The sequence below is a fragment of the Croceibacterium ferulae genome (assembly GCF_003660445.1).
Lineage (GTDB): Bacteria > Pseudomonadota > Alphaproteobacteria > Sphingomonadales > Sphingomonadaceae > Croceibacterium > Croceibacterium ferulae.
Map to the genome: position 1 here is coordinate 1 of NZ_QZVQ01000002.1, position 223,789 is coordinate 223,789.

Annotated in this window: 214 protein-coding genes, 2 tRNA genes and 1 riboswitch (1 of these 217 cut by a window edge); of the genes, 109 read left to right on the top strand and 107 right to left on the bottom strand. The window is 67.7% G+C overall.

All coding sequences use genetic code 11. From position 1 onward, the window contains the following. A partial coding sequence (locus D5S08_RS17310; protein WP_121114558.1) for a M10 family metallopeptidase C-terminal domain-containing protein occupies positions 1 to 2,266 on the bottom strand: 2,266 nt, incomplete at its 3' end. 182 nt (positions 2,267 to 2,448) lie between these two features. Here D5S08_RS17310 and D5S08_RS00735 point away from each other — a divergent pair. The 4 genes from D5S08_RS00735 to D5S08_RS00750 all read left to right on the top strand — a co-directional run bounded on the left by D5S08_RS00735 (position 2,449) and on the right by D5S08_RS00750 (position 5,357). After that, positions 2,449 to 2,766, top strand: a complete 318-nt coding sequence (locus D5S08_RS00735; RefSeq protein ID WP_126665463.1) for a hypothetical protein — start codon at positions 2,449 to 2,451, stop codon at positions 2,764 to 2,766. Positions 2,767 to 2,808: 42 nt separating this feature from the next. Further along, complete coding sequence (locus tag D5S08_RS00740; protein WP_121114562.1) at positions 2,809 to 3,354, top strand: hypothetical protein; 546 nt, start codon at positions 2,809 to 2,811, stop codon at positions 3,352 to 3,354. Between the two features lie 115 nt (positions 3,355 to 3,469). After that, positions 3,470 to 4,696, top strand: coding sequence for an argininosuccinate synthase (locus tag D5S08_RS00745; RefSeq protein WP_121114564.1), 1,227 nt, complete (start codon positions 3,470 to 3,472; stop codon positions 4,694 to 4,696). Between the two features lie 196 nt (positions 4,697 to 4,892). Then, positions 4,893 to 5,357 (top strand): septal ring lytic transglycosylase RlpA family protein, encoded by a 465-nt coding sequence (locus D5S08_RS00750; RefSeq protein ID WP_121114566.1) that lies wholly within the window; start codon positions 4,893 to 4,895, stop codon positions 5,355 to 5,357. Positions 5,358 to 5,397: 40 nt separating this feature from the next. On the opposite strand, the gene D5S08_RS00755 is transcribed toward D5S08_RS00750, so the two are convergent. Continuing rightward, positions 5,398 to 6,660, bottom strand: a complete 1,263-nt coding sequence (locus D5S08_RS00755; RefSeq protein ID WP_121114568.1) for a hypothetical protein — start codon at positions 6,658 to 6,660, stop codon at positions 5,398 to 5,400. 159 nt (positions 6,661 to 6,819) lie between these two features. Here D5S08_RS00755 and D5S08_RS16315 point away from each other — a divergent pair, with 159 nt between their 5' ends. The 4 genes from D5S08_RS16315 to D5S08_RS00770 all read left to right on the top strand — a co-directional run bounded on the left by D5S08_RS16315 (position 6,820) and on the right by D5S08_RS00770 (position 10,288). Beyond that, positions 6,820 to 7,833 (top strand): hypothetical protein, encoded by a 1,014-nt coding sequence (locus D5S08_RS16315; protein ID WP_126665464.1) that lies wholly within the window; start codon positions 6,820 to 6,822, stop codon positions 7,831 to 7,833. Beyond that, positions 7,830 to 8,444 carry a GTP pyrophosphokinase gene (locus D5S08_RS00760; RefSeq protein ID WP_121114570.1) on the top strand — a complete coding sequence of 205 codons (615 nt, stop codon included), beginning with the start codon at positions 7,830 to 7,832 and terminating at the stop codon, positions 8,442 to 8,444. The genes D5S08_RS16315 and D5S08_RS00760 overlap by 4 nt, the downstream gene beginning before the upstream one ends. A gap of 320 nt (positions 8,445 to 8,764) precedes the next feature. Beyond that, the gene (locus D5S08_RS00765; RefSeq protein ID WP_241557143.1) at positions 8,765 to 9,055 is read left to right on the top strand and encodes a GIY-YIG nuclease family protein; all 291 of its coding nucleotides are present in this window, start codon (positions 8,765 to 8,767) and stop codon (positions 9,053 to 9,055) included. A 252-nt stretch (positions 9,056 to 9,307) separates the two neighbouring features. Then, positions 9,308 to 10,288, top strand: coding sequence for a calcium-binding protein (locus tag D5S08_RS00770; RefSeq protein ID WP_162301893.1), 981 nt, complete (start codon positions 9,308 to 9,310; stop codon positions 10,286 to 10,288). Between the two features lie 21 nt (positions 10,289 to 10,309). On the opposite strand, the gene uvrA is transcribed toward D5S08_RS00770, so the two are convergent. The 7 genes from uvrA to D5S08_RS00800 form a co-directional block, all read right to left on the bottom strand. Next, on the bottom strand, positions 10,310 to 13,159 hold the full coding sequence (uvrA, locus tag D5S08_RS00775; protein WP_121114574.1) for an excinuclease ABC subunit UvrA: 2,850 nt from the start codon (positions 13,157 to 13,159) through the stop codon (positions 10,310 to 10,312). Positions 13,160 to 13,359: 200 nt separating this feature from the next. After that, positions 13,360 to 13,716, bottom strand: a complete 357-nt coding sequence (locus D5S08_RS16320) for a hypothetical protein (protein WP_126665465.1) — start codon at positions 13,714 to 13,716, stop codon at positions 13,360 to 13,362. Between the two features lie 238 nt (positions 13,717 to 13,954). Then, a complete protein-coding gene (locus tag D5S08_RS16325) occupies positions 13,955 to 14,272 on the bottom strand; it encodes a GCN5-related N-acetyltransferase (RefSeq protein ID WP_126665466.1) in 318 nt (105 codons plus the stop codon). Positions 14,273 to 14,283: 11 nt separating this feature from the next. Next, positions 14,284 to 15,324 (bottom strand): SDR family oxidoreductase, encoded by a 1,041-nt coding sequence (locus D5S08_RS00785; RefSeq protein WP_121114577.1) that lies wholly within the window; start codon positions 15,322 to 15,324, stop codon positions 14,284 to 14,286. 38 nt (positions 15,325 to 15,362) lie between these two features. Next, positions 15,363 to 16,730: an efflux transporter outer membrane subunit gene (locus tag D5S08_RS00790; RefSeq protein WP_121114579.1), complete on the bottom strand. Its 1,368-nt coding sequence runs from the start codon at positions 16,728 to 16,730 to the stop codon at positions 15,363 to 15,365. After that, positions 16,727 to 17,881, bottom strand: coding sequence for an HlyD family secretion protein (locus D5S08_RS00795; protein ID WP_121114581.1), 1,155 nt, complete (start codon positions 17,879 to 17,881; stop codon positions 16,727 to 16,729). Before D5S08_RS00795 ends, D5S08_RS00790 begins: the two co-directional genes overlap by 4 nt. Then, positions 17,878 to 19,536, bottom strand: a complete 1,659-nt coding sequence (locus tag D5S08_RS00800) for an MFS transporter (RefSeq protein ID WP_241557144.1) — start codon at positions 19,534 to 19,536, stop codon at positions 17,878 to 17,880. The genes D5S08_RS00795 and D5S08_RS00800 overlap by 4 nt, the downstream gene beginning before the upstream one ends. Positions 19,537 to 19,794: 258 nt before the next feature. On the opposite strand from D5S08_RS00800, the gene D5S08_RS00805 reads away from it, so the two are divergent. The 6 genes from D5S08_RS00805 to D5S08_RS00830 all read left to right on the top strand — a co-directional run bounded on the left by D5S08_RS00805 (position 19,795) and on the right by D5S08_RS00830 (position 28,815). After that, entirely contained in the window at positions 19,795 to 23,385 is a 3,591-nt protein-coding gene (locus D5S08_RS00805) for a hydantoinase B/oxoprolinase family protein (protein ID WP_241557145.1), read from the top strand. Then, on the top strand, positions 23,382 to 24,053 hold the full coding sequence (locus D5S08_RS00810; protein ID WP_121114583.1) for a DUF969 domain-containing protein: 672 nt from the start codon (positions 23,382 to 23,384) through the stop codon (positions 24,051 to 24,053). Before D5S08_RS00805 ends, D5S08_RS00810 begins: the two co-directional genes overlap by 4 nt. Next, positions 24,050 to 25,003 carry a DUF979 domain-containing protein gene (locus D5S08_RS00815; RefSeq protein ID WP_121114585.1) on the top strand — a complete coding sequence of 318 codons (954 nt, stop codon included), beginning with the start codon at positions 24,050 to 24,052 and terminating at the stop codon, positions 25,001 to 25,003. The genes D5S08_RS00810 and D5S08_RS00815 overlap by 4 nt, the downstream gene beginning before the upstream one ends. Positions 25,004 to 25,014: 11 nt before the next feature. After that, complete coding sequence (locus D5S08_RS00820) at positions 25,015 to 26,013, top strand: DUF2891 domain-containing protein (RefSeq protein WP_121115392.1); 999 nt, start codon at positions 25,015 to 25,017, stop codon at positions 26,011 to 26,013. A gap of 112 nt (positions 26,014 to 26,125) precedes the next feature. Further along, positions 26,126 to 27,532 (top strand): amidohydrolase, encoded by a 1,407-nt coding sequence (locus D5S08_RS00825; protein WP_421757443.1) that lies wholly within the window; start codon positions 26,126 to 26,128, stop codon positions 27,530 to 27,532. Then, positions 27,529 to 28,815: an amidohydrolase family protein gene (locus tag D5S08_RS00830; RefSeq protein ID WP_241557147.1), complete on the top strand. Its 1,287-nt coding sequence runs from the start codon at positions 27,529 to 27,531 to the stop codon at positions 28,813 to 28,815. The genes D5S08_RS00825 and D5S08_RS00830 overlap by 4 nt, the downstream gene beginning before the upstream one ends. Positions 28,816 to 28,863: 48 nt before the next feature. On the opposite strand, the gene D5S08_RS00835 is transcribed toward D5S08_RS00830, so the two are convergent. The 6 genes from D5S08_RS00835 to D5S08_RS00855 all read right to left on the bottom strand — a co-directional run bounded on the left by D5S08_RS00835 (position 28,864) and on the right by D5S08_RS00855 (position 32,432). Beyond that, entirely contained in the window at positions 28,864 to 29,205 is a 342-nt protein-coding gene (locus tag D5S08_RS00835) for a hypothetical protein (RefSeq protein WP_121114589.1), read from the bottom strand. After that, positions 29,202 to 30,230 carry a hypothetical protein gene (locus D5S08_RS00840; RefSeq protein ID WP_121114591.1) on the bottom strand — a complete coding sequence of 343 codons (1,029 nt, stop codon included), beginning with the start codon at positions 30,228 to 30,230 and terminating at the stop codon, positions 29,202 to 29,204. Before D5S08_RS00840 ends, D5S08_RS00835 begins: the two co-directional genes overlap by 4 nt. 68 nt (positions 30,231 to 30,298) lie before the next feature. Then, positions 30,299 to 31,390, bottom strand: coding sequence for a DUF2279 domain-containing protein (locus D5S08_RS00845; protein ID WP_121114593.1), 1,092 nt, complete (start codon positions 31,388 to 31,390; stop codon positions 30,299 to 30,301). Between the two features lie 73 nt (positions 31,391 to 31,463). Beyond that, positions 31,464 to 31,625, bottom strand: a complete 162-nt coding sequence (locus D5S08_RS16645; RefSeq protein WP_155522959.1) for a hypothetical protein — start codon at positions 31,623 to 31,625, stop codon at positions 31,464 to 31,466. A 124-nt stretch (positions 31,626 to 31,749) separates the two neighbouring features. Next, positions 31,750 to 31,920: a CsbD family protein gene (locus tag D5S08_RS00850; RefSeq protein ID WP_121114595.1), complete on the bottom strand. Its 171-nt coding sequence runs from the start codon at positions 31,918 to 31,920 to the stop codon at positions 31,750 to 31,752. An 89-nt stretch (positions 31,921 to 32,009) separates the two neighbouring features. Continuing rightward, the gene (locus D5S08_RS00855; protein ID WP_121114597.1) at positions 32,010 to 32,432 is read right to left on the bottom strand and encodes an EVE domain-containing protein; all 423 of its coding nucleotides are present in this window, start codon (positions 32,430 to 32,432) and stop codon (positions 32,010 to 32,012) included. Between the two features lie 65 nt (positions 32,433 to 32,497). Here D5S08_RS00855 and dapF point away from each other — a divergent pair, with 65 nt between their 5' ends. The 8 genes from dapF (at position 32,498) to D5S08_RS00895 (ending at position 37,594) form a co-directional block, all read left to right on the top strand. Then, on the top strand, positions 32,498 to 33,322 hold the full coding sequence (dapF, locus tag D5S08_RS00860) for a diaminopimelate epimerase (protein WP_121114599.1): 825 nt from the start codon (positions 32,498 to 32,500) through the stop codon (positions 33,320 to 33,322). A 10-nt stretch (positions 33,323 to 33,332) separates the two neighbouring features. After that, a complete protein-coding gene (locus D5S08_RS00865) occupies positions 33,333 to 34,505 on the top strand; it encodes a MiaB/RimO family radical SAM methylthiotransferase (protein ID WP_121114601.1) in 1,173 nt (390 codons plus the stop codon). Continuing rightward, entirely contained in the window at positions 34,502 to 35,425 is a 924-nt protein-coding gene (gene ftsY, locus D5S08_RS00870) for a signal recognition particle-docking protein FtsY (protein WP_121114603.1), read from the top strand. The genes D5S08_RS00865 and ftsY overlap by 4 nt, the downstream gene beginning before the upstream one ends. Continuing rightward, positions 35,425 to 36,072 carry an inner membrane-spanning protein YciB gene (locus tag D5S08_RS00875; RefSeq protein ID WP_121114605.1) on the top strand — a complete coding sequence of 216 codons (648 nt, stop codon included), beginning with the start codon at positions 35,425 to 35,427 and terminating at the stop codon, positions 36,070 to 36,072. The genes ftsY and D5S08_RS00875 overlap by 1 nt, the downstream gene beginning before the upstream one ends. A 6-nt stretch (positions 36,073 to 36,078) precedes the next feature. Further along, entirely contained in the window at positions 36,079 to 36,384 is a 306-nt protein-coding gene (locus tag D5S08_RS00880; protein ID WP_121114607.1) for a YdeI/OmpD-associated family protein, read from the top strand. After that, entirely contained in the window at positions 36,381 to 36,977 is a 597-nt protein-coding gene (locus D5S08_RS00885) for a sugar O-acetyltransferase (RefSeq protein WP_121114609.1), read from the top strand. Before D5S08_RS00880 ends, D5S08_RS00885 begins: the two co-directional genes overlap by 4 nt. Before the next feature lie 144 nt (positions 36,978 to 37,121). Continuing rightward, on the top strand, positions 37,122 to 37,334 hold the full coding sequence (locus D5S08_RS00890) for a cold-shock protein (RefSeq protein WP_121114611.1): 213 nt from the start codon (positions 37,122 to 37,124) through the stop codon (positions 37,332 to 37,334). A 68-nt stretch (positions 37,335 to 37,402) separates the two neighbouring features. Continuing rightward, complete coding sequence (locus D5S08_RS00895) at positions 37,403 to 37,594, top strand: hypothetical protein (protein ID WP_121114613.1); 192 nt, start codon at positions 37,403 to 37,405, stop codon at positions 37,592 to 37,594. A gap of 313 nt (positions 37,595 to 37,907) precedes the next feature. Here D5S08_RS00895 and rplQ read toward each other — a convergent pair whose 3' ends face one another. From rplQ to rpsM, 4 genes are all read right to left on the bottom strand, one after another. Next, positions 37,908 to 38,327, bottom strand: coding sequence for a 50S ribosomal protein L17 (rplQ, locus tag D5S08_RS00900; protein ID WP_121114615.1), 420 nt, complete (start codon positions 38,325 to 38,327; stop codon positions 37,908 to 37,910). Between the two features lie 161 nt (positions 38,328 to 38,488). After that, entirely contained in the window at positions 38,489 to 39,550 is a 1,062-nt protein-coding gene (locus D5S08_RS00905; protein ID WP_121114617.1) for a DNA-directed RNA polymerase subunit alpha, read from the bottom strand. Positions 39,551 to 39,665: 115 nt separating this feature from the next. Beyond that, positions 39,666 to 40,055: a 30S ribosomal protein S11 gene (gene rpsK / locus D5S08_RS00910; protein WP_039094134.1), complete on the bottom strand. Its 390-nt coding sequence runs from the start codon at positions 40,053 to 40,055 to the stop codon at positions 39,666 to 39,668. A gap of 79 nt (positions 40,056 to 40,134) precedes the next feature. After that, entirely contained in the window at positions 40,135 to 40,503 is a 369-nt protein-coding gene (gene rpsM, locus D5S08_RS00915) for a 30S ribosomal protein S13 (RefSeq protein ID WP_121115396.1), read from the bottom strand. A 363-nt stretch (positions 40,504 to 40,866) separates the two neighbouring features. Here rpsM and D5S08_RS00920 point away from each other — a divergent pair, with 363 nt between their 5' ends. From D5S08_RS00920 to D5S08_RS00935, 4 genes are read left to right on the top strand one after another with little or no spacing between them, the layout of a single operon-like run. Beyond that, on the top strand, positions 40,867 to 44,250 hold the full coding sequence (locus tag D5S08_RS00920; RefSeq protein ID WP_121114619.1) for a transglutaminase family protein: 3,384 nt from the start codon (positions 40,867 to 40,869) through the stop codon (positions 44,248 to 44,250). A 56-nt stretch (positions 44,251 to 44,306) separates the two neighbouring features. Beyond that, positions 44,307 to 45,404, top strand: coding sequence for an acyltransferase family protein (locus D5S08_RS00925; protein ID WP_121114621.1), 1,098 nt, complete (start codon positions 44,307 to 44,309; stop codon positions 45,402 to 45,404). A gap of 40 nt (positions 45,405 to 45,444) precedes the next feature. Beyond that, positions 45,445 to 47,943 carry a circularly permuted type 2 ATP-grasp protein gene (locus D5S08_RS00930; protein WP_162301894.1) on the top strand — a complete coding sequence of 833 codons (2,499 nt, stop codon included), beginning with the start codon at positions 45,445 to 45,447 and terminating at the stop codon, positions 47,941 to 47,943. Further along, on the top strand, positions 47,940 to 48,863 hold the full coding sequence (locus tag D5S08_RS00935; protein ID WP_121114625.1) for a transglutaminase family protein: 924 nt from the start codon (positions 47,940 to 47,942) through the stop codon (positions 48,861 to 48,863). Before D5S08_RS00930 ends, D5S08_RS00935 begins: the two co-directional genes overlap by 4 nt. Before the next feature lie 19 nt (positions 48,864 to 48,882). On the opposite strand, the gene D5S08_RS00940 is transcribed toward D5S08_RS00935, so the two are convergent. The 4 genes from D5S08_RS00940 to D5S08_RS00955 form a co-directional block, all read right to left on the bottom strand. Beyond that, positions 48,883 to 51,333 (bottom strand): TonB-dependent receptor, encoded by a 2,451-nt coding sequence (locus D5S08_RS00940; protein WP_121114627.1) that lies wholly within the window; start codon positions 51,331 to 51,333, stop codon positions 48,883 to 48,885. 77 nt (positions 51,334 to 51,410) lie between these two features. After that, the gene (locus D5S08_RS00945; protein ID WP_121114628.1) at positions 51,411 to 51,575 is read right to left on the bottom strand and encodes a YezD family protein; all 165 of its coding nucleotides are present in this window, start codon (positions 51,573 to 51,575) and stop codon (positions 51,411 to 51,413) included. 65 nt (positions 51,576 to 51,640) lie between these two features. After that, complete coding sequence (locus D5S08_RS00950; protein ID WP_121114630.1) at positions 51,641 to 52,117, bottom strand: RrF2 family transcriptional regulator; 477 nt, start codon at positions 52,115 to 52,117, stop codon at positions 51,641 to 51,643. A 76-nt stretch (positions 52,118 to 52,193) separates the two neighbouring features. Beyond that, positions 52,194 to 55,136 carry a TonB-dependent receptor plug domain-containing protein gene (locus tag D5S08_RS00955; RefSeq protein WP_121114632.1) on the bottom strand — a complete coding sequence of 981 codons (2,943 nt, stop codon included), beginning with the start codon at positions 55,134 to 55,136 and terminating at the stop codon, positions 52,194 to 52,196. A gap of 181 nt (positions 55,137 to 55,317) precedes the next feature. On the opposite strand from D5S08_RS00955, the gene acs reads away from it, so the two are divergent. Continuing rightward, positions 55,318 to 57,267 (top strand): acetate--CoA ligase, encoded by a 1,950-nt coding sequence (acs, locus tag D5S08_RS00960; RefSeq protein ID WP_121114634.1) that lies wholly within the window; start codon positions 55,318 to 55,320, stop codon positions 57,265 to 57,267. Positions 57,268 to 57,286: 19 nt separating this feature from the next. Here acs and D5S08_RS00965 read toward each other — a convergent pair whose 3' ends face one another. The 6 genes from D5S08_RS00965 to D5S08_RS00990 all read right to left on the bottom strand — a co-directional run bounded on the left by D5S08_RS00965 (position 57,287) and on the right by D5S08_RS00990 (position 63,238). Beyond that, positions 57,287 to 59,062: a sodium:solute symporter family protein gene (locus tag D5S08_RS00965; protein ID WP_121114636.1), complete on the bottom strand. Its 1,776-nt coding sequence runs from the start codon at positions 59,060 to 59,062 to the stop codon at positions 57,287 to 57,289. A 13-nt stretch (positions 59,063 to 59,075) separates the two neighbouring features. After that, entirely contained in the window at positions 59,076 to 59,345 is a 270-nt protein-coding gene (locus D5S08_RS00970; RefSeq protein ID WP_121114638.1) for a DUF4212 domain-containing protein, read from the bottom strand. A 122-nt stretch (positions 59,346 to 59,467) separates the two neighbouring features. Further along, positions 59,468 to 60,250, bottom strand: coding sequence for an SDR family NAD(P)-dependent oxidoreductase (locus D5S08_RS00975; protein WP_121114640.1), 783 nt, complete (start codon positions 60,248 to 60,250; stop codon positions 59,468 to 59,470). A 100-nt stretch (positions 60,251 to 60,350) separates the two neighbouring features. Then, on the bottom strand, positions 60,351 to 61,148 hold the full coding sequence (locus D5S08_RS00980; RefSeq protein WP_121114642.1) for a polyphosphate kinase 2 family protein: 798 nt from the start codon (positions 61,146 to 61,148) through the stop codon (positions 60,351 to 60,353). A 71-nt stretch (positions 61,149 to 61,219) separates the two neighbouring features. Then, a complete protein-coding gene (locus D5S08_RS00985; protein WP_121114644.1) occupies positions 61,220 to 62,551 on the bottom strand; it encodes a cation:proton antiporter in 1,332 nt (443 codons plus the stop codon). A gap of 114 nt (positions 62,552 to 62,665) precedes the next feature. Continuing rightward, positions 62,666 to 63,238: a TetR/AcrR family transcriptional regulator gene (locus tag D5S08_RS00990; RefSeq protein ID WP_241557149.1), complete on the bottom strand. Its 573-nt coding sequence runs from the start codon at positions 63,236 to 63,238 to the stop codon at positions 62,666 to 62,668. A gap of 346 nt (positions 63,239 to 63,584) precedes the next feature. Between D5S08_RS00990 and D5S08_RS00995 the strand changes: the two genes are divergently transcribed. From D5S08_RS00995 to D5S08_RS01020, 6 genes are all read left to right on the top strand, one after another. Then, complete coding sequence (locus D5S08_RS00995) at positions 63,585 to 64,751, top strand: efflux RND transporter periplasmic adaptor subunit (RefSeq protein ID WP_121114647.1); 1,167 nt, start codon at positions 63,585 to 63,587, stop codon at positions 64,749 to 64,751. 6 nt (positions 64,752 to 64,757) lie between these two features. Next, entirely contained in the window at positions 64,758 to 67,955 is a 3,198-nt protein-coding gene (locus D5S08_RS01000; protein WP_121114649.1) for an efflux RND transporter permease subunit, read from the top strand. Between the two features lie 43 nt (positions 67,956 to 67,998). Further along, positions 67,999 to 69,414: an efflux transporter outer membrane subunit gene (locus tag D5S08_RS01005; protein WP_241557190.1), complete on the top strand. Its 1,416-nt coding sequence runs from the start codon at positions 67,999 to 68,001 to the stop codon at positions 69,412 to 69,414. 56 nt (positions 69,415 to 69,470) lie between these two features. Beyond that, positions 69,471 to 70,031 carry a TetR/AcrR family transcriptional regulator gene (locus tag D5S08_RS16945; RefSeq protein WP_277750400.1) on the top strand — a complete coding sequence of 187 codons (561 nt, stop codon included), beginning with the start codon at positions 69,471 to 69,473 and terminating at the stop codon, positions 70,029 to 70,031. Between the two features lie 197 nt (positions 70,032 to 70,228). Beyond that, entirely contained in the window at positions 70,229 to 71,095 is an 867-nt protein-coding gene (locus D5S08_RS01015; RefSeq protein ID WP_121114655.1) for a CE1 family esterase, read from the top strand. Positions 71,096 to 71,162: 67 nt separating this feature from the next. Next, positions 71,163 to 73,475, top strand: a complete 2,313-nt coding sequence (locus D5S08_RS01020) for a putative bifunctional diguanylate cyclase/phosphodiesterase (protein WP_126665467.1) — start codon at positions 71,163 to 71,165, stop codon at positions 73,473 to 73,475. Positions 73,476 to 73,503: 28 nt separating this feature from the next. On the opposite strand, the gene D5S08_RS01025 is transcribed toward D5S08_RS01020, so the two are convergent. The 6 genes from D5S08_RS01025 to glmU form a co-directional block, all read right to left on the bottom strand. Further along, complete coding sequence (locus tag D5S08_RS01025; protein WP_121114659.1) at positions 73,504 to 75,816, bottom strand: xanthine dehydrogenase family protein molybdopterin-binding subunit; 2,313 nt, start codon at positions 75,814 to 75,816, stop codon at positions 73,504 to 73,506. Beyond that, on the bottom strand, positions 75,813 to 76,796 hold the full coding sequence (locus D5S08_RS01030) for an FAD binding domain-containing protein (protein WP_121114661.1): 984 nt from the start codon (positions 76,794 to 76,796) through the stop codon (positions 75,813 to 75,815). Before D5S08_RS01030 ends, D5S08_RS01025 begins: the two co-directional genes overlap by 4 nt. Continuing rightward, the gene (locus tag D5S08_RS01035; protein ID WP_121114663.1) at positions 76,793 to 77,293 is read right to left on the bottom strand and encodes a 2Fe-2S iron-sulfur cluster-binding protein; all 501 of its coding nucleotides are present in this window, start codon (positions 77,291 to 77,293) and stop codon (positions 76,793 to 76,795) included. Before D5S08_RS01035 ends, D5S08_RS01030 begins: the two co-directional genes overlap by 4 nt. A gap of 57 nt (positions 77,294 to 77,350) precedes the next feature. Then, positions 77,351 to 77,782 (bottom strand): MarR family winged helix-turn-helix transcriptional regulator, encoded by a 432-nt coding sequence (locus tag D5S08_RS01040; protein ID WP_121114665.1) that lies wholly within the window; start codon positions 77,780 to 77,782, stop codon positions 77,351 to 77,353. A gap of 114 nt (positions 77,783 to 77,896) precedes the next feature. Beyond that, complete coding sequence (glmS, locus tag D5S08_RS01045) at positions 77,897 to 79,732, bottom strand: glutamine--fructose-6-phosphate transaminase (isomerizing) (RefSeq protein WP_121114667.1); 1,836 nt, start codon at positions 79,730 to 79,732, stop codon at positions 77,897 to 77,899. A gap of 48 nt (positions 79,733 to 79,780) precedes the next feature. Beyond that, positions 79,781 to 81,154 (bottom strand): bifunctional UDP-N-acetylglucosamine diphosphorylase/glucosamine-1-phosphate N-acetyltransferase GlmU, encoded by a 1,374-nt coding sequence (gene glmU, locus D5S08_RS01050; RefSeq protein WP_121114669.1) that lies wholly within the window; start codon positions 81,152 to 81,154, stop codon positions 79,781 to 79,783. 62 nt (positions 81,155 to 81,216) lie between these two features. Here glmU and D5S08_RS01055 point away from each other — a divergent pair, with 62 nt between their 5' ends. Continuing rightward, on the top strand, positions 81,217 to 81,891 hold the full coding sequence (locus D5S08_RS01055; RefSeq protein ID WP_121114671.1) for an HAD-IA family hydrolase: 675 nt from the start codon (positions 81,217 to 81,219) through the stop codon (positions 81,889 to 81,891). On the opposite strand, the gene D5S08_RS01060 is transcribed toward D5S08_RS01055, so the two are convergent. From D5S08_RS01060 to flgB, 13 genes are read right to left on the bottom strand one after another with little or no spacing between them, the layout of a single operon-like run. Next, complete coding sequence (locus tag D5S08_RS01060; protein WP_121114673.1) at positions 81,888 to 82,721, bottom strand: flagellar motor protein MotB; 834 nt, start codon at positions 82,719 to 82,721, stop codon at positions 81,888 to 81,890. The genes D5S08_RS01055 and D5S08_RS01060 overlap by 4 nt on opposite strands. A 1-nt stretch (position 82,722) precedes the next feature. Beyond that, positions 82,723 to 83,586, bottom strand: coding sequence for a flagellar motor stator protein MotA (gene motA, locus D5S08_RS01065; protein ID WP_121114675.1), 864 nt, complete (start codon positions 83,584 to 83,586; stop codon positions 82,723 to 82,725). A gap of 41 nt (positions 83,587 to 83,627) precedes the next feature. Beyond that, positions 83,628 to 84,542, bottom strand: coding sequence for a flagellin N-terminal helical domain-containing protein (locus D5S08_RS01070; RefSeq protein ID WP_175578851.1), 915 nt, complete (start codon positions 84,540 to 84,542; stop codon positions 83,628 to 83,630). After that, entirely contained in the window at positions 84,542 to 85,879 is a 1,338-nt protein-coding gene (gene flgK / locus D5S08_RS01075) for a flagellar hook-associated protein FlgK (RefSeq protein ID WP_121114679.1), read from the bottom strand. The genes D5S08_RS01070 and flgK overlap by 1 nt, the downstream gene beginning before the upstream one ends. Positions 85,880 to 85,882: 3 nt before the next feature. Beyond that, positions 85,883 to 86,164: a rod-binding protein gene (locus D5S08_RS01080; protein ID WP_121114681.1), complete on the bottom strand. Its 282-nt coding sequence runs from the start codon at positions 86,162 to 86,164 to the stop codon at positions 85,883 to 85,885. Then, positions 86,161 to 87,264, bottom strand: a complete 1,104-nt coding sequence (locus D5S08_RS01085) for a flagellar basal body P-ring protein FlgI (protein WP_121114683.1) — start codon at positions 87,262 to 87,264, stop codon at positions 86,161 to 86,163. Before D5S08_RS01085 ends, D5S08_RS01080 begins: the two co-directional genes overlap by 4 nt. Next, entirely contained in the window at positions 87,264 to 87,929 is a 666-nt protein-coding gene (locus tag D5S08_RS01090) for a flagellar basal body L-ring protein FlgH (protein ID WP_121115398.1), read from the bottom strand. The genes D5S08_RS01085 and D5S08_RS01090 overlap by 1 nt, the downstream gene beginning before the upstream one ends. A 5-nt stretch (positions 87,930 to 87,934) precedes the next feature. Further along, on the bottom strand, positions 87,935 to 88,723 hold the full coding sequence (flgG, locus tag D5S08_RS01095) for a flagellar basal-body rod protein FlgG (protein ID WP_121114685.1): 789 nt from the start codon (positions 88,721 to 88,723) through the stop codon (positions 87,935 to 87,937). Positions 88,724 to 88,748: 25 nt separating this feature from the next. Then, positions 88,749 to 89,489 (bottom strand): flagellar basal body rod protein FlgF, encoded by a 741-nt coding sequence (locus tag D5S08_RS01100; protein ID WP_121114687.1) that lies wholly within the window; start codon positions 89,487 to 89,489, stop codon positions 88,749 to 88,751. 9 nt (positions 89,490 to 89,498) lie between these two features. Continuing rightward, positions 89,499 to 90,311 carry a flagellar hook-basal body complex protein gene (locus D5S08_RS01105; RefSeq protein WP_121114689.1) on the bottom strand — a complete coding sequence of 271 codons (813 nt, stop codon included), beginning with the start codon at positions 90,309 to 90,311 and terminating at the stop codon, positions 89,499 to 89,501. A gap of 6 nt (positions 90,312 to 90,317) precedes the next feature. Continuing rightward, positions 90,318 to 90,605: a flagellar hook capping FlgD N-terminal domain-containing protein gene (locus tag D5S08_RS01110; protein ID WP_121114691.1), complete on the bottom strand. Its 288-nt coding sequence runs from the start codon at positions 90,603 to 90,605 to the stop codon at positions 90,318 to 90,320. After that, positions 90,602 to 91,006 carry a flagellar basal body rod protein FlgC gene (gene flgC / locus D5S08_RS01115; RefSeq protein WP_121114693.1) on the bottom strand — a complete coding sequence of 135 codons (405 nt, stop codon included), beginning with the start codon at positions 91,004 to 91,006 and terminating at the stop codon, positions 90,602 to 90,604. The genes D5S08_RS01110 and flgC overlap by 4 nt, the downstream gene beginning before the upstream one ends. Before the next feature lie 5 nt (positions 91,007 to 91,011). Next, positions 91,012 to 91,359, bottom strand: coding sequence for a flagellar basal body rod protein FlgB (gene flgB / locus D5S08_RS01120; protein ID WP_121114695.1), 348 nt, complete (start codon positions 91,357 to 91,359; stop codon positions 91,012 to 91,014). A gap of 194 nt (positions 91,360 to 91,553) precedes the next feature. Between flgB and D5S08_RS01125 the strand changes: the two genes are divergently transcribed. The 8 genes from D5S08_RS01125 to D5S08_RS01160 all read left to right on the top strand — a co-directional run bounded on the left by D5S08_RS01125 (position 91,554) and on the right by D5S08_RS01160 (position 97,646). After that, a complete protein-coding gene (locus D5S08_RS01125) occupies positions 91,554 to 92,210 on the top strand; it encodes a MotA/TolQ/ExbB proton channel family protein (RefSeq protein WP_121114697.1) in 657 nt (218 codons plus the stop codon). Continuing rightward, a complete protein-coding gene (locus tag D5S08_RS01130) occupies positions 92,207 to 92,587 on the top strand; it encodes a hypothetical protein (RefSeq protein ID WP_121114699.1) in 381 nt (126 codons plus the stop codon). Before D5S08_RS01125 ends, D5S08_RS01130 begins: the two co-directional genes overlap by 4 nt. A 45-nt stretch (positions 92,588 to 92,632) precedes the next feature. Further along, complete coding sequence (locus D5S08_RS01135; RefSeq protein WP_121114701.1) at positions 92,633 to 93,139, top strand: flagella basal body P-ring formation protein FlgA; 507 nt, start codon at positions 92,633 to 92,635, stop codon at positions 93,137 to 93,139. 107 nt (positions 93,140 to 93,246) lie between these two features. After that, positions 93,247 to 93,543, top strand: coding sequence for a flagellar biosynthesis anti-sigma factor FlgM (flgM, locus tag D5S08_RS01140; RefSeq protein ID WP_121114703.1), 297 nt, complete (start codon positions 93,247 to 93,249; stop codon positions 93,541 to 93,543). Beyond that, on the top strand, positions 93,540 to 93,863 hold the full coding sequence (locus tag D5S08_RS01145) for a hypothetical protein (RefSeq protein WP_241557150.1): 324 nt from the start codon (positions 93,540 to 93,542) through the stop codon (positions 93,861 to 93,863). The genes flgM and D5S08_RS01145 overlap by 4 nt, the downstream gene beginning before the upstream one ends. A gap of 56 nt (positions 93,864 to 93,919) precedes the next feature. After that, positions 93,920 to 94,774 (top strand): lysozyme family protein, encoded by an 855-nt coding sequence (locus tag D5S08_RS01150; RefSeq protein WP_241557151.1) that lies wholly within the window; start codon positions 93,920 to 93,922, stop codon positions 94,772 to 94,774. A gap of 29 nt (positions 94,775 to 94,803) precedes the next feature. Then, entirely contained in the window at positions 94,804 to 96,903 is a 2,100-nt protein-coding gene (locus tag D5S08_RS01155) for a flagellar biosynthesis protein FlhA (protein ID WP_121115404.1), read from the top strand. Then, entirely contained in the window at positions 96,900 to 97,646 is a 747-nt protein-coding gene (locus D5S08_RS01160; protein WP_241557152.1) for a sigma-70 family RNA polymerase sigma factor, read from the top strand. Before D5S08_RS01155 ends, D5S08_RS01160 begins: the two co-directional genes overlap by 4 nt. A gap of 15 nt (positions 97,647 to 97,661) precedes the next feature. Here D5S08_RS01160 and hspQ read toward each other — a convergent pair whose 3' ends face one another. After that, positions 97,662 to 98,042: a heat shock protein HspQ gene (gene hspQ / locus D5S08_RS01165; RefSeq protein ID WP_121114707.1), complete on the bottom strand. Its 381-nt coding sequence runs from the start codon at positions 98,040 to 98,042 to the stop codon at positions 97,662 to 97,664. 137 nt (positions 98,043 to 98,179) lie between these two features. Here hspQ and D5S08_RS01170 point away from each other — a divergent pair. Continuing rightward, a tRNA-Ser gene (locus tag D5S08_RS01170) sits at positions 98,180 to 98,269 on the top strand. A gap of 243 nt (positions 98,270 to 98,512) precedes the next feature. On the opposite strand, the gene D5S08_RS01175 is transcribed toward D5S08_RS01170, so the two are convergent. Genes D5S08_RS01175 through D5S08_RS01195 form a run of 5 tightly spaced genes read right to left on the bottom strand, consistent with a single transcriptional unit; the run spans position 98,513 to position 103,955 of the window. Continuing rightward, complete coding sequence (locus tag D5S08_RS01175; protein WP_121114709.1) at positions 98,513 to 99,424, bottom strand: NADP-dependent oxidoreductase; 912 nt, start codon at positions 99,422 to 99,424, stop codon at positions 98,513 to 98,515. Positions 99,425 to 99,433: 9 nt separating this feature from the next. Continuing rightward, entirely contained in the window at positions 99,434 to 100,420 is a 987-nt protein-coding gene (locus D5S08_RS01180; RefSeq protein ID WP_338322927.1) for a zinc-binding alcohol dehydrogenase family protein, read from the bottom strand. Positions 100,421 to 100,433: 13 nt separating this feature from the next. Continuing rightward, complete coding sequence (locus tag D5S08_RS01185) at positions 100,434 to 102,086, bottom strand: tannase/feruloyl esterase family alpha/beta hydrolase (RefSeq protein WP_206610266.1); 1,653 nt, start codon at positions 102,084 to 102,086, stop codon at positions 100,434 to 100,436. 50 nt (positions 102,087 to 102,136) lie between these two features. Beyond that, a complete protein-coding gene (locus D5S08_RS01190; protein WP_121114713.1) occupies positions 102,137 to 103,555 on the bottom strand; it encodes a glycoside hydrolase family 1 protein in 1,419 nt (472 codons plus the stop codon). Between the two features lie 46 nt (positions 103,556 to 103,601). Further along, entirely contained in the window at positions 103,602 to 103,955 is a 354-nt protein-coding gene (locus D5S08_RS01195) for a putative quinol monooxygenase (protein ID WP_121114714.1), read from the bottom strand. A 64-nt stretch (positions 103,956 to 104,019) separates the two neighbouring features. Here D5S08_RS01195 and D5S08_RS01200 point away from each other — a divergent pair, with 64 nt between their 5' ends. From D5S08_RS01200 to D5S08_RS01220, 5 genes are all read left to right on the top strand, one after another. Beyond that, a complete protein-coding gene (locus D5S08_RS01200; protein ID WP_206610267.1) occupies positions 104,020 to 104,967 on the top strand; it encodes a LysR family transcriptional regulator in 948 nt (315 codons plus the stop codon). 114 nt (positions 104,968 to 105,081) lie between these two features. Further along, positions 105,082 to 105,870, top strand: coding sequence for a DODA-type extradiol aromatic ring-opening family dioxygenase (locus D5S08_RS01205; RefSeq protein WP_175578853.1), 789 nt, complete (start codon positions 105,082 to 105,084; stop codon positions 105,868 to 105,870). Further along, positions 105,867 to 106,484 (top strand): alpha/beta hydrolase, encoded by a 618-nt coding sequence (locus D5S08_RS01210; RefSeq protein ID WP_121114718.1) that lies wholly within the window; start codon positions 105,867 to 105,869, stop codon positions 106,482 to 106,484. The genes D5S08_RS01205 and D5S08_RS01210 overlap by 4 nt, the downstream gene beginning before the upstream one ends. A 4-nt stretch (positions 106,485 to 106,488) precedes the next feature. Beyond that, a complete protein-coding gene (locus tag D5S08_RS01215) occupies positions 106,489 to 106,908 on the top strand; it encodes a DoxX family protein (RefSeq protein ID WP_121114720.1) in 420 nt (139 codons plus the stop codon). Continuing rightward, positions 106,878 to 107,810 (top strand): LysR family transcriptional regulator, encoded by a 933-nt coding sequence (locus tag D5S08_RS01220; RefSeq protein WP_121114722.1) that lies wholly within the window; start codon positions 106,878 to 106,880, stop codon positions 107,808 to 107,810. Before D5S08_RS01215 ends, D5S08_RS01220 begins: the two co-directional genes overlap by 31 nt. A gap of 111 nt (positions 107,811 to 107,921) precedes the next feature. On the opposite strand, the gene D5S08_RS01225 is transcribed toward D5S08_RS01220, so the two are convergent. Continuing rightward, on the bottom strand, positions 107,922 to 108,902 hold the full coding sequence (locus D5S08_RS01225) for an NAD(P)-dependent alcohol dehydrogenase (protein ID WP_241557154.1): 981 nt from the start codon (positions 108,900 to 108,902) through the stop codon (positions 107,922 to 107,924). Continuing rightward, on the bottom strand, positions 108,899 to 109,225 hold the full coding sequence (locus tag D5S08_RS01230) for a LysR family transcriptional regulator (protein WP_121114726.1): 327 nt from the start codon (positions 109,223 to 109,225) through the stop codon (positions 108,899 to 108,901). Before D5S08_RS01230 ends, D5S08_RS01225 begins: the two co-directional genes overlap by 4 nt. A gap of 95 nt (positions 109,226 to 109,320) precedes the next feature. Between D5S08_RS01230 and D5S08_RS01235 the strand changes: the two genes are divergently transcribed. From D5S08_RS01235 to D5S08_RS01245, 3 genes are all read left to right on the top strand, one after another. Next, positions 109,321 to 110,430 (top strand): S-(hydroxymethyl)glutathione dehydrogenase/class III alcohol dehydrogenase, encoded by a 1,110-nt coding sequence (locus tag D5S08_RS01235; RefSeq protein WP_121114728.1) that lies wholly within the window; start codon positions 109,321 to 109,323, stop codon positions 110,428 to 110,430. A 1,028-nt stretch (positions 110,431 to 111,458) separates the two neighbouring features. Continuing rightward, positions 111,459 to 114,503 carry a helicase-related protein gene (locus D5S08_RS01240; protein ID WP_121115410.1) on the top strand — a complete coding sequence of 1,015 codons (3,045 nt, stop codon included), beginning with the start codon at positions 111,459 to 111,461 and terminating at the stop codon, positions 114,501 to 114,503. 435 nt (positions 114,504 to 114,938) lie between these two features. Beyond that, on the top strand, positions 114,939 to 116,918 hold the full coding sequence (locus tag D5S08_RS01245; protein WP_121114730.1) for a YadA-like family protein: 1,980 nt from the start codon (positions 114,939 to 114,941) through the stop codon (positions 116,916 to 116,918). Between the two features lie 48 nt (positions 116,919 to 116,966). Here D5S08_RS01245 and D5S08_RS01250 read toward each other — a convergent pair whose 3' ends face one another. The 8 genes from D5S08_RS01250 to rbfA form a co-directional block, all read right to left on the bottom strand. Continuing rightward, complete coding sequence (locus tag D5S08_RS01250; RefSeq protein WP_121114732.1) at positions 116,967 to 117,647, bottom strand: epoxyqueuosine reductase QueH; 681 nt, start codon at positions 117,645 to 117,647, stop codon at positions 116,967 to 116,969. Between the two features lie 64 nt (positions 117,648 to 117,711). Next, positions 117,712 to 117,978 carry a hypothetical protein gene (locus tag D5S08_RS01255; RefSeq protein WP_126665468.1) on the bottom strand — a complete coding sequence of 89 codons (267 nt, stop codon included), beginning with the start codon at positions 117,976 to 117,978 and terminating at the stop codon, positions 117,712 to 117,714. 195 nt (positions 117,979 to 118,173) lie between these two features. Further along, the gene (pnp, locus tag D5S08_RS01260) at positions 118,174 to 120,555 is read right to left on the bottom strand and encodes a polyribonucleotide nucleotidyltransferase (protein WP_121114736.1); all 2,382 of its coding nucleotides are present in this window, start codon (positions 120,553 to 120,555) and stop codon (positions 118,174 to 118,176) included. Between the two features lie 216 nt (positions 120,556 to 120,771). Further along, on the bottom strand, positions 120,772 to 121,041 hold the full coding sequence (gene rpsO, locus D5S08_RS01265; protein ID WP_121114738.1) for a 30S ribosomal protein S15: 270 nt from the start codon (positions 121,039 to 121,041) through the stop codon (positions 120,772 to 120,774). 21 nt (positions 121,042 to 121,062) lie between these two features. Then, complete coding sequence (gene truB, locus D5S08_RS01270) at positions 121,063 to 121,959, bottom strand: tRNA pseudouridine(55) synthase TruB (protein ID WP_121114740.1); 897 nt, start codon at positions 121,957 to 121,959, stop codon at positions 121,063 to 121,065. 2 nt (positions 121,960 to 121,961) lie between these two features. Further along, positions 121,962 to 122,648 carry a site-2 protease family protein gene (locus tag D5S08_RS01275; protein ID WP_121114742.1) on the bottom strand — a complete coding sequence of 229 codons (687 nt, stop codon included), beginning with the start codon at positions 122,646 to 122,648 and terminating at the stop codon, positions 121,962 to 121,964. 26 nt (positions 122,649 to 122,674) lie between these two features. Next, positions 122,675 to 123,256, bottom strand: coding sequence for a thymidine kinase (locus D5S08_RS01280; RefSeq protein WP_121114744.1), 582 nt, complete (start codon positions 123,254 to 123,256; stop codon positions 122,675 to 122,677). An 18-nt stretch (positions 123,257 to 123,274) separates the two neighbouring features. After that, positions 123,275 to 123,670 carry a 30S ribosome-binding factor RbfA gene (gene rbfA, locus D5S08_RS01285; protein WP_121114746.1) on the bottom strand — a complete coding sequence of 132 codons (396 nt, stop codon included), beginning with the start codon at positions 123,668 to 123,670 and terminating at the stop codon, positions 123,275 to 123,277. 135 nt (positions 123,671 to 123,805) lie between these two features. Between rbfA and D5S08_RS01290 the strand changes: the two genes are divergently transcribed. Further along, positions 123,806 to 124,165: an RcnB family protein gene (locus D5S08_RS01290; RefSeq protein ID WP_121114748.1), complete on the top strand. Its 360-nt coding sequence runs from the start codon at positions 123,806 to 123,808 to the stop codon at positions 124,163 to 124,165. A 74-nt stretch (positions 124,166 to 124,239) separates the two neighbouring features. Here the strand turns inward: D5S08_RS01290 and infB are convergent, their stop codons facing one another. The 4 genes from infB to rimP are packed head-to-tail and all read right to left on the bottom strand — an operon-like array spanning position 124,240 to position 130,005. Further along, entirely contained in the window at positions 124,240 to 127,017 is a 2,778-nt protein-coding gene (gene infB / locus D5S08_RS01295; RefSeq protein ID WP_121114750.1) for a translation initiation factor IF-2, read from the bottom strand. Positions 127,018 to 127,023: 6 nt separating this feature from the next. After that, complete coding sequence (locus D5S08_RS01300) at positions 127,024 to 127,803, bottom strand: DUF448 domain-containing protein (protein ID WP_121114751.1); 780 nt, start codon at positions 127,801 to 127,803, stop codon at positions 127,024 to 127,026. Further along, on the bottom strand, positions 127,784 to 129,433 hold the full coding sequence (nusA, locus tag D5S08_RS01305) for a transcription termination factor NusA (RefSeq protein ID WP_121114753.1): 1,650 nt from the start codon (positions 129,431 to 129,433) through the stop codon (positions 127,784 to 127,786). The genes D5S08_RS01300 and nusA overlap by 20 nt, the downstream gene beginning before the upstream one ends. Further along, positions 129,433 to 130,005 carry a ribosome maturation protein RimP gene (gene rimP, locus D5S08_RS01310; protein ID WP_121115412.1) on the bottom strand — a complete coding sequence of 191 codons (573 nt, stop codon included), beginning with the start codon at positions 130,003 to 130,005 and terminating at the stop codon, positions 129,433 to 129,435. Before rimP ends, nusA begins: the two co-directional genes overlap by 1 nt. A gap of 164 nt (positions 130,006 to 130,169) precedes the next feature. Between rimP and D5S08_RS01315 the strand changes: the two genes are divergently transcribed. Next, positions 130,170 to 130,724 carry a 3'-5' exonuclease gene (locus tag D5S08_RS01315; protein ID WP_121115414.1) on the top strand — a complete coding sequence of 185 codons (555 nt, stop codon included), beginning with the start codon at positions 130,170 to 130,172 and terminating at the stop codon, positions 130,722 to 130,724. Between the two features lie 59 nt (positions 130,725 to 130,783). Here D5S08_RS01315 and pspF read toward each other — a convergent pair whose 3' ends face one another. After that, positions 130,784 to 131,806: a phage shock protein operon transcriptional activator gene (pspF, locus tag D5S08_RS01320; protein ID WP_121114755.1), complete on the bottom strand. Its 1,023-nt coding sequence runs from the start codon at positions 131,804 to 131,806 to the stop codon at positions 130,784 to 130,786. A 148-nt stretch (positions 131,807 to 131,954) separates the two neighbouring features. Here pspF and D5S08_RS16650 point away from each other — a divergent pair, with 148 nt between their 5' ends. From D5S08_RS16650 to glsA, 12 genes are read left to right on the top strand one after another with little or no spacing between them, the layout of a single operon-like run. Further along, a complete protein-coding gene (locus D5S08_RS16650; protein ID WP_155522960.1) occupies positions 131,955 to 132,107 on the top strand; it encodes a hypothetical protein in 153 nt (50 codons plus the stop codon). Continuing rightward, on the top strand, positions 132,104 to 132,937 hold the full coding sequence (pspA, locus tag D5S08_RS01325) for a phage shock protein PspA (protein ID WP_121114757.1): 834 nt from the start codon (positions 132,104 to 132,106) through the stop codon (positions 132,935 to 132,937). The genes D5S08_RS16650 and pspA overlap by 4 nt, the downstream gene beginning before the upstream one ends. A 3-nt stretch (positions 132,938 to 132,940) precedes the next feature. Further along, positions 132,941 to 133,234, top strand: coding sequence for an envelope stress response membrane protein PspB (pspB, locus tag D5S08_RS01330; protein ID WP_121114759.1), 294 nt, complete (start codon positions 132,941 to 132,943; stop codon positions 133,232 to 133,234). Further along, positions 133,231 to 133,608, top strand: a complete 378-nt coding sequence (pspC, locus tag D5S08_RS01335) for an envelope stress response membrane protein PspC (RefSeq protein WP_121114761.1) — start codon at positions 133,231 to 133,233, stop codon at positions 133,606 to 133,608. The genes pspB and pspC overlap by 4 nt, the downstream gene beginning before the upstream one ends. A 25-nt stretch (positions 133,609 to 133,633) precedes the next feature. Further along, positions 133,634 to 133,927, top strand: a complete 294-nt coding sequence (locus D5S08_RS01340; protein ID WP_175578854.1) for a hypothetical protein — start codon at positions 133,634 to 133,636, stop codon at positions 133,925 to 133,927. Next, positions 133,924 to 134,226, top strand: a complete 303-nt coding sequence (locus tag D5S08_RS01345) for a hypothetical protein (protein ID WP_121114763.1) — start codon at positions 133,924 to 133,926, stop codon at positions 134,224 to 134,226. The genes D5S08_RS01340 and D5S08_RS01345 overlap by 4 nt, the downstream gene beginning before the upstream one ends. Positions 134,227 to 134,247: 21 nt before the next feature. Further along, positions 134,248 to 134,565: a hypothetical protein gene (locus D5S08_RS01350; protein WP_121114765.1), complete on the top strand. Its 318-nt coding sequence runs from the start codon at positions 134,248 to 134,250 to the stop codon at positions 134,563 to 134,565. Further along, entirely contained in the window at positions 134,562 to 134,804 is a 243-nt protein-coding gene (locus tag D5S08_RS01355) for a hypothetical protein (RefSeq protein ID WP_121114767.1), read from the top strand. Before D5S08_RS01350 ends, D5S08_RS01355 begins: the two co-directional genes overlap by 4 nt. A 14-nt stretch (positions 134,805 to 134,818) precedes the next feature. Further along, positions 134,819 to 135,052, top strand: coding sequence for a hypothetical protein (locus D5S08_RS01360; RefSeq protein WP_121114769.1), 234 nt, complete (start codon positions 134,819 to 134,821; stop codon positions 135,050 to 135,052). Positions 135,053 to 135,077: 25 nt separating this feature from the next. Next, positions 135,078 to 135,488: a SufE family protein gene (locus D5S08_RS01365; RefSeq protein ID WP_121114771.1), complete on the top strand. Its 411-nt coding sequence runs from the start codon at positions 135,078 to 135,080 to the stop codon at positions 135,486 to 135,488. A gap of 4 nt (positions 135,489 to 135,492) precedes the next feature. Further along, entirely contained in the window at positions 135,493 to 135,843 is a 351-nt protein-coding gene (locus D5S08_RS01370; protein WP_121115417.1) for a YbaN family protein, read from the top strand. A gap of 56 nt (positions 135,844 to 135,899) precedes the next feature. Continuing rightward, entirely contained in the window at positions 135,900 to 136,835 is a 936-nt protein-coding gene (gene glsA, locus D5S08_RS01375; protein WP_121114773.1) for a glutaminase A, read from the top strand. Positions 136,836 to 136,874: 39 nt separating this feature from the next. Here glsA and D5S08_RS01380 read toward each other — a convergent pair whose 3' ends face one another. Next, positions 136,875 to 137,405, bottom strand: a complete 531-nt coding sequence (locus D5S08_RS01380; RefSeq protein WP_121114775.1) for a sterol desaturase family protein — start codon at positions 137,403 to 137,405, stop codon at positions 136,875 to 136,877. Between the two features lie 79 nt (positions 137,406 to 137,484). Between D5S08_RS01380 and leuC the strand changes: the two genes are divergently transcribed. The 7 genes from leuC to grxD are packed head-to-tail and all read left to right on the top strand — an operon-like array spanning position 137,485 to position 141,163. Beyond that, positions 137,485 to 138,915: a 3-isopropylmalate dehydratase large subunit gene (leuC, locus tag D5S08_RS01385; RefSeq protein WP_121114777.1), complete on the top strand. Its 1,431-nt coding sequence runs from the start codon at positions 137,485 to 137,487 to the stop codon at positions 138,913 to 138,915. A 23-nt stretch (positions 138,916 to 138,938) separates the two neighbouring features. After that, complete coding sequence (locus D5S08_RS01390; protein WP_241557156.1) at positions 138,939 to 139,439, top strand: DNA-deoxyinosine glycosylase; 501 nt, start codon at positions 138,939 to 138,941, stop codon at positions 139,437 to 139,439. 5 nt (positions 139,440 to 139,444) lie between these two features. Next, positions 139,445 to 139,609: an isopropylmalate isomerase gene (locus D5S08_RS01395; RefSeq protein ID WP_121114779.1), complete on the top strand. Its 165-nt coding sequence runs from the start codon at positions 139,445 to 139,447 to the stop codon at positions 139,607 to 139,609. Beyond that, positions 139,609 to 140,211, top strand: coding sequence for a 3-isopropylmalate dehydratase small subunit (gene leuD / locus D5S08_RS01400; protein ID WP_121114780.1), 603 nt, complete (start codon positions 139,609 to 139,611; stop codon positions 140,209 to 140,211). The genes D5S08_RS01395 and leuD overlap by 1 nt, the downstream gene beginning before the upstream one ends. 27 nt (positions 140,212 to 140,238) lie before the next feature. After that, a complete protein-coding gene (locus D5S08_RS01405) occupies positions 140,239 to 140,562 on the top strand; it encodes a DUF1476 domain-containing protein (RefSeq protein WP_121114781.1) in 324 nt (107 codons plus the stop codon). Between the two features lie 2 nt (positions 140,563 to 140,564). Then, positions 140,565 to 140,798 (top strand): BolA family protein, encoded by a 234-nt coding sequence (locus tag D5S08_RS01410; RefSeq protein WP_121114783.1) that lies wholly within the window; start codon positions 140,565 to 140,567, stop codon positions 140,796 to 140,798. A gap of 35 nt (positions 140,799 to 140,833) precedes the next feature. Further along, the gene (grxD, locus tag D5S08_RS01415) at positions 140,834 to 141,163 is read left to right on the top strand and encodes a Grx4 family monothiol glutaredoxin (RefSeq protein ID WP_121114785.1); all 330 of its coding nucleotides are present in this window, start codon (positions 140,834 to 140,836) and stop codon (positions 141,161 to 141,163) included. Between the two features lie 76 nt (positions 141,164 to 141,239). Here the strand turns inward: grxD and D5S08_RS01420 are convergent, their stop codons facing one another. The 6 genes from D5S08_RS01420 to D5S08_RS01445 form a co-directional block, all read right to left on the bottom strand. Beyond that, entirely contained in the window at positions 141,240 to 141,746 is a 507-nt protein-coding gene (locus D5S08_RS01420) for a DUF4142 domain-containing protein (protein WP_121114787.1), read from the bottom strand. Between the two features lie 110 nt (positions 141,747 to 141,856). Next, positions 141,857 to 142,531 (bottom strand): retropepsin-like aspartic protease family protein, encoded by a 675-nt coding sequence (locus D5S08_RS01425; protein WP_121114789.1) that lies wholly within the window; start codon positions 142,529 to 142,531, stop codon positions 141,857 to 141,859. 48 nt (positions 142,532 to 142,579) lie between these two features. Next, a complete protein-coding gene (gene egtD, locus D5S08_RS01430; protein WP_241557157.1) occupies positions 142,580 to 143,560 on the bottom strand; it encodes an L-histidine N(alpha)-methyltransferase in 981 nt (326 codons plus the stop codon). After that, on the bottom strand, positions 143,557 to 144,771 hold the full coding sequence (gene egtB / locus D5S08_RS01435; protein ID WP_277750397.1) for an ergothioneine biosynthesis protein EgtB: 1,215 nt from the start codon (positions 144,769 to 144,771) through the stop codon (positions 143,557 to 143,559). The genes egtD and egtB overlap by 4 nt, the downstream gene beginning before the upstream one ends. A gap of 105 nt (positions 144,772 to 144,876) precedes the next feature. Beyond that, on the bottom strand, positions 144,877 to 146,250 hold the full coding sequence (locus tag D5S08_RS01440; protein WP_121114794.1) for a class II 3-deoxy-7-phosphoheptulonate synthase: 1,374 nt from the start codon (positions 146,248 to 146,250) through the stop codon (positions 144,877 to 144,879). An 83-nt stretch (positions 146,251 to 146,333) separates the two neighbouring features. After that, complete coding sequence (locus tag D5S08_RS01445) at positions 146,334 to 149,285, bottom strand: M16 family metallopeptidase (protein WP_121114796.1); 2,952 nt, start codon at positions 149,283 to 149,285, stop codon at positions 146,334 to 146,336. 103 nt (positions 149,286 to 149,388) lie between these two features. On the opposite strand from D5S08_RS01445, the gene D5S08_RS01450 reads away from it, so the two are divergent. The 7 genes from D5S08_RS01450 (at position 149,389) to miaB (ending at position 154,311) form a co-directional block, all read left to right on the top strand. After that, positions 149,389 to 149,970 (top strand): NifU family protein, encoded by a 582-nt coding sequence (locus D5S08_RS01450; RefSeq protein WP_121114798.1) that lies wholly within the window; start codon positions 149,389 to 149,391, stop codon positions 149,968 to 149,970. 18 nt (positions 149,971 to 149,988) lie between these two features. Then, positions 149,989 to 150,597: a tRNA (adenosine(37)-N6)-threonylcarbamoyltransferase complex dimerization subunit type 1 TsaB gene (gene tsaB, locus D5S08_RS01455; RefSeq protein WP_121114801.1), complete on the top strand. Its 609-nt coding sequence runs from the start codon at positions 149,989 to 149,991 to the stop codon at positions 150,595 to 150,597. Beyond that, positions 150,594 to 151,067, top strand: a complete 474-nt coding sequence (locus tag D5S08_RS01460) for a GNAT family N-acetyltransferase (protein WP_121114803.1) — start codon at positions 150,594 to 150,596, stop codon at positions 151,065 to 151,067. The genes tsaB and D5S08_RS01460 overlap by 4 nt, the downstream gene beginning before the upstream one ends. A 139-nt stretch (positions 151,068 to 151,206) precedes the next feature. Further along, positions 151,207 to 151,656, top strand: a complete 450-nt coding sequence (locus D5S08_RS01465; RefSeq protein ID WP_121114805.1) for a Ros/MucR family transcriptional regulator — start codon at positions 151,207 to 151,209, stop codon at positions 151,654 to 151,656. A gap of 123 nt (positions 151,657 to 151,779) precedes the next feature. Continuing rightward, positions 151,780 to 152,202 carry a Fur family transcriptional regulator gene (locus D5S08_RS01470; RefSeq protein WP_121114807.1) on the top strand — a complete coding sequence of 141 codons (423 nt, stop codon included), beginning with the start codon at positions 151,780 to 151,782 and terminating at the stop codon, positions 152,200 to 152,202. A 50-nt stretch (positions 152,203 to 152,252) separates the two neighbouring features. Next, a complete protein-coding gene (locus D5S08_RS01475; RefSeq protein WP_241557158.1) occupies positions 152,253 to 152,966 on the top strand; it encodes a lysophospholipid acyltransferase family protein in 714 nt (237 codons plus the stop codon). Between the two features lie 10 nt (positions 152,967 to 152,976). Next, positions 152,977 to 154,311, top strand: a complete 1,335-nt coding sequence (miaB, locus tag D5S08_RS01480) for a tRNA (N6-isopentenyl adenosine(37)-C2)-methylthiotransferase MiaB (RefSeq protein ID WP_121114811.1) — start codon at positions 152,977 to 152,979, stop codon at positions 154,309 to 154,311. Between the two features lie 42 nt (positions 154,312 to 154,353). Here the strand turns inward: miaB and infC are convergent, their stop codons facing one another. Beyond that, positions 154,354 to 154,875 (bottom strand): translation initiation factor IF-3, encoded by a 522-nt coding sequence (gene infC / locus D5S08_RS01485; protein WP_121114813.1) that lies wholly within the window; start codon positions 154,873 to 154,875, stop codon positions 154,354 to 154,356. A 115-nt stretch (positions 154,876 to 154,990) separates the two neighbouring features. Then, positions 154,991 to 155,770 carry a ligase-associated DNA damage response endonuclease PdeM gene (gene pdeM / locus D5S08_RS01490; protein WP_121114815.1) on the bottom strand — a complete coding sequence of 260 codons (780 nt, stop codon included), beginning with the start codon at positions 155,768 to 155,770 and terminating at the stop codon, positions 154,991 to 154,993. 53 nt (positions 155,771 to 155,823) lie between these two features. On the opposite strand from pdeM, the gene hemF reads away from it, so the two are divergent. From hemF to D5S08_RS01505, 3 genes are all read left to right on the top strand, one after another. Next, positions 155,824 to 156,681 carry an oxygen-dependent coproporphyrinogen oxidase gene (hemF, locus tag D5S08_RS01495; RefSeq protein ID WP_121115423.1) on the top strand — a complete coding sequence of 286 codons (858 nt, stop codon included), beginning with the start codon at positions 155,824 to 155,826 and terminating at the stop codon, positions 156,679 to 156,681. Between the two features lie 65 nt (positions 156,682 to 156,746). After that, the gene (locus tag D5S08_RS01500; RefSeq protein WP_121114817.1) at positions 156,747 to 158,840 is read left to right on the top strand and encodes a RelA/SpoT family protein; all 2,094 of its coding nucleotides are present in this window, start codon (positions 156,747 to 156,749) and stop codon (positions 158,838 to 158,840) included. After that, positions 158,841 to 159,710, top strand: a complete 870-nt coding sequence (locus tag D5S08_RS01505; protein ID WP_121114819.1) for an NYN domain-containing protein — start codon at positions 158,841 to 158,843, stop codon at positions 159,708 to 159,710. It begins immediately after the preceding gene. On the opposite strand, the gene D5S08_RS01510 is transcribed toward D5S08_RS01505, so the two are convergent. From D5S08_RS01510 to D5S08_RS01520, 3 genes are all read right to left on the bottom strand, one after another. Then, positions 159,707 to 160,096 (bottom strand): MerC domain-containing protein, encoded by a 390-nt coding sequence (locus D5S08_RS01510; RefSeq protein ID WP_162301897.1) that lies wholly within the window; start codon positions 160,094 to 160,096, stop codon positions 159,707 to 159,709. The genes D5S08_RS01505 and D5S08_RS01510 overlap by 4 nt on opposite strands. Positions 160,097 to 160,181: 85 nt before the next feature. Continuing rightward, positions 160,182 to 161,174, bottom strand: coding sequence for a peptidylprolyl isomerase (locus tag D5S08_RS01515; RefSeq protein ID WP_121114823.1), 993 nt, complete (start codon positions 161,172 to 161,174; stop codon positions 160,182 to 160,184). Positions 161,175 to 161,217: 43 nt separating this feature from the next. Further along, positions 161,218 to 161,625 (bottom strand): metallopeptidase family protein, encoded by a 408-nt coding sequence (locus D5S08_RS01520; RefSeq protein WP_121114825.1) that lies wholly within the window; start codon positions 161,623 to 161,625, stop codon positions 161,218 to 161,220. 98 nt (positions 161,626 to 161,723) lie between these two features. On the opposite strand from D5S08_RS01520, the gene D5S08_RS01525 reads away from it, so the two are divergent. The 8 genes from D5S08_RS01525 (at position 161,724) to D5S08_RS01560 (ending at position 168,783) form a co-directional block, all read left to right on the top strand. Beyond that, positions 161,724 to 161,814 (top strand) — tRNA-Ser (locus tag D5S08_RS01525). Between the two features lie 251 nt (positions 161,815 to 162,065). After that, entirely contained in the window at positions 162,066 to 164,999 is a 2,934-nt protein-coding gene (locus D5S08_RS01530) for a monovalent cation/H+ antiporter subunit A (protein WP_121114827.1), read from the top strand. Continuing rightward, positions 164,999 to 165,328: a Na+/H+ antiporter subunit C gene (locus D5S08_RS01535; RefSeq protein ID WP_121114829.1), complete on the top strand. Its 330-nt coding sequence runs from the start codon at positions 164,999 to 165,001 to the stop codon at positions 165,326 to 165,328. Before D5S08_RS01530 ends, D5S08_RS01535 begins: the two co-directional genes overlap by 1 nt. After that, on the top strand, positions 165,325 to 166,962 hold the full coding sequence (locus D5S08_RS01540) for a monovalent cation/H+ antiporter subunit D (protein WP_241557159.1): 1,638 nt from the start codon (positions 165,325 to 165,327) through the stop codon (positions 166,960 to 166,962). The genes D5S08_RS01535 and D5S08_RS01540 overlap by 4 nt, the downstream gene beginning before the upstream one ends. After that, positions 166,959 to 167,447 (top strand): Na+/H+ antiporter subunit E, encoded by a 489-nt coding sequence (locus D5S08_RS01545; RefSeq protein WP_121114831.1) that lies wholly within the window; start codon positions 166,959 to 166,961, stop codon positions 167,445 to 167,447. The genes D5S08_RS01540 and D5S08_RS01545 overlap by 4 nt, the downstream gene beginning before the upstream one ends. Further along, entirely contained in the window at positions 167,444 to 167,725 is a 282-nt protein-coding gene (locus tag D5S08_RS01550; protein WP_121114833.1) for a K+/H+ antiporter subunit F, read from the top strand. Before D5S08_RS01545 ends, D5S08_RS01550 begins: the two co-directional genes overlap by 4 nt. Beyond that, positions 167,722 to 168,078 carry a monovalent cation/H(+) antiporter subunit G gene (gene mnhG / locus D5S08_RS01555; RefSeq protein ID WP_121114835.1) on the top strand — a complete coding sequence of 119 codons (357 nt, stop codon included), beginning with the start codon at positions 167,722 to 167,724 and terminating at the stop codon, positions 168,076 to 168,078. Before D5S08_RS01550 ends, mnhG begins: the two co-directional genes overlap by 4 nt. Before the next feature lie 87 nt (positions 168,079 to 168,165). After that, positions 168,166 to 168,783 carry a DedA family protein gene (locus tag D5S08_RS01560; protein WP_121114837.1) on the top strand — a complete coding sequence of 206 codons (618 nt, stop codon included), beginning with the start codon at positions 168,166 to 168,168 and terminating at the stop codon, positions 168,781 to 168,783. 213 nt (positions 168,784 to 168,996) lie between these two features. Here D5S08_RS01560 and D5S08_RS01565 read toward each other — a convergent pair whose 3' ends face one another. Then, positions 168,997 to 170,142, bottom strand: coding sequence for a PKD domain-containing protein (locus D5S08_RS01565; RefSeq protein WP_121114839.1), 1,146 nt, complete (start codon positions 170,140 to 170,142; stop codon positions 168,997 to 168,999). Between the two features lies 1 nt (position 170,143). Then, on the bottom strand, positions 170,144 to 171,352 hold the full coding sequence (locus D5S08_RS01570) for a PQQ-dependent sugar dehydrogenase (RefSeq protein WP_241557160.1): 1,209 nt from the start codon (positions 171,350 to 171,352) through the stop codon (positions 170,144 to 170,146). Between the two features lie 155 nt (positions 171,353 to 171,507). Here D5S08_RS01570 and D5S08_RS01575 point away from each other — a divergent pair, with 155 nt between their 5' ends. Further along, positions 171,508 to 174,636 carry a glycoside hydrolase family 2 TIM barrel-domain containing protein gene (locus D5S08_RS01575; protein ID WP_162301898.1) on the top strand — a complete coding sequence of 1,043 codons (3,129 nt, stop codon included), beginning with the start codon at positions 171,508 to 171,510 and terminating at the stop codon, positions 174,634 to 174,636. A gap of 5 nt (positions 174,637 to 174,641) precedes the next feature. On the opposite strand, the gene metH is transcribed toward D5S08_RS01575, so the two are convergent. The 14 genes from metH to D5S08_RS01645 all read right to left on the bottom strand — a co-directional run bounded on the left by metH (position 174,642) and on the right by D5S08_RS01645 (position 195,948). Further along, complete coding sequence (gene metH / locus D5S08_RS01580; RefSeq protein ID WP_121114843.1) at positions 174,642 to 177,347, bottom strand: methionine synthase; 2,706 nt, start codon at positions 177,345 to 177,347, stop codon at positions 174,642 to 174,644. A gap of 5 nt (positions 177,348 to 177,352) precedes the next feature. Beyond that, the gene (locus D5S08_RS01585; RefSeq protein ID WP_121114845.1) at positions 177,353 to 178,420 is read right to left on the bottom strand and encodes a homocysteine S-methyltransferase family protein; all 1,068 of its coding nucleotides are present in this window, start codon (positions 178,418 to 178,420) and stop codon (positions 177,353 to 177,355) included. 31 nt (positions 178,421 to 178,451) lie between these two features. Continuing rightward, complete coding sequence (locus D5S08_RS01590; protein WP_121114847.1) at positions 178,452 to 179,201, bottom strand: ABC transporter ATP-binding protein; 750 nt, start codon at positions 179,199 to 179,201, stop codon at positions 178,452 to 178,454. Next, positions 179,192 to 180,160: a FecCD family ABC transporter permease gene (locus tag D5S08_RS01595; protein WP_121115429.1), complete on the bottom strand. Its 969-nt coding sequence runs from the start codon at positions 180,158 to 180,160 to the stop codon at positions 179,192 to 179,194. The genes D5S08_RS01590 and D5S08_RS01595 overlap by 10 nt, the downstream gene beginning before the upstream one ends. Then, positions 180,157 to 180,966, bottom strand: coding sequence for an ABC transporter substrate-binding protein (locus tag D5S08_RS01600; protein WP_121114849.1), 810 nt, complete (start codon positions 180,964 to 180,966; stop codon positions 180,157 to 180,159). The genes D5S08_RS01595 and D5S08_RS01600 overlap by 4 nt, the downstream gene beginning before the upstream one ends. A 2-nt stretch (positions 180,967 to 180,968) precedes the next feature. Further along, positions 180,969 to 182,810, bottom strand: coding sequence for a TonB-dependent receptor plug domain-containing protein (locus D5S08_RS01605; protein WP_121114851.1), 1,842 nt, complete (start codon positions 182,808 to 182,810; stop codon positions 180,969 to 180,971). Positions 182,811 to 182,931: 121 nt separating this feature from the next. Continuing rightward, a riboswitch (cobalamin riboswitch) is annotated at positions 182,932 to 183,131 on the bottom strand. Positions 183,132 to 183,151: 20 nt separating this feature from the next. After that, on the bottom strand, positions 183,152 to 183,778 hold the full coding sequence (cobO, locus tag D5S08_RS01610; RefSeq protein ID WP_121115431.1) for a cob(I)yrinic acid a,c-diamide adenosyltransferase: 627 nt from the start codon (positions 183,776 to 183,778) through the stop codon (positions 183,152 to 183,154). Between the two features lie 23 nt (positions 183,779 to 183,801). Then, complete coding sequence (locus D5S08_RS01615) at positions 183,802 to 185,850, bottom strand: S46 family peptidase (protein WP_121115433.1); 2,049 nt, start codon at positions 185,848 to 185,850, stop codon at positions 183,802 to 183,804. Between the two features lie 164 nt (positions 185,851 to 186,014). Then, positions 186,015 to 187,799 (bottom strand): thiamine pyrophosphate-requiring protein, encoded by a 1,785-nt coding sequence (locus D5S08_RS01620; RefSeq protein WP_121114853.1) that lies wholly within the window; start codon positions 187,797 to 187,799, stop codon positions 186,015 to 186,017. A gap of 68 nt (positions 187,800 to 187,867) precedes the next feature. Next, entirely contained in the window at positions 187,868 to 188,077 is a 210-nt protein-coding gene (locus D5S08_RS01625; RefSeq protein ID WP_039093890.1) for a hypervirulence associated TUDOR domain-containing protein, read from the bottom strand. 225 nt (positions 188,078 to 188,302) lie between these two features. Beyond that, positions 188,303 to 191,101: a TonB-dependent receptor gene (locus D5S08_RS01630; RefSeq protein WP_241557161.1), complete on the bottom strand. Its 2,799-nt coding sequence runs from the start codon at positions 191,099 to 191,101 to the stop codon at positions 188,303 to 188,305. 187 nt (positions 191,102 to 191,288) lie between these two features. Next, positions 191,289 to 192,182, bottom strand: a complete 894-nt coding sequence (locus D5S08_RS01635; protein ID WP_121114855.1) for a pirin family protein — start codon at positions 192,180 to 192,182, stop codon at positions 191,289 to 191,291. Between the two features lie 65 nt (positions 192,183 to 192,247). Further along, positions 192,248 to 193,408, bottom strand: coding sequence for a YdcF family protein (locus D5S08_RS01640; protein ID WP_121115437.1), 1,161 nt, complete (start codon positions 193,406 to 193,408; stop codon positions 192,248 to 192,250). 17 nt (positions 193,409 to 193,425) lie between these two features. Further along, positions 193,426 to 195,948 carry a TonB-dependent receptor gene (locus D5S08_RS01645; RefSeq protein ID WP_121114857.1) on the bottom strand — a complete coding sequence of 841 codons (2,523 nt, stop codon included), beginning with the start codon at positions 195,946 to 195,948 and terminating at the stop codon, positions 193,426 to 193,428. Between the two features lie 157 nt (positions 195,949 to 196,105). On the opposite strand from D5S08_RS01645, the gene D5S08_RS01650 reads away from it, so the two are divergent. Further along, positions 196,106 to 198,154 (top strand): glycoside hydrolase domain-containing protein, encoded by a 2,049-nt coding sequence (locus D5S08_RS01650; protein ID WP_121114859.1) that lies wholly within the window; start codon positions 196,106 to 196,108, stop codon positions 198,152 to 198,154. Between the two features lie 80 nt (positions 198,155 to 198,234). Next, on the top strand, positions 198,235 to 199,647 hold the full coding sequence (locus D5S08_RS01655) for a dihydrolipoyl dehydrogenase (RefSeq protein ID WP_121114861.1): 1,413 nt from the start codon (positions 198,235 to 198,237) through the stop codon (positions 199,645 to 199,647). Here D5S08_RS01655 and trhO read toward each other — a convergent pair. The 3 genes from trhO to D5S08_RS01665 all read right to left on the bottom strand — a co-directional run bounded on the left by trhO (position 199,617) and on the right by D5S08_RS01665 (position 202,158). Continuing rightward, positions 199,617 to 200,612: an oxygen-dependent tRNA uridine(34) hydroxylase TrhO gene (trhO, locus tag D5S08_RS01660; protein ID WP_121114863.1), complete on the bottom strand. Its 996-nt coding sequence runs from the start codon at positions 200,610 to 200,612 to the stop codon at positions 199,617 to 199,619. The genes D5S08_RS01655 and trhO overlap by 31 nt on opposite strands. 156 nt (positions 200,613 to 200,768) lie before the next feature. Continuing rightward, positions 200,769 to 201,200: a hypothetical protein gene (locus tag D5S08_RS16330; protein WP_126665469.1), complete on the bottom strand. Its 432-nt coding sequence runs from the start codon at positions 201,198 to 201,200 to the stop codon at positions 200,769 to 200,771. Between the two features lie 436 nt (positions 201,201 to 201,636). Next, on the bottom strand, positions 201,637 to 202,158 hold the full coding sequence (locus D5S08_RS01665) for a hypothetical protein (RefSeq protein WP_121114865.1): 522 nt from the start codon (positions 202,156 to 202,158) through the stop codon (positions 201,637 to 201,639). Between the two features lie 156 nt (positions 202,159 to 202,314). Between D5S08_RS01665 and D5S08_RS01670 the strand changes: the two genes are divergently transcribed. From D5S08_RS01670 to D5S08_RS01690, 5 genes are all read left to right on the top strand, one after another. After that, entirely contained in the window at positions 202,315 to 202,947 is a 633-nt protein-coding gene (locus D5S08_RS01670; RefSeq protein ID WP_121114867.1) for a hypothetical protein, read from the top strand. Positions 202,948 to 203,033: 86 nt separating this feature from the next. Further along, positions 203,034 to 204,098 (top strand): PhoH family protein, encoded by a 1,065-nt coding sequence (locus tag D5S08_RS01675; protein ID WP_121114869.1) that lies wholly within the window; start codon positions 203,034 to 203,036, stop codon positions 204,096 to 204,098. A gap of 3 nt (positions 204,099 to 204,101) precedes the next feature. Next, the gene (gene ybeY / locus D5S08_RS01680; protein WP_121114871.1) at positions 204,102 to 204,617 is read left to right on the top strand and encodes an rRNA maturation RNase YbeY; all 516 of its coding nucleotides are present in this window, start codon (positions 204,102 to 204,104) and stop codon (positions 204,615 to 204,617) included. Positions 204,618 to 204,625: 8 nt separating this feature from the next. Then, positions 204,626 to 205,552 (top strand): hemolysin family protein, encoded by a 927-nt coding sequence (locus D5S08_RS01685; protein ID WP_121114872.1) that lies wholly within the window; start codon positions 204,626 to 204,628, stop codon positions 205,550 to 205,552. 72 nt (positions 205,553 to 205,624) lie between these two features. After that, a complete protein-coding gene (locus D5S08_RS01690; protein WP_121114874.1) occupies positions 205,625 to 206,503 on the top strand; it encodes a LysR substrate-binding domain-containing protein in 879 nt (292 codons plus the stop codon). Between the two features lie 47 nt (positions 206,504 to 206,550). Here D5S08_RS01690 and D5S08_RS01695 read toward each other — a convergent pair whose 3' ends face one another. Beyond that, a complete protein-coding gene (locus D5S08_RS01695) occupies positions 206,551 to 207,012 on the bottom strand; it encodes a peptidylprolyl isomerase (protein ID WP_121114876.1) in 462 nt (153 codons plus the stop codon). A 97-nt stretch (positions 207,013 to 207,109) separates the two neighbouring features. On the opposite strand from D5S08_RS01695, the gene mgtE reads away from it, so the two are divergent. Genes mgtE through D5S08_RS01710 form a run of 3 tightly spaced genes read left to right on the top strand, consistent with a single transcriptional unit; the run spans position 207,110 to position 209,245 of the window. Next, complete coding sequence (gene mgtE / locus D5S08_RS01700; protein WP_121114878.1) at positions 207,110 to 208,525, top strand: magnesium transporter; 1,416 nt, start codon at positions 207,110 to 207,112, stop codon at positions 208,523 to 208,525. A gap of 22 nt (positions 208,526 to 208,547) precedes the next feature. Beyond that, complete coding sequence (locus D5S08_RS01705) at positions 208,548 to 208,937, top strand: DUF1489 family protein (protein ID WP_121114880.1); 390 nt, start codon at positions 208,548 to 208,550, stop codon at positions 208,935 to 208,937. Positions 208,938 to 208,996: 59 nt separating this feature from the next. Further along, complete coding sequence (locus D5S08_RS01710; protein ID WP_121114882.1) at positions 208,997 to 209,245, top strand: hypothetical protein; 249 nt, start codon at positions 208,997 to 208,999, stop codon at positions 209,243 to 209,245. On the opposite strand, the gene nudC is transcribed toward D5S08_RS01710, so the two are convergent. The 3 genes from nudC to D5S08_RS01725 all read right to left on the bottom strand — a co-directional run bounded on the left by nudC (position 209,236) and on the right by D5S08_RS01725 (position 212,737). Then, positions 209,236 to 210,120, bottom strand: coding sequence for an NAD(+) diphosphatase (gene nudC, locus D5S08_RS01715; RefSeq protein WP_121114884.1), 885 nt, complete (start codon positions 210,118 to 210,120; stop codon positions 209,236 to 209,238). The genes D5S08_RS01710 and nudC overlap by 10 nt on opposite strands. After that, entirely contained in the window at positions 210,117 to 211,415 is a 1,299-nt protein-coding gene (locus D5S08_RS01720; RefSeq protein WP_121114886.1) for a serine hydrolase domain-containing protein, read from the bottom strand. The genes nudC and D5S08_RS01720 overlap by 4 nt, the downstream gene beginning before the upstream one ends. Positions 211,416 to 211,561: 146 nt before the next feature. Beyond that, positions 211,562 to 212,737, bottom strand: a complete 1,176-nt coding sequence (locus D5S08_RS01725; RefSeq protein ID WP_121114888.1) for an A/G-specific adenine glycosylase — start codon at positions 212,735 to 212,737, stop codon at positions 211,562 to 211,564. A gap of 14 nt (positions 212,738 to 212,751) precedes the next feature. Between D5S08_RS01725 and D5S08_RS01730 the strand changes: the two genes are divergently transcribed. From D5S08_RS01730 to D5S08_RS01745, 4 genes are read left to right on the top strand one after another with little or no spacing between them, the layout of a single operon-like run. After that, on the top strand, positions 212,752 to 213,324 hold the full coding sequence (locus D5S08_RS01730; RefSeq protein WP_121114890.1) for a DUF721 domain-containing protein: 573 nt from the start codon (positions 212,752 to 212,754) through the stop codon (positions 213,322 to 213,324). Beyond that, positions 213,321 to 214,007, top strand: a complete 687-nt coding sequence (locus D5S08_RS01735) for a DsbA family protein (RefSeq protein ID WP_121114892.1) — start codon at positions 213,321 to 213,323, stop codon at positions 214,005 to 214,007. Before D5S08_RS01730 ends, D5S08_RS01735 begins: the two co-directional genes overlap by 4 nt. Before the next feature lie 28 nt (positions 214,008 to 214,035). Beyond that, on the top strand, positions 214,036 to 214,782 hold the full coding sequence (locus D5S08_RS01740) for a thioredoxin domain-containing protein (protein ID WP_121115439.1): 747 nt from the start codon (positions 214,036 to 214,038) through the stop codon (positions 214,780 to 214,782). A 6-nt stretch (positions 214,783 to 214,788) separates the two neighbouring features. Continuing rightward, the gene (locus D5S08_RS01745; protein WP_121114894.1) at positions 214,789 to 218,217 is read left to right on the top strand and encodes a chromosome segregation SMC family protein; all 3,429 of its coding nucleotides are present in this window, start codon (positions 214,789 to 214,791) and stop codon (positions 218,215 to 218,217) included. Between the two features lie 9 nt (positions 218,218 to 218,226). On the opposite strand, the gene D5S08_RS01750 is transcribed toward D5S08_RS01745, so the two are convergent. The 3 genes from D5S08_RS01750 to D5S08_RS01760 form a co-directional block, all read right to left on the bottom strand. Continuing rightward, positions 218,227 to 218,766, bottom strand: coding sequence for a hypothetical protein (locus D5S08_RS01750; RefSeq protein WP_121114896.1), 540 nt, complete (start codon positions 218,764 to 218,766; stop codon positions 218,227 to 218,229). A gap of 101 nt (positions 218,767 to 218,867) precedes the next feature. Further along, the gene (locus D5S08_RS01755) at positions 218,868 to 220,238 is read right to left on the bottom strand and encodes a glutamate--cysteine ligase (RefSeq protein ID WP_121114898.1); all 1,371 of its coding nucleotides are present in this window, start codon (positions 220,236 to 220,238) and stop codon (positions 218,868 to 218,870) included. A 51-nt stretch (positions 220,239 to 220,289) separates the two neighbouring features. Continuing rightward, the gene (locus D5S08_RS01760) at positions 220,290 to 221,033 is read right to left on the bottom strand and encodes a 16S rRNA (uracil(1498)-N(3))-methyltransferase (protein ID WP_121114900.1); all 744 of its coding nucleotides are present in this window, start codon (positions 221,031 to 221,033) and stop codon (positions 220,290 to 220,292) included. A 39-nt stretch (positions 221,034 to 221,072) separates the two neighbouring features. Between D5S08_RS01760 and ubiA the strand changes: the two genes are divergently transcribed. The 4 genes from ubiA to bcsA all read left to right on the top strand — a co-directional run. Next, the gene (gene ubiA, locus D5S08_RS01765) at positions 221,073 to 221,978 is read left to right on the top strand and encodes a 4-hydroxybenzoate octaprenyltransferase (protein WP_121114902.1); all 906 of its coding nucleotides are present in this window, start codon (positions 221,073 to 221,075) and stop codon (positions 221,976 to 221,978) included. A 174-nt stretch (positions 221,979 to 222,152) separates the two neighbouring features. Beyond that, a complete protein-coding gene (locus tag D5S08_RS01770) occupies positions 222,153 to 222,539 on the top strand; it encodes a hypothetical protein (RefSeq protein ID WP_121114904.1) in 387 nt (128 codons plus the stop codon). Beyond that, entirely contained in the window at positions 222,536 to 223,255 is a 720-nt protein-coding gene (locus tag D5S08_RS01775; protein WP_121114906.1) for a ParA family protein, read from the top strand. The genes D5S08_RS01770 and D5S08_RS01775 overlap by 4 nt, the downstream gene beginning before the upstream one ends. Positions 223,256 to 223,257: 2 nt before the next feature. Further along, positions 223,258 to 223,789 carry the beginning of a UDP-forming cellulose synthase catalytic subunit gene (bcsA, locus tag D5S08_RS01780; RefSeq protein WP_121114908.1) on the top strand. The gene runs 3,941 nt beyond the window's last position, so the window shows 532 of its 4,473 coding nt (coding positions 1-532); its start codon is at positions 223,258 to 223,260; its stop codon lies off the right edge, out of view.

The following is a 223,789-nucleotide window of genomic DNA, read 5'->3' on the forward strand; positions in this document are numbered from 1 at the left end:
TGCCGCCAAGGCCACTGATGTTGTTCGACTGGTTGGCCCGGCCGTTCAGCGTGTCCGCCTGCGCGCCGCCATAGGCCACGAAGGAGGTCGCCACACCGTCGATCACCACGGCGATCGAACGCGGGGTGAACTCGTATTCTTGCGAGGCCAGCACTTCACGCACGCTGGTGTCCTCGATCGTGGCGATCGCCACGCCGTTGGCATAGACGATCGTGTCGCCCGCGACCTCCTCGTACCGCACCCGGCCATTGCCCAGCGAGTTGATGCGGAAGGTGTCGCCTTCTTCCCAGTCGGTGATCGTGGCATAGCTGGCGTTCAGATAGGCCCCGCTGACAATGAAGGTGTCATTGCCCGCGCCGCCGGTCAGCGTGTTGTTGCCACGGCCGCCGATCAGCGTGTCGTTGCCTTCACGGCCGAACAGCTGGTCGTCGCCATCATTGCCGGTCAGCACGTTGTCGGCCGCATTGCCCAGCAGCACGTCATTGCCGGAACCGCCGGTCGCGTTCTCGATCACCACGCCGCGCGCGATGAGGTAGCCGCCCCAGATGTCATCGACGAACGACACCACGCCACCGCCGGTGGGCGAGTAGTCGATGGTCGCCGCCAGCAGGTCGATCTGCGCGTTCCGGGCCCCGTCATACTGGATGACATCGACACCGGCCGTATCCCAGATCGTCTCGTAATAGGTGCCGGCATCGTTGACTTCGCCCAGCAGGTACACATTGTCGCCGGTGGCGTAGTCGTTGATCACGCCATAGCGTTCCTGCAGCGCCGCGATGTCGAAGGCGCTCAGCGTGCCGGACCAGCCGCTGTCGAGGTTGCTGAGCGAGAACGGGGTCGGCCCATCGGGATGGAAGTCCCACGCATCATTGTAGGACATCACGGTGTAGATGCCCTGGTTCAGGTTGAACACGCCATAGGTACCCGTGGCCGACGTGACGCCCGGCATGATCTCGGAACCGCCGCCACGATCATGCGGGTGCGCCAGCCCGTGCGCATGGCCGAATTCGTGCAGGATGACCGCAAAGGCATAGCCGCCCTGTTCCAGGCTGATCTGGTCGCCGGGCAGGTCCGTCTCGGAGAAGCCGGCCTTGTCCCAACCGCCACTGTCCACGTTGAACGCGCCGATCCCCTGCGCATCGCCGTAACCGGGATCCTGCGGGTAGAAGTATGCGCCGTACTGCTCGCTGGTGGTGGTCAGCAGGCGGAAGGTCGCGGCCTCGACATCGGTGGTGATCTCGTAATTGGTGCCGAGGATCTTGGAATATTCACCCAGCGCTGTCATCACCTGCTGGATTTCGCGTTCGTTCCAGCCGAAGGACGGGATCGGGCTGGTGCCGTCATCCGCCGTCTCGCCGAAGGTTTCACCGGCGCCGGCAAAGTAGACATAGGCCGTGTTGCTGTCGTCGAACGGAACGTTGGCCGCCGAATCCCAGATGATCGTTTCCAGCGGGTCGAGGTCGGCCAGGTCCTGCACGGACGTGGTGATCTGATAGCCGGTCGGCCCGAAGACCGAGTCGCTGTAGGCGAAGACGTCCAGGCTGTAGACGCCGGTTTCGGATACCAGGAAGCTGATGCTCGAGGATACGTCGCCCGGAAATGCGATGTCATCGTTGCCGGTGATGAAATTGCCATTGGCATCGTACAGCTCGATAACGGTGTCGAGCTCGCCCGGCGCCAGGCTGGTGAAGCTGTTGCCGCCGCCTGCGACCTCGATCGTCACGATCGTGCCTGCGGTCAGCGTGATGCTGTAGCTGTCGACCTCGGAATAGCCTGCATACGGCCCCACGTCCGAATCGATGAAGCCGGTGACCACTTCGCCCAGTTCCAGCGTCACCGTCGGGACAAAGGCGGGCACCGTGTCCTCGCCCGGCCATTCGACGACATCCAGCGTGAAATCGCCGGACAGGCCCAGGTCGGGATAGGCGCCAACCGCAACAATGTGGGTTCCGGTATAGGTGGCGGTATAGGTCAGGATCGACATGCGGCCCACGCCACCATCATCGTCGTAACCCAGAACCGAGAACTCGTCGTCCGCGACGTAGAGGACGGTATCCTCCAGCGGATTGTCCCCGCTGCCATAGGCGGAGAACAGGTAGGTCTGGCCCGCGACCAGCTCATATTCGTAGAGGACCAGGTCGTCACCCGGAGGGGCCGTGCCATCGACCTTCAGCTCTTCGGGCACCGCTTGCCCGAACCCCTGCAACGAGGCGGAGAACGTGCTCAGCCCCTTGCTGCAACCCGGACACGCACAGCCCAGGAACATGGTATCGTGAGATGCGGCTTTCGCCTCCGCATCAGGACGGTTGAAATTTCGCAATGGATCAGCCCCCAAGAAGTGGAGATTCGCAATTTTGCGTTCCCCGGTTGCAGCTGAAAGCAATGTTCATAAAATTTTAAGGTTTGGCAACAGACATTGCAGTCATGCTGCAGTTCTTATGCACTTTCGTGGCAATCGCTCTGGTTCCGGTCGCGGCGGCGACGCAGGATGCTGCCATGCGACAGGGGCACGGTTCGGAGGGAGAAGGCAGCTTGCAGCAGGAAGACACACCCCCGCAACGCCCCTGGGCCCGCGGGCACGACTTCGCCACGCTGGATGCCTATCTGGCCTATTTGGAGCAGTATAACGGCCCGATCGACCTGCCATGGTGGCGGGAGGTCAGTCCCGGTGTGTACGAGAAGATGGTGCGCATGCCGGAAGCGAAGCGGGAAATCGCCACCCGTGCGGAGCTGGAGCGCCGCTGGGGTTTCGCTCCCGCACGGTAAGGGCGCTTGCGCCACCGGCCTGGCGGCCGTAGCTTCCGCTCCATGATCCCCCTGCCGGCCCGCGCCCGCCGCATTCTCGCGCCGCTCCTGTTCGTGCTGGCGTTTGTCCCGGCATCGGTCCGGGCCGAAGTGACCGCGCATTTTCACAGCTTCAACGGATCGGCGCTGATCGGCCGCTATCCCCATACCTTTGTGGTGTTCGAAGGGCACCTGGACGATACGGACACGCCCATTCATGAAAACTGGGGCTTCTCCGCCCGGCGGGTGACCCCCGCCATCCTGACCGGCCCGGTGGAGCACGTCGTGATGGTGGAGGAAGAGCGGCAGATCGCCCGAACCAACCGGCATTTCAGCGTGACCGTATCCGACTCGACATACCGGCGCATGCGGGCGGAGGTGGAAGCGTGGCGCAATGCACCCGGACGCTATTACGACCTCGACACCCGCAACTGCATCCACTTCGTCGGCCGATTGGCGCAGTTGTCCGGGCTGACTGTCGACTACCCGCAGAACCTGATGCGCAAGCCGCGCGCCTGGCTGAACCACATCGCCGCGCTGAACCCGCAACTGTCCGCCGCGCCGATCTGACCGGTCTGGCGCAGGGCCGCTTTCCTACGGGTCTTTCGGCGTGCAAGGGGCTCCGCATTGCAGCGGACCCATCGTGCTGATAGGCGCGCCCGCGATTTCTTGCCTGGAGCTTTGCATGACCGATCGGCCTTCCATCAAGCGCGTCGTCCTGGCCTATTCGGGCGGGCTCGATACCAGTGTCATCCTGAAATGGCTGCAGGTGACCTATGGTTGCGAGGTCGTCACCTTCACCGCCGATCTGGGCCAGGGGGAGGAGCTGGAGCCGGCCCGTGCCAAGGCCCGCCTGATGGGCGTGCCGGACGAGCACATCCATATCGAGGATCTGCGCGAGGAGTTCGTGCGCGACTTCGTGTTCCCGATGATGCGCGCCAATGCCCGCTATGAAGGCGACTACCTGCTCGGCACCTCCATCGCCCGGCCGCTGATCGCCAAGCGCCTGGTGGAGATCGCGCGGGAGACCGGCGCCGATGCCATCTCCCACGGCGCGACCGGCAAGGGCAACGACCAGGTCCGCTTCGAGCTGGGCGCCTACGCCCTCGCCCCCGACATCCACGTGATCGCGCCGTGGCGCGAATGGGACCTGACCAGCCGCACCGCCCTGATCGCCTGGGCCGAAGCGCACCAGATCCCCGTGCCCAAGGACAAGCGGGGCGAAAGCCCGTTCTCCACCGACGCCAACCTGCTGCACACCAGCAGCGAGGGCAAGGTGCTGGAGGATCCGTGGGAGGAGGTGCCGGACTACGTCTATTCCCGCACCGTCAACCCGGAGGATGCGCCCGATCAGCCGGAATACATCACCGTGGATTTCGAACGCGGCGACGGCATCGCGCTGAATGGCGAGGCGATGAGCCCCGCCACGCTGCTGGCGGCGCTGAACGATCTGGGCCGCAAGCACGGGATCGGGCGACTGGATCTGGTGGAGAACCGTTTCGTCGGCATGAAGAGCCGCGGGATGTACGAGACGCCGGGCGGCGAGATCTACGCCCGGGCGCATCGGGGTATCGAGCAGATCACGCTGGATCGCGGTGCCGCCCACCTGAAGGACGAGCTGATGCCCCGCTATGCGGAGCTGATCTATAACGGCTTCTGGTTCGCGCCGGAGCGGGAGATGCTGCAGGCCGCCATCGACCATTCGCAGGAGCGGGTCAGCGGCACCGTCCGGCTGAAGCTGTACAAGGGCATGGCCAGCGTGGTGGGCCGCCGGTCGCCCAACTCGCTCTATTCGGAAGCGCATGTCACCTTCGAGGACGATGCCGGCGCCTATGACCAGCAGGATGCGGCGGGCTTCATCCGGCTGAATGCTCTGCGGCTGAAGCTGCTGGCCAAGCGGGACGCAAAGTAGCGATTCGCCCGGCCCGGACCGTTCGGCAGCCCCATCGGCGAGCCGAGCGGTCTGCGCGACGGGCCGATTTTGCCGCCATCCATCGGTTCCGGCGAAAGGGATGAACGGAGCCGAGGGCGGGGCCGGCGGAGGCTGATGGGGTTCCAGCGGGCCGGCATGCACCGTATCCAGTCCGTGGATGGACGGGATGACAAACATGAAGCGGATCGCACTGGCCGCCGTGGCACTGATCGCTACCGGCACATCGATGAGCGCGCTGAACGCGACCGAGGTCGCGCAGCCCTTGCCAGCCGAGTATGTCGAGTACGATCCCGCTGCACCCCGGTTCCAGATCGCCGATGATTTTTCCGCCGAGATCACCGATGGCGGCGACCCGATCGATGGCGGCGTGGCCAGCTGGTACGGCCCCGGCCTGGCCGGCCGCCCGACCGCCAGTGGCGAGACCTTCAACCCGACCGAACTGACCGCCGCGCATCGCACCCTGCCCTTCGGCAGCCTGGTGCGGGTGAGCCACCGGGGCGAGTCGGTGGTGGTGCGGATCAATGACCGTGGTCCGTTCCATGGCAACCGCGTGATCGACCTGTCCTCCGCCGCGGCCGAGCGGATCGGCCTGCGCCGCGCCGGTTCCGGGCGCGTGCAGCTGGCGCTGCTCAACAGCTGAGCGCCGGCGGTGGGGCGGATCGCCCTGCCCTTTCAACCTGCTACATCCGTGTGATCCTGGGCCCGGGCGCTGCGTGGCGCGTGGGGGCCGCCTCCGCCTGGGGGGTGACGGGGGTTGCACTGTGCAGGAGGGTGGCTTTCAGCGCGCTGCCCGGCCGGGAGCCGGTCCCGACCTCCCCCTTTATCTCCGGTTCCGCGGTCAGGCCGTCCACTCGGGCGTGGAGCTGCGTTGCGGCCCCGTCCCATTCGGCGCCGGCCTGTTCCTTCGCGGCGGCGAGCGCGGCGGTGCGGGAGAGCCGGGCGGCCTGCATCGCCACGATCTCCGGCTCCTCCGGCTCCGCCTCGCCCGCCTCCTGCTCCCACGCCTCGGCAGCCCGGGCCGCCGCATTGGCGCACCAGGTGGCGCGGGGGGTGTGCGCGGGTGTGGGCGCGTCGCCGGCGATGGCGGCGAGCAGCGCGTCCAGCCCGGCCTCGTCCGCCGCCACCTGGCTGTCCTCCGCCGCCTTGTCGAGCCGCCCGGCCAGCGCCAGCAGCAGGCGGTTGTCATAACGGCGGCGGGTGGCGACGACCTCCCCGCGATAGAGCACCGGCTCCTCGATCCCGTTCAGCGCGCGGTCGTGGATCACCGCCTCCACATGCCGCCGCGCCGCCGCCAGCGCCCCCGCCCAGCCGCGCGCGAAGAGCGGGTTGCGCCGGCGCAGCTTGTAGGCGGTGTGCGCCGAGGTGCCGACCGCCGCGCAGGCCGCGCGCACATTGCCGTTGGTCGCCAGCACGGAGAGGAACTGCACCTGCCGCTCCGGCGTGAGCTGGTTCGTGTCGGCGGTGTCGAGGCCGGGCCACAGCGCGGCAAAGGCGGCCTGCGCGCGCGCCTCCGCCTGGCGCCACTGGGTGTAGCGCCAGTTGTGGTCGTTCTCCTCCTCCGAGAGGTTGGGGTCCCAGATGTCGTCCTGCTGCAGCGGCGTGCGGGGTGCGCGTTCGTCCGGCAGGCCGATATCGCGGCTGTTCGGCACCCAGCCGCACCCGGCATCATGCGCCAGGCCGCGCTGCGTGGCGGGGATGTGCGGTTCGGGCTGGTCGAGGCCGATGGAGCGGCGATACTCCGCCACCTCCTCGCGCAGCTTCAGCTCCTTGGCGAAGGCGTTGGGCGCGTGGATGCGGTCCCAGGCGTCATCGCCGGTGCACTTTTCCGGGATCGGGCCGAGCGACGGGTGGCGGCCGGGCGAGTTTTCGTTGGCGAAGCGGATGCGGGCGGCTTCGAGGATGAGCTGGTCTTCGGGGGAGAAGCTGTGCGGTTGCGTGGCCATGGATCACCTTTTGTCGTGGGCGCGCGGGCGCGGGTGATCGAGGCAGGTATGCTATGTGGGGGGCTGTAGGACAGGGGTATTTCTAAGCTGCGATCTATCGGGCAGAAGAAAAATCTGCTTACTCGTCTGCTCGTTGAGCGAGGCCAGACTGGGGGTTGCGTGTCCAAGCCGAGGATTTTTGCTTTCCTTGTTCAGCCAGGCAAATCGGTTGAGCCCCCACCAGCGCTAAATGGCAAACCGGTCGAGAGCGACGGCAAGTTGTTCGGATTGCTGAACGCGATCTTCCACGCAGACCCGGACAAGTCCGATTTTGAAGTGACCTTCAAGCCTACGGCTCAGGGATCCAAGCAGAACGATTGCCGTGATTTAATCCTCTCGCATCTTAAAAAGCGCTCGCTTAGCACTGCTCAAGCTCTAGCAGCGCGGTTGCAGAATGTTACAGACCGGCGACCGGGTACCGGCCTGCTATTCATCATGAGCGGCAAGCATGGCACAAAGACTCGCCTCGTGGTTTCGCGATTTCCGGCGAACGAAGCAATTCTGGCCGAGGTTCGCGAACACGGTCTGAACGTTGAGCTGCTCGACCAGGTATTCATTAAGAAATTCACCGCCTACAAGGCTCTCCGCGTTGAGCATGACGATCTCACTGAAGGTTTCTGGTCTGGATATGCTTCGGACAGACAAGCCGGTGGATCGCCAGAAAATATGTCAAGTTATTGGCTTGACGACTTTCTAACCGCAGATTTCTCGGAAACGCCCAAGGCTGGAACTAGGCGGTTGGCAGAAGCTCTAAAGAAAGCTGTTAAACTCCATCCAGATCTCAGCGTGAAAAATGAGATTGCATCAGCAGTCTCGCTAGCGCCTTCGGCCCTCTCGGGAAAGAAAGTCTCGATTGACTCTTTCTGCATTCATTTTGGCTTATCATCTAAGGCCGAAGACACAATCCGCGCTAGCCTAACTAAACCATCGCTGTCGTCAAAGGTGTTCAAGTTTGACGGTGCTGAGTTTATTAAGCGAGTTCCTTATCGCTCAGTGCAAATGGAAACCGGCGCCATTTTAACTGCACCAAGCGATGAATTTGAAGATTTGTTTGACAAAGAAGACAGGAAAGATGGTTCCGTTCGATATTCCACCGCCGGTTTTGTCAAAGATCAGCGAATGACTAGAAAATGACTAATTATTGTGATGACTACGAGTCAGTATTTCGAGATTTTTTAGAGCCGCTATCAATACGGTTGAAGGATCATTTTGTAAACCTACTCGAAGACGTACAACGAATTGACAACATTTCTTCAAGGGCGAAGGATCCGTCCAGCTTTCGTAAGAAAGCTCAAAAAGTCGACGATCGTGGAAATTTGAAGTACCATCAACCACGAACCCAAATACAGGATCAGATTGGGGTTAGAGTGACGGTCCTGTATCTTAAGGATGTTTTATGCGTTAAAGATATTATTGAAGATTACTTTGCTTCTATCGAATACCAAGACAAGGCGCCTGAAAGTGATTTCGAGTTTGGCTACGTCGGGTCACATTACCTGTTGAAGATACCGGAAGACGTTATCGACGATGGTACCGATGATATCGTTCCTGAGTTCTTCGAGCTACAGATCAAGACTTTGTTCCAACATGCTTGGTCAGAAGCCAGCCACGACGTGGGCTATAAGGCGCCTCGATCACTAACCCCTTTGGAACGAAGGCAACTAGCTTTCTCGGCTGCCCAAGCATGGGGTGCAGATCAGATTTTTCAGCAACTTAGCGCCGAATTGAATGCCGCGAACGACTGATTACTGCGCGTTCACAACCTTCTTGATGATCGATGTCCTCATGATCAAGACGATACGGGCGCTATATACCAAGCGACAATGCGGTGCGCGCTCTCGGGGTGGAGGTGAGCGCAGTGCCCCTTCGCGCCGGGGCAGGCAGGGGTCTGGATAAGCTCTCCCATCAGGACGGCGGTGATGGTGGAGGGGTTGGTTGGGCCCCTGCCTGCGCAGGGGCGACGGTTCTTTGGGGGGTGGTGCTGTGGGTTTGGGGGTCGGGGTGGGCTGTGCCGGCGGCCGGGTGCGGGGTGACAGGGGTGGGGCTTGGCACTAGCCTCTGCGCCGTGAAGGGCGGCTGGGTCTATACCATGGCGTACACGGCGCATGGGACGCTGTATGTCGGCGTCACGGCCGACATTGCGGCGCGGGTGACGCAGCATCGCGAGGGGCGTGGGTCGGTGTTCGCCCGCGAACATGGGTGCACGCGGCTGGTCACCATCGAGCGGCATGAGGGGATCGCGGATGCGATCCGGCGGGAGAAGCAGGTCAAGGCGTGGAAGCGGCAGTGGAAGTTGCGGTTGATCCGGGCGGGCAATCCGGACTGGCGCGATCTGTCTGAGGATCTGCTGGTTTAGGCCCCCGCTCGCCGCCCCGGCAGGAACCGGCCCTGGACGCGCTCTCCACCTTCGGCGGCGTCGGACATCGAGGAATTGTCCAGCCCCGCCGGCACATCGGCAACAGTGGCTGTCGGGCTGCAGGCATTGCCGGGCTTATGGTTAATGGCGGGGTGCTGTCCCGTTCTACAACAGACAGTCGGATGCAGCCACATTGCAGGCTCCCCAGCAGACAGCTACCAAACTGTTAATCGCTGCATCAGGGGAAATGCCGTGGCCCGCAAGAAGAGCGTTATCAGCAATTTCATCGCTACTGCAGACGGACAGTCCATCGTCGGCACGGCTGGCGATGACATCATGGACAGCACATTCAACCACACGACGCTGGTTGGCGGCGACGGTGCCGACACCATCAGCACCAGCCTGACCGGGCGGGCTGAGGATGACGGGCTATATGCCTTCCAGAACGGCGGCGTGGGCCGCGACACTCTGACATTCACCCTGCGGGGGCGCGCCTATTATGCCGGGGTGGTGCAGGAGGGCGGCGGCGGGGACGATACGATCACCAGTTCCATCGGCCTTGCCATGTACGACTACAGCAACCCGCATTTCGATTATGTCGAGGCTTACGGCATGGGCGGCGGCGGCAACGATGTGATCCGGATGAGCGCCAGCGTGGGGGGCGGCACTGTCGTCCAGGAGGCATATGGCGGCGTGGGGACAGACGATATCAGCCTGACCGGCTATGCCTATATCGGAACGGTCACCCTCTATGCCGAGGGCGGAGCCGGCGATGACAGGATCGAGGCGGTGGCCGACGGTACCTGGCGCACCGACACGACCGTGGAGCTGTATGGCGGGGACGGCAACGATACGCTGATCGTCAGTGTCCTCGATGGCAACGTGCTCGGCGTGGACCTTTACGGCGGCGAAGGCGACGACATCCTCTCCAACGAGAATATGGCGTTCAGCGGCCATCTCTATGGCGATGACGGGAACGACGTGCTGAAAAGCGGCTGGAACACGGACTGGCTGGAAGGCGGCGCCGGCGCGGACCTGTTCCATGTCAGGGCCAGCGATTGGGACATCATCGTCGATTTCGACCTGGCGGAAGGCGACCGGCTGGTGCTGTCCGCCGGCACCAGCGTCACGGGCATGACGCAGAGCGGCGGGAACACCGTGCTGGTCCTCAATAGCGGGCAGCTGCAATTGCTGGGCGTGACGGATCTGGACCTGTCGCAGGCCTTTGCCTGAGGGCAGGTCCCTCCCCGCCCCTTACTTCGCCAGCAGCGGCGCCAGATATTTGCCGGTGTAGCTGCGCTCCACCTGCACCACCTGTTCCGGCGTGCCTTCGGCGACGATCTCGCCGCCGCGGACACCGCCTTCGGGGCCGAGATCGATGATCCAGTCGGCGACCTTGATGACATCCAGGTTGTGCTCGATCACCACCACGCTGTTGCCCTGCTCCACCAGCCGTTGCAGCACTTCCAGCAGCTTGCGCACATCCTCGAAATGGAGGCCGGTGGTCGGCTCGTCCAGGATGTACAGCGTCTTGCCGGTGGAGCGGCGGGCGAGTTCCTTGGCCAGTTTCACGCGCTGCGCCTCGCCACCCGACAGGGTGGTCGCCTGCTGGCCGACCTTGACGTAGCCCAGCCCCACCTCGTTCAGCATGTGCATCCGTTCGCGGATGGGGGGGACGGCCTTGAAGAACTCCTCCGCATCCTCGATCGTCATGTCCAGCACGTCCGCGATGGAGAGGCCCTTGAAGCGCACCTCCAGCGTCTCGCGGTTGTAGCGGCGGCCGTGGCATTCCTCGCAGGTGACGTAAACGTCGGGCAGGAAGTGCATCTCGATCTTGAGCAGGCCGTCGCCCTGGCACGCCTCGCACCGGCCGCCCTTCACGTTGAAGGAGAAGCGGCCGGGCTTGTAGCCGCGGGCCTGCGATTCCGGCAGGCCTGCAAACCAGTCGCGGATCAGGGTGAAGCTGCCGGTATAGGTGGCGGGGTTGCTGCGCGGGGTGCGGCCGATGGGCGATTGGTCGATCTCGATCACCTTGTCGCAATGCTGCAGCCCGGTGATCCTGTCATGCGGGCCGGCCAGGATGCGCGCGCCGTTGAGCTGGCGCGAGGCGCCGGCCTGCAGCGTGTCGATGGTGAAGGACGACTTGCCCGAGCCCGACACGCCGGTGATGCAGGTAAAGGTGCCCAGCGGGATGGAGGCGGTGACGCCCTTGAGGTTGTTGGCGCGGGCATTGTGGACGGTGATCTGCTTGCCGTTGCCCTTGCGGCGCTTCTCCGGCACCTCGATCCGGCGCGTGCCGTTGAGATAGGCGGCGGTGAGGGACTTCTTGGATTTCAGGATCTGCTTGAGCGTGCCCTGCGCCACGATCTCGCCCCCATGCACGCCGGCGCCGGGGCCGAGATCGACCACATGGTCGGCCGTGCGGATGGCGTCCTCGTCATGCTCGACCACGATGACGGTGTTGCCGAGGTCGCGCAGGCGCTTCAGCGTTTCGAGCAGGCGGTCATTGTCGCGCTGGTGCAGGCCGATGGAGGGTTCGTCCAGCACGTAGAGGACGCCGCTGAGGCCGCTGCCGATCTGGCTGGCGAGGCGGATGCGCTGGCTTTCACCGCCGCTGAGGGTGCCCGATGTGCGGTCGAGGTTGAGGTAGTCGAGCCCGACATTGTCGAGGAAGCCGAGCCGCTCGTTGATCTCCTTCAGGATCGCCTTGGCGATCTGGTTCTGCGTGTCGGTCAGCTTTTCGGGCAGGCCGGTGAACCAGGCGAGCGCGTTGCTGACGGAGAAGCGGACGGGGGTGGCGATGTCCTCGTTCGCCAGCTTCACCGCCAGCGCCTTGTCGTTGAGGCGCTTGCCGTGGCAGGTCTCGCACGGTTGTGCGGTCTGGTAGCGTTGCAGCTCCTCGCGCATCCAGGCGGATTCGGTCTGCAGCATGCGGCGGTTGAGGTTGCCGATCACGCCTTCGAACGCCTTGTCGACGGTGTAGCTCTTGCGGCCGTCCTTGAAGGTGAGCGGGACCTTCTTGCCCTTGGTGCCGTGCAGGATGGCGTCCTGGTGCTCCGCGCTGAGCTGGTCCCAAGGGGTGGCGAGGTCGAAGCCGAAATGGGCGGCCAGGCTGGCGAGTACCTGCATGTAGTAGGGCGATGGCGGGTTGGACTTGGCCCAGGGGACGATGGCGCCCTGCTTCAGGCTGAGGGTTTCGTTGGGGACGACCAGCTGCGGGTCGAACAGCTGCTTTTCCCCCAGCCCGTCGCAGGTGGCGCAGGCGCCTTGCGGGGCGTTGAAGGAGAACAGGCGGGGCTCGATCTCCTCGATGGTGAAGCCGCTGACCGGGCAGGCGAAGCGTTCGGAGAAGGTGATGCGCTCGGCGCCGTCGGCGAACTTGCCGTCGGCCGGTTCGACATAGGCCAAACCGTCGGCGAGTTTCAGCGCGGTTTCGAAGCTGTCGGCCAGGCGCGTCTCGATCCCTTCGCGCACGGCGATGCGGTCGACCACGACCTCCAGATCGTGCTTGAACTTCTTGTCGAGCGCGGGGGCCTGCTCGATCTCGTACAGCTCGCCATCGATGCGGACGCGGGTAAAGCCGGCCTTCTGCCATTCGGCCAGCTCCTTGCGGTACTCCCCCTTGCGGGCGCGCACGACCGGCGCCAGCAGATAGAGCCGCGTGCCTTCCGGCAGGGCCATCACGCGGTCGACCATGTTGGACACGGTCTGCGCCTCGATCGGCAGGCCGGTGGTGGGGCTGTAGGGCGTGCCGATGCGCGCCCACAGCAGGCGCATGTAGTCGTAGATCTCCGTCACCGTGGCCACGGTGGAGCGCGGGTTGCGGCTGGTGGTCTTCTGTTCGATGGAGATGGCGGGGCTGAGGCCTTCGATGTGCTCCACATCGGGCTTCTGCATCATCTCCAGGAACTGGCGCGCATAGGCGCTCAGGCTTTCGACGTAGCGGCGCTGCCCTTCGGCATAGATGGTGTCGAAGGCGAGCGAGGACTTGCCCGAGCCGCTGAGGCCGGTGATGACGATCAGCGCATCGCGCGGCAGATCGATGTCGATGCCCTTGAGATTGTGTTCACGGGCGCCGCGGACGCTGATTTGGGTAAGACTCATGGCGCGTTATATGTTCGCGCCCCGTTCCGGGTGCAAGGCGCGGCAGGCAGGCATTGCGGGGGAAGCGCTGTGTCGGGTCTGTGACGACGGCACGAACGTGTTCAGACGGGAAGAGATTGTGTGGTTTGGCGCCCCTTCTTGCCGCCGCCGGAGCTAAGTGGATTGGCATGTTGCGGCAGCTATTGGGTGGAAAACGGACCCTAGAGCAGGCCGTTGCACTCGGCTCGCTTCATAGCGGCAGTGGCTTTGTCGAAGATGATTTCGACGTAAATACACCCCCCGTCGCTCACAACCGGTAAGTCGAGCCGGTCATCAAGCCATCGACGTTGCCCAGCGGGCATCGACCAAGGAGATTTTTGGTCTGGACACGGCACTTCGCGGCTCGAAAAGTCTTTCATCATTTCTTCGCAGCCCTCGCCGGGAGCAAGCTCGTGCTCGAATGGGATGAGGTAGGCGGCAACAATTTCACCTCTCCCTGCATCGGCATAGTATCTGGCGTACTCCGAAAGCTTTGAAGCACCTTCCGGCAGACGAACATTTTCTTCAAGTCGGCTCATTAGCGCGTCATGCTCTCCTTGCGCCTCCGATGAGCAAGCACAGAGCAGAAGAGTTTCGGCCATTATCTTAAACGGGCTCATTCGCCTGAAATCTCACGTACAACGAACGTCCGCAATGGGGCGTGAACGGTCAGGCGGCTTTCGGCAATAGAAGGCGAGAGCGGCTGGGCCGCTTTCAGGAGCGTCAAACGGCTTGGAAGGCTGGAGACCGGACAAGCAGCTCAGGGCGCCCGGCCGTTCACGCCTTCCGCGCCCGCCGCCATGCCAGCGAGCGCGCATTCGCCCCCTCCATGTCCAGCGTGCCCGCCGCCGCCTGCCGCCCCAGCGCCACCGCCGCCGCCAGCTGCGCGTCGGTGGCGTGGCGGTAGGCGGGGCGGCGGGGGATGGCGGCGTACCAGCAGCCGCCCACCGCATTGTCCAGCAGCACGCGGGCGAAGCAATGGTCGAGCGTGATGGGCCAGCCGCGCGGCACCGCCACTGCCGGCAGGTCGTGGCGGACCAGCGCGAGCCATTCCGCCTCCAGGGCAGCGCGGGCGGCGGGGGCGAGTGGCGGCATGGACTGGCAGCCTATGGCCGGGGTTCGGGGCTCGCGGTTTCCACGCGCCCAGCTTCCCGCGCGGCGTCCTCCCGTTCCATTCTCTCACGCACATCGCCGCGCACGCCGGTGCCTTCAGGCATGGGCTGGTAGAGGCTACCCGGGGTCGGCGGAGCGGGTGGCGCGGTTTCCACCTGCACGCGGTGCAGCACGTTGCCGGCGAAATCCTCCGCCACGCCGGGCAGCAGGCGGTGGCCGGTGATCGCCGCGCGCGCCTTGAAGCCGACCGCGATCTCCTTGCGCGGGTGCAGCGCGGCCCAGACGATGGTGTCGGCCACCCGGCCGGGATCGTCGAACATCACCATGCGGGGCGTACCGCCGCTGTAATTGGCGGTGTGCGTGAAATAGGGCGTGTCGGACGCCCAGGGCATGACGGTCGCCACGCGGATCAGCGGCGTGCGGGCGAGGCGCAGTTCCTGGTCCAGCGCGACGCCGAGCCCGGTGATCGCATGTTTCGAGGCGGCGTAGCTGGCATGGTAGGGGACCGCGATCTTCCCCTCCACGGAGGAGACGTTGACCAGCGTGCCGAAGCCCTGCGTGCGGAACTGCCGCAGGGCGGCGTGGCTGCCATAGATCACCCCCTTCAGGTTCACGTCGATCACCCGCGCGTGATCGGCCATCGGGATATCCTCGAACCGGCCGATCGCGCCGATGCCGGCATTGTTGATCCAGGCGTCGATCCGGCCGAAGCGGGTCACCGCCGCCTGCGCCAGCGCCTCCACCGCGGCGGGATCGCTGACGTCTGTCGGCACCACCAGCGCCGTGCCGCCGCCGGCGCGCACTTCGGCCGCGACCTCCTCCAGCACCTCGGCCCGGCGAGCGGCGAGCACCACATTGGCCCCGCCCCGCCCCAGCCGTTCCGCCACGCCGCGGCCGAACCCGCTGGACGCGCCGGTGACCACAAAGGTCCGGTGCAGCATCAGCCGCTGGTCCGCGCCGGACAGGCGCGGCGCGGCGCAGCCGGGCAGCAGGAGCATGACGAGCAGCAGCGACAACGGCACCCAGCGGTTCATGGCACGGACCTTCTCTGTTATCCTGATTTGCCGCCGTATCAGGGCGGCGACGACCAGCCTCCACCCAGCGCCTGGTACAGCGACACCGCGGCGGTCAGCCGGTCGGCACGGATCTGCACCAGGCTCAGTTCGACATTAAGCAGCACGCGCTGGGCGTCGAGCTGCTCCAGATAGGAGGCGTAGCCGGCGCGGTAGCGGTTGCCGGCATGGCGCAGCGCCTCCGCCACGGCGACGCGCTGCGCGGCGAGTTCGCGTTCCTGTTCGGCCAGCCGGTCCGTCGCGGCGAGGCTGTCCTCCACTTCGCGGAACGCCACCAGCGCGGTGCGGCGGTAGGTGAAGGCCGCCTGGTCGCGCCGGGCGGCGGCGGCCTCCACATTCGCCCCAAGCCGGCCGCCCGCGAACAGCGGCGCGAGCACGCTGGCGCCCAGCGACCAGATGCCGACCGGATCGGCCAGCGCGCTGGACACGGTCAGCCCGGTGGAGCCGCTGAGCCGCAGGGAGGGCAGGAATTGCGCCCGGGCGGCCGCCAGCGAGGCGTCCGTCGCGGCCAGCGTGAACTCCGCCTGCGCCAGGTCGGGCCGGCGGCGCAGCAGATCGGCAGGCAGGCCGAGGGGTACGGCCGGGGTCTGCAGGTCTTCCAGCGGGGTGCCCCGTTCGATGGCGCGCGGCGCCTCGCCCAGCAGGGTGGCGAGGGCATTTTCCTGCCGCCGGATCGCCAGATCGACCTGCGGCAGGATCTGCGCCGTGGCCCGATATTCCGCCTCCGCCTGGCGGAGTTCGAGCTGCGAGGTGTAGCCGACCTCCGCCCGCGACCGCGCGAGGCGCAGCGCCTCGGCCCGGTCGGCGATCGTTTCCTCGACCACCAGGCGGCGGGCATCGAGCCCGCGCAGGGTGATGTAGCCGCTGGCGGTGGCCGCGGCGACGGAGAGCGCGGTGGCCTCGCGCGCGGCCTCGCTGGCGAGGAAGGCGGCGCGGGCGGCCTCTATCTGGCTGTCGATGCGGCCGAACAGGTCGACCTCGTAAGCGGCCTGGAACAGGGGCTGCAGCCCGGTTGTCTCCGCCGGGGTGCCGAGCGGGTTGACCGCGCGGGAACGGCTGACGCCGACGCCGCCATCCAGCGTGGGGAACAGCTGCGCGCGGGCCAGCCGTTCATTGGCGCGCGCCTCCTGCACGCGGGCGGCGGCGACGGCGATGTCCGGATTGTTGGCGCGGGCGGTTTCGACCAGCCGGGCGAGCACGGGATCGCCGAAGCGGTTCCACCAGTCCGCCTCCACCGGCCCGCCGGTCGCCGGCATGTCCCGCCATGCGGGCGGCGGGGTGATGGTGGCGGCGACGGGCGTCTGCGGATCGGGCGCGGTGCAGCCGGCCGCCAGCAGCGCCAGGCCGGCGATCGCCAGCCGCCTCATCGCGCGGGCTGCCGGGCGGGGCCGGGATCCACCCCGGTGTCGACGCGCGCCTCGACCGACATGCCCGGGCTCAGCCGGCGATAAAGCGGATCGCGCGGGTCGAGCCGGATGCGCACGGCCAGCCGTTGCGGCACCTTCACGAAATTGCCGGTCGCATTGTCGGGCCGGATGACGGAGAACTCGCTGCCGGCGGCGGGCGACAGGCGCTCCACCGTGCCGCGGACCTCCGCCCCGCCCAGCGCGTCCACGGTCATGATCGCGGGCTGGCCCGGCCGGATGCGCGCGGTCTGCGCTTCCTTGAAATTGGCGGAAACCCAGATCTCGGGCGGTACCAGGAACATCAGCTGGCTGCCGGCGGTGACATATTGCCCCAGGCGGACCGACACCTCGCCCAGCCTGCCGCCCTGCGGCGCGCGGATCACCGTGTTGGCGAGGTCGATCTCCGCCAGCCGCAGCGCGGCGCGGGCATTGTCCACCGCGGCCTCCAGCCCGGCGCGGCCCACGGTCACGGCGCGCACGTCCTGCTGGCCGATGGTGCGCTGCGCCTCCGCCTGGCGCACGCCGGCTTCGGCCTGGGCCAGCGCGGCGCGGGTCTGGTCCCGTTCGCGCAAGGACACGGAGCCTTCGGCGACCAGCTCGTCCACCCGGCGCATGTCCGCCTGCGCGCGGGCCAGCTGCGCCCGGGCGCTCTCGATCCCGGCCTGCTGCCCGCCCAGCGCGGCCTCGCGCGAGCGCTGGTTCTGCTGCGAATTGGCGAGGGTGGCGATCTGCGACTGCAGGTTCGCGCGGGCCTGCTCCACCCGCTGGCGATAGATCCGGTCGTCGATCCGGGCGAGCACCGCGCCTGTCTCCACCGCGTCGAAATCGCGCACGGCGACGGCGACAACATAGCCGTTCACCTGCGGCGCGATAATGGTGGTCTGGCCGCGCACATAGGCGTTGTCGGTCGTCTGGATGCTGCGGCGGAAGGGCGGCAGGTCCCACGCCCACAGCGCCAGCAGCGCGCCGCAGAGCATCAGCGCCACAAAGGCCAGCGTGGCGGTCCGCCCACCGCGTGGCGGGGCCCAGCCGCGGCGCGCGGGCGGTGGCTCGGGCGCGACCTCGACCGGGTCCTTCAGCCGTTCGTCCGGTTCGGAAGTGGTGTCGTTCATTGCGTTGCGCGTTCCCGCATCTTCTGCATGGCTGCCAGTTCCTCCGCCAGCGGGTTGATGCCGTGGATCCTCAGCCAGATCCAGCGCCCCCCCAGCCACAGGACCACCAGCACTGCCAGAACTCCGATCAGGAAGAAAACATCATTATAGGCAAGGATGTTGGCTTCGCGCGAAACCTGCTGGCCGAACAGCACGGCGCCTTCCGCCTGGCGCAGCGCGGGATCGCCCTGCACGCGGGCATAGGCGCCGCCCAGCTGCTGGATCCGCTGCAGCACCAGCGGGTCGGTCGCGTTCAGCGTGTGGACGAGCTCCTGCGAATGCAGCCGCTCCCGCATTGTCTGCAGCGTGCCCAGCCCGGCGGAGCCCACCAGGCTGCCCAGGGTCTGCGAGATGCCGAACACGGCGGAGAAGCTGACAAGATGGCTGGGGCCGCGGGAAATGGCGCGCAGGATGCCCACCATCGCGACCGGACCCAGCCAGAACAGGGCGGCGAAGGCGAGCAGCCCTTGCGTGAAATACAGGTTGGCCGGGCGGGTCAGGTTGGTGGCGTCGGCATCCATGAACGCGACCGCGGCGATGATCGCGGCGGAGATGACCACCGGCCACAGCAGATCCTTCGGGTCCAGCGCCCGCAGCCCCGCCAGGATGCCGGCGATCGAGCCGAGCAGGATGACCAGGTTCAGCGTAACGAGCTGGTCGTTGCCCATGCCCAGCGTCGTCAGCAGCCCGGTCGATCCGAAGCTCTGTTCCGACAGCAGGATGCGGATGGCGACGATCACCGCGATAAGCCGCAGCACGTTGCGCGTGCGCATCCACCGGGTGTTGAGCAGCGGATTGGCACGGTTGTGCTCGATCAGCATGGCCGTGCCGATCAGCACGATAGAGGCGGCGGTGGCGTAGCCCAGCCAGGGCGTGGTCCACCACACGATCCGCCCCTGCACCAGCACCGCGCACAGCAGCGCCATGCCCGGCGCGAACAGCGCGAAGGTCAGGAAGTCGAGCTTCTCGAACGCGGGGATCCGGTCGGCCGGCGGCAGGCGCAGAAGCGCGACCGCGCCCAGGCAGACCAGCGTCATGCCCAGTTCGAACACGAACAGGTTGCCGATGTCGCCATCCGCCAGCAGCAGCGGGGAGATGATGCGCGCCAGCGGCAGGCCAAGCTGCGCCACGCCGAAGCCGATGATCATGCCGCTCAGCCGTGCGGCCGCGGGCATGGCCTGCATGATGTAGAAGAAGCACAGGGTTGTCAGCGCGCTGCTGATGACCCCCGCGGCGGCGCGGGTCAGCAATTCCACGCCATAGGAATGGACGAACACCTGCAGGATCGTGACCGCCAGGAAGCCGACCAGGAAGATGCGGATGAACCGCTGCAGCCCGAATTGCTGGCGGAACTTGATCAGCAGCATGCTCATGCACACGCTGGTCATGGAATAGGCCGCGCTGAGCCAGCCGCCCTCCACCGGGGACAGGCCAAGCGATCCCTGGATCTGCGGCAGGTTGGCCAGCAGCAGCCCGTTGCTGAGCCCGCCCGTCAGCCCCAGCAGGATGCCGATCGCGAAATAGGCGATCCGCCGCCCCATCGGATGGTCGGGCGTGGCAGGGGAGCCGGGAAGGAACGGCCGCTCGTGCGGCTGGAACTGATAGGCCGTGGCCACGCCTACAGGACCGGGCCAGCGCCGGCGCAGCCCGTCACCGGCAGTCCGGCGCGGAAGGGAGTGGCACTGGCGCACTTCATCTACAATTGTCCCCGCGCATCGTGCGGTTCAAGCGCAAGGGAATGGCAACAGTTCCCCTTTGTAGAGGGGCAGACAAAGTTGGCGGGCAGTTGACGATCGATCGCGCGGCAAGCAGCATGGTTGGATGAACACGGTCGCCCTGCCCTTCCTGCCGCCCCAAACACCTGACCTCCTTCGTTGACGACGCAGATCCCGGTCCCCGCGGCGGAGCACGGTGCCGCCTGGCGCTTCGCGATCGATCGCGGCGGCACCTTCACCGATGTCATCGCGACCACACCCGGCGGAGAGCTGGTGGTGCACAAGCTGCTGTCGGAAGATCCCGCGCGCTATCCCGATGCGGCGAGCGAGGCGGTGCGGCGGCTGATGGAGCAGCATGGCGCGGGGCCGATCGCGGAGCTGCGCATCGGCACCACCGTCGCCACCAACGCGCTGCTGGAACGCAAGGGAGAACGGCTGGCGCTGCTGACCACGGGCGGCTTCGCCGATGTGCTGCGCATCGGCACGCAGGCGCGGCCCGAGATCTTCGCGCGGCACATCCTGCTGCCCGAGCAGCTGCCCGCCACGGTAGTGGAGATCGCCGAGCGGGTGGCGGTGGACGGCACCGTGCTGGTCCCGCTGGACGAGGCGGCGGTGGCCGCGCAGCTGGCGGCGCTGCGGGAAACGGGGATCGAGGCACTGGCGATCGTGCTGGTGCATGGCTGGACCCACACCGCGCATGAACGGCAGATCGCGCGGCTGGCGCGGCAGGCGGGCTTCGCGCAGGTCAGCGTCAGCCACGAGGTCGCGCCGCTGATCCGGTACGTGCCGCGCGGCGACACGACGGTGGTGGACGCTTACCTGTCGCCGGTGCTGGCGCGCTATGTCGCGACCTTGCGCGCCAACCTGCCCGCGCATGGGGCGCTGTCCTTCATGCAGTCGGGCGGCGGGCTGGCGCAGGCGGATGCGTTTCGCGGCAAGGATGCGATCCTGTCCGGCCCGGCTGGCGGCGTCGTCGGCATGGTCGCCTCCGCCGCGCCGCTGGGGCACGGGCGGCTGATCGGGTTCGACATGGGCGGGACCAGCACCGATGTGTGCCATTATGCCGGCCGGTTCGAACTGTCGGCGGAGGAGGTCGTCGCGGGCGTGCGGGTGGCCGCGCCGGCCATGCGGATCCACACGGTTGCGGCGGGCGGCGGGTCCATCTGCCGTTATGACGGGGTGCGCTTCGCCGTTGGCCCCGCCAGCGCGGGGGCGCAGCCCGGCCCCGCCTGCTATGGACGGGGCGGGCCGCTGACGGTGACCGATTGCAACCTGGCGCTGGGCCGGATCGACCCCGCGCATTTCCCGCAGGTGTTCGGCACGGACGGGCGCCAGCCGCTGGACCTGCGAGCCTCTCTCGACCGCCTGGAGGAGATCGCCGCACAGCTGGGCGGCGCCATGTCGGTGGCGGCGATCGCCGAAGGGTTCCTGGCCATCGCGGTGGAGAACATGGCGGCGGCGATCCGGCGGATCAGCGTGGCGCGCGGCCATGATGTGCGCCGCTATGCCCTGGCCTGCTTCGGCGGCGCCGGCGGGCAGCATGCGGCGCGGGTGGCCGAGGTGCTGGGGATCGAGACGGTGCTGGTCCATCCGCTCGCCTCCGTCCTGTCGGCCTGGGGCATCGGGCTGGCGCCGGTGACGGCCATCCGCGAGCGGAGCGTGGGCGCGCCGGTGCTGGACGGCTTCGGAACGGCACTGGATGCCTTGCAGGCGGAGGCGCGCGGGGCGTTGCGCGAGCAGGGCGTGCCGGATGCGGCGGTCACCCTGGCATCGCGGGCCCGGCTGCGGTTCGCCGACAGCGACACGACGCTGACGCTCGACTGCGACGATCCCGCGCAGATGGACGCCGCCTTCCGGGCGGAACATCGGCGGCGCTTCGGCACGGCCGATGCGCGCACGGCGGTGGTGGTCGAGGCGCTGAGCGTGGAGGCATCGGGCAGCGTCGGCGGGCTGGCCGCGCTGGCGCCGGCGCCCCTGCCGCTGGCGGAGGCCACCGGCAGCAGCGAGGGCGTTTGGCGGACGCTCGCCCGCGCTGATTTCACGGCTGGCGAGGTGGTGGCCGGGCCGGCGCTGGTGATCGATCCGGGCTCAACCACCGTGGTCGAGCTGGGCTGGACGGCGGAGCTGGCAGCGGAGGGCACGCTGGTCCTGCGGCGGGTCGCCGGGTCGGGCGCCAGGCAGGCAGGTGACACGGCCCGCGATCCCGTGCGGCTGGAGATCATGGGCAATCTGTTCATGGCCATCGCCGAGGAAATGGGCGTGGTGCTGCAATCCACCGCCAGCTCGGTCAACATCAAGGAACGGCTCGATTTCTCCTGCGCGCTGTTCGACGCGAGCGGCGCGCTGATCGCCAATGCGCCGCACATCCCCGTCCATCTGGGCAGCATGGGCGAGGCGGTGGCGCGGATCATCGCGGCGCGCGCAGATCGCCGTGACGGGCGCGGGATCCGCCGAGGCGATGCCTATGCGCTGAACGATCCCTATCATGGCGGCACCCACCTGCCCGACATCACGGTGATCGTGCCGGTGTTCTGGAGTGATGATGGCGAGACGCCCGATGCCTTCGTGGCGGCGCGGGGGCATCATGCGGATGTGGGTGGCTCAGCCCCCGGATCGATGCCGCCCGACAGCACGGACATCGCGCAGGAAGGCGTGCTGATCGACAATCTGCTGGTGGCCGAGGGCGGGCAGTTGCTGGAGGTGCCGTTCCGCGCGGTGCTGGCCAGTGGCCCCTACCCCGCCCGGCGGCCCGACCGGAACCTGTCGGACCTCGCGGCGCAACTCGCCGCCTGCGAGCGGGGGACGGAGCTGTTGCGCGCCGCCGCGGCGGAGCATGGGGGTGCGGTGATCGCGGCCTATATGGGGCATGTCATGGATCAGGCGGAGGAGGCAGTGCGCCGGCTGCTGGCCACGCTGGAGGATGGCAGCTTCGGCTATCCGACGGACAATGGCGCGGCCGTGCACGTGGCGATCCGGGTGGACCGGCAGGGGCGGACGGCCACCTTCGACTTCACCGGCACCAGCGGGCAGCTGCCGGGCAATTTCAACGCGCCCCGCTCCATCACGCGGGCGGCGGCGCTGTATGTGCTGCGCACGCTGATCGACGATCCGATTCCGATGAACGATGGCTGCCTGGCTCCGGTGACGCTGGTGGTGCCGGAGGGATCGATGCTGGCGCCCCGCCCGCCGGCCGCGGTGGTGGCGGGCAATGTGGAGACCAGCCAGGTGGTCACGGACGCGCTATTCGCGGCCACCGGGCGGCTCGCGCCGAGCCAGGGGACGATGAACAATTTCACCTTCGGTGATGCCACCCGGCAATATTACGAGACGATCGCCGGCGGATCGGGCGCGGGGCCGGATCATTCGGGGACCGATGCGGTGCAGACACACATGACCAACAGCCGGCTGACCGATCCGGAGATCCTGGAAACGCGCCTGCCCGTGCGGCTGGACCGCTTCGCCATCCGGCGCGGATCGGGCGGGCGCGGTCTGCATGATGGCGGCGACGGGGTGGAGCGGCAGATCACTTTCCTGGAGCCGATGCGGGCCAATATCCTGGCCAATCGCCGCCGCGTGCCGCCGCGCGGCATCACCGGTGGCGGTGACGCCGCGCCGGGGGAGAACTTCGTGCGGCGCGCCGATGGCACGGTCGAGGTGCTGCCTGCGACCGGATCGGCGGAGATGGCGCCGGGCGATGCCTTCGTGATCCTGACGCCCGGCGGTGGCGGCTACGGGGAGGCCGGGCGATGAGCGCGCTGCCGCTGCTGGGCATCGCGCTGGTGGTCGTCGGCTTCGTGCTGCGGTTCAATCCGCTGCTGGTGGTGGCGGTGGCGGCGATCGTCACCGGGCTGCTGGCCGGCCTGGGCCTGGTGCCGGTGATCGAGGCGCTGGGGCGCGCCTTCAACGACAACCGCTATATCTCCGTCACCTGGATCATCCTGCCGGTGATCGGCCTGCTGGAACGCTACGGCTTGCAGGAGCGTGCCCGCACGCTGATCGCGGGCGTGCGCGGGGCCACCATGGGGCGGCTGCTGCTGCTCTATCTCGGCTTCCGCCAGATCACCGCGGCGCTGGGGCTGAAGGACATTGGTGGCCACCCGCAGACCGTGCGCCCGCTGCTGGCGCCGATGGCGGTGGCGGCGGCGGAGGCGCAGCATGGCGCGCTGGCGGAGGACGAGCGCGAGCAGGTGCTGGGCATGGCGGCGGCGACCGACAATATCGGGCTGTTCTTCGGCGAGGACATCTTCTTCGCCATCGCCTCCATCCTGCTGATCCAGGGCGTGTTCGAGACGGCCGGCTATCCGCTGACGCCGCTGCAGCTGTCGGTCTGGGCCATTCCGACCGCGCTGTGCGCCTTTGCCATCCATGGCGGGCGGGTGCTGTGGCTGGACCGGCGGTTCGGGCGGGTAAGGCGATGATCACGCTGGAATGGCTCTACCTGCTGAGCGGCGCGGTGTTCGCCGCCTGGGCGGTGCTGAGCCTGCGCGACCGGAGCAACCCCAAGCGCCGGGGCAATGCGGCCTTCTGGGGGCTGGTGGCGGCGAGTTTCCTGTTCGGGTCGCATCTGTCGGATCTCGCCAATGGCGTGCTGGTGCTGGGGCTGGTGGGCCTGGCCGGGCTGCATCGCCTGGGCCGCAGCGATCCGGCGACGACCTCGCCCGCCGAACGCACCACGCTGGCGACCCGCTTCGGCAACCGGCTGTTCGTGCCTGCGCTGGTGATCCCGGTTACGGCGGTGGCCGGCACGGTGCTGTATGCCTGGACGCCGCTGGGCGAACTGGGCCTGTTCGAGGAACGGCGCGAGACGCTGATCCTGCTGGGCATCGGCGTGCTGCTGGCGCTGGGAATGGCGCTGCACTGGCTGCGGCCGCCCGCGCTGGCCCCGCTGCAGGAAGGGCGGCGGCTGATCGATTCCATCGGTTGGGCCGCCATCCTGCCGCAGATGCTGGCCGCGCTGGGCGGGATCTTCGCGCTGGCGGGCGTGGGCGAGATCATCGGCACCTTCGCGGGCGCGGCGATCCCGGAGGGCAGCCTGTTCCTGTCAGTGGCGCTCTACTGCCTGGGCATGGCCGGGTTCACGATCATCATGGGCAATGCCTTTGCCGCCTTCCCGGTGATGGCCACCGCCATCGGCATTCCGGTGCTGGTGCAGCAGTTCGGCGGCAATGCGCCGGTGGTGGGGGCAATCGGCATGCTGGCGGGGTTCTGCGGCACGCTGCTGACGCCGATGGCCGCGAACTTCAACATCGTGCCGGCCGCGCTGCTCGACATGCGCAGCCAGTATGGCGTCATCCGCATGCAATGGGGCACGGCCGTGCCGCTGCTCGCCTGCAATCTCCTGCTCATCTACTGGCTGGCCTTTCCATGACGCATGATCCGATGACCTTGGCCCCCGACACCGCCGCCGCCTTTGCCCGCATCGCGCTGGGCCATGTGGCGCGCGAATATCCGCACAAGCTGGACCATGTGCTGGCCGATGATGGCGACGCCCTGCCCCCGCGCGTGCTGCATCCGGCGTTCTTCGGCAGTTTCGACTGGCACAGCTGTGTGCATGGCTGGTGGACGCTGCTGACGTTGCGCCGGCTGTTCCCCGACATGCCGGAAGCTGCAAAGATCGATGCGCTGGCGGCGGAGACGTTCACGCCCGCGAAGCTGGCGGCGGAGCTGGCCTATCTGGACCGGCCCCATGCGCGCGGCTTCGAGCGGCCTTATGGCTGGGCGTGGCTGCTGGCGCTGCACGGGGCGGCGGAGGCGCTTTCGCCCGACGGGCTGGGCCGCGCGCTGGAGCCGCTGGCGCGGCGCTTCGCCGGGATGCTGCGCGATTACCTGGCGGTGCTGACCTACCCGATCACCACCGGCACACATTTCAACACCGCCTTCGCGCTGATCCTGGCGCGCGACTGGGCCGGACGGCATGACGCGGAACTGGTGGGGGAGATCGAGCGCTACGCCCGCGCAGGCTATGCCGGGCGCAGCGACTATCGCGGATGGGAGCCGGGGGGCGACGAGTTCCTTTCCCCCTCGCTGACCGCCGCGCTGCTGATGGCGCGGGTGATGCCGGCGGGGGAATTTGCCGGCTGGTTCGACGCCTTCCTGCCCGCCGGGCGGATCGCGGAGCAGTTTCGCCCCGCCATCGTATCGGACCGAAGCGATGGCAAGATCGCGCATCTGGACGGGCTCAATCTCAGCCGCGCCTGGTGCCTGCTGGGAATCGCGCCGGTGGCGCCCGGCCGGTCAGGCGAACTGCGGCCTGTCGCGGACGAGCATCTGGCAGCGGCGCTGGACCAGGTGGCGGGCGACTACATGGGCGAACACTGGCTCGCCTCCTTCGCGCTGCTGGCGTTGCTGGCGCGCGGGGCGCCGGCCGCCAGGGATTGACGAGGTCGCGGCACTTGGCGCTTTGCCTGCGCGGCAATTTATGATCACATGGTGACATGATTGTTCCAGCAGGGATCAGGGCCCTGCTGGTGGGTCGCACAGGGGGACAATGATGAGATTACGATGGCTTGGCGGCGCCGCGATGCTGGCGCTGGCCGCGTGCGGGCAGCCGGAACGGACGGGCAGCGCCAGCAGCGCATCCTCTTCCGAGGAGCGGGTGGCCTTCCCGGGCGATCCGTTCCCTTCGACCTATCGGCCCTATCCGGGGGTCACGACACTGATCACCAACGCCACCATCTTCGATGGCGAAGGCGGCCGGGTCGATGGCGGATCGGTGCTGCTGGCGGATGGCAAGGTCGTGGCCGTGGGCACGGCGGTGAACGCGCCCGCCGATGCAGTGGTGATCGACGGCACCGGCAAGTTCGTCACCCCCGGCATCATCGACATCCACAGCCATCTGGGCGATTACCCCACCCCTTCCGTGGACGCGCATTCGGATGGGAACGAGGCGACCGATCCGGTCACCGCACAGGTCTGGGCCGAACATTCGGTCTGGCCGCAGGACCCCGGCTTCGCCCGCGCGCTGACCAATGGCGGCGTGACCACCATCCAGATCCTGCCCGGCTCCGCCAACCTGTTCGGCGGCCGGTCGGTGACGATCAAGAACGTCTATGCCCGCACGGTGCAGGAGATGAAGTTCCCCGGCGCGCCCTATGGCCTGAAGATGGCCTGTGGCGAGAACCCCAAGCGCGTCTATGGCAGCCGCAACCAGATGCCTTCCACCCGCATGGGCAATGTCGCGGTCAACCGGGCCACCTGGCAGGAAGCGCGCGAATATATGGCGGAGTGGGACGCCTATGCGGAGGATGGCGGCGATGCCCCCGACCGCAACCTGCAGATGGACACGCTGGTCGGCGTGCTGAAGGGCGACATCCTGGTCCACAACCATTGCTACCGCGCGGACGAGATGGCGGTCGTCCTCGATATGGCGCGGGAGTTCGGGTACAAGGTCACCAGCTTCCAGCATGCGGTGGAAGCCTACAAGATCGCCGACCTGCTGAAGGAACACGGCACCTGCGCCAGCGTGTGGGCGGACTGGTGGGGCTTCAAGATGGAGTCCTATGACGCGATCTACGAGAACCTGCCCCTGCTGGAAGCGCAGGGCGCCTGCGCCACCATCCATTCGGACGATCCCGACGGCATCCAGCGGCTGAACCAGGAAGTGGGCAAGGCGCTGGGCGACGGGCGCCGGATCGGCATCGACATCAGCGACGAGCATGCCTGGACCTGGCTCAGCTTCAACCCCGCCACCGCGCTGGGCATCGCCGAACAGACCGGCAGCCTGCGGCCCGGCAAGATGGCCGACATCGTGCTGTGGAGCGGCAACCCGTTCAGCACCTACACCCAGACGGAGAAGGTGTGGGTCGATGGTGCGCTGTTGTATGATTCCAGCGACCCGACGCGCCGCCCGGTCTCCGATTTCGAGCTGGGCCAGGTCGGCGAAGGAGACGTGAAGTGAAGCGCGCATTGATGAGCGCCGCGGCCCTGCTGCTGGCCGTACCCGCCGGGGCGCAGACAATCGCCATCACGGGCGGCACCGTGGCGATCGGCGATGGATCGCAGCCGATCCCGAACGGCACGGTGATCATCCGCGATGGCCGGGTAGTGGCGGCGGGCAGCGGCGTGGCCGTGCCTGCCGGCGCGCGGACGATCGATGCGACGGGCAAGTGGGTGTCGCCCGGGCTGGTCGTCGGCCTGGCGCCGGTCGGGCTGGTGGAGGTCAGCGGCGTGGAGGAGACGGACGATACCGACCCCGGCAAATCGCCCTTCTCCGCCGCGATCGACGTGGCGCCCGCGATCAATCCCAAGGCGCAGCCGCTGCAGGTGACGCGGGCGGAAGGCTATACCCGCGCGATCGTGGGGCCGGTGGCCGGGGATTCGATCTTCGCCGGGCAGGGCGCGATCATCGACCTGGGCACCGACATGGATGCGCTGATGCAGGCGCGCGCCTTCCAGTATGCGGAACTGGGCCAGGTCGGCGGCCGGAATGTCGGCGGTGGGCGGCCGGGCGTCTTCGCCTATCTGCGCAACGCCCTGTTCGAAGCGCAAGCCTACAAGCGTGACCGGCAGGCGCCGAGCCCGGCGGGGCATGACGGCTTCGAACGGCAGCTGACCCGGCTGGATGCCGAGGCGCTGGTGGCCGTGGTTGACGGCAGCGTGCCGCTGTTCGTCAACGTCAACCGGGCGAGCGACATCCTGACCGTGCTGCGCTTCAACCAGGAATTTCCGGCCATAAGGCTGGTGCTGGTCGGCGCGAATGAAGGCTGGATGGTGGCGCCGCAGATCGCCGCCGCGGGCGTGCCGGTGATCACGGCCGCGCTGACCGACTTGCCCGAGACGTTCGAGAGCCTGGCAGCGACCCGCTCCAATGTCGGACGGCTGCGGGCGGCGGGCGTGAAGGTGGCGCTGCGCACCACCCGCAACACCGCGCAGGAGGCCGGCAACCTGGTCGGGCTGGCGCAGGTGCCGGGGGCCACCGGGCTGGACTGGGGTTCCGCCTTCGCCACCATCACCTCCGCCCCGGCAGAGATCGTCGGCATGGGCGCGGAGTTCGGCAGCCTGCTGCCGGGCCGGCGTGGCGACGTGGTGATCTGGGACGGCGACCCGCTGGAGGTGCAGACGGGCGTGGAGCAGGTGTTCATCGACGGGGTGGAGCAGTCGCTCGACACGCATATGAGCCGGCTGCGCGATCGCTATCGCCAGGCCCAGCCGGGCAGCCTGCCCAAGGCTTACGAACGGTAAGGGATGCGCGGGGTGTGCTGCCGGATTGGTGGCACACCCAGCGAGATGTCAGAGCACCGAGATGCCGGGCTTCACCGTGGCGCGTTTCAGCGCCTCGGCCGCCTGCACCGCCTCCAGCCGGGCGGCGTGGACGGTGGAGCCGTCGCCGGGGATGGCGGCGCGCATGGCGGAGAGGGCTTCCTCCACCTCCTGCTTCACCGCGTCGTACTCCGGACTGTCCTGACCATGCGCGGGGCTGATCGCGAGCGCCTGCGTGGCGGAGACGATCATCAGCGCATCGGTGGTAAAGGCCTGGCGCACCTTGGCTTCAAACCGGCGGTTGTTGGCGCCTTCGAACAGCAGCGCGCCGAGCGTGGCGGCGGAGGTCAGCACATCGACAAGCGTGGTCATGGGGCAAGGCTCCCGATCCCCAGCAGGCCCGGCAGCGGGGAGGTGCCGATCCGCGCCAGGCGGTCGAGGATGCCGAGCACCTGGCGACCGCTTTCCTGCCGGATGCGCAGCTGCTGTTCCGTGGTCGGCTGGTTGCCGGCGAGTTGCACGATGCCGGCATGCTGCGCGCCGAGATCCTGCAGCAGGGCGGCGGCTTCGTCATAGGCGGCGGCGGCGGCGGATTGCTGCTCCCCTTGCTCGATCAGCTGGAGCAGGATGGCGCGGCGCGCCTCGAAATCCTCCACCTGCGCCAGGTTGCGGTTGGCGACCTGCAGTTGCGCATTGGCGGCGACCTGATCGGCGGTGCCGACCACGCCGATGCGCCACGCCTGCATCTGTGCGGCGAGCGCCTCCATCGCGCGGTCGAAGCTGGCGCTGCGTGCCTGCACCACGCGGGCGACGGCATCGCCCTGCCCGCGTGCCTGGGCAATGGCGGCGAAATAGTCGACCAGCTCGGCCACCGGCCCTGCCGCGCCGACGAGGTCCGGCGGGGTGCCGCCAGCGGGGGTGAGCAGCAGGGCCAGCGCATCGAGCGCGTTTGCCGCATCGGTTACCGCGATCGTGAATTGCGGTGCGGTTTCCGGCGTCAGCTGGGACAGTTCGCCGAGATAGGCGCCCATCGCGCCGATCAGCTGCATCGCGCCCTTCGCGGCGCGCGGATCGATCGGGCGCAGGCTGTAGGTGGTGGACGGGGCACCTGCGGCCAGTTCCGCATCGGACAGGCATAGGCTGTCGCCGGTCGTGAAATCAGTCCGCAGCTCGATGGCCGAGCCCCACAGGCAGGAGGGTTCGGAGGCGACCAGGATGGCGTTCGCCTCCAGCTGGCGGCGGCGCGCCTCGTCGAAGAAGGCGGCGGCCTCGGCCCCGGCCTCCCGACCAGCGGAGACGAACTGCCGCGTGTCGGTGACCAGCACCGCCTGCCGCGCGGCACAGCCGGGCAGCAGGAGGGCCAGCGATGCACCCAGCAGCAGAGACGGTATGCGCATGGTCGCCCCCTTTCTCCCGGGCATCATCTGCCAAGGTGGGGGCGCGTGCAAGGGCGTTTGGCGGCGCCCTACTCCGTGATGTTGGTGCTGAGCATCGTGTAGGGCGGCTGGATATATTCCAGCGCACTGGCAGCGGCGCGGCCGTAGCGGTTGCCGCCCGCGAACCGGCGCATGATCTCGCTGAAGTTCAGGCTGACGCCGACGAAGACGTGGCGCTTGGGCCGGATGCCGGCCTCCCGGTCTGGGTTGGTGAAATCCTCCGCCCGGTAGCCGAGGTCGAGTTCGACATAGCGCAGCGGGGTCTGGCGCAGCCCGTCGAAGCCGGCGAGCTTCAGCGCGAAGAAGTGCCACTGCGCCTCGAAATGCTTCTTGCCGGACAGGCGGTAGCGGCCTTCCTGCGGCTGGATCATCAGGCGGTAGTCAAGCTTCTGGTCAAGGCCGGGCACGCTGTTGCGCAAGGCGGAGAAGCCGGCACCCAGGCCGTTGAAGGCGACGTCTTCCCACGACCAGCCGCCGGTGGGTTCGATCGAGTCCCAGAATTCCGTATACAGCATCGCGCCGAAGCCGAGCGCGGCGGCGGTATACTGGATGCCGGGGGCATCGCCCGTCTTCCGGCGCAGGCGATGGTGCAGCAGTTCGGAGATGACATAGGAGCTGTAGGCGTGCGTCAGCTTGTCCACGCCCATATTGTTGGTGTCGCGGCCGAACCAGCCTTCGACCTGGCCGTGCGGCCATTCCGGATCGTCGAACAGCTTGGCGCCGTTGGTGGCAGTGTAATACAGCATCACCGCGCCGAATTCCCACTTCACCGCATCCGCCTGACTGGCGAAGCTGAGCCGCTGGCCCCCGGTATCGGGGTCGGCCCAGCGGGCTGCGGCGGCCGCATCCTTGGGACCGTAGGTTTCCTGCCCGGGAACGGTTTCGCGGGTGATGCCGCCCAATGCGGCATCCTCATCCACGACGGCGCCCTGCGCAAAGGCCGCGGCAGGCTCCGCCGTGATGCGCGACAGGTCCACCCCGTCGGCCGGCAGGCGCCAGTCGGCGAGCGACAGGCCGGCCGACTGGATGGTGATGGCGGACAGATCGGTCGCGGGGGCCAGGTCGCCGGCCCGGGCCGGAACGGCGGATAGGATGGCGAGAGCCGGGAGAGCGGCGAGCATCGCGCCGGGTTTGCAGTTCAACGGTCGGGTATCCACGTAGCGGCCGACATCGGCCGCGCGCGCTGTAGCGCGATCAGGCGATGAACGCCAAGGTCGCAGCCAGTCCGGCGGTGTAAGTGGTGACGAACTGTTGCAACATGGTTCGGCCCGGCTCCACCGCCATCTCGGCCGCCGGGCAGGACGCGCCTGCGGGCAGCAGGGTGCGGAGCCAGTGGCGGGCGGGGTTCGGCTGCATGGGCGGAGGTTAACAAGCGGTAAACCATCGCCCAAGTGAAATCGTGTAACCGCAGCGCATGCGAAAAGGGCCGCCCCGAAATGGAGCAGCCCCTTTGCGTGACGAATATGTCAGCTGGCTGGCGTCAGACCTTGTCGCCCAGCGCGCCCTTGACGGAACCCTTCAGGTTCTGTGCCTCGCCCTTCTTCTCCTGAGCCACGCCTTCGGCATGGGTCTCGGGATCGTTGGACTGCTGCTTCACGTTGCCGGCGAGTTCGTTGGCAACGCCCTTCACCTTGTCGGTAAATTCACCCATGGTGAGATCCTTTTGTTTGCGGTGCCAGGTCGGTGCCGCTCTTTCACCTAACAACAGTTAGCCTCTGCTCGGGTTCCGGCATGGTGGGTTCAACCGCCGGTGGCCGGCTGTTGGCTCATGGCGATAATGCAGTCCCAGTCCGCCTGTGTGACCTCTCCCACGGACAGGCGCGACAGGCGCACCAGCTCCATTTCGGCCAGTGCGGGCTCCGCCTTCACCTCCGCCAGTGTGACCGGGCGGGCGAGCGGGGCGACCGGGATCACGCGGACGCTGGCCCATTTGGGATCGTCCGAATCCGTCAGCCCGGCCTCCGCCACCTCCATGATGCCGACGATCGCCTTGCCGGTGACCGAATGGTAGAAGAAGGCCCGGTCGCCCACCTGCATGGCGCGCAGATTGTTGGCCGCGCGGTGATTGCGCACGCCATCCCACAAGGTGTCGCCGTCACGCACCAGATCGTCCCAGCCGAAGGCCTCGGGTTCCGACTTCATCAGCCACAGGCGGTGGGACATGGCGGGATACTCCTTGTGGGTCAGAATGATTGCCCTGCCCCCCTTGGCTCACTAGGTGGCAGGCGATGCGCGCTTCCTTCACCAAGATGCACGGGCTGGGCAATGATTTCGTCGTGCTGGATGCGCGGGACGGTGCCCTGCCCCCGCTGCATGCGGGCACGGTGCGCGCGCTGGCGGACCGGCAGACGGGCATCGGCTGCGACCAGCTGCTGCTGCTGGAGCCAAGCGACCGCGCCGACCTGAAGGTGCGGATCTTCAATGCCGATGGCAGCGAGGTGGCCGCCTGCGGCAACGCCATGCGCGCCGTCGCGCTGCGGCTGGCGCAGGGCGACGGACTGCAGCAGGTCATGATCGAGACCGCCGCCGGGCTGATCGCCGCCGAGGCGAATGGCGCGCAGATCCGCGTGGACATGGGCGTGCCGCGCACCGAGTGGGACGCGATCCCGCTGGCCTATCCGCTGGACACGCTGAGCCTGCCGGTGGGGTGGGACGGGCTGGAGAAGCCGGCCTGCGTAAATGTCGGCAACCCGCATGTCGTGTTCTTCGTGCCCGATTGCGACGCGGTGCCGCTGGCGCGGATCGGCCCCCGGATCGAGAACGACCCGCTGTTTCCCGAACGGATCAACGTGAATGTGGCAACCGTGCTGGACCGGCGCCGCATCCGGCTGCGCGTGTGGGAACGCGGCGCCGGGCTGACGCGGGCCTGCGGCACGGGCGCCTGCGCCACCGCCGTGGCGGCGATGCGGCGCGGATTGGTGGAGCGCGAGGTCGAGGTCGCCCTGCCCGGCGGCACCCTGCGCATCGGTCGGGACACGGACGGACGCATCAGCATGGCCGGGCCGGCGGCGGAATCCTATCGCGGGTCGTTCGACTGGGGCGATTATCTTTGAGTGTGCCCCGGTGAGTGTGGAGGTGGTGAACCTCGGCTGCCGGCTGAACCTGGCGGAGTCCGAGCGGATGCGCGGCCTGCTGGCCGGCGCGGACAATCTGGTGGTGATCAATAGCTGCGCGGTGACGGCGGAGGCGGTGCGCCAGACGCGGCAGGCGATCCGCCGCGCGCGGCGGGCGCGGCCCGATGCGCGGCTGCTGGTTACCGGCTGTGCGGCGGAGGTGGAGCGCGAGGGGCTGGCCGCCATGCCGGAGGTGGACGGGCTGGTGCCTAACGCCGCCAAGCTGGATGCGCGCAGCTGGAATGTGCCGGCCGTGTCGGCGCCGGTCGTGCCGCTGCATTCGCGCGGTTTCGTGGCGGTGCAGAACGGGTGCGACCATGCCTGCACCTTCTGCGTGATCCCGCAGGGGCGCGGGCCGAGCCGGTCGCTGCCGGTGGCACAGGTGCTGCGCGAGGTGGAACGTGACCTTGCGCGCGGCGCGGCGGAGATCGTGCTGACGGGCGTGGACCTGACCAGCTGGGGGCATGATCTGCCCGGCGCACCCGGGCTGGGCGTGCTGGTGGCGGCGGTCCTGCGGGAGTTTCCGCGGCTGGCGCGGTTGCGGCTGTCATCGCTGGACGGGGTGGAGATCGACGGCTTGCTGCTGGAGCTGCTGGCCGGTGAGGCACGGGTGATGCCGCACCTGCACCTGTCCTTGCAGCACGGGCATGATCTGGTGCTGAAGCGCATGAAGCGGCGGCATGGCCGCGCGGATGCGGTGCGGCTGGTGGGGGATCTGCGGGCGCGGCGGCCCGAGATCGCGCTGGGTGCGGACCTGATCGCCGGCTTCCCGACGGAGGACGAGGCGATGCACAGCGCCAACCTGTCAATCGTGGCCGAACTGGGCATCGTGCATGGGCATGTGTTCCCCTACTCCCCGCGTCCCGGCACGCCGGCCGCACGGATGCCGCAGGTCTCGCCGCCGCTGGTCAAGGCGCGCGCGGCGGAGCTGCGCCGGGAAGTGGCGCGGGTGCGGGATCTCTGGCTCCGATCGCTGATCGGTCAGGAACTGGATGTGCTGGCGGAGCGTGATGGCACTGGCCATGCCGGCAATTTCGCGCGGGTCGCCCTGCCCGGCAACACGGTGTCGGGCACGATCGTGCGCGTGGTGCCGCAGGATATCGAAGAAGGATTGTTGCGATGAGTGAAGCGGGCTGGAGCGAGCGGCTGCTGGGCGCGTTCCGCAAGACATCCGAACGGCTGGGCGGCAATCTGGCGGGCGTGGTCGGCACGGCCAAGCTGGACGATGCCACGCTGGACGAGGTGGAGGATGCGCTGATCCTGTCCGACCTCGGCCCCGCTGCCGCCGGCCGCATCCGCCGGCGCCTGTCCGACAAGCGCTTCGGCCTGAGCATGACGGAACGCGAGCTGAAGGAAGCCGTGGCGGAGGAGATCGCCGCCATCCTGCGCCCGGTGGCCAAGCCGCTGGAGGTGACCGCCTTCCCCCGCCCGCAAGTGGTGCTGGTGATCGGCGTCAATGGCAGCGGCAAGACCACCACCATCGCCAAGCTGGCGCATCTGTTCCAGGAAGAGGATTACGGCGTGCTGCTGGCCGCCGGCGACACCTTCCGCGCGGCCGCGATCGGCCAGCTGGGCGTATGGGCGGACCGGATCGGCGTGCCGCTGGTGCGCGGGCCGGAAGGCGGCGACCCGGCCAGCGTGGTGTTCGACGCGGTGAAGCGCGCCACCGACACCGGCATCGATGCGCTGATCGTGGACACCGCCGGCCGGTTGCAGAACCGGCGCGAGCTGATGGACGAACTGGCCAAGATCCGCCGCGTGCTGGGCCGCCTGAACCCCGCCGCCCCGCACGACGTGGTGCTGGTGCTGGACGCCACCAACGGGCAGAATGCGCTGAACCAGATCGACGTGTTCCGCGAGGTGGCCGGGGTGACGGGCCTGATCATGACCAAGCTGGACGGCACCGCGCGCGGCGGCGTGCTGGTGGCCGCGGCGGAACAATACGGCCTGCCGATCCACGCGATCGGGGTGGGCGAAACGCTTGACGATCTGCGCCCCTTCGACCCCGACCTGGTCGCGCGCGTGATCGCGGGGGTGGCGTGATGGCGAAATTGGAAGCGAAGCCGAAAGCCAGATCCGGCTGGATCAACGTGGCGGTCGATTACGGGCCGCTGATCGTGTTCTTCCTGGCCTATCGCCACTTCAGCCCCGATGGCGAGGATGGCGCCGGGGAGATCATGGCAGTGGTCAAGAGCACGGGCGTCTTCATCGTGGCGTCGCTGGTGGCGCTGGCGGTGAGCAAGTGGCGGCTGGGCAAGATCAGCCCGATGCTGGCGCTGTCCACCGCGCTGATCGTGGGCTTCGGCGCGCTGACCATCTATTTTCAGGACCAGCGCTTCATCCAGTGGAAGCCGACGATCATCTATCTGGGCTTCGGCATCGCGCTGCTGGTGGGCTGGCAGCGGGGCAAGGCGCTGCTGAAGGTGCTGCTGGAGGCCGCGTTCGACGGGCTGAACGACGAAGGCTGGCTGAAGCTGAGCCGCAACTGGGGCCTGTTCTTCCTGGTCCTGGCGGCGCTGAACGTCGCGCTGACCTACGCCCTCAGCTTCGAGGCTTGGCTGGCGGCCAAGCTGTGGCTGTTCATGCCGCTGTCCTTCCTGTTCACCTTCACCCAGCTGCCCATGCTGCTGCGCCACGGTCTGGCCACCGGCGCGGAAGAGCAGGTGGCGCAGAACCCGCCGGTGGAGTGAACCCCGGTGGCCGACGGCTTCCCGCATGGCACGGTGCATCAGGCACCCGCTGACCTGCAGGAGGCGATCGGTGCAACACCGGAGCTGCGGGCGCGCTGGGCTGCACTGACGCCGCTCGGGCGCAACGAGTTCATCTGCTGGGTGGAGGATGCGAAGCAGACGGCCACGCGGCAGCGCCGCATCGTGCGGGCGACCGAGGAAGTGCTGGAGGGGCGCAAGCGGCCCTGCTGCTGGGCGGGCTGCATCCACCGCACCGACAAAACGCCGGGCCGCTGGCAGCAGGCGGTGCTGATCGACAAGGCACGCGGATGACCGAACATGACAGGATGGTGCGGGGCGAGCTGTACGACGCGCTGGACCCGGATCTTGTGGCCCGGCGCAATGCCGTGCGCGGGCTGTGCCAGCAGCTGAACGCCTCGGCGGAAGAAGAGGAGGTGCTGCGCCGCGACCTGTGCCGGCGCATCTTCGGCCAAGGCGGCGACAGCTTGTGGGTCCAGCCACCGTTCTTCTGCGACTATGGTTCGAACATCACGCTGGGCGAGCGGGTGTTCTTCAACTTCAACTGCATCATCCTGGACGTCTGCCCGGTGGCGATCGGCGACTACACGATGTTCGGCCCCGGCGTGCAGGTGCTGACGCCGATGCACCCGATGGATGCGGCCCTGCGCCGCAGCCGGGAATATGGCCAGCCGATCACGATCGGTTCGGATGTGTGGGTCGGCGCCGGCGCGCTGATCCTGCCGGGCGTCACGATCGGTGCGGGCAGCGTAATTGGCGCGGGCAGCGTGGTGACGCGGGACGTTCCCGCCGGGGTGTTCGCCGCGGGCAATCCGTGCCGGGTGATCCGCGAACTGACGGAGGAAGATCGCGCTGCCGGACAGCAATTGTCCGCAGACCTTGCGTAACCGTCTGCAAAGGCGCATATAGTCCGGGCTACAGTCGCATATAGACGGTCTATCGGCGCTTTGCGGCTCCTTTCTTCCTTCTTTCCCTGCCCTCGTGCACCCGCCGGCTCACGCGGAGCCGACGTTCATAAAGAAGGAAATACCATGAGCATTACCGGAACCGTCAAGTTCTTCAACGCCGACAAGGGCTATGGCTTCATTGCGCCCGATGGCGGCGGCGCCGACGCATTCGTGCACATCAGCGCCGTGGAGCGTGCCGGCATGTCCACTCTGCGCCAAGACCAGAAGGTCAGCTACGAGCTGGAGCAGGACCGTCGCGGCAAGACCAGCGCGGTCAACCTCGAAGCGGCTGACTGATCGTCATCCGGAAGATTGCCGCGCGGGGTTCAACCCGCGCGGCGATCTCCATTTCAGCAAGGATTACCATGGCCCAGGACGCTCTCTTCTACCGTGCGCAGGCGGCCAAGGCTCGTGAAGAGGCCGATACGGCCGTTCTGGACAATGTCCGCGACCGCGCACTGCGCTCCGTTGCCGCCTTCGAGACGATGGCCGCTTCTGCCGAGCGCGTGACCAAGCAGCGCGAAGATCGCAAGATGGCTGCGGCCGACACCGAATAAATGCTCCTTCGAGGAGCTTGCCGACGGGCCCCAGGTGGGCCGGTCCGCTTCTGCGCTGACCTTCGTGAGCGCAACGACCTGGCCGCCCCCCTTCGGGCCGCGAGCCGGATGCCGACAATCCATATACCGATCCGCTCAGGCTACGCTCCTTTCGGCGAGATGTGCGTGCGCCTGGCTTCCTACGAGCAATCGACGCCCATGAACGCCGGACGGTGCATCAGGCCGATGCTCGAGCGGGCAGCACCAGACGCAGGCACAAAAAGAAGGGCGCCGTCGCCGGCGCCCTTTTTCGTTCCCGTAGAAAGCCCGACGATCAGGCTTCCTCGTACTCTTCCTCGGTCTGCACCGGGCCGCTGTCCTGGCCCTTGGCGGAGACATCGCGGTCGACCAGCTCGATATAGGCGATCGGGGCCGCGTCGCTGGCGCGGAAGCCGGCCTTGATGATGCGGACATAGCCACCCTCGCGGCCGGCATAACGCTCCGCCAGCACCTCGAACAGCTTGCGCTCCTGCGTGTCGTCCATCAGGCGCGAGTGTGCCAGACGACGGTTGGACAGGCCGCCACGCTTGGCCAGCGTGATCAGCTTCTCGACATAGGGGCGCAGTTCCTTCGCCTTGGGCGTGGTGGTCTTGATCTGCTCGTGCTTGATCAGCGCGGCGGCCATGTTGCGCAGCAGGGCGGCGCGGTGGCCGGACTTGCGCTGCAGCTTGCGGCCGGAAATGCCGTGACGCATGATAGGTGCTCCATTCGTAAGGGGGCCGTTTCAGGTACCCCGGTCCTGGTTCGAATTAAGGGCTCCGAACCTGTGCCCAACTCTTCAGACCGTATGCCGGCGGCCAAGCGACCAAGTGCTTTCGCGCAGGTCGCTTGTCCGGGGCGCAGCCGCTGCCGGCCTTAGCCCAGCAGCTCCTGCTCCAGCTTCTTGGCCATTTCCTCGATGTTCTCGGGCGGCCAGCCGGGGATGTCCATGCCCAGGCGCAGGCCCATGCCGGACAGCACTTCCTTGATCTCGTTCAGCGACTTGCGGCCGAAATTCGGCGTACGCAGCATCTCCGCCTCGGTCTTCTGCACCAGATCGCCGATATAGATGATGTTGTCGTTCTTCAGGCAGTTGGCCGAACGGACCGACAGCTCCAGCTCGTCCACCTTCTTCAGCAGGTAACGGTTGAGCTGGTTGGTGTCGCTCTCTTCCGCCGGGGCGACCATGCCGCCGCTCGTCATCGGGGCGGATGCCTGCGGCATGCCGTCTTCGAAGTGGACGAACAGCTGCAGCTGGTCCTGCAGGATGCGCGCGGCATAGGCCACGGCATCTTCCGGCGTCACGGTGCCGTCGGTTTCCACGGTCAGGTTCAGCTTGTCATAATCGAGTTCCTGCCCGACGCGGGCATTGTCGATCTTGTAGCTGACCTGGCGGATCGGCGAGTACAGCGAGTCGACCGGGATAAGGCCGATCGGTGCGTCGACCGGGCGGTTCTGCACGGCCGGGACGTAGCCCTTGCCCACATCGGCGGTCAGCTCCATGTTGAGCGTGGCGCCTTCGTCCAGATGACAGATCACCAGGTCCTTGTTCATCACCTCGATATCGCCGGTCACGGCAATGTCGCCGGCCTTCACCTCGGCCGGGCCGGTGGCGGACAGCTGCAGGCGCTTGGGGCCTTCACCCTCCATGCGCAGGGCGATCTGCTTCACGTTGAGGACGATGTCGGTCACGTCCTCGCGCACGCCGGCGAGCGACGAGAATTCGTGCAGCACGTTCTCGATGCGGATCGCGGTGATCGCCGCGCCCTGAAGGCTGGACAGGAGCACCCGGCGCAGCGCGTTGCCGAGCGTCAGGCCGTAGCCCCGCTCCAGCGGCTCGGCCACGAAGGTGGCACGGCGCTTGGCATCGCCGATCGCCTTGATGTCGAGAGTGTTGGGCTTCTTCAGTTCCTGCCAGTTCTTCACATTGACGGACATGGACTTCCCCTAAATGGTCTGGTGCTGGCGGCAACGGCCGCAGACGCCGGTGAAGCGTCGCGGCCGTGCAAAAGGTTCGCCCGACGGCCTGCGGATGGCCTGCCGGGCGACACGATCAGACGCGGCGACGCTTGGACGGGCGCACGCCGTTATGCGGGATCGGGGTCACATCGCGGATCGAGGTGATGGTGAAACCCACCGCCTGCAGCGCGCGCAGGGCGCTTTCGCGACCCGAACCCGGACCCTTGATCTCCACTTCCAGCGTGCGGACGCCGTGTTCGGCGGCCTTCTTGCCGGCATCGTCGGCAGCAACCTGGGCGGCATAGGGAGTCGACTTGCGGCTGCCCTTGAAGCCCATCGCGCCGGCCGAGGACCAGCTGATCGCATTGCCCTGCGCATCGGTGATGGTGATCATGGTATTGTTGAAGCTGGCATTCACATGAGCGACGCCAGAAGAGATGTTCTTGCGCTCCCGCCGACGAATGCGCTGAGGTTCGCGTGCCATATTTGGGTATCCTGTCCTGTCTCGTCAAGAAAGCGCGCGGCCCGGCCGGTCCGATACGGAGCGGCTGGCCGGCAGCGGCTTACTTCTTCTTGCCGGCGATCGGCTTTGCCTTGCCCTTGCGGGTGCGGGCATTGGTGTGGGTGCGCTGGCCACGGACGGGCAGGCCCTTGCGGTGACGCAGGCCGCGATAGCAGGCCAGGTCCATCAGACGCTTGATGTTCATCGCGGTGTTGCGACGCAGATCGCCTTCCACGGTGTACTCGGCGTCGATCGCCTCGCGGATCTGCAGGACTTCGGCGTCGGACAGGTCCTGCACGCGGCGGGCCTCGTCAATGCCCAGCTTCTTGGCGATTTCCTTCGCCGTCGCAGGGCCGATACCATGAATGTAGGTGAGTGCGACAATCACGCGCTTGTTGGTGGGGATGTTTACCCCGGCAATACGAGCCAAAACGTCTTCTCCATGCTCCACAGGGCGCCAGCCGGCCGGCAGGTGCTCCATCTCATCGCGGTTACATTCGCCGTTCCGGAAAAGGAGCGGTTGCCCCAAACGAAAATGGACCGACCGGCGCGCATGAACGCTGCGGCCCTGTCGGTTTGTTCGTCACCGGTAAAGCGAATGGAGTGCGCGCCTAAAGCGATTCGGCCCCGTCGTCAACCTGCTAAACGCAGGTGGCGGGCACGGCGAGGCACCGCCTGCAACTTGCGGAGTGGACCGTGGCACGAATTATAACGCAGTGAGCCTTCCGCGTCAAAGGTGCGTGAATACCGAAGGGGTTGTTGCACCCGGCGACCGGTAGGGTAGAACGGCAGCGTGATCCGCGCCGCACTGCACCATGCCACGTCGTATCGCTACGACAGGCCCGTCCGCCTCGGCCCGCAGGTTATCCGCCTGCGCCCCGCCCCCCACACCCGCACCGCGGTGCCCAACTATTCGCTGAAGATCGAACCCGCCAACCACTTCCTGAACTGGCAGCAGGACCCGCACGGCAACTGGCTGGCGCGCGTGATCTTCCCCGAACCGGTCACGCACATGTCCATCCAGGTGGACCTGCTGGCGGACCTTGCCGTCATCAACCCGTTCGACTTCTTCGTGGAGGAGAGCGCGGAAGCGGTGCCCTTCACCTACGATCCGCAATTGCGCGAGGAGCTGTCGGCCTATTTCGCGGGCGAAGGCGAAGGGCCGCTGTTCGATGCGCTGGTGGCGGAGTTCGCCGGCTGGCAGGGGCGCACGATCGACTTCCTGGTGGCGCTGAACCGGGGCGTGCAGGAGCGTGTCGGTTATACCGTGCGCATGGAAGCGGGCGTGCAGACGCCGGACGAGACGCTGCGGTTGGCGACCGGCAGCTGCCGCGATTCCGGCTGGCTGCTGGTCAATGTGCTGCGGCGGCTGGGCTATGCCGCGCGGTTCGTGTCCGGCTACCTCATCCAGATGAAGCCCGACGTGGTCGCCGTGGACGGCCCGCGCGGGACGGAGGAGGATTTCACCGACCTGCATGCCTGGGCCGAGATCTATGTGCCGGGCGCGGGCTGGATCGGCCTCGATCCCACCAGCGGGCTGTTTGCGGGCGAAGGACACATCCCGCTCGCCGCCACGCCGCATTACCGCTCCGCCGCGCCGGTCTCGGGCGCGCTGCTCGACGCGGCGCGGACCGATTTCGAGTTCGCCATGCGGGTGGACCGGGTGCACGAGGCGGTGCGCATCACCAAGCCGTTCACCGATGCCCGCTGGCAGGCGCTGCTGGACCTGGGCGCCAAGGTCGATGCCGATCTGGAAGCGGGCGATTGCCGCCTGACCATGGGCGGGGAGCCGACCTTTGTCGCCGCCGACGACCCGGAAGCCGCCGAGTGGAACGGGGAGGCGGTCGGCCCGACCAAGGCCCTGTATGCCGACCGGCTGATCCGCAATCTGCGCCGCCGCTTCGCGCCGGGCGCGCTGCTGCATCACGGCCAGGGCAAGTGGTATCCGGGCGAAAGCCTGCCGCGCTGGGGCTTCTCGCTCTACTGGCGCAAGGACGGCACGCCGCTGTGGCAGGACGAGGACCTGATCGCATTTGCCGGCAGCAGCGAGCTGACCGGCGACAATGCGGTGCACGAAGGCGCGCTGGGCCCGGCGGAGGCGCAGGCCTTCCTGGACCGCGCCGCCGCCGGACTGGGCCTGTGGGACGATTATGTCCGCCCAGTCTATGAAGACCCGGTCCGCTGGATTGAGCGGGAGGGCGAGCTGCCGGTGAACGTCACCACCGCCGATCCGAAGGTGGATGATCCGGAGGAGCGCGCCCGCATCGTGCGCACCTTCAGCCGGGGCCTCAGCCAGCCGGTCGGCTATGTGCTGCCGATCCAGCGCTGGCAGGCGGAGCCGGCGAAGACCAGCAAGTGGAAGAGCGAGCAATGGAGCGTGCGGCGCGATGCGCTGTTCGCGGTGCCGGGCGATGCGTCGCTTGGCTATCGCCTGCCGCTGGGCAGCCTGCCGCATGTCGGCAAGTCCGACTACCCCTACATCCATCCGCGCGTGACCACCGATGCCGCCGCGCCGCTGGCCGATTACCGCGCGCAAGGGCCCGAAAGCGGCGCCGATGATCGCGAACGGCCCGCATCGCAACGGATGGAGCGGGTCGAGGGGCCCGACGGCAACCGGCAGGAGATGGTCGAGCAGCGGATCATCGAAGGCGCGGTGCGCACCGCCATGACGGTGGAGGCGCGCGGATCCTACCTGTCCGTCTTCGTGCCCCCGGTAGAGGCGATGGAGGACTTCCTGGAGCTGATCGCCACGATCGAGGCGACGGCCAAGGCGATGGGCGTGCCCGTCCGCATCGAAGGCTACCCCCCGCCGCCGGACCCGCGCGTGCATGTGCTGAAGGTGACGCCGGACCCCGGCGTGATCGAGGTCAACATCCACCCCGCGGCCAGCTTCGCCGAGGTGACCGACATCACCACGCAGCTGTATGATGCGGCGCGCGAATGCGGGCTGACGGCGGACAAGTTCATGGTGGACGGTCGGTCGATCGGCACCGGCGGGGGCAATCACATCGTGCTGGGCGGCGCGACCTTCCCCGACAGCGCCTTCATCCGCCGGCCGGACATGCTGAAGAGCTTCGTGCTCTACTGGCAGCGGCACCCTTCCCTGTCCTACCTGTTTTCCGGCTTGTTCATCGGCCCCACCAGCCAGGCGCCGCGGATCGACGAAGCGCGGCATGACAGCCTGTACGAGCTGGAGATCGCGCTGGCGCAGGTGCCGGGGCCGGATGCGCCGCAGGGGTTCCCGTGGGTGGTGGACCTGCTGTTCCGCAACATGCTGGTGGATGTCACGGGCAACACGCACCGGACGGAGATCTGCATCGACAAGCTCTATTCCCCCGACGGCCCGACCGGCCGGCTGGGACTGGTGGAGTTCCGCGCCTTCGAGATGCCGCCGGACGCGAAGATGAGCGTGGCGCAGCAATTGCTGCTGCGCGCGCTGTTCGCGTGGTTCTGGCGCGAGCCGCAGGATGGCGATCTGGTCCGCTGGGGCACCGCGCTGCACGACCGGTTCCTGCTGCCGCATTTCTGCTGGGCGGATTTCACGGAGGTGCTGAACGATCTGCGCCAGGCCGGCTACGATTTCGACCCCAACTGGTTCGAGGCGCAGCGCCAGTTCCGCTTCCCCGTGCACGGCACGGTGGAGGCAGGCGGCGTGGAGCTGGAGATCAGCCATGCGCTGGAGCCGTGGAACGTGCTGGGCGAAAGCGGCGCGATCGGCGGTACGGTGCGCTATGTCGACAGCTCCACCGAACGGCTGCAGGTGCGCGCCAAGGGGCTGGTGCCGGGGCGCCATGTCATCGCCTGCAACGGCCGGCGCGTGCCGCTGCATCCCACCGGCCGCCCGGGAGAGGCGGTGGGCGGCATCCGGTACAAGGCCTGGGCGCCGCATAGCTGCATGCACCCGCTTCTGGGCGCCGACCCGCCGTTGACCTTTGACGTGCTGGACAGCTGGAACGGCCGGTCGCTGGGCGGGTGCGTGTATCATGTGGCCCACCCTGGGGGGCGGGCCTACGCCGATGTGCCGGTCAATGATTACGAGGCGGAAAGCCGGCGCAAGGCGCGCTTCGTGGACCATGGGCACACGCCGGGGCGGATCGACATTCCGGCGGCGGAGGCAGGTGGCGAGTTCCCCATGACGCTGGACCTGCGCCGCCCCGCACCGCGCACCGGCGGTTAGTCCGTCAGCCGACAAAGCATTGCCCACCGTCGCCGTTAGGAGCGACGGTGGGCCGGATGACTGACCGCACTGCCGCCGGCCTGACGGGCATCGCCTACTGCCCGGAGATCGACGGATTGCGGGCACTGGCCGCCATGTGCGTGCTGGTCGGCCATCTCTACTGGCTTGAATTCGGGCTGGCCGGGTCCGGGGTGCGCCTGTTCTTCTGCATCAGCGGCTACCTGATCACGCATATCCTGCTGTCCGCCCATGCAAGCGGCGCCGCGACGTGGGACATCCTGCGGGCCTTCTGGGCCAGGCGGGTGCTGCGGATCTTCCCGCCATATTACTTGGCCTTGCTGATCGCGCTGGCGCTGAACGCCTATGATATCCGCGACACCGCATGGTGGCACCTGACCTTCACCACCAACATCCTGCTGGCACTGCGCGGAGACTGGGACCCGATCATCACCGGCCATCTGTGGTCGCTGGCGGTGGAGGAGCAGTTCTACCTGCTGTGGCCGGTGGGGCTGCTGCTGGCGCTGCAATGGGGGCGGGATCCGCGCGCTGCAGGGCTGCTGTGCGCCGGGCTGATCGCGCTGGCCATCACGTGGAACCTGGCGCTGAGCGAGGCGCAGCATGCACGGGAGCCGGGCTATGGGCTGCTGCTGGTCCAGCAGCTGGATGCGCTGGGCGCCGGCGCGCTGCTGGCGTGGGTGGAGGCCCGGGGGCGCCTGCGCCGCTGGTGGACCGTGCCGGTGCTGGCGGTGGTCGTGACCGGGCTGTCGATGACGGTGGGGCTTTCCGCGTTCCTGCCCGGCCTGGCGGCGAAGGGCCTGAGCGGCCCGCTATCGTGTCTTTCCTATGCGGGGTTGATCCTGTTCGCCAGGCACGGCCCGCGCCCGCTGGCCGGCGCTCTGCTGGGCAATCGGGTGCTGGTGTGGCTGGGCCGGCGATCCTACGGCATCTATCTGTACCACATCTACTTCGCCTTCGGGCTGTTCCGTCCGGAGCAACTGCGGCCGGGCTGGGCCACCTTGCTGGTCTGCGGCGGCGTGACCATCGCGGCGGCAGCCCTGTCGTGGCGGTTCATGGAGCAGCCTTTGCTGAAGTGGAAAAGCCGGTTCGCCTATGTGCCGCCACGGGGTATTGCGCATGCCCCGCACGCTGTATGAGCAGCGCCGCAAGTTCGTTAAAGGAAGGATCGCCGCAATCATGGCAAGTCAGGGCGTCGGTCTGTTCGGTCCCGAACCCGGGATCGATCCGCTCGCCTGGTATGCCGGCGATCCGGGCGCGGATTTGTACTGCGCCTCCACCCCGGCGGTGGCCGATGCCTGGCGTGGCTTCGTGGCGGGGCTGGCGCGGCAGGGCGGCGGGCAGCTTGGCGCGGCGCAGACGCAGATCGACCGGCATGTCGCAGAGCTGGGCATCGCCTTCCGCCTGACGGGGGACGAACAGGAACGGTCCTGGCCGCTGGGCCCGGTGCCGATCGTGATCGGCGCGTCCGAATGGCGCGGGATCGCCGCCGGGCTGGTGCAGCGGGCGGAGCTGCTGGAGGCGATCGTGGCCGATATCTACGGCCCGCAGCGACTGGTGCGCGAAGGGCATCTGCCGGCCGCGATGGTCTCCGGATCGCCCCATTTCGCCCGGCGCATGGTCGGCCTTGCCCCCCCGCGGCATCATCTGCAGGTGCTGGCGATCGACCTGGCGCGTGGCCCCACCGGCGAATGGCGCGTGCTGGCCGATCGCGCGCGCTTCGCCGTTGGCGTCGGCTATGCGCTGGAGAACCGCCTGGCGGTCAGCCGTGCCACGGGCGGGGCACTGGCGGAGATGGGCACGCGCCGGCAGAGCGACTTCTTCGATGCGCTGCGCTCCGGCATCGCCGCCGATTGCCAGCGCAGCGAGCCGCGGGTCGCGCTGCTGACGCCGGGGCGGTTCAGCCAGTCCTATCCCGAACAGGCCTATCTCGCGCGGCACCTGGGCTTCTCTCTGGTGGAAGGGCGCGACCTGGTGGTGCGCGACGGGCGGCTGTTCGTGCGCACGATCGCGGGGCTGAAGCGGATCGATGCGCTGTGGCGCTGGATCAACACGCATTCGATCGATCCGCTGAATTTCGATACGCGCAGCCGGATCGGCGTGCCGGGCCTGCTGTCCGCCTGCGAGAGCGGACAGCTGGCGGTGGCCAACTGGATGGGCGGCGGGGTGGTGGAATCGCGCGCCATGTCCGCCTTCATCCCGCGCCTGTGCCGCGAGTTGCGCGGGGAGCCGCTGCTGCTGCCCAATGCCGCCACCTGGTGGTGCGGCGGCCCGGCGGAGCGGGACCATGTGCTGGCAAACCTGGACGATCTGGTGCTGTCCTCCTCCTTCCGCACGCCGGTGGCGCTGCTGCCGGATGGCGCCACCCGGCAGGGCAGCAGCCTGAGCGGGGAGGAACGCGATCGTTTGCGTGAGGCAATGAGCCGGCGGGCGATGGACTATACCGCGCAGGAGATCATCCAGGTGTCCACCACCCCCTGCCTGGTCGGCAACCGGCTGGAGCCGCGCGGCTTTACCCTGCGAGCTTTCCTGGCGCGTGATGCCAGCGGCGCCTGGACCGTGCTGCCGGGGGGCTTGGGCCGGATCTCGCAATCCGGCGAGCTGCGGACCTGGCTGATGGGCGCGGGCGACCTGTCGGCCGATGTGTGCATTGTCGATCCCGTGGCCGCCGCGGCGGACCAGCCCTCCCCCCGCCTGACCCTGTCCGCACCGGAGGAGCCACCCGCCATCCGCCGCGGCGCGGGGCTGCTTCCCAGCCAGGCGGCGGACAATCTGTTCTGGTTCGGGCGCTATGCCGAACGCTGCCAGCAGACGGCCCGCGCGGCGCGGACGCTGCTGCAATGTGCCGGCGACCTGGAGAGCGACCCGGCCGCGAGCGGCACCGTCCAGCGCCTGTCGCAGATGCTGTACCGATGGGGCGCCGTGTCCTCCCCGTACGGCCGCGCGCTGGACATCGCGGCGGCTGCGCTGGGCGACGGTACGGCTGGCAGCTCCGTCGCGTCGCTGGAGGAGCGGATGCGATCGCTGGCGCTGCTGCTGCGCGACCGGCTGAGTCGCGACAGCTGGCGTGCGATCAGTCGCCCGCTTGCCCCGTTCGTGCCCGGCAATGCGGAATCGCTGATCGCCGCCGCGGAAGCCACTATCGAGCGCGGCGCGGCCATCCAGCGGCTGATCGCCGACACGCTGAGCCGGGCGGATGCCTGGCGTTTCCTGGATGTGGGCCTGTGCCTGGAGCGCGCCTCGCTGATCTTCCAGGCGGTCAATGCGCTGTTGCCGGCGGAGCCCAGCGCCGACGATCTGGGCGCGCTGCTGGACCTGGCCGATGCGGAGGCGCTGTATATCGGCCGCTACATGACCCGCCCCTTCACCGCACCGGCGATCGACATCGTGCTGCTGGACCCGGAACAGCCGCGCGGTGCGATCTTCCAGACGCGGCGGCTGGTGCAGCACATGGAGGCGCTGCCGCAGCTGCGGCATTCCGGTCGCGCCGATCCGCCGCTGCGGCTGGCCCGTCAGCTGCACGCCCGGATCGAGGCGCTGGAGGCGGAGCATGTGACGCATGCGGTGATCGATGATCTGGTGGACGGCCTGGGCGGCCTGTCCAACGCGATCGGCAAGCGGTTCTTCCTGCAGCAGGACGTGTTGCGCCGGCGGGGGGCGGAGGCGCTGCTGGGGTGAGGTATCGCGTCCGGCAGGATTCGCGGATGCATTACCGCACAGGCGTGTCCGACGCCCGGCTGAACCTGCGCCTGCGCCCGGCGGCCTGGCCCGGGCAGACCGTGCGCGACTTTACCATGGTGCTGGATGTGCCGCCGACAGAACGGACGGACGGACCCGGCCCCTATCTGAGCCATGTCACGACGCTGCGGTATGACAAGCGGCTGACATCGCTGCGCATCGTGACGGAGTTCACGGCCGATCTGGCGCCGCTGCCCGTGCCGCAGGCCACTCCGGCGCTGGACGCGCTGCGGCAGCTGGCCGGCGACCAACGCACGCTCGGCCCGCTGGCACCCGCCGCCTATCTCTATGGCGCCAGCATGACGCCGCTGGACGAGGTGATCGGCGCCTGGGCCGCGCCCGATCTGCTGCCGGACACCCCCGTGCTGGACGCAGCGCGCGCCCTTGCCGCGCGGATCCACCGGGAGTTCACCTACGCGTCCGGCGTCACCACCTCGCGCACGCTGCCGGCGGAGGCGTTTGCGGCCAAGGCGGGAGTGTGCCAGGACTTCGCCCATGTGCTGATTGTGGCGCTGCGGATGCACGGCATCCCGGCGGGCTATGTCAGCGGCTATCTGCGCACCCTGCCCCCGCCCGGCCGGCCGCGGCTGGTGGGCGCGGATGCGATGCATGCCTGGGCGGCGGCGTGGTGCGGTCCGGATGCCGGGTGGATCGGGATCGATCCCACGAACAACAGCCTGGCGCGCGATGACCACATTGTGCTGGGCGTGGGCCGCGACTATGCCGATGTGACGCCGGTGAACGGCGTCTTCGTGGGCGGCGGCAAGCAGAGCACCGACTTCCGCGTGGATGTGGTGCCGGTGGACGAGCCGGCGGCGGAGGCGGTGGTACCGCCCACCACCGCCCGCCGCACCGGCTGAGCGCCTCAGTTCCTCCGCCTCAGAACTGCGACTGCACGGTGAAGCCCCAGGTGCGCGGATCGCCGGGATTGCCGACGATCAAGCCGGTATTGCCCGATGGCACCTGCAACTGTTCGAAATAGTCCTCGTCCGCCAGGTTGCGCACCCACAGGAAGGCGTTCAGCCCCGCATCGGTGCGAAAACCCGCGCGCAGATTGTGCAGCTGGTAGCCGTCGATCCAGGTGTAGGCCGAAGGCGTAGGGTTGGACGAGAAGCGCGAACGATGGCTGCCGTCATAGCCAAGGTACAGCTGGCCAACCCGGCCCGCCAGCGTGACCGGGACATTGCCCTCCGCCCCGAAGGACACCGCCCAGCGCGACACGCCTGGCAGGCGCTGGCCGGAAATGTCGCAGTTTGCCGGGCTGAGCCCGCCGGGCGTGCCAGGGGCTGACGGCGTCTGCCCCGCGCCGACCGTGGTGCCGCCGGACAGTTCGGGCGGGCACGGCGCATCGGCGAAGGAGCGGTAGGTCGCATCGGTGAACGCACCGCTGACATAGGTGTTGAACCGGGTCGAGGGGCGCAGCGATGCATCCAGTTCGATTCCTTGCGTGCGCACCGCCTCCGCATTGGCGAGATAGCCGCGCAGCACGCCGGTTTGCCCGTTCACCACCTGCGCCTGGTAGTCGCGAATGTCCGTGCGGAAGGCCGCCAGGTTCAGCGTGACGCGCCCATCCCACAGCTGGCTCTTCAGGCCCAACTCGTAATGGCTGACCCGTTCGGGGTCGACCGTGCCCACCTCCAGCACCGGATTGCCCGCGGCATCGTTTGGCACGCCGTTCAGGTTGATGCCGCCTGGCTTGAAGGTGCGGGCATAAGTCGCATAGCTGCGGATGTCGGGGGTGATGGCATAGGCGAGCGTCACGTCGTAGCTGACGTTCCAGTCATCGAATTGCGGTTCGAAGAATTGCGGCGCCAGCACGCCGCGCTGCGCCACGATGCGCGGATCGGTGCTGGCGAAGGTCACCAGCTGCCCCGCCCCGTTGGTCACCACCGAATTGTACAGCCCGTCCTTGCGGTCATAGTTCAGCCGCACGCCCGGCTGGAGGCTGAGGCTGTCCGTCAGGTCGAAGCTGGCCTGGCCGAACAAGGCGAGGCTGAGATTGTCGAGCCGGATGTCGTTGCGCGCGGTCAGCCCGTCCAGCACGGACGGATCGCGCGACAGGGGGCTGGAGGGTGCCAGCAGCCAGGCGCTGGCCGCCGAACCCTGTGCCTGCGTGCCCTGAGTGCGCACCTCCTGATAGAAGGCGAAGGCGCCCAGCAGGAAGTCGACGCGGTCACCATCGTGATTGAAGCGGAACTCCTGCGTCCACTGGTTCTGCTGACTGGGGTTCTGCGACAGGCTGGTGATCGGCAGGCCGGTGAAGTCGCGGTCGTTTTCCGGCAGCCAGTCCCAGTAGCGCCAGGCAGTGATGCTGGTCAGTTCGCCCCAGCCGGTATCCCAGCGCAGCCGGGCGGAGGCGCCGGCAATGGTGTTGCCGGCGCTGAGGGTGGCATCGATGTCGGTGCGCCGGGCGAAAGGATCGGTGTTCGGCACCTGGTAGTTCTGCGCGGCCGCCAGCGCCGCGTATTGCCGGTTCAGCGCCCGCTGCGTGGCGCCGGTGCGGACGAACACGGTCCCGCAGCAGGCCGGATCCTGCGTGCTGTAATCGGCGGCAAAGGTCACCTCCACGCTATCGGCCGGTTCCCACAGGACCTGCCCGCGGACGCCGAAATTGTCCTGCTCGTTGATCCATTCGCCGGTGGCGACATTGCGGATCGTGCCCCGGCGACTGGTGCCGGAGAAGGCGAGCCGCGCGGCGACCGTGTCGCTGATCGGGCCGGAAAGGCTGGCCTTGCCTTGCGCGAAACTCAGATTGCCGACCGACGCCTCCGCCCGCGCCTCGAAGTCGAAAGTGGGCTGGCGGGTGGTGATGTTCACCGCGCCGGCGGTGGTGTTCTTGCCGTAGAGCGTGCCCTGCGGCCCGCGCAGCACCTCGATCTGCGCCACGTCCAGGAAGTCGAACGTGGCGGAGGCGACGCGGTTGTAATAGACGTCGTCCACATAGATGCCGACGCCCTGGTCGAACCCGTCATTCGTCAGGCCGAAGGGCACGCCGATGCCGCGGATGTTCACCGCCGAATTGCGCGGGTTGGAGCTGTAGAAGGTGAGCGACGGCACCAGTTGCTGCAGCCGGCCCACGTTGAACGCACCGGTATTGTCGATCTTGTCCGCATCCACCACGCTGATCGCCAGCGGCACCTGCTGCGCGGTCTCCTGCCGGCGGCGGGCCGTGACGAGGATGGCCGGCTGCTCGGCATCGCGGGCGCCGGTGCCGACGGAGGGAGGCGCCTCCCCGCTTTCCCAGCCGGGATCGGCCACCTGGGCATAAGCGGGGGTGAATGCAGGAAGACTGGTCGCCGCCAGCAGCAGCGCAACGGATTTTGGATGCATGGTCTCGCTTTCGTAAGGTGGAGATGATGCATCCGGTGGTCCGGTCTGATCGGGTGAAGGGGTAGAAGGTTGCCGGCTCAGCCGGCGAAGCGACGCCGCTCGGTGACGTCGATCTGCATCAGCTTGCCGTCATGCACGGTCAGCTGGATCACGCCGTAGCGCAGACGGCCAAGCGCCTCCGATATCGTGGACAGCGCATCGTCATGCTGCCCGGGGGCATGAAGGTCGGTTCGTGTCGCCATCGAATTGCTCCTGCTTCGATGAGCAGGTCTGTAACTCAACCCGGATGGTAGACAATAGCCTTCCGCTATTCGTCGCCCAAGTGCAGCTTTGGTGCGGCGGGCCGATCATCGTCATTAGCGAAGGGCGGGATCAGCTCGATCGGGTCGGACAGGCGGATGCCGTCCAGGATCGCGGCGGTCTGGTCCCGCACCTGCAGCATCAGCGCGCGCGTGCGGCAATCGCCCTCGGCCAGACAGTGGCTGCATTTCTCGTGCGCGAAGCGGCTGGCGCAGGGCACCAGCGCCAGCGATCCGCGCATGAGGCGGATCAGGTCGCCATAGGTGATGTCCACCGGCGGGATCGCCAGCCAGTACCCCCCTACCTTTCCTCGCTTGCTGCCGACCATGCCGTATCGCGCCAGTTCGGACAGGATGGTGGTCAGGAACTTGACGGGAATGTTCTGCGCCGCGGCGATCTCCGCCAGCTGCACTGGCCCTTGCCCGTGCCGGTCGGCCAGGTGCTGCATGGCGCGGATGGCGTAGCGGGTCTTCTGGGAAAGCATAGCGGCCTACCTTCATGCCGTGCCGAACCCGGATCGGCAAGCGCCATGCCACATTTGCGCCGCATTTCGCCGCGGATCAGAACACCTGCGCGACGCCCAGCTTCAGCGTGCGGCCCAGCGCGTTGTGGGTGAACGGGTCGAAGTTCTGGTCGATCCGAGCTAGCGGGGGCTGCGCGTCGGTAAGGTTGACCAGGGCCAGCGACAGGGTCGTGCCATCGCCGGGCAACGGCAGGTTCCAGCGCCAGGTCGCGTCCAGCGTGGTGAAGCTGCCGATATGCTGCCCGTCTGTCACGCTCTGCCCGCCGAGCGCGGCATTGGGGCCGAAGATCGCTGCGCCGCGCCGGTCGTCATAGCCGGCCACATGGTTCAGCTGCAGGCGCAGCAGATGCGCGCCGCCCTCCCCCTGCAGCCAGGCGGAGCCCTTCAGGTCGGGCAGCGGATAGGCGGTGGTCTGGAAGTTGAGGCCGCCGACCGCGTCGAAGGCTGGCTGCACGACCATGCCTTCCACCAGCAGCGCGTCGGTCTGGTACTCGATGGTGTAGGTGGCGTTCAGCCCTGCCTCCAGCCGCAGGCCTGCCGCGGGTTCGAAGGTGTAGGCCGCGCGGGCATCCACGCCGCTGGTGTCGATCCCGCCGGTGTTGAACAGGCGGGTGGACAGGCGCTGCACATTGCCGATGCCGCAGGTGCCGCCGGAGAAGGTGAAGCGGGCCTGCAAAGCGGCGAAGGCAGGGTTGCCGCAATTGACGGTGCCGCTGGCGCCGAACAAGGCGCTGATGATCGCGCCCACCGGCTCCGCCTCGATCGCGCCGCTGAAATCGTAGCGCCAGTAATCAAGCGCCGCGGTGAAGCCGCCACGGGCGACATCCACCCCGGCGTTCCAGGTGGTCGCCCGTTCGGGCGCCAGCGCCGGATCGCCGCGCACATCCACCGCGCGCAGGGCGCTGCCGATCAGCGTGAGCACGACCTGGTCGACCAGACGGCTTTGCGGCGGGGCGGCGCGGAAGGTGGAACCGACGCCGGCGCGCAGCGCAATGCCGTCCGCCAGCTCCCAGCGGATGCGCGCCTGCGGATCGAACGTATCGCCCCCGCCATAGCTTTCGTAGCGGGCGGACAGCTGCACCAGCACACCGGGCAGCAGCGGCAAACGCGCCTCGGCGAAGCCGGCCCAGACCTCGTCCGCCGCAGCGACATCGCGGTTGGATCCGATGAAGCCCAGTGCGCCGGTCTCCACCGCGCAGGTCGCCGCGGGGTCCAGCACGGAGCCGGGGCACGGGAACAGGTCCAGGCTGTTGGCCCCGGTGTAGCGGCGCTCGTAGCGGTCGCGGCGGAACTGCCCACCGACCGCGAACTCCGCCTCTCCGCCTGGCAGCACCAGGCCGGTCCCGCCTGCCAGCACCAGATCAGCCACCCAGGCGCGGGTGTTGGCGACGCGCCAGGACAGGTCGTAGATCTGGTCGACCGTGGCGAGATCGTTGGCGAGCGCCGCGCCGCCGAAATTCGGATTGGCCACGCCGGTGATCGCATTGGCCGGGATCGCGGTGGAGAACGGGTTGAAGAAGGTGCAGCCGCCCGTGCCCGCGATCGCGGCCAGCTGCGTCGAGCTCAGCCCCGCGCGGCTGGCCGGGCTGGCATAGGCGCAGTCCGGTCCGCCGAAGCCGGCCAGCGCATTCTGCAGCAGGTCCACGAAGCTGTCGCCCACGGCGAAGTGCCGGTCATATTCGCTGTAGGTCGCACTGGCGGTCAGCCGCATGTCGCCTGCCAGCTGCCAGCCGAGCTCCACCGTCGCCTGATACATGTCGGCGTCGCGCGGCTGCTTGGCGGTGTTGCGGGCATTGTCATACAGCGGATTGCCCCCTGACAGCAGCGGGCGGAAGCGGACGGGGAAGGCCAGCGCCGGCTGCCCCGGCGCGCAGCCCGCCGCCGCGCCGAACCGGGCGCAGTAATCCACCAGCGCGGGCGCATAGTCCGGAACGACGAACAGCCCATCGCCGCCAAAGGCCGCATTGGCCGATGGCGAGACGGTCGGCAGGAAGGATGGCGAGGTCGCCAGCGTCGTTTCCAGCCGACCATACAGCCCGGTGACGCGCAACTCCGCCGAGGGGCCGACGTCCACCGCCAGATCGGCGAACAGCTGGTAGCGGTCCTCCGGCTCCACGATGTTGGTGAAGCCCAGGAAATTGGTAAAGCACAGGTCGCCGCCACTGGCGGGGGAGCGGAAGCCGCCCAGCCCTTCGCAGCCCTCGTCTGCGGTGAAGCCCGTGCCGTTCAGCGGCCCGTCCCAGTCGAAGTTGCCGGGATTGCCGCCACCCGTCCAGCCGCCTTGCGGGTTCTCGGCATAGGGGCGCAGCACGGCGCGGCGGTCGCCCGCCATCAGCTCGCTGCGGTGCTGGTATCCGGCCGACAGGAAGGCGCGCACCGGACCGATCCATCCCCCCCAGCCGAGCGCGGCATTGCTGTCGCCGTGCGAGCCGTCGATGAAGCGATGTGCGGCAGAGGCGGTGAAGCCGTTCTGGTCCGTGCGGGTGATGAAGTTGACCACGCCGCCGATCGCATCGGAGCCATAGGTGGTGGCGCCGCCATCGGTCAGGATCTCGATCCGGTCAAGCGCATCGACCGGCAGCAGGTTCACATCCACGAAGGGCACATTGCCGGACCCGCTCTGCGCCAGGCGGCGGCCGTTCAGCAGCACCAGCGTGCGCTGCGGCCCCAGTCCGCGCAGATTGATGGAGGCGCTGCCCTCCGCGAACTGGCTGCGGCCGTCGAACTGCGCGGAATCGCCCAGCACGCCGCTGGACGCAGGCAGCACGCGGGTGAGGTCCAGCAAGGTGGGTGCGCCCTGTGCGGCCAGGTCTTCGGCCCGCCACACCTGCACCGGCGCCGCACCATCGCCGGTGCCCGCGATCAGCGTCCCGGTGACCACGATCGGCTCGGCTGTCTCTGCCTGCTGCGCGACGGCCGGGCTGGCGGCGAGCGCCAGTGCCGGCAGGCAGGCCGTTGCGAGCAGCCGATGCGATGTCATGGTGTCGTTTTCCGTTCCGGACCCGTTAGCGGCGGCCCGGATAGTCCCGCTGCAGGATTGATCAAGCGCAAGTGGGCTGCCCGCTTCGTGCAAAGGTGCTGGCAACGCCGGCGCGCCCTGTGCATTACCACTTGCGAAACGAGAACACGCGGACAGACCGCGACCTGGAGAAGGGAAAGCGATGGCAGACGCGAAAACCGCGGACCGGTGGATCGAACCGCCGCTGCAGGCGCGCGAACGCACGCTGTGCGACGCCGAGACATATGAGGCGATGTATCGCCGCTCCGTTGAGGAGCCGGACAGCTTCTGGGCGGAGCAGGCGGAGCGGCTCGACTGGATCGCGCCGCCCGCGAGGATTGCCGACTGGAGCTTCGATCCGGTGGAGATCCGCTGGTTCACCGGCGGCAAGCTGAACCTGTGCCACAATGCGGTGGACCGCCACGTGGCGGCCGGTCGGGGCGAGACGGTCGCGCTGATCTTCGAGCCGGACGACCCCGATGGCGAGGTGCGGCGCATCACCTATGCCGGGCTGCAGCGGGAAGTCATCCGCATGGCCAACACGCTGAAGCAGCTGGGCGTGGCACGCGGTGACCGGGTGACGATCAGCATGCCGATGATCCCGGAGGCGGCCTTTGCCATGCTGGCCTGCGCCCGCATCGGCGCGGTGCATTCGGTGGTGTTCGGCGGCTTCAGCCCCGATGCCATCGCCGGCCGGGTGGAGGATTGCGCCAGCGACTGGATCATCTGTGCCGATGGCGGCCTGCGCGGATCGAAGCCGGTGCCGCTCAAGGCCAACGTCGACGCCGCGCTGCAGAAGGTGGCGGTGAAAGCAGTGCTGGTGGTGCGCCATACCGGCGTGGACGTGACCATGGTGGAGGGGCGCGACCACTGGTACCACGAAGTATCGCACGGCATGGCCGAGGATTGCCCGTGCGAGGCGATGGATGCGGAGGACCCGCTGTTCATCCTCTACACCTCCGGCTCCACCGGCAAGCCCAAGGGCGTGCTGCACACCACCGGCGGCTATGCCGTCTGGACGGAGACCACCTTCCGCTACGTATTCGATTACCGGCCCGGCGAAGTGTACTGGTGCACCGCCGATATCGGCTGGGTCACCGGCCACAGCTACATCGTCTATGGCCCGCTGCAGAACGGCGCCACTGCGCTGATGTTCGAAGGGGTGCCTAACTACCCCGATCACGACCGGTTATGGCAAGTGGTCGAGAAGCACAGGGTCAACATCTTCTACAGCGCGCCCACCGCCATCCGCTCGCTGATGCGCGAAGGGCCGGAGCATGTGACGAAGCACGATCTGTCCAGCCTGCGTCTGCTGGGATCGGTGGGCGAGCCGATCAATCCTGAGGCGTGGCGCTGGTATCACGAGGTCGTCGGCAAGGGCGCGATCCCGATTGTCGACACCTGGTGGCAGACGGAGACGGGCGGGATCATGATCACCACCCTGCCCGGCGCGCACCCGATGAAGCCCGGCAGCGCGGGGCGGCCGTTTTTCGGCGTGTGCCCGCAGCTCGTGGATGGCGATGGGCAGGTGCTGGAGGGCGCGACGGAGGGCAACCTGTGCATCACCCATAGTTGGCCCGGCCAGTCCCGCACCCTGTATGGCGATCACGAGCGTTTCGCGCTGACCTATTTCACCACCTATCCGGGCAAGTACTTCACCGGCGACGGCTGCCGCCGCGATGCGGATGGCTATTACTGGATCACCGGCCGGGTGGACGACGTAATCAACGTGTCGGGCCACCGCATGGGCACGGCCGAGGTCGAAAGCGCGCTGGTGCTGCACCCCAAGGTGGCGGAGGCGGCCGTCGTCGGCGCGCCGCACGACATCAAGGGCCAGGGCATCTACTGCTATGTCACGCTGAATGCCGGGGAGGAGCCGGGCGATGCTTTCGCCGCGGAGTTGCGCGCGCATGTGCGGCGGGAGATCGGCCCGATCGCCACGCCGGACTTCGTGCATTTCACGCCCGCTCTGCCCAAGACCCGCTCGGGCAAGATCATGCGCCGCATCCTGCGCAAGATCGCGGAGAACGACTTTGCATCGCTGGGCGATACCAGCACGCTGGCCGACCCCTCGATCGTGGAGACTTTGATCGAGGGGCGGCAGAACCGCTAGAGGCTGAGGGGCGGCGCGCTCAGTGCGCGTGCGCCTCCCCCGCCCCGCGCGGCACGCGGATCGATTCCACCAGCCGGCCGATCTCCGGCGGGGGTGGCGGCGTGAAGCGCGACACGAGCAGCGCCACCGCGAAGTTCACCAACATGCCCACAAAGCCGAACCCTTCGGGCGAGATGCCCAGGAACCAGTCGTCTGCGGTACTGGCATCGGGGTTCCACAGCTTGAACCAGCCGATGTAGAGGAAGGTGACGCTGAGGCCGGCGACCATGCCGGCGATCGCCCCTTCCTTGTTCATGCGCTTCGAGAAGATCCCCATGAAGATGACGGGGAACAGCGACGATGCCGCAAGGCCGAAGGCGAAGGCCACCACCTGCGCCACCCAGCCCGGCGGATAGATGCCCAGCACGCCCGCCACCAGGATGGCGCAGGTGGCGGCGATGCGCGCGGCGCGCAGCTCGTTCTTTTCGGAAATGTTCGGGCGAAAGGTCGACTTCAGCAGATCGTGGCTGACCGCGGTGGAGATCACCAGCAGCAGCCCGGCGGCGGTGGACAGGGCCGCCGCCAGTCCGCCTGCCGCCACGAGCGCGATCACCCAGCCGGGCAGGCCCGCAATCTCCGGATTGGCGAGGACCATGATGTCCTTGTCGACATAGACCTCGTTGGCATTGCCGGGCAGCGGAGGATTGCTGACCAGCCGTTCGCCGCTCGGCCCGACGCCGGGCGCGAAGGCCGGAGTGCCGGTGAACGGATCGCCATTGGCGACGTTCATCACGCCATCGCCATTCCGGTCGGTGAACGCGATTAGGCCGTTGCGCTCCCAATTGGTGAACCAGCCGGGCGCCTCGGCATAGGGCGTACCGGCAACGGAACCGTTGAAGTTCAGGCGAGCGAAGGCCGCGACCGCAGGTGCAGTGGTGTAGAGCAGCGCGATGAACAGCAGCGCCCAGCCGGCCGACTTGCGCGCGTCCGATGCCTTGGGAACGGTGAAGAAGCGCACGATGACATGCGGCAGGCCTGCGGTGCCGACCATCAGCGCCGCCGTGATGCAGAACACGTCGATCCTGGACTTCGCGCCATCGGTATAGGCCGGGAAGCCCATCATCTGCAGCGATTCGTCCAGCCGTTGCAGCACAAAGGTGCCCGACCCGTCATTTACCGTGCTGCCCAGCCCCAGCTGCGGGATCGGGTTGCCGGTGACCAGCGCGGAGATGAAGAAGGCCGGCACCATGTAGGCGAAGATCAGCACGCAGAACTGCGCCACCTGCGTGTAGGTGATGCCCTTCATGCCCCCCAGCACCGAATAGATGAACACGATCCCCATCCCGATGATGACGCCGGTGTTGATCGGCACATCCAGGAAGCGGGAGAACACGATGCCCACGCCGCGCATCTGCCCGGCGATATAGGTGAAGCTGATGAAGATCAGGCACACCACCGCTACTGTGCGGGCGACGCTGGAATAATACCGGGTGCCGATGAAGTCCGGCACGGTGAACTGGCCGAACTTGCGCAGATAGGGCGCCAGCAGCAGTGCCAGCATCACGAACCCGCCGGTCCAGCCCATCAGGTAGACCGACCCGTCATAACCGGAAAAGGCGATCAGCCCGGCCATGGACAGGAAGGAGGCCGCGCTCATCCAGTCGGCCGCGGTGGCCATGCCGTTGACCACGGGATTGACCCCGCCGCCCGCGACATAGAACTCCTTGGTCGAGCCGGCACGGGTCCAGATGGCGATGCCGATATAGAGGGCGAAGCTGGCGCCCACGAACAGGTAGATCAGGGTCTGTGTCGACATGCTGCCCGCCCTCTCAATCATCGAGGTCGTGGCGGCGTTCGATGCGCTTCATCTTCCAGTGATAGAAGAAGATCAGCGCGACGAATACGTAGATGGAGCCCTGCTGCGCAAACCAGAAGCCCAATGGAAATCCGCCGATGGCGAAGCGGTCCAGCGCATCGCGGAACAGGATACCTGCGCCAAAGGAGACGGCGAACCAGATCGCCATCAGCGTCAGCAGCAGGCGGACATTCGCTTTCCAGTAGGCGTCGGCAGACGCAGTCCGGGCGTCGTCTTCAGGCATGGAACAGGCACTCCCCTCAGATACGTGCGCGGCGGACCTTCAAGGGTCCGCCGTCGCATCGCAGTGTGCGGCAAGCCGGGCGAGGGGAACAGCCCTAATTTGCCACCGTTAGTGCCGGCCGGTCAGTCGGCGCTGCCCGGTTCGGCCATCTTGCGGTGCTGTTCCGCCTTGATGGATTCCGGAATGATGCCTTCGACCGCCATCTGCACCTTGTTCTTCCAGCCGGATACCACGCTGGCCTTGCCCGACATCAGGGCGTCCCAGCCATTGCGAGCGGTGGCGGCGGGGTCTTCCTTCTTGGGATCGGTGCCGACGGAGGTATCCATCATGCCCGCCCGGTCGAAGAACTCGGTATCGGTCGGTCCCGGCATCAGGTTGGTCAGCGTGACCCCGTCCACGTCCTTCAACTCGTTCTGCAAGGCCAGCACGAAGTTGTCGAGGAAGGCCTTGGTGCCGTTATAGACCGCCTGGAAGGAGCCGGGGATGTAGCCCGCCACCGATCCGGTCACCAGCACCTTGCCGGCATTGCGCGCCACCATCTGCTTCAGGGTGGTCTGCAGCAAATAAAGGGTGCCGGTGATGTTGGTGTCGACCACATGCCGCCAATCCGCGACCGACTGGTCTAGGAAAGCATGGCCCAGACCCTGCCCGGCATTGGCGCACAGCAGGTCTACCTGCCGGCCTCTCGTGGCGGCGAGCAGGCTGTCCACGCCCTCGATGGTGGACAGGTCCGCCTCGACCGCGTCCACCTGCGTGCCGAACTGGCGGAAGTCCGCCGCCGCGTCGTTGATCAGCGCTTCGTTCGCCACGACCAGGATGTCGTAGCCGTCCTTTGCCGCCAGCGTCGCCAGCTCGAAGCCGATGCCGGTGGAAGCGCCCGTAATAATTGCGAATTTGTCTGCCATGAAACACCGCCTTTCGCGGCCCAAACCGTTCAGGCGAAATCGTGGTTCCCCGCCCCAGCCGGTTTCGGTAGTTCTGCACGGGCAGCAGCCCTGTGCATCTTCAGCCGAAAGCGGATCGTGCCAGTTGCATGACCTCTTCCAAGGGCTCCGGCGGATCTGCGGGCGTGACCGGAGCGAGGCGGTCATAAACGGTCTGCAAGGCAGCGATCCGCGCCGACTTCTTCTTGTCTCCGTTGATGATGATCCACGGGGCAGCGGCCGTGTCCGTCCGCTCGAACATCTCCTCCATCGCCGCGAGGTAATCCGCGCGCCGCTCCCGGTTGCGGAAGTCTTCCGCACTGACCTTCCACCGCTTCCAGGGGTGATCGAGCCGGGCCTTCAGCCTGTCGTCCTGCACCTCCGGCGAAACATGCAGGAACAGCTTGATGATGGTGGTGCCGTCCGCCGCCAGCTGGGCTTCGAACTGGTTGATCTCGTCAAAGGACCGGCGCCAGTCCGCGGCGCTGGCAAATCCCTCCACACGCTCCACCAGAACCCGGCCGTACCAGCTGCGATCAAACACGGCGATCTCGCCCGCGGCAGGCAGGCGCTTCCAGAACCGCCACAGGAAATTGTGGGCCTGCTCCTCTGCAGTCGGTGCGGAGATCGGCCACACAGAAAAGGCGCGCGGGTCCCATTCCGCCGTGAGACGCTTGATCGCCCCGCCCTTGCCCGCTGCATCCCACCCTTCGAACAGGATCACACTCCGCTTCTTGTGAACGATGTGGCCGACCATCACCTTTTCGAGCTTCTCCTGCAGCTCCTTCAGGGCGTCCTTGTAGGGCCGGTCCAGTCGTTCCGGATGTTCGTGCCGGGCGAGCCTGTTCCCGTCGGCAGGCTTGTCGTGGACCTTGGTCATCTGTCTCATTCACCTTCTGCCTGGGGCCTCGGAGGCCATGTTCGTGGGGCTGTCTTCAGGATGCCGGATCGTCAGGATGGGGAAGCAGCTCCGGCTTGGTCCGGCTCTCCTGCCGGTCCCTGCAAGCCCGGCGGCGCATTGCCCTGGGCGTCGGGATCGATGCCGCGCTGCTGATCGAGCGAGCGCATGATGGGCGTGACGGTCAACCCATGAAGCAGGATCGAGGCCAGCACGACCAGGCCGACGACACCCCACAGGCGTTCGGCGTTCTCGATGGTCATGTGGTTGATGCCATACGCCATGTAGTAGATCGAACCCACGCCACGGATGCCGAAGAAGGCCAGGGTCCATTTCTCGCCCCGATCCGCCGGATAGCCCAGCAGCGCGATCCACCCGGTCAGCGGCCGGATCACGAGCAGGATGATCAGGGCGGCGCCGACCTCCGGCCATCCGACGCTGGCCAGCAGACCGCTCACCAGCGCGCCACCGAACAGGATCAGCAGCACCATCATCGCCAGACGTTCGACCTGCTCGGTCATGGCGTGCATCTCCAGCTGGAATTCATGGTCGCGATGGGCGCTGCGGAACGTCAGCGCCGTGACGAACACGGCCAGGAACCCGTAGACATGCACGATTTCTGTCAGCCCGTATGACAGCAAGGTGGCCGACAGCGCGATCAGGCCATCGCCGGTGCGGGCCAGCTTGGTTTCCGCCGGCACCCGGAAGGTCAGCCATCCGAACGCCCGACCGACCAGCCACCCGCCGATGATCCCGCCGCCGATCTCCCACAGCACACGGTAGGTCAGCCATTCGGTGACCCACGGCTCGCCGCTGGGCAGCGCCACCGCGAGCAGGACAGCCAGATGGACAAAGGGGAACGCCGCGCCGTCATTCAGCCCCGCTTCGGAAGTCAGGCCGAACCGGACGTCATCCTCGTCGCCGGTCTTGGGCGGGCCGACCTGGATATCCGCCGCCAGGACCGGATCGGTCGGCGCCAGGCTGGCCGCTAGCAGCAGCGCCACTGCCAGAGGCAGACCGAGCATCGCCTGGCCGAGCACAACGATCGCGAGGATGCCGAGCGGCATGGTGATCAGCAGCAGCCGCCAGGTGATCGCCCACCGACGCCAGCCGAACAGGCGATCGATCTTCAGCCCGGCCCCCATCAGGGCGATGATGACGACGAACTCCGTGAAGCGCTCCGTTATCTCGGGATAAAGGATCGGCAGCGGCCGCAAGGTGATCTGCGGCAGCAGAAACACCGCCGCGCCGATCGCGATGCAGATGATCGGCAGCGACAATGGCAGCCGCCTCAGCGCGAGCGGCAGCCATGCGACCAGGGCGATCAGGACGCCGAATCCGGCAAGGACGAGGATGTACGGTTCGGGCGCTATGTCAGGCAGCATCGTGGTGGAACGAGCGGCGCGCCCTTTCGGAACGGCGAACTGCGAAGATATGCTGATCGGCGGATCATGTTTCCGCCGGCACGGTGCAAGGCATGGCGCAGGAGGGCACGCCTGCTACCCGGCGGATGCGCCTGAACAGCTAGAGTCTCCGGCCTTATCCCCACAGCCCGCCCCTCCAGGCGGCACGTGACATCTGAACAGGGTCGCCATCTCGGATGTCAGGAAGCGGTCCATCATCCGGCAAGCGCCCGCTGATCCGGACTCGCCAAGCACGATCTTCCTGCTGGCCAGGCCGACGCCGAACGTCATCATGAGTTGCGCAAGCGAATCGATCGCCGCCCGTTCGATATCGGCGGGTGCGATCGCGACCAGCGCGGCGGAAAGGCTGCCCATGATCCGGCCGTCCAGTACCCGGTAGCTTTCCGCGATGCGTTCATTGCGCCCCGCTTCGGCCATGATCTCGGCGACCAGACGGTACTCCTCGGAATCCTCTGGCTGGCTGAAGCGGGCGAGCCACGCCCGGATTGCCGGCAGATCGTTCTGCTGCACCGCCACGGCCAGCACATCTTCCTCCAGCCATGCCGCGACATCCATCTCGCAGATGGCGGCGATGATCGCCTCCTTGCTTTCGAAATCGCGGTAGATCTGCCCGACCTTGATCTCCGACTCGGCGGCGATCTGGGCCACGCCCGTCTGGTGGAAACCCTGCTGGACGAACAGCCGCCGTGCCACGTCAAGCAGGTGGCGCCGTCGCTGATCCGCGCGGGCGGTGCGGCCCTGCCCTGCCGTTTGCTCTGAACCGATCACCAGTCTCCTTTAGGCTTGCCAAGTTGGCACGTCACGATTAACGGCGCAACATTCATGTGAGTGAGCGATCACTCATATCGTTCGAGCTCGCACTGCAAGCAAGCCGAACGTGAGCGGAGAGAATCGTCGTCGAAGGACCGCCGCACACCCGTGCAGGTGATGTTTCCGACTGTTTGCGAGGGTTCATACCGACCCGCGCGGACAGCAAAGCCAATCGAAGGTGGGAATGAACAGGATTGCTTCAGTGGCCGGACTGGCCTTGTTCCTCGCGGCGTGCGGCGGTGGCGAACAGCAGCAGGCGCCCGCCGGGCCGCCACAGGTTGGCTACATCACGGTCTCGGCCCAGCCGGTCACGCTCAGCACCGAACTGCCGGGGCGCACCAGCGCCTACGAGACTTCGGATGTGCGCCCGCAGGTCAACGGCCTGATCCTGGAGCGCCTGTTCCGCGAAGGCGACATGGTCCGCAAGGGGCAGCCGCTCTACCGGATCGACCCCGCCCCGTACCGGGCGCAGGTGGCCAGTGCGCGTGCCGCCCTGGCCCGTGCCCGCGCCGGGATCGCCAACAGCGAGGCGTTGGCCCGCCGCTATGGCGAGCTGGTCGACATCAACGCCATTTCCCGCCAGCAGGCGGAGGACGCGACCAGCGCCGCGCAGCAGGCCCGCGCCGATGTCGCGGCCCAGCAGGCGGCCCTGCAGGCGGCGGAGATCGATCTGGCGCGCACCACCATCCGTGCGCCGATCAGCGGCCGTATCGGCCGCTCCACCTACACCACCGGCGCGCTGGTCTCGGCCGCACAGGTGGAGCCGCTCACCACCATTCAGCGGCTGGACCCGATCTTTGTCGACATTCAGCAATCGAGCGCCGACGTGCTGGACCTGCGCCAGCAGTTGGCGTCGGGCGAACTGAACCGCGAAGGCGGGGCGGCCCAGGTGCAGCTGAAGCTGGAGAACGACAGCACCTACACGGCCGCGGGCACGCTCAGCTTCACGGACGTGACGGTGGATCCCACCACCGGCAGCCAGATCATCCGGGCGGTGTTCCCCAACCGGCAGGGCCTGCTGCTGCCGGGCATGTATGTCCGGGCCGAGATGGTGGAAGGCACGCGCACCAATGCGTTGCTCGTGCCGATCCGCGCCGTCTCGCGCGACGAGCGCGGCGATCCGGTCACCACCGTGGTGGGGCAGGACGGCAAGATCCAGCTGCGCAAGCTGACCGCCCCGCGCACCGTGGGGCAGAACTGGCTGGTCACCGCCGGGCTGAAGGCCGGGGATCGCGTCATCGTGGAAGGGGGGCAGAACCTGCAGCCCGGAACAGTGGTGAAGGCAGTGCCGTATCGTGCACCGGCGCAGCAGGCGGCCCAGCCTGCCGCCGCAACCCCGCAGGCGGACTGATCCGCCATGTCACGCTATTTCATCGACCGACCCATCTTCGCATGGGTCATCGCCATCGTGCTGATGCTGTTCGGCGTGCTCGCGATCCGCAGCCTGCCGATCTCCCAGTTCCCCACCATCGCGCCGCCCACCGTTACCATCAGCGCCAGCTATCCCGGCGCCGATGCGACCACGCTGGAACGCACGACCACGCAGATCATCGAGCAGCAGCTGAAAGGCATCGACAATCTGCGCTATTTCTCCGCCTCGTCCTCCTCGGCCGGGCGGGTCACCATCACGCTGACCTTTGAACAGGGCACCAACCCCGACATCGCGCAGGTGCAGGTGCAGAACAAGCTGCAGGCAGCGACATCGCTGCTGCCGCAGGAGGTCCAGCGCCAGGGCATCACCGTTGCCAAGTCTGCCGCCAGCTTCCTGCTGGTCGCCGCGATCTATTCTGAAGATGGCAGCCATACGGCCAACGACCTGTCCGATTATATCGTGGCGCAGGTGCAGGATCCGGTCAGCCGCGTCACCGGCGTCGGCGAATTGCAGGTGTTCGGCACGCAATATGCGATGCGCATCTGGGTCGATCCGCTGAAGCTGCGCAGCTACAACCTGACCATCGCCGATGTGACGGCGGCGGTGCAGGCGCAGAACGCGCAGGTGTCCGCCGGCCAGATCGGCCAGCTGCCCGCCCCGGTGGAGCAGGAGCTGAACGCCACCGTCTCCGTCCAGACCCGCCTGCAGACGCCAGAGGAATTCGGCAATATCCGCCTGCGCAGCACGGAAGGCGGCGCGGTCGTGCGCCTGCGTGACGTGGCCCGTGTGGCCAAGGGTGCGGAAATCTACGGCTTCGACACGCAATACAACGGCAAGCCCGCATCCGGCTTCGGCGTGCGACTGGCCACGGGTGCCAACGCGCTCGACACCGTGGACGAAGTGAAGGCGGAGATCGAGCGGATCGCGGAAGGCTTCCCGCAGGACGTGACGGTCGTCTACCCATACGATTCCACCCCTTTCGTTCGCCTGTCGGTGGAGCAGGTCATCCACACGTTGATCGAGGCGGTGGTGCTGGTGTTCCTGGTCATGTTCCTGTTCCTGCAGAACTGGCGCGCGACCATCATCCCGACCATCGCGGTTCCGGTGGTGCTGCTAGGTACCTTCGGCGTCATGTCGATGCTGGGCTATTCCATCAATACGCTGACCCTGTTCGGCATGGTGCTGGCGATCGGCCTGCTCGTCGATGACGCGATCGTGGTGGTGGAGAATGTCGAGCGCCTGATCCAGACGGAGCATCTGCCACCGCGGGAAGCGGCACGCAAATCCATGGACGAGATCAGCGGCGCGCTGATCGGCATCGGCATGGTGCTGTCTGCGGTGTTCCTGCCGATGGCATTCTTTGGCGGGTCCACGGGCGTGATCTATCGCCAGTTCTCCGTCACCATTGTCGCCTCCATGGTGCTGTCGGTGCTGGTGGCGCTGATCCTGACACCGGCCCTGTGCGCCACGATCCTGAAGCCGCACAAGGCTGACCAGGCCGAAGGCAAGGGCCCGCTGGCGCGCTTCTTCCGGTGGTTCAACCGTACCTTCGATCGGGGCACGCAGAAGTACGAGCGCGGCGTCGTGCGCACCGCGCGCAGCTGGAAGCGGTCGGGCGTGATCTACCTGGCGATCGTGGGCGTCATGGCGCTGCTGTTCACGCGCCTTCCGGGCGGCTTCCTGCCGGAAGAGGACCAGGGCTCGATGATAGCGCTGGTCCAGGCGCCGCCGGGCGCCACCCTGCCCCGCACGCAACGCGCGCTGGACGTGGTGCGTGACCACTTCCTGAAAACAGAGAGCGCCAACGTCGCCAGCGTGTTCACGGTCAGCGGCTTCTCCTTCGCCGGCCAGGGACAGAATGCGGGCCTTGCCTTCATCCGCCTGAAGGATTGGGAGGAGCGCCCGGGTGCCGAGAACGGCGCGCAGGCGATCGCCGCCCGTTCGATGGGCACATTCGCCCAATATCGCGACGCCAGCATCTTCGCGCTGGTGCCGCCCGCCGTGCAGGAACTGGGCAACGCCACGGGCTTCGACATGTGGCTGGTGGACACGGGCGGCGTCGGCCATGACGGGCTGCTTGCCGCACGCAACCAGATGCTCGGCATGGCGGCAGGTGACAGCCGCGTCTCGCAGGTCCGCCCCCTCAGCCTGGACGATGCCCCGCAGCTGTCGGTCAATATCGACCAGGACAAGGCGGGGGCACTGGGTCTGGACATCAGCGCCATCAACCAGACGATCTCGACCGCCTGGGGCGGCGCCTATGTCAACGATTTCCTGGATCGTGGCCGGACCAAGCGGGTCTATATCCAGGCGGACCAGCAATACCGTTCCTCCCCCGATGCCATCGGCGACTTCTATGTACGGGGCAGCAGCGGCGAGATGGCACCGTTCACTGCGTTCTCCGACCTGTCATGGCAGCAGGCGCCGGTGATCCTAAGCCGCTACCAGGGCCAGGCGGCCATGCAGTTGCAGGGTGCCCCGGGCGCTGGCCTCAGCACCGGTGCGGCGATGGAGGCGATGGAGGAGATGCAGGCCAAGCTGCCACCCGGCACCGCGCTGGAATGGACAGGCCTGTCCTACGAGGAACGGCTGTCGGGCGGCCAGGCACCCGCGCTTTATGCGCTGTCCCTGCTCATCGTGTTCCTGTGCCTCGCCGCACTGTATGAAAGCTGGTCGGTGCCGATCGCAGTCATGCTGGTGGTGCCCCTGGGTGTGATCGGCGCGGTGCTGGCTGGCGTGCTGACCGGGCTGAACAACGACATCTACCTGCAGGTGGGCCTGATCACGACCATCGGCGTCTCGGCGAAGAACGCGATCCTGATCGTGGAGTTCGCGGAAGAACGGGTGCGTGACGGAATGAACGCCTTTGATGCTGCCATCGAAGCGGCCCGGCTGCGTCTCCGGCCGATCCTGATGACCAGCCTGGCGTTCGTCTTCGGCGTGCTGCCGCTGGCGCTCTCCACCGGCGCGGGCGCTGGTGGCCAGAACGCCATCGGTGGAGCGGTGGTGGGCGGCATGCTGTCCGCGACCGTGCTGGCCATCTTCTTCGTGCCGATGTTCTTCGTGGTCGTCGCCCGGTTGTTCAAGCACGGCCAGACAGACCAGCCCTCCGCCAACAGGGATGTTGAGCCGGATGCCGGCAACAAATCCTCCGACGGCGGCGTCGCGCCGCAGGGAGCCTGATGTGAAGACCAGACATTACCTCGCCTGCCTCGTCAGCGCGACAATGCTCGCCGGGTGCAATCTCGCACCTGATTACGACCGGCCGGGGGCGGCCGTGCCGGTCTCGCTGCCGGAAGGCGGGATCTACCCCGCCGCAGCGACCGACGCGCCCGACATCACTCAGGTCGGCTGGCGGGACTTCTTCCTCGATCCCCGGCTGCGGCAGGTGATCGAGACGGGCCTCGCCAACAATCGCGACCTGCGCATTGCCGCCGGCAACGTGCTGCAGGCCCGCGCCCAGCTGCGCGTCCAGCGGTCGGATCTGCTGCCGACGGCGGCGGTGACCGGGTCGGCGACCTATACCAACAACGTGATCGGCGCGGCAGGTGCAGGTGCAGGTGCAGGTGCAGGCCCGGGCGCAGGGGCCGGCGTCGGCACCAGCGGCGGATCGGACCTGGAATTCTATTCGGTCAATGCCGGCATCTCCGCTTTCGAGCTGGACCTGTTCGGCCGCGTTCGCAACCTCAGCCGCGCGGCGCAGGAACAGGTCTTCGCCAGTGAGGAAGCGCAGCGATCCACCCGCATCAGCCTGATCGCGGAAACGGCAAATGCGTGGCTGGCCATGGCATCGGACCAGGAACAGCTGCGCATCGCGCGCGAAACGCTGGACACGTTCCGCCAGACGCTGGACCTGACCAGCGCCCAGTTCCGCATCGGCGTAGGGTCCGAGCTGGAAGTGCAGCAGGCCGAAACCAATTACCAGTCGGCCCGCAACGACATCGCGACGCTGGAAACCCGCGTGGCGCAGGACCAGAACGCATTGAACCTGCTGGTCGGCACGACCGTGCCTGCGCAGCTCCTGCCCGACGGGCTTGGCGCCGGGGACCTCACCCTTGACGCCCTGCCCGCCAACCTGTCCTCCGACATCCTGCTGCGTCGGCCCGACGTGCTGCAGGCCGAACATCAGCTGATTGCCGAGAACGCCAATATCGGTGCGGCCCGGGCGGCGTTCTTCCCGACCCTCTCGCTCACCGGCACGGTGGGAACGATCGGCACCGCCTTGTCCAACCTGTTTTCCGGCGGCAGCTTCACCTACTCCGCGGCGCCGGGGATCTCGCTGCCGATCTTCGATGCCGGGCGGCGGCAGGGCAATCTGGATTTCGCACGCGCATCGGAACAGGTCGCGGTGGCAACTTACGAGCGGGCGATCCAGACCGCCTTCCGCGAGGTGAGCGATGCACTGGCCCAGCGGGGGCGGATCGGCGAACAGCTGGATGCGCAGACCGCCCGGGCCCGTGCCGCGACGGGCGCGGCACGGCTGTCCGATGCCCGGTTCCGGGCGGGCGTGGACTCCTTCCTCGTCACACTGGATGCGCAGCGCACCGCCTATGCCGCGGAGCAGCAGCTTGTCACCACACGGCTGACCCGGGCGAGCAACCTGGTCGAACTGTACCGTTCCCTCGGTGGAGGGCTGAGCTGATCCCGGCCTGCGAGCCATCGACCGACGATCGCCTGAGCCGCCGCCGCGACTGTTTCATCGCTGCGGCGGAGCAGCTGTTCCTGGAACAGGGTTTCGAACGCACGGCTCTGGCCGACGTGGTCAAGCGGGCGGGCGGGTCGCTGGCAACGCTCTACAAGCTGTTCGGCAGCAAGTCCGGCCTGCTGGAAGCGGTCATGCTGGCCCGGGTGGAGCAGCGTGGCGCGCGAATGGTGGAGTTTGCCGCCGCCGCTTCCTACCCCCGGGAGGTCCTCCTGCGGCTGGCCCGCGATCTGCGGCACAAGTCCGTCGACCCGGCGGAGGTCGCCCTTTCACGGGTCGTGATCGCCTCCAGCATCGAAAATCCCGAATTCGCCTGCCGCTTCTACGGCAGGACCATCGTGGAGGCGCGCGGCCAGCTGGAGCGCCTGTTCGTCCGCTGGCGGGAGGAGGGGCAGCCGCTGACAGCGGATCCCGCCCTGCTGGCAGCCATGTTCCTCGGCATGTTCATCTACGAGGTGCACTCGCAGGCAATCAGCCACGGGACGATTTCCGAAGGCGATGACAGCTGCCTCGAACGCAAGGTCGCCTTCTTCTGCCAAGCCGCCGGGCTGGGCTGACGCGGCGGAGAGTCAGTTCGGCATCTGCCGGAAGCAGGCACCAGCTTCAATCTGCGGTTCCCCGTGATCCGGTGCCGCCTGGGTACCCCTGATGCATGAGGCGCTTCCGCAGGGCGGTAGCTTACGGGACTGGACACTCACGCATCGGTGTAGCAACCGGTCCCAGGCGCAGACGGATACGCTGGTGGATCGGAAACATGCTCCTTCGTCTATTGATCGGCCTCAGTCTCTGCCTTGTTTCGGGCGTTGCTCGTGCCGAGTGCCGCCTTGGTGGCATCGATGCCTGGCCGGAACGGGCATCGGTTCACCTTCCCGCCGGGCACGGCGCCGGGCCCATGCCGCTGGTGATCCTGCTCCATGGCAGCACGGGCACCGGGGCGCAGATGCTGCGCGACAGCCATCTTGCGGAAACGGCAGACCGGCACGGCTTCGTCGTGGCAGCACCTGACGGCGGTATCGCGGCCGATCGCGGCTATGTCTGGAACATTCCCGGCGTTCCGACCGTCGCTGGCACCTTGCCGCCAGAAAATGCGCGTGATGATGTGGCTTATCTGACAGGCCTGATCGACCGGCTTGTGGATACCGGCTGCGTCGACGGCAAGCGGGTATACGTTACCGGCTTGTCGGGCGGTGGCCGCATGGCCTCCTGGCTTGGCTGCGTCGCGGCAGAGCGGTTCGCTGCGATCGCGCCGGTGGTCGGCCTGCGTGCCGGACGGCCGCTCGCGTCCGATCCGACACAAGCCGATCCTGCGACATGTCGTCCTGACGCGCCGCTACCCGTACTGGCCTTCGCCGGCGATGTTGACGGCACCAACCCGATCACTGGCGGCGGCGCGCCGTACTGGCGATATGCCCAAGCTGCGGCCCTGCAACGCTGGGCAGTGTTGAACGGCTGCTCCGAACCCTATGCTCGCAATCTCAGCGCGACGGTTTACGAGCAAGGCTATGCACGCTGCCGGGGCGACACGACCGTTGCGGCGCGTGTGATGCGCGGCGGTCAGCACAGCTGGTCGGTCGTCGACAACGAGGCACTATGGGCGTTCCTGTCACGCCAGCGGCGCTAGGCCAAACCTCGGCAACACAGGCACCGTCCGAATTCGATCGACACCGGCATCACTGGCATCGCGCTGAGTGCCGCGCAGGGAAAGCAGGCATGTTTTCGATCTGGCTGACCGCGTCGCTGGGAAACCTTGTACCTCCACAACCGGGCACAGCAAGATCACGAGTTCGACATTCCCGCGTTCGTTGATAGGCCTGTCCCTCACATTTCTCCCAGCTTCTTGTATCCTTGCCGGGACGCGGAATATGCTAGGCAAGGCATGGGGATACATGATGGCGACAGCCGCGGGGGAGGAAGAGTTCTGCGTTTCTTTCGAGATGGGCCCATCTCCAGCCCTGATGCTCGACTGCGGACTGACCATCATCGGCTGCAACGCTGCCTATGCACGTCTGATTGGCAGCGATCGTGCCACGATCCTGGGGCGGTCGGCCTTTGAGGTCTTCCCGGGCTCGAATGATCGGCAAACATGCATGGTGCGGGCCTCCTGCGATCGCGTGCTGGAGAGCCGCACGCCCCATCACATTCCCCATGTCCAGTGTGCCGTCCCCACACCGGACGGTCCAGGATCTGAAGAACGCCATTGGAGCGTTTCCAACTTCCCGCTCCTGCGTGCCGACGGTACGATCCTGGGAATTCTCCACTGCCTGGCCGACATCAAGGAGCCGGCGCATATGCCTCACGCCAATCAGAGCATTCAGGACACTGATGCCCGCAGCACCTTGGATCTGGAGAAGGAGCGGCTCCGCCAGCTGTTCCAGCAGGCACCCGGCTTCATCTGCGTGCTGCATGGTCCGCACCATGTGTTCGAGCTGGCCAACGATGCCTATTATCAGCTTGTCGGTCATCGGCAGATCATCGGCCATCGGGTGGAAGAGGTCATGCCCGAAGTGGTTGCGCAAGGCTTCCTGGACAAGCTCGATGCCGTCTACACGACAGGACAACCGTTCATCGGTCGCGCCTTGCCGATCGAGTTCCAGCGTGTCGCCGGAGGCGAACTGGAGCAGTCCTACATAGACCTGATCTACCAGCCGATCTTCAACGACATGGGCGACATCAGCGGCATCTTTGTCCAGGGCAACGACGTGACGGAAGCCCATACACTGGCGCAGGAGGTCTCCTACCAGGCCGCGCACGACGCCCTGACCGGCCTGTGCAACCGGCGGGAGTTCGGACGCAAGACACAGGACATCGCCGGATCGGGCCTGAACGCCCTGCTCTACATGGACATCGATCATCTCAAGATCGTCAACGACCGCTGCGGTCATGCGGCGGGTGACAGCCTGCTGATCGAGGTCGCGACCGCCTTGCGGTCGCAGTGCGACGACGAGCGTGACCTGCTGGCGCGCCTGGGTGGTGACGAATTCGCCCTCCTTCGGCGTGACTGCAGTCAGGAGGATGCCGTCGCCCTTGCGCATCGCCTGTGCAAGGCGGTCAAGGACATCAACTTCTTCTGGCAGGGGCAACGATACGGCGTCACCTTGAGCGTCGGCGTGGTGACGTTCGGAGATGATGAGACACTGCCGTTCGAGGCAGCATTGGGCCTCGCCGACGCGGCCTGCTTCCTCGCCAAGGACAAGGGGCGGAATCGCGTTCAGGTAAGCTCGGAATCGGACGAGGAAGTCTGGCAGCAGCAGCAGGACATGGACAATGTGACCCGCCTGCGGGAGGCGATGCGGGAAGATCGGGTAATTCTCTTCGCCCAGAAGATCGTCGGGTTGCAGGACGGCCGAAACCGGCCCGCCGACTTCTACGAAGTGCTGGCGAGATTGAGAAATGGCGATGGCACCATCATCCCGCCGAGCGGCTTCATCCCGGCGGCGGAGCGTTTCGGCATGATCGAGGAGTTCGATCGCCATATCGTGGGCAAGATCCTTGCGCACCTGCAGGCACGGTCCGCTGAACTGCCCGACGAAGCATGCTATTTCGTCAACCTGTCAGGCGCGACCCTCAGCGCCAGCGGCTTTCTGGAGTTCATCGAAAGTTCGCTGGCGGCGCATCCGGCTGTCCACTCCTCGCAGATCTGCTTCGAGATCACCGAGACCGCGGCCCTGGCCAATGTCCAGCGTACCGCTGGCGCGATGCGCAGCCTGATCGACATGGGATTCAGGTTCGCGCTGGATGATTTCGGCAGCGGGATGGCGTCATTCACTTACCTCAGCCACCTGCCGGTCCAGTTCGTGAAGATCGACGGCGAGTTTGTCAAAGGGACCCTGAACCACTCCACCTGCGCCATCATCGTGGAGGCCGTGTCAAAGGTCGCTCGCGCCATGGACATGTGCACGATCGCGGAATCCGTGGAGTTCGAGGAACTGATCCCGCGACTGAGATCCATGGGCATCGATTATGCACAGGGGTTCGCCCTGCACCACCCTGAATCGATCTGACAACGGATCTGGATAGGACAGCCGGACGTCAAAGCAGCTTGTCCAGCGTGATCGGCAGGTCGCGCACCCGTTTGCCCGTCGCGTTGAAAACGGCATTCGCCACGGCCCCTGCAATGCCCGTGATGCCGATCTCCCCGATACCGCGCGCGCCCAGCGGCGAACGTGGATCGGGGATGTCGGTCCAGATCACGTCGATCTGCGGCACATCCATGTGCACCGGCACATGGTAGTCCGCCAGCGTCGGGTTCATGATCCGCCCGCTGCGTTCGTCCAGCAGCGTCTCCTCCGTCAGGGCGAGGCCCAGCCCCATGATCATGCCGCCGCGAAACTGGCTGGCGGCGGTGCGCGGGTTGAGGATCGTGCCGCAATCGAACGAACCGAGCAGCCGATCGACCCGGATCTCGCCGGTAACGTCGCTGACGCGCAACTCGCAAAACATCGCGGCGGTGCTGTGCATGGCGAACTTCAGCATCTCCAATGGCGGAGTGCCGGATGCGGTGACGCTCACCTCCTCCAGGTTGGCGCGCGACAGAATGGCGCGGAAAGTCTCGCGCCGGGCCGGCTCGCTGGCGCTGGCCAGCCCTTCCCCCTCCATCCTGACCTCGCCTGCCCGCAGGCCTGACAGCGGGCTGCTGTTGCCCGCCAGCCGCAACAGCTCAGCCGGCAGCTTTTCGGCTGCGGCAAGCACGGCGGCGGCGATGGACACGGTCTGCGAGGATCCCCCCGCCATCGGCGCGGCGGGCAGCGCTGAATCGCCGATCTCCACCGTTACCGCGCTCAGCGGCAGCCCGAGCCGGTCCGCCACCTGCTGCACCACCACCGTCGCGGTGCCCATGCCCATCTCCTGCCCGGAACAGGCCAGCGTTGCGGTACCGTCGCGCCGCACGGTCAGGCGCACGGCCGCACCGGGCATGCGTACATAAGGGAAGCTGCCGCCACCGCAGCCCATGCCGATCCGCCATTCGCCTTCTCGCCGCGTTCCCGGCTTTGCCGCCCGCTGCTCCCATCCGAACCGCGCCGCGCCGTCGCGCCAGGCCTGATCCTGCGCATGCTGGGAGAACGGCGCGCCGGTAATCGGGTGCTTGTCCGGCATGTTGCGCAGGCGCAGTTCGACGGGGTCCATCGCCAGATTGTGCGCCAGCTCGTCCACCGCACTCTCCAGTGCGAAGGTGCCGATCGCCTCACCCGGCGCGCGCATGAAGGTGTTTGGCACCACCGCGATGTCGATATGCCGCTGCAGGATCTCGAAGCTCTTCGCGCGATAGGCGGACCGGGTGCCCAACGTGTAGGCTTCCGGGCAGGCGCCATAGGGCGGCATGACCGACCAGCCATCATGCAGCAATGCGGTGAAGCAGCCATCCGCATCTGCGCCGATCGCCACGCGCTGCTCGGTCGCGCTGCGGCCGCCGACGATCCGGTATACGCTTTCCCGGCTGAGCTGGAGGCGCAGCGGCCGCCCGACCATGCGGGCTGCGGCGACCGCCACGATCTGGTGATCCCACATCCCCTTGCCGCCAAAGCCGCCGCCCACGAAGGGTGACAGCACCTGCACCTGATCGCGCGGGATGCCGAAGGCCTTGGCCAGCGCCGCTGCCTCGCCCGCGATCATCTGCGTCGTGTCGTGGACCGTCAGCCGGTCGCCAACCCAGGCGGCGGTAAGCGCATGCAGTTCGATCGCATTGTGGTTCTGCCACTGGGTTCGGTAGAGGTTATCCACCCTGTGCGGCGCCCGTGCCAGCTCCCGCTCGGCCTTGCCGAAGGACAGGTGATTGCGTTCGATCAGCAGCGACGGGATGATTCGCGCGCCCGACTTCGCCTGGCCGAACCGGGTTTCGGCCTGGGCGGCTTCGTAGTCGATCGCAATCAGCGTCGCGGCATGGTCCGCCTGCTCCTGCGTCGCCGCCACCACCGCGGCCACGACCTGCCCGTTATAGTGGACCCGGTCATCCTGCAGGATCGGCAGGTCGCTGTTGCCGACCGCGGTCGGGTCGCTCATCGACACCAGCGATGGACTGGCGACCTTCGGCATGTTGCGGTGCGTGACGACCAGCAGCACCCCGGGCGCCGTTTCCGCCGCCGTGCTGTCCAACCGGGCGATCCGGCCCCGCGCGATCGTGCTGTGCACCAGCGTGGCATAGCACAGGCCATCCATCGCCACTTCGGCGGCAAAGCGCGCCTCGCCGCGGACCTTGATCTCGCCATCGATCCGCGACGCCTGCCGGCCGATCTCGCCATGGCGGCCGATCAGCGGGTCGGGCGTTCCGCCCGGCAGCCACTGTGCCGGCACCCAGGACAGCGCGCTGCGGGCCGTGCCGACGATGACGTTCTGTACCCGGCTCATGCGTCACCTCCAGCAAGATCGGTGAGGACCGCGACGAGCGTCCGTTCGGCCAGCTGCACCTTGAAGGCATTGCCGGGCAGCGGGTCCGCCTGCGCCAGCTCGGCCTGCGCGGCCTGGACGAACGCTTCCACGCTCGCCGGTCCGTCGCGAAGTGAGGCTTCCGCTCGCGCAGCCCGCCACGGTTTTGCAGCCACGCCCCCCACGGCGATGCGCACATCGGCGATCCGGCCGTCCTCCACCACGATCCCGGCCGCGACCGACACCAGCGCGAAGGCATAGCTCGCCCGGTCCCGCACCTTGCGATAGGTCGACCGCATCGGCTGGACCGGCGGCAGTTCGACCGCGAGGATCATCTCGCCGGGTGCCAGCATGGTCTCCACCTCCGGACTGTCTCCGGGCAGCTGGTGGAAATTCGCCAAGGCCACGCTGCGCACGCCGTCGGCGCCCGCCAGGTGCAGCCGGGCGTCGAGCGCGACCAGCGCCACTGCCATGTCCGACGGATGCGTGGCGATGCAGGCGGGCGAGGCGCCCAGGATCGCATGGTAGCGGGTGAAGCCGCCCAGCGCGTCGCAGCCGCTGCCCGGCACGCGCTTGTTGCAGCGCGATCCCGCGGCATCGGCGAAGTACACGCACCGGGTGCGCTGCATCAGGTTGCCGCCGACCGTCGCCATGTTGCGGATCTGGGCAGACGCGCCCGCCAGGATCGCCCGCGCCAGCATCGGATAGCGCGCCCGCACCAGCGGGTGCGCGGCAACGTCGCTGTTGCGCGCCGCCGCGCCGATCACCAGGCTGCCATCCGCAGCTTCCGTTATCGGGGCGGCCAAGCCGGAGACATCGACCAGCACGGCCGGCTGTTCCACCCCCTTGCGCATCAGGTCGATCAGATTGGTGCCGCCACCCAGCAGGCGATGACCGTCAGCCGCACCCAGCGCGATCGCCGCCGCGCTGCTGTCCGCGCGAAGGTAGGTTACCGGGGTCACGCCGCGCGCTCCTGCGCCACGCTGAGGATCGCGTCGACGATGCCATTATGCGCGCCGCAGCGGCACAGATTGCCGCTCATCCGTTCGCGCACCTCGTCCCGCGACAGGGTGACCGGCGCCGTGAGGTCGGCCGTCACATAGCTCGGCATGCCGGCCTCCGCCTCCACCAGCATCGCCGCGGCGGCGCAGATCTGTCCGGGCGTGCAGTAACCGCACTGCAGACCGTCATGCTCCAGGAAGGCGGCTTGCAGCGGGTGCAGCCCATCGGCACCCAGCCCCTCGATCGTGGTCACCTTCCGCCCGTCGGCCTGCGCGGCCAGGGTCAGGCATGACAGCACCCGCCGGCCGTCGATCAGCACCGTGCAGGCGCCGCAGGCACCCTGGTTGCAGCCGACCTTGGTACCTGTCAGCTGCAGCCGGTCGCGCAACAGGTCCAGCAGCGAGACGCGCGCATCCTCGGGCGGATCGTAATCCGTGCCGTTGATCCTGATCGTCATAGGCCACCTCTCCGCAAGACCGACAATGATGAGAAGATACACCGAACTTCGTACTATTCAAGGATCGTGATAAATGATCTTCTGCATCATGCCGATCAGCTGCCGCCGTTCCGCGACGCTCAGCGGGTCCAGCATGCGCCGATGCAGTTCGCCATACATCGCGAGCAGCCGGTCCACCTTGTCCTGCCCCTCCGCCGTCAGGTACAGCGCCACCGCGCGCCGGTCGGCTTCAGGCCGGCGGCGTTCGATCAGGCCGCGCTTGACCAGGCGATCAGTGGCGGATGAGATCGTCGTGTTCGCAACATTGAGGAAGCGCGCCGAATCCGTCGGCCCGCACCCCGGGTATCTGGCAACATATGACAGGACCTGCTTGTCGAGTTCGTTGAGCGGCTTCTCCGGCCCGAGCGCCTCGGCAAGCTTGTAGCGGCGGGTGAAAAGGTCGAACACTTCGCCCAGGGCGGCGAGTTCCTCGTCGGTCGGCATGGTCATGACCATGCGTTACCCGCCAAACAGCTGTTCGTGCCAGCGGCTTTGGTATCAGGCTCCCATGTTTGCAGCGCATTGCGTGGTGGCAGCCCTGTTCCGCTCGCAGGCGGCGATCTTCTATTCGACGGTGACGGACTTCGCCAGATTGCGCGGCTGATCCACATCGGTGCCCTTGGCGCAGGCCACATGGTAGGCAAGCAGCTGCACCGGAACGGCATAGATCAGCGGCGCGATCAGGGGGTGGACCGCCGGCATCTCGATCGTGGCGAGGCAGCCCTCGCCCGCCTCGGCCAGACCCGCCGCGTCGGAAATCAGCACGATCTTGCCACCGCGTGCGCGCACCTCCTGCATGTTGGAGACCGTTTTCTCGAACAACGGGCCGGACGGGGCGAGCACGATCACCGGCACAGCCTCGTCGATCAACGCGATCGGCCCATGCTTCATCTCGCCCGCGGCATAGCCTTCTGCATGGATGTAGCTGATCTCCTTCAGCTTCAGCGCCCCTTCCAGCGCCAGCGGGAAATCCGGACCACGGCCCAGATACAGCACGTCGCGCGCCGGGGCGATCAGGTGCGCCATCGCGGCGATCTCCTCGTCACCATCCAGCGCGGCGTTGAGCGAGGCCGGCGCCTCCAGCAGGTGCCGCACGATCTCGGCTTCCTCGGCGGAAGAGATCCGCCCCTTCTTCACGGCGAAGTGCGTCGCCAGCGCGGCGAGCACGGCCAGCTGGCAGGTGAACGCCTTGGTGCTGGCAACGCCGATCTCCGGCCCGGCATGCGTCGGCAGCAGCAGGTCCGCCTCCCGCGCCATGGAGCTGGTCGGCACGTTGACCACGACCGCAATCGTCTGGCCTTCCGCCTTGCAATGCCGCAGCGCCGCCAGCGTGTCCGCCGTCTCGCCGCTCTGGCTGATGAACAGCGCGAGCCCGCCGGGGGTCAGCACCGGTTCGCGATAACGGAACTCCGACGCGTAATCGATGTCCACCGGCACGCGGGCAAAACGTTCGAACCAGTATTTGGCCACCATGCCGGCATAATAGCTGGTGCCGCAGGCCACGATCGTGACCCGCTCCACTGCGGAGATGTCGAAGTCGAGCTGCGGCAGCGCCACGCTCTGCTCCACCGCGCGGACATAGCTGGACAGGGTCTGCGCCACCACGGTCGGCTGCTCGAAGATCTCCTTCTGCATGAAGTGGCGGTAATTGCCCTTCTCCATCGCCATGGCGCTGGCGCCGGAGCGGGTGACGGCGCGCTCGACCGGGTGCCCGGCGGCGTCGTGGATGGCGGCGCTGTCAGGCGTGATCACTACCCAGTCGCCTTCCTCCAGATAGGAGATGTGCTGCGTTAGGCCGGCCAGGGCCAGGGCATCCGACCCCAGATACATCTCGCCCGCAGCCTCCTCGTCGCCATAGCCAACCACCAGCGGGCTGCCGAGCCGGGCGCCGATCAGCATGTCGGGGTGGCTGCGGAACGCGATGGCCAGCGCAAAGGCGCCGCGCAGCTGCGGCAGCACGGCCGCGACCGCCTGCTGCGGGGTGCTCCCCGCCTCCACCTGTTCGGACAGCAGATGCGCGACGACCTCGGTGTCGGTTTCGCTCTCGAACCGGCGACCCCGCGCCTCCAGCGCCTGGCGCAGCGGGCGGAAGTTCTCGATTATGCCATTATGCACCAGCGCCACCTCGGCCGTGGCATGGGGGTGGGCGTTGCTGGTGGTGGGCGCGCCATGCGTGGCCCAGCGGGTGTGGGCGATGCCGGTGGTGCCGGGCACGGGATCCTGCGCCAGCACCGTCACCAGATTGGCCAGCTTGCCTTCCGCCCGCCGACGCAGCAGCTGGCCGTCATGCACGGTGCACAGGCCCGCGCTGTCATAGCCGCGATATTCCATCCGGCGCAGCCCTTCGACCAGCCGGTCCGCCACCGATTGCCTGCCGACGATGCCGATAATGCCGCACATGGAAAATGTCCTGTCAGAAAAGCTTGGGGGAAACGCCGGGCCCGGGGATCAGTCCTTGGCCGCGTCCTTCTTGCGGCGCATGACATCATGGAAGGCGTCCGCCCAGCCCGGCTTTACCAGCTGGTCGGCGCGGACCAGCCGCAGCTCGCCATCACCTACGTCGCGGCTGACGGTGCTGCCGGCGGCGACGATCGCGTCCGCCCCGATACGCACCGGTGCGATCAGCGCGGAGTTGGAGCCGATGAAGGCGCGCGGGCCGATCTCCGTGCGATGCTTGAAGTAGCCATCATAATTGCAGGTGATGGAGCCCGCGCCGATATTCGCACCGGCCCCCACGGTCGCATCGCCGATATAGCTGAGATGGTTCGCCTTGGCCCCTGCGCCCAGCACGGCCGCCTTTACCTCCACGAAATTGCCCACCCGCACACCTTCTTCCAGCACCGTGCCTGGGCGCAGGCGCGCGAACGGACCCACGCTGGCGCCGCTGGCGATCTGCGCCCCTTCCAGGTGGCAGAAGGGGTGGATCGTGGCGTTGTCCGCCACGCTGACGCCGGGGCCGAACACCACATTGGCGCCCACCGTCACATCCTGCCCCAGCTGCGTGTCCCAGCTGAAGAACACCGTTTCGGGCGCCAGCAGCGTGGCACCGTTGTCCATCGCGCGCTGCCGGGCGCCCGCCTGCCAGCGCGCCTCCGCCGCGGCCAGTTCGGCGCGCGAATTGATGCCGGCGACCTCGTCCGGATCGGCGGCGGTGATGACCGCGCAGGTCTGTCCCTCCGCGATGGCGATGTTGACGATGTCCGGCAGGTAATACTCGCCCTGCGCATTGTCGTTGCCGACACGCGCCAGCAGCGGGAACAGCGTGGCGGCCGGCGCGGCGAGCAGGCCCGAATTACACAGGGTGACGGTGCGTTCCGCCGGGTTGGCATCCTTGTATTCCACCATGCGCCGGATCGCACCACCGTCCGCCACGATCCGGCCATAAGTCAGCGGATCGGCGGGTTCGAAGCCCAGCACCACCGCTGCCGGAGCGTCGGCTCCATGCAGCCGGTCCAGCATGGCGCGCATGGTGGCGGCGCTCACGAAGGGCACGTCGCCATACAGCACGAGCACATCGCCCGTGAATCCCGCCAGCGCGTCCTCCGCCTGTGCCACGGCATGGCCGGTACCCAGCTGCTGCGACTGCACGGCGAAGCTCGCCCGGCCGGCCAGCTGCCGCTCCACCTGGTCGCGCCCCTCGCCGGTCACCACCACCACCTGGCTCGGTGCCAGTTCGGCGACACTGGCGAGCAGATGCTCGATCATGGGGCGGCCCGCGACCGGGTGCAGCACCTTGTGCGTGGCGCTGCGCATCCGCGTACCGCGCCCGGCGGCAAGGATGATGATGGCAAGCGGCGTGGCGGCGGCGGGCGTGTTGCTCATGGGACGGGCCAATGCCACCGTTCGGTTGCGGTTTCCAGCCGGCTCGGGCACGGCCCGGGCCCATGGACAGCTTTCCCTTCACCGCGATCGGCTTCGACCTCGACGGCACACTGGTCGACTCCGCCCGCGACCTCGGCCCCGCCCTGCAGCACACGCTGACCGCCCTTGGCCGGCGCGCCGTACCCGATGGGGAAGTCGTGAACCTGATCGGCGGCGGCGCACGGGCCATGCTGGAGCGTGCGCTGCTGCTGACCGGCGACCCGCTGCCCGCCGACGAGTTCGAGGCCGCGCTGGCCGGACTGATGGACCATTACACCGCCCATATGGCCGACCATACCGTGCCTTACGACGGCTGCCTGCAGGCACTGGACGATCTGGCCGCGCGCGGCGTGCTGCTGGCCGTGGTCACCAACAAGGCCGAACATCTTGCCCGCCTGCTGCTGGAGGCACTGGACCTGACCGGCCGGTTCGCCGCGATCATCGGTGGCGACACGTTGGGGCCGGGCCGGTCGAAGCCGCGGCCGGACATGATCGTGGAAGCAATCCGCCTGTGCGGGGCCAGCGGCCGCTTCGCGATGGTGGGCGACAGCACATACGATACCGGCGCGGCACGGGCCGCCGGGGTGCCGTCCGTGGCGCTGTCCTTCGGCTATAACGACTTGCCCGCGGCCGAGCTGGGCGCCGATGCCGTGATCGACCATTACGACCAGCTGGTGCCCACCCTGCTGCGGCTCTAGCCGCCCAGCAGGATGGAGATGCGCCGGTTGCGCGGATCGGCCGGGTTGTCGGCCACCACCGGTTCCCGATCGGCCACGCCCTCGATCCGGCGGAACCGGCCCGGCGCGATGCCGTGGCGCACGAAGGACTGGCGGGTGGCTTCCGCCCGCCCGCTGCTGAGCGCCCAGTTGTTGCCCGCACCATTGCGCCATTGCAGCGCATCGGTGTGGCCACGCACTGTCAGCAGCCCGGCCTCGTCCGCCACGGTATCGGCGATCGCCTCCACCAGCGCGTCCGCCTCCGCCGTCATCACCGTGGTGCCCAGCTGGAACATGGAGAAGTCGGCATCGTCGACCAGGTCGATGCGGATACCTTCGGTCGTGTCGACCATCTTCACCTGCTTCATGAGCCGCCGCAACCGCTTGTCGGCGGCCAGCTTCTCCTCCAGCTGCTCGCGCATGCGGGTGATCGCATCGGCGCCTTCGCGCGGGCCGCCGGTCGCGCCGCGCGGGATGGTCAGCGCGCGGGTGCCGGTCTGCCCCTGACGGTGGGGGTAATCGTCCACCTCCGTGATGGATGATCCGCCCAGCAGGCCGTTGTTCGATCCGGCGCTCCCTTCCTTGGTCTTGATCAGCGTGGGAGTGAAGTAGTCGGCCAGGCCGCGGCGCTGCGCCTCCGTGGTGGAGCCCAGCAGCCACAGCAGCAGGAAGAAGGCCATCATCGCGGTCACGAAATCGGCATAGGCGACCTTCCAGGCGCCGCCATGGTGGCCGCTGGCCGCCACAACCGTGACCTTCTTGACGATGATCGGCGGCGGCAGGTCGTTCTTGCCGCGGGGTGCAGCGGCCATGTCAGCGCCCCCGCAGGCTGTCTAGCAGTTCGGACAGGCCAGGCCGGAAGGCATGGCCCAGGCCGGACCGCGCGCTTTCCACCACCAGCGGCTGCGGATAGCCGTTCAGCGTGGCGATGATGACCTGCTTCACCGCATGGAAGATCTGCTCGTCCTGATCCAGCACCTGCTTCAGCCGGCCGGCCAGCGGACCCACGATGCCGTAGGCCAGCAGCACGCCCAGGAACGTGCCGACCAGCGCCGATCCGATCATCCCGCCCAGCACCTCGGGCGGCTCGCTGATGGATCCCATGGTCTTCACCACACCCAGCACCGCGGCCACGATGCCCAGCGCCGGCAGCGCATCCGCCAGCGATTGCAGCGCATGCTGCGGTTCCTGCATGTCGTGGAAGTGCGTCTTCATGGCATTGTCCATCACGTCCTCCACCGCATGGGTCTCCAGCGTGCCGGAAGACACCACGATCAGCGTCAGCGTGTCGCTGATCAGCGCGGTCAGCGGCTTGTTGGCCAGCAGGCGCGGATATTCCGCGAAGATGGTGGAGCTCGCCGGGTCCGTCACATGGGATTCCAGCGCCACCGGCCCGTCGGCGCGCAGCACCTTCATCAGCTTGCTGGTCAGCGCGATGGCGTCGATGTGATCCTGCTTGCTGTGCTTGGGCCCCTTGAAGATCTTGCCGAAACTGCCGCCGATGGCCTTCAACTCGTGCAGCGAATTGCCGGCGATCATGGCACCCACCGCCGCACCGCCGATGATCAGCATCTCGTGCGGCAAAGCGTGCATCACCGGCCCCAGCGCACCGCCGGTAAAGGCAAACCCGCCGAAGACCATCACCAGCAGGACGATTATCCCGATTGCAGCATACATGCGTCAGAGCCCTTGTTTGGCGCCAGGCTAACGGCGAAAGATTACGAAAGCTGATCGAACAGCGAGATATTGGCGAGCCGCACGAAGCTGGCCTGGCTGGCTTCCAGGACGGTCATCACCTCCTGCAGCTTGCTGATCGTCACGGCGAGGTCGGCGGAGCCCACATCCTTGGCCTCCTGTGCCCGCAATTCCGAGTTGTTGGTGCGCCGGTCGTCCATCAGTTCGACCCAGTTCATGCGCGACCCGATCACCGCCTGCGCGGTGGTGACCCGCTCCAGCCCGGCGGACAGTCCTTCCAGCGCCCCGCGCGAGGCGGCGACCGGATCGCTGCCGTCGCCCTGCAGCGCGGATGCCAGCGTGCCCAGCATCGCGAACAGGTCCGTCGGGGTACCGTTCACGTCGAACGCGAACACCTCCGGCCCGGTGAGCGAAGGGGTGACGGACTGCCCTTCCCCCAGGTCGATTGCCTTGCTGGCGCCGCTGCCCTGATAGGTGATCACGCCGCCCACCTCCGCATAGGCGGCACCCGCGCCCTGCCCGCCGAACAGGGCATGGCCGGACCCGTTCTCGCCGTTGGCGATGGTCAGCAGGCTGCGCCGCAGGTCTGCCGCTTCCACCCCCAGCGCGGTGCGCTGGCTGTCGGTCATGATGCCGTTCGCGGCCTGTTGCGCCAGTTCCTGCGCGCGGATGATGATGTCCGCCATCGAGCCGAGCGCGCTGTCCACCAGATCCATTTCGGCCATCGCGGCGTTGGAGCCGCTCTGGTCGACCTGCGCCAGCCGTTCCCCGCGCGACAGGCTGCGCAGCCGCGCAGCGGCGACGGGATCGTCGGAGGAGGTGGTCAGCCGGTTGCCGGTGCTGGCCTGCTCCTGCAGCCTGGCCGCCTGGCCGCGCAGGTCCGTCAGGTACCGGTTCGACTTGTCGTAAAAGGCGGCGGTGGAAAGGTTCACGGTCATTATCTGATCCCGATCAAGGTGTCGAACAGGTCGCTGGCCACCTGCATGGCCCGGCTGCTGGCCTGGAAGGCCTGCTGGAAGCGGATCAGGTTGGCCGCTTCCGTATCCAGGTCGACGCCGGCCTGCTGCTGCAGGACGATCTTCGCGGAGGAGGCGATGGTGCCCAGCGCCTCGTTCGACAGGGTGCGCGCTGCGACCAGGGCGGAGGCGTCGAACAGCAGCAGGTTCATGTCGCCGGCCGGGTCCAGCGTCGCCACCGCCTGCCGCAGGGCCATCAGGTTCGTGCCGTCACGGCTGTTCGCAGGCGCGCCCGCCGCCGCCGCGGCAATCCCGCCACCGCTGGCAAGGACCATCCGCATCCCGGCCGCGCCGGTCCCGGCAAAGATCGGCTGGCCCGTGGCGCCCGTAAGGTCCACGCCCGCAGCCTGGGCTTCGTTCACCGTCTGCGCGATGCCATCGGCCAGCGCGTCGAGCCGGGTGTGGAAGGTGTTGGCGTTGGCCACGCCCGCCTGCGCGCCGCCCAGACTGCCGCCGCTGATGGAAAGGGCGGCACCGTTCACGGCGAAGGACAGCGTGTTGTCCGCCGCGATGTCCATGGCCAGAGTGCCCGCGACATTACCCTCGACGAACAGCGCGCCGGCCGCACCGCCCAGCCGCACTGACACGGTGCCATCCGCCGCGAACTCCGCCGAACTGTCCGCATGGGTGCTCAGTTCGCCCAGCAGCAGGTCGCGCCGGTCCAGCAGCGCGGCCTTGTCCGTGCTGCCATTGGTCGCACGCGCCAGGCTGACATTGACCCGCGCCAGCTCGGCGCCGAGCTGGTTGACCTGCGCGACATCAGCGCCGGCTTCGAAATGCATGCCGTCCACGCTTGCATCCAGACCTTGCGCCGCGAGGTTGAATTTGCCCGCCATCGCATCCGCCTGCGCCAGCACCACCGCCCGCAGGGCCGGATCGTTCGGATTGTTGGACAGCTGCTGCAGCGCGGCCTCGAACTCGACCACGGAATCGAAGATCGCGGTGTCCTCCAGCGCGGTCTCGATCTCGCGCAGGGCCGCCAGGTCCGTGTCGGACCGGGCGAGGTCGCCCGCGGTGCGGCGCACCTCCGCCTGGCGGAAGGCATCGGCGTTGCGGTGGATCGACCCGACCCGCGCGCCTGACAGGTTGATGTCGCCGCCATACGGGAACACGCCGCGCCCGGCCAATTCCTCCAGCCTGGCGGAACGGCGAATGTAACCCTCGGTAGAGGCATTGGCGATGTTGTGTGCCGTCACGTCCAGCGCGGCACGTGCCGCCTTGGCGCCGGCGGCGCCGATGGTCAGAAGATCGGAGGCCATGGTTTACCGCTCCCGTGCCGCGCCGTGGCGGGCGAGTTGTGCTTCAAGCATGTCGGCCAGTCCCAGCATCCCGGAGCCGGCGGCGAGGTCGGCGAAATGCGAGTCCTGCATCTCGGCAAAGGTGTCCTGTCCGGCGCCGCCCCCAAACAGGTCGTCGCCCATGTCGCTGGTGCGCGCGGCGGCCAGCATCTGGCGCAGCATGATGGCTTCGAACCCTTCGGCGGCCTGGCGCAGTTCGCTCTTGGGCGCAGCGGCAGGAGTGACGGTGGTGACCGGCGCGATCATATGACCAGCATCTCCGCCTTGAGAGAGCCCGCCTGCTTCAGCGCCTCCAGGATGGCGACCAGGTCGGACGGGGTGGTGCCCAGCATGTTCAGCGCATCGACCACCTCGGCCAGGCTGGCGCCGGGCTCGAACAGGGCGACGCGGCCGCCTCCCTCCTCGATGCTGACGGCAGAGTCCTGCTGCACGGCGGTGCGACCATTGCCGAAGGGTTCGGGCTGCACCACGCTGGGACTTTCCTCCACCCGCACCACCAGGCTGCCGTGGCTGATCGCCGCGGGCGCCAGGCGCACTGCGCTGGAAATGACGACGGTGCCGGTGCGGCTATTGATGACCACGCGGGCCGCAGCCTCAGCCGGGTTCACGTCGAGCATCTCGATCTCCGCCATCAGGCCCGCGCGGAGATCGGCCCCGGCCGGCAGGGTCAGCGCCAGCGTGGCGCCGTCTTCCACCGATGCGGCACCCGGCAGCTGGCTGTTGATCGCGTCGCGCACCCGAGAAATGGTCAGGAAATCGGCTTGGAACAGATTCCAGCGCAGCACCGGCTGCGTCTCGAACCCGATCGCCACGCCGCGTTCCACCGTGGCGCCTTCGGGAATACGGCCGACCGTCGGCACATTGACCGTCAGACTGGACCCGTCCCGCCCCGTCACGCCCAGCCCACCCACGGCCAGGCTGCCCTGTGCCATGGCGTAGATCTGCCCGTCTGCGCCATAAAGGGGGCTCATGATGAGCGCCCCGCCCCGCAAAGACCGAGCGCGGCCGATAGCGGACACGGTGATGTCGATCCGCTGCCCCGGCTTGGCGAAGGCCGGCAAGTCCGCCGTGATCATCACCGCCGCGGCATTGCGCAGCGCAGGGTTCACGCCCGGGGGCAGCTGGAAGCCCAGCCGGTTGGTGACGCCGCGCATCGCCTCCGCCGTGTAGATGAAGTTGTCGTCGCCCGTACCGTCCAGTCCGACCACCACGCCGTAGCCGGTCAGCTGGTTGCCGCGCACGGACTGGAACGTGCCCAGATCGCGCACGCGCTCCGCCGCGGCAGGGCTGGTCAGCGCGGCGCAGGCGGCTGCGGCGGCAAGCAGGAGGTGTCGCAAGGAGCGCATCAGAACGGGCTCACCAGATTGAAGAAGTTGGTCAGCCAGCCTTGCCGGCTCGACTGCTGCACCGATCCGCGGCCGCCATAGGTGATGCGGGCATCGGCGACGCGGTTGGACAGCACATCGTTGCCGGGACCGATATCGGCCAGCCGGATGATGCCGGACAGCTGGATCCACTCCTCGCCCTGGCTGAAGGCCATCTGCTTCTCGCCCCGGACCAGCGCGGTGCCGTTCGGGCGCACATCGACAATGGTCACGGTGATGTCCCCTTGCAGCCTGCTCTGCTGGGCCGCGTCGCCCCCGCCATTGAACGACGAGGACGCGCCGGAATTAACCCCGGACGGGTTGAAGGAGAACGGGCCGGTGGCCGGTGGCGAGACGGTGATGCCACCGTCGCGCTGCGTCTGGCTGCTGGCCGACTTGACCGTGCTGGTCACCTCCACCAGCCGCACGGTGACGAGGTCGCCGATGCCCTGCGCCCGGTAGCCGCGATATAGCGGGGCATAGCCGTTCGCCGCCTGGTAGATGGCCCCATTGCCGTCAGACGTGGCGGGCGCTGGAACAGGCGCTGGGGGCAGTACGGGCATGTAGCCCAGCGGCCGCTGGCCCACGCCGCCGCAGCCAGCCAGCAGCAGGGCGAGCGCAGGCACCAGGATGAGGGAGGAGCGCATGACGATCACAGCGTCTGGTTCGCGTTCTGGAGCATCTCGTCGACGGCGGAGACCATCTTCGAATTGATCTCGTAAGCGCGCTGGCACTCGATCATGGCGACCAGTTCCTCCACGATGTTGACGTTGCTGCCCTCCAGCATGCCCTGCCGGATATTGCCGCGCCCCTGCTCGCCACCGGCAGCAAGTTGCGCCGGGCCGCTGGCGGCGGTTTCGAGCAGGAAGTTGTCACCGATCGCGCGCAGGCCCGCCGGGTTGGTGAAGTTGGCCACCTGCAGCTGGCCCAGCTCGGACGGTTCCGCCTGGTTCGGCATGATCGCGGTTACGGTGCCATCGGGCGCGATGCTGACCCCGGTTGCGCCTTCGGGCACGGTGATGGTCGGCTGCACGGCGAAACCCTGCTGCGTCACCAGCTGGCCATCGGCGGTCAGCGCGAAGTTCCCCGCGCGGGTATAGGCAAGCTGCCCGTCGGGCCGCTCCACCTGGAAATAGCCATTTCCGTCCAGCGCCAGGTCGTATGCCTGGTCGGTCATGTTCAGCGTGCCCTGCGTCACGATCTGGCTGGTCGATTGCAGCGCCACGCCGGTCCCCAGGTTCAGCCCGGTGGCATAGGCCGTCTGCGCGGAGGACCGCTGCCCGGCGACACGCGCATCCTGATAGGCGAGTGTGGCGAAGTTGGCGCGGTCGCGCTTGAAGCCGGTGGTGGCGACGTTGGCCAGGTTGTTGGCGATCACCTGCATGCGGTGGCCCTGGGCCTCTAGCCCGGTACTGGCGACCTGGAGTGCGTTGGTAGGCATGTGTGCGTTGTCCTTCGTGTTTCGGTCAGCCGAGGCGCATCAGGGAGGCGCCGCTTTCATCGATCTCCCCGGCGGTGGCGATCAGCTTCGTGCGCATGGCGAACAGGCGCTGCGCGTCGATCATCTCCACCAGCACTTCCGATGAATTGACGTTCGACTGCTCCAGCGAAGCCGTCACCAGCGTGGCCTGCTCGTCCGCCGGCAGCACGCCGCCGCCAACCACGCGGAACAGGCCGTCCAGCCCCTTCAGCACCTCGCTGCCGGTGGCGCTGGCCAGCTTGATCCGCCCGGCATCCTGCGGCGGAGCGGCGGGCTGGGCCGGATCGCGCACCGTGATGCTGCCATCCGCCGCCAGCTGCGGCTGCACGTTGGGCGGCAGGCTGATCGGGCCATCGGCACCCAGCACCAGAAACCCTTCGCCATTGGTCAGCAGGCCCGCCGCATTGACGGCCAGGTCGCCGCGGCGGGTATAGGCTTCGCTGCCATCGGGCGCCTGCACCGCCAGCAGCGCGTCGCCGTTCAGCGCCACGTCCAGCGGGTTGCCCGTCTGGACCACCTCTCCGCTGCGCATGTCCGCGCCGCGCACCTCCCCCTTCTGCATGGCGCGCACTTCCAGTGCTTGCCCCCGCAGGGTGACGGGGCGCCGGTCCAGTTCCTCCGCCCGGAAGCCGATGGTCTGCGCATTCGCCATGTTGCTGGCGGTGACGCGCTGCTGGTCCATCGAAGCGCGCATGCCGGACAGGGCGGTGTAGATAAGGCGGTCCATCGGTCAGCCTCAGCTGCGCAGGTTGATGATGGTTTCGGTGATGCGGGTGGCGGTGTCGATCGCCTTGGCATTGGCCTGGAAGTTGCGCTGCGCGCTGATCAGGCCGACCAGTTCTTCCGCAATGTCGACATTGGACCGCTCCAGCGCGCCCGACAGCAGGGAGCCATAGCGGCCGCTGCCCGCCTCGCCATACACCGCCTGGCCGGACAGGCCGGTGGCTTCCCAGTTGGAGGAGCCGACCTGCTGCAGCCCTGTGTTGGAGGCAAAGGACGCCAGCGCCACGCGGCCGACCGCTGTGGTCGTGCCATCCGCATAGGTGGCGGTCATCAGCCCGTCTTCGGCAATGGTCAGCCCGGCCAGCTCGGCCCCGGCCCCATTGGCGGGGGGGACCAGCGCATCGACGGGTGCGGGGTTGGTGACCGCCCCTTCGGCGTTGACTGCGAACACCTGCAGCCGGTTGTCCGACCCGTCCTGGATATGACCGTTGCTGTCCAGCATCATGGCCCCGTTGCGGGTGTAGGACATGGAGCCGTCCTTTGCCGCCTTGGTGGCGAAGAAGCCGTCGCCATTGATGGCGATGTCGAGCGCGGAGCCGGTCTGCTCCACGGAGCCGACCGTGAAGTTCTGCGTGATCGCTTCCATGGTGGCGCCGATGCCCTGGGTCTTGCGCGGGTCGGACATGGCGGATTTGGCGACGATGTCCGCGAAGCTGGCGTTCGACTTCTTGAAGCCGGTGGTTTCGGTGTTGGCGATGTTGTGGGCGATGACGCCCAGATCGGCCTGGGCGTTCTTCAGCCCGCTGATGGAGGTATAGTAGGACATAGTCGGTTACTCCGTGACGGGATTGGCGGTGGACAGGCGGTCGAGCTTGGCGGAGATCGCCTCCAGCGTGCTGCTGACATCGGTCATGGTGGCGAGGCTGGAGAACTGCGCCATCTGCGCCAGCATCTGGGTGTTATCGACCGGGGCGAAGGGGTCCTGCTGCTGCAGCTGGGTGGTCATCAGCTGCAGGAAATCCGCCTGGCCGAGGCTTTCCAGCCCCCTGCCCGAAGTGGCGCTTTCAGTGCGGTTGCTGGCCGTGGCGTTCTGCAGCTGGGTGATCGTGGAAAGGCTCATTTCATCCTCATGGTTTCGAGCATCAGTTGCTTGGCGGTGGACAGCGCCTCCACCATGTTGCGGTACTGGCGGGAGGCTTCGAGCATCTCGACCATCTCCTCGTTCTCATCGACCGGGCTGACCCAGACCTCGCCCTTCTCGTCCGCCAACGGGTGGCCGGGATCGTAGCGGCGGACGGGCGCAACATCGGCGCGGGCGACGGTGGCGACGGAAACGGAGCTGAGGCCGGTCTGCTGGTCGAGCTGTTGCGCGAACACGGCGCGGACCGGACGGTAGGCGCCCGCCTCGGTCTGCGAGACGCTGCCCGCATTGGCGAGGTTGGAGGCGGCCGCGTTCATGCGCACCAGCTGCGCCGACATGGCCTGGTGCCCCAGCTGGAACAGGGTGGTGGGATTGGGCATGCCGCCTACTCGCCCCGGATCGCGCGGGTGACGGTTTCGACCCGCCCCTTCAGGAAGCCGAGCGTCGCGGAATAGCCGACGGCATTCTCGGCAAAGGCGGCCTGTTCGGTCGCCATCTCCACCGTGTTGCCATCCAGGCTGGACATGACCGGGCGGCGATACAGGGTGGCACCGCCGACCGCCGTCTCGCCATCGGCGCCGGCCAGCCGGGCCTGCAGCGCCCTGCCGAAATCGATGTCCTGCGCCTTGTATCCGGGCGTCGCGGCGTTGGCGATGTTGGAGGTCAGCACCCCCATGCGTTGGGATCTGACCTCCAGCGCCGCGCCGTGAATGCCGAACAGGGTATCGCTCATGTTGAGGGTGTGCTCCGTTCCGTTTGCCCGCCCGTGCGGCGGCTTCGCCAGGCTGTTGAGCAAGGGGCGTGCCAAACGGCTCGCCCCCGCTGCCGCACCTGCCTCAGCGGCAAGCCTTTGCCGCCTGCCGGCAAGTATGCGCCCTGCTTTGCCAAGGCCCTGAAACCCGGCGAACGGATGCCGTTCTGGCGTGCATGGACATCTTCGATCACGCTTCGGCAGCCCTGGTCGCAGGCGGCACGCTTGCCGCCACAGCCCTGCGTTGCGGAGTGGCCGAACTGGGCATCACCCTGCGCTCGATTGCCGGGCTGGCACGGCGCAGGTTCGATCCCCCGACAATCCGCCAGCGGCTGGCCGGGCAGATCAGCGACATCGATGCCGATGGCCTGATCCGGGCGCGGGCTCGCTCCGTCGGCGACGGCGAGTTCGACCGGGCGACCGATGCGCTGATCCGGTACCGTTCGGTGGACGCGCTGTTCGCCGAACATGCGCGCCTAAGCCGGGACCGGACAGGCGGTGCCGCCACAGCGTGCAACGTGCTGGACCATGCAGCGGAGCTGGCGCCGGTGTTGGGGCTGGCCGGCACACTGCTGTCGCTGGGCGGGCTGGCGGGCGCGGTGGATGGTGGCAGCACCTATGCCGATGCGATCGCCGGTGCGGTCACCACCACCTTGTACGGGCTCGTGCTGGCGCATTTCATCTGCGCCCCGCTCGCCGCCGCGATTACCCGCCGGGCCGCGCGCGAGGATGCGGAGCGGCAGGCAGTGGTGGAATGGCTGGCGCGCGCCGTGCGGCAAAGCGGATCGCATGTGGCGGACCGTCCCTGCGCCGAAGCCGATCTCGCGGCATGATTGCCCGTGCGCGGACCGGGCTCGGCGGATGGCAAACCACGCTGGCGGATCTGGCGCTGATCCTGTTCCTGGTCTCCGCCTCCGCGCTCGACCGGCAAGAGGACGCCGCGCCGCCCACCATCACGGTTCCGCAGCAAGGCGCTCCGGCCGCAATCTGGCGCGAAGGTGCCGGCGCGCCGCCGCTGGCCGAGTGGCTGGCGGGCGAGCAGCATGATGCGCGGCTGCAGCTGACCCTCCTTGCCACTCCGGCTGATGGCGCGCGGGCACTGGCGCTGGCCGCGGACCTGCCCGGCGCGCGCGTAGTGGTCCAGCCGGCGAAGGGTCAGGACCGAGCGACCGGCATCACTGCCGTGCTCGCCTATGATCGCCTGCCCTGATGGCATGATGCTTGCCTTGGTGGTGGCAACCACAAGGGAGCATCCATGAAAATTCTCACCCTCGCCGCAGCTTGGGCGGCGCTGCCGGTCGCTGCCGCGGCCAACGCCCCCATCGATCCTGCCGCAATCGATGGCGCGGTGGCGAACTTCACCGGGCATGCCATCGGTGAACCTGGCGGCGCGCGCCAGCCGGTCGATCGCCGGCTGCGCCTTGCCGCCTGTGCCCAGCCGCTGAGCCTGGAATGGCATGGCGCGGGGCAGGCCAGTGTGCTGGTCCGCTGCCCCGAAACCGGCTGGCGTCTGTTCGTGCCGCTGACTGCTTCGCAGCAGGCCACCGCCGCGGCGCCGGCCGCAGCGGAGAAGGTGGTCGTGCGCGGGGAGACGGTCACCGTCGCGCTGCGCGGCCGCGGCTTCGCCCTGCAGCGTCAGGCGGAGGCGATGGAGGCCGGCGCAATCGGTGACTGGATCCGGGTGCGCCCGGCGGGCCGCGATGCGGAGCCGTTGCGTGCCCGCGTGATCCGGCCCGGCCTGGTCGGCATGGACATGCCATAAGTCGGCAACACTTTGCCGCCAAGGTCTCTGCCAGGGCGAGTGCCCCTATAAAGGCCGGCGCCGCTGCCGTTCTGTGCATTCGATAGCTGATCGCCGGAGTACGCGCGATGAAACCGATCGAGAATGCCAGACCATTTGCCACGCTGCGGGTCACCCCGCTGCAACCCGTCGCCCGCAGCGGCGCGGCACGCACCCCTGGCGGCAGCGCCGCACCGACGCCCGCACCCGCAGACGCCATGGCTTCGATAGCCGCGCAGCTGTCGGCGGCCGGCGAGGTGCCGGTCGATGCCGCACGGGTGGGCGCCATCCGCGACGCCATCCGGCGTGGCGACTATTCCCTGGACGCGGGCGAGATCGCCGATGCGATGATCGCCGCGGGCCATCTCAAGCGAGCCACAGAATGAATCCCGCCTTTCACACCGACACCGCCGGCCGCCTGCGGCAGATGCTTGCCCTGCTGGAGGGCGAGCGGCAGGCGCTTGCCGGGCTGGACCTGGAGCGCATCCTGACCTGCGCGCAAGGCAAGCTGGACATGTGCGAGCTGCTGTCGGCCACCGACACCGCCGATCTGGACGAGGAGAGCCTGGGCCTGCTGGACGCGGTACGCCGGGTGAACGAGACCAATCGCCGGCTGCGCAACCTGATCGCCACCAACATGGCCGCGCGCTTTGCCGCGCTGACCGGATCGGTGAAGCTTTACAGCCGGGCAGTCGGCGCCAGCTGATCTGGCACGCCCCTTGCTGAACTCCTCTGCAGGAACCCAAGCAGAGGGGATCAGAATTGCCCACGATTACCGCCGCCCAACCGGGCGGCAGCCCGGCCGGCGACCCGCATGCCGCCATCGCCCGCGCCGCCGCCGCGACCGGCGTCGATTTCGACTATCTGATGGCGCAGGCGCGGATCGAATCCGGGCTGGACACCCATGCGCAGGCGCGCACCAGCAGCGCGGCCGGGCTGTTCCAATTCGTGTCCGGCACCTGGCTCGACACGGTGGACAAGCACGGTGCCGCACACGGCCTGGGCTGGGCCGAAGCGGCGATCAGCCGCACCGGAGGGCGCGCACGGGTCGATGATCCGGCGATGGCGCGCGCCGTGATGGCGTTGCGCTACGATGCCGATGCTTCGGCCATGATGGCGGCGGAACTGGCGCGCGACAATGCCGCCGGCTTGCGGGGTGTGCTGGGGCGCGAACCTGACGCGGCCGAGCTGTATCTGGCGCATTTCATGGGTCAGGCCGGTGCCCGGCAGTTCCTGGGGGCGCTGCAGACCGATCCCGGCCAGTCCGCCGCCACCCTGTTCCCCGACGCCGCCGCCAGTAACCGCGCGATCTTTCACGGCGCCGCGAGTCCGCGTTCCGTTGGCGAGGTGATGGGCCTGCTGCGCAGCAAGGTCGCCAATGCCATGGAGGGTGGCAGCAGCTGGCAGCCGGGCATCGGCAACGGCTTGCCGCCCGGCAATCCGTCGGCAGGTTTCCGCCTCGCCAGCCTTCCGGGCGGCAGCGACGGCCCAGCCCCGCGCCCGTCCATGGCGGATACGCTGCGCGCCACCTTCGGCAGCGGTGAAACCGCCCTGCCCGGCCATGCCCTTGCCCGCGTGGATGCAGCCTACGACAGGTTGAAGGCGTTCAACCTGTGACCACCGCCAGCTTCGTCGCGCCGCGCGGCATGAACCGGTTCCTGCCGGCCACGCTGGCCCTTCCGGCGGCCATCCTGACCATCATCGTGCTGATGGTGATGCCGATCCCGGCCTTGGTGCTGGACCTGTTCTTCGTGCTGAACATCGCCCTGTCGGTGGCGGTGCTGATGGCGGCGATCAATGCGGAAAAGCCGCTCGACTTCTCCGCCTTTCCTTCCGTCCTGCTGTTCGCCACCCTGCTGCGGCTGGCGCTGAACGTCGCCTCCACCCGCGTGGTGCTGCTGAACGGGCACGAGGGGGAGGCCGCCGCCGGCATGGTGATCGAGGCGTTCGGCGCCTTCCTGATCGGCGGCAATTTCGCGGTCGGACTCTTCGTGTTCCTGATCCTGATGATCATCAATCTGGTGGTGGTCACCAAGGGTGCGGGCCGCGTGTCCGAAGTCTCCGCTCGCTTCACGCTGGACGCATTGCCGGGCAAGCAGATGGCGATCGACGCCGATCTCGCCGCCGGGCTGCTGACGGCGGAGGAGGCCAAGGCCCGCCGCCGCGAGGTCGCCACCGAGGCCGATTTCTACGGCAGCATGGATGGCGCCAGCAAGTTCGTGAAGGGCGACGCGGTCGCCGCGCTGCTGATCCTGGCGGTCAACATCATCGGCGGGCTGGTGCTGGGCATGGTCAGCCACGGCCTGTCCGCCGGCGAGGCGGGCGAGCTGTATGTCACGCTCGCGGTCGGCGATGCGCTGGTCGCCTCCGTTCCGGCGCTGCTGCTGTCGATCGCCGCGGCAGTGATCGTCACCCGTGTGTCCGACACGCGCGACCTGTCGGGCCAGATTGGCGGTCAGCTGGCCGATCCGCGCATCTGGCTGCCGGTCGGGCTGATCCTGCTGGCGCTGGGCCTGATCCCGGCCATGCCGCAAACCCTGTTCCTGCCGCTCGCCGCCGCGACCCTGCTGCTGTGGCGCAAGCTCAGCCAGAAACGGGCCACCGCTGCCGCCAACGCGGTCGTGCCGGAGCCCGCGCCGGACCCGGCGCGCATCACCATCGCGGAGGTGTCCGAACGCGCCATGGTGACGATCGAACTGGGCTATGGCCTGGTGCAGCTGGCGGACGAGGGGCGCGGCGCGCCGCTGGTCAGCCGGCTGACGGGCCTGCGCAAGCAGATGTGCCAGAGCTTCGGCTTCATCGTCCCGCAGTTCCGCATCCGCGACAGTTTCGACCTGGCGCCCGATCGCTACCGCATCACGCTGGGCGGCGCGCCGCTCGGCTCCGCCACCCTACGCCTCGGCCGGCTGCTGGCGATCGATACCGGGCAGGTGGGCCGCAGCAGCCTGGTGCAGGGCGAACCGACGCTGGATCCCAGCTTCAACTGCCCGGCGTTGTGGATCGAGCCCGCGATGCGCGACGTGGCCGTGGCTGAAGGCTACCTGGTGGTGGACCTCGAAAGCGTGGTCGCCACCCATGTGAACCAGCTGCTCAGCACGCGGGCGCACGAATTGCTCGGGCCGGATCAGGTGCGCGAGCTGGTCGATCTGGTGCGCGAACGCAACGCGCAGCTGGTGGACACGATCACGCCCGCTCCGCTGACACTCGCCGCACTGACCCGCCTCCTGCGTGCCCTGCTGGCCGACGGCATACCGCTGGCGCACCCGCTGCCGGTGCTGTCCAGCCTGTCGCAGGCCGCGCAGATCACCACGGAGCATGACCGCCTGGTCGACATGGTCCGCGCCGATCTCGGCCCGTTGCTGGTCGGCGCGCTCTGCCAACCGGACGAGACGCTGCCGGTCATCACCCTGGCTGCGGAACTGGAGGAGATGGTCGTCGGCGGCCTGCACGATCCGCTGACCGGCCAGCTGGTGCTGGAGCCCGACCTTGCCCGCTCCATCGGCGAACGGGTAGCAGCGATCGCCGCCGCGCTGCCGGGTGGCCGCAACGCCGCGCTGATCGTGCAGCCACGCGCCCGCCGGCCGCTGGCCGCGCTGCTGAAGCTGCGCGCGCCCGCCTGCACGGTGCTCTCCATCGCCGAACTGCCGCCGACCCAGCCAATCGAGGTGATCGGCGTAGTCGGCGGCAAGGAACCCCCGCCCCCTGCCCTCGCCCATCCCGCAACACAGGAGCCGCTGGCCGCATGATGTACTATGCCCCCGTTCCCCTTGCCCGCCAAACGGGCTTGCGAGCCGAACGCAGCTATCGCGGTGACGAGGTCGCCGATCGCGTCACCCGCTTCCTGCCGATGGTCCGCCGTCTGGCGTGGCACCTGTCGGGCAGCGCCAGCGGCGCGCTCGATGTCGACGACCTGATGCAGGCTGGCCTGGTCGCGCTGACCGAGTGTGCGCAAAAGCATGCCGGCCCGTCCGAGGACGGCTTTGCCGCCTATGCCAAGCTGCGCGTGCGCGGCGCCATGGTAGACCTGCTGCGCAGCTGTTCCGCCGAACCGCGCGGCCATCGCGCCCGACGGCTGCGGCTGGAACGCACCACCGCGCGCCTCCATGGGCAGCTGGGACGCGAGCCCGACCTTGCGGAACTGGCGAAAGCGCTGGGCCTGTCGGCGGAGGAAACGCAGCGCCTGCGGGACGATGCCGGTCCGATCAGCGTGGGTTCGATCGACGAGAACTACTCGGATGCCGACATCCGCTTCGCCGCCGAGGACGAGAGTGCCGAGCAGGCCTTGCTGGCACAGGAGGACCGGGAGCAGCTGGTTGCCGCCATCGCCGGATTGCCCGAACGGCTGCAGCTGGTGGTGAAGCTGTACTTCGTGGAGGAGCTGAACCTGTCCGAAATCGCCGCGGTGCTGGAGGTCAGCGTGCCGCGTGTCCACCAGCTGAAGGCCAATGCATTGAAGCAGCTGGGCAGCGCGCTTAGGGCCGGCAGCTGAGCCGGCTTCCCTGCATCAATGCGTCAGGCGGCGGCGCAGGCGATAGCGGCCTTCTTCCCACGGTTCGAAGATCTGATCGACGCTGGGATGATCGACCGGGCCGGCCTTGCTGTCCTCCACCAGGTTCTGCTGGCTGACATAGGCGACATACGATCCGTCATCATTCTCCGCCAGCAGGTGATAGAACGGCTGCTCGCGCGCGGGTCGGATGGCTTCGGGAATGGCGGCATACCATTCCTCGCTGTTGGCGAAAACCGGATCGATATCGAACACCACGCCGCGCAGGTCGAACATGCGATGCCGCACGACGTCGCCGATCGTGAAACTTGCCGCGCTGTTGCGCGGGGCCTTTATCAGGCGGCCGGCCTGCGGCGAGAAGAACTGCGATACGTCCATGATGATGATATAGGTGACTGGCGGGCACCGGCAAGGTTCCCGGCCCGGCACAGGGGGGCTTGGCAAGCCTGTCCGCCTGCGCTAGGCGGCGCGCTCCCAAACGACCGGCGCCGCAAGGCGCCTTTGCGCTCTCGTGCGGAGAGGTGGCAGAGTGGTCGATCGCGCCGCACTCGAAATGCGGTTTACGGGTAACCGTAACGTGGGTTCGAATCCCACCCTCTCCGCCACACATCTCAGCCGAGTAGCGCCATATACCGCCAATAAGGGCTGCTTTCCGGGTGTCTGGCGAACAATCGCCGTTCAATCGTCGCCGTTCCTATGCAGCCGATGCCACCTGGTTGGGGGAAGCGTTGGCGGTACCGCTTTCCACCTTCGGTGGGTAGCGCCGGCTCTGTCGGGGAGTGCAACACTCATCAGTTCGAGCCAAGACTCGTGCACCGAGGGCGCCCAAACCCAACGGCCGGCGCATCTTACATCGTCAGTACGATTTTTCCGCCCCCGCCTCTTTCTAACAGCTCGTGAGCGGCGGCGGCGTCACGTAGCGGCATGTGCCGGCTGATAGGCAAGGCGAAGCTTCCGTCCCGGACATCGTCCGCAAACTCGCGGAGCTTGGACGGGTCAGGCCGCGTGAACACGCGGCTTACTTCCACTGCTGCCTCTCCCGCAGCATCTTCCGGGAGCATCGATACATAGCCGAACCGGCCGCCGGCCCTGACCTTGCGAAGAAGCTTCGCCGCGATCTCACCACCCACTGTATCGGCAACGCCATCAACAGCTTCAAGCCGGGCAAGTGCATCTTCGTCGTCGAGAGCCACGGCGGAGGAAGCACCCAGGCTCTCCGCCTCTCCCAGCTGCCGTGCCCGGACCCCCACGATGACCTTCGCGCCTAATTTCATCGCGGTATGGACCGCCGCGCGGCCCACACTGCCGAGTGCGCCGCTGACAAGGATAGTCTGGCCTGCCACCACTTTGGTAGCTTCCCGAACGAGTTGATCTCCTGTCAGCGATACGAGCGGGATGGCCGCTGCGTCGATTTGATCGACCCCATCGGGAAGGTGAGTCACAAGGGAGCCGGGGACCGCAACGATGTCGGCGTAGGTCGCGCGGGCCAGGGCGATCACCCGATCACCGGGCTTGAAGCCGCGAACTTCGCTTCCAACCGCTATCACTTCGCCGCTGATGTCCCTGCCCAGAATTGCTGGTAGCTCCAGCGGGAAGTCCTTCTGCCGGGCGCCGGATCGAATCTTCCAGTCGATCGGGTTTACACTCGTCGCGACTGACTTGATCAGCACGGTGTCGGCACCGATCACAGGGGCCGGCACATCACCTTCATACCTCAGGACCTCTGGTCCGCCGTACTGATATATTCGAACAGCTTTCATCGTCCGCTCCTAGCTACGGGTAACCACCACGATCTTCCCACCGGCCCGGTTGCTTTCCATCAACCGGTGCGCATCGACGATCTCGTCCAGCGCGAACACTCGCCCAAGCCGGATCGGCAGCGTATCTGTCGCCACCTGGTCCAGCAGCGATTGCAGCGGCAGCGCCATGAAGTCCTCCACGCCACCGGTGTAGGTGGTGAGCGACACGGCCGTGGGAATCACGTCCATTGGCGCGAAATCGGCGAGGGACCAGCGATCGCTCACCATGCCCGCCATGCAGACGATGCCGCCCTCCGCTGTCGCTCCGAGCGAGTCCGCCAGCGTGGTGGTCCCGACCAGTTCCAGCACCTTGTCCGCACCGCCGGGCCAGGCCGATCGGACTGCAGGTGCGATGTGTCCCTCGTCGCGAAAGAAGCGATCCGCCCCGTTCTGCAGGATCAGCGCCTCGCTGGTTTGGTGGCGCGAAGTTGCGACGACCTGCGCCCCATGCGCTTTCGCGATCGCCGCCGCCGCCAGGCCGACAGAACTGGTCCCGCCGCGGATCAGCAGCCGCTCGCCCGGTTGCAGCCGAAGCGCGCGGAACAGCGCACCCCAGGCAGTCTGCAGCATCTCCGGCAACGCGCCGAGAATGGCCCATGGCAGGTCGCTGTGGAAGCCACGTACCTGGCTGGCTGGAACGCGGACATACTCGGCATAGCTGCCGTCGAATGCCCGGCCCATCCCGCCCATCACGGTCGCCACCTGGGTGCCCTCGGCAAACTCGCCACCGGGTGCCGCCGCCACGGTGCCGGCGGCCTCGATGCCCAGCACGCGCGGGAACCTGACGTTTGGCGAGTGCCCTTGCCGGGTGAACATCTCGGACCTGTTCAGTCCGAATGCCTCGACCCTGATCAGGACCTCGCCCGGGCTGGGCTGCGGTACTGCGCGGGTTTCAATACGCAACGCCTCGGGCGCACCCGGCCCATGAAGCACTACGGCTCGCATCGTTTCAGACATCACCACAATCCGATCAGTTCAGGTACCGGACAGCTGGGGGGTGGCCGCTGCCGGTGGCGTGGTCCACGCAGGTGAAGCTCGACCGACTGGCGACATCTCCGCCGCGATATTCGGGCAGCGCGGGATAGGCGCACAAGGGCCGCTCCTGCACGGGCTGGCTGTCGCCGGCCGGCTTGCGGGCGATCAGGCTCGCCGGGGCTTGGCCGCCCTCGGCCCAGCCGACCAGCGTCATCAGTGCATCGCTCTCCGCGGCAGGCGGCACATCGGAAGTGAATGGCTGCCCGATATCGGTGACACCGGGGCCGCCGAAGCAATGGCCCATGCCGGGCACCAGAAACAGGCGGGCAAACGCGGCAGCCTCGTCCAGACCGCCGGCGCTGGCCGCAACGCGGTCGTAGTAATCGACCACCTCACCGAACGGTACCGCCGGGTCGGCCAAGCCGGTGTAGAGGATCAGCTTGCCACCGCGGCGCGCGAATTCGGACAGATCGGTGACGTTGGCGTTGAGCGTGCCGGCGAGGCGCGCATCGACGCGGTCGAGATCGCCGTCGAAATCGAAGCCGGCGGGCGTGAAGTCCGATCCCAGCGCCCAATCGAACGGATAGAACTGCTGCGCCGGCCAGGTGGCGGGATCGCCCTGCATCGTGGGGCCGAGCGGCTGGTCCTCGCTGCCCGGCGTCAGCCCCGCATAGATGCGTTCGCCGGTGCGCGGGTTCACCGGGCCGGCATAGAGGCGGCGCAGCGTGGCCAGCTGCGGTTCGGTCAGGCAATCATCGTCGTCAGCGCCCGCTTCGCAGACCGGCAGGGTTGCGGGATCGAAGCGGCACTGGCGCGGATCGATCAGGAACCGGTCGCCCGGTGCGCCCCCGTCCTTGCCCGCGCAATCGTCCAGCACCGCCCGGCTGACCAGCGACCACTGCGCCGGCGACAGCTTGGCCGCAGGGGAAGCGTTCAGCGCCGCGTAGTTCCACAGGAAGTAGCTGGCGACATGGGTGCGGTTGTGGCCGGGATCGCCGGCGAGGATGCCGTCATAATCTGCCGGGTAGCGCTGAGCCGAGCCGAGCGCCTGCTGGCCACCCGTTGAGCAGCCTTCGAAATAGGAGCGGAAGGAGGAAACCTGGTAGAAGACGCTGACCATCTCCTTGGCCACGCGGGTCATCTCATGCGTGGCGCGGTAGCCGAAGTCGGCCCAACGTGCCGGCTGGTCTGCGATGGTGTTGATGTCGGGCGCGGTGCCGAGGTCGGTGTTGGCGACCGCAAAGCCACGCTTCAGCCCTTCCACCATGCCCATCTCGTAGGCGATGCGCCCCGCCCCGCCGCCATTGCCGGTGCCCAGCAGACGGCCATTCCACCCCTGCAGCGGCAACCAGACCTCGATGCCGATGCGGCTGTCCGGCGTCGGGGTGGCGACCGCCTCTATCCGGCAGAAGGCGGGCATGGTGGCAACGCGCGCGGCGAGGTCGGGCGCGATCGGGGATGGAGGCGCGTCGAAGCCGCCGGCGAGCACGGCGCGTGCCGACACGATCTGCGCGCCGCCCACCACATGGCGGCCGAGCGCCTGGCAAGTGGCTGCGTCCGTCCCTGGAACACCTGCCCCGGCAGGAGCCGCCCCGAGGGAGAGGAATGCCGCGCCCAGCGCGCCACCGATCACCGCAACCTTGCACATGCCCATGGTTCTGTCTTTCTTCTCTACCTCAACGGCCACGCATTGGGATGCTAGCCACAACTCGCTGCGGTGACGGGCTTGCCTTTGACGATGTCCGAATAGACGCGCGCGCTCAGCTTGGGCGTGCGCGCCTGCGTGTCGAAATCGACGTGGATCATGCCGAAGCGGCTGCCATAGCCGAACAGCCATTCCAGATTGTCGTGGCTGGACCACACATGATAGCCGCGCACGTCGGAGCCATCATCCATCGCCGCTTTCATCGCACCGATATGATCCACCAGGTAACGGCACCGTTGGGTGTCGTTCACGGCTCCGTCCACCAGTTCGTCCTCGCCGGGAAAGCCGGCGCCGTTCTCCGTGATGAAGACCGGGGGATTGCCGTAATCGACGCGGATGCGATCGAGCAGCGCCCTGAACTGGTCGGGCCGGACCGCGCCATTATAGGCGGCATAGGTCCCTTCGGGCAGGAACATCTGCGCGGCATAGCCCGGCGCGGCGCCGGCAGGCCGGCGGATGAACAGCGGCGCGTAGAAATTGATGCCGAGATAATCGAACCTGGCCGCGCCGATGGTGGCGGCGTCGTCGGGCCGGATGCCCAGATCGCTGCCCATCGCGGTTGCGGCGGCAAGCACGTCCGCCGGATAGCGGCCCTTGTACATGGCATCCAGGAACCAGCGATTCATCACGCCGTCGGCCAGCGTCGCGGCCTCCCGGTCGGCGGGCGTCGCGTCAGGGCCGGTCAGCGTGGGGAACAGCGGTACCGCCAGGCCGACCCTTCCCTTGTACCCCTTGGCGTCGAAGCTCTGCTTGGCCGCGGCGGAAGCGAGCAGCAGGTGATTGAACGTCCGCAACGAACCGGCCAGGTCACTGGCGGGCGGCACGATGGCGAACTCGCCCGGCGCGCCGGTCATCCGCTGTTCGGCCAGCTGCTTCATCGCCCGCTCCACCAGCGGCTCGTTGACCAGGACGTAGAGATCGACCTCGTCATGGAAATTGTCGAACACCACGTCGGCATAGTGACGGAACCACGCGACGGACTCGCGATTTTCCCAGCCCCCGGCCTTGGCCAGCGAAAGCGGCATGTCCCAGTGGTAAAGCGTCAGCATCGGCCGGATGCCGGCAGCCTTAAGGTCGGCGATGAACCGCCTGTAATGGGCGATCGCCGCCGGGTTGGCCGGGCCCAGTCCGTCGGGGATGATGCGCGGCCAGGAAATGGAGAAGCGGTAGCTGGTCAGCCCCATCTCCTTCATGAGCGCAATGTCCTGCAGATATTGCGCCCGATCGTAGAAGTTGATCGCGACCGCGCCCGACATGCCGGGGCCGGCAAGGCTGAGATCATCGAGATAATGATCCCAGATCGACCGGCCCTTGCCTTCGGCACTGGCGCCCCCCTCCACCTGGTAGGCAGCCGAAGCCGCACCCCAGCGGAAAGGCTCCTCCGCAGGCTCCGCGGAAGCGGTGCCGAACATTGCCGAGGCGGCACAGGCGATGGCAAGGGACCGGCAGGTCATCGGATCAGCGGGTGAAGCCGGCGAACGGCGTCAGGTACTCGGCACCGAAGCCGTCCAGCTTGGCGCGGATCTCGGGGGTGGTGTCGCCGTAGACATACAGCTTGTCGATCTTCACCAGCTCCAGGAAGCGTTCGGCGAAGGGGGTGAAGGTCTCTTCCACATGGGGCAGCACGCCGCGCGTGCGATAACGCTCGACGATGTGCACCACGGTGCGTTCGGCATTGACGACATATTCGTAAGTGGTGGTGTCGGCTTCCTTGGAGGTCGCCTCGACGATGGTTTCGACCAGCGTCTTGAAGGCGTCGAAGTTCGCCGGGTCGATCGACAGGTGATAGATGGAGTAGACTTCGTCCTTCATGGGGAACCTCGCTTGAAGTGGTGGTAGTCGCCTTGCCATTTACGGTCGCCGTGCAGGCGTTAAAGTGGGTGACAGGCACTTCTGGGTAGAGCAGAAGGATACCATGCCCGAGCAGGATCCACTCGCCGGTGTTTCGGTGTTCGTCGCCGCGGCCCATGCCGGCAGCTTCACGGTCGCGGCCGAACGGCTGGGCATCACGAAATCCGCCGTGGGCAAGGCTGTCGCGCGGCTGGAGGCGCGGCTGGGTACCAAGCTGTTCCACCGGACCACCCGCCTGACCCGGCTGACCGCGGATGGCGAAGCCTATCTCGCCGCCTGCGCCAGCGCCATAGAGGAGGTCGCCGCGGCGCAGGCAGCGCTGTCCTCTGCCGGTCGGGTGCTGCAAGGACGGCTGCGGATCGACATGCCGGTGGCATTCGGGCGGCAGGTGCTGTTGCCTATCCTGACCGATATCGTCCGGCAGCATCCCCTGCTCAGCCTGTCGCTGACATTCACCGATGCGACGAGCGACCTGCTGCAGGACGATGTCGATCTGGCGATCCGCTTCGGCGCGTTGAAGGATACCAATCACCTGATCGCGCGCCATCTGGTCGACCAGGATCGGGTAATCTGCGCATCGCCCGCCTATCTGGAGCGCCACGGACGGCCCGAGACGGTCGAGGCGCTGCGTCATCATTCCTGCGTGGTCGGCTCCCCCAAAGGGCCGCCGCTCGCCTGGTTCGTCCGTCAGCAGGGGGATGTCCGCCGTATCCTCCCGCCCACAACCCATCAGGTCAGCGATGGCGAGGCTCTGGTCGAGGCTGCCGCCGCCGGTCTCGGCCTGTGCCAGGTGCCGCTTTCCATGGTGCGCAATCACCTGGCGCAAGGCCGGCTGGTACCGGTGCTGGCCGATTGTTCAACTGTGCCGGTCGAGGTGCATGCGGTGTGGCCGACCCGCTCGCAACTGAGCCACCGCGTGCGCCATGTCGTGGACCGGCTGGTGGCAGAAGCGGCCGCCGGCACCCTCAGCTGACACCCGCCGAGTGGGCTAGCCGGTGTGCATAAACGCATAACCATCGCACGCAAATCGCATCTGGTTAGCCGATAATGGAGAGAGCATATTGCGGGCTCAAACCACGAGGTGATCATGCTTCCCGCTTTCTTCGTCTCCCACGGCGCACCCACATTCCCGCTGACCGACGCACCGGCCCGCAGCTTTCTCGAACAGCTTGCCGACCGGCTGGACCGCCCCCGCGCGATCCTGGTCGTGTCCGCCCATTGGGAAACTGCCGCGCCATCAGTCACGGTGGACACGGTCAATCCCACCATCCACGACTTCTACGGCTTCCCGGCGGAGCTCTACGCCATCCGCTATCCGGCGCCCGGTTCGACATGGCTGGCCGATGAAGTGGCCGCCCGCGTGCAGGAGGCGGGCCTCCCGGTGGAAAGGGTCGCTGATCGCGGCCTCGATCATGGCGCGTGGGTTCCGCTGCGGCTGATCTATCCGGACGCGGACATCCCCGTCATCCAGCTCTCGGTCCAGCCGGACATGGGGCCCGAGCATCACCTGCGCCTCGGCGAGGCGCTGGCTCCGCTGCGCGAACAGGGCGTCCTCATTGTAGGCTCGGGCAGCTTCACGCACGACCTCTCCAGCTTCCGTCAGTATCGTGACGCCCTGAACGCACCCGCCCCCGACTGGGTCGACGAGTTCGCCCGGTGGATGAGCGACGCGATCGAACAGGGCCGCACCGACGACCTCGTCGATTACCGCCGGCTGGCGCCGCACGCCGCGCGCAACCATCCCACGGAGGAGCATCTGCTGCCGCTGTTCGTCGCGTTGGGCGCGGGCGGAACGGGGCAGGCAAAACACCTGCACCAGAGCACCACGCACGGCGTGCTGCGGATGGATGCGTTCGCATTCGGAGCAGCGGCATGAGCCGGCCGGTGATCGTGGCGCTGCACGGCGTCGGCTCCTCCGCCGCCGACATGGCGGCGGTGCTGGCCCCGCTGGAACGGGTGGCGGACGTCATCGCGCTGGACGGGTGCGAGCCGTTCGACCGGGCAGACCGGGGCCGGCAGTGGTTCTCCATCGCCGGCGTGACCGAAGCCGACCGGCCGCGGCGTGTGGCAGAGGCGTTGCCGCGGGTCGCGGACAGGCTGCAGGGCCTGGCCGGCGAACGCGGGCTGGCGCTGGACGAACTGGTACTGCTCGGCTTCAGCCAGGGCGCCATCATGACGCTGGCGATGGTCGCACAAGGCCTGCACCGCGGCCGCGCCATCGCCGTGGCAGGCCGGCTGGCCTCCCCCGTCCTTCCGCCTCGAGGCCCCGCGGCCCCCGTTCTCCTCGTGCACGACAGCACCGACCGGGTGATGCCGCCGATCCTGTCGGACGACGCCGCCGCGCAGCTTGGTGCGGCCGGGCACATCGTCACCGCGAAGAGCACAACGGGCGTCGGCCATACGATCGGCCGGCCCACTCTCTCCGCCATCACCGACTGGCTGGCCACCTCCGCCCAGTCGCCCCTCACACCCGCATCAATCGAAGGATAATTCCATGGCTAGCATCCCCGCTCCCTCTTCCGTACCTGCCTCCGCCGCCGCCTGGGCACCGCGCCTGCTGTCAGTCCTGCGCATCGTCGTCGCCGTGCTGTTCCTCGCCCACGGGCTGGTCAAGCTGTTCGGCTTCCCCGCTGGCGCGGAACCTGGCGTCGTGCCGTTGATGAGCCTGTTCGGCCTTGCAGCCGTGCTCGAACTCGTCGGTGGACTTGCCCTGCTGGTGGGCCTGTTCACCCGCCCGGTCGCCTTTGTGCTGTCGGGGCAGATGGCCGTCGCCTATTTCATGGTGCACGCACCGCAGGGTTTCTTCCCGGTGCTGAACGGGGGCGAGCTGGCGATCATCTACTGCTTCACCTTCCTGTACCTCGCGGCCGCCGGCGCCGGCCCGTGGAGCCTGGACGCGCAGCGCAGCGCCTGATGCTCGACTGGGACGACCTCAAGACCTTTCTCGCCATCGCGCGGCACCGCACACTGTCGGCTGCCGCGCGATCGCTGAAGGTCAGCCAGACCACGATGGGGCGCCGGCTCGGTCATCTTCAGGACCGGGCTGGCGCGACCTTGCTGGAACGCACGCCCATCGGTTTTCGCCTGACGCCGACCGGCGCCGCGATCCTGGCCGATGTGGAGCGGATGGAGGAGTCCGCGCTCGCACTCGAACGCACGATCGCGGGCGACGATTGCCGGCTGGAAGGGCTGGTGCGGGTGACATCGGTGGAGGCGCTGGCGGGGCATGTGCTGACACCCGCATTCGCCGCGCTGCAGGCCGACCATCCCGGCATCGTGATCGAACTGATCACCGACAACCGATCGCTCAGCCTGGCCCGGCGGGAGGCTGACATCGCCGTGCGGCTTGGCCGGTTCGAAGCGCACGAGACGGTGGTCCGCAAGGTCGGCGAGATGGCCTTCGCTCCCTACGCCTCTGCCGGATACCTCGCCCGGCACGGCCCGCCGGACTGGGCGGCAGGCGCGCCCGGGCAACGGGTGGTGCGCGTGCAGGACGATCTGCTGGCCACGCCGGACGGACAATGGCTGGCCGAACGCACGCGCCAGGCCGATCCGGCGCTGCTCGCCAACAGCCGGGAGGTGCAGCTGCGCGGCGTGATGGCCGGTCTCGGTCTCGGGCACCTGCCATGTTATCTGGCGGAAGGGCAGTCGGGCCTTGTCCGGCTGAATGCCGAACCATCAATCGTGCGGGAAATCTGGATGGGCGTGCACCGCGACACGCGCAGCGCACCGCGCATCGTCGCCGTGCAGCAAGCACTGATTGCCGGGCTGGAGCACAGCCGCGCGCTGCTGCGCGGCGCCGCCGCGCCCGCATGAGGGCTGCACCGGCGGTCGGCGAACCGCGCTTGCGCTATCGCGCACAGCCAGTCGCCGCTCGCCTCTGCGTTCCGGTGGAACGAATGGCGGCGGCGCCGGGAGTGGACGTGGTCAGCCCTGCGCGGGTGCGATGCGCAGGATCGGCTTGATCGTCACGCCGCGCTCACTGTCCTCCACCGCCTGGTTGATGTCGGCGAAGTCGTAGAAGCGGACCAGCTTGTCGAAGGGGAAGCGGCCCTGCTTGTACAGGTCGACCAGCACCGGGATGAAGGTCTTGGCGACCACGTCACCCTGCACGATGCCCATGATGCGGCGCCCGGGGATCATCACGTCGTTCACGTTGAACGCGGCTTCCGTGCCTTCCTTGGTCGCGCCCACGATGCCGCAGGTGCCGAAGATGCCGAGGCAATCGATCGCCTGGCGCAGCACCTCTGCCCGGCCGCTGCACTCCAGCGAAAAGTCGGCACCCTTGCCGGTGATCCGGCGTACCTCCGCCACGGGATCGCTCTCGCGGCTGTTCACGACATGCGTCGCACCCAGCGTCCGTGCCAGTTCCAGCCGCGCAGGGTTGACGTCCGCCGCGATGATCGTGGTCGCGCCGGCGACCTTCGCCGCCATGATCGCGCTCAATCCGACAGCACCGGCACCGAAGGCGGCGAAGCTGGACCCGGCACGCACCTTCAGCGCGTTGAGGACCGATCCGGCGCCGGTCTGGATACCGCAGCCCAGCGGACCCATCAGCTCCAGCGGCACGTCCTTGGGCAGGCGAACCACGTTGCGTTCACTGGCCAGCGCATATTCGGCAAAGGACGACTGGCCGAAGAAGTGGTCGTGCACGGTTGCGCCCTGCGCATCGGTCGTGGCCGCGGATCCGTCCAGCCGCCCGCCGCCGAAGTTAAGCGGTCCCATGTTTTCGCAATGGGCCGGATGGCCGTCCTCGCAAGTGTCGCACAGTCCGCAGGACATGTAGGTCATGACGACATGATCGCCCGGTGCCACTGTGGTGACGTCCGTGCCGATTGCCTCGACGACGCCCGATCCTTCATGCCCCAGGACCATCGGCAGGGGTGCCGAATAGTCCTGGTCCCTCACGACCATGTCGGTGTGGCACACATCGTGGTCGAGCAACTCACGCGCAACTCCCCCTGCGGCTCGCCCTGTTCCGCCACGAGGGCAATCGCCTCATCGCGCTCAAGCGCGATACGCTGGCAATGTTCGAAGAAGACGCGCCCTGCATCGGTAAGGCTGACCCGTCGGGTAGTGCGATGGAACAGCAGGACCTGGAGCCGCTGTTCGAGCTGGCTTATCGCCCGGCTGACATGGGTCGGTGACATGCCGATTGCCTTGGCCGCCTTGCTGAAGGAACTGGCCGCAGCCACCGCAATGAACTCGTCAATGCCATCCCAACTCGACATGATTATCCCGCATATGGCGAAGTGTTTTGAGAAATGGGCAGATTATCACCTCTGAGTCACAATGGTAGCAAACATTTCGAACAAGGAGTGTCGACATGAAGACCCGCGCAGCAGTGGCGTTCGAAGCCAGGAAGCCTTTGGAAATCGTCGAACTGGATCTGGAAGGGCCGCGCGCTGGCGAGGTTCTGGTGGAGATCATGGCAACCGGACTTTGCCATACCGACGCCTACACCCTCGATGGCCTGGACAGCGAGGGCATCTTCCCCGTGGTGCTCGGCCATGAGGGCGCTGGCATCGTGCGCGAAGTGGGACCCGGCGTCATCTCGGTGAAGCCCGGTGACCACGTGATCCCGCTTTATACCCCCGAATGCCGCCAGTGCAAAAGCTGCCTTTCGGGCAAGACCAACCTGTGCACCGCGATCCGCGCCACGCAAGGTCAGGGCCTGATGCCGGACGGCACCACGCGCTTCAGCTACAAGGGGCAACCGATCTTCCACTACATGGGCTGCTCCACCTTCTCGAACTTCACCGTCCTTCCCGAAATTGCGGTGGCCAAGATCCGCCAGGACGCGCCGTTCCAGACGAGCTGCTATATCGGCTGCGGTGTCACGACCGGCGTGGGCGCGGTGATCAATACGGCCAAGGTGCAGGTGGGCGACGCGGTCATCGTGTTCGGGCTGGGCGGGATCGGCCTCAACGTGCTGCAAGGCGCGCGCATGGCGGGTGCGAACATGATCGTCGGCGTCGACCTGAACGATTCCAAGGAGGAGTGGGGTCGCCGCTTCGGCATGACCCATTTCGTCAATCCGTCGAAGATCGCGGGCGACATCGTGGCGCATCTGGTTGCGCTGACCGATGGCGGCGCCGATCACACCTTTGACTGCACGGGTAACACCACGGTGATGCGCCAGGCGCTGGAGGCATGTCACCGCGGCTGGGGCGTTTCCACGGTCATTGGCGTGGCCGAGGCAGGAAAGGAAATCTCCACCCGCCCGTTCCAGCTCGTCACGGGTCGGGTGTGGCAGGGCAGCGCCTTCGGCGGCGCCAAGGGCCGCACCGATGTGCCCAAGATCGTCGACTGGTACATGAACGGCAAGATCGAGATCGACCCCATGATCACCCACGTGCTGTCTCTGGAGGAGATCAACAAGGGATTCGACCTGATGCACGCCGGCGAGAGCATCCGATCGGTTGTGGTGTTCTGATGTCGAACTTATAGAACGATACTCAAGTCACTTACTGCAGGTGAAGAGGTCGCGGCAAGCGCGCCCTCATCCTCGCCTGGATGGTGGCGAAGGCCGTGGCAGTAGCGGCATGACCGTCGGCTTCGCTGCAACGACGACGAAAGGTCGGGCGCCTTTCACACAGCAGGCCTTTCCACCGGAGAACGGATGAGGGCGCGCCCGATCTGCGTGGTTGCCTTGCAGGCACCCACGAAGCCTATATGCGCTACCCTGCCGCCAACGAGCACGCTGAACGTCTTGGAGCTCTTGCCCAGCCATAGGAACAAAGGTCCCCTTAGCGCCGGGCACCGCTCGAGAGCGGCCGTTCCGCTTTCCACCGCGTCGCTTCGAAGCCTCCGCCGTGCCGGCTGAACGAAAGTCCGCTTCCGCCGGCCAAGCGCCCGAAAGCGGACTGGCTGCCGCCTTCCTGCGGTTTAGACCGCCGCCAAAGCGTGACACGTGAGACCCAACGAACGACGCATCTGTGTACGTGCTGATGTAGGGGCAATCTTTTACTTAAACCCGCAATGCTGCGAATGATGCTATGGGCCGGTTCAGTAAGTGACACGTATCGACGTAGGGCCGGCACGGAAGGAAGGAGAGCATCAAATAAAGCCCCGGTCGACTGACTTGGGGGTATGGCTGGTGGTACTCCGATGAATTGAGACATCCAATTCGGCGTGGTTGAGCAGAATGCAGTCTATAGTTTTAACTCCACTCTTTCCGCCACGTGGCTTCCAGCTGGTCACACCTAAGATCCCTTCCCCCACACCCCGGCCGGAGCGCGGCATGCTGCCGGTCCGCTGAAGCCGAATGGCGGAACGCCCTTGTTTCTGCCGGGTTCAAGCTATCCATCTCTGAAGGATAGCAGTTTGGCGGCGAGATCATCGGAAGCCCGCGGGCAAGCAGGCCGCGCGGGTAGCGAAGGGGTCAGCGACACCGTTGCCGGACTTCTCACATCGTTGCAGGACGGCGACCTCCTCTTCATCGCGAAAGATGACCCCTCGGCCATGGAGCTGGCGCGGGCGCTGGAGGCTGGTGCGCCGGATGCGCTGGTGGTGTTCTGCCCCGGCAGCGATGCGCTGCCGGGTGACAGCGCCCCGCCCTCTCCTGCCAATGTCGGCCAGCGGGCAACCGCACTGCGCAAGCTGCGGGCCACGCTGACAGCTGCCAGGCAACCGGCAGTTGCACTGGTCACCACCGGAGAAGCCGTCACGCGGCTGTATCCTCCGCCCCGCGAATTCGATGCTGTCCCGCCGATCCTCACCGAAGGGCAGGAGATCGACGTGGAGGAGCTCGCGGCCACACTGTCCGGCCTGGGTTACATCCGGGACGACCGGGTGGACGGGCCGGGGGAACTGGCAGTTCGCGGCCAGGTGATCGACCTGTACCCGGCCGACGCCGGGGAACCGTACCGGATAGAAGTGCAGGACGGGCGGGTGGTCTCGATCCGGGCCTATGATGCGGTGACGCAACTGACTCACGGCGAATGCCGGACGCTGGAGGTGGGCCGGGCGACAGAGCCGGATGCGCGCGGAACGGCCACTCTCCTGGACCACCTGCCGGCCGCGAAGATCGCGATGCAGGCAGGTGCGGATGAGCGAAGGAGCCGCCTCCTCGCCCTTGCCGAGGATGCAGCCCGGCGGCGCCCTGCACGCGCGCTGCAGGATATCTGCGATGACAAGCGCTGGACCGAGGCGCTGGCGGGCCGCGAACTGCTCGACCCTGCAAGCGATCATGGCGATCCGCCGCCTCGTTTCGTGGAGCGGAAGTGGCCGCTCCGCGCCTTCAAGACCTTTGCTTCACAAGCGCTCGAGGCGGGAGAACGGGTGCTTCTTCTCGGCACGCGGCGCGACCTGCGGTTCCTGTGCCGCCGCGTCTCCAAGGCGCTCGGATCCGATCCCGTTGCTGTACGCAGCTGGCAGGACGCGGTGGACGCCCCGTCCGGATCGCTGCTGATGATGGAAATGCCGCTGCGGCGCGGGTTCCGGCATGACCGCCTGGTGGCGGTAACGGCAGCCGATCTTCTCGGCAGCCGGGCGCAGCGCGACATCGATGCGCCCTCTGGCGACGCCGCACAGGTCTTTGCGCTGGGCGAGCTGCATACCGGCGATGTGGTGGTGCATGAAGACCATGGCGTCTGCGTCGTCGCCGGGCTGGAGCCGCTGGCCGAAGAGGGTGGCGACGCCATCGTGCTGCGCTTCGCGGGCGACGCGCGGCGGATGGTGCCTGTTGCCGAGGCGGGCCGCATCTGGCGCTATGGTGCGGACGAAGATGCCGTCACGCTCGACAAGCTGGACGGTTCGAGCTGGGAGAAGCGGCGAGGCTCCGTGGATGAGGCGGTCGCGCAGACCGCCCGGCAGCTGATTGCGCTGGCGGAGGAACGGCTGGCCAGCTCCGCGCCGGAACTGACGCCGGATGCGGCGGCTTACGAGCGCTTCGTCGCCGGCTTCCCGTTCACGGAAACAGCGGACCAGGGCCGCGCGATTGATGCGGTGCGTGACGATCTGGCTTCCGGCAAGCCGATGAACCGGCTGGTGGTCGGCGATGTCGGCTATGGCAAGACGGAGGTCGCGTTGCGTGCCGCCGCCATCACCGCGTTGTCCGGCCGGCAGGTGGCGATTGCCGCGCCGACGACTGTGCTGGCCCGGCAGCATCTGGAAACATTCCGCGCGCGGATGGAGGGGATAGGGATCAAGGTGGCCGGCCTGTCCCGCTTCACATCCGCGGCGGAGAAGAAGGAAACGCTCGCCGGCCTGAAGGACGGATCGATCCGCGTCGCCATCGGCACCCAGGCCGTCGCGGGCAAGGCGGTCGAGTATCACGACCTTGCGCTGGTCATCATCGACGAGGAGCAGAAGTTCGGCGCGGCCGACAAGGCCAAGCTGCGCGCGCTTGGTGCAGGCCATGTGCTGACATTGAGCGCCACACCGATCCCGCGAACGCTGCAGACCGCCCTGATCGGCCTGCAGCAATTGTCCGTGATCGCGACCCCGCCTGCGCGCCGGCAGCCGATCCGGACCGCCGTCGGCACGTTCGATCCGCAGACCGTCCGCACGGCGCTACTGAGGGAGCGCAATCGCGGAGGGCAAAGCTTCGTCGTGGTGCCGCAGGTCGATGATATCGCAGCCATGGCCGAACAGCTGGGCAAGCTGGTTCCAGAGCTCCAGCTGCTGCAGGCCCATGGCAAGATGCCCGCTGCCGAGATCGACGAGGCCATGGTGGCGTTTGCGGCCGGGGATGGCGATGTCCTGCTGGCCACGAACATCATCGAGTCCGGGCTCGATGTGCCGCGGGCCAACACCATGGTCGTCTGGCGCGCGGATCGCTTCGGGCTCTCCCAGCTGCACCAGCTGCGCGGGCGCGTGGGCCGAGGGGCGCGGCGCGGGCAGATCTATCTGCTGACCGAACCCGGTGCCGAGATCGCCGGGCACACCCTCGCCCGACTGAACACCTTGCAGGCGCTGGACCGACTGGGAGCGGGGTTTGCGATCAGCGCACGCGACCTGGACCTTCGCGGTGCCGGCGACCTGCTGAGCGACGAGCAGACCGGGCACGTGAAGCTGATCGGCGTGGAACTCTACCAGCACATGCTCGAAGGTGCGCTGCGCGAGGCGCGCGGGGAGCCGGTCGACGCCTGGACGCCTTCGCTCAACTTTGAAGTGGGCGGGCGCATCGACCCCGCATGGATCCCGGAGGAGGACCTGCGGGTGAGCCTCTATGTCCGTCTCACCCGCATCAGCGATCTTGCCGGACTGGACCGGTTCGAGGAGGAGCTGGTCGACCGGTTCGGAGAGCCGCCGGAGGATGCCGTGCATCTTCTCGCGCTTGCACGCGTGCGCATGCTCGCACGGGAGGCGCGGATCGACCGGATCGATGCCGGCCCCGCCGCCATCGCCTTCACCCCGCGTGGCCTGTTCGCGGGCAATCCCGATGTCTGCGGGTTGGAGCTTTCCAAGGGCCGCCTGCTGCTGCGCGAAGCGATCGCGCAGCCGCTGGAACGGCTTGCCCGTGCGGAGGCGATCCTGATCGAACTGGCGGCCGGTCCTTTGTGATGCCGCAAGCCTGACTGCTCGACTGCCGATTCCCGTACGGGCCAAGAGCCCCAGCCTCCGCACGGCCGGGCAACTCTGCTTCATCGGCACCTGCATTCCGCCCGGCAGTTGCACGCCGATGTAGCATCTGAAATCGATTACAGTGCGATCTACTTTGTCTGGCATCAGACACAAGCTGCTGATTTACCACGTTATTTGCACGGCCCACGGAACCGCGTGAACGGTCCTAAAGTTGATCGTTTCACCAGCTACCGACTTGATGTGTCGCCGAAGAGGAGGCGACCGCCAGGGGCGGCGGCACTCGCTTCATCCCCTTACGGGACGGGCCAACAAAGAGCGGGAACGGCGATATCCGTTCATCCGCCGAAGACGGTCGCCCGGTTTTCTCGTCCGAGAACCCGGCGCAAAAACAAGAACAGTTGGGAGAATGAGATCATGTCATTTGCGCAATCAGCGCGCCGTCGTGCCCTGTGCGGTTCGGCGGGCGTCACCGGCTTGCTCGCCATCACCCTGGCCGCACCTGCCCAGGGGCAGGCCCTGCAACCCGTGGTGAGCGCGTGCAGCGGCGTACAGCTGCCACCATCACTCGTCACGGATATCCTGGATGAAGCCGTGGTGCCGGTTGCCAGCGGGATCGACGATCTCGTCGGCGATCTCCTTGGCCTCAACGTGCTGGTCCCCGGGCTGATCAGCATCACGGATTTCGACACCAATCTCGGCAACACACTGGATGCGATCGCCTCCGGCGATCCGATCACGCTGCAGGTGCTGGATACGGACGGCAATCTCGTCTCCCCCACGGCGGCATGCAATCTCACCGCTGACGGAATCACGCTGGACACGCCGGCCGGCATCTCCATCGGTGGCAACCAGATCACCGGGCTGGGCGCGAATGGCCAGGCCGCGACCGCCGGGGACATCAGCGCCATCGCCTTCGGCAATGGTGCGACGACCGGTGCAGGCTTGGAAGGCGCGGTCGCCATCGGCACGGATGCGACGGTGACCGCAGCCAACAGCGTGGCCATCGGTGCCGGATCGGTCGCCGATCGCGGTGCGTTGGCAGGCTACACCGCGCCGCTGCTTGACGGGACGTATGACTCGGTCGGCTCCGTCTCGGTCGGGGCGCCCGGTGCCTTGCGGCAGCTGACCAACCTGGCGCCGGGGACGGAGGCGACCGATGCCGCCACTGTGGGCCAGGTGCAGGCGGTTGCCGCCCAGATCGGCACGCTGGGCGATCGGGCCGTGCAGTATGACGACGCCACGCAGGCCGGCGTCACGCTGGCCGGTGCCGGCGGAACCACTATCAGCAATGTCGCGGGCGGCACCGTCAGCGGCTCTTCGACGGAGGCAATCAACGGATCGCAGCTGTTCGCCACCAACCAGGCAATCCTGGCGCTGCAACCCGGCGGCGGTTCCAATCTGGCCGTCACCTATGACGATGCCTCGCTCGGCACGATCTCGCTAGGTGGCGGTGCCGACGGCACCACCATTACCAATGTGGCCGATGGTGCGCTCAGCGAGACATCGGACGATGCCGTCAACGGATCGCAGCTGTTCGCGACCAACACGCGGGTGTCCGTCGCCGAAACGACCATCACCAACCTGCAGGCGGCGGTGGACAATATCCCAGTCGGCTATGTCGCCGATGCGGATGGCACCACCGCCAGCACCGTACCGACCAACACCGCAGCCTTTGCGGGGGCAGGCGGCGGAACCGTGCGGGTGACCAATGTCTCGGCCGGCACCCTCGCCGCCGGATCGACCGACGCGGTGAATGGGGCGCAGCTGGCGGCGACCAACGACCAGGTGGCGCAGAACACGTCCGACATCACCACCATCACCAACAACCTGGCCGGCAGCACGGTTGTGGCGGTGCAGTACTCGAACCCGGGTGCGCCGACCGTCAGCAATGGTGGCACCATCACCAACGATGTGACGCTGGTGGGCGCCGATGCGGCGCAACCGGTCGCCCTGCACAATGTCGCCAACGGCACGGCGGCGACCGATGCGACCAATCTGGGGCAATTGCAGGCCGGCCTCAACAGCACGCTGGCAAGCGCCAACACCTATACCGACACGCGCTTCGATCAGGTGGGCACCCGGGTGGACCAGCTGACCACCCGCATCGATCAGGTCGCCTTCGACCTGGGCGAGCTGGACAACAACATGCGCCGGGTGCGGCGTGATGCGTTCTCCGGCACGGCAAGCGCGATGGCGGTCGCCGGCATACCGCAGACCATCGAGGCGGGCCGCTCCATGCTGGGTGGTGGCATCGGCCATTATCGCGGGCAGACGGCGTTCGCGATCGGCGCTTCCACGACCTTCAACGAGGGGCGCGGCGTGGCGAAGGCGGGTGCCACGATGGACACCCACGGCAAGGGCGGCTTCTCCGCCGGGGCCGGCTTCAGCTTCTGACGCCGGCAGGGGACCGGGCGGCGCATGGCCGCCGCCCGGTTCGCACCCTCAGCCCGCTTCGTTCTCGACCCCGTAATACAGTTCGCCCAGCCGGATCTCCTCGCGCCCCTGGCTTACCCGGTGGGCGTTCGTGTCGCGGAGGGAATAGACGCAACCGCAATATTCCTGCTGGTAGAACTGCTCGCGCTTGCTGATCTCGATCATGCGGGCGGCACCGCCGCCCTTGCGCCAGTTGAACGTCCAGTAGGTGATGCCCGGGTAATTGGCCGCCGCGCGCTCCCCGCAATCATTGATCTGCGTCATGTTCTTCCAGCGCGAGATGCCGAGCGAAGACGTGATGACGGAAAAGCCGTTCTCGTGCGCATACAGCGCCGTCCGCTCGAACCGCATGTCGAAGCACATGGTGCACCGCACGCCGCGCTCCGGCTCCCACTCCATCCCGCGCGCGCGCTTGAACCAGTTCGCGCTGTCGTAATCGGCATCGATGAAGGGGATGTCGTGCTTCTCCGCGAAGCGGATGTTCTCCTCCTTGCGGAGGATATATTCCTCCTTGGGGTGGATGTTCGGATTGTAGAAGAAGATCGTGTAGTCGATCCCGCTGGCGGTCATCGCCTCCATCACCTCGCCCGAGCAGGGGGCGCAGCAGGAATGCAACAGCACCTTGCCCTGCGCGTCGGGCGGGGTCAGGACGGGGCGGTCGATCGGGGTCGTGGCAGGCTGATCGGTCATGGCGCGCCCCTTACAGGATTTGGCCGGCCCATGCGAGAGCCTGGCGCCGCCCAAAGCGCGATGCCTAGCTGGCGGTAGCAGCTTCCTGTCCCTTGCGGGTCAGCACGGCCGCCATCAGCAGCGGCGCAGGGCCGGTGCCCACCAGCAGTGCTTCGTACATGATCAGCCCTTCGTCCTGCAGCGTGACGGCGGCGGCGAGGAAATCGTCGGTGGCGACGCCGACCCCCAGGGCTCGCGCGCTGAGATCGACGCTGTCGGGCCAGTCACGGCGGAGGTGATGCAGGATGGCGGCCCGCGTGCCGCCGATGCCGTCCTGTCGATCGCTGTCCATCGCCGCAGCCCCGCTCACCAGATCAGGCACCATACGACCCGTGTGAACACACTTGGTAAACAAGTGGTGAAGATCGGATGGTCGCCATGGCCGATCATGCCGCAGCGGCAAACAAACGCAAAGGGCCGCGACCAGACAAAATGTCCGGTCGCGGCCCCTGCTGATGTCCCGAGCTGGGAAACCGGCTAGCTGCGATCAGTCCTCGCGCAGGAAGGCGGGCAGGTGGTCGGGATCGCCGCCGCCATTGTTGCCGCCATTGCCATTGCCGGTGCCGCCATCTTCGCTGCGGCCACGGCCTTCGCCGCGCCCTTCGCTGCGGGGGCCGCGATTACGATCGCCGCCGCCGCTGCGGGGTCCGCGCCGGTCACCACCACGGGGGGCACGATCGCCACCCCGGTCACCGCCACGGTCGCCACCACGATCACCACCGCGCGGCTCGCGCGGTTCGCGGGCCGGACGGGTGTCTTCCAGCTCGGCGCCGGTTTCCTGGTCCACGACGCGCATCGACAGGCGGACCTTGCCGCGATTGTCGATTTCCAGCACCTTGACCTTCACGTCCTGGCCTTCGCTGACGACGTCGGTCGGCTTCTCGACCCGCTCGTTCTTCATTTCGGAGACATGGACCAGACCGTCCTTGCCACCCATGAAGTTCACGAAGGCGCCGAAATCGACGATGTTGACGACCTTGCCGCTGTAGATCGCGCCGACTTCGGCCTCTTCCACGATGCCGCTGATCCACTTCTTCGCCGCCTCGATCTGGGCGATGTCGGAAGAGGAGATCTTGATCACGCCCTCGTCGTCGATGTCGACCTTGGCGCCGGTCTCGGCCACGATCTCGCGGATCACCTTGCCGCCGGTGCCGATCACGTCGCGGATCTTCGACTTGTCGATCTGCATGGTCTCGATGCGCGGGGCATGGGCGGACAGTTCGGTGCGGGCGGTGCCCAGCGCCTTGGTCATCTCGCCCAGGATGTGCGCCCGGCCGGCCTTCGCCTGCTCCAGCGCCTTGGTCATGATCTCCTGCGTGATGCCGGCGATCTTGATGTCCATCTGCAGGCTGGTGATGCCCTGCTCCGTACCTGCGACCTTGAAGTCCATGTCGCCCAGGTGATCCTCGTCACCCAGGATGTCGGACAGGACCGCGAAGTCCTTGCCTTCCAGGATCAGGCCCATCGCGATGCCGGAAACCGGCCGCGTGATCGGCACGCCGGCGTCCATCATGGACAGGCAGCCGCCGCACACCGTCGCCATCGAGGACGAACCGTTGGACTCGGTGATGTCGGACAGGACGCGGATCGTGTAGGGGAAGTCTTCCTTGGCCGGCAGCACCGGGTGCAGCGCCCGCCATGCCAGCTTGCCATGACCAACCTCGCGGCGGCCCGGCGCGCCGAAGCGGCCGACCTCACCCACCGAGTAGGGCGGGAAGTTGTAGTGCAGCATGAAGGACTGGTACGACAGGCCTTCCAGCCCGTCGATCATCTGCTCGGATTCCTTGGTGCCCAGCGTGGTGGTGCAGATCGCCTGCGTCTCGCCACGGGTGAACAGGCTGGAACCGTGCGTACGGGGCAGGAAGCCGACCATCGCCTCGATCGGGCGGACCTGATCGACGGTGCGACCGTCGATGCGCTTGCCGTCCTTCAGGATGGCCTTGCGCACGATGTCGCTTTCCAGCTTCTTGACCAGCTTCAGCTTGCCCAGATACTCGGCCGGGTTGGCGCCCTCGATGCTCTCGAAGTGGGTGCGGGCCTTGGCGCGCGCCACGTTGATGGCGTTCTGGCGCTCCTGCTTGTTGGTCAGGGCGTAGGCCTTGGCCAGGTCCTTGCCGATCAGCTTGTCGAGCTCCTTCAGCGTGGCGGACTTGTCCTCCACCGGCGTCAGCTCCCACGGCTCCTTGGCGGCCTGCTCGGCCAGGTCGATGATGGCATCGATGACCTTGCGGCACTCTTCATGCGCGAACAGGATGCCGCCCAGCATCTGCTCTTCGGTCAGTTCCTTGGCTTCGGATTCGACCATCATCACCGCTTCGTGCGTGGCGGCGACGACCAGGTCCAGGCTGCCATCGGCCAGCGCCGCGTCCTGCTTCGGGTTCAGCGTGTATTCGCCGTCCTTGAAGCCGACGCGCGCGGCGCCGATCGGGCCCATGAAGGGCACGCCGGAAATGGTCAGCGCGGCGGAGGCGGCGATCATCGCCACCACATCGGCCTCGGTCTCGCCATCATAGGACAGGACCTGCGCGATCACGTTGATCTCGTTGTAGAACCCTTCGGGGAACAGCGGGCGGATCGGACGATCGATCAGGCGGCTGGTCAGCGTTTCCTTCTCGGTCGCGCCACGCTCCCGCTTGAAGAAGCCGCCCGGGATGCGCCCGGCAGCGGAGAACTTTTCCTGATAGTGGACGGTGAGCGGGAAGAAATCCTGCCCTTCCTTCACGGTGCGTGCGGCGGTGACTGCGCACAGCACCACGGTCTCGCCATAGGTCGCCAGAACGGCGCCATCAGCCTGGCGCGCGATGCGCCCGGTTTCGAGGGTGAGGGTCTTGCCGCCCCACTCCAGCGATACAGTCTTGGTGTCGAACATGTGTGTTCCTCGTACCCGCCGGCCCTATTGCACAAGCGGGGTTTGCTGCCGGGTATGCCGTCCCGGTCCGGTGTGGAGCGCTTGTCTGATCGCTCCGGGGCTGGCCGCGCCGAATTGCGCTGGCCGATGCCCCTTGTCTGCTGCCCGGCCTGTTTGCCCGGGCTTGGTTGCACCATTACGAAAAGGGCGGCCGATCGGCCGCCCTTCCCGAATTGCTTACTTGCGCAGGCCCAGCTTCTGGATCAGCCCGTTATACCGGGCCACATCCTTCTTCTTCAGATAGGCCAGCAGGCTGCGGCGCTTGTTGACCATGGTCAGCAGGCCGCGGCGCGAATGGTTGTCCTTGTGGTGGTCCTTGAAGTGCTCGGTCAGATTGCGGATCCGTTCCGTCAGGATTGCGACCTGCACCTCGGGGGATCCGGTGTCGCCCTGCTGACGGGCGTTGTCCGTGATGACTTCCTGCTTCTTCTCGGGGGTAACCGACATTCACTTGGCTCCGCGGTATCGTTAGAGATTGAAGCCCCGGACGACCGTGATCGTCCCGCCTGCGACCTCCACCAGCGCGACCGGCACATCGGCCAGCGTCGCAAGATGGAGCCCGTCTGCTTGGGGCTGCCCGGACAAGACCCGGCCCTGGCGGACCGCCTGCGCGTCTTCCGGTGTGAGGTTCAGGGCCGGGATACCGTCCAGCCCCGCCTCCAGCGGCAGGAGGTGGTCTTCAAGCGGCGCGCCCTTCCCGATTTCCTCCAGAATGTCCAGCGAAATCGCCTGGGCCTCGGTGAAGGGACCGGCGTGGTTGCGGCGCAGGAAGGTCACATGACCGACCGTGCCCAGCGCATGCGCGATGTCGCGCGCCAGACTGCGAATATAGGTGCCCTTGCTGACATGTGCCAGCAGGGTGGCGTAATCGGGGCCGCTATCCAGCAGGTCCAGCGCATGGATCGTCACCGCCCGCGTCGCCAGCGTGACCTCCTCCCCGGCACGCGCTAGGTCGTAGGCCCGGCGGCCATCCACCTTCAGCGCGGAATAGGCCGGCGGAACCTGCTCGATCGCACCGGTAAAGCGCGGCAGCACCGCCTGCACCTCCGCCGCCGACGGCCGATGATCGCTGGTGGCAACCACCTCTCCTTCCGTGTCCAGCGTGGCCGTCTGCTGCCCGAACGTCACTGTGAAGGCGTAGGTCTTGCTGGCATCCAGCATCCGCCCGGCCAGCTTGGTCGCCTCGCCCAGCGCGATCGGCAGCACCCCTTCGGCCAGCGGGTCCAGCGTGCCGCCGTGCCCCACCTTCACCTTGCCGTGACCGGCGGCGCGCAGCACCCGCTTCACCGCGCCCACCGCCTGCGTGGAGCCCAGCCCGCGCGGCTTGTCGAGGATCAGCCAGCCATGGGGCCCTGTGCCTGTCATCGTCAGACGCCCGCCACGAAGCCGGCCAGCGCCATGTAGCGCGCTTCCAGCCACTCGACCGGCGGGGCGACGAGGTTCTCCACGATACCCGCGCCGGGGAACAGGTAAGGCACCGCCACCAGCAGCACGAACAGCAGCGGAAAGCCGAGTGGGCGGAACCGGTCATAGATCCGCGCGGCACGGCGCGGCAGCAGCCCTTCCACGATATGCGACCCGTCAAAGGGCGGGATCGGCAGCAGGTTGAACAGCGCCAGGAAGATGTTCACCAGGATGAACAATTGCAGCGTGACCACGAAATAGCCGAATGCACCGCCCGCCGGGGCTGAGACGAAGCGCGCCAGCAGCCCCAGCAGGATCGCGCCCAGCGCGGCCAGCACCAAATTGGTCAGCGGGCCGGCTGCGGCAACCGCCATCATGCCGGTGCGCGGATCGCGTAAGCGCCGGGCGTTGACCGGCACCGGCTTGGCCCAGCCGAATACGGGCATCCCCGCCAGCGCCAGCGCACCGGGCACCAGCAGGGTACCGACCGGATCGACATGGCGGATCGGGTTGAGCGTCAGCCGGCGCTGCTCCTGCGCGGTGGGATCGCCCAGCAGCAGCGCGGCCCAGCCATGCGCGACCTCGTGGAAGACGATGGCGATGACCAGCGCCGGGATCATCGCCAGCGCCAGCAGGAATGTGTCGTTCATGCCGTCCACCTAGGCGCGCATGCGGCCTAGCGATAGAGGCCCAGCGCGTCGGCGAAATGGCGGCGGCACAGGGCGACGTACCGCTCATTGCCGCCGATCTGGGTCTGGTCGCCGTGCAGCACGGCTTCGCCTTCGGCGTTCAGCCGCACATTCATGGTCGCCTTGCGGCCGCAATGGCACACCGCCTTCAGCTCCACCGGACTGTCGGCCAGCCCCAGCAGGGCCGCCGATCCGGGAAACAGCTCGCCCTGGAAATCCGTGCGCAGGCCGTAGCACAGCACCGGGATGTTGGCGGCATCGGCCAGGCGGGCGCATTGCCAGACCTGCTGGTGCGACAGGAACTGCGCCTCGTCCACCAGCACGCAGGCCAGCGGTGTCGCCGCATGGCAGGCGGTGACCGCCTCCCACAGATCGGTATCAGGCGCGAACAGGTGCGCGTCGGCCGACAGGCCGATGCGGCTGGCGATCGGCGCCACGTCGCGCGTGTCGATCGCGGCGGTCCAGCGCATGGTCTGCATGCCCCGCTCGCGATAATTGAAGTCCGCCTGCAGCAGGTTGGTCGATTTGCCCGCATTCATGCTGGCATAGTAGAAATACAGCTTGGCCACCGGGCACTCCCCGCCGCGTCAGTCCTTGCTCAGGTCGCGCGTCACGCGCGGGTCGGCCAGCAGCTGATCGATCCGGTCGGCTTCCTCGAAGCTTTCATCCGCCATGAAGCTCAACTTGGGCGCGAACTTCAGGCCCAGCCGCTGCGCCACCTCGCGCTGCAGATAGGCGGTGTTGCGGCGCAGGGCCGTCAGCACCTCGGCCTCGTCCCCGCCCAGCAACGGCTTCACATAGGCCTTGGCCTGCCGCAGGTCCGGCGTCAGGCGCACTTCCGTGACCGACACGGTGTGGGCCGAGAGCGTGTCATCATGCACGCTCTGCCGCGTCAGCAGCTCCGACAGCAGATGGCGTACGCGCTCGCCCACCTTCAGCAGGCGGATCGACTGGTCTTCATTCGTTTGCGGCTGGCGGGCCAATGGTTCGCTTCCGTTTCATAGCTTGCGGCAGGATGACTGGTGACCGGATCGGGCGACAATCTGCGACCCGATGTGACGGACACCGCGCCTGTGCCGATCGTAGATAGGGCACAGACCTTCTAAAGGAAATGCGCCATGAACAAAGTGATCGCCACCCTGCTGGCCGCCGCGCTGGTCGTCCCGTTTGCCGCGGAGGCGCAGCCGGTCCAGCGCCACGACCAGGCCCGCTACACCCAGCAGGATCGCGGTGACCGGTACGACCGCCGCCCGCAGGTGACACCTTCCCGGCAGCAGCAGCAGGTGCATCGTTTCGCCCGTGGGGAACGGTTCGACCGCAGCCGGGTCAGCAATTACCGCCGGCTCGACCATCGCCAGAACCGCCGGCTGAGTGCCCCGGGGCGCGACCAGGTGTGGGTGCGGTCCGGCAATGATGCGCTGCTGGTGTCGCTGCGCAACAACACGGTGCAGCGCGTGCTGCCCAACGCCTTCCGCTAACATGACACTGGCCGGCATGCCCCTAGATTGGACGTGCCGGCCAGTCGCAATCGCCTGCCGTCAGGAAGCGCCGCTTACAGCGTGCGCTCCTGCTCGGTCACCTCGAACACTTCCAGCTGGTCGCCCGCCCGGATGTCGTTCGTATCGGCCAGCACCACGCCGCATTCCACGCCGGCGCGGACTTCGTCCACATCGTCCTTGAAGCGGCGGAGCGAGGCGATGGTGGTCGCGCTGACGATGACGTCGTTGCGGGTGAGCCGGGCATGCAGACCCTTGCGGATCGCGCCTTCCTCCACCAGCAGGCCTGCTGCCTTGTCGCGCTTGCCGGCAGGGAACACCTGCTTGACCTGCGCACGGCCGACCACGTTCTCGATCCGCAGCGGACCGAGCTCGCCCGCCATCTCCTTGGCGATCTCCTGCGTCAGGTGGTAGATGACGTCGTAATACATCATCCGCACCTTGTCCCGCTGGATCAGCTGGCGCGCATTCGCATTCGGACGCACATTGAAGCCGATGACCGGCGCCTTGGACGCCGCCGCCAGCACCACGTCGCTTTCCGTGATCGCACCCACGCCCGATTGCAGGACGCGAACCTTGATCTCGTCGTTCGACAGGTTGTGCAGCGCATTGACGATCGCTTCGACCGACCCTTGCACGTCGGCCTTCACCACCACCGGGAACTCGATCACCGCGCTGTTCAGCCCGGCGAACATGGTGTCCAGATTGGCGGGCGCCATGGCGGTCCGCTTCTCCGTCGCCTGTTCCTGACGGTATTCCGCCACTTCACGGGCGCGCTGCTCGTTTTCCACCACGGTCAGCACGTCACCGGCCTGCGGCACGCCGCCAAGACCCAGCACCTCGACCGGCATGGAGGGTCCCGCTTCCTTGATCTGCTTGCCCTTGTCGTCGACCAGGGCGCGCACGCGGCCGCTTTGCGTACCGACCACGAAGGTGTCGCCACGCTTCAGCGTGCCACGATTGACCAGCACGGTCGCCACCGGGCCACGGCCCTTGTCCAGCTGAGCCTCGATCACGGTGGCTTCCGCCTCGCGATCAGGACGGGCACGCAGTTCCAGCAGTTCGGCCTGCAGGCTGATCGCCTCGATCAGCTTGTCCAGCCCTTCCCCGGTCTTGGCGGAGACTTCCACGTCCTGCACGTCGCCGCTCATCTGCTCGACCACGACCTCGTGCTCCAGCAGGCGCTCGCGGATCCGCTGCGGGTTCGCCTCGGGCCGGTCGATCTTGTTGATCGCCACGATCATCGGCACGCCCGCCGCCTTGGTGTGATTGATGGCTTCGATCGTCTGCGGCATGATGCCGTCATCCGCCGCCACCACCAGCACCACGATGTCGGTCACATTGGCGCCGCGCATGCGCATCTGCGTGAACGCCTCGTGCCCCGGCGTGTCGAGGAAGGTGATCTTCTGCTTGTCCTTCGTGACGATCTGGTAGGCGCCGATATGCTGCGTGATGCCGCCGGCCTCCCCCTTCACGACGTTGGCCCCGCGCAGCGCATCCATCAGGCTGGTCTTGCCGTGATCGACATGGCCCATGATGGTGACCACGGGCGGACGTTCGCGCAGCGTTTCCTCGGGATCGGCTTCGACCGTCTGGCCGATGTCGATGTCCGCGGCGGACACGCGAACCATCGTGTGGCCGAATTCCTCGACCAGCAGTTCGGCCGTGTCCTGGTCGATCGTCTGGTTGACGGTTACCGGCATGTCCATGTTGAACAGCGCCTTCACCAGGTCGGCACCCTTTTCCGCCATGCGGTTGGCCAGTTCCTGCACGGTGATCGCCTCGGGCACGATCACTTCGCGCACCTGCTTCTCACGCGGCTTGGACGAACCGCCATGCTGCGAACGACGCTCCTTCTCCCGCGCACGCTTCAGCGCGGCGAGCGAACGGGCGCGGGCGCCCTCGTCCTCGTTCAAGGCCCGATTGACGGTCAGCTTGCCGCCGCGACGCTTGTCACGATCGGCCGCGCTGCCGCGTTCGACCGCGCCGCGCTCGGCAGACGGCCGGCCCGGTGCCGCCGCTGTCGTGGGCGCAGACTTGCCACGCTCGGCCTTCTGGCCGGGCTGCGGCTTGGCATCCGCCCCGCGCGCAGTGGTGCTGGCGGCCTCGGTCGGCGCGGGACGCCGCGGCTCGGGCCGGGGAACGGGCGAGAAGCGACGGGGCGCCGGCACGATGACGGGCGCTTCCTCGACTTCGGCCGCAGGTGCCGGGGCAGCCTCGGCCGCCGCCGGCGTCGGTTCGGCGGGCGACTCGGCGGGCGCGGCGCTCTCTGCCGGGGCAGCCGTTTCGGTCTTCGCGGTAGGTGCACCGGGCGTGGCACTTTCGGCGACCGGGGTCGCTTCCGCGGCGGGCGTCACATCCTGCGGCTGGCTTTCGGCAGCAGGCTCGGCCTTTGCCTCCCGCGCCTCGGCCTCGGCCCGGCGGTTCTCCTCCGCACGGGCACGCTCGGTCTCGGCGGCACGCTGGCGCGCTTCCTCCTCGCGGCGGCTGACATCTTCCATCGCGGCAAGACGCGCCTCTTCGGCCTCGCGCAGCAGACGCTGCTGCATTTCCAGCCGGCTCTCGCCCGAGACCGGCGTGGCCGGACGGGGAGGCGGCGGGGGCGGCGCAGCCGGACGCGGCGCAGCGGCGACCGGCGCCTGCTCGACCACTTCCGGAGCTGCCGCAGGTGCCTTGTCGCCAGGACGAGTCAGCTTGCGGGAACGCTTCACCTCGACCGTGACCTTGTTGGTCCGGCCGTGGCTGAAGGTCTGCTTGACCTCGCCCGCATCGACCGAACGCTTCACCCCGAGGGGCTTGCGGGTGCGGGTCGTGGTGTCGTCGTTATCGCTCATCGGTGGTCAACAGTCCTTCAAATTCAGCTCTGCAGGTCCGGCTTGCGCCGCCCGCCCCGGTGCCGCGCTCACGCGGTCCGGCCCATCTTCGTTCGCCTCGATCAGCTGCGCGCCATCGGCAGGGGCACCCAGGAAGTTCAGCAGGCGTTGCAACGGGGTTGTGACCCGCTGCGCAGACCCCGGATCGGTCAGCGCCAGATGGACGACATTGTCGCGGCCCAATGCCACAGACAGGGCCGCCCGGTCCAGTGGCAGACGCAGGCCGGACTTGCCGGTCCCTTCCGTCCCGGTGCCCACGCGCCAGGCCTGATCCAGCTTGCGGGCGCCATCGCCGCTGGCATCAGCGGCATGGAACAGGGCGGCCACTTTCCCGTCCCGCGCGGCGCGGGCGATGCGATCCGATCCCAAGATAAGACGCCCGGCGCGAAATTCGAGTCCCAGCCGTTCGGTAAAGGCGCGGGTCAGGCCGGTCTGCGCCAGTTCGGGCAGATCGTCAGGGATCGCCAGCGCGCCGGTGCGCAGCGCACGCGCCAGGGCGCCTTTCAGGCGACCCTTCGCCAGGGCCTCTGCCAATGTGGCGCGGTCGACCCCGATCCAGGCGCCACGACCCGGCGCCTGGGCCCGCGGGTCGGGCAGCACCGCATGCTGCCCATCCGGCCCGGCCGGCGCCATCGCCAGGCGCAGCATCGCGTCCCGCCCGGCATTGCTGCCGGACAGGATGCAACGCCGCTCCGGCGCGTCATCGCTGTCGTTGTCGCCTAGCGGTTCATTGCGAGGATTCCGCATCGGCGGCCTCCTGCGCTGCGGGTGCCTGATCTTCGTCGGCGAACCAGTGGGCTCGCGCGGCCATGATGATCTCGTTCCCTTGTTCCTCGGTCAGGCCGAATTCACCCAGCACGCCGCCCTTGTCGGTCTCGCGCTGCGGACGGCGCGGCGGGGGGCCGGCCTGCGGCTTGTCGGTGTTGCGCCGGCGCGGTCCTTCGCGGCGACGCGCGATCAGCTCGTCCGTGGCAAGATCGGCCAGATCGTCCAGCACCTTGATGCCCGCCTTGCCCAGCACCACCAGCATCTGTTCGGACAGATGCGGCAGCTCCGCCAGCGCGTCTTCGACCTCCAGCGCCTGCCGCTCCTCGCGATAGGCGGCTTCCTGCCGCTCCAGCGCTTCCTGGGCGCGGTTCTGCAGCTCTTCCGCCAAGTCGTTGTCGAAGCCCTCGATGCCGGCAAGCTCGCTCAACTCGACATAGGCGACTTCTTCCAGCTCGGCGAAGCCTTCGGCCACCAGCAGCTGGCTCAGCGTTTCGTCGACATCCAGCTCTTCCTCGAACATCTTGGAACGGCTGGAGAACTCCTTCTGCCGCTTCTCGGAGGCTTCTTCCTCCGTCATGATGTCGATCTGGCTTTCGGTGAGCTGGCTGGCGAGGCGAACGTTCTGCCCGCGACGGCCGATCGCCAGGCTCAGCTGGTCGTCAGGCACCACGACCTCGATCCGGCCCTCATCCTCGTCCAGCACCACGCGGGTGACGGTGGCGGGCTGCAGCGCGTTCACCACGAAGGTCGCGCTGTCCTCGCTCCAGGGGATGATGTCGATCTTCTCGCCCTGCAGTTCCTGCACCACGGCCTGCACGCGGCTACCCTTCATGCCGACGCAGGCGCCGACCGGGTCGATGGAGCTGTCGCGGCTGATCACGCCGATCTTGGCGCGGCTGCCGGGATCGCGTGCGGCGGCCTTGATCTCGATGATGCCATCGTAGATCTCGGGCACTTCCTGCGCGAACAGCTTCTTCATGAATTCGGGATGCGCGCGGCTCAGGAAGATCTGCGGGCCGCGATTGTTGCGCTCCACCTTCATCACCCAGGCGCGGATGCGCTCGCCCACGCGGGTCGCCTCGCGCGGGATCTGCTGGTCGCGGCGGATGATGCCTTCCGCACGGCCCAGGTTCACGATCACATTGCCGAACTCGACCGACTTGATCACGCCGGTGATGACCTCGCCCGCGCGGTCCTTGAACTCCTCGAACTGGCGCTCGCGCTCCGCATCGCGGACCTTCTGGAAGATCACCTGCTTGGCGCTCTGCGCGTCGATGCGGCCCAGATCGACCGGCGGCAGCGGGTCGACGATGAAGTCGCCCAGCGCGGAACCCTTCTGCAGCTTCTCCGCCTGCTCCAGGTTCACCTGCTTGAAGTAGTCCTCGACCTCCTCGACGACCTCGACCACGCGCCACAGGCGCAGGTCGCCGGTCAGCGGATCCAGCTTGGCGCGGATGTCGTTCTCAGCGCCATAGCGCGCCCGCGCGGCCTTCTGGATCGCCTCTTCCATCGCTTCGATCACGATGGAACGGTCGATCATCTTCTCGGACGCGACGGAATTCGCGATCGCGAGCAGTTCAGCCTTGTTGGCGGAAATCGGACTGGCCATCAGTCGTCTGCCTTCTCTTCTTCGGAAATGTCTTGCGGAACTTCCAGGATTTCGTCGGCCCCGCTCATGTCGAGCGGGCGGGTGGCGGCAATCAGCTCGTTGGTCAGGACCAGCTTGGCCGAATGGACCAGCGCCAGCGGCACGTCCAGCCGGCCGGCCTTGCGATCTTCGAACGCGATCACGTCGTCGGTGATGCTCAACGCCTTGCCGCGCAGCTTGCGATGGTCGCCCAGCGGCTCGGTCAGCGAGACATGCGCCTCGTGCCCGGCCCACTGCGCCCAGTCCTTGGCGCGGGTCAGCGGACGGTCGATACCGGGGCTGCTGACTTCCAGGTGGTAGGCACCGGGGATCAGCTCCCCCCGCTCCGCCTCGGCCGTGTCGATCGCGTCGGAGATGCGGCGCGACAATGCCATGCATTGTTCCACGATCAGCTGCCCGGTGGCGGGATCCTCCGCCATGACCTGCAGCGTCTGCTCCTCGCCCGAACCCGTCAGCTTGACCCGCACGAGCTCAAAGCCGAGCGCAATCGCCTCGGGTTCGATCACTTGGGTGAGGCGGGCGATATCGGCCATAGGCTTGCAGTCATGCTCCAGTTGCGGCCAATGGCCGATCGTGCCGGCCCCTTCCGGCGCCAGCCCCACAATGTTTCGACAATGTCGGGATGAGCGCCATGTATGCGGAGTCGCATGCAATAGCAAGCCGGAAGCCGATTGCCCCGCCCGCGCATTGCATCACCATGCTGGTCTTTCTCGATTTCGAAGCATCCTCCCTCGCCGACAGGTCCTACCCGGTCGAAGTCGGCTGGGTGTGGGAGGACGGCCGGGAGGAAGCGCACCTGATCCGCCCTGCCCCGCGCTGGACCGACTGGGACATGCAGGCAGAGGCGATCCACGGCATTTCCCGTTCCGAACTGGAGGACAGGGGAGAGGATCACGCGGAGGTCGCCCGCCGCATGGTGGAGGTGCTGTCCGGCCACGATCTGTGCGCCAGCGCGCCGTCGTGGGATGGCAAGTGGATGAGCGCCCTGCTCCGCGCCGCCGACATCCCGCGCCACACGCTGCGCCTGCGCGACAGCGACGATGTGATCGCCGAAGCTGCGCGCGCCATCCTGAAACCGCACTGCGCGGCGGACAGGCTGGAGCAGACGCTGGAATCGATACTGACGCTGGACGATCTGAGCGAAGGCCCGCCTGCCCACCGTGCGCTGGACGATGCACGGGGGGAATGGCGCAAATGGCAGCGTGTGATGAAGCGGGCACAGGAGATCGGGCAGGCGCAGGCCGGCGCCTGACCCATCAACTCTGTACCAATCTGGTTTTTCACGCGTGAAAAACTAGCCACCGGAGCCTCTCACTCGCTCAGCGCGTGTTTCCTGATGCAGTGCCGCAGCTGGTCGTAAGTCAGGCCCAGTGCCTTGGCGGTCTGCCGCTGGTTCCAGCGGTTGCGGCCCAGATGATGTTCCAGGATCGCCCGCTCATGCGCCTCCACCGCGGCGCGCAGGTCCGCGATCGTCTCGTAATCGGCCGGCGCCGGCGCAGCCGGAGTGGTGGAGCCGGAGGCGGCGGCAGCTTCCTGCGCCCGGGGCGGGGGCGCGGGCTTCCACGGACTGTCGAACGGGTTGAATTGCACATGGCCGACCGGCTGGGTCCATTCGTCCCAGCGATAGACCGCGCGTTCCACCACGTTGCGCAATTCGCGGACATTGCCGGGCCAGGGGTACTCCTCCATCTGCTGGCTGACATGCGGGGCAAAGCCGGGCCAGTCGCGCCAGCCCAGCTCCGCCGCCATGCGCCGTCCGAAATAATCGGCCAGCACCTCGATGTCCCCTTCCCGCACCCGCAAGGGCGGCAGGGTGATGACTTCGAAGCACAGCCGGTCCAGCAGGTCGGCCCGGAACCGCCCCGCCTCCGCCGCGCGTGGCAGGTCCTCGTTCGTGGCCGCGACGATCCGCACATCCACCCGCACCGGCCGGCTGGAGCCGATCCGCGTCACCTCGCCATATTCCACCGCCCGCAGCAGCCGCTCCTGCGCGCCCATCGACAGCGTGCCCAGTTCGTCAAGAAAGAGCGTGCCGCGATCCGCTTCCTCGAACCGGCCGACCCGCGCCTTGGTGGCGCCGGTGAAGGCGCCTGCCTCGTGCCCGAACAGCTCCGCCTCGATCAGCGTCTCGGGCAGTGCGGCGCAGTTCATGGTGACAAGCGGCTGGTCCCATCGGTCGGACAGGCGATGCAGTCGCTCCGCGATCAGTTCCTTGCCGGTGCCGCGCTCACCGATCACCAGCACCGGCCGGCGCAAGGGCGCCGCGCGACTGGCCCGCTCCACCGAGTCCAGGAACGCGCCGGACTGGCCGATAAACTGATTTTCCCGCTCCATGCCCAGAACATAGCACTGAGCCCCAACATCTGGCAATTTGCACCATGCCATTTTGCCGCACGGTCCTGCAACTTGCTGTTATCGCTGCGATATCGCGTTTGGCACGGTCCGTGCAAAACCTGTGGCATACAGGTCCAGGAGCCAACCCATGTCGATCCAGTCGATCATTGCCCACCCTTCCCGCCTCGCGGCGCTGGCCAGCCTGCTGGCGCTGGTCGCCCTGAACATCGTGGCGCTGGGCAGTGTGGAACACGCCACCGGCCCGGTGCTGGTGGTGGCTCCCGTGGTGGCCCTGGCATGAGCGACGACCAGGCCCCGAAGCCGGGTCAGCGCCTCACCCAGCTGGGCAGCCGGCTCGATCGCGAGATCGAGCGGCTGCGCACCAGCCCCACTCCCGCGCTCAAGCCCACCTTTGATCGCGTCCTTTCCAGCGGAGTACCCCTGATGGGCATTTTTTCCCGCACCCGCGACATCATCGCGGCCAATTTCAACGAGCTGCTCGACCAGGCGGACGACCCGACCAAGATGATCCGCATGATCATCCTGGAAATGGAGGAAACGCTGGTGGAGGTTCGCGCCAGCGCGGCGCGCACCATCGCCGACCAGAAGGAGATGCACCGCCACACCGTCCGGCTGGAGAAGCTGCAGGCCGACTGGGCGGAAAAGGCGCAGCTGGCGCTGTCCAAGGATCGCGAGGATCTGGCCCGGGCCGCCCTGGTGGAGCGCAAGAAGGCGGCCGACATGGCCGACCAGCTGAAGGAGGAGATCGCCGTCCTCGACGATTCGCTGCGCGCTTACGAGGAGGATATCGCCAAGCTGCAGACCCGCCTGCGCGAAGCCCGCAGTCGCCAGACGCAGATCGCTGCCCGGCTGGAAAGCGCGGAGAACCGCGTCAAGCTGCGCACGCTGATGACCAGCGAGCGGGTGGACGATGCGCTGGCGCGGTTCGACCAGCTGGAACGCCGGGTCGATTATGCTGAAGGCCGCGCGGATTCGCTGAACGTGGCGTCAGGTCGCCCCAGCCTGTCGGAGGAGATTGCCGCGCTGGGCGGATCGGACAAGATCGACGCGGAACTGGAAGAAATGAAGCGCGCGCTCGGCAAGGGCGGCGCGGACAGCAAGGAGGGCTGACCTGTGGAACCCGTGATTGCCATCATCGCCATCTTCATCGGCCTGCCCTGGGTCATTCTCCACTACATGACCAAGTGGAAGACCGCCGCCACCATCACCACCGATGACGAGGTGCTGCTGGAGGAGCTGTACAATCTGGCCAAGCGGCTGGACGAGCGGATGGAGACGGTGGAGCGCCTGGTCGCCGCCGACAGCCCCGATTTCCGCCCCGCCCGCCTGTCCGACAGTTCGGACAACAACCCGCAACTGCGTGAGCTGGACCGCCTGCTCGCCGAAAAGAAAGGATCGGTTCTGTGAACTCTCCCCGCACCCGCCTGTACCGCGACAAGCAGGAAGGCAAGCTGATGGGCGTCTGCGCCGGGCTGGCCGACTATGCCGGGGTCGATCCGATCTGGACCCGGCTGGGCTTCCTGTTCCTGGTGTTCATGTCCGGCGGCAGCATCCTGCCCTTCTACTTCATCGCCGGCCTGCTGCTGAACAAGAAGCCGCCGCAACTCTACACCGACCGGCACGAGCAGAAATACTGGCAGAGCGTCCGGCAGAGCCCCAAGCGCACCGCGCGCGAACTGCGGTCCAAGATGCGCGAGATCGACCGCCGGCTGGCCGATGTGGAGCACCACTACGTTTCCAGCAATCCGCGCCTGTCTGCCGAGATCGAGCGGCTGCGCTGATCCAACTTCGAAGGGACTGTCTATCATGGAAGGCATCATGGCCCTGTTCATCCCCATCCTGGCGCTGATGATCCCGTTCTTCGCCATCTGGATCAAGCATCGCGAGAAGATGATGGACCGGCAGGTCGGCGCCACCAGCGAGGCGACGGCCGAGAAGGCGGCGCAATATGCCAGCCACGTTCAGGCCCTGGAGGATCGGGTCCGCGTGCTGGAACGCATCGTCACCGATCGCGGCTACGACATCGCCACCCAGATCGAGGCGCTGCGTGACCAGCGCCGGGTGGAGGAAGTGCTCACGAACGGGAGCGAAGTGCGATGAGCACGGTCGCTACATTGGGTGTGGTGCTTGTCGTACTGGCACTGATCGTGATCGGTTTGCCGGTCGTGCTCGGCATCGCCAGCGACGTCTATCAGCGGCACTTACAGTTCCGGGAACGCAAGCTGGAATTGATGGCCGACCGCACGGCGGAGAAGGCGGCGCAATATGCGGCGCAGGTCGAGCGCCTGGAGCAGCGGATGCGCGTGCTGGAGCGGATCGCGACCGACCGCAATGCCGACCTGGCGCGCGAGATCGAGGATTTGCACGCGCCGGACAGCGAGCCGCGCCGCATCAACTGAGCGTAACGGGAGGACACTACCATGCCGTTTGAACTGACCGCCGAAGTGATCGCCATAGTGGGCATTTCCGGCGTGGTGGGCTGGGTGTTCACCACCTGGCTGCGGGTACGGCACGGCTATCCGCTGGAAAACAGCTGGGGCAAGGCGATCTACCCGCAGAAGGATGCCGAAACGGCCGAGCGGCTGAAGCTGGTGACGCAGGAGAATGCCCAGCTGCGGGCCGAGCTCGGCTCCGTGAAGGACCGGCTCGCCAATGTGGAGCGGATCGTGACCGACAGCGGCTATCACCTCAGCCACGATATCGAGCGGCTGCGGGACGGGCGGGAGAACGTGCAGTGAGTTTCGGCACCGCCATTGTCCTGATCGTGCTGATCTTCGCCGTCGCAATGGTGCTTCGCCCGCGCCGGGCCGATCCCGGCGACCGTGAAGCTGGCCACAGCCTGCGCGAGGCCGAGCTTCAGCGCGAACTGGCCGAACTGCGCGATCGGGTGCGTGTGCTGGAACGCATCGCCACCGATGACACGCCGGGCCGCCGCCTGTCCGACCAGATCGAGCGCCTGCGCGACGATCAAGCATAGGGAGCCTGCCTGCCATGTCACACGATCTGCTGCTTGCCCTGACCGCTCTGGTCGCCTTGCTGGTTGTTGCAACCGCCGCGCTGAAGGGGTGGCAGGGCTGGCTGGCACTCAAGACCCGCGAACTGGACCTGCGCCGCACCGGTCCGTCGGAGACCGGCAGCCGAGAAGGCGCCGCCCGGATCGAGATGGCCGACCTGAAGGAACGCATCCGCCAGCTGGAAGCGATCGCCAACGGGGTGGATTTGTGAGCAGCAGCCATTACATCGCCGCACCATGCGATCCCTCGACGATATCTTCGAAGAATTCGACTTTCTGGATGGTGATGAACGCTACCGGCTGCTGATCGAACTGGGCCGCGAGCTGGACCCGATGCCCGCGGCGCTGCGCACCGATGCCGCCCTGGTGCGCGGCTGCTCCGCCAGCGTGTGGGTCTATCCCACCGGTGACGCGGACCGGCTGCACTTCCTGGCGGACAGCAACGCCGCCATCACCAAGGGGATCGTCGCCCTGGTGGTCGCCGCCGTGCAGGACCGGCCCGCGGCGGAGGTTGCCGCGACCGACATCATGGAACGGCTGGCCCCGTTCGACCTGAAGAACCAGCTCAGTTCCAACCGGACGCAGGGCGTGCCCAACATGATCGCGCTGGTGCGCGAACATGCGGGCCGGATCGCAGGCGGCGCCTGACCCCATGCTGCGGCCGCTGTGGACGGCCGCCGGCCTGCTACTGGTCGGTCTGGGGATCGTGGGCCTGATCCTGCCGATGATGCCGGGGGTGGTGTTCTTCATCGCCGCCGCCTTCTGTTTCGCCCGCGGCAACCCGGCATGGGAGCAGCGCCTGCTGGCGCACCCGCAGATCGGCCCGCACCTGACCGCCTGGCGCAGTCGCGGCGCCATCTCGCGCAAAGGTAAGCGCGCGGCGCTGACCATGATGGCGTTCGCTGCGGCGCTGACATGGTGGCTGGTCGGCTGGCCGTGGGCGGCGGTGTCGAGTGCGGTGCTGCTGGCGGTGGCGCTGTGGATTGCCACGCGGCCGGGCTGACGTGGCGATCACCAGTGCAGATGGACCCGACATGATCCCGGTTCGTTGATCTGCCGATGACAGACCCCCTGAATATCGAGCAGATCCTCGCCGACATCGCCGGCGACATCGACAAACATGCGCGCGAGATCGAGGACGCGGCAGACACCGAAGAGGACGTCGCCGACCCGGGGCCGTTCGGCATTGCTGTGGCGACACGCGATGGCGAGGTGTTCACGGCCGGCACCACCGAGCGCTTTCCGATCCAGAGCATCTCGAAAGCTCTGGCGCTGGATATGGCGCTCCGCAGGATCGAGGATCGCGTGTTCGAACGGGTGGGCCGCGAACCTTCAGGCGATCCGTTCAATTCGCTGATCGACCTCGAGCGTACCGGGGGCATCCCGCGCAACCCCTTCATCAACGCGGGTGCGCTGCTGGTGGTGGATATCCTGGTCGAGCAGTACGGCACCGAAGCACGTGACGTCATCGTCGATCTGGTGCGCGAGCAGGTCACGGAAGGTGAAGTGACGCTGGACGAGGAGGTGCTGACCGAAGGCACCGATCTGAACCTGGCCATGTTGAACTTCATGGCCCATCACGGGAACCTGCGATCATCGCCGGATGCGGTGATCGAATCCTATATCCGGCAATGCGCGATCGAGGTCGACGTGAGTGGGCTTGCGCAAGCAGGCCGTTTCCTGATGCACACGCGGCGGGATGCGGAGGACGACCGGGTGGACTGCCGGGCGCGGCAGACTCGTACGGTGCTCGCCCTGATGACCACCTGCGGCCATTATGACGCCTCGGGCGACTTTGCCGTTCGCGTCGGCTTGCCCGCAAAGAGTGGTGTTGGTGGAGGGATCCTGGCCATTGCGCCGGAAACGGCATCAATCGCCGTGTTCTCTCCCAACCTGGATCAGAATGGGAATCCGATCCTCGGCATCCGTGCGCTCGAGATGCTCGTGCAGAAGACCGGCTGGTCGGTGTTCGGGCCGCCACTCAGCGCCGCTTGACCATGCCATCTTTGATGAGGCCACGCCCGCTGGCGTGATCTACCCCTCCAGCCGCTCGCTCTCGCGCAGCGTGGCGGTGCCCGCTTCTCGCTGGCGGCGCAGTTCCGCCTTCAGCGCGGCCGGATCACGCGCCAGCACGAAGCCGAAGCTGACCCCGCCTTCCTTGCCGATGGTGGCGTGATGCAGCCGGTGCGCTTGCACCAGCCGCTTGGCATAGCCCCGCCGGGGCACCCAGTTGAAGTAGCGCTGATGCACCAGCCCGTCATGGATCAGCGTGTAGATGATGCCGTAGACCAGGATGCCGACGCCGATCCATGTCGCCGGCCACCAGGCCGCGTCGCCCAGCATCCATTCGCTGCCCAGCGCGAACATGGAGATGCTCATGACCGCGCCGACGATGGCGTACAGGTCGTTCTTCTCCAGCAGGTGATCGTGCGGTTCGTGATGGTCACGGTGCCAGGCCCACCCCCAGCCATGCATGATGTATTTGTGGCTGGCCCACGCGACCCATTCCATGGCGGCGGCGCTTGCCAGCACGATCAGCAGGGGGATGAGCCATTCGGTCGTCATGCGCCGTTAAATAGGCGCTTCACGCGGGGAAAGACAGCCCCCGCTTGCCTTGCCGCGCAGGTCGCGCCATCTGCATGGCATGGCCAGCAAACCACGCACATTGTACGAAAAGATCTGGGACGCGCATGTCGTCGAGCGGCGTGAGGACGGCACCTGCCTCATCTTCATCGACCGGCATCTCGTCCACGAAGTCACCAGCCCGCAGGCGTTCGAAGGGCTGCGCCTGGCCGGCCGCCCGGTGCGCCGGCCCGAACTGACGCTGGCCACGCCCGACCACAACCTGCCCACCACCGCGCGCATCGATGCCGCCGGGCAGCGGCTGCCGATCGCCGACAGCCAGAGCGCGCAGCAACTCGGCGCGCTGGAAGCCAATGTGGCGGAGTTCGGCATCCGCTATTTCGGCGCCACCGCGCGCCAGCAGGGGATCGTGCATGTGGTGGGGCCGGAACAGGGCTTTTCGCTGCCCGGCACCACCATTGTCTGCGGCGACAGCCACACGGCGGCGCATGGCGGCATGGGTGCGCTGGCGTTCGGCATCGGCACCAGCGAGGTCGAGCATGTGCTGGCCACGCAGACGCTGCTGCTGCAGCCATCGCGCACCATGGAGATCCGCGTGACCGGCGAGCTTGGGCCCGGCGTCACCTCCAAGGATCTGATCCTGCACATCATCGGCGTGATCGGAACGGCCGGCGGCACCGGCCACGTGATCGAATATCGCGGCGAGGTGTTCGAGCGGATGAGCGTCGAAAGCCGGCTGACCGTCTGCAACATGAGCATCGAAGGCGGCGCCCGCTCCGGCCTGGTCGCTCCGGACGAGACGACCTTCGCCTATCTGAAGGGCCGCCCCTTCGCACCGCAGGGTGCCGATTGGGATGCAGCGGTGGAGTACTGGCGGACCTTGCGCACCGACGAAGGCGCGACGTTCGACAAGTCGGTAGTGATCGACGCCACGCAGGTGCAGCCCACGGTCACCTGGGGCACCAGCCCGGAGGACACGGCCCCCATCAACGGCATCGTGCCCGATCCGGACAGCTTCGCCGACCCCTCCAAGCAGGATGCCGCCCGCAAGAGCCTGGCCTATATGGGCTTGGTGCCCGGCCAGCCGCTGGCCGGCCTGCCGGTCGAGAACGTGTTCATCGGCAGCTGCACCAACAGCCGGATCGAGGATCTGCGCGCCGCCGCCGCCGTGCTGAAAGGGCGGCACCGGGCGGACAATGTGAAGTGGGCCATCGTCGTGCCCGGATCGGGGCTGGTGAAGGAACAGGCGGAGGCCGAAGGGCTGGACCGCATCTTCACCGAAGCCGGCCTGGAATGGCGGGAGCCCGGCTGTTCGGCCTGCCTGGGCATGAACCCGGACAAGGTGCCGGCGGGCGAACGCTGCGCCTCCACTTCCAACCGCAACTTCGTGGGCCGGCAGGGCCCGGGATCGCGCACGCATCTCGTCAGCCCGGCAATGGCGGCGGCGGCGGCGGTGACCGGGCGGCTGGTGGATGTGCGGGAACTGATCTGACGCGAAAGGAATCGTTCCCGCCCGTGACCGCGCCCGACACGCGGCTGCTGATCCTCGGCAGCCTGCCGGGCGAACGGTCGCTGGCGCAGCAACGATACTACGCGCATCCGCAGAACCGGTTCTGGCATCTGGTCGGGCATGCCATCGGTGCCGACCTGTCCGGTCTGCCATACGAACAGCGCCTCGCCACCCTGCTGGCGCATGGCATCGGCCTGTGGGACGTGGTCGCCTCCGCCACCCGCACGAACAGCAGCCTGGATGCCGCGATCCGCGATGTCGCCGCCAATCCGCTGGCCGAACTCGCCGCCACATTGCCCCGATTGCAAGCGGTCGCATTCAACGGCGGCACCGCGGCGCGCATCGGCGCCCCTCTGCTGGAAGGCAGCGGGCTGAGCCTGCTGCCCCTCCCTTCATCCAGCCCGGCCTATGCCGCAATGCCCCTGGCGGAGAAGGAACGCCGGTGGCAGGCGATAGGAAAGTTTGTCGGCAGCGGCTTGCCAGCCTCGCCGCGGCAAAGCATCTAGCAGGAATGAGCAAGAGCAAGGATCTGGGAGCGGGCGGCAAGGCTGCCCTGGCAGGTGCCATCGGTTCGGCGGCGGTGGCTGCCGCGCTGCTATACGTGAAGCAGCGCAAGCAGCGGGAGGAGCGCAAGCGCTTCACCACGCCCTCCGGCGAGATGCCGGAGACCGATTGATGGACGCCGTGCGTGCCATTGACGGACGGGCGATCCCCTTCGGGCTGAAGAACGTCGACACCGACCTCATCATCCCGGCCCGCTGGCTGAAGACGATCAGCCGCGAAGGGCTGGGGGTCGGCGCGTTCGAGTCCGTCCGGGCGGAACCCGGCAACGTGTTCGACGATCCGCGCTATGCCGGCGCGCCGATCCTGATCGCCGGCGACAATTTCGGTTGCGGGTCCAGCCGCGAACATGCCGCCTGGGCGCTGGCCGACATGGGTGTGCGTGCGGTGATCGCGCCGTCCTTCTCCGACATCTTCTCCGGCAATGCCTTCAAGAACGGCATCCTGACCGTGGCCCTGCCGCAGGAGGCGGTCGATCGGCTGCTGCTGGTGGCCCAGACCGATCCGGTGTCGATCGACCTGGAGACGCAGACAGTGACGACGCCGTTCCAGGACAGGTTCACGTTCCCTATCGATCCGTTCCGCAAGGACTGCCTGTTGCGCGGGCTGGACGAGATCGGCTTGACGCTGGCGCGCGACGGGGCAATCGTCGGCTATGAAGACCAGCTCGCCGCGACCCGGCCGTGGCTGGTGCGTGGCACGGCCCTGCCCGCCTGATTTCCACATACGCGAAAGATCGCACGCATGACCGACTTCAATGACCGCCAGCGGGCCGAGGAAGCGAAGTTCGCCTTGGACGAGGAAACCGCGTTCCGCATCGCGGCCCGACGCAACCGCCTGCTGGGCCTGTGGGCGGCCGAACGGATGCAGCTGACGCCGGAAGAGACGGACGCCTATGCGCGCGAGGTCATCCATGCCGAGTTCGAGGACGGCGGCGACGAGGCGGTGATCCGCAAGGTGCTGGGCGATCTGACCGCCGCCGGCGTGGACACAAACGAGGCGGACCTGCGCACCGCCCTGGAAGAACAGGGCGTGATCGCCCGCCGACAGCTGATGAGCGAGAACTGATCATGGCCATGCCAGCCGCCGAAATCGAAGCATTGATCCGCGCCGCCCTGCCCGATGCCGAGGTGGTGATCGAGGATCTGGCCGGTGACGGCGATCATTACCGCGCACGCGTCACCAGTCCGTCCTTCGCCGGGCGCAGCCGCGTGCAGCAGCACAAGCTGGTCTATGACGCGCTGGGCGGCCGGATGGGCGGGGAACTGCACGCCTTGCAAGTTCTGACGGCGGTTCCCAACTGACGCTCTGCGAACCTGATCAAGTGGAAGAAACTGCCATGTCCGACATCAACGCCCGTCTCAGCCAGCTCGTGACCGACAATGATGTCGTCCTGTTCATGAAGGGCACCCCGCTGTTTCCGCAATGCGGTTTCTCCAGCCGCGCGGTCGCGATCCTGGACCATTGCGGCGTCGCTTATGAAAGCGTCGATGTGCTGCAGGACATGGAAGTGCGCCAGGGCATCAAGGCATTCAGCGACTGGCCCACCATTCCGCAGCTGTATGTGAAGGGCGAATTCGTCGGCGGCAGCGACATCCTGATGGAAATGTACGAGGCGGGCGAGTTGCAGCAGATGCTGACCGAAAAGCAGGTCGCGCGCGCCGAGTAAGCTTGCGCTCATGCAATGAGAGGAGGGGACCGGAGGCAGGCGCTTCCGGTCCCCTTTTTTCTACGTCAGGGGCCGGTCAGGCGCGCATCTTGCCCAGCAGGGTCAGGTGCTCCATGATCTGGGTACGGGCCAGCATGGCCACGTGCCGGGTGGGCATGTCCTGGCCCGCGGCAAGATAGGTCTCCTGCGCTTCCAGCAGCCTTTGGTGCACATCGATCTGTGCGGCGACATAGGCCCGGTCGAAGGAACGACCACTGGCAGAGTTCAGGCGGGCCATCACGTCCTGCTCCATGGCGCCCGGCGGCGGCGGGGTCATGTTCTTGGATTCGCGGATGATCTGCGCGATCGTGGTCTGCTCCGCCACCTCCAGACCGGCGAATTCCTTGACAGTGGCACTGCGCGCCTTCTGCTGCGCCAGCTGGCTGGTCATCAGCGCCAGGCTGCCATTGCGCAATGTTTCCATCGCGTGCCGCTGTTCGGCTGCTCCTGTGGCGCCCTGCGCCCATGCAACCGCCGGAATACCTGCACCTGCCGTGGCGACAGCCCCCAGCAGCAATGCTCCACCCAGTTCACGCCTGTTCATCGCTCGCTCCTTGTTGCAGCGGGATAGCCGCTACTCGACAGAAGCCCGAAGATGTATGGCGGGTTACAAAGTAAACATTGAGCATACCGACGGCGTTACTTGCCGCAGCTTCAGCCTTCGGTTTCCAGCGCAGGCTGCGGATTGTTCGGCACCAGGATCATGGTGTCGCCTTCCACCCGCCAGCTCGCCAGCCGCGACAGCAGGTTCATGCCAATCACGTTGGTCGGCCCGAGGCCGGGTGCGATGATCGCGTCCAGACCACGCGCCGTGACATTGCCGAAGCGCAGCTCGTCAATGGAGGTCAGCTGCGCCGCGACCGATCCATTGGCAGTCTGCATCCGCACCGGCAGGCCATTGGTCCGTACTTCCAGCCCGGCCGCCTCTGCCGTTTCGGCCGACACGGCCGTCAGCGTGGCGCCTGTGTCCACCAGGAAGCGGGTGGGATGGCCGTTCAGCTCCCCACGCAACCAGAAATGCCCGTCACGCGCCAGCTGCACGCGCGTCTCATCGCCATCCACGGTCTGTTCCGGCATGCCGAATTGCGGCACCGCCATCTCGAAACGCGGGTCCATGCGGGACAGTTGCAGCACCACCAGCCCCAGCACGGCCATCAGCGCCAGCGTGCTGCCGAACCGCAGCAGCCGGCCCAGCGGTGGCACCCACCGCATCACCAGCGATCCCAGCATGCCGAGCACCATGGCCCCAATCGCAGCCATCAGCAGGCCCGACTTGGGCAGTTCGGCAATGGAGTGGGCCAGCTGGTCCCAGACAGGGGCGAAATCCATGATCCTTATCTAGGGTCGCGCCCGGCGCTTTGCGATGGGGGTGACGCGTCAGGGCGCATGGTGCGCCTCTGCCGCCTCCGCCAGCAGTAGGCTGAACTGCCCATCCTGGTCGGTCCAACGCTCCACCGGCCTCCAGCCACCCGCCGCCAGCAGCAGGTTCTGGCTGCGGCGATCATATTTGTGGCTGTTTTCGGTATGGATCGTCTCGCCCTCCGCCATCGTGAAGGCCTGACCTGCGACCTCGAACCGGATTGCCGCGCTTGCCACCAGATGCATTTCGATCCGCGCCGCCGCATCGTTCCAGCGGGCTTCGTGCCGCAAGGCGTCCAGCGGCAACGTGCCGCCCAGCTCGCGATTGATCCGCGCCGCCAGGTTCAGGTTGAAGCGCGCGGTGACACCGGCCGCATCGTCATAGGCGGCGATCAGCATGGCCGGGTCCTTGATCAGATCCATCCCGATCAGCAGCTGCGAACGCGGGCCCAGTGTGGAGCGCATGCTGCGCAACAGGTCCAGCGCCTGCGCCGGCACCATGTTGCCGATGGTCGAGCCCGGGAAGAAGCCGATCTTCGGCAGGTCGGCAGCCCGTGCCGGCAAGGTGACGGGCGCGGTGAAGTCCGCCTCCACCGGCCATACGGGCAGATCCGGGAACTGTTGCTGCAACTGCGCGGCGGAACTGCGCAGGAAGTCGCCGGATATGTCCAGCGGGACATAGGCCGCCGGGGCGATCGCCTGCAGCAGCAGCGGCGTCTTGGTGGAGGAACCGGAGCCGAACTCCACCACCGCACGGCCGGGCGCAATCAGGCGGGCGAAGTCAGTGCCCCGTTCGGCCAGGATCGCGCGCTCCACCCGGGTGGGGTAATATTCGGGCAGGCGGGTAATTTCCTCGAACAGCAGGCTGCCCGCCTCGTCGTAGAACCAGCGCGCCGGCACCGCCTTCTGCGGCAGTGCGAGCCCGGCCAGCACGTCGGCACGAAAGGCGGTGTTTGCCGGGCGGGTCTCCACCAGTGTTTCTGCCAAATCTGCCCTCACAGGTCGCACGCCAGCCGGACGCCGGTAAACTGCCAGCGCTGATGCGGGTGGAAGAAATTGCGGTAAGTGCCGCGTGAGTGGCCGCGCGGGGTGGCGCAGCTGGCACCTTTCAGCACCCACTGACCGGCCATGAACTTGCCATTATACTCGCCCACCGCCCCGGCCTCCGGGCGGAAGCGCGGATAGGGCAGATAGGCGGAGCGGGTGAATTGCCAGCAATCGCCGAACAGGCCGCCGCCACCCTGCGGCAGTGGCGGCGCGCCGCCGTCCAGCTGGTTGCCCGCATCGGACGCATGGTCGACGGCGATCGCCTCCCACTCGAATTCGGTCGGCAGGCGATGGCCCGCCCAGGTAGCGAAGGCATCCGCCTCCCAATAGCTCACATGCGTCGCGGGCCGATGGGCGTTGCGCTGTTGCCAGCCGGTATGCGTGAACTGTTCGTCGCCACGCCAGTACAGCGGCGCCACGATGCCCTGCCGGCAGACCCAGTCCCACCCATCGGCGAGCCACAGGGATGGGGTGCGATACCCTCCATCGGCGATGAACTGCGCCCATTCGCCATTGGTCACCAGCCGGTCGGCCAGGGCAAACAGTTCCAGCAGCACGCGATGACGCGGCCCTTCGTTGTCGAAGGAGAAGCCTTCTCCCGAATGACCGACAGGCACGGTCCCGCCCGGATGCCGCCACCAGCCCTGCCCCGGCGTTTCCGCCGGGGCTTGCGAAGGAGCCGACCACATTGCCGGTCCTGCCGGATTGCTGAAGAAGGCATGCTTGATATCGGTCAGCAGCAGCTCCTGATGCTGCTGTTCATGGGCGATGCCCAGCCGGATCAGGGGTGCCAGCGCCGGATCGTCCAGCAGCTGCTCCATCGCCGCATCCACATGGGCGCGCCAGTCCAGCACCTCCGCCAGGGAGGGCCGGGACAGCACGCCCCGGCTGTCGCGCGCGATCCGCTGGCCTTCCGCCTCGTAATAGGAATTGAACAGGAACGGCCAGTCGTCCCGGAACAGGCGATAGCCCGGCAGGTGATCGCGCAGCAGGAAGGTCTCGAAGAACCAGGCCGTATGCGCCAGATGCCACTTGGCGGGGGACGCATCGGGCATGGACTGCACTGTGGCATCGGCGTCGGACAATGGCGCAGCCAGTTCCGCGGTCATCCGCCGCGTGGCGGTGAACTGCGCGGGCAGATCCGCTGTGGCTGCCGGCGCCATGCTGCGTTGCATGGTGGCCAATTTCTACTCCCCCCGCCCGTGCACAGCGAAAGGCCGCCGACACCTGCTGCTAAGAAAGGTTAGCCAGCCGCCCGGTTCCCCGTTTCACGCCGCCTGACGCTGCCGCTCCCGCCTGTCCAGATTGAGCATGTCGGCCAGCACGAACGCCATCTCCAATGCCTGGCCGGCATTCAGACGGGGATCGCAATGCGTGTGATAGCGGTCCGCCAGCCCGGCATCGGTGATCGCCACCGCGCCGCCGGTGCATTCGGTGACATCCTGCCCGGTCATTTCCAGATGAATGCCGCCGGCATGGGTACCTTCTGCCCGGTGCACGGCGAAGAAGCCGCGCACTTCGGCCAGGATGCGGTCGAACGGCCGCGTCTTGTAGCCGCTGTCGGACTTCACGACATTGCCATGCATCGGATCGCACGACCAGACGACCGGATGGCCCGATCGGGCAACCGCGCGCACCAGACGCGGCAGGCCCGCTTCCACCTTGTCATGCCCGAACCGGCTGATCAGCGTCATGCGCCCGGGGACGCGCGCGGGATTGAGCGTGTCGAGCAGCCGCAGCAGCTCGTCCGGATCCAGGCTGGGCCCGCACTTCACGCCGATCGGATTGCCGACGCCGCGCAGGAACTCGACATGGGAGCTGCCCGAAAAGCGCGTGCGATCGCCGATCCACAGGAAATGCGCGCTGGTATCGTACCATTCGCCGGTCAGTGAATCCTGCCGGGTCAGCGCCTGTTCGTATGGCAGCAGCAGCGCCTCATGACTGGTGTAGAAGGCGGTGCTCTTCAGCTGCGGCACCGTTTCGGGCGCCACGCCGCATGCTTCCATGAAGTCCAGCGCCTCCCCGATACGGTCGGCGATGTCGCTGAACCGGTCCGCCCAGGGGGAGCGGCCGACGAAGTCCAGCGTCCACTGATGCACCTGGCGCAGATTGGCGTAGCCGCCGCCGGCGAAGGCCCGCAGCAGGTTGAGCGTCGCCGCCGCCTGGCTGTAGGCGCGCAGCATGCGCTGGGGATCGTTGCGGCGCACATCGGCGGCGAATTCGATGCCGTTGACGTTGTCGCCCAGATAGCTGGGCAGCGTCACCCCATCGATCGTTTCGGTCGCGGAGGAACGCGGCTTGGCGAACTGCCCCGCCATGCGCCCCAGCTTGATCACCGGCATCTTGCTGGCGAAGGTCAGGACCACCGCCATCTGCAGGATCACGCGGAACGTGTCGCGGATCGTGTTCGGGTGGAACTCGGCAAAGCTTTCCGCGCAATCGCCGCCCTGCAGCAGGAAGCCGCGGCCGGCGGCAACCTCCGCCAATTGCGCCTGAAGGTCGCGCGCCTCCCCGGCAAAGACCAGCGGCGGGAAGTTGCTCAGCTGCGCCTCGACGTCGGCCAGTTCCGCCGCATCATCATAGACGGGCAGATGGCGCGCTTCGTGACGCTGCCAGCTTTGCGGATCCCAGTTCTGTACCACGGCGTTTGATCTTTCAGACATTTGCAGGCGGGTGGGCGCGCACTACACCCCACACACCCGCCCGGCAAATGTTACAGACGTTATCAGCGTCCGCCCTCTGCCGCCTCCTGCGGCAGCACGACCAGCTTCCAGCCCTCGTGAGCACCCAGATATTCCTGCGCCAGGGCGCGGTAGGTCTCCGGCGGCGTCTCCGTGTAATCGGTCCACAAGGTGCGCAGATGCGCCACCCGCGCGGGGTCGTTGGCCGCGCCGCTCAGCTGGTTGAGCCAGAACGTATGCCCGGTCTGCGCGCGGTCCAGCAATTGGCGGATCGGCTCCACCACCCGCGCCAGCTCGTCCGGCTGCGGGCCGTTGGCGGCAAGATCTGTCGCGATCTCCTTCGCCTCGGCAAAGAAGGCGGGCGCGGCCGAAGGCGGCAGCTGCGCCAGCGCCATCAGCTGTCCGCCGCCATTCACGTCCTGCGGCCAGGTGCTGCCCACGAAGGGCGCATAGCTGGCGCCCAGACGTTCCCGCAGCCCGTCCATCAGCCGGTTGGAGAAGACCTGCGCCAACACTTCCAGCCGGCGCGAACGCGGCAGGTCGTCGCTGCCGCCGCCGGTCGGCCAGGCGATCACCGCCGCCGCCTGATCGGTGTCGCCAGTGTGGCGCAGCACTTCGGGTTCGGCATTGGCGGCCGGAAACTCGATCGGCGGATCGATGGCATCCGCAGGCGCCGCCGCACGCGCCGGCATCGCACCGAAGGTCTGCCCCAGTGCGGTCAGCACGGCGGTGCGATCGAAGTCGCCGAACACGTCGACCTCCACCGGACCCTGGGCCAGCAAGCGGGACCAGACATCCTGGAACCCTGCCGCATCGGCCGCCGCCAGCGCCGCGGCATCGGGCTTGCGATAGCGCGGATCACGGTCATGCAGCAGCCATTGCAGATCACGGCTCAGCACACCGTTGGCATCGCCGCCGAACGAATCGTAGGACAGCCGCTGCGCCGCCTTGGCGCGTTCGAACGGCGCGGCGTCCCAGCGCGGATTGGCCAGCTTGGCGGCGAACAGGTACAGCTGGTCGGCCACATCCTCCCGCCGCGTCTGCCCTTCGAAGATGAAGGTGCCGTCCTCTATCTGGAAGTCCCAGCCGAACTTGCGGCCGGTGGCCAGCTGGTCCAGCCCGTTCTGGTTCACCTCGCCAAAGCCCGCGCCGACCAGCGCCTGCCGACCCAGATCGGCATAAACGCTCTCGTCCTCCGCCACGCCCTGCAGCCCGGTGCCGAAACGCACGCGCACGGTGGCGCGCCCGGGCTCGTTGGTGGTGGGCCACAGCAGCGCGGTCACGCCATTGCCGAAGCTGACCCGCTCCACATCCAGCACGCCCAGCGGTGCCACCGCACTCGGCGTGGCCGGAGTGCCGATCGGCGGCAGCTCGGCAAAGGTGATCGCCTCCGCCCCGTCGGCCGCCAGCGCTTCGGCGCTGATTGGTGCGGTCATTGCCGCGCGCAGCGCGTCGGCATCGCCGTCCGTCGGATCAGGTGTCAGCAGCAAGGCCCGGATCACCTCGCCGGTGAACAGTGCCTGCGTATGTTCGTGGATCGCCGCAGGGGTGAACCGCTCGCGCATGCCGCGGAACAGCTCCAGCACCGTTTCGGGCGAAGCGATCGCCTCGCGGATATCCACCGCATTGACCAGTTCGTTGGCGAGTTCGGACCCCGCCTGGATACGGCTCTGCTCCACGCTGTTGGCGAAGGCGATGTCGAACTCGGCAACCTCGCGGTCGATCTCCGCCTGCGTCGGCGGGGCCGCCACGGCATTGGCGATCACGCCGCGCACATCCAGCAAAGCCGCGCGCCAATCTTCGGTCAGCGGGGCCAAGGTCACGAAGGTGCCGTTGGCGGACCGGCTCGGCCGATCCTTGTTGACGGCGGCGAACAGGAAGCTGCCGCCCCCGCGCGCGCGCTCCTCCAGCCGGCGGTTGATCACCGCGGTCGCCATCGCATCGATCAGCAGGCCGCGATTATATTCCTGCGTATCGGTGACCTGCTGCCACGGGCGCAGCACGGCATAGGTGATCCCGCGCTGTTGGCCGGGCTCCACCACGACGCGTGTCTCGCCCACAGGATTTTCGGCATCGACCCCGTCCGGCGCCTCGGGGCTGCCGAAATCGGGCGCCTCGGCAGCCTGGCCCTGCGCCTGCCAGTCGGTGAAATACTTCTCCACCAGAGCGGCCAGCAGCTGCGGATCGGCGTCGCCCACGATCGCCACCGTGGCGCGTTCCGGGCGGTACCAGCGCCGGTGGAAGTCGCGCACGGTGCCTTGCGAAGCGCCCTGCAGCGCCTCGACCGTGCCGATCGGATTGCGGTCGGCGAGCAGCTGCCCTGCAAAGAACAGCTCGCGCGTGGCATTGGCGATGCGCTGGTCCGGGCCCAGCCGTTCCCGCCGTTCCGCCAGCACGATGGGCAGTTCGGTGCGAATATTGTCGCTGCTCAACGTGGGTTCGCGGATCATGCCGGCGAACAGCCGCACGCTGTCATCCAGCGTCTGCAGCGTCGCGTTGGGCAGATCCAGCTGGTACACGGTCTGCGTGGGACTGGTGGTCGCATTGGTATCGGCACCCAGTGCCGCGCCCAGCCGCTGGAAGTAGGGGATCGCCTCGCCATTGCCGAAGTCGCGCGACTGGCGGAACACCAGATGCTCGATCAGGTGGGCAAAGCCGCGTTCTTCCTCCGTCTCGTACAATGATCCGGCGTCGATCGCCACGCGGATGGAGATCTGGCCCGGGGGAACGCCGTTTTCCCGGACGGCATAACGCAGCCCGTTGGGCAGTTCGCCCATCAGCCAGTCCGCATCGACTGGAATATCGGTCCCGCGATAGATCCAGGGATCGGCCGGATTGGCATAGCGCGGCGCGCTGATCGCGGGCGCTGCCGGCGCAGGCGCCGCCGTTGCCGGCGCGGGCGCCGGGGTGCCCACCTGTTGTGCAGCGAGCGGAGCGGCAGGCAGAATGGCCAGCAAGGCGATGACGGCGACGGATCGGCACAATATGGATTTCATGGAAGCCCTAAAGGTCGCGGGGGATGAAGCACTGGTGAATAGGGAGCCGCATCCATTTGACCAGTCCTTGCGACACCTGCCCCATGCGCCTAAATCACCGCGCATGTTCATCGAAACCGAAACCACGCCCAATCCGTCCACCCTGAAGTTCCTGCCGGGACAGGCGGTGTTCCTGGGCGGCACCCGCGACTTCGCCACGCCGGAAGACGCGGAGGCATCGCCGCTGGCGCAGGCTTTGTTCGACACCGGCGAGGTGACGGGCGTGTTCTTCGGCAGCGATTTCGTGTCGGTCACCGCCGCGCCGGGCGCGAACTGGGGCATGCTGAAGCCGCAGGTCGTATCCATCCTGCTGGATCATTTCATCAGCCAGGCCCCGCTGTTTGCCGGCGGTGATGCAGGCGCGTTCAGCGTGCCGCCGGAGATGGACGACCTGGAAGGGGACGACGATCCGGCGGATGCCGACATCGTGGCCCAGATCAAGGACCTGATCGAGACGCGCGTGCGCCCCGCGGTGGCCAATGATGGCGGTGATATCCGCTATCGCGGCTTTCGCGACGGGGTGGTCTATCTGGCCATGCAGGGCGCCTGCTCCGGCTGCCCCAGCTCCAGTGCAACGCTGAAGCAGGGGATCGAAGGGCTGTTGCGCCATTACGTGCCCGAAGTCAGCGAAGTGCGCGCGGCCTGATCGCGGGCACGCCCGTCCATGCGCCTGCTGGCGATCGACACCGCGACGCCGGCCTGTTCCGTCGCCTTGTTCGACAATGAACAGCTGATCGCCGCGGACAATGCGGTGATCGGCCGCGGCCATGCCGAACGGCTGGTGCCGATGATCGCCGCCCTGCCAGAACGCGGCCGGGCGGACCGCATCTGCGTATCCCTTGGCCCCGGCAGCTTTACCGGCGTGCGCATCGGCCTTGCCACGGCGCGCGCATTGGGGCTCGCCTGGGGGGCGGAGGTGCTGGGATATCCCACGCTGGCGCTGGTGGCGGCCATGGCCCGTGCCGGTGCCGACCTGCCGGTTTCCGTCGCCATGACCGGCGGGCACGGCGAATGGTTCGTCCAGAACTTCACCGGCGACGGCATGCCACAAGCGGAGGCCGTGTCGCTGCCGCCGGAACCGGCGCAGGCCGCCTGCACCGCTCAGATGGTGGCGGGCGACCAGGCGGCAGGTCTCATCGCGGCGCGAGGCTGGGGCGAGGCGCGGCAGATCCTACCCGATGCGGCGGCATTTGCCCTGCTGCCGCCTGCCTGTCTGTCGACGGCGCTCAGCCCGCTCTATGGCCGGGCGCCGGACGCGAAGCTGCCGGGATGACCGACGACCTCGACGCAGTCATGGCGGTGATGAATGCCGCATTCGATCCGACCTTCGGCGAAGCCTGGACCCGCCGCCAGTTGGAGGACACGCTGCTGCTTCCGGGCACCGCCTGCATGCTGGCCGACAGCGCGGGGGAGGAGCCGGCCCCGGGCGAAACCGTCGCGGGTTTCGCGCTGACCCGCTGCGTGCTGGATGAAGAGGAACTGCTGTTGCTGGCGGTCGAACCCCGCTGGCGCGGCCGCGGCATCGGACGGCGATTGCTGCAGCGGGTAGTCGCGGATGCCCGGTCTCGCGAGATTGCAAGACTGTTCCTTGAGATGCGGGACGGAAACGGCGCGGCACGGCTGTATGCGGCGGCCGGTTTTGCACAAGTCGGGCGACGACCCGGCTATTACAGACGTGGTTCAGGTGGGCCGTTCGATGCGATTACCTGTGCCATGTCGATCCAGATGGTCGATCCATCGTGAACTAGGCAATAGTCTCATAGAACACTCTTGTTTTTTGCTCCCACGGCTGAAATAGGCCGATCAAGAGTCAGATCGGCGGCGGGTTAGCCCAGCAGCCGATGCGGATCTTGCAAAAAAATCTCGAAACAAGAGGGTCACGATGAACACTTTGGAAAATGATCACGGCGAGACCCTGATCTCGCTTACTTCGGACATTGTCGCTGCGCATGTCAGCAACAATAATGTTGCGGTGGAAGACGTCCCCACCCTGATCCAGAACGTCTATGGCGCTCTGCAGGGCCTCGGCGTGACGCCGACGGTCGAGGAACGGCCGGAACCGGCCGTGTCGATCCGGGCCTCCATCAAGCCCGATTATCTGGTCTGCCTGGAAGACGGCAAGAAGATGAAGATGCTGAAGCGTTATCTGATGACGCAGTACGGCATGACCCCGGAACAGTATCGCGCGCGCTGGAACCTGCCCGCCGACTACCCGATGGTCGCACCCGAATATGCGGAAAAGCGCCGCAAGCTGGCCAAGGATATCGGCCTGGGCCGCAAGCCCGGCCAGAAGCGCGGTCGCCGGCCCAAGGCCGCCACGCCCGCCGAATAACAGGCCGGATAACGGGGGCTGGTCACGGCTCCTCCCGGTTGCAATCGCGCCCCGCCGCTTCCATAGTGGCGGGGCGCTGGCGCATTCTGTCGCGGCAGCGCTGACAGAAGGGAAGATGAAGGCGTGCAGCAATTGATCGATCTGGAAGCGCTGTGTGCCGAACGGGGCCTCCGGATAACCGAGCAGCGCCGCATCATCGCCCGCGTGCTGTCGGAATCCGATGATCACCCGGACGTGGAACTGCTGCACAAGCGGGCCAGCGCCATCGATCCGCGGATCTCCATCGCCACCGTCTACCGCACGGTCCGCCTGTTCGAGGATGCGGGCATTCTGGACCGTCATGATTTCGGTGACGGGCGCGCCCGCTATGAAGCTTCGCCGGAGGCGCATCACGATCACCTGATCGACGTGGAAACCGGCAAGGTGGTCGAATTCGTCGATCCCGAGGTCGAGGCGCTGCAGCGGCAGATCGCCGAAAAGCTGGGCTACCGCCTGGTGGATCACCGCATGGAACTCTACGGCGTCCGCATCGACCGCGAGGAATGACGGCACAGGCTGCGTTGCCCCGACCGGCCTCCGCGGGCTGGTTGCCGCCGTTGCGCATCGCCGGCATCGTGGCGCTGTTCGCCGCAATCATCCTGCCGCATCTGCTGCTCAGCCTGGTGGGACTGCGCCGGGTGATCCCGCCGCATTTCCTGGGCGCGGTCGGCTGGCTGGCCGGATTGCGGGTCACGATCGTCGGCCGGCCCGCGCGTGGGCAGCTGTTGCTGATCGGCAATCATACCAGCTGGCTGGACATTCTGGCCCTGGGCGGTGCGTGCCGTGCAGCCTTCGTGGCCAAGGGCACGCTGGCGAACAATCGCCTGCTCGGCTGGCTGTGCGCGCAGAATGACACGCTGTTCATCGCCCGCGAACGCCGGGGCGCGGTCGGCCAGCAGGTCGGCCAGCTGCGCGCCGCGCTGGCCCGGCGGCGCATGTGCGTCTTCCCCGAAGGCACGACGGGTGACGGTACCCGCCTGCTGCCGTTCAAGAGCGCGCTGCTGTCTGCCGCCGAGAGTGCGACCGGCGTGACCGTGCAGCCGGTGGCGTTCGATTACGAGGACGCGCCCGCCATCGCCTGGACGGATGCGGAGCCGGGCGGCGACAACATCCGCCGCCTGCTTGCCCGTCGCGAGCCGATCCGGCTGACCATCCGCTTCCTCCCGCCGCTGGATCCCGCGGCGCTGGTCAGTCGCAAGACCATGGCGGAGGCGGCGCAAAGCCGCATCGCTGCGGCGCTGGCGCTTCCAATCGGCGGCCCGATCCCCTAACTGGCGGCGCATGGAACGCCGCCCCCTGCCCACGACCTACCGTATCAAGAGCTTCGGCTGCCAGATGAACGTCTATGATGGCGAACGCATGGGCGAGCTGCTGGCTGCGCAGGGGCTGACGCCTGCGGCCGAGGGCGAGGATGCGGAGCTGGTGGTGCTCAACACCTGCCACATCCGCGAGCGGGCGGCGGAGAAGGTCTATTCGGACATCGGCCGCCTGCTCAAGACGGACGGACCCGCGCCGCTGATCACCGTTGCCGGCTGCGTGGCGCAGGCGGAGGGGAAGGAGATCATGGCCCGCGCCCCCGGCGTCGGCATCGTGGTCGGGCCGCAGGCCTATCATCGCCTGCCCGAACTGATTGCCCAGGCGAGCCAGGGCATCCGCGCCACCGACACCGACATGCCGGCAGACGCCAAGTTCGCCGCCCTGCCCCGCCGTCGCCGCAGCGCTCCGGCTGCCTTCCTGACCGTGCAGGAAGGGTGCGACAAGTTCTGCACCTATTGCGTGGTTCCCTATACCCGCGGTGCCGAGATCAGCCGCCCCTTCGCCGATCTGGTGGCGGAGGCGCAGCTGCTGGTGGAAGCGGGTGCGCGCGAGATCACGCTGCTGGGCCAGAACGTCAACGCCTGGACGGGCAGCGACGAAGCCGACCGCACGCAGGGGCTGGACGGGCTGATCCGTCGGCTGGCGCAGATCGATGGACTGGAACGGATCCGCTACACCACCAGTCACCCCAACGACGTGACCGACGGGCTGATCGCCGCCCATGGCGAGGTGGCCAAGCTGATGCCGTATCTGCACCTGCCGGTGCAGAGCGGATCGGACCGGGTGCTGCGCGCCATGAACCGCAGCCACACGGCGGAGGCTTATCTGCGGCTGCTGGAACGCTTCCGCGCCGCACGACCGGACATCGCGCTGTCGGGCGATTTCATCGTCGGCTTCCCGGGCGAGACGGAGGCCGAGTTCGCCGAAACCCTGCAGGTGGTGGAAGCGGCGGGCTATGCCCACGCCTTCTCGTTCAAGTACTCGCCCCGCCCCGGCACGCCGGCCGCGACAATGAACGGGCAGGTCGCGGCCGAGGTGATGGACGAGCGGCTGCAGCGCCTGCAGGCGACGATCGCGCGCGGGCAGCTGGCCTTCAACCAGGCCAGCGTCGGCCGCCGGTGCGCCGTGCTGGTCGAACGGCGCGGCAAGCGGCCGGGCCAATGGCTGGGCAAGTCGCCCTGGCTGCAATCGGTGTGGTTCGATGCGGATGCGGCGATCGGCGATCTGGTGATGGTGGACCTGGCGCAGGCCGGGCCCAACTCGCTGGAAGGGCGTGTTCTGGAGACCCTGGCCGCCTGAGACGGCGACCGGCCCCTCCACCTGAGCAGAGGGGCCGAGATCTTACTTGGGTGACAGCACCATCAGCATCTGCCGGCCTTCCAGGCGGGGATAGGCTTCCACCTTGGCGACTTCCGCCACATCGTCCTGCACGCGCTTCAGCAGGTCCATGCCCAGATGCTGGTGCGCCATCTCGCGGCCACGGAAGCGCAGGGTCACCTTCACCTTGTCACCGTTCTCGATGAACTTGTTCATGGCGCGCATCTTCACGTCATAATCATGGTCATCGATGTTCGGACGCATCTTGATCTCCTTGATCTCCTGCGTCTTCTGGGTCTTGCGGGCGATGTTGGCCTTCTTCTGCGCCTCGTACCGGTGCTTGCCGACATCCAGGAACTTGCAGACTGGCGGGTCGGCGTTGGGCGACACTTCCACCAGGTTCAGGCCAAGCTCGTTCGCCTGCTCGATCGCCTGGCGCGTGTACATGACGCCAAGGTTCTCCCCTTCGTCATCGATGACGCGAACCTTGTCGGCCTGGATCATATGGTCGAAGCGGGGGCCGGACTTAACCGGGGGCGCCAACATGCGCCGGGGTGGACGGGGTATGGTTTGTTCTCCTGAAGCCCAATGGAATCACCGGTCCACATAGTATGCGCGCGCCCATTTCGCTAGGGGCGAAGCGCGCAGGCGCGGCAGTCTGTCAGGCGGCCGCCTGCCACAGCGGAAATTGCGCCAGCCGGCCCTTGGCCGGCAGCACCGCGCGGATCGTGCGCGCCGGTTGCAGCGCCGCCAGGATTGCAGGATCGCCTGCATCCATGCCGCCGGTCAGCGTGCCGAATGCCGGCAGGATCATGCGTCCGCCCGCATTGCCCACGCCATCGCTCACCACCGCGCACGGGCGGCGGATGCGGCGGGCGCGGACCGTGACGGCGAGGCGCGGGTGAAAGTGGCCGGACAGTTCGGGGCGATCCTCCCCGGCCTGCGCATGGTGGCGCAGGATGATGCCCGCCAGCTCCAGCTCCGCCAGCACGGTGCCGCCCAGCCGCTGCGCCAGTGCGGCGTGATCCGCCATCTCGCCACGCCCGGCATCGTGATTGCCCGTCAGCCAGACCCAGTCGAGCGCGCGTGTCAGCGCCGCCAGCATCCCCGCGGCATGCGGCTCCAGCCGGGCGGGGCCACCGGCGTCGTGAAAATTGTCGCCCAGCGTCACCACCCGCCGCGCGCCGGTCTGCCGCACCTCCACCGCCAGCCGCTCCAGCGTCTCGCGGCTGTCATAGGGCGGCAGCATCTGGCCGTGCCGGGCGAAGAAGCTGCCCTTCTCCAGATGCAGGTCCGCCACCAGCAACGTGCGTTCGCGCGGCCAGTAGAGCGTGTGCCTGGGCGTCAGCACGAATTCCTCGCACGCGAAGGGCAGCGGGCAGCCGCCGGGGCTGCAGGGATCAGGGCTGTAGAGTTCGGGGCCGAACGAAACGGGAACCATGCCGGCGCCTTGCCGGACCGTCCCGGCTTTGGCAAGCAGGCGCAATGGATCAGATGACCGACTGGAGCCCCTTCACGCAGCGCGCCCGTGACTGGTTCGAAACCTTGCGCACGCGCATCTGCACCGCGTTCGAGGACATCGAGCGGGAGGCCGGCAGCGATGCTGCATTCAGCTACACGCCGTGGGACCGCCACACGGAAGATGACAGCGAAGGCGGCGGCGGGGTTCGCGCGGTGATGAAGGGCCGCGTGTTCGAGAAGGTGGGCGTCAACGTTTCCACCGTGCATGGCACCTTCGCGCCCCAGTTCGCCGGCACGATCAACGGCGCCAGCGCGGATGCGCCCGGCTTCACCGCCACCGGCATCAGCCTGGTCGCGCACATGGCCAATCCGCATGTTCCGGCGGTGCACATGAACACCCGGTTCCTGACGACCAGCAAGGCCTGGTTCGGCGGCGGGGCCGACCTCAATCCACCGATCCCCTATGCGGAGGATACCGAAGCCTTCCACGCGGCCTTCCGCGCGGCCTGCGCGCCGTTCGATCCGGGCTGGTACGAACGCTACGCCAAGTGGGCCGACGAATATTTCTTCATTCCCCATCGCGGCGTCTCGCGCGGGGTGGGCGGGATCTTCTACGACCACCTGGAATGTGCGGCGGAGGCGCAGTGGGACCGCAACTTCGCCTTCACCCGCGCCGTCGGTGAAGCGTTCCTGGAGGTGTTCCCGCGCATCGTCCGCCGGCGCATGGGCGCCGAGTGGACGCCGGCCGACAAGCAGACCCAGCTGGAATGGCGGGGCCGCTATGCCGAGTTCAACCTGGTCTATGATCGTGGCACATTGTTCGGCCTGAAGACCGGCGGCAATGTCGATGCCATCCTGATGAGCCTGCCGCCGGAGGCTGTCTGGAGCTGAACTGAAGTGCAGCAGCAGCGATAAAGCCTTGCCCTACCCGCCCGAATGCGCACATCGTGCGGGCGATGCTGCGGCAATATGAACTGGTAGAACGGGTCAAGGCGTACGACCCCAACGCTGACGAGGCGCTGCTGAACCGCGCCTATGTCTTCACCGTGCAGAAGCATGGCAGCCAGAAGCGCGCCAGCGGCGACCCTTATTTCAGCCATCCGGTCGAAGTCGCCGGGCTGATGACCGACCTGAAGCTGGATCAGGAGACCATCGCCACCGCGCTGCTGCACGACACGGTGGAGGACACGCTCGCCACGATCGCCGATATCGAGGCGCAGTTCGGGCCGGATATCGCCCGGCTGGTGGACGGTGTGACCAAGCTGTCCAAGATCGAGACCATGCCGGAGAACGAGCGCGCGGCGGAGAACCTGCGAAAGTTCCTGCTGGCGATGAGCGAGGATATCCGCGTGCTGCTGGTGAAGCTGGGCGACCGGCTGCACAACATGCGCACGCTGCATTTCATCAAGAGCCCGGACAAGCGCCGCCGCATCGCGCGCGAGACGATGGAGATCTACGCCCCGCTGGCCGAGCGGGTGGGCATGTACGAATATATGCGCGAGATGCAGGCCCTCGCCTTCGAGCAGCTGGAGCCCGATGCCTACGCCACGCTGACCGGGCGGCTGGAACAGCTGCGCAGCCAGGATCATGGCCAGGTCGATCAGGTGGCACTGGCGATCAAGCAGGCGCTGGCCGCCGAAGGGCTGCAGGTCATGGTATGGGGACGGGAGAAGCAGCCTTATTCCATCTGGCGCAAGATGGCCGAACGGCATGTTGCCTTCGACCAGGTGACCGACATCATGGCCTTCCGCGTGCTGACGCAATCGCCGGCCGACTGCTACCGCGCGCTGGGGGTCCTGCACACCACCTGGCAGTTCCTGCCCGGCCGTTTCAAGGACTACCTCTCCACGCCCAAGAGCAACGGTTACCGTTCGCTCCACACGGCGCTGATCTATGAAAACTCCATGCGCGTGGAGGTGCAGATCCGCACCGCCGACATGCACCGCACAAACGAATTCGGGCTGGCGGCGCACTGGGCCTACAAGCAGGGCAACCGGCCTGACGGGCAGGTCGGCTGGCTGCGCGACCTGATCGAGATCGTGGATGCCAGCCACGATGCGGAAGAACTGCTCGAAAACACCAAGATGGCGATCTACCAGGATCGCATCTTCGCCTTCACGCCCAAGGGCGCGCTGTTCCAGCTGCCCAAGGGGGCCAGCGCGGTCGACTTCGCCTTTGCCGTTCACACCGATCTGGGCGCCGCCGCCGTGGGTGCCAAGATCAACGGCCGCCATGTGCCGCTGCGCACGCAGCTCGAAAACGGCGACATGGTGGAGGTGATCAAGGGCCAGAGCGCCGAACCGCAGCTGTCCTGGCTGGGCTTCGTCACCACCGGCAAGGCCCGCGCCGCGATCCGCCGGGCGCTGCGCGCCAAGGAACGGGCGGAGGTGATCGAGACCGGCCGCCGCCTGTATGACGAGATCGCCGACCGGCTGCCCGCCCGCGTCGGCCGCAAGGCAATCCGCGAGGCGCTGGAGCGGCTGGGGCTGGAGGACGAGGACGATCTGCTGCATGCGATCGGCGCCGCCCGGCTGTCCCCGCGCGAGGTGATGGAAGCGCTGGTGCCGGGCAGCACCGCCGACCTGCCGGAGGAGCCGGAGGAGCGCTCCGTCACGATCAAGGGTCTGCGGCCAGGCACCCGCTTCCGCCTGGCGGAGTGCTGCCACCCCGTGCCCGGCGACCGGATCGTCGGCCTGCACGAGGAGGATGATTCAGCCCGCGGTACGGTGGCGGTCCATGTGATCGACTGCCCCTGCCTGGCGGAAGACGGCACCGGCGAATGGCTGGACCTTGGCTGGGGCGAACATTCGCGGGGCGCGGTCGGGCGCCTGCGCGCCGTGCTGTACCACCGTACCGGCACACTGGCGGAAATGGCCGGCATCTTCGCCAGGAACAATGCCAATGTCATCGGCCTGGACCTGACGGAACGGCGCGACGATCCGTTCCACACCTACATGGTCGACCTGGAGGTGCAGGACCTGGCGCATCTCACCCGCATCCTGAGTGCCCTGCGCGCCAGCGATTCCGTAGCAGAGGCAGAACGCATCTAGATGAGCAGCACCGCACCGTCCGGCCCGGCACCCGATCGCCGCATCGCGTTGCTGATCGACGCGGACAACGTCTCCCACAGCAAGATCGCCGCCATGCTGGCCGAACTGGCCAAATATGGCACGGCCAGCATCCGGCGCGCTTATGGCAACTGGGCCAGCCCCGGCCTGAAAGGGTGGACGGAAAAGCTGCACGCCCACGCGATCCGGCCGATCCAGCAATTCAGCTATTCCAGCGGCAAGAACGCGACCGACATCGCGCTGGTGATCGATGCGATGGAACTGCTCTACACGCAGAAGCCCGACGCCTTCTGCCTCGCTTCCAGCGATGCGGACTTCACCCCGCTGGTCATGCAGCTGCGCGCCAACGGTCATGACGTCTACGGCTTTGGGGAGCGCAAGACGCCCGATCCCTTTGTGAACGCCTGCACGACATTCCTGTATCTCGACAGCCTGGACGATCCCAATGCCTCCTCGCGGGACGAACCCGCCAAGGCCACGCCAGCGCGCAGCAGGGCGGCCGGGAAGGCCAAGCCGGTCGAGAGCACGAAGGCCGCCACCGAGAGCACACCGGACGCTCCCGCCAAGTCCGACAGCAAATCCGCCCGCCCGCTGGCGCTGGACGCCAAGCTGGTCACCATCCTGCGCGGCGCGGTGGATGCCGCGGCGCGGGAGGATGGCTGGGCCGTGCTGAGCACGGCCGGCAGCGCGGCGAAGCGGCAGGCGCCGATCGACCCGCGAAATTATGGCGTGAAGAACTTCCCCGCCCTGTTCGAGGCGACCGGCCTGTTCGAGATCGTGCAGGTCGCCGGCGGGCAGCGCTATGTGGCGGACCGGCGCAACACCGACCGCACGAAAGCGCCGGAAGGCTAGCGCCGGCTGCGACGGGCGCGCCAGTTCGCCACATGCGCGCCAGCCAGCAGCAGGCTGCCAGCCAGCGTGATCACCCGCTCCGCCGCCTCGCCCGCCAGCAGCGCGAGCGTCAGCAGGCCCAGCCCGGCCGCACCGGCCAGCAAGGGCCCCATGCTGCCGCCGGGTACGCGCGATGCCCACAGCCCCAGCGCACTGGTCGGCAGAGCCAGAATCAACACCAGCAGGTGGAAGCCCTCGCTTTCCACCAGCGTGCCGGACAAAACCGGCAGCAGCGCAAGCACCAGCGGCAAAGCGAGGCAATGCACCATGCAGGCGGCCGAGGCAGCCAGGGCGAAGCCGTCGAGCAGGGTCAGCGATGAGTCAGTGGTGGGCTGGGAGGAGGCCATGGCGGCCACATAGGGCCATTCTCTGTATGTGACAACATAACATCGCGCTTTTGTGTGTGCGACAATGCCTCCCCTGCCCCAATCGTCAGGGTTCCATGCGGCGGATCGGCACGGGCGCATTGCAGAGATCCACGCCGCCTGCCGGCACCTTGTAGAACGTGTCCTGCCGATTGGCCTTCACCGCCAGGTAGCGGGCGAAGCTGTCACTGCGCGGGGCGAGATATTGGAAGCGGGGCTGCTCCGCGGCTGGCAGCGCGTCGCCCGTGCGGACGGACCGGATCGGTGTGTGTTCTGCCGCCGTGCGGTACACGCCGGCCTCTCCGGTGCCGCGCGGCAGGACGGACAGGTGCTCGATCCCTTCGATGACCCGGCCGACCACCGCGATATTGCGGTCGAGCTGGCGCGGGGCGTGGCCGATCACCGCATACAGTTCGGCCCCGGTGCCGGTATCGGGCGACAGGTCGCGCGCCACGCCCACGGCGCCGTAACAATGCACCGGCCAGGCGGTGCCATCGCCTTCGCTGTCGAGCGCGATCGGCCAGCCCGCCACATGGGCGCCGATCGCATAGGGGTCGAGCCAGCGGCTGACCACGATGTCCTCCCGGCCATCCTGCCCGCCGCGGCCTGTCAGCACATGGTCGTACCCGTCCTCCGGCCCGCGCCGGACGGCGGTGACGTAGGCACTTTCGGGCACGGGCACGATGCCGGCTGGCAGCGCCTTGCTCTGCCCCGCCTCGTCCTCTCCCGCGCCCCATTGCGCCACCCAGTTGTCGACCACGCGGTAGACACTGGTCCCGTCCCACCAGTGCGCGGCGGCAAGGGTGCGGATGTTCTCGACCCAGCCCTGGCTGAAGGGCGGCGGCAGCAGCTGGATGATCACCTGCCGCGCCTGGCCTTCGCGGTCTGGCGCAAGGTCCATCACCAGCAGGTCGGCCGGATCAATCGCCCGCCAGTCGGCCGCCGGTGCTGCGGCGATGATCGACGCCGGTGTCGGCGGCTCCACCGGCGTCTGTGCGCTGGCGGATGTGGCGGGGATCAGAGCGGCCAGTGCGGCGGCGGCGAAGGTCTGGATGTGCATCGCGCCATCCTGCCAGCGCGTGGCCGGGCGGCAAGGGGCAATGTCAGCCGGCCTGTTCCTCCAGCGCATGCATCGCATCATCCGACAGGCCGAAATGATGGCCGACCTCGTGCACCAGTACATGGGCCACCAGCTGCTCCAGCGTCACGTCGCCGCGTTCCGCCCACTCGTCCAGGATCGGGCGGCGGAACAGGCGGATGCGGTCCGGCATGGCGCCGCTATGCTCGATGCTCTTGTCGCCCAGCGGCAGCCCTTCATACAGGCCGGTGAGTTCGAACGGTTCGTCGATGCCCAGATCGGCCAGCACCGCCTCGTCGGCGAAATCCTCCACCAGCAGCCTGATGCCGCCCAGATGCGCGGCGAACGGCGCCGGGACGCGGGCCAGCGCATCGCGCGCAAGCTGCTCTATCTCCTCCAGGCTGGCCGGGGTACCGAACGAACGCTGCACCATTCGGGCAGGTTTACGCTGCCGGCGTGATTGCTGACAAGCACATGCTTGCCAACCGCGAAACCCGGCTGTAGGGGCCGCGCTCTTGCCAGCAGGCATGCGGAGCGGTGGCCGAGTGGTCGAAGGCGCACGCCTGGAAAGTGTGTATACGTCAAAAGCGTATCGTGGGTTCGAATCCCACCCGCTCCGCCATCAACCACCTCGAAGCCACCCCTGCAGGGTGGACGGGCGCAGATGCAGCTGGCGCCGAGCTTCCGCTCCATATCCGTGGCCGCAGAAATGCGTGAAACATCACCATTGCGGTGGTGGGCGGCACTTGCCATTGAGGTGCGGACGGCTGTCCAGCCGACATCGACCGATCACGCCTCACGGTTAACGATCGGTTTACCCGACGGGGCGAGCACGTTCTCACCTCCGCCTGCCACGCCCGACCGAAAGACGCGATGACAGATAGCCGCATCCTTCTGCTTGTGCTGGCGCTCCCCTTTTTCGGAAGCCTGCTGTCCGCGCTCCTGCCCCGGACTGCACGAACCGCTGCCGGCCTGGTGGCCGGAAGCGTGGCGGTGCTCGCGACGGCCCTGCTGATCCCCTTCTATGCGCCGGTGGCGCGGGGCGAGATCGTGCGGCTCGAGATCGGGTGGCTGCCGACGCTCGGCCTTGACCTGGTGTTCCGGGTGGACGGGCTCGCCTGGCTGTTCGCCATGATGGTGCTGGTGATCGGCGCGCTCGTCGTCCTCTACACCCGCTACTACATGGCGCGGGAGGATCCGGTCCCGCGGTTCTTCAGCTATCTGCTGGCCTTCATGGGTTCGATGCTGGGCATCGTCCTGTCGGGCAATCTGGTGCAGCTCGCCTTCTTCTGGGAGATGACCAGCCTCTTCTCGTTCCTGCTGATCGGCTACTGGTATGGCAACCGGGCGGCGCGCGACGGCGCTCGCATGGCGCTGATCGTCACGGCGACGGGCGGGCTGTGCCTGCTGGTGGGCGTGCTGCTGATCGGGCGCATCGTCGGCAGCTACGATCTCGACGTGGTGCTGGCATCGGGCGGCACGATCCGGTCGAGCCCGCTCTACCTGCCGGCCCTGATCCTGGTCCTGCTGGGCGCCTTCACCAAGAGCGCGCAGTTCCCGTTCCACTTCTGGCTGCCGCATGCCATGGCGGCGCCGACCCCCGTATCCGCCTACCTGCATTCGGCCACCATGGTGAAGGCCGGCATTTTCCTGATGATCCGGCTCTGGCCCATCTTTGCCGGGACAGACGCGTGGTACTTCATCGTCTCCTTTGCCGGGCTTGCGACATTGCTGGTCGGTGCCTGGGCGGCGATCTTCCAGCATGATCTGAAGGGCTTGCTGGCCTATTCCACGATCAGCCATCTCGGCCTGATCACCCTGCTGCTGGGGCTTTCCAGCCCGCTGGCGGCGGTGGCGGCGATCTTCCACACGGTCAATCACGCCACCTTCAAGGCGTCCCTGTTCATGGCCGCCGGGATCATCGACCATGAAAGCGGCACCCGCGACATGCGCCGGCTGAGTGGGCTGGCCCGTTTCATGCCCTTCACCGCCACGCTGGCGATGGTCGCGGCCGCGGCAATGGCGGGCGTGCCGCTGCTGAACGGCTTCATCTCCAAGGAGATGTTCCTGGCAGAGGCACTGGATGCGCGTGGGGGTCCGGTCATCGGCTTCGCGTTGCCCGTTCTCGCCACGCTGGGGGCGGCGTTCAGCGTGCTGTATTCGCTGCGGTTCATCCACCAGACCTTCTTCGGCCCGCCGCCCACCGACCTGCCGAAGGTCCCGCACGAGCCGCCCGGCTGGATGCGGCGGCCGATCGAGATCCTGGTGATCGCCTGCCTGGTCGTGGGCATCGTGCCGGCCGCGACGATCGGCCCGGTGCTGCAAAGCGCGGTGCGGTCCGTGCTAGGCGCGCAAACGCCCACCTACAGTCTTGCCATATGGCACGGGTTCAGCGCGCCCCTGCTGCTCAGCATGATCGCGCTCGCCACCGGCACGCTGGCCTACTTCCGATTCCGTGATGCGCTGAACCGCAGGGCCGGTCCGCCGGTGATCGCGCGGTTCAAGGGCGGCCGCATGTTTGAGCGGGTGCTGGCGGACATCGTGCGTCGTGCCCGGTCGCTGGAAGGCCTGTTCGGCACCCGTCGGCTGCAGCCGCAATTGCGCCTGCTCGTCTGTCTTGCCTGCCTGGCGGGACTGCTCCCGTTCCTGCAACTGGGCTATGCGACCGGCGGCCTGCCCGTCACGCCGCTCGATCCCGCCTTTGCCGTGATCTGGATCGTGGGCGGCATCTGCGCGGTGGGCGCGGCCCAGCAGGCGAAGTACCATCGCCTGGCCTCGCTGGTGCTGATGGCCGGGGCCGGGCTGGTGGCCTGCATCAGCTTCGTCTGGCTGTCGGCGCCCGATCTCGCCCTTACGCAATTGCTGGTCGAGACCGTGACCACGGTGCTCCTGCTGCTCGGCCTGCGCTGGCTTCCCAAACGCCAGCCGGAGGTGTGGCCCGATGACCGGCCGCCCGCGCGGGTGGTCTTCCGCCGCTCGGCCGACCTCGGCATCGCCATCGCTGCCGGACTTGGCGCGGCGCTGCTGGCCTATGCCATGCTGACCCGCCCGCTGCCGGACACCATCTCGCGCTACTTCATGGAACAGGCCTATCCGCAGGGTGGCGGCAGGAATGTGGTCAACGTCATCCTGGTCGATTTTCGCGCCTTCGATACGCTGGGAGAAATCGCGGTGCTCGCCATTGTCGCGCTGACGATCTTCTCCCTGTTGCGCCGCTTCCGGCCGGCGTCGGAAAGTATCGAGCCTCCGGTCCAGCAGCGCATGCAGGATGCGGCCGACCTGCACGCGGGCGGGCGGCGTGTCGGCGATACCAAGAAGGATTACCTGCTGGTGCCGCGGATCATCATGGAATGGCTGTTCCCGGTGATCTTCGTCTTCGCGATCTACCTGCTGGTCCGCGGGCACGATCTACCCGGCGGGGGCTTTGCTGCCGGCGTGGCGATGTCGATCGCCATCATGCTGCAATACATGGCCGGCGGCACGCGGGTGGTGGAATCGCGGCTGCGCATCCGGCCGCTGCGCTGGATCGGCGCGGGGCTGCTGCTGGCGGTGGTTACCGGCGTCGGTGCGCTCGCCTTCGGCTATCCCTTCCTGACCTCCTGGTTCCGCTACCTGGAGCTGCCGGTCATCGGCAAGGTGCCGTTCGGGACCGCCCTGTTCTTCGACCTGGGCGTGTTCCTGCTGGTGGTCGGCGCGACCGCCCTCATGCTGGTCGCGATCGCGCATCAATCCATCCGCACGCCGCGCGCCCGCACGCCTGCCCGGCCGGATGTGCCGCCGGTGATCCGGGAAGAAGGGGAAGACTGATGGAGATCGTTCTGGCCATCGGCATCGGCGTCCTGACCGCTTCGGGGGTGTGGCTGATCCTGCGTCCGCGCACCTTCCAGCTGATCGTGGGCCTGTCGCTCATGTCCTATGCCGTGAACCTGTTCATCTACGCGACCGGCCGCCTGCAGATCGACGAGGCACCGGTCATCGAACAGGGCGCGGCAGTCCCGCTGGCCGATCCGCTGCCCCAGGCCCTCGCGCTGACCGCCATCGTGATATCCTTTGCCATGACCGCGCTCCTGCTGGTCGTGCTGCTCGCCTCGCGCGGGTTGACCGGCACCGATCATGTGGACGGGGAGGAACCGTGATCGCCCTGCCCTGGACCGACCACCTGATCGTCGCCCCGATCATCCTTCCGCTCGCCGCCAGCGGGCTGATGCTGCTGATCAAGGAACGCCACATCCGCGCCAAACGCGCCATCGCGGCCGTGACGATCAGCGCGATGCTCGCCATCGCGCTGGTGCTGCTGCACGGCGCTGCGACCGCGCCGGCTGGCGGCGGTGCGGCCATCAGGACCTATCTCCTGGGCAACTGGCCGGCCCCCTTCGGCATCGTGCTGGTGCTAGACCGGCTGTCCGCACTGATGCTGGCGATCACGTCGCTGCTGGGGTTCACCTCCTCGCTTTATGCCACCGCCCGGTGGGACCAGGCGGGGCCACGGTTCCATGCCCTGCTGCTGCTGCAGCTGATGGGCATCAACGGCGCTTTCCTGACCGGCGACCTGTTCAACCTGTTCGTCTTCTTCGAAGTGCTGCTCGCCGCGTCCTACGGTCTGCTGCTCCACGGATCGAGCACGCCGCGGATCAAGGCGGCCCTGCACTACATCGCGATCAACGTCGCGACCTCCCTGCTCTTCCTGATCGGCATGGGGCTGATCTACGCCGCGACCGGCACGCTCAACATGGCCCATCTCGCCGTCCGCATTCATGCGATCCCCGACGGGGACCGGATGATCCTGGATGCCGGTGCCGCGATCCTGGGGCTTGCCTTCCTGGTAAAGGCCGGCATGTGGCCGCTCAGCTTCTGGCTGCCGAAGGCCTACTCGGCCGCGTCCGCGCCGGTCGCTGCCCTGTTCGCGATCCTGAGCAAGGTCGGGATCTATGCCGTGCTGCGGGTCTCCCTGCTCGTCTTCACCCCGGGCATCAGCTCCGACGCATATTTCGCCAGCTTCTGGCTGCTGTTCGGCGGGCTGGCGACCATCGCCTTTGCCACCATCGGCGTGCTTTCCAGCAAGACCCTGTCGGGCATCGCGGCCTATTCGCTGATGATTTCCTCGGGCACGCTGCTGGCGACGATCGGCGCGCGGGATGGCGCGGTGGTTGCCGGGGCGCTGTTCTATCTCGTCAGTTCCACCTTGGGGGTCAGCGCCTTCTACCTCCTGATCGAACTGGTGCAGCGGGGCGAGATCGACGACGATGCGCTGGCGCCCGTTACCGAACCGGTGTTCGATGACGAATATACCGGCGCGGTGGAGGGCAGCGACGATGCCGAGATCGGCGTGGTCATTCCCGGCACGATCGCGCTGCTGGGCGGCGGCTTCATGTTCTGCGCCCTGGTGCTCGCGGGCATGCCGCCGCTGTCGGGCTTCATCTCCAAATTCGCGATCATCAACGGCCTGCTCGGCTCCAGCGGGGCCATCCCGATGTCGACCTGGATCCTGCTGACGCTGATGATCGTCTCCGGCCTGGCCATCCTGGTCGCCACCACCCGCGCGGGCATCGACTACATCTGGACCCCGTCCAACCAGGCGCAGGCGCCGCTGCGGATTTCGGAGGCAATCCCGGTCGGCGTGCTGGTGGCCGTCTGCCTGGGCCTGCTGGTCTTTGCCGCACCGGTCATGCGCTACATGGAACAGACCACCCGCTCCCTGGCGGACCGGAGCAACTATTCCTCCACGATCCTGCAGGCACCGCGGGTCCAGTCTGCGGGCGACCCGCTATGACGCGGCTTGTGCCCCATCCGCTCCTGACCACCTGCCTGCTGGTGATGTGGTTGCTGCTGACCCAGTCGGTCTCGCCGGGGCAGATCCTTCTGGGCGGCATCGTCGCGCTCATTGCCGGCAAGACGATGGCCCTGTTGCGCCCGGATCCGGTGGAGATCCGTTCCTGGCGCGCGGTGCTTCGCCTGACGGGCATCGTGGCGGTCGATATCCTGCGCTCCAACCTGGCGGTCGGGCGGATCGTGGCCCTGCCCTCCCGACGGCGCCGGGTGTCCGGTTTCATCCGTCTGCCGCTGGCGATCACCAATCCCTACGCCCTGACGACGCTGGCCATCATCCTCACCGCCACGCCCGGCACGCTGTGGCTGCAATATAACCGGACCACCGGCTCGCTGCTGCTCCACGTGCTCGACTTGGTGGACGAGGAGGAGTGGATCCGCCTCATCAAGCACCGGTACGAGCGCCTGCTGCTGGAGATCTTCGCATGAATGTCCTGGTGCTGGGCCTGGCGATCACCGCGGCGCAGGTGCTGCTGGGCTGCGCCATGATGTTCGCGATCTTTCGCCTGTTGCGCGGGCCGCGCGCGCAGGACCGGATCCTGGGCCTGGATACGCTGTACATTAACGCGATGCTGATGCTGCTCACCTTCGGCATGCAGACCGGCCGTACGCTGTACTTCGAGGCGGCGCTCATCATCGCGCTGGTCGGGTTCTGCGGCACCGTGGCCCTTGCCAAATTCCTGATGCGCGGAGAGGTCGTCGAATGACCCAGGCCCCTGACCTGCCGCTCTGGGCGGCCATCCTGGCGGCGATCTTCGTTCTGATCGGGGCCGGCGCAACCTTCATCGGATCGATGGGGCTGCTGCGACTGAAGACCTTCTACGAGCGGGTCCATAGCCCGACCATGGGCACGACGCTGGGCACGGTCTGCATCCTGCTGGCTTCGGCCTGCGTGTCGTCGGTCGTCCATGCGCGCTTCAGCGTGCACGAGGCGCTGATCTTCCTGTTCGTGTCCCTGACCACACCGGTGACATTGATGCTGCTCGCCCGCGCAGCCCTGTACCGCGACAGGGTCGCAGGGGACGAAAGCGTGCCGGTAGAGGACGACCGGTCGAACTGACCCAACAAGGCATGGCGCCCGCCTCCGACTGGCGGTAGGGGGCGCCCGTTCTGCCGCATTCCTGCCGCGCCGATTGAAGGTTTGACAATGGACGAGTGGGTTTTCCGGCTGGTCGAAGGCGGCGGTGCCGCCGGTATCTTCCTGCTGATGTTGTTAGAAACCGTGTTTCCGCCGATCCCGTCGGAAGTCATCATGCCCGTGGCCGGCGTCGTCGCCGCGCGCGGCGAGCTGTCGCTGGTAAGCGTGATCATTGCCGGCACCGCGGGTGCGATGGCCGGCAACCTGTTCTGGTACCTGGTGGCCCGCATGATCGGCCTGGAACGATTTCGCCCGTTCATCGAACGGCATGGGCGGTGGCTGACGCTGGACTGGCCCGAGGTCGAACGGGCGCAACGCCTGTTCGGCAGGTTCGGGGCGGCGATCGTGGGGTTCGGGCGGATCATCCCGACGATCCGGTCCGTCGTGTCGCTGCCTGCGGGATTGATCCGCATGCGCCTGCCCGGCTTCCTCCTGTGGTCGACGATCGGCACGGTTGTCTGGAGCTCCGGACTGGCGATCGCCGGCTGGGTGCTGGGCCGCCAGTTCGATCAGATCGAACGCTTCATCGGCCCGCTGTCGACCGCCGTGATCGTGCTGATCGTGACGACCTATGTCTGGCGGCAGCTCACCTGGAACAGACGGCGCCGCCGATCGGGCGACAGTTGAAGGCCGGTCACGCGCATGAAATTGGGAGCCGGCCGCTTGATCTGCGGCTGTCCTACTTTCGCACCTGACCTGGATCCACCACGTCCCCAGTCTGCGGCGGGACGATGATCGTCACAGGCTGCGCCACGCCGTTCAGATGCCCGAGCAACGGGGATCGCCACCCCGCTCAACGACATGGCCGCGACCATCCTCGGCGCATCCTGAACACGCCTGCTATTTTTCGGGGTCGCCTGCGAAGGAGACGTCCCACACCTTTGTATGGCTGGACCGGCCGGCAGGGCCGTTCACGTCCAGCGTGACGACGAACTTGCCCGGATCGGCATAAAGGTGGACCGGATGCTGCTCGATCGATCGGGTGCCGTCGCCAAAATCCCATGACCATTCGCTGACCGGGCCGGCCGTCTCGTCCCGGAAGGCGACCACGCGACGATCCCGGTCGATGATGGTGAAGGACCAGGCGGCCTCGGCAGAGGTCGCGGCACCTTCGATCGGCATCAGCCGGAACGGGCATAGCTGCGACGCCTGGCCGTACATCGTGTGATGCGGCGACAGGTTCCAGAAGTGGCGCGGCCGCGTGTTCGGTCCGTCATAGTCGATTACCGCCCAAGCCATCCCGACGACGCCATTCTCGCGCAAGACGCTCTCGACCGAACGGTCCGGGCCGGCGGGGTCGGCGTGATCGAACGGCGTGATCCAGAACTCCGCGACCAGCCGGCCGCCTTCCCCGTGCGAGAAGCTGTAATCATAGGCGATGTTGGACCAGGGGAGGCGCTTGATCCAGCTCGCCTGCGGGCCCCACGCCATGGCCCAGTCCTTCTGGAAGGCGGGCGTGAAGATGTGGTAGTTCTGAGCGGTGATGTTCTGGAACGAGAACCAGGCATCCTCCGCGCTGACATAGCGTGCGGACGATGCCGAATCGGTCCCCTCCGGCGCCCGGTCGGGATGGAATCGCGCGATCAGCGGGCCGCCCGAGCGGTTGCCGTCCACCACCAGCTCGAAGGTGTCGTTGCGCAGGCCGCGTTCGGCGAAGTCCCAGTAATCGTCGCTCGCTTCGTACAGGACATAGAGCCGGTTCATGCCCTTGACCCAGCCCACGCGGACCCGGACGTCCAGATTGGCCGGATCGGGGCTCTCGTCCGACCCGTCCGTGATCTTCAGCCGCTCGCTGCCGACGATGTAATCCCCGCCGACCGCATCCCAGTCATCGGTCCGGCCGTCGATCCGCGGAATGGCATCGGCGGCGAACTGGAAGATCTGGTACTCGCAGTCCGGCCGCTCATTCGCCTGCGCGACGGAGCCGGTCGCGAGCAGCACACCGCCGGCCAGCCAGCGCAGCGCAATGGCGGCGGAGCCGGTCATCTCAGGATTTCGGCGTCAGCCGCAACAGTCGCCCGCCCTCGCGATCCTCGGACAGCCACAGCGCGCCGTCCGGCGCTTCCACGATGGCGCGGATCCGCTCCGGAAAGGCATAGCGCGCCTCCTCCTTCGCCGTCGTTCCGTCCATCGCCACCACCACCAGCGATTGCGCCGGCATGGCCGGGATCAGCGCATCGCTCGCCCATTGCGGCCAGCGCGCGCCGGAGGCGAAGATCAGGTCGCCTGGGCCGATGATCGGCGTCCAGCCGACCGCCGCCGGCCGCAGGTCCGGCCGGGTCGCATGACCGGGGATCGGCGTGCCGTCATAATGGTCCCCATTGGATACCAGCGGCCAGCCATAATTGACGCCCGGCTCCACCAGGTTGAGCTCGTCACCGCCAGCGGGGCCATGCTCCAGATCCCACAGCCGCCCTGCGCGATCGAACGCCAGGCCCAGGATGTTGCGGTGGCCATAGCTCCACACTTCGCGGCTGACGCCGCCGCGATCCGCAAAGGGGTTGCCCGCCGCCGGTGTGCCGTCCAGGTTCAGCCGCAGCACCTTGCCCAGATTGGTCGCCAGGTCCTGCGCCGGCTCCTTCTGGTCGCGCTCCCCCGAAGCCAGGAACAGATATCTGCCGTCGGGCGAGAAGGCGATCCGGTGCGAGAAATGGTTGCGCCCTTCGGTCTTGGGCTGCTGGCGCCAGATCACCTCCAGCCCGTCTATCCGGCAGGCCAGCGCGGTGTCGCAGACCAGCCTGCCGCGCCCCAGCGCCGCCCCGCGCGTGTCGTTCTCGCCAGCCTCGACCCAGGTGAGGTAGACCGTGCGGCCGGACAGGGTGGAGGACGCTTCGCCGGGCAGGAAGGCGACGTCGCCCAGCCCGCCCTGCTTGCCGTAATCCACCGCCGGCACGCCGCTGACGGTGCCGATCTGTCCGCCAGGCAGGACCATGAACTTCAGCGTGCCCGGCTTCTCGGTCACGAACAGCGTCCTTGTGCCGGGTGCGAAGGCAAGCGCCCAGGGCTGGTCGAATGCGCCATGGGCCGTGACATCGAAAGGAGCGGAAGCGTCCATCTCCACCGCCTCCCCGCCGGCGACCCGCATCAGCGGTTCGACATCGGCCGCGGCCGTCGCAGCATCATCCTGCGCGTCATCATTCGGGCCGGCGCAGGCCGCCAGCGCCAGGGTTGCGGCACACAGACATGCCCTTGCCATGATCATGCGCACGATATTGCTTCCCCGACTTCGAGATGTCCTCCGCTTGTTGTTCAGTTGCCAGGCCGTTGCAAGCCGATTTGTCATACAGGTTGAGGCGCGTTAAGCTTGCGAATGGCTGCAGCCTCTCGCTGCCGTCCGGGAGGCCTGCACCCATGAACATCGCGCCGATGCGCCAACTTGTCCGCACTCCGCTGCTGGCGCTGCTGCTGGCCTCCGCGGTGCAGGCCCAGGATGCTCCAGTCGAAACCGAGCGCCTGATACTGACCGGCACCGGGCCGGACGATGCGGTCGATTGGCAGTTCACGGTCGATGGCGGCATGCGCGCGGGCGAACAGGCGACGATCCCCGTGCCGTCCAACTGGCAGCAGCAGGGCTTCGGCAGCTACCAGTACGGCTATGTCCGCGGTCCCCGGGCGGAGGATAGCGCGGTCTACCGCCGCACCGTGGACGTGCCCGCCGACTGGGATGGCAGGGCGGTGCGGATCGTGTTCGACGGGGTGATGACCGATGCGCGGGTGGTGGTGAACGGCACTCAGGCCGGCCCAGTCCACCAGGGCGGCTTCAACCGCTTCAGCTATGACGTGACCCGCCTGATCAGGCCGGGCGAAAGCAACAGCATCGAGGTCCGGGTGGACGAAGCCTCCGCCGCGCCGGCCACCGATGTGGCCGAACGCTGGGGCGATTACTGGGTGTTCGGCGGCATCTACCGGCCGGCATGGCTGGAAGCGCAGCCTGCGGAATCGATCGGCCATGTGGCGATCGCCGCGGAGGCGAGCGGCGCCCTGTCCGCCGACATCGAACTGGCCGCGCCGCGCACTGTCACCCACCTGACCGCGCAGGTGGTCGACGCCGCCGGCCAGCCAATGGGGCCGGCAATGGCTACCGAGCTGCCCGCAGGCGGCACGGGCGAGGCGCGCATCGCAGGCTGGATCGAACGGCCGCTGCTGTGGTCGGCGGAGACGCCCCATCTGTACGGGCTGGAAGTGACCCTGTGGCGCGGAGAGGAGCCGGTGCACCGGGTACGACGGCGCTTCGGCTTCCGCACCTTCGAAATCCGCGAGGGCGACGGGCTCTACCTCAACGGCCAGCGTATCATGCTGCGCGGCGTCAATCGCCACAGCTTCCGCGCCGACACCGGCCGCGCCCTGTCGCGCGCAGATTCCTATGCCGATGCGCGCATGCTGCGCGACCTCAACATGAACGCCGTGCGCATGTCCCATTACGCGCCGGAGGAAGCCTTCCTAGAGGCGGCCGACGAACTGGGCCTGTATGTAATGGACGAGCTGAGCGGCTGGCAGAAGGCACACGATACCCAGGTCGGGCGCCAGCTGGTGCGCGAACTTGTCCGCCGCGACGTCAACCACCCCAGCATCCTGCTCTGGGCCAACGGCAATGAAGGCGGCTGGAACCGGGAGCTGGACGCGGACTTCGCGCTGCATGATCCGCAGGATCGCCCGGTGGTCCATCCGTGGGAGCTGTTCAACGGCCTGCAGACCGATCACTACCCCCGCTATCACGAGCTGGAGGCGCATCTCGCCGAGCCGCATCTGGTGCTGCCGACCGAGTTCCTGCACGGCCTGTATGATGGCGGCCATGGCGCGGGGCTGGACGATTACTGGACCGCGATGCTGGCCTCGCCGGTGGGCACGGGCGGCTTCCTGTGGAACCTGGCCGATGAAGGCATCGCCCGCACCGACCAGAATGGCCGGATCGAGGTCGCCGCGACCATGGGCGCCGACGGTCTGGTCGGACCCCGGCACGAACCGGAGCCGAGCTACTACACGATCAAGCAGGTCTGGTCCCCCGTGCAGGCCGCCGCGCCCGCGCTGGGTGACACCTTCGACGGGGCGCTGACGCTCACCAATCGTCACGATTTCACCGCGCTCGATGCCGTAACGTTCGACTGGCGCTGGCTACGCTTCGCCGGCCCGCAGGCGGATGATCCCGCGCCGGAGGTGCTGGCGCAGGGCTCGCTGGCCGGGCCGCCGGTCGCGCCGCATGCTCAGGGCGTGCTGAGGCTACCTCTGGCCGCGGAGCGGAGCGGGGCCGATGCGCTGGAACTGGTCGCAAGGAACACAGAGGGCGAAACCACTCGCTGGGTCTGGCCCACCCCGCAGGCAGCTGCCGTAGCGGCCTGGCCTGCCCTTCAGGCGGAGCAGCCGCGGGTCGAGCAGGCCGGCGGAGAGCTGCATCTTGTCAACGGCAGGGTGACGGCGCGGTTCGACGCGGCAAACGGGGAGCTGACCGGCTTCGGCACCTCCGGCGCCCCTATGCTTGCCGGCGGTCCGCGCCTGGTCTTCGCGCGCCCGGCGGAGGGCGAACCGCAATGGCAGGCAACCACCGCCGCAGCCGGCGACCTGTTCCGGCCCGCACAGCCCGGCATGGCCAACATGGCCGAGGTCGATCTGGAGCTGGAAGAGGAGGATGGCTGGGCCGGCTTCACCCTGCAGGTCTCGCCCGACGGGGCGACCTGGCGGACGGTCTACGAAGGGGCGCGCATCGCCCGCGACGGCAATCTCTACCCGTTCCCCGCGCAACCGGTGACGGCGGTGCGGGTGCTGAACCCCTACGGCTCTCGCAAGATGCCGCAGGTCCGCTCCGTCCGGCTGGCGTGGCAGGCGGAACGCTTCCCCGATCCGGCCGCCGCGCGGGTGCAGGTGCAGACCGGCACCGGCACGGACGCGACCACCGGGCAGCCGACCGCCTGGCTGGAGGCGCTGGGCGCAGGCGGGCTGGAGCGGGTGCGGTGGACGCTGGCGGCGGACGGCACGCTGGCTGTGGATTATGCCTACAGCCTGGAAGGGCCGATGCTGTTCCACGGCATCACCTTTGGTGAAGTGCCCGGTGCCCAGGCGGTGACTGCCACCGCGCTGCTGCGCGGGCCATGGCCGGTATGGCAGAACCGCCTGCGCGGGCCGCAGCTGGGTGTGCATGTCATCGCTGCACCCGGTAGCCAGGGCCTGCCGCAGGCGCACCTCGCCGGCTACTATGCAGACCCACGCTGGGTCCGGCTGGACCGCACGGGGGGAGAGACGCTGGTGATCCGCAACGAAGGCGCCACCCCCTATCTGCAGCTCGGCGCGCGGATGGCGGACCTGCCCTCCACCAGCGCGCCCTTCCCGGCAGGCGCGCTCGGCTTCATGCATGCGATCCCGGCCATGGGCGCCAAGTTCCAGCCGGCCGAGCAGACCGGCCCGGCGGGTCAGCCCGCCATCGCGCAGGGCCGCTATGCCGGGCGGCTGCTTATCAACCTGCCGCCGATGCCCGCTTCACCGGAGTAGCGGGCTCAGCTCAGGTTCGGCCGCAGCCAGCGCTGCGCTTCGGCCAGCGGCAGGTCGCGGCGGGTGGCATAATCCGTCAGCTGGTCCATGCCGATCTGCGCAACGCCGAAATAGGCTGCCTGCGGGTGCCCGAAATAGAACCCGCTGACGGCGGAGGTCGGCAGCATGGCCATGCTCTCCGTCAGCGTGATGCCCGCGACATCGTCGCCGCCATCGGCCAGCATGGCGAACAGCAGCGGCTTCAGCGTGTGATCGGGACAGGCGGGATAGCCGGGTGCCGGGCGGATGCCGCGATATTGCTCCCGGATCAGCGCCTCGTTGGTCAGCTGCTCGTCCGGCGCATAGCCCCACAGCGTGGTGCGGACATGCTGGTGCAGCCGCTCCGCAAAGGCTTCGGCGAAGCGGTCGGCCAGCGCCTTCAGCAGGATGTCGTTGTAATCGTCATGCGCGGCGCGGAAGCGTTCCAGATGCGGGTCGATCCCGTGGATGGCCACCGCGAAGCCGCCCAGCCAGTCGCCCGCCGGGTCGACGAAATCCGCCAGGCACATATTGGCCCGCCCTTCGCGCTTGGCGATCTGCTGGCGCAGCATGGCCAGACGGGTGCTGCCTTCATTGGTGCGGTCGAGGTCGGGCACCTGCAGATCGTCGGGCAGGCTGGCGCCATCGGGGCTGCGGCGGTCGGCCGAATGGCGGTGCTGCACGAAGATGTCGTCACCATGCCGGTGCGCGGGCCACAGACCCACCACACCGCGCGGCGTCAACCATTTCTCCTCGATGATCTGCGCCAGCATCGCCTGCGCATCCGCCCACAGGCTGCGCGCGCTTTCGCCCACCACCGCATCGTCCAGGATGGCCGGGAAGTTGCCCGCCAGCTCCCACGAGCGGAAGAACGGCGTCCAGTCGATCACCTCGGCCAGGTCGGTCAGGCTCCAACCGTCGTAGCGGTGAATGCCGGGCTCCAGCGGCGCCGGCGGCTTCAGCGCCATATCCGCCGCAAATGCATTGGCGCGCGCCTGTTCCAGCGTGACCAGCGTCGACCCGCCGGCATTGGCGCGCTTGACCCGCACCTCGTCATATTCGGCCTTGGTCCGCGCGGTGAAGTCCACCGCCTGCGTCTCCGACACCAGCTGGGTGCACACGCCCACGGCGCGGCTGGCGTCCAGCACATGCACCACCGCACCCTCGTAAGCCGGATCGATCCGCAGCGCCGTATGCACCCGGCTGGTCGTCGCCCCGCCGATCAGCAGCGGCATGGTCATGCCCGCGCGCGCCATCTCCTCCGCCACCGTCACCATCTCGTCCAGGGATGGCGTGATCAGGCCCGACAGGCCGATCATGTCGGCATCATGCTCGACAGCGGCGTCGATGATCGTCTTCCACGGCACCATCACGCCCAGATCGATGATCTCGAATCCGTTGCACTGCAGGACCACGCCGACGATGTTCTTGCCGATATCGTGCACATCGCCCTTCACCGTGGCGAGCACGATCTTGCCCTTGCCCTTGGCGCCCGGCTCCTTCGCCGCCTCGATGTAGGGCAGCAGATGGGCCACCGCCTTCTTCATGACGCGGGCGGATTTCACCACCTGAGGCAGGAACATCTTGCCGCTGCCGAACAGGTCGCCGACGACGTTCATGCCGTCCATCAGCGGGCCTTCGATCACCTCGATCGGCTTGGCCGCGGACTGGCGCGCCTCCTCGGTATCCTCCACCACGAAGGCGTCGATGCCGCGCACCAGCGCATGTTCCAGCCGCTTTTCCACCGGCCAGCCGCGCCATTCCAGCGCCGCCTTGTCGTCCGCCCCGCCCGCCTTCTGCCCGCGATAGCGTTCGGCGATGCGCACCAGCCGGTCGGTCGGCGTCTCCTCCGGATCGCGCTGCGGGCGGTTCAGGATCACATCCTCGCACGCCTCGCGCAGTTCCGGGTCGATCTGGTCATAGACGTCCAGCTGCCCGGCATTGACGATCGCCATGTCCAGCCCGGCCGGGATGGCATGGTACAGGAAGATCGAATGCATTGCCCGGCGCACCGGCTCGTTGCCGCGGAAGCTGAAGGACAGGTTCGACAGCCCGCCCGAAAAATGCACATGCGGGCAGCGGGCACGAATTTCCTTCACCGCCTCGATGAAGTCGACGCCGTAATTGTTGTGCTCCTCGATCCCGGTCGCCACCGCGAAGATGTTGGCATCGAAGATGATGTCCTCCGGCGGGAAGCCGATGCCCATCAGCAGCTTGTAGGCCCGCTCGCAGATCTCGATCTTGCGTTGCTGCGTGTCCGCCTGGCCGACCTCGTCGAACGCCATCACCACCACGGCCGCGCCATAGGCCATGCACTTGCGCGCCTGCTCGAGGAACTTGTCCTCGCCTTCCTTCATGCTGATCGAGTTGACGATCGGCTTGCCGGAGACGCATTTCAGCCCGGCCTCGATCACCTCCCACTTGGAGCTGTCGATCATTACCGGCACCCGGGCGATGTCCGGCTCCGCCGCGATCCGCTTCAGGAAGGTGGTCATGGCCTCGACCGCGTCCAGCAGCCCTTCGTCCATGTTGACGTCGATGATCTGCGCGCCGTTCTCCACCTGGCTCAGCGCCACGGTCACGGCGGTCTCGTAATCGCCCGCCATGATCAGCTTCTTGAACGCCGCCGATCCGGTGACGTTGGTGCGTTCGCCAATATTGACGAAGCGCGCGGTGGAAGGCTGTTCGGTCATGTTCGTCACGCCATGATAAAGGGTTCGAGGCCGGCCAGCCGCGTGCGGACCGGCGGCACCGGGATCGCGCGCGGCTTCAACGGCGCGACCGCCTGCGCAATGGCCTGGATATGCGCGGGCGTGGAGCCGCAGCAGCCGCCCAGCACATTGACCTGCCCCCGCTCCGCCCAGTCGCGCACCAGCGCCGCGGTCGTCTCCGGTGCCTCGTCATACTGGCCCAGCTCGTTGGGCAGGCCGGCATTGGGATAGATCATGATCAGCGTGTCGCAGATATCGCTCAGCACCTTCACATGCGGGCGCAGCTGCTCCGCCCCAAAGGAACAGTTGAGCCCGATCGTCACCGGCCGCGCATGGCGCACCGCGTGCCAGAACGCCTCCACCGTGTGGCCGGACAGGTTGCGGCCGGACAGGTCGGTCAGCGTCATTGACAGCATGATCGGCACATCGCGGCCGAATCCGTCGGCCGCCTCCTGCGCGGCCATGATCGCGGATTTGGCGTTCAGCGTGTCGAACACCGTCTCGATCAGGATGAAGTCCGCGCCGCCTTCGATCAGGGCGTCGGCCTGTTCGCGGTAGACATCCTTCAGCTGGTCGAAATCGATCTCGCGAAAACCGGGATCGTTGACATCGGGGCTGAGCGACAGCGTCTTGTTGGTCGGCCCGATCGCGCCCGCCACGAAGCGGCGGCGGCCATCCTTGGCGGCGAACTCGTCCGCGATGCGCCGGGCCATGCCCGCGCTTTCGTGATTGATCTCGCGCACCAGGCCTTCGGCCCCGTAATCCGCCTGGCTGATGCGGTTGGCGGAAAAGGTGTTGGTTTCCGCAATGTCCGCCCCGGCCGCGAAATAGGCGCGGTGGATGCTTTCGGGCACCTCCGGCTTGGTCAGCGCCAGAATGTCGTTATTGCCCTTCTGGTCGTGAGTCAGCGTCAGCGTGCCGGCATAATCCGCCTCGCCCAGCTTCCAGTTCTGGATTTCGGTCCCGAAGGCGCCGTCGGTGATCAGGATGCGTTGCTGCGCGGCGGCGATCAGCGCCTCGCGGGCACCGGGCGGGGCGAAGTTGGGGATGGCCATCCCGGGCGGATATAAGTGATCGCCTGCCTTATCAAGCGCGACCCTGCGGGACGATCACCGGCCCTGCCGCATGCGGCAGGATCGCCACCCTGACGCCATAGGCCGCCGCCAGGTTCGCCTCCGTCAGAACCGCCGCCGCCGGCCCGCCGGCCAGGACCGCGCCGTCCTTCAGCAGCAGCACGTCATCTGCCACCCGCGCGGCCAGTGTCAGGTCGTGCAGCACCAGCACCACGCCGGTGCCCCGCCCCGCCGCGGCACGCAGCAGCGCCAGCGTCTCCAGCTGGTGCAGCGGGTCCAGGCTGGCGAGCGGCTCGTCCGCCAGCAGCCAGCGCGGCTCGCCCGCCAGCACGCGCGCCAGCAGCACGCGGGCGCGCTCCCCGCCGGACAGGGACCGGACCGGCCGGTCGGCCAGCGCGGCCGTGTCGGTCGCCGCCAGCGCCGCCGCGATCGCCTCCACACCATCGTCGCCGTGCGGCAGGCGGCCCAGCCGCACCAGATCGCGCACGGTCATGTTCCAGTGCACGGCGGCATCCTGCGGCAGATAGCCGATCGCCTGCGCCCGCTCCCGCGCCGGCATCGTCGCAGCATCGCGCCCGTCCAGCATCACCTGCCCGCCGCTGGCCGGCAGCAGCGCGGCGCAGGCGCGCAGCAGCGTGGACTTGCCCGCCCCGTTCGCCCCCAGCACCGCCGTCACCCGGCCGGGCACGAAGCTCGCCGTCACGCCGCCCAGCACCGCCCGCTTGCCCAGCACGACATGCAGGTTGTCGACCGTCAGCCCCATGACCGGCCCCGCTCCCTCAGCAGCAGCACCAGGAAGTACGGCGCACCGATCAATGCCATCGCGACGCCCAGCCGCACCTCGCCCGCCCCGGGCGCCAGGCGGCACACGATGTCCGCCGCCAGCACCAGCGCCGCGCCACCCAGCGCAGCTGGCACCAGCAGCGCACCCGGCCGAGCACCCGACAGCGGGCGCAGCATGTGCGGCACGACCAGCCCGACAAAGCCAACCACCCCCGTCACCGCAACCCCGGCGCCGACGCACAGGCCCGCCCCGGCGATTACCAGCGCCTGCAATCGCGGCAGGCTGATGCCCAGCGATCGCGCCGCATCGGGCCCCAGTGTCAGCGCATCCAGGCTGCGGCCCGTGGCCAGCAACAGAGCGCAGCCCGCCAGCATGAACGGCGCGGCATGGGTCAGGTCCTCCACCCCGCGATCGGTCAGCGCGCCCATCAGCCAGTCGATCGCGGCCGCCACAACGTAGGGATTGGGCGCGATCGAGATCAGGAACATCGTCAGCGCCGCCGCCAGGCTGGCCAGCACCGTGCCCGCCAGCACGAAGGCCGCCGGTGTCTCCGCGCGCCAGGTCAGCCCGGCCAGCAGCGCCAGCCCGCCCGCCGCGCAGGCCATGGCGGCGGCAAAGATGCCCCATTGCGTCGCGCCCCCCAGCACGATCGCCGCCACCGCACCCAGCGCGGCCGCGCTCGACGTGCCCAGCACGCCAGGATCGGCCAGCGGATTGCGCAGCCACCCCTGCATCACCGCGCCCGACAGCCCCAGCGAGGCACCCAGCAATGTGGCCAGCCCCGCCCGTGGCAAGCGCAACTCGGCGATGATCGCCCAGCGCGGATCGCCCGACCACCAGGCCGACAGCGGCACCACCGCCTTGCCCACCATCAGGGATGCGGCGAACAGGGCCACGACCAGCACGGCCAGGCCGACCAGCAGGGCCTTGCGCCTCACCGTGCCACCTGCCGCCGCACCGCCGCCAGCCGCGCCAGCGCCGCCGGGATCGTCGGCCCGCCGCAATTGATCAGGTTGCGCGAAAAGGCGAGTTCGCGCGTGTCCGCATCGGTCCGCACCAGCAACCGCCGGCGGATCGCCGCCGTCCGCCCATCCGCATCCGGGCGCAGGATCAGGGCCGGCGGCTGGGCGAGAATGGCCTCGACCGGCAGCGCGCCCGTCATCGCCAGCCCGTAATCCGCCGCCGCATTGCGCAGGCCGGCCACCTGCATCATCTCATGCAGCAAGGTGCCGCCCCCATTCGCCAGATCGCCCGAGATGTACAGCAGGGCAGGCACCTCCGCACCCGTCCAGCGCGCATCGGCCACGGCACGATCGATCCGGGCATTGATCGTCGCCCCCTGCGCCTGTGCGCCGACCGCCTGCGCCACCTCGGCCACCTGCTGCTTGCTCTCGGCAATGGTGACAGGCGAATCCAGGTACAGCGTCCGCAGCCCGGCCTTGGCGAAGGCCGCGCGGGTGGCCGGCGGGGTGTAGCTGGTCGCCACCACCAGGTCGGGCGCCAGTGCGATCACCTCCTCCGCCGTGCCGCCGGTGCTGCGGAACCGCCGGGCCATCTCCAGCGGCACCGAGGTCGCGCCCGCCGCTTGCGAATAATGGCTGATCGCCGCGATCCGGTCCGGCGGCACCAGCGCCAGCAGCAGCTGGTCCGAACAGGGGTTCAGCGACACGATGCCACCCCGCTGCTGCCCGCCGGCCGGGGCGCACCCGGCCAACAGCAGCAGCAAGGGCAGCAGCCAGCGCATCCTCAGTCGAACCGCAGCCGGACACCGCCATAGGCGGCGCGGCCGATCGTGCCGTACCCGCTGACGACCTGATACTCCTCGTCGAACAGGTTCTCGACCCGGGCGTAGACCGACCAGCGCTGCGCCACCGGCATCTCCGCGCGCAGGCTGACCAGGGTATAGCCCTCCAGCCGCGTGGTGTTGGCGTTGTCGAAGCTGTCGCCGACCAGCTGCACCGTGCTGCCCAGCGAAAGGCCGAAGTCGAAGCGGTAATCGGCCGACAGGCTGCCCGAATTGCGCGGGCGGCGCGCCAGGCGGTTGCCCTCGAATCCGGCGCTGCGGTTCTCCGTGTCGATCAGGCTGTACGATCCGGCGACCGTCAGTCCGTCGACCGGCCGCGCCATCAGCCCGATCTCCAGCCCTTCGGCCTGTGTGCGGGCAATGTTGGAATAGGTGAAGCTAGCCGGGTCGAAGTCGATCTGGTTGACCGTGTCGCGGTGGAACCAGGTCGCGCTGGCCACCAGCGCATCGCCCAGCAGGCGCTGCTCCACCCCGACATCCCAGCTTTCCGCCGTCTCGGGCGCCAGCGTGGCGGTGCCGTAGAAAGGGGCATAGAGCTGATACAACGTCGGCGCCTTGAACCCTTCGGCATAGCTGCCGCGCAGCACCGTGCCGGTGCCCACCGCCAGCGCGGCGTTGGCGCCGAAGGTGGTGCGGCCGCCGAATGCGTCATCATCGTCATGCCGGATGGCACCGGTGATCGTCAGCGGGTCCAGCGGGGTCAGGATTGCCTCGCCCCAGAAGCTGGTGGTGCCGCGGCTGTAATTACTGACGCTGTCATCGAAGCGCGTGTCCTCGTGCTCCGCGCCGATCACCAGCCGGACGCGGTCCATCGCGTCGATGTCGCCCTTGTAGGTGTAGCGTTCCGACCGCCCGCGCGAGACGAACAGCGGGTCCGCCCCGGCATCGCGATCGAAATTGTCGCGGTCCACATCGGCGATCTGGAACGCGACGGTGTTGCGCCAGCTTCCGTCCAGGATATCGCCATGCAGCCCGGCATAGCCGTACAGCTCCTGCGCCGTGGAATATTCGTCCGTGTCGGCGAAGGCGAAGGCCGGCGCCGGGAAGCCGTCCAGATCGGTCCGGCTATCCGCCCAGTAACCCCGCAGGTCCAGCCGCAGGTCGGGCGTGAAAGCCACCTCTGCCCGGCCGCTGGCGCCATATTGCCGGTAGCCGTCCCGCTCGGCCCCACCGTCAAACGCGGAGATGCCGTCCGTGCGCAGATAGCCGCCGGTCAGCGCGCCCGACACGATGCCGCTGCTGCCGGAGACACCGCCGCTGGCGAACAGCGTGTCCATGCTGCCGTACTCGACATTGCCACGCGCCTGCAGCCCCGCCGTCGGTGCTTTCGTCATGATGTTGACCACGCCGCCGATGGCCTGGCTGCCCCACGGCACGGAGTTCGGCCCGCGCAGCACCTCCACCCGCTCCACATTGGAGGCGAGCAGATGCGCGAAGTCGAACCCGCCGCCGGGCGCTGATGGATCGTTGACCCGCACGCCGTCGATCAGCACCAGTGTCTGGTCGCCTTCCGCCCCGCGGATGCGCAGGCTGGTGACCGTGCCCAAGCCGCCATTGCGCGTCACCGTCACGCCCGGGGTGGTCGCCAGCAGGTCGCTGATCGCCACGGTCTGCCGCTGCTCGATCGTGTCGCGGTCGATCACCGTCACCGCCTGACCGGTGGTGGCGGCATCCTGCGGCGCACCGATGGCGGTGACGATGATGTCACTGGCAGGATCCTGCGCCGCCGCGGGGGACACGGCCAACGCCGCCGGCGCCACAGCCAGCAGATACGATACTTTCATTGTAACAAGCCCTAACCAAACAGGGCCGCCGCCGCGCAGGAACCTGCGCGTGCGTCAGCCGAACGCCCCTGTCGCCGCTCGAGGGTTTCGGCCTCGTCCGCGCGGCACACCCCGTCCGCACGATGGATCGACTGGCGAACGGCAGGTCTCCTGGCTCTCGGCTCGCCATGTCGCCCGGCCTTCCCGGATCTGCATCCAGTGGCCGGATCGGGCGACACTCCCCGATTACAGTTGCGGGGGCAGCGCGGGCTTCGACCGAAGGCCGGTCCCGACTTCCCTTTTCATCCCCGTCCCCGGGGAACCGTTCGCGCCGCGCCCCTAGCCATGCCGGGGCCGCCGCGTCAATATTCCACGCCCTTCTGCGCGTTGAACCCGGCATTGAAGGGGTGCTTCACCTCGCCGAACTCCGTCACCAGATCGGCCAGCTCGGTCAGTTCCGGCCGGGCACCGCGCCCGGTGATGCAGATATGCTTGGTCAGCGGGCGGTCCTTCAGGAAGGCCATTACCTCGGCGGCCGGCAGCGTATCGTCGGCCAGCACGATGTTGAGTTCGTCCAGGATCACGAAGTCGATCTCGGGATTGGCGATCAGTTCCTTCGCCCGCTCCCACCCGCGCCGGGCGGCGGCGATGTCCTTGGCGCGGTCCTGCGTGTCCCAGGTGAAGCCTTCTCCCATGCTTTCGAAGCTGACCAGGTCCGCCGGCAGCGCGGCGAAGAAGTTGCGCTCCCCCGTCTCCCACGTGCCCTTCACGAATTGCAGGATCGCCACCCGCATCCCCCAGCCAATGGACCGGATCGCCATGCCGAAGGCGGAGGAGGACTTGCCCTTGCCGTTGCCGGTATGGACGATCAGCACGCCACGCTCCGCCGTGCGGCGGGCCTGCAGCTTGTCGCGCGCCACCTTCATCCGCTTCATGCGGGCATTGTGGCGGGAATGGTCGGCGTCCTGCGGATCTTCGGGATCGGTCATGGCGGGGGCATCCTGCCGGGCGGTCATCCGCCCGCCAGCTCCCGTACCAGCGCCGGGGCGGGATAGATCGTCTCCAGCGCTTCCTGCACCGCCGCGGTGGAGACCACCACTGTCCGGTTCAACGTGCCGTCATAGCCGTAATTGCCGCCCAGCGAGTGGATGTTTCCGTCAAACGCCGCGCCGATCACCGTGCCGGCCCGGTCGATCACCGGACTGCCCGAATTGCCGCCGATGATGTCGTTGGTGGTCACGAAATCATAGGTTGCATCACGATCGATCTGCGCCTGCTTCGCCGCGAATGCGGGCGCGAGGTCGAACGGCGCGCTGCCGGTCGCACGGTCGAACGTCCCGCCCAGATTGGTGGCGAAGGGCACCTCGACCCCGCGCTCCTCCCACCCGGCCACCCGGCCATAGCTGATGCGCAGGGTGAAGGTCGCATCGGGATACTGGCTGTCGCCATAGGCGGCGAAGCGCGCATCGGTCAGCTGCGCACCCGCCGCCGCCAGCGGGCCGCGATATTGCGCATCGACCTGCTGCTGCAGCTCCCGCTGGCGCGGCTCCAGCTGCAGGGCATAGCGGATCAGCGGATCGTCCGACGTCTCGATCGCGCCGAGGCCCCCTTCCCACAGCTGCCGGCGATAGGCCGGGTCGGCCAGCCGGGTGTCGGACACCAGCCGCGCCGCCAGCTGTTCCGGGCTTTCACGCCCCAGCAGCAGCTTCGTGTCGGCATCGTCGACGCCCAGATATTCGCGCGACTTGGACAGGCTCCAGGAAAGCCGCAGCTCTTCCAGCCAGGGATAGATCGGCCGCTCGTCCAGCACCTCCTTCTCCAGCAGCGGCAGCGCGCTGTCGGTGTAGCCGGGCAGGCGCTCGCCATTCGGCTTGGCCCGCTCCTGCGCCGCCATCACCAGTTCGTGGGCATAGGAGTACAGGTCGGACGAAGGCTGCATGTAGCGATAAGGCAGGTACAGCGTGCGATAGGCGCCGATCGCCTCGCTCACCTGCGCCCAAGGATCATTGCCGGTCACATCGGTGCGCCCGCGCAGATCCGTCTCCGCCGCAGCCAGCTTGCCGGTGAAGGCGGGATCGTTCAGCGCACGCTGGCGGCCGATATAGACCTTCAGCGAATTCTCGATTCCGTTCAGCAGGTCCAGCCCCTCGCGCGCACGCTCCTCGCTGCCCTGCATCGCGCTGATCAGCCGGCCGCGCAGTTCGGACATGGTGGTGACGCTGGCGGGCAGCGCGACCTCCCGCTCGAACGCCAGCTGGCTTTGCGTGTAGAGGCGGCTGGTCGAACCCGGATTGCCCACCACGAAGGTCACTCCGCCTGCCTCCGGCGCGCGCGGGTTCCACTTCAGATGCGCCTCCGGCGTCACCGGCCGGCCATTCTCGTAAGCGCGCAGGAAGCTGGCATCCATGGAATAGCGGGGGAAGTTGAAATTGTCCGGATCGCCGCCGAATGTCGCCGCGCGATCCTCCGGCGCCCAGACCAGCCGGACATCCGAGTACTTGCGATATGTGTACAGCTTGTACTGCCCGCCACCGAACAGGGTGACCACCTGGCAGCGCGTGGTCGCACGATCGGTGCAGTTCTCGTCCTCGATCGCGGCCACGGCTGCGTCGCGCGCGCGGGTCAGCGCCTCGCCATTCAGGCCCTCCAGTGCGGAGCGGACCCGGCCGGTCACGTCGGTGATGCCGGTCACCACCTCCGCCTGCTGCCCGGGGCAGGCGACCTCGTCCTCGCGCCGCTCCGCGATAAAGCCCGCATCCAGCAGGTCGGCGGCGGCGGTGGAATTGTCGAACAGGCAGGATGCGACGCAATGGTGATTGGTCAGGATCAGCCCCTCGGGCGAGACGAAGCTGGCCGAACAGCCACCCGTCAGCCGCACCGCCGCCTGCCGCGTATGGTCCAGCCATGCCTCGTCCGGCGCCCAGCCATACGTCTCGCGCACCTGTGCCGCGGGGAAGTTGTCGAACGTCCACATGCCTTCCTCGGCAGCGGCGGGGGTGGTGCCGGCAAGCGCCAGCAGGGCAAGGGGGGAAGTCGCCAGCAGGGCGCGTCGCTTGGTCATCGATCTGCTTTCGGTCAGGGCCGGCCGATCAAAGGCGGCATGTCGCCGCCCCACATACCGGCCCGGCATAGTTGCTGGGGCGGGTGTAATCCGATCGGCCATGATCGGCAATCGCCGCCGCCCCTGCCTGCAACCGGGCACCAGCCGGCCGCAAGGGCTACCGGCTATCCCGTGATGCCCTTGATGACCTGCCGCGCCGTATTGGCCAGCACCGCCGCCGCGCCTTCATCCCCCTTCACCATCGACGACATGAACCCCTTGGCCTGCTGCAAGGTCAGATGCGGCGGAAATGGCGCGACGTCGGGATCGGTCTTCACCTCGATCACCGTGGGTCGATCCGCCGCCAAGGCGCGGTCCCAGGCAGGCGCCAGTGCCTCCGGATCGTCGACATATATGCCATGCAACCCGATCATCTCGGCAAAGCGGGCATAGGGCACATCGGGCAGATCCTGCGTGGTGGGGAATTTGGGATTGCCCTCCATCACCCGCTGCTCCCACGTCACCTCGTTCAGGTCGCCATTGTTGAACACGCAGATCACCAGCCGCGGATTGCTCCAGCGCTCCCAGTATTTCTGAATGGTGATCAGCTCCGCCAGATTGCTCATCTGCATCGCCCCGTCACCCACCAGCGCCACCACCGGGCGGTGCGGATGCGCGAACTTGGCGGCGATCGCATAAGGCACCGCCGCGCCCATCGACGCCAGCCCGCCCGACAGGGAGCCACGCTGGCCTTCCTTCACCCGCCAGTCGCGCGCATACCAGTTGGCGCAGGATCCGGAATCCGACGTGACGATCGCATCGGCCGGCAGGCGGGGCGACATTTCCCACACCACCCGCTGCGGGTTGACCGGGTTGGCCGCCGCCATCGCCCGCGCCTCGATCGTCTGCCACCAGCTGGCGACGGCATCCTCGATCTGCCCCTGCCAGGCACGATCCTGCTTGCGTACCAGCAGCGGCAGCAGCGCGCGCAGCGTTTCCGCCGCATCGCCATGCAGGTTCACCTCCACCGGATAACGCAAGCCCAGCATCGCTGGGTCGAGGTCGATCTGCACCGCCCGCGCCTGCCCATCGGGCGGCAGGAACTCCGCCCAGGGAAAGCCCGTGCCGATCATCAGCAGCGTGTCGCAATCGCGCATGATGTCGGATGACGGCTTCGTGCCTAGCAGGCCGATCGCGCCGGTGACGAAGGGCAGGTCGTCGGGCAGCACGTCCTTGGCCAGCAGCGCCTTGGCGACACCGGCGCCCAGCACGTCCGCCACCTGCACCACCTCGAACGCTGCGTTGCGGGCACCGGCGCCGATCAGGACGGCGACCTTCGACCCGGCATTCAGCACCTCCGCCGCGCGCGCCAGATCCGCCGCCTGCGGCACGACGCTGGGGCGCGAATAGCCGGTACCCGAGCGGGTGAAGCCATGCGCTTGCGCCGGCTCCTCGTAAGGCTGGTCCTGCACATCCTTGGGCAGCACCACCACGGACACGTCGCGTTCGGCGATGGCGATGCGGATCGCGCGGTCGGTGACATGGCGCAGCTGCGCCGGCGCGGTCACCTCCTGCACATAGCCGGCCACGTCGGAGAAGATGCGGTCGAGGTTCAGCTCCTGCTGGTAACTGGCGCCGCGCACGGTGCTTTCCGCCTGCCCGGCGATCGCCAGAACGGGCACATGGTCCAGCTTGGCATCATACAGCCCAGTCAGCAGATGCGTGGCGCCGGGGCCGCCGGTCGACAGGCACACGCCCAGCTCGCCGCTGAACTTGGCATGGGCAGCCGCCATGAAGGCGGCCATCTCCTCGTGCCGCACCTGGATGAACTCGATGCCGTCGCCCGCCTTCTCGGCCCGCTGCAACGCGCCCAGCACGCCGTTGATGCCATCGCCGGGATAGCCATAGATGCGGGAGACGCCCCACGCCTTCAAACGGGTCACGAAGAAGTCGCTGGTCATCTCAGCCATGGTCCGGCCCTTTCGTCACATTGGCGGCAGCGCCGCCATGGACCGCCGGCCCATGGCAGGCTGGCTCTTCACTTCTTCTTCAGGGCATCCGGCTTGTGCACGGCTTCCTTGCCCGACTTGTCGCTCTTCACGCGATATTGCGGGTCGTCCTTGCTGGCCTTGGCGGTGTGGCCGCCCGCCTTGGTGGTTCCGGTTTCCTTCTTCACAACCTTGCCGGTCGTCTCGCCCTGCGGCGTATCCCACTTCACGTGATCGCCGGCTTTCAGATCCTTGGTCATGCGGTCTCTCCCACGGTCGGCACATGATGTGCACGGCAGTGCATCACCTGACAGCGACTGATCGCCCGGTCCGTTCCGCTGGCCATCGGGCGCCGATGAACCCGCCGCAGACATGCCAAAGGCGGCCCCGCCGGGACCGCCTTTGTGCCTGCCACTCGCAGGATAGGGCCAGCACGGCGGAGGATGGCAGGGGCCCGGCCCCCACCATCATCTCGCCATGTCCGATCAGTAACGCAGGCGCAGACCGGCGTAGAACCGGCGGCCGAACGTTTCCAGGATGGTCCGGCGATATTCGCTGTTGGCGTTCTCGATCCGGACGGCATTGGTCAGGTTCACGGCCTCGAAGAACAGCGATGCGTTCTCGTTGATGTTGAACCCGGCGGATGCGTCCAGCTGGCCATAGGCTTCGCCGAATTCCGGATTGTTACCACGGCCCAGTGCGGTGATCAGGTACTCGGACCGCCAGTTGTACGACCCACGGATGCTGAACACATCGTCCTCGTAGAAGGCCGACACGTTGTAGCTGTGGCGCGACAGGCCGGGGAAGGACAGCGGACCGCCGGTGAAGAAGTCCGTCTCCTCGTAACCGCTATCGTCGGAGAAGGTGTAGTTCGCCAGCAGGCCGATATTGGCCAGCGGACCCGGCAGGAAGTCGAAGATGTACTGACCGCCCACTTCGGCGCCGTTGATTGTCACCTTCTCGGTGCCGTTGGACGGCACGTTGATGGCATAGACGGTGCCGGTTGCCGGATCGGTGTAGGGCTCGGTCGTGTTCTGCACGAAGGATCCGATTTCCTTGCGAAAATAGGTCGCCGACACATAGCTCACATTGTTGAAGTAATATTCCAGACCCAGATCGTACTGCCGCGCACGGTACGGCTCCAGGTCGGGATTGCCGCGCGAACCGGTCAGGCCGACCACGTCCAGCGTGAAGCGCGGGGCCAGCTGCTGCGGCAGCGGACGGGCCAGCACTTCGGTGGCGGTGGCGCGCGCCTGCAGCCGGTTCGGGATCAGCTCCGCCGTCAGGTTGATGGAAGGCAGGAACTCCGTGTATCCGCCATCGAACGAGATCGGGGTGATGATGCCGTTCTGGACCTGGAAACCGTCGGACGTCGTCTTGGTGTCCACCACGCGGGCACCAGCCACACCCTTCACGATCACGCCGAGATCGACCTCGAATGCGGCCTGCGCGTAACCGGCCCAGTTGTCCTCCTTGACCTCCCAGGTGTCGAGCGGCACCGGATTGTCATAGGCGTCGGGCACGCCCACGGCATCGGCCAGGTTCATGCCCAGGTTCAGCCAGCGATTGATCCCGCCGGTATAGCCGCGATCGGCCCCACCGAAGAAGTCGTGGTCACCCAGCGTGGCATTGGCCGCAACGATGCCCTGGATACGCTGGATCAGCGCGATCGGCGTTTCCGTCGACTGCACCACCGTGGTGCTGGTGCCGCGGTCGAAATTGTTCAGCGTGGTCGTGCCGGTCGCGCCGTTCAGCGTCAGCGCCTTGTCGTAATAGATGCTGTCCGCGCTCAGCTGGCGATACTGCACGCCCGTCTTGAACGAGGTGAAGAACCCGCCGGTCGGCTCGTACTCGGCATCGAACTTGCCGCTGATCTCTTCCTGATTGTTGAAGCGCGGGCGGCTCAGCACGATCAGCTGGGTGATGCCCTGCGCGGTCGTCTGGTCGATCGGCAGGGTGATGTTCGGCGCCTGCTGATCGTTGTTGTAATCGATCGTCAGGCTCGACAGGCCCTGCGCCGTCGCGGTGGCATTGACCTCGTCATTGAAGGCGCGCGCCTTGGCGTAGCTGCCGCTGCCCTTCAGCGTCAGCTGGCCGGTCGTCCATTCGAAGCCGGCCTGCGCGTTGGTGGTCCGCCGCTCCTGCGTGCCCAGGATGTTGCGGTAGGCGGCGCTCAGCCCGTTCGGTGCGGCCAGGCCGCCCAGGAAGGTCACGCTCTGCGCCGTGTTGTCGGGGCCGATCACGGCGCTGCCGATATCGACGCCGCCATTGGCGATGTTCTGCACCGTGCCCAGCTGCAGGAACTGGCTGTCCAGCTCCATGTCGGACCGGGTGTGAGTGCCTTCCACGAACATGCGCAGATCATCGGTCGGGCGCCATTCGAAGATGCCGTTGATGGATCCGCGCTTGGTCAGCTCGCGATTGATGATCGGGCGCGGAATGTCGGGGTAGAAGTCACCGGTGCCGTCATTGTTCAGGTCCAGCGCCTGCATGCCGGCGGTCGCCGGATCGCGGTCGATCTGGCGCCAGCCGGTGGTGCGCAGCTGGTCGTACCACAGGCTGCGCTCCTCGTAGGTGGCGGACACCAGCAGGCCCATCGTGTCGTCATTGAACAGCGTGCTGCCGATCAGCGCGAACTTGGGGTCGATCCGCTGCGACAGCTCGCTGTAGATGCCCTGGGCAGAGCCGGCGATGTAGGACTCGCCATTGCCGTCGAACGGCCGGCGGGTGATGATCCGCACGGTGCCGCCCAGGCCGCCCTCGGTCATGTCGGGGGTGGCAGACTTCACCACTTCCAGGCGGTTGACGAATTCCACCGGCAGGTCGCGGAACTCGACCGCGCGGCCGCCGCCGACATTGGTGGACAGCGCCGTCTGGCCATTGATCTCGACGCGGTTCAGCGCCGGCTCGGCACCACGGATGGAGATGCTCTGGCCTTCGCCGCCGGCGCGGCTGATCTGCACGCCGGTGACGCGCTGCAGCGCCTCGCCGATGTTCTTGTCAGGGAACTTGCCGATATCTTCGGCAGAGATGGCGTCGATCACCTGCGCGGAATCGCGCTTGGCGCTCAGCGCGCTGGCCAGCGAGGCGCGGATGCCGGTGACGACGATCTCGTCGCCGGCGGGCGCATCCGCAACCGGCTCGGTCGGCTGGTCTTCCCCGGCCGCCTGCGTGGACACTTCCTGCGCGGAAGCCGGCAGCGCCGTCACCAGTGCGATCGCCAGCGCGGCGAAGGAGGTACGAGCGGCCGAAAGGGGTAGCGTGGAGCGCATGAAAATCTGCATCCTCTGAAGTGCTGGCGGTTCTGTGACCACCGATCCTCCCGCCGCCTAGCGCCGCCCCGCTCCCTTGCCTAGCTGTCAATCTCAGATTGTGGTCGGATGCCGCACAGTTTGGGACGACCATGTTGCACATTTGCCGCGCTTTGCTGCCTGTTTATTGGGCAATCTCCTCCATGGCCGGCCGGTCACCCTACGACATTGCGGGGGCGGAGGGTGCCGGTCCGTCCGGCAGCGGGATGAATTCCGCATCATCCGCATCCGGCAGCTTCATCCGGCCGGCCTGCCAGTCCGCCGCCGCCTGCCCCAGGCGATCCTTGGAGGACGACACGAAGTTCCAGTAGATGAACCGCTCGCCCACCGGCTCCCCGCCCAGCACCATCACCGTCGACCGCTCCTGCGCCGTCACGCGCGACGCTGCCGCGCCCAGCACCAGCATCTGCCCGCTTTCGTACCGCGTGCCACCCAGCTCCACCGCGCCGGCCGAGATATACAGCGCACGCTCCTTGTGACCGCCCGGGATTTCCGCCGTCGCGCCCGGCGCCATGTCGAGATGCGCGTAGAACAGCGGCGACCGGGTCTGCGCCCCCGCCGTCAGGCCGTAGGCGCTGCCGGCGATCAGATGCCCCGACACCCCGCCGTCTACCCAGTGCGGCAGGTCGTCGCCTGCATGGTGGGAGAAGGACGGCGCGATCTCCTCCTCGCCATCCGGCAGCGCGACCCAGGCCTGGATGCCGTGCAGGTGATCGCCCACCGCCCGCGCGCGTTCGAACCGTTCGCTGTGGGTGATACCGCTGCCCGCGGTCATCCAGTTGACCTCCTGCGGGCGGATCGCCTGTTCGTAGCCCAGACTGTCGCGATGCATGATCTCGCCGGAGAACAGATAGGTCACCGTCGCCAGCCCGATATGCGGATGCGGGCGCACATCCACATCGCGGCCGATACCGGGCGCCAGATCCAGCGGGCCCATATGGTCGAAGAAGATGAACGGGCCGACCATGCGCCGTTTGGCGAAGGGCAGCACCCGGCCCACTTCCATGCCGCCGCCCAGGCTGCGACGTCGTTGCTCGATGATCATCTCGATCATGGTGGTTCCCCTTCCGATTGCCATTCTCTCCTAGAGCAGAACCGGAAGGGGCGGCAATCGCTGCCTCAGGGATCCAGCGGATCGCGCGGGTCGATCCGGGCGGATGCCGCGTCAGGCCGCCATTCGAGCAGCGTCGGGCTGATCCGCGCGCCCGCGACACCCGGCGCATAGCCCAGCTCGCGCCCATTGCGTGCGACAAAGGCCTCGCTGCCGATATTGGCGCTCTGCACCGGATTGCACACGACCAGCGTGTCCCGATCCAGCGGCGCGCCCATCGCCATCAGCAGGCGCGCGGCGTTGCGCATGTTGGTGGTGGTATGCCGGGCATGCGGGTCGATCACGATCCGGTCGGCCGGAATGCCATAGCGGGTGATCAGGGCATCGCGCATCACCACCGCTTCGGTGAAGCGCGTGGCGAAGGGATGCGCCCGCCCGCCCGACACGATGATGAACGGCGCGTCCCCGGCCGCGAATTGCTGCGCGGCCAGCCGCAGGTGATACTTGCCGCCGGGGCTCAGCGGCATGTCCGCCAGTTCCGGCCCGATGCCGGTGACGATCAGCGCGGTGTAACGATAGTCGTCCCAGTCGGTCCGCCGCGCCCGGGCAAAGGCGCCCTCGTTCAGCCCCTCATCCAGCGGCAGATGCGCGACCGCATCGGTCCGCGTGCTGCCGTCCAGCAGGGACAGCGCGAAGTCGAAGGATCGGTCCAGCCGCTGCAGCGATCCGGCCCGCGGCACCTCCGACAGCCACGATGCCGCCTGCAGCCAGGCGCGGCGTTCGGCCGGGCCGATCGCGCCCGCCCCGTCGATCTCCGCATAGGTCGGCACCTGTCCCAGGCCATAGGTGCGCAGGATCACGTTCACGCCCGCCAGCTCGCGCATGGCCTGCGCGGCCACGCCGTCGTCGAAGGCGGTCAGCGTCGCCGGCAGCGCAGCCGCCAGGGTGGCGATCTCGTCCTCCTGCCACACCAGCGCCTGCGCGATGCAGCCGGGCTCCTGCCGGCAGGCGGCCTGCCGCTGCGCGCGGGCGGACATGAGTTGCCCCATGCCCGGCCTTTCCGTCACCGCGATCATGGCCGGGCGATCCCCGGCAAGCTTGGTGAACAGCGGGAACAGCCGCTGTGACAGCGCGGAGAAGGCGGCATCCTCCACCGCCGCCGGCTCCGCCACCTGCGCCAGCGCCGGGGCGGAGAGGGCGCAGGCGGCGGCCAGAAGCGCCGCCCGCATCACCGATCGCGCCGGGCTCACCAGTTCAGGCCCACGACCAGGCGGACATTGCGGCCGAAGATCGGGCGGCCATAGATCGCCTCCGCACTGCCCTGCCCGGCCAGCAAGTCCGTGCGGGTGTTGCCTTCGGTCAGGCCTTCCTCGTTGAACAGGTTGTCACCCACGATCTGCACCTGCCACGGCCCGCGGCTGACGGTGACACCCGCGCCCACCGTGCCATAGGCCGGCAGCGCGGTGTTGTTGTACAGGTCGACGAACCGCTCCCCCATATAGGTGTATCGGCCATAGACCGACACGTCGGCTCCCCCCGTCGCGAAGTCGAAGGACGGGCGGATATTGCCATAGACCTTGGGCTGGCGGGTGATCTGGTTGCCTTCCACCTGCTCGGGGTCGGCACCGGTGGTGGACTGGAAATTCTTGTATTTGGGGTCGCTGATCGTCAGCGCGCCGTTCAGCGTGAACCAGGGCGTCACCGCCAGCGCACCGTCCAGCTCCACGCCCAGGATCTGCGCCTCGCCGATGAAGGGCACGTTCACGTCGTTGCGGCCCGTGCTCGGGTCGAACGCCAGGAAGGACGCGTTCAGCGGATCGAAGTTGGAATAGAAGCCGGTGGCGTACAGATAGGACCGGCCGCTCGCCAGCTTCAGCCCGACTTCGTACTGGTCGGCAATGGTGGTGACGAACACCGGGTTGGAACTCACCTCCATCACCGACTGCACGTTGGGCGGCGTCTCCAGATGGCTCGCGCGGGCATACACGCCGATCCAGTCGCTGAAGTCGTAATTGGCGCCGACCGTCCAGTTGGTCGCCTCCGTATCGAGGTCGCGGCTCAGGATCTGCCCGGTGAAGCCGCGCGTGGCGTCATCGGCCAGGGTGGCGGGATCGCCCAGATTGACCTGCTCCGTCAGCTGCCCATAACCCGAATAGTCGTACTGCTCGTGCCGGATGCCGGCATCGATGCGCAGCCCCGGCACGATCTCCCAGGTGTCGTTGGCGTAGATGGCGAACATCTGCGCATCGCTGTCCCCGCCATTTAGCGTGGCGGCATAGTTCAGCACGCCATTGTCGGTCACCCGCCCGACCTCGCCGCCCGCCGCATTGTAGGCCACCAGATCCAGCGTGCGCGGCGTGCCGGCCACCTCGATCAGGTAGTTCTGGTAGGCGTAGAAGCGGTCCTGCCCGTAGAAACTGCCATACAGGCCCACGGTGATGTCGTGACTGCCCAGCCCCGTCTCGAACCGCTTGGCGACCGACAAATTGCCCTGCGCCGAATAGAAGTCGGATGCGACGTCGCGATACTGGCCCTGCATCACCAGGCCGGAATCCTCGTCCGGGTAATAGACGTTGTCGGTCCCCGCCAGGGTATAGCCGAACTGCGCGACCGGGCCGAAGGCGGCAGTGGCGCGGGCGAGATAGCCATTGGCGAAGCTGTCGGCATCGGCCGGGTTGGTGGTGGAATAGAAGGCGGTGAACCGGTTCTTGCCCCGCGTGTAACCCACCTTGGCGGACACCAGCCAGTCGTCGAACTCGGCCTCATATTGCAGGCCGGCATTGAACATCCGCATGTGGCGGCCGTCCGCCAGGTCGGTGGTGCGGCTGTCCGTCTGCCCGGTGCCGGTACGGTACGGGATGGTGACGCTGCGGAATGCCGGCGAGTTCATCGTGCCGTCGAAATAGTCGATGAACGGGTCCAGGCTGCGGGACGGATCGCGCGGATCGTTGATGGGGATCGGCAGGTAGAACACGTTCTTGTCGTTGACGTAATTGGCGCTGACCTTGACGTAGCCGTTCTCCAGATCGTGCCGGATATTGGCGCGGATCTGCCCGCCGCGATCATTGGGGAAGCCGTTGTCGCGGTACCCGTCATGATGGCGGATGAAGCCGCCGACCGCATAATAGGTGTCGCCGCCCAGCGGGCCGGACTGGTACGCGTCCAGCCGGTACAGGCCGGTATCGCCCAGCGTGACCTGCGCCCCGCCAGCCGGCGTGTCGCCGCCTTCGCGGGTGATGGCATTGATGATCGCACCGGAATAGCTGGCAAAGACCGGCGCCGGACCGCCGCGCACGACTTCCAGCCGCTGCGTCATGATGTCCTGCCGCAGGATTGCGTCGCCGCGGAAGAACACACCGTCATTCTCGTGGAACAGCGGCAGGCCGTCCTGCTGGAACGAGACAAAGCCGCCATCATTGGGCAGGCCGCGGATGCGGTAGATGTTCTGCACCTCGCCGCCGGTGCTTTCCGTCTGGAAGCCGGGCAGCTGGCCGATCAGGTCGGCGAAGTTCAGCGGCGCGATCTTGGCGATCGTGTCCTGGTTCAGCGTGTTGATGGCATAGGACGCGTCGAAGCGGCGCTGTGCGCGGGCCGCGCCCGTGACGATGATCTCCGACCCGGCCGGACCGTCCGCAACCTCCTGGGTCGCGATGGCGGCGGCGCGGGCATCGGCCTGCGTGGCAGCAGCGGTGGCATCCTGCGCCTGCGCGGCGAGAGAGGTGCCGATCGCCGCGATCGCGGCGCCGGAAACGAGCATGATCTTGTACATTTGGACCCTTGTCACGTTGTCGTGCTGCGCCACCCTGCTGGCGGCACGTGGGGTCCAACTGCCGCCGGTTTGTGACACATCGGTGTCGATGGCGCGAAGTTTTGTGCAGGTGCGAAATGGCCATGGCGGTGTCATAATCGGGCCATAAGTGGGGCTCATGCTGATCGCCCTGCCACGCCTCGCCGCACCGTTCGCCATCCTCGCCACGGCGGTGCTTTGCCCGAACGCCGCCCAGGCGCAGGACACCGCGCCGGAACCCGTCGATCTCGTCGATCCGTTCGTCGGCACCTCGGGCGATCACGGGCAGCTGACACCGGCGGCGACCGGACCTTACGGCATGGTCCAGCTGTCCCCCGATACCGATCCGGCGCAGCATGCGGGCTATGATCACGCGGCCAGCCAGCTGACCGGCTTTTCTCATACCCGCGCCGTGGGCGTGGGTTGCGGCGGCGGTGGCGGTGATCTGCATGTCGCGCTGGGTTATGGCGCGGAGAGCGGCCCCTGGCTGATGGACAAGGCCACCGAACGGGCCGGTCCCGGCTGGTACAGCGTGCAATATGGCGGCGGGATCGCGGCGGAGCTGGCGGCGAACGGCGCCGCCGGGATCGTCCGCTTCACCCTGCCCCACGCCGGAAATGTGCGGCTGGTGATCGACCCGCGCCACAGCTACACCAAACGCCACTCCGCCGAATGGACCCAGGGCGCATCGGGCGCCGACCTGCGCGCCCGCATGTCTGCCGGCACTGTGTGTGACGAAGGCATCTATCACCTGTCCTCCGCATCGCAGCTGCGACTGAACGGGACGCCGGTGACCGCCGCGCCCACCGTGCTGGACGGCGACCGGCTGGTCTTCGATCTTGCGGTGCAGGCGGGCGACCGGGTGGAACTGCGCACCGGCCTGTCCGTGGTCGATCCGGCATCGGCCGCCAATGTCCTCGCGCAGCAGATCGGCGATCGCTCCGTGGAGGAGCTGCGGGCGGAGGCGCGCGCATCGTGGTCCCGCGAACTCGCGCGGGTGGCGGTGCCCGGCGACGGGGAGGCGACCCGCCTGTTCTACACCCACCTGTTCCGCACCATGCAGACGCCGGCGCGGATCGACGATGCGGATGGCCGCTACCGCCGGTCGGACGGATCGCTGCAGCAGGTGCCCGCTGGCCATCATCGCTATGCCGGCTGGGCCGTTTGGGACAATTACCGCACGCAGCTACCGCTGCTGGCGCTGCTCGATCCCGACCGCTCCGCCGACATCGCCGCCTCGCTGGCGGAGCTGTACCTGGCGGGCAAGGCGCAATGGGCGACCGACAGCGAGCCCTTCATCACCGTGCGGACCGAACATGCCGGCGTCGCGCTGCTCGATTTCCGGCGCAAGGGCATCGGCGGTTTCGACGCGGCGCAGGTGCTGCCCCTGATGGAGGCGGAACTCGCCACCCTGCCCCGCGCCACGCCGGACCAGCAGATCGAGACTGCCTACGACGTCTGGGCCGCCGCCGAACTGGCCGCCGACCTGGGCGACACGTACCGCGCCGAACGGCTGCGCGCGGATGCCTTGTCCTACCGCCCCATGTGGCTGGAGACCTTCCGCGACATCGCGCCCGATTTCGACGTGGTGAAGGCGCGCGGCCTGTATCAGGGCACGTTGTGGCAATATCGCTGGGCGCCGGTGTTCGACCTCGACTGGCTGATGGACGAGGGGCTGGGCCGCACCCGCTTCCTGGCGGAGCTGGACCGGTTCTTCGCCGACGGCCTGTTCAACATGACCAACCAGCCCGACATCCAGACTCCCTTCCTGTTCGCCGCCGCCGGCCAGCCGGATCGCACGCGCGCGCTGGTCGACACCATCCTGAACCACCCGATGGACCACTGGTACACCAATGCCGGCAAGCGCGCGGCGCCGTGGCACGGTCGCAGCTTCGCGCTCGACCCGGTCGGCTATGCCGACGGGATGGACGATGATGCTGGCGGCATGGCGGCCTGGTATGTCTGGGCATCGATGGGCCTGTACCCGCTGGTGCCGGGCCGCCCCGAATATCTGGTGGCGGCGCCCGCCTTCGATCACGTCACGATCATGCTGCCCCGGGACCGCCGCCTGACGATCACCCGCGGGCCGGAAGGCACACCGACCCGCTGGAACGGCACGCCGCTGGACAGCGCCTTCGTGCCGCACGCGGCGCTGGCCGACGGCGGGGAGCTGCGCGTCGGCAGGTGACCGGAAACCCCTGCCCCATTCCAGCCGTTCGGGTGGCAGCATGCACGGAACCGGAACGCTTCACCTGATGATTCACCCCCATGGCTGACACCCTCACCTGCGACGTGGCGGTGATCGGCGCCGGCACCGCCGGCCTCGCCGCAGAGCGTGCCGCCCGCCGCAACGGCGCGTCCACCCTGCTGATCGACCCCAGCTTCAACGGCACCACCTGCGCCAATGTCGGCTGCATGCCCTCCAAGCTGCTGATCGCCGCCGCCACCGAAGCGCACCGGATCGCCCGCGCGGAGCTGTTCGGCATCAAGGTCGGCGATGTCACGATCGACGGCCCCGCGGTCATGCGCCGGGTCCGCGCCGAACGCGACCGCTTCGCCGCACACACCCGCGACGCGTTGGACAAGCGCGATCCTGCCAAGGCCGTGCGCGCCCGCGCCCGTTTCATCGGGCCGGACCGCCTGCAGCTGGACGACGGCCGCACCATACAGGCCCGCGCCATCATCATCGCCACCGGCTCCAGCCCGCTGGTGCCGCCACCCTTCGCGGCGCTGGGCGACCGGCTGCTGACCAGCGACAATGTGTGGGACCTGCCCGACCTGCCCCGCCGGCTGGCGGTGGTCGGCTCCGGCTCCATCGGCGTCGAACTGGCGCAGGCCATGGCCCGGCTGGGCGTGGAGGTCACGCTGTTCGACCGCGGCCACAGCCTAATCAAGCTGCGCTGCCCCAAGGTCCGCGCCACCCTGCAGGCGATCATCGAACGCGACATGGCGGTGCATGGGGGCGTCGCCGTCCTGCCCGAACGCACCGCCGGTGGCGTCCGCATCCGCTGGAACGGCGACAGCAGCGGAGAGGCCGAGTTCGACATGGTGCTCGCCGCGCTGGGCCGCCCGCCCAATCTCGACGGGCTCGACCTCGACCGCGCCGGGCTGGAGCTGGACGATCACGGCGTCCCCTGCCACGACCGCCGCACCATGCGCTGCGGCGACAGCGCCGTATTCCTGGCGGGCGACGTCGCCGCCGACCTGCCGCTGCTGCATGAGGCATCGCATGACGGCGCGATCGCCGGCCGCAACGCCGCCGCCTTCCCCGCGCCGATCCGCACGCCGCGCCATGTGCCCTTCAGCATCACATTCACCGATCCTCCCGTCGCCACCATCGGCGACCCGGAGACGAAGGGCGCGGTCACCGGCACGGCCGATTATGGCGACCAGGGCCGCGCGCGGGTGGAGGGGCGCAACGAAGGCACGCTCACCCTCTACGCCGCCGCGCCCGACGGGCGGCTGATCGGCGCCGATCTGGTGGCGCCCGGCGGGGAGCATCTGGCCCACATGCTCGCCTGGGCGATCGAGCGGCGCCTGACCGGGTCGGAGATGCTGGAACTGCCCTTCTACCATCCCACGCTGGAGGAAGGGCTGAAACAGGCGCTGCGCACGATCTGCAAGGCCACCCCGATCGACCTGCCCGTGGATCAGGACTCCGGCACGCCGCCCGGGGCCTGATCTTTGGGCGCCTGATCCGCCCGCCGCCCGATATGCGGCTGCCCCCGCGCGGCGGCCAGCGCGACCTGCCGATGCCGCTCGCGATACGCGGCGCGCTGGTCCTCCGTCCGCTCGCCGTGGCAGGCGGCGCAGCTGACCCCGGGCTCGAACAGGGCGGAGGCCTGATCCTCGGCGCTGACCGTGCGCTGGCAGGCATGGCACACTTGCGTGGTGCCCGGTGCCAGACCATGCCCCACGCTCACCCGCGCATCGAACACGAAGCACTCGCCCCGCCACAGGCTCTCCTGCTCCGGCACGGTCTCCAGATAGCGCAGGATTCCGCCCTTCAGGTGGAACACCTCGTCCACCCCTTCGCGTTTCAGGAAGGCGGTGGACTTCTCGCAGCGGATGCCACCGGTGCAGAACATCGCCACCTTCGGCGCACGCCCCTGACCCAGCAGCGCGTCCCGCTGCTCCCGGAACCACCCGGGAAAGTCGCTGAAGCTGCGCGTACCGGGGTCGATTGCCCCGGCGAAGCTGCCGATCGCCACCTCGTAATCGTTGCGGGTGTCGATCACGATCGTGTCCGGATCGGCGATCAGCGCGTTCCAGTCCTCCGGCTCGACATAGGTGCCGGCCTCCCGCTCCGGATCGATCGCCGGCTCGCCCAGCGTCACGATCTCGCGCTTCACGCGCACCTTCAGCCGGTGGAACGGCATCGTCTCCGCTTCCGCGAACTTCACCTCCAGATCCGCACAGCCGGGCAGCGCGCGGATCTGCGCCACCACCGCGTCGATCGCCTCGGGCGCCCCGGCAATGGTGCCGTTGATCCCCTCCGTCGCCAGCAGCAGCGTGCCGCGAATGCCTTGCGCGCGGCAGCTTTCCGCCACCGCGGGGCGCAGGGCGGCAGGGTCGTCGAACCGAGCGAAGCGGTACAGGGCAGCCACCCGGATCGGCGGCTGCTGAAGTTCGGTGGCGGCAGGCATCGCCGCCCGATAGCACCGTTGCGTCCGCACGCTAATGCCTTCGCGCGGTTCGATCCTCCCATGCGCAGCATGGGGAGGGGGATCAGCGCAGGCTGGTGGAGGGGCATGGCGCAACGCTGCTATTGTGCGCCTGCAGCTAACGCCCCGTAGCGGACGTCAGTGGCTTTCAAGCGAGATAAACCATTCCGGCGCTACTTTCCGAGTAGCGACGCAAGCTGTTTTCGGGACGCAAGCATCCTTAAGACTGCTCGAGCCCGATAAAGCGAGTTCGGGCGCGTTGATATTTTTAGACCAAATGAACTCCTTACTGGAACCGCCAGTGACCATACCACTGCTACTCCGCAGGAAGCCGACACTACCGTCCTCATAGCGGATCACTCCACTTTCTAGCTTGAGCTGATCAAACAGGACGCGGTAGCGAGCTAATCGATTGTCGGGCAGGTGACTTGGACGTTCCGCTTCCGGGACATTTAGCACCCCATCTATCCAGATGAAGTCTCTCGCTACGCGGGTAACTCGCGGCTCTTGGGCAACCATTGCTCTAAGCTCATCGAAGACGGCCTGATTGCGCCTAAACTCGTCCACCATAACGTCGTCCGATGGGTGAGCGTCAGACCATTGGCATGCTCGAAGAAGGAGAAGGGGCAGCGCAACGAAAACTAATAGAAGGCAACCGCACCCTCTGGCGCGACGATGCCAGTCCCCGGATTGTTCTTCACCCTTCATAGGTGCGTGCTTGCAGCAATGCACGATCTTAGCAACGTCCGCTTCCCACCCATAGCGGACCTGAGATCCTCCCCGGCACGGGGAGGGGGACCGCTCGCGGAGCGAGGGGTGGAGGGGCACCCGCCGCCTCTCCGGACGTCTGATACCAGGTTCTTGAGAGGTGGCGCGTGCCCATCCACCATGCTGCGCATGGTCCCCCTCCCCCGCCAGGGGAGGATTGTCCGCCCTCCACCTTTTCCCGACACCATCCTGACGCAAAAAAAGGGCCGGAGATCATCTCCCCGGCCCTTCCTTGAGATCAGACCGCCGCGGAACGCGTCTGCGAGGCGTTGTGCCCGCCATTGCGGTACAGCACTTCGCGCGCCACCGACGGATCGATGCTGGAGTCACTGACGGTGACGACCACGCCGCCATCCTTCAGGCGGCTGCCGTAATAATCGGCATCTTCCTTTTCGACGCCATGCTTCGTCAGCGTCTCGTTCAGCGTACCGCCCAGGGCGCCGATGCCCGCACCGATCGCCAGCGCTTCGGGCGCTGCGGAGGCAGCGATGGCGCCGGCTGCGGCCAGCGGACCCACGCCCGGGATCGCCAGCGCGGCAATGCCGATGCCCGCGCCCAGCGCGCCGCCGCCCAGGATACCGCGCAGCACGTTGCGGTGATGCTCGTCAGTGATCTCGCCATCGCCGGACGATGTCGTGGTCGTGCCGCCATGATGCGCGATGACGGACAGGTTCACATCGTCCACCCCGGCGCTGCGCAGTTCGGAAACGGCGCGCTCGGCTTCGGCGTGGCTGTCGAAAATGGCTGATGCCTGTACCATGAAATATCCCTCTCGATTATATCTGCCAGCCTGTGCTGGTTGCTCCCTCAACCCGTTCGACTCCCACCCGTTCCGGCCGCGCGGCGTCTTGCTGTGATCGGCACATCGCGCAAAACCGTTTTCCTACTCACCCCGCGGCCGCCTACGCCCCCGCGCATGAGCAATCGCCGCAACAGCACGCAGCGCCAGCGCAAGGCCACCTCGCGCCCCGCGCACAGGCCCTGGACGCCATGGCTGAAACTGCCGCCCTTCCTCCCCGTCCCGCTGCGCACCCGGCGCGATGGCTGGACGCCGGCGCGGCAGGCCCGCTTCATCGGCCTGCTGGCGCAGTTCGGCTGCGTGCGCCGTGCCGCCGCCGCCATCGGCCTGTCGCGCGAATCCGCCTATCGCCTGCGCCGCCATGCCGGCGCAGGCTCGTTCCGGTCGCGCGAATCCGCCTATCGCCTGCGCCGCCATGCCGGCGCAGGCTCGTTCCGGGCGGCGTGGGACACCGCGATCCGGGGGGTGGCACAGCCCGCGTGGAAGTTCACAGGGGCGGAACGGCGCGCACTGGGCTTGCTTGGCCCCTTTCACGTCCGCCTGTGGCAGGGCCGCCCGGCGGCGATCTACAGAAAGCCGTGCGATTCCCGTCTGTTGTCGGAAGGGAACGCGCTCGACCGGTACCTTGGTCACTTGCCCGGCAACCCGGCCGACGAGCTGTTCAGCCCGGCCGACCTGCGTGATTTCTTCCGCCGTTTGCTGTCACCCCCCGCCAGCGCTTCCCGGCCGGCCCGCATGGCAAGTGCATGACAATCCACCGCTTGTTGCAAGCCACCCTTGCGCAGCGGCGGCAGCGGCATAATCTTGATCTCTACCGACCTGCCTGAAGGGAGCGCATGGCACGAAAACCACACCGCGCCGGGGGAAACTCCGTCGCCGACCCGCTGGGGTTCCACCCGGAAGACCGCCGCGACGCCGCGCGCCGGGAACGTGCGGAGGTGCTGTTTGACGAACAGGTCATCCTTGGCGCCCTGTTCGGCGAATTCGATGCCAATCTGGTGCAGATCGAAAACCGCCTGGGCGTGTTCATCGCCGCGCGCGGCAATCGCGTGGTGATCGAAGGCGCCGGGGACGATGTCGCCCGCGCCCGGCAGGTGCTGATCGCCATGCACGAACGCATGCTGGCCGGTCAGGCGCTGGATTCCGGCACGATCGATTCGCTGATCGGGCTCAGCAACGAACCCGTGCTGGAAGGCATCATCACCGGCGATGCCAAGGCGCCGCCGATCATGATCCGCACCCGGCGCAAGACCATCGTCCCGCGCACCAACATGCAGACGGACTACATGCGTCAGCTGGCCAGCCGCGACATCATCTTCGCGCTGGGGCCGGCGGGCACGGGCAAGACCTATGTGGCGGTGGCGCAGGCGGTCAGCCAGCTGATCACCGGCAGCGTGCAGCGCCTGATCCTCAGCCGTCCGGCGGTGGAGGCGGGCGAACGGCTCGGCTTCCTGCCCGGCGACATGAAGGAGAAGGTCGATCCCTACCTCCGCCCGCTTTACGACGCGCTGTATGATTGCATGCCGCCCGAACAGGTGGACCGGCGGATCGCCAGTGGCGAGATCGAGATCGCGCCCATCGCCTTCATGCGCGGCCGCACCCTGGCCGATGCCTTCGTGATCCTGGACGAGGCACAGAACACCACCCGCGAACAGATGAAGATGTTCCTCACCCGCTTCGGCCAGAACAGCCGGATGGTGGTGTGCGGCGATCCTCGTCAGGTCGATATTCCCGGCGGCGCCAGGCACAGCGGCCTCGCCGATGCGGTCGAGCGGCTGGAGGGCGTGGAGGGGATCGGCGTGACCCGCTTCGGCGCCGGCGACGTGGTGCGCCACCCGATCGTGGGTCGCATCGTGGAGGCTTACGAGGGAGAGGATGCCGCGGGTTCCGTCGGCAGCTGATCCATGGAGCTGGAGATCGACATAGAGGAACCGTGGCCCGCCGCGGACTGGCCCGGACTGGCCGGGCGGGCGGCGGAGGCGCTGGCCACGGTCGCGCCGGAACTCGCCAATCCGCGCCTCGCGGCCAGCCTGCTGTTCACTTCGGACGCGGAGGTGCACGGGCTGAACCGCGAATGGCGTGACCGGGACAAGCCGACCAACGTGCTGTCCTTCCCGATGCTGGAGCGGGAGGAACTGCTGGAATTGGCGCCCGACGGCCCGCCCGAACTGCTGGGCGACATCGCGCTGGCGTTCGAGACGTGCCGGCGCGAGGCGGAGGACAAGGGCGTCCCGCTGGATCATCATGCCGCCCACCTGATCGTCCACGGCCTGCTGCATCTGGCCGGCCACGATCACGAGATCGGCGATGACGAGGCGGAGATGATGGAGGCGCTGGAAACAAAGGCGCTTGCGAGACTTGGTATCGCGGACCCATATGGGGCCGCTCCGGCGATTGTGCCGGGCCAGCAAGGGAACTGACCTGGGCGATGCCCGAACCTTCCAATACCTCCGCCGGAGACGCGGACAGTAGACGCGGGCTGTGGCACGCGATCCGCAGCTTCTTCGACGAGGACAGCGAACTCACCCTGCGCGCGCAGATCGAAGAAGCGATCAGCGAGGCGGAGGACGAGAATGCCAGCGGCGACGGGACCGGGGCCGGCAACGACCTGACCTCCGTCGAACTGGTGATGCTGCGCAACCTGCTCCATTTCAGCGAGCATGATGCGGATGACGTGGCGATTCCGCGCGGGGAGATCATCGCGATCTCCGCCGATGCCAGCTGGGCCGATCTGGTCGCTCTGTTCGCCGAACACGGCCATTCGCGCCTGCCGATCTATCGCGAGACGCTGGACCGGGTGATCGGCATGATCCACATCAAGGACGTGTTCGGCTACCTCGCCAGCGGCCGCACCCCGCCTGCCGACTGGACCGTGCTGATGCGCCAGCCGCTCTATGTGCCGCAGGCCCGCGGCGCGCTGGACGTGCTGGCCGACATGCGCGCCAGCCGCACCCACCTCGCCATCGTGGTGGACGAATTCTCCGGGACCGATGGCATCATCACCATCGAGGATCTGGTGGAGGAGATCGTCGGCAACATCGAGGACGAGCATGATGACGCGCCCGTCGAACTGATCGTGCCGATCGGCGCCGGAATGTGGGATGCCGATGCCCGCGCGGAGCTGGACGATGTCGCCAAGGCGGTCGGCGACCCGCGCATCGCGGAGGTGGAGGAATCGGTCGACACGATCGGCGGTCTCGCCGTGGTGCTGGCCGAACATGTGCCGCCGCCGGGCACGGTGGTGACCCATGCCAGCGGCTGGCGGATCGAGGTGACCGCCGGGGACGAGACCCGCGTTACCCGCCTGCGCCTGCACGAACCCGAACCTGAACCGGCCGACGCAGAGGCGGGTTGATCCATCCGCCATTAATGCTGCAAGTGCGAGAAAGCGCTCGACACGAGTTGCATTTTTTAGAACAGTAGGGTCATGCGTCGTCTCCCCCCTTTGAGAGCGCTGGAAGCGTTTGTGCGCGTGGTGCGCCTCGGCTCCGCCCGGGCAGCGGCTGACGAACTCAGCCTCAGCCCCAGCGCGCTGTCACGCCGCGTCGCCAATCTGGAGGATTTCACCGGCAAGAAGCTGTTCAGCCGCAGCGGGCAGGTGATGCGCCTGACCGACGAAGGCCGCGCCTTCTACGACGCGGTGGCGCCGCATCTGGAATCGCTGGCGGTGGCCGTGGAATCGCAGTCGGAGAACCTGCAGCTGCTGCGCCTGCGCATCGGCGTGCTGCCGCTGTTCGGCACGCAGCGGCTGTTCCCCCGCCTGCCCGAACTGCGCGCCAACCACCCGCGGCTGCATATCGACATCGATACCGGCCCCGACCCGATCGACCGGGTGGGCGACACGCTGGACGCCGCGATCCTGCTCAGCACCGAACCGCCCAAGGGGCTGTACCGTGTGGAGCTGAGCAAAAACACGGTCCACGCCATCTGCAGCAAGGCATTGGCGGAGCAGTTGGGCCCCGAGCCCACGATCGAGGATCTGACGCAGCAGACCTTCCTGGTGCACACGGAAATGCCGCTGAGCTTCGGCGCATGGAAGAATGCCTTCGGCCTCAGCGACCTGCAGCCCAACGCCATCGACCATTACGATTCCGGGCAGCTGATCCTGGAGGCGGCGGCGCAAGGGCTGGGGATCGCCATCCTGAACGACGATTACACCAAGCGGCTGAACGACACGCGCCTGGCGGGTCTGTTCGACGTCGCCGTGCCCAGCCCCTACAGCTATTTCTTCGTCTGCCGTCCGGCCGATCTGGAGAGCCGGCCGGTGCGCATCTTCCACGACTGGGTGGTCGGCGCGGGGCTGTAAGCCTGCCGGCCGGCCCCACGGGGAGCCCGGCCGGTCAGACAGCTACATCAGGAAATCGTCGCCTTGACGATCTTGCCCGGATTGCGCGGCGGCTCGCCCTTGGGCAGCGCGTCGACATTCTCCATGCCGCTCTCGACCTGGCCCCAGACGGTGTACTGCTTGTCCAGGAAGCGGGCGTCATCCAGGCAGATGAAGAACTGGCTGTTGGCGCTGTTCGGCGCGCTGGTGCGGGCCATGGAGCATACGCCGCGCACATGCGGTTCGGCATTGAATTCCGCCTTCAGGTCCGGCTTGTCGCTGCCGCCCATCCCGGTGCCGCTGGGATCGCCGCCCTGCGCCATGAAGCCGTCGATCACGCGATGGAACACCACGCCATCGTAAAAGCCGTCATTGACCAGTTCGGTGATGCGTTCGACATGGCCGGGCGCCAGGTCGGGGCGCAGCTTGATGACGACGTCGCGCGCCTCGCCATCGCCGGTGTCCAGGGTGAAGGTGAGGGTGTCGGCCATGCAGTCTGCTCCCATTGAGGTGTGGCCGCGGCATATAGGGAGCGCTTGCGTGAAGTCACGCGCTTGCTTTTGCGGGCTGCGCGCATAGACCCCGCGCATGGCCGAACCGGACGACATTGCCCTGCTGCAGGACCCGCCCATGCGCGAGGATGGCGAGCAGCTGGACGAGGACAACCGGCTAAAGCCCGCCTTTGTCGATGCCGTGCGCGATGCGGTAAAGGAGGGCGATACCGGCCGCGCCTACGAACTGGTGGAGCCGCTGCACCCGGCGGACATCGCCGACCTGCTGGAGCTGCTGGAGCCGGCAGAACGCTACGCCCTGGCGGCGGCCATCACCGACCTGATGACCGGCGAGGTCATTGCCGAGCTGAACGATTACGTGCGCGACGAGATGATGGAGGCGCTGCCCGCCGCCGCCGTCGCGACCATTGCCGAGCAACTGGACACCGATGACGCCGTCCAGCTGATCGAGGATCTGGGGCCGGAAGATCAGCGCGCCGTGCTGGCCGAACTGGACCCGGAAGATCGCGCGGCGATCGAATCCGCCCTTGCCTACCCGGAAGAATCCGCCGGCCGCCTGATGCAGCGCGAGCTGGTCGCCGTGCCCGAGCATATGAGCGTGGGCGACCTGATCGATTACCTGCGGGAGCGGGATGAACTGACCACCGAGTTCTGGGAAGTGTTTGTGGTCGATCACCGGCACCACCCGATCGGCACCTGCGAGCTGTCCTGGATCCTGCGATCTCCGCGGCACATCGCCCTGGCGGATGTGATGAAGCGCGAACAGACGCTGATCCCGGTCAGCATGGACCAGGAGGAGGTGGCGCTCCGGTTCCAGAAATACGGGCTGATCAGCGCCGCGGTGGTGGACGAAGGCGGGCGGCTGGTCGGCCAGCTGACCGTCGACGACATCGTGCACATCATCCAGGAGGAAGCGGGCGAGGACGCGCTGCTGCTGTCCGGCGCGGGCGAAGGCGACATCAACGAGCCCTTGCGCGAAACCTATTCCGCGCGCGTCCGCTGGCTGATCGCAAATCTTGGCACCGCGGTGATCGCCAGCCTGATCATCCATGCCTTCGGCGGCGCGATCGAGCAGCTGGTCGCGTTGGCGGTGCTGATGCCGGTGGTCGCCAGCATCGGCGGCAATGCCGGCACGCAGACCATGGCGGTGACGGTGCGCGCCATTGCCACCAACCAGCTGACGCAGTCGAACACCCGCCGCATCCTGACGCGCGAGCTGAAGGTGGCGCTGATGAACGGGGTCACCGTGGCGGTGCTGGTGGGGCTGGCAACGGCGCTGGTGTTCACCCCGCAACTGGGTGGGGTGATCGCGCTGGCGGTGGTGATCAACATCCTGACCGCCGGCATGGCGGGGGTCGTGGTGCCGGTCATGTTCGACCGGCTGGATCAGGACCCTGCGGTGGCGAGCAGCGTGTTCGTGACGATGATCACCGATTCCATGGGCTTCTTCGCCTTTCTGGGGCTGGCGGTCGCCACCGGATTGACCGGGTAGTGCGCCACCCTATCTGCTGAACATGCCGCTCAACATGACGAAGGTCGCCTTCGCTTGCCCGACGATCGACGTGCTGCGCCAGCGGCTGGAGATCTCGGGTCACACCACCACCCGTTACCTGCCCAAGCGCCACGAGGAGATGGTGGGCGGATCGCTGTTCTGGATCATGGATCACGCTTTGGTTGCGCGTAGCCTGATCGAAGGGTTCCACCAGCCCGAGGATGGCGGGCGCTGGGCCATCCGCCTGGCCATGCCGCTGGTGCCCGTGCAGCCGCGCGCACGCCGGGCGCATCAGGGCTGGCGCTATCTGGAGGAGGCCGACGCGCCGGCGGACCTTGCGGCAGGCGAACTGGCCGGCGCGGTGCTGCCGGGCAAGCTGCTGCGCGAACTGGCGCGGCTGGGGCTCGACTGAGCGGGAGCGATCGGAACGGGCACCCGCCCTGCCCCGTTGGTGCGGCAAGGAGAGAAACAATGACCGAACGCAACCCCCATCCCGACAATGACCTGATCGACCAGATTACCGACGGCGGCGCCGCGCCGGCGCAAGGCAGCCGTTCGCGCGGAAGCCTGCGCGGCGATGTCGGCACCCGCGCGGAACTGGATCGCGCGCTGGGAGACGACCATGGCAAGACCAGCGTCCGTGGCAGTGACAATCCCGCCCAGGACGAGATGAAGGGTGCCAAGACGATCGACGCGCTCAGGAGCGATGGTCAGGGCTGATCCAGCCACCAGCGCAGCATGGTATGGGCCACGGCTCGTGATGGCGGGGGATCGAACGGTCCCTCGCCGGCCTGCATGTCCAGCGCCTGCGCCACCTCCTGCCGCGTGAACCAGCGGGCATCCTCCAGCTCCTCGGCATCCAGGATCAGCCGATCGCTCTCCGCCTGCGCGAGGCAAGCCAGCATCAGCTGCGACGGGAACGGCCAGGGCTGGCTGAACAGATAGCGCACGTTGCGCACCGTCACGCCGGCCTCTTCCAGCACCTCGCGCGCGACCGCCTCCTCCAGCGTCTCGCCCGGCTCCACGAAGCCGGCCAAGGCGGAGTAGCGGCCCGGCGGGAAGCGCGGCTGCCGGCCCAGCAGCAGCCGGCCTTCATGTTCCACCAGCATGATCGCCACCGGATCGGTGCGCGGAAAGTGGCTGGCGCCGCACCGGCCGCAATCGCGTTGCCACCCGCCCTTGGCGGAGATGGTCGGCGCGCCGCAATTCGCGCAGAAGCGGTGGCGGGCATGCCAGTCCAGCAGGCTGCGCGCGCCGCCATAGAGCGCGAGATCGGCGGATGGCAGTTGTTCGATCGCCTGCCACAGCGCCTGCCGCGCCAGCACCGGATCGGCATCGCCCAGCGGCGGCACGGCTGCAAAGCGGGCAAGGCCATCCAGCAGGCCGAGAAACACCAGTTCCGCATCATAGGCCGTCAGCGGTCGCCAGCGCAGCGCACCGGCCGCGTCGACCATCGGAGCCAGACCATCCAGTTCCAGCAGCAGCGCATCATTGCCGGCGATCAGCGCCGCCAATTGCGCCGGGTCACGCCGCAGCGCATCGGCGCGGTCGATCGGCGATCCGGCGAAGCCGATCGCGCCCGCCACTGGCATCATGCCGGCGACAGGCGGGCGCTGCGGGCGACTTCGGCCAGGAATTGTTCCTGCAATCCGTAATGCGTTCCGGGCATGTACTGGCTGTAGAGCGAGGCGCGCAGGTCCAATCCGAAATGCACGAAGCCGATCGTGCCCGCCGCGCCGGACCAGCCATACAGCCCGGCCTGCTCGCCCAGACCGACCAGTCCACCCGCGCCATAACCCATCGCCCCGCCGGCAAAGCCGCCATCCTGCGCCAGCGTGCCGGGCAGCAGGTTCGACGTCGCGAGCCGCACTGCCGCCTCGCTCATCACCCGCCGGTCGTCGATCTGGCCCAGCCCCAGGATCATCTGCAGGAAACGGTCGTAGTCGCGGGCGGACGACACCAGCCCCGCCCCGCCGAACGGGAATGGCGGCTGGTCGAGATAGATGGAGTTGCTCGCCAGATCGATCGGCACCAGCGTCCCGCCCACGATCAGATAATTGTCCGTGAAGCGCACCGCGTCCTCCGCCGCCACGCGGAAGCCGGTGCTCGTCATGCCGCAGGGGTCGAAGATGCGGTCCTGCAGGAAACGGTCGAACGGGGTGCCGGTGACGACTTCGATCACCCGGCCCATCAGGTCCAACCCGACGCTGTAGCTCCAGCGTTCGCCCGGCTGGTACACCAGCGGCACGGTGGCCAGATTGTCGGCGAACACCTCCAGGCTGGCGGCAGGCGTGCCGGCGAAACTGTCCGGGGTCTGCACCCGGCTGACGAGGGCGGGCACCAGCCCCTTCGCACGATAGGCGGCGGATAACGGCCCCTGCTGCACGATGGAATAGCCCAGGCCGCCGGTGTGCGTCAGCAAGTGGCGCATGGTCAGCGGGCGGATGGCCGGCTCCAGATTGTCCGGCGTGATGGCACCGTCGGGCTGCTTCTGCACCTGCAGCCGCGCGAAGGCGGGCAGGATGTCGGCCACCGGCTGGTTGAGCGCGATCCGGCCCTCGTCCACCAGCATCATGGCAGCCATCGCGGTGACCGGCTTGGTCATGGAATAGATGCGGTACAGCGTGTCGGCATCCACCGGAGTGCGGCTGGTGAAGCCCAGCGTGCCGCGGGCGATGGTGACCGGCGGCTGCTGTCCCTGCCCCATGGCAATGACCATGTTGGCCGCCTTGCGCTGCGCGACGAAGTCCTGCGCCAGCTGCTCCAGCCCCGCCCCGCGCCCGGCATCCTGCGCCAGCAGCGCGATGGGCACCCCGCCCAGCAGCGCCAACGCGCCGGCCCCGGCGCTGCGCGACAGCAAAGCACGACGATCCAGCATCAGTTCCATCATCGCCATCCTTCGACCATATGCGCCGCAGAGTAACACCGCCCTGCGGCCCGGCAAGCTTGCGTCACCCTTGTGTGCTGGCTACATAATACACCATGAACATCCTATCCATCCTGATCGGTCTGTTCGCCTTGCTGATGGCGATCCCTTCAACCATTCCCCTGCTCGGCTGGGGCAATTGGTTCGTCCTGCCGGTCGCCATCGTCGGCGTGATCGTCGGCGCCCTGTCGCGCAAGACCAGCGGACGCAATTTCTGCCTGATCGTGCTGGTGCTGGCCAGCTTGCGGCTGATGATCGGCGGCGGCATCATCTAGGCCCAGAGCCGCCGCCTTGCGGAACAGCGTCGGCAGGCCGGCCTGATCCACCTGGGCCAGCGGCACCCATGTGCCGGCGATCACCGGCGTGCTGCTGACCGTCACGGCGTGTACGGTCAGCTCCAGCCCGAAATGAGTGAAGTCGTGGCGCACGGTGCCCAGCACCCGCCAGTCGCCCGCCAGCGGCTTCGCGCCGCTTCCGTTGCCCGCGGCGCTCCAACCGTCATCCGGCAGCGCGCGCATGCCGCCCAGCATGCCGGTGCCGGGCCGTTGCACCAGCAATATCTCGCCTGCCCGCTCGATCCAGAAGGCCGCGCCCTTGCGCTGCGGCTTGGCTTTCTTCAGCGCCTTGACCGGCACTTCCTCCTGCCGCCCCTCCGCCCGCGCCCGGCATCCACCGGCCAGAGGGCACAGCAGGCAGCGCGGATTGCGCGGCACGCAGATCGTGGCGCCCAGATCCATCATGGCCTGCGCGAAATCGCCGGCACGGTGGTCCGGCGTGATCGCGTCCGTGGCGGCGCGGATCTGCGGACGGGCTTGGGGCAGAGGCGTGTCGATCAGCGCCAATCGGGCGACGACCCGTTCGACATTGGCATCCACCACCACCGCCCGCCGGCCGAACGCGATCGCGGCAATGGCGGCTGCCGTATAGTCGCCGATGCCCGGAAGCCGGCGCAGCTCCGCTTCGGTGTCCGGAAAGCTGCCGCGTGCCGCCACCGCTTGCGCGCAGGCATGCAGGTTGCGGGCGCGGGAGTAATAGCCCAGCCCCGCCCACTCGGCCATCACCGCCTCAACCGGTGCGGCGGCCAGCGCGGGCACATCGGGCCAGCGGGTGGTAAAGCGTTCGAAATAGGGGCGCACGGCAGCCACTGTGGTCTGCTGCAGCATCACCTCCGACAGCCAGATGCGGTAGGGATCAGGCCGCACGTTCGATCCGGGCGGGATGCGCCAGGGCAGCGCACGGGTGTGTCCGTCATACCAGCGGAGCAATGAAGCGGCCCTATCATCCATGCCCCGCCTATGGCATGGCAACCCGCGTGACGGAACGCAAAGCCAAGACCCCCAGGACACCTTCCAAGCCGGGCACCCGCAAGGAACCCGAACGCCCCCGCGGCGGTCCGGCGCGCGCCGTGGCGGAGCTGGTGCCGCAGATTGGGCGCGCGGCCTTCCGCCGCTTCGGCTTCGTGCAGGCGAGCGTCGTCACCCGCTGGCCGGAGATCGTGGGCGAGCGCCACGCCCGCGTCTGCCGCCCCGAATCGATCCGCTTCCCGGTGGGGGAGAAGAGCGACGGCGTGCTGCAGCTGGTGGTGGTGCCGGCCCATGCGCCGATCATCCAGCATCTGGTGCCCGAGATCGTAGAGCGGGTGAACCGCTTCTTCGGCTATCGCGCGGTTGCTCGTGTCAAGCTGCGGCAAGGGGCGATCCCGGCCTCCGCCATGCCCGCCGCCACCCGCACCGCGCCGCCTTCGCTGAAGCCGATCTCGCTGGAGATGGGCGAGTCCCTGCGTGACGTGGGCGATCCGGAGCTGCTCGCCGTGCTGGAATCGCTGGCGCGCAGCCTGTCTGCCCGCAACGAGAAGGAAGGGCCGGTCCGATGAGATTCACGCGTCTGCTGCAGGTGCTGGCGATCGGGCTGGCGGCGTCGGTCACGGTCGCGGCGGCAGGCAACTGGCCGGCCACGGTCAGCGTGCAGCCCGGCGGACACACCGTCGGCAATCCGGCGGCGCCGGTCACCCTGACCGAATATGTCAGCTACACCTGCCCGCATTGCGCCGCCTTCACCCGCGCGGGTGAAGCGCCGCTGGAGGCTGATTATGTGGCGCCGGGCCGCCTGAAGGTGGAGGTGCGCCATCTCCTGCGCAATCCGGTGGACCTGACCGTTGCCATGCTGGTCAATTGCGGCGCCCCGGCGCGGGTGCAGCAGAACCACCTCGCCTTCATGCGCGCGCAGCCCGACTGGCTGCCGCGCGTGGACAATGCGACGCCCGCGCAGCGCACGCGCTGGACCACCGGCGAAGATGTGGCCCGCCGCCGTGCGATCGCCAGCGATGTCGGACTGTATGCCATTGCCGAACGGCGCGGCGTGAACCGTGCTGCCGCCGATCGCTGCCTGGCCGATCAGGCGAAGGCGACCCGCCTGGCCGAAGCGTCCGATGCGGGCTGGAAGCTGCCGGGGATCACCGGCACCCCCAGCTTTGCGCTGAACGGCACCGTGCTGGCCGGCACGCATGACTGGTCGACACTGGAATGGCAGCTGGCAGCGCGCTATCGCGACCGGTGACTTGCAGCCGAACCTTGAGGAACACTCCATGATCGCCGTCCGCCACTTCGCCCTGCTGGCCCCCGTCGCACTCGCCCTGGCGGCGTGCGGATCGAACGAGGCCGACGTGCCCGCCGCCGTGCCGAGCGGCGAGGCAATCGCCGCCACGCCGGCACCCGCCGGCCAGAACTGGACGGAAACCGCAGCGGCTACCCCCGAGGGCGGCTTCGTGCTCGGCAACCCGAACGCGCCGCTGAAGCTGGTGGAATATGCCAGCCACACCTGCTCGCATTGCGCCGACTTCTCCGCGCAGGCCGCGGAGCCGCTGGACGAGTATATCGCCAGCGGCCGGGTCAGCTACGAGGTCCGCAACCAGATCCATGACGGGCTGGACCTGACGATCGCCGTGCTGGCCCGCTGCAGCGGTGACCCGGCCGGGTTCCACCCGCTGACCAAGCAGGCCTGGGCCAGCTTCGGCGAGATCATCCAGACCGCGCAGGCCAACGGCCCGGCGGTAGAGGCCGCCATGCAGTCCACCGGCCCGCAGCGCCTGCAGCGCGTGGCGGAAAGCGCCGGCCTGCTCGACTTCTTCGCCGCGCGCGGCATTGCGCGGGAACAGGCGCTGCAGTGCCTGGCCAACGAGCAGACGGTACAGACCATCGTCGAGAACTCCAACGAACAGTCGGAACGGCTGGGCGTGACCGGCACCCCCACCTTCTTCCTGAACGGCGCCCGCGTGGACGGCACCAGTTGGGAAGGCGTGGAGGCCGCGCTGCAGCGCGCCGGCGCCCGCTAACAACGCATGCTGATCCGCCGGCTGAAGCTCAGCGGGTTCAAGAGCTTTGTCGAGCCGGCGGAGCTGGTGATCGAGCCGGGGCTGACGGGTGTCGTCGGCCCCAATGGCTGCGGCAAGTCCAACCTGCTGGAAGCGATCCGCTGGGTCATGGGCGAGAACTCGCCCAAGTCCATGCGGTCGGGCGGGATGGAGGACGTCATCTTCGCCGGCACCGCGCAGCGCCCGCCGCGCGACTTTGCCGAAGTGCTGCTGCAGGCGCAGGCAAGCGACGGCGAACCGCTGGAGGTGACGCGCCGGATCGAGCGCGGCGCGGGTAGCGCCTATCGCGTCAATGGCCGGGATGTGCGCGCCAAGGATGTGGCGCTGGTGTTCGCCGACGCCGCCACCGGCGCGCATTCCCCCGCCCTCGTAAGCCAGGGGCGCATCGCCGGGATCATCGCCGCCAAGCCGGCGGAACGGCGCATGATGCTGGAAGAGGCGGCCGGGATCGCCGGCCTGCATGTGCGCCGGCGCGATGCCGAGAACAAGCTGCGCCAGACAGAGACGAACCTTGCCCGGCTGCAGGACCTGCTGGCCGGGCTGGACAGCCGGATCGCCGGCCTGCGACGGCAGGCGCGGCAGGCCGAACGATACCGCAGCCTGAGCGAGGCGATCCGCGTGGCGGAGGCGCGGCTGCTGTTCGCCCGCTGGCGCGATGCGGCGGCGGCGGCGGAGGCGGCGCGCAAGGAGGCTGCCGGGGCCGAGGCGAGGGCGGCGGAGGTCCAGGGGCAGCTTGACGCCGCTCAAAGATCGCAGCGTGACTTAGCCGTGCAGCTTGCGGCGGCACGCGACGCGGTGGCCGACCGGCGTGACGATGCCACGGCGCAGGGGCACCGGATGGCCGCGCTCGCCAGCCAGCTGGAAGCGGCCGAGCAGCGGCTCGCCGATCTCGACCGGCAACATGCAAGACTGGAGGAGGATCGCGGCGACGCCGACCGCCTGACCCGTGACGCCGCCACCGCGCTGACCCGGCTGGAGGGTGAACTCGCCGCAGCGCAGGAGGCGCTGGCGGCCGACGAGGAGCGCCGCCCGGCGCTGGCTCGTGCGGCGGAGCAGGCGGAAGGCGCCGCCCGCGCCGCCGAACTGGCGCAGGCACAGGCGCTGGCCGACCATGCCGGCGTGGAGGCGGAATGGCGCGTGGCGGAGGCTGCACTGGCGCAAGCCCGGACACAGGTGGAGCGGCTGGAGGCGGAGGCGCGCCGGCTGGCGGGGCAGCGTGCCGCCCTGCCCTCCGCCCAGGCCGAAGCGGAGGCCTTTGCAGCGGCGAGCACCGCCGTGGTCCAGGCGGCCACGCTGCTGGCCACTCGGCGGGAGGAGCTGACGGCGATGCAGGCCCGCAAGGAAGAGTTGCGGCAGACCGGCGACCGCGCCGCTGCCACCCTGTCCGCGGCGCGCGCCGAACTGGCCGGCGTGGAGCGTGAATGGCAGGCGCTGCAGCGCGACCGTGCGGCGCGCGCGAAGCAGGCCAGCAAGGGTGCCGGCGCCCTGCCCATCGCGCTGGACAGGGTGCGTGCCGCGCCCGGCTACGAACGCGCGCTGGCCGCCGTGCTGGGGCGGGATGCGCGCGCCCTGCTGGGTGCGGCGGGTGATGGCGAGGGACGGTTCTGGACCGGGGCGGCGGTGCCCGGGGCTGTGACGGACAGCCTGGCGGAGCATGTGCCCGGTGCCCCGCCCGAGCTCGCCGCCCGGCTGGCGCTGGTCCATGTGGCGGAGCGGGATGACGGGCGCGGGCTGCGCCCCGGCGAATGGCTGGTGACACTGGACGGGCGCCTGCGCCGGTGGGACGGCTTCGTGGCGCGCGGCGAGGGCGCGGCAGAGGCAGCGCGGCTGGAGGCGGAGAACCGCTGGCTAGAACTCGATGCAGCCCTGCCCCCGCTGCGGGCCGCGGCCGAGCGGGCGGAGGCGGAGCAGCGCGAGGCAGCGGTGGAACTGGGCGAGTTGCAGCGCCGGCTGGTCGCCGCCGAACGCGCCGTCGGCGAAGCGGCAGAGGCGGAGCGCGCGGCCCTGCGCCGGCGCGACCAGGCGGAGGCGGCGCGGGAACGTTCCGCCGGACGACTGGCCGAACTGGCGCGGGCGGAGGAGGAGCTGGCTGGACGGCAGAGCCAGGCAGAGGCCGAGCTTGCCGTGGCCCGAGAAAGACGCGCCGCCCTGCCTGATCCCGCCACCGGGCGGGCGGCGGTGGATGACGCACGCGCCCGCTACGAAACGGCGCGTACCAGCTTGCAGACTGCCGCCGCGGCGCTGGCCGCGCATGACCAGGCGCTGGCCGTGCGCCGCGAACGGGCTGCGGCCGGCCGCGCCGACATGCGCGGCTGGCAGGCGCGCGCGGGCGATGCGGCCAAGCGGCTGGCGGGGATGGATCGCCGCTTCGCCGAGATTGCCGAGGAGCGCGCGGTGATCGCCGCCAAGCCGCCAGCGCTGGCGCGCGAACTGGACGCCGGCGAGGCCTTGCGCGAGCGGCTGGCGGCGGCCTTGCGTGAAGCGGAGGCGGCGCTGGCACAGGTCACGACAGAAGCGACCGCCGCCGACAAGGCGCTGGCCAGCGCCAACGAAGCCCTGGCCGGCGCGCGGGAGGCACGCGCCGGGGCGGCGGCACGGGCCGAAAACGCCGATGCGCGCCGGGTGGAGCTGGCCCGCAGCGCCGGCGAACGGTTCGGCTGCCCGCCGCCGGTATTGACCGAACGGTTCGGCTTCGCGCCTGCCGATGTGGGCGCGGCTGAGGCGCAAGGGACCGATCTGGACCGGCTGACCGCCGAGCGCGAGCGGATCGGCCCGGTCAATCTGGTGGCGGCGGACGAGCTGGCCACGGCGGAGGCAGAACAGGGCACCGGCGCCGCCGAGCAGGCGGAGCTGCTGGAGGCGGTCAATCGCCTGCGCGGCTCCATCGGCAGCCTGAACCGGGAGGGGCGCGAACGTCTGCGCGCCGCGTTCGAGCAGGTGGATGGCCATTTCCGTCGCCTGTTCACGCAGCTGTTCCAGGGCGGGCAAGCCAATCTGGCGCTGATCGATGCGGACGATCCGCTGGAGGCCGGCCTCGAAATCTACGCCCAGCCGCCGGGCAAGCGGCTGCAATCGCTGACGCTGCTATCTGGCGGGGAGCAGGCGTTGACCGCGGTGGCGCTGATCTTCGCGCTGTTTCTGACCAATCCGGCCCCGATCTGCGTGCTGGACGAGGTGGACGCCCCGCTGGACGATGCCAATATCGATCGCTTCTGCGACCTGCTGGACGCGATGGTGCGCGAAACCGCCACCCGCTACCTGATCGTGACTCACAACGCCGTGACCATGAGCCGGATGCACCGCCTGTTCGGTGTCACCATGGTGGAGCAGGGCGTCAGCCGCCTGGTCAGCGTGGACCTGGTCGCGGCGGAGGAACTGTTGCTGGCGGCGGAGTAGACGCCGGGCTCAGACCAGCGCCAGCACCACGCCGCCGATCGCCGCCCACGGCAGCACGGCGGCCGCGCCGAGGAACATCAACCGCTTGCGCAGCGGCCACTTCTCGTCGGCGCGCGCTTCCGGTTCGATCAGCCAGTCGGCATCCTCCTGGTCGACCGGCGGAGACGCCGGCGCAGGTGGGGACGGCAGCAGGGGCAGGCCGCGCTCCTCCTCCAACTGGCGGATCTCGCTGCGCAGCCGGGCCGCGCTGAGATCTGCGTGGGTGAGCGGTTCGGTGAAGTTGCAGCCGATCATCGCCCCGCTGCGCCACACGATCTGCGCGGACCGCCGGCGGCCATCGCGCAGGCCCACCTCCAGCTGCTCGGCCAGCACCGCGCTGTCGCCCGTCAGCTGCGCCAGGAACCCGGTGGCGGACAGGTTCTGGATGGAGGCGGGGATGGCCGCGCCGCCATTGGGGCCGAACAGGCTGACACCCAGCCACAGGCCAGCGCGCGGCATGGCGCGCCGATCGGCATCGGGGTTAGGCTGCAGGTCGGGCAGGCTCGCCATCAAACATACTCCGGCACCGGGTCCACGAGGGACGATCAGGCACCGGAGTTACGGCGAACAGGTAAAGATTTGGTGAGCCGCTGGCGCAAACCCGGCTGGCGTCAGAAGCTGTCTTCGTACGCCCGGCTGATGTCGCCGCCCCATTCGCCGTGGAACTTGTCCAGCAGCCGCTGTGCCGGAACCTTGCCGCTGCTGACGATCTCCTCCAGCGGTTCAAGGAAGCCGGCCTCGCTGTCGCCACTACCGTTCAGGCGATTGCGCGCGACCAGCCCGGCGCGGGCGATCGGCAGCACTTCGCGGGCGAGGTCCAGCAGGCGGCGGTTGCCCGGTACCGGTGCATCCAGCCCCAGCCGCGGCACGGCGGTACGCAGCGCCTCCCGCTCCTCCATCGACCAGCCTTTCACCAGGTCCCATGCGGCATCCAGCGCCGCATCGTCATACAGCAGCCCGACCCAGAAGGCCGGCAGCGCGCAGATCCGGTTCCACGGTCCGCCATCGGCGCCGCGCATCTCCAGAAAGCTCTTCAGCCGCACCTCGGGAAAGGCGGTGCTGAGGTGATCCCACCAGTCGCTCGCCGTCGGCTTCTCGCCCGGCAACGCGGGCAGGCGGCCATCCAGGAAATCGCGGAAGCTCTGGCCGGAGGCATCGATGTAGCGCCCTTCGCGGAACACGAAATACATCGGCACGTCGAGCATGTAGTCGACATAGCGTTCGTAGCCGAAATCCTCGTCGAACACGAAGGGGATCATGCCGGTGCGGTGCGGGTCGGTGTCCGACCAGATGTGGCTGCGATAGGACAGGAAGCCATTGGGCTTGCCTTCGGTGAACGGCGAATTGGCGAACAGCGCCGTGGCCAGCGGCTGCAACGCCAGGCTGGTGCGGAACTTCTTGGCCATGTCGGCTTCGGACCCGTAATCCAGATTTACCTGGATCGTGCAGGTACGCAGCATCATGTCGAGACCCATCGTGCCCACGCGGGGCATGTGGCGCAGCATAATCTCGTACCGGCCCTTGGGCATTATCGGCAGCTCGTCCCGCCGCTTGTCCGGCCACATGCCGAGGCCGAGGAAACCGGTGCCGGTCTCCTCCCCGATGGCCTTGACCTGAGTCAGGTGGCGGCCCGTCTCTGCGCAGGTCTGGTGCAGATCTTCCAGCGGCGCGCCCGACAGTTCCAGCTGCCCGGCGGGTTCCAGGCTGACGGTGCCGTCCGGCCCGCCCATGGCGATGACGTGGCCGTTCTCCTCGATCGGGTGCCAGCCGAACCGGTCCAGCGCCAGCAGCAGGTCGCGAATGCCGCCCGGCTCCTCATAGGACGGGGCGTGATGATCCGCGCGGCTGTAGACCAGCTTTTCATGTTCGGTGCCGATGCGCCATTGCGACTTCGGCTTCTCGCCCAGCTGCATCGGGGCGACCAGATAGGCGCGGCTTTCGATCGGGGGTTCGGCGGCCTGGGGCGCGGTGCGCGTGCTCATGATCGCGCCGTTACTGACAAGCCTTGCCGCGCGCCAGCGATAATCACCGGCTCACCAGTCGCCGGCCACCGCCATCCACAGTGCGGTGGCGGCGATGGCCGCTGTCTCTCCGCGCAGGATACGCGGGCCCAGCGTGATCGGCCGCGCTTGCGGATGCGCCCGGATGGCGGCCCGTTCGGCATCGTCCCAGCCGCCTTCCGGCCCGGTCAGCAGCCCGGCGGGGCCGGGATGGGCGGCGAAGCTGGCCCGCGCCGGCTCGCCGCCGGCCTCGTCCGCGAAGAATAGTGCGCGATCCGCCGGCCAGCCGCGCAGCAGTGCGTCGAGCTTGGTCACGGCGGCCAGTTCGGGCAGCGCGGTGCGGGCGCATTGCTCCGCCGCCTCCGTCACCTGCGCGCGGGCGCGATCGGGATTGAGCCGGTCCGCCACGCAGCGACGGGCCAGCACCGGGTGGATCGCGCGCACGCCCAGTTCCGTCGCCTTTTCCAGCAGCAGGTCGAACCGGTCCTTCTTCAGCAATGCGGGGCACAGCCGGAAGTCGGGCACCTGCTCGCGCGGGCGGAGCAATTGGCGGGGCGTCAGCACCAGCGCCTTCTTGCCGGCCTCCACCACCTCGGCCGCCCATTCGCCGGTCACATCGTCGCACAGCACCACGGCATCGCCGGGGCCAGCGCGCATGACGCGCAGCAGATAATGCGCCTGCCCTTCCCCGATGGTGACGGCGGTGCCTTCCGCCAGCGGATCGGGGACGAACAGGCGGGGCGCACTGCGGGGCGGCCATGCGGGGGTGGCGGGCATGGCTAGGCACTAGCGGCCAGTCTGGTTAGGAGGCAAGCCATGGCCGACACCGTCCTTACTCCTGACAGCCAGCACCGTGGCCTTGTCGCCCGCCTGCCGCAGCGCCCGCGCGATCTGGCGCTGCTGGCCCGGTTCGACCGGCCGATCGGCTGGTGGCTGCTGTTCTGGCCCTGTGCCTGGGGCGTATGGCTGACCGGCACCGGCCTGCAACCGCTGCTGATCGGCTGGCTACTGCTGGGCGCAATCGCCATGCGCGGCGCGGGCTGCGTGTACAACGATATCGTCGATGCCGATCTGGACCGGCAGGTGGCCCGCACCGCGGCACGCCCCATCGCCAGCGGGCGGGTCAGCGTGAAGGCGGCCTGGGCCTGGCTGCTGGCCCTGTGCGCGGTCGGCCTGCTGGTGCTTTTCCAGCTGCGCTGGCAGGCACAGCTGGTGGCATTGGGCAGCCTGTTCCTGGTCGCTGCCTACCCCTTCATGAAGCGAATCACCGGCTGGCCGCAGGCGTGGCTGGGGCTGGTGTTCACCTGGGGGGCACCCGTTGGCTGGATCGCGCTGCGGGGTGACCGGCTGGAGGTGCTGGCGGCCCTGTATGTCGGCAGCATCTTCTGGTGCATCGGTTACGACACGATCTACGCGCTGCAGGACCGGGAAGATGACGCGATGGTCGGCATCCGGTCCAGCGCGCTGACGCTGGGCACGCGGGTGCGCGCCGGAGTGTGGGCCTGCTACGCGCTGGCGGTGGCCGGCTGGGGCACCGCCTTCTGGCTGCTGCGGGGGGACTGGCTGGCGGTGCTGGCGGTCGTGCCGGCAGCGGCGCATCTGGCCTGGCAGGTTGCCACGCTGCAGGCGGACGATGCGCTCAACCCGCTGGCGCGGTTCCGGTCGAACCGCTTTGCCGGCCTGCTGGTGGCGCTGGCCTGCCTGGTGGTCGGCAACGCCTGACCGGCAACGGATTACCGCCCTTGCCCCGGTAACCGCCCGCTAACCTTTCTACCCCATTCAGCCTGATTGTACGCACAAGACAGTCGCTTGCGGTTCGTCGCAACCTGAGGGACATCTGTCGCAAAGCACCCACGGCAAGGACAGCCGTGCTGCGGGCCTGAGGGGTTTTACACGGTGGCGATTCGAAACGACGTCAGCAGCCTGCTCGACAGGATCGGCCGGCATGATCTGCGGTATCGCGAATTTGGCGATCCGCTGGGCGACATGGAGATGTGGCCCATCTTCGAAGCCCTGCTGCAGGATCGCCGGATCGTGGGCGAGGCGCCGAGCGCGCTGGACCAGCGCCGACGCAGCCAGGCCGTGCAGCAGCGGATGGTGGCGGCCCCGCTGCCCGCCGACCCGACCCCGCCGCCGCCGCCGCCCCCACGATCGCAGCCGCCATTATCTGTCGCTCCGCAGGCGCAACCGGTGCAATCGCCATCGCCAGCAAATGATGCGCAGGTCCGCGCCTTCTTCGGGCAACTGGGTGCCGGCACCCGCACCAACGGGCGTGACCAATGAGCCTGATCCTGTTCCATTCGCCCAAGGGCGGCGTCGGCACCACCTTCCTGGCGGCGCATTGCGCCATGGAGCTGGCGACCCGCGGCCATGACGTGGTGGCGATCGACTTCACCTACCAGGCCACACTGAAGCTGTTCTTCGGCCTGCTGCCCGATCAGCCACTGGTAAAGGCAGGCGACACCAGCGGCGACGAGATCGTCGTTGCCGGGGTGGAGCTGTTCGACGGGGAGGAACTGGGCCGTTCCCCTGCGTTCCGGCAGCTGCTGTCACAACCGGGCGCACAGCCCTTCCCCACCGACAAGGTGATCGTGGCGGACATCGCCGCGCATGACCGCGCACTGCGCCAGTTGCTGATGCCCCATGCCGCCCTGCATGTCGTCCCGCTGGTCCCGCGGCCGGCTGCGCTGGCGGCGCTGGTCCACGTCGATCCCGACACCCCGCTGATCGAGCTGGAACGGACCGCGCTGGTCCTCAACATGCTGGACGACACCCGCACGCTGGCGCGCCATTCGCGCGTGTTCCTGAGCGAGGCGTTCGGCGACCTTATGGCCGGATCCGTCCGCCGGGACGAAAGCGTGGCGGAGGCGATCGCGAACTTTGACTCGCTCGCCAAGCTGTTCCCGCACAGCCCGGCATTGGGCGACATCGCGCATCTGGCCGGCGTGCTGGAACAGCGTGCCGGGCTGGTCGCGCATGAAGCGCAGGCATCCGCGTGATCATGCCCCGCAGCCGCATCGGCAGCGGCCTCGTGTGGATCGCGGTCGCCGCGCTGGCCGTGCTGGTGGTGGGCGTGCCGCTGGCGCTGGGCGATCAGTGGACCTTTGCCTTCCTGACCATCGCCGGCGCGGTGTGGCTGGCCAGCCGGCGCACGCGATCCGCGCTGCTGACGCTGGGCATCCTCAGCCTGATCGTGTCCACCCGCTACATCTTCTGGCGCACCACGCAGACGCTGTCCTTCGACAGCCCGCTGGAAACACTGCTGGGCCTGGGCCTGTATGCGGCGGAGCTGTATGCCTGGATCATCCTGGTGCTGGGCCTGCTGCAGACCGCCTGGCCGCTGGAGCGGGGCAATGTCGCGCTGACGGGCGAGCCGGAGAACTGGCCGTTGGTCGACGTCTATATCCCGACCTACAATGAAAGCCTGTCCATCGTGCGGACCACCGTGTTCGCAGCGCTGGACATGGATTATCCCGCCGACCGGTTCCGGGTCTATATCCTGGACGACGGTAAGCGGCCGGAATTCCAGAACT

What these genes read in the sequence shown, in the direction of transcription:
- D5S08_RS01195 (WP_121114714.1), bottom strand. Translation starts at nt 103,955, where the DNA reads ATGAAGGACGAAGTCTACTCCATCTATCACCTGTCGATCGACCCGGCG.
- D5S08_RS01360 (WP_121114769.1), top strand. Translation starts at nt 134,819, where the DNA reads ATGTCACACGATCTGCTGCTTGCCCTGACCGCTCTGGTCGCCTTGCTG.
- D5S08_RS00795 (WP_121114581.1), bottom strand. Translation starts at nt 17,881, where the DNA reads ATGAACGACACCACTTCCGAACCGGACGAACGGCTGAAGGACCCGGTC.
- D5S08_RS01155 (WP_121115404.1), top strand. Translation starts at nt 94,804, where the DNA reads ATGAACCGGTTCCTGCCGGCCACGCTGGCCCTTCCGGCGGCCATCCTG.
- D5S08_RS01125 (WP_121114697.1), top strand. Translation starts at nt 91,554, where the DNA reads ATGGACATCTTCGATCACGCTTCGGCAGCCCTGGTCGCAGGCGGCACG.
- D5S08_RS01750 (WP_121114896.1), bottom strand. Translation starts at nt 218,766, where the DNA reads ATGGCGAGCCTGCCCGACCTGCAGCCTAACCCCGATGCCGATCGGCGC.
- D5S08_RS01215 (WP_121114720.1), top strand. Translation starts at nt 106,489, where the DNA reads ATGGCTAGCATCCCCGCTCCCTCTTCCGTACCTGCCTCCGCCGCCGCC.
- D5S08_RS00930 (WP_162301894.1), top strand. Translation starts at nt 45,445, where the DNA reads ATGGCAAGTCAGGGCGTCGGTCTGTTCGGTCCCGAACCCGGGATCGAT.
- D5S08_RS01510 (WP_162301897.1), bottom strand. Translation starts at nt 160,096, where the DNA reads ATGGCCTCCTCCCAGCCCACCACTGACTCATCGCTGACCCTGCTCGAC.
- D5S08_RS01655 (WP_121114861.1), top strand. Translation starts at nt 198,235, where the DNA reads ATGGCTGACACCCTCACCTGCGACGTGGCGGTGATCGGCGCCGGCACC.
- D5S08_RS00955 (WP_121114632.1), bottom strand. Translation starts at nt 55,136, where the DNA reads ATGACATCGCATCGGCTGCTCGCAACGGCCTGCCTGCCGGCACTGGCG.
- tsaB (WP_121114801.1), top strand. Translation starts at nt 149,989, where the DNA reads ATGCGCCTGCTGGCGATCGACACCGCGACGCCGGCCTGTTCCGTCGCC.
- D5S08_RS00845 (WP_121114593.1), bottom strand. Translation starts at nt 31,390, where the DNA reads ATGCTCGCCGCTCTCCCGGCTCTCGCCATCCTATCCGCCGTTCCGGCC.
- D5S08_RS01550 (WP_121114833.1), top strand. Translation starts at nt 167,444, where the DNA reads ATGAATGTCCTGGTGCTGGGCCTGGCGATCACCGCGGCGCAGGTGCTG.
- flgK (WP_121114679.1), bottom strand. Translation starts at nt 85,879, where the DNA reads ATGGCCTCCGATCTTCTGACCATCGGCGCCGCCGGCGCCAAGGCGGCA.
- D5S08_RS00980 (WP_121114642.1), bottom strand. Translation starts at nt 61,148, where the DNA reads ATGACCAAGGTCCACGACAAGCCTGCCGACGGGAACAGGCTCGCCCGG.
- mgtE (WP_121114878.1), top strand. Translation starts at nt 207,110, where the DNA reads ATGGCCGAACCGGACGACATTGCCCTGCTGCAGGACCCGCCCATGCGC.
- D5S08_RS01710 (WP_121114882.1), top strand. Translation starts at nt 208,997, where the DNA reads ATGACCGAACGCAACCCCCATCCCGACAATGACCTGATCGACCAGATT.
- D5S08_RS00810 (WP_121114583.1), top strand. Translation starts at nt 23,382, where the DNA reads ATGAGCGCGCTGCCGCTGCTGGGCATCGCGCTGGTGGTCGTCGGCTTC.
- D5S08_RS01035 (WP_121114663.1), bottom strand. Translation starts at nt 77,293, where the DNA reads ATGACGATCAGGATCAACGGCACGGATTACGATCCGCCCGAGGATGCG.
- D5S08_RS01230 (WP_121114726.1), bottom strand. Translation starts at nt 109,225, where the DNA reads ATGTCGAGTTGGGATGGCATTGACGAGTTCATTGCGGTGGCTGCGGCC.
- D5S08_RS01615 (WP_121115433.1), bottom strand. Translation starts at nt 185,850, where the DNA reads ATGACCAAGCGACGCGCCCTGCTGGCGACTTCCCCCCTTGCCCTGCTG.
- D5S08_RS01300 (WP_121114751.1), bottom strand. Translation starts at nt 127,803, where the DNA reads ATGCGGAATCCTCGCAATGAACCGCTAGGCGACAACGACAGCGATGAC.
- D5S08_RS01570 (WP_241557160.1), bottom strand. Translation starts at nt 171,352, where the DNA reads ATGGCAAGGGCATGTCTGTGTGCCGCAACCCTGGCGCTGGCGGCCTGC.
- D5S08_RS01630 (WP_241557161.1), bottom strand. Translation starts at nt 191,101, where the DNA reads ATGCAGATTTTCATGCGCTCCACGCTACCCCTTTCGGCCGCTCGTACC.
- D5S08_RS01740 (WP_121115439.1), top strand. Translation starts at nt 214,036, where the DNA reads ATGATCGCCGTCCGCCACTTCGCCCTGCTGGCCCCCGTCGCACTCGCC.
- D5S08_RS01250 (WP_121114732.1), bottom strand. Translation starts at nt 117,647, where the DNA reads ATGACCGATCAGCCTGCCACGACCCCGATCGACCGCCCCGTCCTGACC.
- D5S08_RS01205 (WP_175578853.1), top strand. Translation starts at nt 105,082, where the DNA reads ATGCTTCCCGCTTTCTTCGTCTCCCACGGCGCACCCACATTCCCGCTG.
- hspQ (WP_121114707.1), bottom strand. Translation starts at nt 98,042, where the DNA reads ATGGACGTATCGCAGTTCTTCTCGCCGCAGGCCGGCCGCCTGATAAAG.
- truB (WP_121114740.1), bottom strand. Translation starts at nt 121,959, where the DNA reads ATGACAGGCACAGGGCCCCATGGCTGGCTGATCCTCGACAAGCCGCGC.
- leuC (WP_121114777.1), top strand. Translation starts at nt 137,485, where the DNA reads ATGGCCAGCAAACCACGCACATTGTACGAAAAGATCTGGGACGCGCAT.
- D5S08_RS16320 (WP_126665465.1), bottom strand. Translation starts at nt 13,716, where the DNA reads ATGAGCCGACTTGAAGAAAATGTTCGTCTGCCGGAAGGTGCTTCAAAG.
- leuD (WP_121114780.1), top strand. Translation starts at nt 139,609, where the DNA reads ATGGACGCCGTGCGTGCCATTGACGGACGGGCGATCCCCTTCGGGCTG.
- acs (WP_121114634.1), top strand. Translation starts at nt 55,318, where the DNA reads ATGGCAGACGCGAAAACCGCGGACCGGTGGATCGAACCGCCGCTGCAG.
- dapF (WP_121114599.1), top strand. Translation starts at nt 32,498, where the DNA reads ATGCGCGCTTCCTTCACCAAGATGCACGGGCTGGGCAATGATTTCGTC.
- D5S08_RS01160 (WP_241557152.1), top strand. Translation starts at nt 96,900, where the DNA reads ATGATGTACTATGCCCCCGTTCCCCTTGCCCGCCAAACGGGCTTGCGA.
- infB (WP_121114750.1), bottom strand. Translation starts at nt 127,017, where the DNA reads ATGAGCGATAACGACGACACCACGACCCGCACCCGCAAGCCCCTCGGG.
- D5S08_RS01380 (WP_121114775.1), bottom strand. Translation starts at nt 137,405, where the DNA reads ATGACGACCGAATGGCTCATCCCCCTGCTGATCGTGCTGGCAAGCGCC.
- D5S08_RS01175 (WP_121114709.1), bottom strand. Translation starts at nt 99,424, where the DNA reads ATGAAAGCTGTTCGAATATATCAGTACGGCGGACCAGAGGTCCTGAGG.
- D5S08_RS01515 (WP_121114823.1), bottom strand. Translation starts at nt 161,174, where the DNA reads ATGCACATCCAGACCTTCGCCGCCGCCGCACTGGCCGCTCTGATCCCC.
- rplQ (WP_121114615.1), bottom strand. Translation starts at nt 38,327, where the DNA reads ATGCGTCACGGCATTTCCGGCCGCAAGCTGCAGCGCAAGTCCGGCCAC.
- D5S08_RS01590 (WP_121114847.1), bottom strand. Translation starts at nt 179,201, where the DNA reads ATGGGGCTGACGGTCGACAACCTGCATGTCGTGCTGGGCAAGCGGGCG.
- D5S08_RS00760 (WP_121114570.1), top strand. Translation starts at nt 7,830, where the DNA reads ATGACTAATTATTGTGATGACTACGAGTCAGTATTTCGAGATTTTTTA.
- D5S08_RS01775 (WP_121114906.1), top strand. Translation starts at nt 222,536, where the DNA reads ATGAGCCTGATCCTGTTCCATTCGCCCAAGGGCGGCGTCGGCACCACC.
- D5S08_RS00750 (WP_121114566.1), top strand. Translation starts at nt 4,893, where the DNA reads ATGAAGCGGATCGCACTGGCCGCCGTGGCACTGATCGCTACCGGCACA.
- trhO (WP_121114863.1), bottom strand. Translation starts at nt 200,612, where the DNA reads ATGCCTGCCGCCACCGAACTTCAGCAGCCGCCGATCCGGGTGGCTGCC.
- D5S08_RS01460 (WP_121114803.1), top strand. Translation starts at nt 150,594, where the DNA reads ATGACCGACGACCTCGACGCAGTCATGGCGGTGATGAATGCCGCATTC.
- glsA (WP_121114773.1), top strand. Translation starts at nt 135,900, where the DNA reads ATGACAGACCCCCTGAATATCGAGCAGATCCTCGCCGACATCGCCGGC.
- D5S08_RS01695 (WP_121114876.1), bottom strand. Translation starts at nt 207,012, where the DNA reads ATGGCCGACACCCTCACCTTCACCCTGGACACCGGCGATGGCGAGGCG.
- D5S08_RS00965 (WP_121114636.1), bottom strand. Translation starts at nt 59,062, where the DNA reads ATGTCGACACAGACCCTGATCTACCTGTTCGTGGGCGCCAGCTTCGCC.
- D5S08_RS01145 (WP_241557150.1), top strand. Translation starts at nt 93,540, where the DNA reads ATGAATCCCGCCTTTCACACCGACACCGCCGGCCGCCTGCGGCAGATG.
- D5S08_RS00925 (WP_121114621.1), top strand. Translation starts at nt 44,307, where the DNA reads ATGACTGACCGCACTGCCGCCGGCCTGACGGGCATCGCCTACTGCCCG.
- D5S08_RS00890 (WP_121114611.1), top strand. Translation starts at nt 37,122, where the DNA reads ATGAGCATTACCGGAACCGTCAAGTTCTTCAACGCCGACAAGGGCTAT.
- D5S08_RS01560 (WP_121114837.1), top strand. Translation starts at nt 168,166, where the DNA reads ATGGACGAGTGGGTTTTCCGGCTGGTCGAAGGCGGCGGTGCCGCCGGT.
- D5S08_RS01690 (WP_121114874.1), top strand. Translation starts at nt 205,625, where the DNA reads ATGCGTCGTCTCCCCCCTTTGAGAGCGCTGGAAGCGTTTGTGCGCGTG.
- D5S08_RS01005 (WP_241557190.1), top strand. Translation starts at nt 67,999, where the DNA reads ATGCTCGCCGGGTGCAATCTCGCACCTGATTACGACCGGCCGGGGGCG.
- D5S08_RS01290 (WP_121114748.1), top strand. Translation starts at nt 123,806, where the DNA reads ATGAACAAAGTGATCGCCACCCTGCTGGCCGCCGCGCTGGTCGTCCCG.
- D5S08_RS01040 (WP_121114665.1), bottom strand. Translation starts at nt 77,782, where the DNA reads ATGACCATGCCGACCGACGAGGAACTCGCCGCCCTGGGCGAAGTGTTC.
- rpsK (WP_039094134.1), bottom strand. Translation starts at nt 40,055, where the DNA reads ATGGCACGCGAACCTCAGCGCATTCGTCGGCGGGAGCGCAAGAACATC.
- D5S08_RS01080 (WP_121114681.1), bottom strand. Translation starts at nt 86,164, where the DNA reads ATGATCGCGCCGGTCACCACCGTCACTCCTGCCGCTGCGCCCAAGAGC.
- D5S08_RS01645 (WP_121114857.1), bottom strand. Translation starts at nt 195,948, where the DNA reads ATGTACAAGATCATGCTCGTTTCCGGCGCCGCGATCGCGGCGATCGGC.
- D5S08_RS01600 (WP_121114849.1), bottom strand. Translation starts at nt 180,966, where the DNA reads ATGCGCTGGCTGCTGCCCTTGCTGCTGCTGTTGGCCGGGTGCGCCCCG.
- D5S08_RS01110 (WP_121114691.1), bottom strand. Translation starts at nt 90,605, where the DNA reads ATGAGCCTTTCCACGATCACCCAGCTGCAGAACGCCACGGCCAGCAAC.
- D5S08_RS01100 (WP_121114687.1), bottom strand. Translation starts at nt 89,489, where the DNA reads ATGGACCGCCTTATCTACACCGCCCTGTCCGGCATGCGCGCTTCGATG.
- D5S08_RS01365 (WP_121114771.1), top strand. Translation starts at nt 135,078, where the DNA reads ATGCGATCCCTCGACGATATCTTCGAAGAATTCGACTTTCTGGATGGT.
- D5S08_RS01070 (WP_175578851.1), bottom strand. Translation starts at nt 84,542, where the DNA reads ATGACCGTGAACCTTTCCACCGCCGCCTTTTACGACAAGTCGAACCGG.
- egtB (WP_277750397.1), bottom strand. Translation starts at nt 144,771, where the DNA reads ATGGCGCCGGCAGCCACAGCGGATCTGCCCGCGCAGTTCACCGCCACG.
- D5S08_RS00905 (WP_121114617.1), bottom strand. Translation starts at nt 39,550, where the DNA reads ATGTCCGTCAATGTGAAGAACTGGCAGGAACTGAAGAAGCCCAACACT.
- D5S08_RS01240 (WP_121115410.1), top strand. Translation starts at nt 111,459, where the DNA reads ATGGAGCTGGCGCGGGCGCTGGAGGCTGGTGCGCCGGATGCGCTGGTG.
- D5S08_RS01720 (WP_121114886.1), bottom strand. Translation starts at nt 211,415, where the DNA reads ATGATGGAACTGATGCTGGATCGTCGTGCTTTGCTGTCGCGCAGCGCC.
- D5S08_RS01535 (WP_121114829.1), top strand. Translation starts at nt 164,999, where the DNA reads ATGGAGATCGTTCTGGCCATCGGCATCGGCGTCCTGACCGCTTCGGGG.
- D5S08_RS01210 (WP_121114718.1), top strand. Translation starts at nt 105,867, where the DNA reads ATGAGCCGGCCGGTGATCGTGGCGCTGCACGGCGTCGGCTCCTCCGCC.
- D5S08_RS01315 (WP_121115414.1), top strand. Translation starts at nt 130,170, where the DNA reads ATGCTGGTCTTTCTCGATTTCGAAGCATCCTCCCTCGCCGACAGGTCC.
- metH (WP_121114843.1), bottom strand. Translation starts at nt 177,347, where the DNA reads ATGACCGAACAGCCTTCCACCGCGCGCTTCGTCAATATTGGCGAACGC.
- D5S08_RS01650 (WP_121114859.1), top strand. Translation starts at nt 196,106, where the DNA reads ATGCTGATCGCCCTGCCACGCCTCGCCGCACCGTTCGCCATCCTCGCC.
- D5S08_RS00970 (WP_121114638.1), bottom strand. Translation starts at nt 59,345, where the DNA reads ATGCCTGAAGACGACGCCCGGACTGCGTCTGCCGACGCCTACTGGAAA.
- pspA (WP_121114757.1), top strand. Translation starts at nt 132,104, where the DNA reads ATGAGCGACGACCAGGCCCCGAAGCCGGGTCAGCGCCTCACCCAGCTG.
- D5S08_RS01255 (WP_126665468.1), bottom strand. Translation starts at nt 117,978, where the DNA reads ATGGACAGCGATCGACAGGACGGCATCGGCGGCACGCGGGCCGCCATC.
- D5S08_RS00950 (WP_121114630.1), bottom strand. Translation starts at nt 52,117, where the DNA reads ATGCTTTCCCAGAAGACCCGCTACGCCATCCGCGCCATGCAGCACCTG.
- pnp (WP_121114736.1), bottom strand. Translation starts at nt 120,555, where the DNA reads ATGTTCGACACCAAGACTGTATCGCTGGAGTGGGGCGGCAAGACCCTC.
- D5S08_RS01025 (WP_121114659.1), bottom strand. Translation starts at nt 75,816, where the DNA reads ATGAGCCGGGTACAGAACGTCATCGTCGGCACGGCCCGCAGCGCGCTG.
- infC (WP_121114813.1), bottom strand. Translation starts at nt 154,875, where the DNA reads ATGTTGGCGCCCCCGGTTAAGTCCGGCCCCCGCTTCGACCATATGATC.
- D5S08_RS00745 (WP_121114564.1), top strand. Translation starts at nt 3,470, where the DNA reads ATGACCGATCGGCCTTCCATCAAGCGCGTCGTCCTGGCCTATTCGGGC.
- D5S08_RS01755 (WP_121114898.1), bottom strand. Translation starts at nt 220,238, where the DNA reads ATGAGCACGCGCACCGCGCCCCAGGCCGCCGAACCCCCGATCGAAAGC.
- D5S08_RS00895 (WP_121114613.1), top strand. Translation starts at nt 37,403, where the DNA reads ATGGCCCAGGACGCTCTCTTCTACCGTGCGCAGGCGGCCAAGGCTCGT.
- D5S08_RS01635 (WP_121114855.1), bottom strand. Translation starts at nt 192,182, where the DNA reads ATGATCGAGATGATCATCGAGCAACGACGTCGCAGCCTGGGCGGCGGC.
- grxD (WP_121114785.1), top strand. Translation starts at nt 140,834, where the DNA reads ATGTCCGACATCAACGCCCGTCTCAGCCAGCTCGTGACCGACAATGAT.
- D5S08_RS16330 (WP_126665469.1), bottom strand. Translation starts at nt 201,200, where the DNA reads ATGGTGGACGAGTTTAGGCGCAATCAGGCCGTCTTCGATGAGCTTAGA.
- D5S08_RS01105 (WP_121114689.1), bottom strand. Translation starts at nt 90,311, where the DNA reads ATGTCCTACTATACCTCCATCAGCGGGCTGAAGAACGCCCAGGCCGAT.
- D5S08_RS01420 (WP_121114787.1), bottom strand. Translation starts at nt 141,746, where the DNA reads ATGAACAGGCGTGAACTGGGTGGAGCATTGCTGCTGGGGGCTGTCGCC.
- flgC (WP_121114693.1), bottom strand. Translation starts at nt 91,006, where the DNA reads ATGCCCAATCCCACCACCCTGTTCCAGCTGGGGCACCAGGCCATGTCG.
- D5S08_RS01565 (WP_121114839.1), bottom strand. Translation starts at nt 170,142, where the DNA reads ATGACCGGCTCCGCCGCCATTGCGCTGCGCTGGCTGGCCGGCGGTGTG.
- miaB (WP_121114811.1), top strand. Translation starts at nt 152,977, where the DNA reads ATGGAACGCCGCCCCCTGCCCACGACCTACCGTATCAAGAGCTTCGGC.
- D5S08_RS01055 (WP_121114671.1), top strand. Translation starts at nt 81,217, where the DNA reads ATGGACAGCTTTCCCTTCACCGCGATCGGCTTCGACCTCGACGGCACA.
- D5S08_RS00940 (WP_121114627.1), bottom strand. Translation starts at nt 51,333, where the DNA reads ATGCATCCAAAATCCGTTGCGCTGCTGCTGGCGGCGACCAGTCTTCCT.
- D5S08_RS01585 (WP_121114845.1), bottom strand. Translation starts at nt 178,420, where the DNA reads ATGGCCATCCCCAACTTCGCCCCGCCCGGTGCCCGCGAGGCGCTGATC.
- pdeM (WP_121114815.1), bottom strand. Translation starts at nt 155,770, where the DNA reads ATGGTTCCCGTTTCGTTCGGCCCCGAACTCTACAGCCCTGATCCCTGC.
- D5S08_RS01060 (WP_121114673.1), bottom strand. Translation starts at nt 82,721, where the DNA reads ATGGCCGCTGCACCCCGCGGCAAGAACGACCTGCCGCCGCCGATCATC.
- D5S08_RS01090 (WP_121115398.1), bottom strand. Translation starts at nt 87,929, where the DNA reads ATGCGCTCCTCCCTCATCCTGGTGCCTGCGCTCGCCCTGCTGCTGGCT.
- D5S08_RS01735 (WP_121114892.1), top strand. Translation starts at nt 213,321, where the DNA reads ATGAGATTCACGCGTCTGCTGCAGGTGCTGGCGATCGGGCTGGCGGCG.
- D5S08_RS01640 (WP_121115437.1), bottom strand. Translation starts at nt 193,408, where the DNA reads ATGCGGGCGGCGCTTCTGGCCGCCGCCTGCGCCCTCTCCGCCCCGGCG.
- uvrA (WP_121114574.1), bottom strand. Translation starts at nt 13,159, where the DNA reads ATGAGTCTTACCCAAATCAGCGTCCGCGGCGCCCGTGAACACAATCTC.
- D5S08_RS00945 (WP_121114628.1), bottom strand. Translation starts at nt 51,575, where the DNA reads ATGGCGACACGAACCGACCTTCATGCCCCCGGGCAGCATGACGATGCG.
- cobO (WP_121115431.1), bottom strand. Translation starts at nt 183,778, where the DNA reads ATGACCGATCCCGAAGATCCGCAGGACGCCGACCATTCCCGCCACAAT.
- D5S08_RS00850 (WP_121114595.1), bottom strand. Translation starts at nt 31,920, where the DNA reads ATGGGTGAATTTACCGACAAGGTGAAGGGCGTTGCCAACGAACTCGCC.
- D5S08_RS00790 (WP_121114579.1), bottom strand. Translation starts at nt 16,730, where the DNA reads ATGAGGCGGCTGGCGATCGCCGGCCTGGCGCTGCTGGCGGCCGGCTGC.
- D5S08_RS00785 (WP_121114577.1), bottom strand. Translation starts at nt 15,324, where the DNA reads ATGAACCGCTGGGTGCCGTTGTCGCTGCTGCTCGTCATGCTCCTGCTG.
- D5S08_RS01245 (WP_121114730.1), top strand. Translation starts at nt 114,939, where the DNA reads ATGTCATTTGCGCAATCAGCGCGCCGTCGTGCCCTGTGCGGTTCGGCG.
- pspF (WP_121114755.1), bottom strand. Translation starts at nt 131,806, where the DNA reads ATGGAGCGGGAAAATCAGTTTATCGGCCAGTCCGGCGCGTTCCTGGAC.
- D5S08_RS00815 (WP_121114585.1), top strand. Translation starts at nt 24,050, where the DNA reads ATGATCACGCTGGAATGGCTCTACCTGCTGAGCGGCGCGGTGTTCGCC.
- D5S08_RS01675 (WP_121114869.1), top strand. Translation starts at nt 203,034, where the DNA reads ATGGCACGAAAACCACACCGCGCCGGGGGAAACTCCGTCGCCGACCCG.
- ubiA (WP_121114902.1), top strand. Translation starts at nt 221,073, where the DNA reads ATGGCCGACACCGTCCTTACTCCTGACAGCCAGCACCGTGGCCTTGTC.
- D5S08_RS01530 (WP_121114827.1), top strand. Translation starts at nt 162,066, where the DNA reads ATGACAGATAGCCGCATCCTTCTGCTTGTGCTGGCGCTCCCCTTTTTC.
- D5S08_RS01705 (WP_121114880.1), top strand. Translation starts at nt 208,548, where the DNA reads ATGCCGCTCAACATGACGAAGGTCGCCTTCGCTTGCCCGACGATCGAC.
- D5S08_RS00975 (WP_121114640.1), bottom strand. Translation starts at nt 60,250, where the DNA reads ATGGCAGACAAATTCGCAATTATTACGGGCGCTTCCACCGGCATCGGC.
- D5S08_RS01405 (WP_121114781.1), top strand. Translation starts at nt 140,239, where the DNA reads ATGACCGACTTCAATGACCGCCAGCGGGCCGAGGAAGCGAAGTTCGCC.
- D5S08_RS01505 (WP_121114819.1), top strand. Translation starts at nt 158,841, where the DNA reads ATGAGCAGCACCGCACCGTCCGGCCCGGCACCCGATCGCCGCATCGCG.
- D5S08_RS00740 (WP_121114562.1), top strand. Translation starts at nt 2,809, where the DNA reads ATGATCCCCCTGCCGGCCCGCGCCCGCCGCATTCTCGCGCCGCTCCTG.
- D5S08_RS01410 (WP_121114783.1), top strand. Translation starts at nt 140,565, where the DNA reads ATGGCCATGCCAGCCGCCGAAATCGAAGCATTGATCCGCGCCGCCCTG.
- ybeY (WP_121114871.1), top strand. Translation starts at nt 204,102, where the DNA reads ATGGAGCTGGAGATCGACATAGAGGAACCGTGGCCCGCCGCGGACTGG.
- rimP (WP_121115412.1), bottom strand. Translation starts at nt 130,005, where the DNA reads ATGGCCGATATCGCCCGCCTCACCCAAGTGATCGAACCCGAGGCGATT.
- D5S08_RS00885 (WP_121114609.1), top strand. Translation starts at nt 36,381, where the DNA reads ATGACCGAACATGACAGGATGGTGCGGGGCGAGCTGTACGACGCGCTG.
- D5S08_RS00875 (WP_121114605.1), top strand. Translation starts at nt 35,425, where the DNA reads ATGGCGAAATTGGAAGCGAAGCCGAAAGCCAGATCCGGCTGGATCAAC.
- D5S08_RS01760 (WP_121114900.1), bottom strand. Translation starts at nt 221,033, where the DNA reads ATGCCCGCCACCCCCGCATGGCCGCCCCGCAGTGCGCCCCGCCTGTTC.
- D5S08_RS01450 (WP_121114798.1), top strand. Translation starts at nt 149,389, where the DNA reads ATGTTCATCGAAACCGAAACCACGCCCAATCCGTCCACCCTGAAGTTC.
- D5S08_RS00995 (WP_121114647.1), top strand. Translation starts at nt 63,585, where the DNA reads ATGAACAGGATTGCTTCAGTGGCCGGACTGGCCTTGTTCCTCGCGGCG.
- D5S08_RS01670 (WP_121114867.1), top strand. Translation starts at nt 202,315, where the DNA reads ATGAGCAATCGCCGCAACAGCACGCAGCGCCAGCGCAAGGCCACCTCG.
- D5S08_RS01235 (WP_121114728.1), top strand. Translation starts at nt 109,321, where the DNA reads ATGAAGACCCGCGCAGCAGTGGCGTTCGAAGCCAGGAAGCCTTTGGAA.
- D5S08_RS01275 (WP_121114742.1), bottom strand. Translation starts at nt 122,648, where the DNA reads ATGAACGACACATTCCTGCTGGCGCTGGCGATGATCCCGGCGCTGGTC.
- flgM (WP_121114703.1), top strand. Translation starts at nt 93,247, where the DNA reads ATGAAACCGATCGAGAATGCCAGACCATTTGCCACGCTGCGGGTCACC.
- D5S08_RS16645 (WP_155522959.1), bottom strand. Translation starts at nt 31,625, where the DNA reads ATGCAGCCGAACCCCGCCCGCCACTGGCTCCGCACCCTGCTGCCCGCA.
- D5S08_RS01575 (WP_162301898.1), top strand. Translation starts at nt 171,508, where the DNA reads ATGAACATCGCGCCGATGCGCCAACTTGTCCGCACTCCGCTGCTGGCG.
- D5S08_RS01185 (WP_206610266.1), bottom strand. Translation starts at nt 102,086, where the DNA reads ATGTGCAAGGTTGCGGTGATCGGTGGCGCGCTGGGCGCGGCATTCCTC.
- glmS (WP_121114667.1), bottom strand. Translation starts at nt 79,732, where the DNA reads ATGTGCGGCATTATCGGCATCGTCGGCAGGCAATCGGTGGCGGACCGG.
- flgG (WP_121114685.1), bottom strand. Translation starts at nt 88,723, where the DNA reads ATGCCTACCAACGCACTCCAGGTCGCCAGTACCGGGCTAGAGGCCCAG.
- D5S08_RS01130 (WP_121114699.1), top strand. Translation starts at nt 92,207, where the DNA reads ATGATTGCCCGTGCGCGGACCGGGCTCGGCGGATGGCAAACCACGCTG.
- D5S08_RS01730 (WP_121114890.1), top strand. Translation starts at nt 212,752, where the DNA reads ATGGCAACCCGCGTGACGGAACGCAAAGCCAAGACCCCCAGGACACCT.
- D5S08_RS01725 (WP_121114888.1), bottom strand. Translation starts at nt 212,737, where the DNA reads ATGGATGATAGGGCCGCTTCATTGCTCCGCTGGTATGACGGACACACC.
- D5S08_RS00855 (WP_121114597.1), bottom strand. Translation starts at nt 32,432, where the DNA reads ATGTCCCACCGCCTGTGGCTGATGAAGTCGGAACCCGAGGCCTTCGGC.
- D5S08_RS01340 (WP_175578854.1), top strand. Translation starts at nt 133,634, where the DNA reads ATGGAAGGCATCATGGCCCTGTTCATCCCCATCCTGGCGCTGATGATC.
- D5S08_RS01685 (WP_121114872.1), top strand. Translation starts at nt 204,626, where the DNA reads ATGCCCGAACCTTCCAATACCTCCGCCGGAGACGCGGACAGTAGACGC.
- D5S08_RS00825 (WP_421757443.1), top strand. Translation starts at nt 26,126, where the DNA reads ATGAGATTACGATGGCTTGGCGGCGCCGCGATGCTGGCGCTGGCCGCG.
- nudC (WP_121114884.1), bottom strand. Translation starts at nt 210,120, where the DNA reads ATGATGCCAGTGGCGGGCGCGATCGGCTTCGCCGGATCGCCGATCGAC.
- D5S08_RS01745 (WP_121114894.1), top strand. Translation starts at nt 214,789, where the DNA reads ATGCTGATCCGCCGGCTGAAGCTCAGCGGGTTCAAGAGCTTTGTCGAG.
- D5S08_RS01665 (WP_121114865.1), bottom strand. Translation starts at nt 202,158, where the DNA reads ATGGTACAGGCATCAGCCATTTTCGACAGCCACGCCGAAGCCGAGCGC.
- D5S08_RS01350 (WP_121114765.1), top strand. Translation starts at nt 134,248, where the DNA reads ATGCCGTTTGAACTGACCGCCGAAGTGATCGCCATAGTGGGCATTTCC.
- D5S08_RS01500 (WP_121114817.1), top strand. Translation starts at nt 156,747, where the DNA reads ATGCTGCGGCAATATGAACTGGTAGAACGGGTCAAGGCGTACGACCCC.
- D5S08_RS01605 (WP_121114851.1), bottom strand. Translation starts at nt 182,810, where the DNA reads ATGAAAGTATCGTATCTGCTGGCTGTGGCGCCGGCGGCGTTGGCCGTG.
- hemF (WP_121115423.1), top strand. Translation starts at nt 155,824, where the DNA reads ATGACCGACTGGAGCCCCTTCACGCAGCGCGCCCGTGACTGGTTCGAA.
- D5S08_RS00840 (WP_121114591.1), bottom strand. Translation starts at nt 30,230, where the DNA reads ATGCGCATACCGTCTCTGCTGCTGGGTGCATCGCTGGCCCTCCTGCTG.
- nusA (WP_121114753.1), bottom strand. Translation starts at nt 129,433, where the DNA reads ATGGCCAGTCCGATTTCCGCCAACAAGGCTGAACTGCTCGCGATCGCG.
- D5S08_RS01345 (WP_121114763.1), top strand. Translation starts at nt 133,924, where the DNA reads ATGAGCACGGTCGCTACATTGGGTGTGGTGCTTGTCGTACTGGCACTG.
- D5S08_RS01000 (WP_121114649.1), top strand. Translation starts at nt 64,758, where the DNA reads ATGTCACGCTATTTCATCGACCGACCCATCTTCGCATGGGTCATCGCC.
- D5S08_RS01190 (WP_121114713.1), bottom strand. Translation starts at nt 103,555, where the DNA reads ATGTTCGGCACCGCTTCCGCGGAGCCTGCGGAGGAGCCTTTCCGCTGG.
- D5S08_RS01445 (WP_121114796.1), bottom strand. Translation starts at nt 149,285, where the DNA reads ATGAAATCCATATTGTGCCGATCCGTCGCCGTCATCGCCTTGCTGGCC.
- motA (WP_121114675.1), bottom strand. Translation starts at nt 83,586, where the DNA reads ATGTATGCTGCAATCGGGATAATCGTCCTGCTGGTGATGGTCTTCGGC.
- glmU (WP_121114669.1), bottom strand. Translation starts at nt 81,154, where the DNA reads ATGAGCAACACGCCCGCCGCCGCCACGCCGCTTGCCATCATCATCCTT.
- D5S08_RS01625 (WP_039093890.1), bottom strand. Translation starts at nt 188,077, where the DNA reads ATGACCAAGGATCTGAAAGCCGGCGATCACGTGAAGTGGGATACGCCG.
- D5S08_RS00755 (WP_121114568.1), bottom strand. Translation starts at nt 6,660, where the DNA reads ATGGCCACGCAACCGCACAGCTTCTCCCCCGAAGACCAGCTCATCCTC.
- D5S08_RS01425 (WP_121114789.1), bottom strand. Translation starts at nt 142,531, where the DNA reads ATGGATTTCGCCCCTGTCTGGGACCAGCTGGCCCACTCCATTGCCGAA.
- rpsO (WP_121114738.1), bottom strand. Translation starts at nt 121,041, where the DNA reads ATGTCGGTTACCCCCGAGAAGAAGCAGGAAGTCATCACGGACAACGCC.
- D5S08_RS01180 (WP_338322927.1), bottom strand. Translation starts at nt 100,420, where the DNA reads ATGTCTGAAACGATGCGAGCCGTAGTGCTTCATGGGCCGGGTGCGCCC.
- D5S08_RS00835 (WP_121114589.1), bottom strand. Translation starts at nt 29,205, where the DNA reads ATGACCACGCTTGTCGATGTGCTGACCTCCGCCGCCACGCTCGGCGCG.
- D5S08_RS01465 (WP_121114805.1), top strand. Translation starts at nt 151,207, where the DNA reads ATGAACACTTTGGAAAATGATCACGGCGAGACCCTGATCTCGCTTACT.
- D5S08_RS01545 (WP_121114831.1), top strand. Translation starts at nt 166,959, where the DNA reads ATGACGCGGCTTGTGCCCCATCCGCTCCTGACCACCTGCCTGCTGGTG.
- D5S08_RS16325 (WP_126665466.1), bottom strand. Translation starts at nt 14,272, where the DNA reads ATGCCGCCACTCGCCCCCGCCGCCCGCGCTGCCCTGGAGGCGGAATGG.
- D5S08_RS16650 (WP_155522960.1), top strand. Translation starts at nt 131,955, where the DNA reads ATGTCGATCCAGTCGATCATTGCCCACCCTTCCCGCCTCGCGGCGCTG.
- D5S08_RS01395 (WP_121114779.1), top strand. Translation starts at nt 139,445, where the DNA reads ATGAGCAAGAGCAAGGATCTGGGAGCGGGCGGCAAGGCTGCCCTGGCA.
- D5S08_RS00985 (WP_121114644.1), bottom strand. Translation starts at nt 62,551, where the DNA reads ATGCTGCCTGACATAGCGCCCGAACCGTACATCCTCGTCCTTGCCGGA.
- D5S08_RS01620 (WP_121114853.1), bottom strand. Translation starts at nt 187,799, where the DNA reads ATGGCTGAGATGACCAGCGACTTCTTCGTGACCCGTTTGAAGGCGTGG.
- D5S08_RS01370 (WP_121115417.1), top strand. Translation starts at nt 135,493, where the DNA reads ATGCTGCGGCCGCTGTGGACGGCCGCCGGCCTGCTACTGGTCGGTCTG.
- D5S08_RS01085 (WP_121114683.1), bottom strand. Translation starts at nt 87,264, where the DNA reads ATGCGCTCCTTGCGACACCTCCTGCTTGCCGCCGCAGCCGCCTGCGCC.
- mnhG (WP_121114835.1), top strand. Translation starts at nt 167,722, where the DNA reads ATGACCCAGGCCCCTGACCTGCCGCTCTGGGCGGCCATCCTGGCGGCG.
- ftsY (WP_121114603.1), top strand. Translation starts at nt 34,502, where the DNA reads ATGAGTGAAGCGGGCTGGAGCGAGCGGCTGCTGGGCGCGTTCCGCAAG.
- D5S08_RS01015 (WP_121114655.1), top strand. Translation starts at nt 70,229, where the DNA reads ATGCTCCTTCGTCTATTGATCGGCCTCAGTCTCTGCCTTGTTTCGGGC.
- D5S08_RS01135 (WP_121114701.1), top strand. Translation starts at nt 92,633, where the DNA reads ATGAAAATTCTCACCCTCGCCGCAGCTTGGGCGGCGCTGCCGGTCGCT.
- D5S08_RS01520 (WP_121114825.1), bottom strand. Translation starts at nt 161,625, where the DNA reads ATGGTGCAGCGTTCGTTCGGTACCCCGGCCAGCCTGGAGGAGATAGAG.
- D5S08_RS00820 (WP_121115392.1), top strand. Translation starts at nt 25,015, where the DNA reads ATGACCTTGGCCCCCGACACCGCCGCCGCCTTTGCCCGCATCGCGCTG.
- flgB (WP_121114695.1), bottom strand. Translation starts at nt 91,359, where the DNA reads ATGAGCGATACCCTGTTCGGCATTCACGGCGCGGCGCTGGAGGTCAGA.